Raw genomic sequence first — 224399 nt, 5'->3', positions numbered from 1 at the left:
GTCGTCCAGCACTAGTAGGTGCCCTACGCCCCAGACGTACGTGGCAATAGCAGCGGAAGCGCCGAGGGCGGCGAGACTTTGGAGAACGGCCCTAAGACCCGCACGCGTGATGCCTTGCTGAGCCAGGCGGGAAAAGCCGTAAACGGCGAGGCTGGGTGCAGTGATAAGCCCGACCAAGCTGATCAGCAGTAGGGCGAGCGTGCTGTGTCCCCCCCCGAGTTGGTCAGATGCGATCATCCTGCTCACTTGTTCCGCACGAGTCCGTTGTACTTCTCGAAGATCTGGTACAGGGCTAGGCGTCTAGTCGCGTGTTGCTCCACCGTTTCGCCGTTGGGTAGCACTCCCCACCCCTGGTAGCGGCGCAGGACCTCGAAGATCTCCTTTTCCGTGTAGTCCAGGCGCATACTGCGCATGATCTCCTCGCCGTTTGGCGGGTTGTTTCCGCCGGGCTTGCCGTCCGTGCCCCATAGGTGGATCACTGGAACGGTCTGAAGGCTGTACGCGTTGTCCTTGTTTACCTTTTGCCACACAGCCCAGATGTCCGCGTCCTTGACGGGGTCGAGGATTTTTCCGGACACGTAACCCTTGTTTATGCAGTGGTTCCACGCGCGGATGCCGACTGCTCCGCTGATCTGGGCAATACCGGTGGAGGAGTCCTTCACTGCGCCGATACCGTTCAGGTGGTACGACGCGACCTGATGGTCGACGCCTTGGTCGAGGAGATCGTAGTGGCGCATCTCCCAGTATGCGGATGTCTGGATCAGCGCCTTGCGCATCTTGTATGTGTTTGACAGCTGGGTGATCAGGACATCGTGAGACATGATCGTCTCGAAGCACTGAGTGTGCGTGAATATTCGGTTGCCTCCTTCGTCCGGAAATCCGATCGCCTGCATGTACTTGCTGATGTCGCTCTTCAAAGCGGTCAGGAAGCTGTTGTCGAAGAAGAGGTCTGGGAGAATGCCGCGGGGCTTGTTGAAGGAGTTCTGCCCGGTGTCACGGCCAGAGGCGATGTTGTTGTCGATCTCGATGGCACCGTCGCCGGTGCCAACGGTGCGGGTGACGATTTGGTCATAGGCCCAGTCTGCGGGCAGTGCGTAGCCGTAATTGCCTGAGAATCCTGAGGACATGTCGGAGACGAATGAGGCTGTCGAGTGTCCGGCTTCGGCGGCGCGAGTGCAGACGTTCCGCGGACCGTACACGCCGATCTTGAAGCGATTCCCGTCATCGGCTATAGCGTCCACGATGCCTTTGAAGTGAGGCAGGACGTTGTTGGTGACGTCCTGGTCAAGCGCGTCAAAGTCGACGGCGAAGAAGATCCGCGTACCCGCCTTGAATCCGTGGTCTATGGCTGCGTTGGCCGCCGCGTAGCCGGCTGACCGCCCAGCGGCATAGTTGAAGCCGGAGGCATCGCGGCCGTAGGTCTGGTAAATGGGGAAGCAGCGAAGGCCATGGTCGGCGATCGTCTGAAGTTCCCCCGGCTGAATCGCCTTCTCCGGCAGGAATATAGCGCTGGGGTTGGTGAGGTAGCGGCCGATGTACTTGATGCCCTGGGCCTTCAGTGTCATGGCGCGTGCCGGGGTGATCTTCGTGACCCCATCGCACGCCTCGCCCTTCCGCGCCTGGTCGCCGTAGGAGACCAGGAGGGAGGCCCAGGTTTGGAAGTCTCCGTTTGCCGTGGTCGGGAGCTTGGCGAAAGCCTGGAAGTCGCTCACTCTGACGGCGAGGTTCATATCGTAGGTATCGGTGAAGGCCGTCCCACTACGTTGGTTGAGGATCATGGCGGCGGAGAACAGCCGGACCCACACGCCCGATTGGCCATTCGTAAGCGTGTGGTTCTTGAGTCCGGTCTGTGTGCTGGGCCCGAAGACTCCATTGGCTACCCCGTCGGCCATGCCCAGTTCATACTGGACCGCCAGCAGCATGGCCTGTGACACGGTCCGGGAATGGTGGCCGTCGGAGGGGAGAATGAAAAAGTCGCGTCGGCTGACGTACTTGCTGTTCATCCACTGCTAAATCCTGCGTATCTCACCGCTGCCGCCGCTGACGACCACATAGGGGTCCATATTCAGCAGGCCCTTGAACACCTTCGGGGTCAGGCTGTCCCCCTGGTAGACACCGGCGACGCCCATGTCTGCCTTGAGCTTCTTGACGGCGGCGGCGACACGGGCTGTGTACCTGCCGTCGTCGACATCACCGAGTTCGCCGCCGTCGTAGCCCTTGCAGTAGAGGGCGGACTGAATGATCCGGATGATGTTCTTCGGGGCAGAAGTGGAGCCGGTGATTGCGGGATACTTCGAGCCCAGCGTGTTCAGGGTGCCGGGACCGAAGCTGTTGGACAGCGTGGTGATGCCGAGCTCGTACTGGAGGGCACGGGTAAGAGCGTACATAACGTTCCAGCTTGTCTGGCCGTTCTCGTCGACGTGCGGGATACCGTCAACGCTTTCGTGCGTGGTGTTGATGAACCTCTGTGCTCGCACAACCGCTGGATCAGCCATCGGCGCACACTCCTTTAACATTGGTTTTGGAATAAGTCCCTGGTTAGCTGGAGAATTCAGATCGCGGGAGGGCTCAGATCCTAGAAACCCGGTTCACACAGCCTTCGCGTTCCGCAATCAGCCAAGAACTTGAGCGAAGGAAGGCCTCTGGGAGAAGCGGCCCCTAGCTAATCCCACCTGCCGTACGCGGACTTGACGTGACCGACGGTTACGCGCCTTTCTCCCATATGAAAGAAAGACGGATAAGAGAACAACAGTAATGCCCAGGCAGCCGCCGGTTCCTCACAGTTACAGAGGCCTTGGCCCATTCCAGCCAAAAGGAGGAACAGGCCAGAGCCAACTCGCCTTGCTCAGCTGACGACCGGAGAACCAGCAAGCTGCCATGTGATGGCGCCCCTGCCATCTCCCTCGACGTCGTAGACGACGGTCGCGTCACCCGACCAGTACAGATCCGGGTTGAAAGCAGCAGCGGGCGAAGAGCACCTCAGGCCCGTAGCCTTGGCATAACTCTGGTTGAGCTCGTCCGTGAGGTCACAAGTGGTGCTCGCAACAACCTTGTCGGCACCGGACGAGGTCAGGCGGCTCTCCAGTCGACTGGTTACCTTGAACGACGTGAATCGCTTGCCGGCGTCCTGCACCTGGTCGTCCAAGATGCCCCAGTTGAGCGTGACGTCAGCACGTACTTTACCGTCGGAGGACGGGGCGGCGCAGACATCGGCACCAACCTGGGTGTCCGGCTTGAGCCCAGGAAGGTCGATAACTCGTATGTTGCGGGACGCCGCTGCGCATGACTCAGCTGCGCTCGCGGACTGCGACATCGTGATGCTGCTGCAGGCGATGGACGCCGCAGCGAGCGTGGACAGACGCATGACTGTGCGGTTCATAACAGCTCTCCTGGTTGTTGCTGGAATGGCGCGCAGCCCGCTGATCGCCGTGCTTGCAAGGTGGCCACTCTGTGGCTGAGTCCAGCCAGACGAGTGCGTTGCAACAGCACTACAAGCCGGCTGGTTGGATCGGGCACTCGCAGAGAACGAGTGGAGGGGGACGCGCGCCGTCCGTCTCTTCTACTTCCGCACAGGGTGCGATTCACCGTGGCGCTGTGAGCATTCGATGCCTGAGGTGCTTGCTGTTGCGTATGTCCCGGCGAGGCCCGCGTGTTCCGGCGCGGACCCGATCAGACGGGGCCGGTCAGACCGGCCCTCTGAGTACGGGGAGCGTACGGGTCAACGGGCCCGCGCAGGTGTGCGAGCACCGGGTCGCCTCTGCGAGACTAGTAGCGCCGGACTTCGAAGATGTCGACCTTGTTGTTCCAGTTTCCGCCACCGGGATAGGCGAGATCTCCGAAGTTTCGGTAGTCAGCGGGAGCGTTGAGGCCCCTGACGCGGTCTTCGACCGGCCACGACCGGTAGTCGGTGATCTTCGCGTTTCCGTAGTTGAGCGCCCAACGCCCGACCCAGTAGTACACGGAACCCAGCTTGTCGCGGCAACCCCACTCGTTGAGATCCTTCTTGCCGTCGCTGGACAGCCGGAGCAGCCTGCCCCCGTAGCCGGTGTCCATGTACAGGCACCAGTAGTCGGCTACGCACCCCCTGGGCGGCGCTGAGGCCGAGCGCGCCGAGGCGGCCTTCAACGTCTCCTTGCGACTCTCGGCGGGCAGCTCGGGGTCGGCCAGCGCTTCCTCGTCCGAGTCGTAGCAGTGGACCTCCCCGTTGGGGAGCTCGGTGCAGCTGTCCGCCCCCTCCCACGACTCGGCGAGGTTGATCTTCCGCCCGTCGTATTCGGCGATCACCGGGTTGACCGCCTCCTCTACCGCCGGCGGCGCCGTGACCGATGGCTCAGGAGTGGGCTCGTCGGCCTGCGTTGCCCCGGCGCTGGTGAAGATTAGCGCGGTGGCCGAGGCGGTCGCGAGCAGGAGATTGGCTAACGGTTTGCGTATCACGAGTTGTTCTCCGGTGTGGTGTCGTAGTTGTGCAGCCGGGTTCCGTCAGGGCCGTACACGTTGAGTACGTAGCCCTGGTCGAGGCGGACGCCCTCTCCGGCCAGGAAGGACGCCAAGTTGGTGGCGAAGTCGTCGAAGGGCTCGTAGCCGGTCTTCTTGCGGGTCCACACGGTCAGCTCGAGGGAGCCGTCCTTGTTCTTCGCGTGGCGGATGCCGTAGACGTCGTTGTCTCCGCCGGCCTTGCGGTAGCGGTCGGCCAGCTCGGTGGCCGCCGGGACAGGAGAAGCGGTGGTGCTCGGGGGGGCCGGTGTGGTCGGATCGCGCGTCCACGGAGTCTCATCGTCTGCGCCGCATCCTGATATGAGGACGGCAGCAGCAAGGACGAGCGCAGGCAGGATTCGTTTCATCATGCCAGTGTCACCGGAAGGCCGCGGTCTTCTGCCGGCGAAACGGGAGCGACGGGTGGATGACGACTCCTGCGCCTGCCGGGCCATTTCGTCGGCCAATGCAGGGGCCCTCCCTCGGCGGTGTTGTGGGTGCTGGGTGGAACTGGGCAGGCCGAAGCCGTGGCGCTTAAGCTCGTTGGACGTGGTTCAGGCACGCTTTTGCGACGACAACTTGGGCAGGAACGCGCAAGGAGAGGTCGTACCTCGCATCAGGTGCGCCGGGCTCGTTTGACACACGACGAGATCAAGTCAGCGTGCGATGAAAAGCGGGTATCGCGGTCCTACGATGTGCTTCCCCATGACGACGTCGTCCCCCGATGGTTGTTGGCGTGCTACTTCGGCAGTCTGGTCAGGGGCTGCCGGAAACACGGTGGCCACCATAGGCACAGCGTGAGATCACGGGACAAGTACCTACCCGAGACCTGGCCGGTATCCGACAGTCCAGCAGGCAAGGCCCCAGGGAAGCCCACCCCGCTGTGACCCCTGTGAAACGGCGGACTAGTGAGGCGTGAGCAACGGAAGGCGGTTGGCCGGATCCGATTCCGATGACAGCGCTGCCTGTCTGAGCCGGCACACGGGCTGTATCGACGTCGCTGCTCCCGGCCGTCGCGGCGGCACTGCGGCCTGGCGGGCTAATGGTGTTCTCCACGCTCGCCCACTACCGGACCGGGGATCCGCCCGAGACCGAATGCCGACCGGCTGACATTTTCACCCGCCATTCCGACGGCAGCGTCGGCACCATGCAGCGCTGGGTCCTGGACACATCCGTGTGGGAGAAGCTGCTGAACGAGCACGGATTCGACGTCCTGCTGTCCGACACCATCCACGATCCAGGCCCCGACAACCGCCCGCCCATTGCCACGGGCCTCTACCGGGCTCGAAGGCGGCGCGAGCGTGCGGTGGCCGGCCCCTGCTCAAGCGGCGCGCATTCGCACCAGACGTACTTGCCGGTGTCGTCGGTGGTGGCAAGTGGGTACCAGCCCCAGCTGTCGGCGCAGGTCCGGACAAGGTCGAGGCCCCGGCCCTGTTCGGCGTCCACGGCGGCGGCCCGCGCGGGCGGCTCGGGTGGTGTGGGGTCCGTGTCCCAGGCGCCGATACGGAGCACCCTGTCCGCCCACCGCAGGCGGAGCGCGGCCGGGCCCTTGGTATGCCGTACGGCGTTGGTCATCAGCTCGGTGGCGAGCAGCTCGGCGGCCTCGGCGAGGTGGGGCAGGCCGTGCGCGTTGAGGATCAGGCGCAGGGTGTGGCGGCAGATGGTGACGGCGCGGGCGTCGTGGGGGATGTGGAGGGTGTACTGCCAGGACTCGGTGTCGCGGTACTCCAGCGAATTCGGCATGCGGTAACTCCGTTTGGAGTGAGGCGGGTTGGCTGGTGCGGCAACCTGTGGGCGGTGGCAGTGTCGCGGCCGCCATGGCATGGCGGTGCGGTGCGCTTCCGGGGTCCCGGTGATCGCAGCGTGTGCGTCGCGTCACTGACGGTACGGCTAAATATTTCGCCGGGGCAAGTCGTGGGCGTAATCTGACACCCGAACGGGGCGGGCTAACCTCGTCCGAAATCAGAGCTGTTGGGGCGGTGACGGCTTCATGCCGGCAAGAAGTCAGCCAACTGTCCGTCAGGTGCGCCTCGGTGCCGAGTTGCGCAAACTGCGGGAAGCGGCAGGCATGTCATCCAGTGAGGCGGCAGGGCTCCTGGGGTCGAGCCCGGCCCAGATGAGCCAGATCGAGGCGGGCAACGCCGGGGTCAGCGAAGAGCGTGTACGTAGGCTCGCGGCTCACTATGCATGTGCGGACACGGTGTTGATCGATGCCCTGGTGGCCATGGCGATCGACCGCACGCGCGGATGGTGGGATGAGTACCGGGGCGTACTGCCTCCCTCGTTCTTGGACTTGGCGGAGTTGGAGCATCATGCAACGTTCCTCCAGGTGATCGGTACTGCTCACGTCCCAGGGCTGCTCCAGACCGAGGACTACGCGCGTGCAGTGTTCGCGTACTGGCGCCCGGAACTCCCTGAGAGCGAGCTGGAACCGAGGGTGGAGCATCGCAGGCTCCGCAAGGCGGCCCTCGCTCGGGAGGGGGCGGCCCCGTACGGGGCAGTGCTGCATGAGTCTGTGCTGCGCACACGCGTCGCGGATCGACAAGTTGCCCGCGCTCAACTTCAGGAAATTCTGAGCCAATCGGAGAGGCCGAACATCACTGTGCGCGTGATCCCGTTCGACGTGGACGGTTTCGCCGGGGCGAGTTCGTCGCTGCTGTACGCGGGTGGGCGTGTGCCCGCGCTGGACACCCTCCAGAGGGACACGCCGTACGGCACCGCGTTCCTCGATGCGGCGGCCCAACTGCAGTCCATGCGAACGCTTTTCCGTAAGGTGGAGTCGGCTTCCCTTGAATCCGCCCAGTCGCGGGACTACATCCACCGCCTGACGAAGGAACTGTGAGACATGATCCAGTGGCAGAAGTCTTCGTTCTCCGGCGGCGCCGACGGGAACGAGTGCGTGGAACTAGCCTGTGAGAACAGCACGTTGCTGCTCCGCGAGAGTGACGAACCGGCCCAGGTCCTGTCGGTGACCCGGTCTGAGCTCGCGGCACTGATTCGTCACGTACGGACGGGGCAGCCGTGACCGCCCCAATTCGCTGGCAGAAGTCGTCCTTCTCCGGTGGAGGTGATGGCGACACCTGCGTGGAGCTCGCTGCCGCAGGGGGCGTCATCCGCCTCCGCGAGAGCGATGAACCGGACCAGGTCCTCTCGGCCGCCCCGGCCGGGCTCACCGCGCTCATACGTCACGTACGGGGCCGATCTGCGGAGACGACGTGAGGGCGAGCGCGGCGATCCGCAGCTTGGCCGCCCACGTCCGCTGGTTGGACCCCAACGTGTACTCGATGCAGCACCCGCACTGCGGGATCAGCGACACGAACGATCGCTCCTCCGCGGTTTCGACCTCCGTCTCCCACCAGTCGTCCGATGCCAATTCGGCGGGAGCGATTTCCCCATCGACGAGCTTCGCCGCCAGCCGGCGCAGAGCGTAGCGTCGTGCCAGGCCGGGACCGGGCAACGCGATTTCAGACTCGGAGAGTGCCTGCTCAAACGCATCGCGGATATCGCGGACATCCGCGTTGCGTGGCCAACCGGCAAGCTCGCACAGTGTCGGGGTGTCCAGCCCGGCCGCGATCGCCTCGGCAGCGATCATCGGCAGGTCTTCCGGGCAGATCTCATCCGTCTGATAGCGCCACGCTGCCTCAAGCAGCGACATGCGGCCGCTCTGCGTTGGGGTTTCCGGTTCCGGTGTCGTTCCTGCTGCTCCCATGACTCGTACGATGCCAGCACCGTTCGCCAGGAGGATGCCCAGGGGGTGCGGCCTCACTCGGAACCCACCCCCGCGTTTTTGCTTGGAACCGAAGGCCGAACCTACGAAATCATGCCAGTCCACCCGCGAGTTGCGGCCGCGGCCCGCGCCGTCGACGGCCGGCGAAGCTGCTCTTCGTCACGACGTACGACAAGGCCGACCGGACCCGGCTACCGCGCAGCCGCCGTCGCGCGCGAGGCGGGCGACGGCGGCTCAATCCCGCCCCTCACGACTCCGCCGATTGGCTTCAGCCACTCTGACGCTCAACGAGGCGTCTGCGGGCATCCGGTCGGGGTTCCGATCACGATGTTGGGGGCACTCGCACGGCGGATAGGCCATGGAACCTGGCGGAAGGTCCGCCCCCTCAGCGACGTCGGACAACGGTTCGGAACGGACGAGCAGCCGGCCGTTGTGCCCGTGCTCCGCAATGCGTCGGGCCAGTTCAGCCCTGGCTTCGCTGCGCATGGTCGCTCATCCCTTCGCCGCCTCAGTGACTCCTAGACCATCTCGTCAGGAGCGGGGCAACTACAGGGACGGAGCGTCCTACTTTCGTCACGCTAAGGAGTGGCGACGCCCAGGAACTCGGCGATCTTGCGAAGCCCCGGCGGGCGTTTCGGCCCGTCCCACAGATCGCTCACGATGGATACGGCCAGCGTGTGATGCCGCATCCAGCCCGGAGCCACCCGCCGTAGAGACTCAAGGGCCTTGACCGCTCCCTCAGCGTTTCCGATGTCTGCGTGAGCGCGTGCTACGTCCAGCAGCAGCCATGTGCGCCACGACGGGGGCGTGTCGGCGCTCAGTCGCATTCCCCGAGCGAGCGTCAACGCCTCTTCGGGACGGGCGTGTTGGACGGCCAGGCGGACCCGTTCAATGCGCACGGACGAGCGGCTGAACACCGACACCATCTTGCCGTCTGCCGGTGGTGGAAGTTGCCGCAGACGGCCGGTCGCGTCCTCCGCCGTCTGCATCATGTCGTTGGCCGTGTCGTAGTCGCCGCTCCGAGCTGCACTCGTCGCCGCTGACATGATCAGCCCGCCCCAGACACGCACTCCCTCAGCAGTCCGTCCGTGCTCCTGCTCGACGCCATCGGCGGCATGGACCGCCAGCCGCTCAGCATCGGCCAGCCGATTCTGGCGCTGGTAGTTCCACGCAACGGAGTTGCTGACCATGGGAGCTAGCAGCGGGTCGGAGGACTGATCGGCAGCAAGCATGGCGCGCTCCAGAGCGGACAGGGCCAGGTCCGTCTTCCCCAGCCGGATAGCAAGGTGCCCGCCCAGTTGTAGAGCCTTCCCCAACGCGGCTTGCCCAGAGGCTAGTTGACGGCCATTTCCCACAGCAGCAAGTAGGCGGGCGTCCGAGATGATGCCCGGCAGTACGTCCATGAGGCGGCCGAAGTCGGCGTTGTGGTACAGCGTCCAGCCGTCAGAGATCTCACGTCGCAGCAACCGCAGGGATAGCCGCTCAACGCCGTTCGGCTCAGGAGGCGGAGCGAACATCGGAGGCATGATCGCGCGCCGCACAGCGACCAACTGAGGCGGGTCGGCGTCACCGTTGGACGGAACCCCAGGCGGGTCACCCAGGAGGGCCGTCAGCTCAACGCCCAGCCCGCGCGCTAGATCATGCAGTGTCGGCAGGCGCGCACTGTGCTTGCGCTTCTGCTCCAGCTTCCGAATCACGTCAACGGATACCCGGGACCGTTCCGCCAAGCCTTCCTGCGTGAGGTCAGCCAGTCGGCGCAGACGGCCCAGTCGGTCGCCCAGATGCTCAGCCATGCCGCAAGCGTACGGCGGCAGAAAGTACGCCGGGGCCGGCCCCGCCAACGGGCAGACGATCATGGTGTCCAGCGTTGTCGGGCTGGGCCGGTCAGGCGTGGTTGAGCCAGAACAGGAAGCCGAAGACACCCAGTATCGTCAGCGCCCAGCGCCCCCGGCGCCCGGGCGGTCCTTGTGTGCCACACAGATGGCCAGCGCGGCGACCTTCTCGTCATCGCCTTCTGCTACCTGGCGGGCCGCCCCGAGCGGGCCACCGCGCAGCCGCCGTCGCGCGCGGGGCGGGCGACGGCCGGTGCGGTGTTCGTCGTGGTTCTGCGCGGTGATGGTGGCATGGGCGTGTGCTCTGGCGCGCAACCGGTGTTGTGGTTTTTCGTCGGCGCTACGTGGTGAGTAGCCCACGGGTATGGTCCATTTCTGTGCGTCCGTGGAGGACATGAACCGTTCCGGGTTTGATCGAGGCTCGATCTTTTGGAAGGATCGAGTCCGTTATGGCGAAGCAATACCCGAAGGAGCTCAAGGAGCGGGCCGTGCGTCTGGTCCTGGAGACTCGTGATCAGTACAAGACGGAGTCCGCGGCGATCCGCTCGATCGGCGCGAAGCTCGACATCGGGCCTGAGTCCCTGCGGAACTGGGTGCGGCAGGCCGAGGTCGACGCCGGCGCCCGGAACGGGACCACGACGGAGGAATCCGCCCAGCTCAAGGCCCTCAAGAAGGAGGTCGCCGAGCTGAAGCGGGCGAACGACATCCTGAAGGCCGCAGCGAGTTTCTTCGCGGCCGAGCTCGACCGGCCACACACACGCTCGTAGCGTTCATCGACGAGTACCGGGACCGCTTCGGCGGAGTCGAGCCGATCTGCAGGACGCTCACCGAGCACGACTGCAGCATCCACCCGTCCACCTACTACGCGTACAAGAAACGTCCCGTGTCGGCCCGCGCCCTGCGGGACGCGGAACTCGCGCCGCTGATCGTCAGTATCTACCGGGACAACTACAGCGTCTACGGAGCCCGCAAAATCTGGGCCGAGCTCAAACGCCGGGGCCATCAGGTGGCCCGGTGCACCGTCGAGCGGCTGATGAAGGCCGAAGGTCTGGTGGGGGCGGTGCGAGGGAAGAAAGTCGTCACCACGGTGGCGGACAAAGAAGCCGAGCGTGCCCCGGACCGGCTCAGCCGGCAGTTCGTGGCCAGTGCTCCCAACCGGGTGTGGGTCGCGGACTTCACCTACGTGGCCACCTGGTCCGGCACCGTCTACGTCGCGTTCCTCGTCGACACCTACTCCCGCCGGATCGTCGGCTGGTCCGCAGCGACGAACAAGCAGACCCCGCTGGTGCTGTCCGCACTGGAAATGGGTCTGTGGCAACGCGACCGGTCCGGAAACCCCGTTACCGCAAGGGAGTTGATACATCATTCCGATGCCGGATCTCAACTTGGGTTCAAGGAGTCGTCGCAACACTTCCGCTTTGTGTCGATAGTAGGTGACTGTCGAGAGTCTCGGCTGGGGTCCTCCAGCCAAGGGTCTTGCGAGGTCTGCTGTTAAGGGCGGCGGCGACGGCGGCGAGGTCTTCGCGGGTGTGCCTGCTGAGGTCGGTGCCCTTCGGGAAGTACTGCCGTAGCAGGCCGTTGGTATTCTCATTGGTTCCGCGCTGCCAGGGGCTGTGCGGGTCGGCGAAGTAGATCTCCAGACCTGTGTCGATGCGGAGCAGGGCGTGCTGCGCCAGTTCCGAACCCTGGTCCCAGGTAAGGGACTTGCGGAGCTGGGAGGGAAGGTCGACGATCACTTCCGCGAGGGCTGCACGTACGGCCTCGGCTCCGTGACCGGCAAGCGCGGGGCCGTTCTTGGTCCGTGGGCCGCCGTGGCCGGGCATCGGCGGCAGGTGCAACAGCATCGTGAACCTGCTGCTGCGTTCCACCAGGGTGCCGATCGCGGAGCTGTTCAGGCCGATGATGAGGTCGCCCTCCCAGTGACCGGGGACCGCCCGGTCCTCCACCTCAGCCGGCCGCTGACTGATCAGCACCTCCTCGGTGACGAATTTCTTCCCCCGGCCAGCGGTGCGGGCCCGGGGCACTCGTAGGGCTCGGCCGGTACGCAGGCAGGCGACGAGTTCACGCTTCAGCCCGCCGCGGCCCTGGACGTAGAGCGCCTGGTAGACCGCCTCGTGCGAGATACGCATGGACTCATCATCGGGGAAGTCGACCCTCAGCCGGTTGGATATCTGCTGTGGGCTCCACGATGTGGCCCAACGGCGGTCCTGACGCCTCGGCTTGTTCCGTCCCTTCCACCGCGATACCGCGGGCCCCGGCGCAGGTGCACCGTCCTGGTAGCGGATCTCTCCGGCCAGGCGGTCCTGGACGTACTCGTGCAGCCGCTCGTTGCCGGCCAGCTTGGACAGTTTCGGCCGCTGCGCGGCCAGTTCGGCCTTCCACTGCGCGATCGACGCCCGGTAGGCGAGCTGTCCATTGCGGGTGGCGGCGTTGCGCCGCAGTTCCCGCGAAATCGTCGAAGGGGTCCTGCCCAGCCTGCGGGCGATCTCCCGGACCCCGGCGTCCTGAGCCTTCAGCAGAGCGATCTCTTCACGCTCTTCGAAGGAGAGATACCTGCCCGACACCGGGCCAATCTGGATCGACGGCATCCCGCCACGTTCCCGGAACCACCGAGTTCCCACGGGCCCCGACACGCCGCACGCGATCGCCGCATCCTCACTGGTCAGCCCCTCAGCAATCTTCTTCCAGAAGACACGCTCCACATCCCGACGAATCGGCGGTCTGCCCGGCGATCGCATCGCCGGGCGCCCTGTTACCGCCGTCGTCCACCCAGTCGGCCGTCCCATCGGACACCTCCACGATCAAGGTGTTGCGACGACCGGTTGAATCCGCCCAATACACCAGCTTCCGTCTCGCCACCCACCTGGCCGCCGAACAGATCGCCGCGTCCATCGGCACCGTCGGAGACGCCCTCGACAACGCCCTGATGGAATCGACCATCGGGCTCTACAAAACCGAACTCATCAAGCCGCAGCGGCCCTGGAAAGCCCTGAGCGACGTCGAGCTGGCCACCGCCGAGTACGTCGACTGGTACAACCATCGTCGACTCCACGGTGAGATAGGCCACGTCCCACCCTCCGAATACGAAGCCATCCACTACCAAAACTCGCAAGAACCGCAGGTCAAAGCCACAATCTAGAGCCTCTACCGAACCCGGAACGGTTCAGCCACGTTCGCAAAGGTGCCGTCGTACAGGTAGCGGGTGTACTCGCTCACGGGTTCGGATACGATCCGGGCCCGGCGGAACTCGACACCCCGGCCGGCCGACTCCGCCACCATGTCGAGCCACGGGCGCCACCACGTCGCCCGGTTGTCCGGGTCCGGACGGTATCCCGCCTTCCATGCTGCTACTCGCGGCGCTTCGTCGGGGTCGTCGTAGTGGTCCCGCATCTCCAAATGCACTGCGGAGCTAAGACAGTTGCCAAGTAGCTCAGCGAACGGCGGTGCCGTCTGCGGCATCGCAAGCCTCCCGGATGGCAGCGGCCATACGCAGCGGCAGCCGCACGACGGCCTCACTGTCAGGGATGGAGCCGGACAGCAGGCACTCGGCCTGCGTGCCCTCGTCAGCCCTCCACCCGTGCAACACGATCTCCTGCCGTTCCTCGTCGACCCAGACCGTTGGGCAGTTCGCCCCGTCCGTGTTCGGGTCCTTCGCGATGAACCGTAGCGACACAGTGGCCTCCCAGGCCATGCGGTTGCATGGGCTTCTACCGGGAGACCCTCACGAGTGCACGACGCCCCGTCAAGAGTGCCATTCCAGCCACTCCGGACAGCTCCTGGGCGGGAACGCCGGACGCGCTGCGCGCGGCGCTGCTGTGACAGCGCGACAGCAAGCCGTTTCAGTGTTCGCTACGTGGCGAACGCTGGCCCCGCCACGCAACCGGTCGCTAACCTCGGCACCCATGAACCATCGGCAGCGGAAGAAGCTCTCCCGGCACCTCGTCACAGCGGCTTTGCTGGGCGAAACTACCCGTGTGAAGGCGCTTCTTCGGGCTGGGGCCGACCCGGAGCGAGCGGACAGCGAGGGCACCACCCCTCTGTATACGGCATCCGTGAACGGCGAAGCCGAGATCGCCCGCCTGCTCCTGGTGGCCGGGGCCTGCCCGGACACCGAGAGCGGACACGGCGGCGAAGGCACGCCCCTGTGCGGAGCCGCATGCTGGGGGCACACCGAAACGGTGCGGGAACTGTTGGCGCACGGCGCGGATCCGAGCGTTCGTGAAGATCACGGCACGGGCTATTCCCCCCTGGATTGGGCGATCGCCGGCCCGCATCCCGAAGCTGTCGCTCTCCTCACTGCGGCGGGAGCCAACCGGCGCGGGGCAACCGCATAGCATCGCCGCTCGCCATCAGGGATACAGATGTGTCGGCTGGTGGACAACGACACCCTGGTGGGCGCCGCAGCGATTGAGGAACGATGCACCGACGAAGCCGATCAGCGATTCCTCATCCGGAGTTAGAGATGACCGATACCAAGTCCCCCCGCGCTGACACCGAAGGGACATGGGCCCTGCCTCTGCTGACGCTTGCGCCCCTTGCCGTGATCCGACTTCTCACGGAGCTCTCCACACCGTGGCTTGTCATTTCCTGGATTCTCTGCGCCGTGTCCGCCGTCATGGTGGCAGCCGGATGGGCCACGGTGTTCGGCCATGGGGCGCGGGCCTCAGGGGCGTTGTCAGGGGTGTGGGGTATGTGCATTCTTGCGCACGCCGTACTGGTCTGGCAGCTGATTGCTCTCGTGCGCCAGTAGGCCGGACCGCCAGCGTGGACGCGCTGTGTGCGGCGTTGCCGCGACAGCGCGACAGCAAGCCGCGTCAGTGCTCCGTCGGGTGCTTGAAGGGGAGGTCCTGGAAGAGCACGCGTTCGGGCTCGATGAGGGACACGATCGCTGTCCGCATGGGGAAGTCGCTGCCGACGTAGCGGTTGCTGATTCGATCCATGATCGAGATCGCCTCATCGCCCTCGATCTCGGCGGCCACCCGGCCGCGGATCACCGCGCTGCGGTACGGGTTGTGTTCGTCGCATACGGAGATGGCCACCCGCCCGTCCCGGCGCATGTTCCTGAGCTTGAGATTCTCCTGCGCGGAGAAGATCGCCAGGCGGTCCCCCTCGATGGCGATCCACACCGGTGAGACGTGTGGTGCGCCGTCACGCATCAGCGTCGCGACGTGGGCCATGTTCCGGCCCGTGAGCAGCGTGCGTACCTCTGGGGAAAGTTCAGCCACGTTTCCGAGCATAGGGACCACGCCGCTCGGCTACCACTGGAACACCCGAGCAGGATGCGGGTGGACGGTGGACGGTGGACGGTGGAGCGTGACGCGGGGGCGCGGCGGCGGGCGCGCAGGACCGCATAGGAACGCGAACGCACAGGACCGGGGCTCAGCGTAGGGCCGGCCCGGTCCTCAGCCGCCGGACGGGCTCGCGGGCTCGTCGTCCGCCGCCGCCGGAGCCACCGGTGCCTCGCCGAAGCGGGCCAGGGCCAGTGCGCCCGTCACCGCGATCACGAAGCCCGCCACCGCCATCCCCGCCAGGCCGTCGCGGGTGCGGTCGCCGAGCCAGATGACGCCGGCCAGGGCCGGGCCGATCGTCTCGCCGACGACCATGCCCGCCGTCGCCGTCGTCACCGAGCCCCGCCGGAACGCGGACGCCAGCAGCAGGAACGCCGTCCCGCCCCCCAGCAGCAGCGCGTACGACGCCGGGTCGGCGACCAGCGCCGCCGGGGACAGGTCGTCGATCAGCCGCACCGAGACCGACACCACCCCGAAGCCCGTGCCCGCCCCCACCCCCAGGACCAGCGACCGCACCGGATCGCGCAGCCGCCCCGCCACCGCCGCGGCGAGCAGCACCACGCCCACCACGCCGAGCAGCGCGTACGGCAGGGCGGGAGGGCCGTTGCGCGCGCCCTGCTCCCCGGAGGAGAGCCCGAGCACCGCCAGTCCCACGCACACCACGGCCACCGCGCCCCACTCCCTCCCCTTGAGCCGTACGCCGAGCACGCGCGCCGCGACCACCGCCGTCACGGCGAGGCTCGCAGCCTGCGTGGCCTCGACCGTGTAGATGGGGATGACGAGCAGCGCGACGATCTGGAGCGCGAAGCCGAGTCCGTCGAGGGCGAGCCCGGCGACGTACCGCCACTGCCGCAGAGCGTGCAGCACAAGCGTTACGTCGACCCCGCTGCCCGTGCCGGGCTGCGCGGCGCGGACCGCGACGGCCTGGAGCACGGAGGCCGTACCGACACAGACCGCCGAACAGAGCGCGCAAAACATCCCGACAATCACAAACCGACTCTAGGTGCGCGGAGATCGCGCACCGGGTTCCGGCGGCGGAAACGGGGCATCTAGTCTGTCCGGACGGTGGGGCGAGACATTTTGTACGACGTGCGACGTGCGACGTGCGACGTGCGACGTACGACGGGGAAGAGGGCGGGACATGACGGAACGACGGCGGCGCAGACTGAGGTCGGGCACGGTGCTGCTCGGCGGCATGGGAGTGCTCGCGGCGACACTCACCGCGTGCGGCTCCGAGCCCGACAAGCGGTGCGTCGACCGGACCACCAAGAAGGTGCTGCCCGAGCGCGAGTGCGACGACAACGGCAGCGGCAGGTACTACTACGGCGGCAGCGTCGGCAGCGGCAAGGCCAAGGGCGGCAGCTTCGACAAGTCCGCGGTCGACACCGGCGGCTTCGGCTCGTCCGGCTCCAGCGGCGGCTGACACCCGGCCCGTGAAGCGACACACGATCGAGCCCCGCCCCGGCTGGCAGCAGACCGTCGAGGAGCAGGGCTGCGTCTACCCGCTGACCCGCTACCCCGACGGGTCCCTGCGCCCGTACTGGGACGAGAGCGCGTACTACGAGTTCTCGCTGCCCGAGGTCGAGGCGATGGAGGACGTCGTCGAGGAACTGCACACCATGTGCCTGGCCGCCGCCGAGCACATCGTCGAGCACGACCGTTTCGCCGACCTCGGCATCACCGACGCGCGGCTGGCCGCGCGGGTGGCCTCGTCGTGGCGGCGGCGCGCCGAACTCCCGTCCATCTACGGCCGGTTCGATCTGCGCTACGACGGCACGGGCCCGGCCAAGATGCTGGAGTACAACGCCGACACCCCCACCTCGCTGGTGGAGGCCGCGAGCCCGCAGTGGTTCTGGATGGAGGAGCGCTTCCCGGGCGCCGACCAGTGGAACTCCCTGCACGAGCGGCTGGTCGACGCGTGGAAGCGCCAGGCCCCGCTGCTGCCGCCCGGCCCGGTGCACTTCGTGCACTCCGAGGGCGACGAGCTGGGCGAGGACCTGATGACGGTCGCGTACCTGCGCGAGACCGCCCAGCAGGCCGGCCTCGACACCGAGGCGCTGTCCGTCGAGCAGATCGGCTGGGACCGGCTCTCGGGCCGCTTCGTCGACACCAGGCTGCGCTTCATCCGCAGCTGCTTCAAGCTCTACCCGTGGGAGTGGCTGACCACGGACCGCTTCGGCCCGCACGTGATCAACACCCTGGACAACGGCGGCGGCACCGGCACCACCTGCTGGATCGAGCCGGCCTGGAAGATGCTGCTCTCCAACAAGGCGCTGCTGGCGATCCTGTGGGAGCTCTACCCCGGCCACCCGAACCTGCTCGCCGCCTATCTCGACGGCCCGCGCGAACTCGCCGCCGCGGGCGGGCCCGGTTACGTCGCCAAGCCCCTGCTGGGCCGCGAGGGGGCGGGCGTCACGATCCACGAGCCGGGCACGCGGCCGTCTCCGGAAGCGGGCGAACAGGCCTTCTGCTACCAGGAGTTGGCCCCGCTGCCCGACTTCGACGGCAACCGCGTGGTGCTTGGCGCGTGGGTCGTCGAGAACGAGGCGGCGGGGCTCGGCATCCGGGAGTCGTCGGGCCTGATCACGGACGAGTACGCCCGCTTCATCCCGCACGTGATCCTCTGAGCCGCACGGTGTGAGCCGGACCGTGTGAGCCGGACCGTGGGCCGCTACTCGGCCAGTACCGCGGCGAGCTGGTCGAGCCCCCAGTCCAGGTCCTCCTTGCTGATCACCAGCGGCGGTGCGATCCGGATCGTCGAGCCGTGGGTGTCCTTGACCAGTACGCCCCGGTCCATCAGCCGCTCCGAGATCTGCCGGCCGGTGCCGATCGCCGGGGCGATGTCGATGCCCGCCCACAGCCCCCGGCCGCGTACCGCCTCCACCGCGCCGCCGCCCACCAACAGCCCGAGCTGCTGGTGCAGGTGGTCGCCCAGCTCGGTCGCGCGCTGCTGGAACTCCCCGGTGCGCAGCATCGCGATGACCTCCAGCGCCACCGCGCAGGCCAGCGGGTTCCCGCCGAACGTCGAACCGTGCTCGCCCGGCCGGTACACGCCCAGTACGTCCGCCGACGACACCACCGCGGACACCGGCACGACGCCCCCGCCCAGCGCCTTGCCGAGGACGTACATGTCGGGGACGACGCCCTCGTGTTCGCAGGCGAAGGTCCTGCCGGTGCGCCCGAGCCCGGACTGGATCTCGTCGGCGATGAAGAGAACGTTCCGCTCGCGCGTCAACTCCCGTACGCCCGCCAGGTATCCGGCCGGCGGCACCAGGACGCCCGCCTCGCCCTGGATCGGCTCCAGCAGTACCGCCACTGTGTTCTCGGTGACCGCCGCCCGCAGCGCCGTCAGGTCGCCGTACGGCACGATCTCGAAGCCGGGGGTGTACGGGCCGAAGTCGGCGCGTGCCTCCGTGTCCGTCGAGAAGCTCACGATGGTCGTCGTACGGCCGTGGAAGTTGTTGCCCGCCACCACGATCTTGGCCCGGCCGTCCGGTACACCCTTGACCTGGTAGCCCCACTTGCGGGCGGTCTTCACGGCGGTCTCCACCGCTTCCGCCCCGGTGTTCATCGGCAGCACCATCTCCATGCCGCAGAGGTCGGCGAGCGCGGTGGCGAACTCGGCGAACCGGTCGTGGTGGAAGGCCCGGGAAGTCAGCGTGACCCTGTCCAGCTGCGCCTTGGCGGCGTCGATCAGCCGGCGGTTTCGGTGGCCGAAGTTGAGTGCGGAGTACCCGGCGAGCATGTCGAGGAAGCGGCGTCCCTCGATGTCGGTCATCCACGCGCCGTCCGCCGACGCGACGACCAGGGGCAGCGGGTGGTAGTTGTGCGCGCTGTGCGTCTCGGCGGAAGAGATGGCAGCTTCGGTGCGCGAGGTGCCCGAGGTGCGCGAAGTGTGCGAGGTGGTCGACACGGGGTCTCCGATCGTCGAGACGAGTTCATCCGGTGCTGAGCAGGGATGCTGCCCCTTTCTATCGTCGCTCGCATGCCAGACGCAGAAACATGCGGTTTGCCGGCCGGTCTGAGGCCGACGCCGTCGCTGAGGTCTCGGGCCCGCCCGGCGCGCCACGCCCCGGCGCCACGCCCCGGCGCGCCACGGGCCGGCGCCACGGGCGGGCCCGTGCGCACCGGAGAACCGAGTTGCGTTCCGCACCTGAGAGAATGGGCCCATGGCCTCTGATCGTCCTCGTGTGCTCTCCGGCATCCAGCCCACCGCGGGCTCGTTCCACCTCGGCAACTACCTCGGCGCCGTGCGCCAGTGGGTCGCCCTGCAGGAAACCCACGACGCCTTCTACATGGTCGTTGACCTGCACGCGATCACCGTTCCCCAGGACCCCGCCGAGCTGCGGGCCAATACCCGGCTCGCCGTCGCCCAGCTGCTGGCCGCCGGGCTCGACCCGGACCGCTGCACGCTCTTCGTGCAGAGCCACGTGCCCGAGCACGCCCAGCTCGGCTGGCTGATGAACTGCCTCACCGGGTTCGGCGAGGCCTCCCGTATGACGCAGTTCAAGGACAAGTCCGCCCGGCAGGGTTCCGACCGTGCCACCGTCGGCCTCTTCACGTACCCGATCCTGCAGGTCGCCGACATCCTGCTCTACCAGGCCGACCAGGTTCCCGTCGGTGAGGACCAGCGTCAGCACATCGAGCTGACCCGTGACCTCGCGGAGCGGTTCAACGGCCGGTTCGGCGAGACGTTCACCGTCCCGGCGCCCTACATCCTCAAGGAGACCGGCAAGATCTTCGATCTCCAGGACCCGGCGATCAAGATGAGCAAGTCGGCGTCGACGCCGAAGGGCCTGGTCAACCTGCTGGAAGAGCCCAAGGTGACCGCCAAGAAGGTCAAGAGCGCGGTCACCGACACCGACACCGTGATCCGCTATGACGCCGTCGCGAAGCCGGGCGTCAGTAACCTGCTCTCCATCTACTCCACGCTCACCGGTGCGACCATCGCCGAGCTGGAGCAGAAGTACGAGGGCAAGATGTACGGCGCGCTCAAGACGGACCTGGCCGAGGTGATGGTGGAGTTCGTCACGCCGTTCAGGACCCGCACCCAGGAATATCTGGGGGACCCCGAGACGCTGGACTCGATCCTGGCCAAGGGAGCCGAGAAGGCCCGCACGGTCGCCGCGGAGTCCCTCGCCCAGGCCTACGAGAAAATCGGCCTGCTTCCGGCCAAGCACTGACAGGTCCCGGACCTAGGACTCTGGTCACGGGGGCGCCCCGCCCGCCACACTGCACACAGGCAGTACCGCACAGGCAGCACACAGGCTGCGTCACAGGATGTACCGGACGACGGAGGAGAACGACGTGGGGACCGTAACGCTCGGCGTTTCGATCGCGGTCCCGGAGCCGTACGGCAGCCTGCTCCAGGAGCGGCGCGTGAGCTTCGGGGATCCTGCCGCGCACGGCATCCCCACGCATGTCACCCTCCTGCCTCCGACCGAGGTGGACGCGGCCCTGCTGCCGGCCGTCGAGGCGCACCTCACGGCGATCGCCTCGTCGGGGCGGCCCTTCCCGATGCGGCTGTCCGGCACGGGCACCTTCCGGCCGCTGTCCCCGGTCGTCTTCGTGCAGGTCGTCGAGGGCGCGGCGGCCTGCTCCTGGCTGCAGAAGCGGGTCAGGGACACGTCGGGGCCGCTCGTGCGCGAGCTGCAGTTCCCGTACCACCCGCACGTCACGGTCGCGCACGGCATCTCGGAAGAGGGCATGGACCGGGCGTACGCGGAGCTGTCCGAGTACGAGGCCCAGTGGGCCTGCGCCGGGTTCGCGCTCTACGAGCAGGGGCCGGACGGGGTGTGGCGCAAGCTCCGGGAGTACGCGTTCGGCGGCGGTTCGCGCGGCGCCGTACCCGCGCAGAACTCACCCGTGACCACCCCGGCCACGCCGTCCCTGCGCCGCTGACCCCACCGGCGGTTCCCCGCGGGGCAGCCCGCTCACAGCACCGGCCCGGTCACAGCGGCAGGCGCCGGTACAGCGGGCGCGGAAGGTGGCGTACGGCGGCCATGAAGGCGCGCAGCGCCCCCGGCACCCACACCGTCTCCGCCCGGCGCCGCAGCCCGCTCTCGATCGCCGTGGCCACCACGCCCGGCGTGGTCGCCGGCGGGCGCGGCGCCCGGCCCGCCGTCATCTTCGAGCGCACGAATCCGGGGCGTACGAGCATCACGTGCACGCCCGTCCCGTACATCGCGTCGGCGAGTCCCTGGGTGAAGGCGTCCAGGCCGGCTTTGCTCGACCCGTAGATGAAATCGGCGCGGCGGGCACGCTCGCCCGCGACCGACGACAGCACGACCAGGGAGCCGTGGCCCTGCCCCTGGAGCGCCCGCGCGCACACCAGGCCGGCGGAGACGGCGCCCGTGTAGTTGGTCTGCGCGATCCGTACCGCCGCGAGCGGATCCTGCTCGTCGTGCGCCTGGTCGCCGAGCACGCCGAAGGCCATCAGCACCATGTCGACGGGTCCCTCCGCGAAGACCTTGCCGAGGGCGGCCTCGTGCGACGCGGGGTCAAGCGCGTCGAAGACGACCGTACGGACGTCCGCGCCCAGGGTGCGCAGGGCGGCGGCCTCGGCGTCCAGGGCGGGCGACGGGCGTCCGGCGAGCCAGACCGTACGGACGCGGCGGGCGATCAGGCGGCGGGCGGTGGCCAGGCCGATCTCGGAGGTGCCGCCGAGGACGAGGAGGGAGTGCGGGAGGGCGGAGGCGTCCGTCATGGGAATGTGCTCCTGGGGGCGGGCGGGCGGGCGGGGCGTGCCGGGTCGGCTCGTGCACGGTCAAGGAGCGAACGTATCGTCCCTAAACGTCCTTTTTGAAAGAAACGCCAGTGTGCTGAGCGGAACGGGTGACCGACGGTGTTTTCATGGTCAGCCGCACGGAGGGTAGGCGCACCCCATGGACTGGCTGAAGAAACTGCCCGTGGTCGGGCCGCTGTTCACGCGGCTGATGGTCACTCACGCCTGGCGTACGTACGAAACACTCGACCGCACCCACTGGACGCGGCTCGCCGCCGCGGTCACCTTCATCAGTTTTCTGGCGATCTTCCCGCTGATCACCGTGGCCGCTGTGGTCGGCGCGGCCATGCTCTCGGACCGGCAGCTCAAGGACCTGCAGGACAAGCTCGCCGAGCAGGTGCCGGGCATCTCGGAGCAGCTGAACATCGATTCCCTGGTGCAGAACGCCGGCGCCATCGGCCTCGTCGCCGGCGCCCTGCTGCTGTTCACCGGCATCGGGTGGGTCGGCTCGATGCGTGAGTGCCTTCGGGCCGTCTGGGACATGGACGACCTGGACGAGGGCAACATCGTCCTGCGCAAGCTCCAGGACGCCGGCATCCTGCTGGGCCTCGGCGCGGTCGGCCTGGCCTCGTGGGCCGCCTCCTCGATCGGCTCGACGGCCATCGGCTGGACGGCCGAGCGCATCGGCATCTCCGGCAGCGGCGTCGGCGGTGTGCTGCTGCAGGTCGCCGCGCTCGCCCTGGCGGCCGGCGCGGACTTCCTCATCCTCCTGTACGTCCTGACCCTGCTCCCCGGGGTGAAACCGGCCCGGCACCGCCTGATCACCGCGGCGATCATCGGCGCGGTCGGCTTCGAGCTGCTCAAGCTGCTGCTCGGCAGCTACATGAAGGACGTCGCCGCGAAGAGCATGTACGGGGCGTTCGGCATCCCCATCGCGCTGCTGCTGTGGATCAACTTCACGTCGAAGCTGCTGCTGTTCTGCGCCGCCTGGACGGCGACGCGCCACGACGACGAACGCGACGACGGCATCCGCACCGAGGACTCGTCCTCCTCCTCCTCCGCCTCCTCCTCCTCCGCCTCCTCCGCTGAGAATCCGCTCAGCGGCGCGGGCGGCGCCGCCCCAGGGAAGGCAGTGGCCACCGGCGGTTGACCAGGACCGCTGATCCGGCCAGCACCACCAGCGCACCGCCGGCGACGGCCAGGGCGACGCCCGCGCCGCTCGATCCGTCGTCGGCGGAGGCGAGGGCTGTCGGCTGCTTCTTCGCGGCCGCGCCCTCGCCGGCCCCCGGCGCCTCGATGTCGTGGGACGGCGGCGCACCCTTGCCGGTCTTGGCGGACTTCGGCGGCACCAGGACTCCGATCGGGGTCACCTTCCCGGACGCCTCGAATCCCCAGTCGAGCAGGCGGGCGGCTTCCTTGTAGACGGCGTGCCCCTCGTCCGCGGACGGGTTCATGACCGTGACCAGCAGCACCCGCTCGCCGCGCTGAGCGACACCGGTGAACGTCGAACCCGCGTGGGTCGTGCTGCCGTTCTTGATGCCCGCGATGCCCTTGTACGGCTCGACGCCCCAGGCGCCCGTCAGCAGCCGGTTGGTGTTCTGGATCTCGAAGCTCTCGCGCTTCTTCCCGTCCTCGCCGCCGGGGAACTTGGCGTACGCCGTCGCGGCGTACTCCCGGAACTCCTTCTTCTGCATGCCGCTGCGGGCGATCAGCGTCAGGTCATACGCGCTGCTGACCTGGTGCTTCGCGTCGTACCCGTCGGGTGAGACGACGTGGGTGTCCAGCGCCTGGAGCTCCTCGGCGTGCGTCTGCATGTCCTTGACGGTCTTCGTCAGCCCGCCGTTCATCTCCGACAGGACGTGCACGGCGTCGTTGCCCGAGCGCAGGAAGACGCCGAGCCACAGGTCGTGCACGGAGTAGGTGTGGTCCTCCTTGATGCCGACGAGGCTGCTGCCCGCGCCCACCCTGGCCAGCTCCTCCTCGGCCACCTTGTGGACCTGCGACTTGTCCAGTTTCGGCAGCACCGTGTCGGCGAACAGCATCTTCAGGGTCGACGCGGGGGGCAGCCGCCAGTGCGCGTTGTGCGCCGCGAGTACGTCGCCCGATTCGGCGTCCGTGACGATCCAGGACCGCCCGCTCAGCCGTTTGGGCAGGACGGGGGCGCCCTTGCCGAGCTTCACCTGTGTACCGGGCCGCCCGAGCTGCGTGCCGCCGACCGTGGACATCTGGGCGGGAGGCTGCGGCTGCTTGGCCCCCGCCTTGTCCTCCGGGGCCGCCGCACCGGTCGCCGCGTGCGCGGGCAGGGCGATGAGTGCGGGGAGCAGCACGGCGGAGAGGACCGTCAGCGCGGTCTTCCTGACGGCGGTCCTTTTGACGACGGTTTCGTTAACGGCGGTCTCGTTAACGGCGGTCTTTTCGGCGGCGGTCCTTTTAGCGGCTGACACGATCAAGAACGTACAGGGAGTGAACAGGGGTGCGCACCCGGAGGGGGCGGCCCTGAGCCGTCCCTCCGGGAGCGGCCCGCCCCCGGACGGGGCGCCCCGCAGCAGCCCGGCCCCCGGTCGGCGGGGGCCTGCGGGGGGCGGCGATACTGGGCCCATGAAGCTCAGCCGTCCCGTCTCCTGGTTCCTGCTCGCCTTCGGGGTATGGAGCCTGTTCATCTGGGTCACCTTCGTCAAGAACCTGTGGAAGGACGGCAGCGGGCTCGCGTTCGACGACGCCGGTGACCCGACCACGTACTTCTGGGTGCATCTTCTGCTAGCCGTGACGTCCTTTCTTCTGGGGACGGCTATTGGAGTGATCGGGTTCCGTGGAGTGCGGGCCCTGCGACGTGAGCGGAGCCAGGGATAACCGTGGTCGTGGTCTTCGCTTTTGTCGCCCTGTCGGTTCTCGCGCTGCTGTCCGTCGCGCACTGGTACGTGTGGCGCCGGCTCGTCCGCGACACCACCGCCCGCGGCGGCGCCCTGCGGCGGACCGGCACGGTGGTGCTGGTGACGCTGCCGCTGCTGATGGTGGCCGCGCTGGTCTCGGCTCGGGCCGGTGCGCCGTTCTGGGTGCAGCAGGTCGTGGCGTGGCCGGGGTACCTGTGGCTGGCGGTGCTGATGTACCTGGTGATGGCGCTGGTGGTGGGCGAAGCGGTACGGCCGCTGCTGCGGCGGTGGCTGGAGCGGCGCGCGGCGGCGGGTACGGCTGCCGGCGGGGACCCGGCCGAGGGGGCGCCGGCCCAGGCGGCTGCGCCTCAGCCGACCGCCGGAGACGCGGGCACCGCCGCTGCCGCTGCGCCGACGCCTGGCGGCGGCACGGACACCGTGACGGCGACCTCCGCGCCCGCCCCCGCTGCGCCCTCCGACGTGTCGCGGCGCCTGTTCGTGTCCCGGGTGGTGGGCGCCGGGGCGGCCGTCGCCGCGCTCGGCACGGTGGGGTACGGCACCTACGGGGTAATGCGCGGCCCGCGGCTCAAGCGGGTCCGGGTGCCGCTGGCCAAGCTGCCGCGCGGGGCGCACGGGTTCCGGATCGCGGTGGTCAGCGACGTACACCTCGGCCCGATCCTCGGCCGCGCCCACACCCAGCGGATCGTCGACACGATCAACTCCGCGCAGCCGGACCTGGTGGCCGTGGTCGGCGACCTCGTCGACGGCAGCGTGGCCGACCTCGGCCGGGCGGCCGAGCCGCTGGCGCGGATCAGATCACGCCACGGGGCGTACTTCGTGACGGGCAATCACGAGTACTTCTCCGGCGCCGAGGAGTGGGTCGAGCACGTACGGGAGCTCGGCCTGCGCCCGCTGGAGAACGACCGCGTCGAGATCGCCGGCTTCGACCTCGCCGGGGTGAACGACATCGCGGGCGAGAGCGAGGGCCAGGGCCCCGACTTCGCACGGGCGCTGGGCGCCCGGGACCGTACCCGCGCGTCCGTCCTGCTCGCGCACCAGCCCGTGGTGATCCACGACGCGGTGCGCCACGGCGTGGACCTCCAGCTGTCCGGGCACACCCACGGCGGCCAGCTGTGGCCCGGCAACCTCGTCGCAGCCCAGGCGAACCCGACCCTGGCGGGTCTTGAGCGGTACGGCGACACCCAGCTGTACGTCTCGCGTGGGGCGGGCGCGTGGGGCCCGCCGGTGCGGGTGGGCGCGGAGTCCGACATCACGATCGTGGAACTGGCTTCCCGCCAGGCTTAAGGGGGTGTCTGACGATTCCCCGCGGCGTCGCGGCGTCCGGCACGCACGCTCGCAGCGTTGCCGAAAAGCCCTAGTAGCTCCGCTACGAGGACTGTCCGGCGCCTTACGATCGCACGCACCGGACGCCGCTCCTTGACCCACGGGGAATTGTCAGACACCCCTAGACCGATGCCGCACCTCAGGCGCGGCCGCCAGGTCCCGTCGTGGCGTCCGGCATGAAGTCCACCAGCAGTTCGTGCAGTTGCCGCACCAGCGGTCGCAGCAGGCGGAAGCGGGAGAGTGCGATCGCCCGCGCCGCCAGTGGTGCCACGCGCTCGACCAGGCGGTGGCTGCGCGCGCAGCCGTCCGAGCGGTCGTACACCCAGAACAGCACCAGGCCCATCTGTAGCAGCCACATCAACTGCGGCAACTCCGCAGCCAGTTCGGGATCGGCCTTCGTCGTGGAGCCGTCCAGTGCCCGCTTCTGGATCGCGATGGCCGCCTCCCGCGCCGGCGCGGAGTCTGTCGAGAAGGGGCTGAGCGGGCTCTCCGGATCGGCCGCGTTCTTGAAGAACTGGGCGGCGAAACGGTGGTACGGCGCCGCCACGCCCAGCCAGGCCAGCAGCACCCCGCTGATCCGCGCCGCCAGGTCCTTCTCGGCCGCGAGCACCGGCTCCACCGCCGCCGCGTGCTCGGCGGCGATGCGGTCGTAGAAACCCTGGACGAGGTGCTCCTTCGAGCCGAAGTAGTAGTACGCGTTCCCGGTCGAGACCCCCGCCTCCTGGGCGATGGCCCGCATCGTCGTCTTGTCGTAACCGCGCTCCTGGAACAGCCGGAGCGCGGTCTCGAGGATCAGCGTGCGGGTCTGCTCGCTCTTGGGGGCCTTCGGGTCGGCCGGGGGCTTGGGATCGGCCGGGGTCTTCGCTGCAGTCACGGTGCCCGAGCCTAACGGGGTACGGCGCACTGCACGTCGCAGGGCGCCGTTCCCGCGCTGCCGGTCGCAGCGCGGTACTTGGCCGCCGCGAGCATCGTGCCCCGTACGAACGGCTGCCCGCCCGGGGTGGCCAGCCAGTGCGCCTTCGGCCGGTGCTCGGCCAGCGCCCACAGGCAGACGATCCAGGCCGCGGGGCCCGCGTATATCTGGCCCCGGTCGCCGATGACGGTGATCTCCCGCAGCGTACGGCCGTGGTCGAGCGCCGGATACCGCAGCTGTGCCTCGGGCGAACCGGCGGGGATCAGTTCCAGCGGTACGAGCTGTCGTTGCCGCGCCAGCCAGCCCCGCAGGTGGAGGCAGAGCAAGCACTGGGAGTCGTACAGGACGGTGAGAGACCTGACCGCTACGGACGGCGCGCTCATCGCGCTCACGCCCCGGCGGGGCCGGCGGCCGACGGGGGCGTCCAGCCCTGCGGAGGCGTCCAGCCCTGGGGGCCGACCGGCGGGACCTGCTCGCGCTCCATCACGCCGCGGCGGCGGATCTTGTTGAGGACGAAGACGTTGCCGAGGTGCATCACGCCGAGCACGAGCAGCACGACGCCGATCTTCACCGACAGCACCTCGAAGAGGCCGCGGGCCTCGCTGACCGTGTCGGCCGCCTTCAGGTAGAGGGCGACGAAGCCCAGGTTGACCAGATAGAAGCCGACCACCAGCAGATGGTTGACGGCGTCGGCGAGCTTCTCGTTCCCCTGGAGTACGTCGGCGAGAAAGATCTTGCCGTTCCGCCCCAGCGTCCGGGCCACCCACACGGTGAGCGCCACGCTGATCAGGAGGTAGACGACGTACGTGACCACAGTGAGGTCCATGCCCCACCTCTCTCTTGAACGTGTTCAAAAGCTGACGGTCATGACTCTAGACCCTCTTTTGAACGTGTTCAAGTGCGCGGTCCCAGGTGCTTGGGCGCCGTCCCTACATGCTGCTCAGCGAACGCAGGTAGTTGATCTGGCCCATGACCATCGGGAATGTCTGCGGGCCGATGGCCGGGATCATCGTCGAGTGGTGCCGGCCGCCGCTGGTGACGGTGATCTGGATGTACCCCGTCGTCACTTTCTCCTTCATCAGGAGGAACAGCAGCCCCAGCAGACACGCGACGGAGAAGACGACGGCCAGCACGATCGCGACCGTCGGAATCTTCTCGTCGGTGCGGGACATGTCGGTGGCGGTCCAGATCGCGCCCCGCAGCGGCATCGTGCCGGACGGCGTGATGACCGAGTCGCCGGTGACGGTGATGTCGCCGATGTGCATCAGCGGCGCGCCCCCGACGCCACCCGGCGGCGGCCCGGCGTACGGCACCGGGGCGCCGTACGGGTAGCCGTAACCGCCGTGCGGGTAGCCGTAACCCTGCGCCGGGCCCCACTGGTAGTTCCCGTTCGGGTCACCGTCCGCCGCGTACGGATTCGGATGCTGCTCGCTCATGATCCCCGTGCTCCCCTCGGCCCGCCTGTCATGCCGCTGAATTTCAGGCAATCCTGGCACAAGGGGCCGCCCGGCCACCCCGGGTACGCGAAAGCCCCGCCGCCCGGAACAACCGGGACGGCGGGGCCTGTCGCGCGCGTACGCCGAAACGCCGAAACGACGCAGGCGCAGAGGGACCCTAGAAGCGGCGCGTGATCAGCGCGCGCTTGACTTCCTGGATCGCCTTCGTGACCTCGATGCCACGCGGGCACGCGTCCGTGCAGTTGAAGGTCGTGCGGCAACGCCACACGCCGTCCTTGTCGTTGAGGATTTCGAGGCGCTGCTCGCCACCCTCGTCACGGCTGTCGAAGATGAAGCGGTGCGCGTTGACGATCGCCGCCGGGCCGAAGTACTGGCCGTCGTTCCAGAACACCGGGCACGAGGACGTGCACGCGGCGCACAGGATGCACTTGGTGGTGTCGTCGAACCGCTCGCGGTCCTCGGAGCTCTGCAGCCGCTCACGCGTCGGCTCGTTCCCGTTCGTGATCAGGAACGGCATGACATCGCGGTACGCCTGGAAGAACGGGTCCATGTCGACCACGAGGTCCTTGAGGACCGTGAGGCCCTTTATGGCCTCGACTGTGATCGGCTTCTCCGGGTTGATGTCCTTGATCAGCGTCTTGCAGGCGAGCCTGTTCTTGCCGTTGATCCGCATCGCGTCGGAGCCACAGATGCCGTGCGCGCACGAGCGGCGGAAGGTCAGCGTGCCGTCGGTCTCCCACTTGATCTTGTGGAGACCGTCGAGCACCCGCTCCTTCGGGTCGATCTCGATCTGGAAGTCCTGCCACTGGGCCTCGGCCGAGACCTCGGGGTTGAAGCGGCGGATCCGGAAAGTGACCGTGATGTACGGCGAGGGCGCGGACGCGGCCTCGACCTTGTCCATCGTCGGAGTAGCCATCAGTACTTACGCTCCATCGGCTGGTAGCGGGTCACGACGACCGGCTTGTAGTCGAGACGGATCGACTCGGTGCCGTCGTCGCCGACCTCGCGGTACGCCATGGTGTGGCGCATGAAGTTGACGTCGTCGCGGTTCGGGAAGTCCTCGCGGTAGTGACCGCCGCGGGACTCCTTGCGCGCCAGGGCGGACACGGCCATGACCTCGGCCAGGTCGAGCAGGTTGCCCAGCTCGATGGCCTCCAGCAGGTCGGTGTTGAACCGCTTGCCCTTGTCCTGCACGGACACGTTCTTGTACCGCGCGCGCAGCTCGCCGATCTTCTCGACCGCCGTCTTGATCGTCTGCTCGGTGCGGAACACCATCACGTTGGCGTCCATCGTCTCCTGCAGCTCCCGGCGCAGGTCGTGGACCCGCTCGCGGCCGGTGTTGCTGCGCAGGCGCTCGACCTGCTCGACGACGAGCGACGCCGGGTTCTCGGGCAGCTCGACGTACTCGGCCTTCGCGCTGTACTCCGCGGCGGCGATGCCGGCGCGCTTGCCGAAGACGTTGATGTCGAGCAGCGAGTTGGTGCCCAGACGGTTGGCGCCGTGCACCGACACGCAGGCGACCTCACCGGCGGCGTACAGGCCGGGAACGACCGTGGTGTTGTCGCGGAGGACCTCACCGGCGACGTTCGTCGGGATGCCGCCCATGGCGTAGTGCGCGGTCGGCTGGATCGGGATCGGGTCGGTGTACGGCTCGATGCCCAGGTACGTACGCGCGAACTCGGTGATGTCCGGGAGCTTGGCGTCGAGCTGCTCCGGCGGCAGGTGCGTGAGGTCGAGGAAGACGTGGTCGCCCTCGGGGCCGCAGCCGCGCCCCTCGCGGATCTCCGTGTAGATGGAGCGCGATACGACGTCACGGGACGCGAGGTCCTTCATGACCGGCGCGTACTTCTCCATGAAGCGCTCGCCGTCCTTGTTGCGGAGGATGCCGCCCTCACCGCGGGCGCCCTCCGTCAGCAGGATGCCCATGCGCCAGATGCCCGTCGGGTGGAACTGGAAGAACTCCATGTCCTCCAGCGGCAGCCCACGGCGGTACGCCGCGGCCTGGCCGTCACCGGTCAGGGTGTGCGCGTTCGACGTCACCTTGAAGAACTTGCCGGTGCCGCCGGAGGCGAAGATGACGGCCTTCGCCTGGAAGACGTGGATCTCGCCGGTCGCCAGTTCGTACGCGACGACGCCCGCCGACTTCTTGACGCCGTCGACGTCGGCCATCAGCAGGTCGAGGACGTAGAACTCGTTGAAGAACTCCACACCCTCCTTGACGCAGTTCTGGTACAGCGTCTGGAGGATCATGTGGCCGGTGCGGTCCGAGGCGTAGCAGGACCGGCGGACCGGGGCCTCACCGTGGTTGCGGGAGTGACCGCCGAAGCGGCGCTGGTCGATGGTGCCGTCCGGGGTGCGGTTGAACGGCAGGCCCATCTTCTCCAGGTCGAGGACCGAGTCGATGGCCTCCTTCGCCAGGATCTCGGCGGCGTCCTGGTCGACCAGGTAGTCGCCGCCCTTGATCGTGTCGAAGGTGTGCCACTCCCAGTTGTCCTCCTCCACGTTCGCCAGCGCGGCGGCCATGCCGCCCTGCGCGGCGCCCGTGTGGGACCGGGTGGGGTAGAGCTTCGTCAGCACGGCGGTGCGGCTGCGCTTCGTCGACTCGATGGCCGCGCGCATGCCCGCGCCACCGGCGCCGACGATGACGGTGTCGTACTTGTGAATCTTCATGGATTACCTCAGCCCCGCGCCTAGCGGATGTTCGGGTCGAAGGTGAAGATCACCAGCGTGCCCAGAAGGACGGTGAACACCGTGGCGGTGTACAGCAGGTTCTTCAGCCAGAAGCGGGTCGTGGGCCGCTCCGCGTAGTCGTTGATGACGGTACGCAGGCCGTTGCCGCCGTGCAGCATCGCGAGCCACAGCATGGCGAGGTCCCAGACCTGCCAGAACGGCGACGCCCAGCGGCCGGCCACGAAGGCGAATCCGATCTTGGACACGCCGCCGTCCAGCACGAGCTGGATCAGCAGGTGGCCGAGGACCAGGACGACCAGCACGATGCCGGACAGCCGCATGAACAGCCAGCCGTACAGCTCGAAATTGCCGCGGGTCGTCTTCGGCGTCTTCTTGGTGCGGGTGCGGGGCGGCTCGATGAGCGGAGCCGGATTGTCGACGCTGTAGAGGCTCTCGCTCTCCACCGGCCCGACAGCGGAAGTGGTGGTCTCAGACATCTGTGTCAGCTCCCGAAGACTTCGCGTACGGCGTGGCCGAGCACGGGGTAGAGCGCCCCGGCCATCAGCACGACCCAGATGCCCATGACGGTCCAGAGCATCTGCTTCTGGTACCGCGGGCCCTTGGACCAGAAGTCCACGGCGATGACCCGCAGGCCGTTCAGCGCGTGGAAGAGAATGGCGGCGACAAGGCCGTACTCGAGCAGCGCCACGAGCGGGGTCTTGTAGGTTGCCACGACAGCGTCGTACGCCTCGGGAGAGACGCGGACGAGAGCGGTGTCGAGGACATGGACGAACAGGAAGAAGAAAATGAGGACGCCGGTGACTCGATGAGCCACCCAGGACCACATACCTTCCCGGCCGCGGTACAGCGTTCCAGCCGGCACGGAAAAACCCTCCGGGAGCGGGGATTGGGGCCATGCCGGCTTCTGTTTGTCGGTCTGGCCCGGCCGGGTACGGTCCACCGGCCCCGGCCATCGTAGCGACGAGTTGTCGGTTCGTTCACGCGGGGTCCGCAGGTGTGATCAAACAGGCGGTCAAACAGCCACGGACGGGCTATCGGGCCGGTCCGGACGGCAGGTCTGGCCTGCTTGGTCCCTATTCGACCGGTAATCCGACTCTTTCGGCGGATCGGATACGAGACGGGCGAGCCGTCCGCGCGCCAGCCTGCGCAGTTCGTCGGCCGCGACCGCCCGCTCCTCGTCCGGTTCGTTGCCCAGCCGGGACCTGATCGCGGCCAGTATCTGGTCGAGGTGCTCCTCGGCGGCGAAGCCGTCCAGGCAGATCAGGAAGGCGTGGCCGAAGCCGCTCTCGTACGCCGCGTGCGCGGCCCGCAGTGCGGTGTGCGCGGTGGCGGGGGCGCCCGCGCCGAGGTGCGCGGAGGTTTCACCGGTCAGGGCGCCGGAGATCTCGTCGCAGGACAGGTCGTACGCCGCCTCGTCGGCGGCGGCGAGCAGCGCGTCGAGGTCCGGGTAGGGCCGGTGGTCGGCGATGCGCCGGGCCCAGCGGTAGCTGTCGCAGCAGGCGAGCAGCGCGGTCTCGGCTGTGGCGGCGGGCAGCGCGTTGAAGCGGGCGAGCCCGGCGCCCGTCTGCCCCCGGTGCTGCTGCGGCAGGGGTGCGCGGCCGGGCGGCGGCAGCGCACGGCCGGGCGGCGACGTGGGGTGCAGGGTCGGCGGGCGCTTCGGGGGGCCGGCGTGGGATGCGCTGGTCAGCGGGAGCTCCTCGAATGGGACCTGCGAGCAGGGTGGGGCGTGCGGTGCGGTGCCTGGGGGCCCGGTGCGCCGCCACGCTACCGAGGGCGCTGCGCAAGGTGTTCGACAGGTGCGTGAATGTCACCCGTACGGGAGAGTTTGAACACAATCAGTGGACGCCTGAGGGGGTGATTGAGGATTATTCATCCAATGATGTCGCAAATACGTGGCCCGCTGGCCGTGGCCGCCTTCTCGCTGTCCCTCCCGCTCATAGCCACTCTCGCGCCGTCCACACCATCGGCGCCCGCCAAGCCCGCCGCCCCCGAAGCCCCGTCCGGACCCGCCGCCCCGGCGACCGCCGCACCCAAGGCAACCAAGGCACCCAGGGCCCCCAAGGCGCAGCCCGGCCCGACCAAGGCTCCCGGCGCCATCCCCTCCGTCAAGGAGTACGACGCCGCGTCCGGCCCCGGCTGGCAGCCCGGCAGCTCCACCCGCGTCGTCGTGGCCAAGGACGACCGCCGCGCCCTCGGCGACGAGGGAATGCTCCTGGCCAAGGAGCTGAAGCGGGGATACGCGGGAGCCGAGGCCGGCCGCTCCGGTGACATCGAGCTCGCCCTGAAGCCCGGCGGCGCCCCCGAGTCGTACACCCTCACCGTCCGTGACGGCCGGGTCCGCGTCACCGGCGCCGACGAGGCCGGCGTCTTCTACGGCACCCGCACCGTCAAGCAGGCCCTGAAGTCCGACGGCCGACTCGCGGAGGGCGTCGTGCGCGACAAGCCCGCCAAGCCGCAGCGCGGACTGATGCTCGACATCGCGCGCAAGCATTTCAGCGCCGAGTGGATCGAGAACCGCATCCGCGAGATGGGCGACCTCAAGCTCAACCAGCTCGGCCTGCACTTCTCCGACGACCAGGCCTTCCGTATCGCCTCGGACAGCCACCCCGAGGTCGTGTCCGACGACCACCTCACCAAGGCCGAGGTCCGGCGGATCGTGAAGCTGGCCGAGAGCCGCCACATCGAGGTGATCCCCGAGATCGACTCGCCCGGCCACCTCGGCGCCGTCACCCGCGCCCACCCCGCGCTCCAGCTGCGCGACACCGCGGGCGTGGCCGCGCCCGGCGCCGTGGACATCGCCAACCCCGAGTCGGCGAAGATCGTCGACGAGCTGCTCAGCGAGTACGCCGACCTCTTCCCCGGCCAGTACTGGCACCTCGGCGGCGACGAGTACCAGGCGCTGATGAAGCGCGACCCGGGCGCCTCCTACCCCGGCCTCGCCCGCGCGGCGGTCCGCAGGCACGGTTCCGGCGCGACGATCCAGGACCTGGCCACCGGCTGGCTCAACGACCGCGCCGAGACCCTGCGCCCGCACGGCAAGAGCCTCAAGGCGTGGAACGACGGCCTGCACGCCGGCGGCGTCGTCGACGCGGACAAGGACCGCGAGGTCGAGTACTGGACCGGCAAGGAGATCGGCGCCCGGGAGCCCGAGGAGTACCTGGCCGAGGGCCGCAAGCTCGTCAACCTCAACGACGAGTACCTCTACTACGTGCTCGGCGAACCGCAGACCTTCACTTACCCGACGGGCCGCCGTATCTACGAGGACTGGACCCCGCTGGTCCTGCGCGGCACCACCCCGGTGCCCGCGCGGTACTCCGACCAGATCCTGGGCGGCCGTCTCGCCGTCTGGGGCGACCTCGCGAACGCCCAGACGACGGAGCAGGTGGCCGACGGCATCCGCATGCCGCTGCACGCCCTCGCCCAGAAGGTGTGGGACCCCCGCACCCCCGAGCAGGACTGGGCCGACTTCGAGGCACTGGCCGAGAAGACCGGCTGACCACCGAAGAGGCCGATCCGGTGGCCGGGGAGCTGTTCCCACGGTTCCCGGACCGGCCGGGCTGTGACGTAATCGGGTAGCGGTACGCAGTCGGTAGGGAGAGGGTCCGCATCCAGCGGGCCGTGCAGTGCCGAGGAGGCACCGTGACCCTGGTGGAACTGATCGACCGCGCGGACGAACGGAGCCTGGCCGCGAGTGCGGTGGCCTGCCTGGACCGCAGCCTGCCCCTGCTGGAGTACGTCGAGGGCGCCGACCGTATCGGCCTCGACACCGACGAGGCGCTCAGGCCGCTATGGGTCGCCGTCGAGGGCGGCGACGCCTGGCTCGGCCGGCTGCGCCGGGTCGCGGCCGTCGTCGAGCGGGTCGCCGGCGCGGCCCCCGGCGAGCTGGCCGGGTTCGCCCTGCGCATGGCCGCCGCCGTCCCCACCGCCTACCACGGGCCGGAGATGCGCGACTGGGCCGAGAACTGCTCGGCCGCGGTGCTGGAGGTCCATCTGCGGCTCGACGGGGTGCCGCCCGGCAGCCACCCGGCCCGCGTCAAGGCCTACCGCGCCGGCGAGACCGCCGGTATCAGCCCCCTCACCGCGGGCGAGCTGCGCCGCCAGTGTCAGCTCCTCGACATGCTCGCCGAGGACTCCGGCGGCGGCCTCAATCACGCCCTGCAGCTCTCCAACGAGGGCAAACGCGTACTGCGGGCCGCGGCATCACGCCGGGCCCGCATCCGGGGCTGACACCGGGGCCCTCCTGGGGGAGAGCCCCGGCAGCATGCGCGGGGCGCGGCGCGGTTACGGGTTGAGCACCTTGCCGACGGCCGCCGCCGCCGGTGTGCCCAGGGCTGTGGTGCCGTAGTAGACGCCGGAGCTGGTGACGACGCTCGACGTGCTGCTGTTGTCGAGCTGCAGGACGGTGCCGTTGCCGCTGTCCTCGCCGTCCGCGCCGATCGCCAGGTCCGCCCGGCCGTAACCCGACAGGTCGGTCAGCGAGACCGCGGAGCCGAAGCGGTCTTCGGTCTCGGCCGCGCCCGGGACGCCCGAGGTGTCCTGCGAGTAGGTCGCGGCGCCCGTGCCGGTCGGACCGGTCGACGTGGAGCGCAGCAGCAGGGTCGCACCGGCGTTGACGTACGAGACGTCGCTGCGGGTCAGGTTCTCGCCGGGCAGGCCGGTGAGGATGTCGGCGTACCCGTCGAGGTCGACGTCGCCGACCGAGACGGAAGCGCCCATGTCGTCGCCCGTCTCGCCGGTGCCGGGAACACTGGTCGTGTCCTGGTGCACGGTCTTGGTTCCGGCCGACGTCAGGCCCGCCGACGAACCGAAGACCGCGGTGACGGCGCCGCCCTTGGCGGTGTGACCCGACTCGGTGGCGGACGGCTGTCCGACGGCGAGGTCGGTGTAGCCGTCGCCGTTGAGGTCGCCCGAGGCCAGCGAACGGCCGCCGGGCGTCGGCAGCATGTCGACCCGCTGCAGGCCGGTGGAGGAGCCCTTCAGCCACAGCACGCGGCCCTTGCCCGCCGTGTCGCGGAAGGAGACCGCCACGTCCGCGTAACCGTCACGGTTGAAGTCGCCGCTCGTGGCCGCGGCGTAGGAGACGGCGGTGGTGTACGACGTCGCCGTGTTCAGGTAGTCGCTCTTGGCCGCCCCGGACGCGGAGTCCCAGGCGTACCAGCGGCCCGGCGCGCCCGGTGCGACGGAGAAGACGTCCGACATGCCGTCGGCGTTGAAGTCGCCGGACGCGACGGCCGTACCGAGCGCCTCACTGGCCGTACGGGTGGACGAGGGGGTCCAGTACGACTTGCCGGAGGCGAACCCGGGGCCGTACAGAGCGGTCACGGAACCGGTGTTGGCCTGCCCGGTCGCACCGTTCTCGCCGGGCGCCCCGACGATCAGGTCCGCGAAACCGTCGCCGTTCAGGTCGCCGTACGCCGACGAGGAGCCGAACCGGTCGTCGCTCTCGGAGGTGCCGGGCACGCCGGGGCTGCCCTGGTTCAGGGTGCGCCGCGCTGCGGCGACGGGGCCGTCCGAGCCGCCGGGCAGGATGTGGACGCTGCCGTCGCTGCTCGCGACCTTGGGCGTACCGACGACGAGGTCGGTGATGCCGTCACGGTTGAAGTCGGTCGTCGGGATCGCGGAGTTGCGGCCCGCGCCCGAGGCGAACTTACGGATCGCCGGCAGCTTGCTGTAGAGAGTCGCGCCGGGGCAGATGGTGGCGAAGCCGTCGCGGTGACCGGAGATGGTGTTCAGCGTGGCCTTCTCGCCGGTCTTGTACTTGCCCGTGTCGGCGGCCGCCGTCAGCGTGACCGTGCCGGTGGCGCTGACGCCGTACTGCCCGAGCTTCCACGCGGCGACGCGCGCGACCGAGTCCAGGGCGGGCTGAGTGGGCTTGGCCGTCTCGAAATTGCCGAGCAGTGCCACGCCCGTGGAGTACGAGTTGAAGCCGTACGTGTGCGCGCCCAGGACGGGCAGGTCGGCGCCGCCCTCACGGCCCTCGAAGATCCGGCCGCACTTGTCGACGAGGAAGTTGTAACCGATGTCCTTCCAGCCCTCGTAACCAGCGCGCGGCGTCACCTGGTACGCGTAGATCGCGCGGACCATCGCGGGGGACTCGGAGCAGCTGTAGTTGTTCGAGTCGACCGTGTGGTGGACGAAGACGGCCTGGACCTTCTCGATGTACTCCGGGTCGCTGTAGTTCGCGGCCAGCGACTTGTCCGGGCCCCAGCTCGTACGCGGCGTCATCGGCGGCCGGGTCACGGTGGACGGAGGCGCGGTCGGCACGGTCGGCGTCGGCGTAGGCGTCGGTGACGGGGTGGTGGTCGGCGTGCCCGTGGGGGTCGCCGTGTCCGTCGGGGGCGCCGTGTCCGTCGGCGTGGCGCTCGCGGACTCGGTGGCGGTGTCCGTGGGCGTCGGCGTGGAGGACGCGGTTTCGCTCGCCGTAACGCTCTCGTCCGGCGTCGGCTGCGTCGTCGGCGTCGCGCTCTCGTCGACCGAAAACGCCGCCGACTGCGCGTCCGCACCCGGCGCCTTGGCCTCCTTGGCCGTGACGCCTGGGTCCACCAGGGTCAGTTCGAGCCCCTTGGGCAGCCCGGCACTCGACGTACCGTCCGCGCGCAGCACCCGCCCCTCCACGGCGTCGGACGGCCCGACCCACAGCGGCTCGGACATACCGGGCAGCTTGGCCTCTGCGTCGCGCTCCTCGGCGAGGTGCTGGTCGAGGTGCACCTCCAGCCAGTCGCCCCACTCGCCGGTCTCGCGGTCGCGCGTACGCACCTCCGCCTTGCCGTCGATCTCCGCGTCCGGGTCGGCCCAGGTGACACCGACGAGCGAGAACGGCTCGGTGCCGGTGCGCGCCACGTCCCGCTTCTCGCTGCCGCTCCCCTTGAAGGTGAGCGAGTGCACCTTGGCCTTGCGCGGCTTCAGCCCGTCCTGCGCCGGGTCCGCTTCGGGGTTGGCCACGGCGACCGTGACCACCCCGGCGCCCCCGAGCACGACGGCCCCGACAGTCAGCCAGGCGCGGCGCTTCATGCTCAGCGGCCTGTAGGCATGCGACTTACGCGGACTCAAATCCCGTACCCCTTAAAAGAGTTCATTTGGGGTCCGCCTCCCACAGAGGCGTACCGTGGTACCCAGCGCCCCGCCCTCCTCAAACGTCACACCGGAGGCCGGGCGCGTGGTCAGCCGATGGCGATGCGCGGGTGGCCGGCCGGTGTGACCCAGCCCATGATCCGGTCCATGGTCGCGCGCGGCACGGACACGCAGCCGGCGGTGGCGCCGCTGCCGTTGACGTGGAGGAAGATGCCCGCCCCCCGGCCGGGCACGGCGGGCCACCGGTTGAAGTTGATGACGAGGGCCTTGGCGTACTGGGTCGGGTAATTGATCAGGCGCTCGCTGCCGCGTTCGCCGGATTCGGTGAGCGGGAAGTCGGCGCCCGCTTCGGTGTGCATCTGGTTGTAGTACTTCGACTCGGGGTCCTGGACCCACCAGTGCGTGCTGCCCACGACGGTGTACGGCATGGCCGTGCCGCCCGCTTCGACCCCGAACCCCTCAGTCATGGTGTAGGTGCCGGTGGGTGTGGTGTAGGTGCTCTGCCTGCGGGTGGCGCCGTCGGTGACGCCGTTGGAGCCGACGCGCCCTGCCGAGGTGCTGAACTGGGCTTTCCATCCGGCGGACCCCTTCGCCCAGGCGGTCACCGTCGCGTACGAGCCGCTGGCCTTGACGGTGATGAGCTGGGTGGCGTTGCCGACGTCGACAGGGACGGGAAAGTCGGGCTTCGGGGGCGCCGCGCCCTTGTCGTCCGACCCAGCGGGCGCCGCAGCGCCGGCACCTGCGGCGGGCGCCGCCTTCGTCGCGGCGGCGCCGGTCGCGGTGGCCGAGGGGGTCGCCGAGCCGCTCGTGGACGCGGAGGCGGACGCGGAGGCAGAGGCGGAGGCTGACGGGCCGGACGGCGACGCGGAGGCGGACGGCGACGCGGAGGCGGACGGCGACGCGGAGGCGCCCTTGCCGCCGGTCCGGGCCCCGCCCCCGGTCTCTGCCGCTCCCCCTCCCGGCGGGGCGGTGGCGTCCGCCGCCACTGCGGTGTTCTGCGGGTCTGCTGTGCCGCATCCGGCTGTGAGCGCGAGGACGCTCAGGACCGCCGAGGTGACCAGCATCTGTCGTGACGCGGTGCGCACGTGCGTACTCCTTGAACTTGCACTTGAACTCGGGCGCGGGCTCGGGCTCGGACTCGGACTCGGACTCGGACGGGGAACGCGGGTGGGCCGTACGGGTGGGAGACCGGCGTGGGTCAAGGCCGGGGGAGTTGGCCGCTGCAGGTGGCGCGGCCGTATGTGCCGCTGGCGGTGGCACGCTGAACGTGCGCCCCCCGGACGGCGAGCGTGCAGGCCGCCTGACCGCCCTGGTCGCCGAGGACGATGGCCACGGTCGGGTCCTTGCCCAAGGGGACCTGGACGGACTTCTTCCACGGCAGGGAGGCGTCCTTGACGACCGTCGCGGAGCCGGACTCGCTGCGGGCGAGGTAGGAGATCTCGACGGTGCCCTCGCCCGTGACCTCGTACGTCACCTCGGCCGTCGGGACAGCGCGGGGTGCGGTCTTCTCCTCGGTGGTGAACATGCCGTATCCGACGAGACCACCGCATGCCAGCAGCACAGCAGCCGCAATGGCCACTCCCTGACGCCCGCCGGAGTCCCGCTCACCGCTTTCATTCACCTGCTGGAGGCCCTTGGTTTCCGGTTCTGCTATTTCTGAGGATTCGCTGACTGGCATGGCGGAGCCCGGCTTTCGGTGGGTGGGCTGAAGTCGAACCGGGCGGTTATACACCAGGACGGAACAGTAGCGCGAGCGACCGGAAGAAAGGGGCGAACCGACCACCATGTCGACCGCCTTTCGTCCCTGAATGTCCGCAGAGTTGACGCGGTCCGGCCAGCCTGACTAGACATCACCACGCCCCTGGCCAGGGGTGACGCATGTTCACCCCTCTGTCGGCCCGAAATTTCGGGTCGGCATAATTGGCGTGCCCATTTTCTTCCGAAAGGGCCGCCCCAGAAAGGCCATTGTGAAAGTAAGGCTGGGGAGATTCATCTCCTGCCTTGTGGTGTCGGCGGTCGCAGGTACTGCGCTACCGCAGGTGGCTTACGCCGCCCCGGCATCCAAGGAAGGCGACGGCGAAGGCGTTGTCGATACGGTAAAGGGCTGGTTCTCGGACGATGGCGAAGAAAGGGAACGGGCCAAGCCGCCGGTCGGCGGAAAGCTGGAAATACCCAGCCGGGAGAAGCTGCCGAAGGGCAAGAAGCTCCCGAAGGCCGAGCGGGTCAAGGAGCTGACCGACCGGCGCACCGCCCAGGCCCGCTTCTGGGAGATGTCGGACGGCCGGGTGGAGGCGGAGTTGGCGGCCGTCCCCGTCTCGTACAGGGCCGGGAAGTCCTGGAAACAGATCGACACCACGGTCCGCGCCACGAAGACCAAGGGCTTCGACTTCGCCAACACCGCCAACACCGGGCGCAGCTGGTTCGGTTCGGACGCGAAGAAGCTGCTGCGGTTCGAGGCGCCGGACGGCGGTTCCGTCAGCCTGGGGCTTGCGGACGCCAAGGCACACGCCAAGGAACTCCGACCGACGGCCAAGGGCGACACGGTCACGTACAAGGACGCGGTGGCCGGCGCTGACCTCGAATACGAGGTGGGCCGCGGCCGGGTCAAGGAGAACATCGTCCTGGACGAGGCTCCGGGCAAGCCCGCCTCGTACGTCTTCACCCTGGACACCGAGGGGCTGATACCGAAGGCGCGCAAGGACGGCTCGATCGCCCTGTTCGGCGAGGCCCCGGGCACCCCTGTCCTGGTCATTCCGGCGCCGTACATGACGGACGCCAAGAAGGACAAGCTGTCGCCGACCGGTGGTACGTACTCCACCAAGGTCACCCAGAAGCTGGCGCGCTCCCGCGACGGGAAGAGCTGGAAGCTCACGCTCACCCCGGACGCGAAGTGGCTGGCGGCCGAGGAGCGCCAGTATCCGGTGGTGATCGACCCGACGATCACGGTCGCGCCGTCGCCGTCGGCGTCGCAGGACGTGATGGTCGTGTCCGACCAGCCCGGGGTGAACTTCAACTCCACGTGGAAGCTGTCGGCGGGCAAGACCGACACCGGCATCTCCCGGTCGCTGGTCAAGTTCCCGCTGACCGAGATCCCGGCGGGTGTGAAGGTCGACGCCGCTCAGCTGAGCATGTACTTCGACCAGTCCCACACCACCAACGCCAACGACGTGGACATGGAAGCCCGCCGGGCCACCGGCGCCTGGGACGAGGCGACGGCCACCTGGTCCAACACCAGTGCGCTGGCCGGCGAGCAGTCCGCCAGCACCGTGCAGCTCGACGACGGGGACGCGGGCACCGCGGCGGTCGGTGAGTGGCCCAAGGGCAGCACCACCGGTGGCGCGGCCGTCAACGACGACTACGCGTACAACAAGAACACCGCGACAGGCGAGTCCTACACCTGGCAGCCGCGCATCGCGGACACGGCCGACTACCGGGTCGAGGTCCGCACTCCGGGCCTCGCTGACGCGACCGCGGCAGCCCCGTACACGGTGACCTCCGGCGAGGGCACCACGACGTACACCGTCAACCAGACCGGTACGGCCGGATGGAAGCCGCTGGGCACCAGCCAGCTCGACTTCTCCAAGGGCAACGCGGGCAAGATAGTCCTCGGTGACACCGGCGACTCCACGAAGCGGACCGCCGCGGACGCGATCCGTCTGGTGAACCCGGCGCAGATCCGCAAGGACGTCGGCGAGTACAACCAGTGGCACAACTTCCGGGTCGCCGACACGGTCCAGAAGTGGGTGTCCGGCACCGCGACGAACCATGGCTTCGTCATCAAGGCCGTCGACGAGACCTCCACCGCGCCGACCGGTGGTCCGCGCTACGAGGCGGGCGACGGCAGCACGTACGGCGGGGAGACCTCGACGATCCCGCGCCTGACGGTGACGTACGGCAAGGTGGGCACCGCGCTGAACTCGCCGACCGTGGTGCACTCCACCGGCCCGGAGCTGTCCTGGCCGAAGTACACCAACACCACGGGCAGCCCCTCCGACGACATCGCCGAGTACCAGCTGCACCGTTCCACGCAGCAGGTGTTCACCCCGTCCGCCGCCACACTGATCGCCCCGATCGACGACACGGCGACGACGTACACCGACACCACCGCGGTGCCGACCCCCGACACCAGCTCGGCGGAGATCGGCAAGTCGTACTACTACCAGCTCGCGGTCAAGACCAAGACGGGCGAGGTGCTCGGGTCCCCGACCCGCACCGTCGGCATCCCCAAGGCCGGCCGCACCATGAAGCTCGTCCAGGGCACATCGGGGGTCACGGACACCACGCTCTCCTCCCAGCAGCCCACCACCAACCAGGACACCATCCAGTCCTTCGGTGTGGGCCAGAAGTGGCTGAGCGTCGGCAACAACTCCGGTACGTACGGCAAGACCCGCACGGCGCTGAAGTTCTCCACCACTGACATCCCCACCAGCGCCACCGTGCTGGAGAGCAAGCTCTACCTGTGGGGCGCGGAGACCAGCAGCACCACCAACGGCGCAGTCTACGAACTCCACGGCCTGAACAAGGCGTTCACCGAAACCTCCGCCACCTGGAACAACGCCGCAACCGCCACCCCGTGGACGGCGCCCGGCGGCGACTTCTCGGCGACCGTCTCCGACACCGTCCCGCAGATCACCGACGAGGTCGGCCGCCACTGGTGGGACGCCACCAGCCTCACCCAGTCCTGGGTGAAGACCCCCGCCAACAACCGGGGCGCCCTGGTCAAGCTCAAGGACGAGGCCACCACCGGCCCCCAGGAACGCACCCTGTTCCTGGCCTCGGAGACCTCCGACTACCAGCTCGGCCCGCTGCTGCGCGTCATCTACGTCGACTCGACGACCGAGGACACGTACTACGCGCCGCAGACCCCGGCGCGGATGACCCCGAACTCCACCTACACGGTGGACATGACGGTCACCAACACCACCAGTGCCGCGTGGGCGGCCGGTGAGCGGCAGATGTCGTACACCTGGAAGCTGCCCGACGGCACGGACGTCACTAACGGCGGCAACCAGCTCTCGACCGCGATCCCGGCGCTGCTGCCGGGCAAGTCCGCGACCATCAAGGCGCAGGTCAAGACCCCGATCAACGCCGACTCGGGGAACAAGCGCAACGACTACGTGCTGGGCTGGGACGTACGCAAGATCGCGGACGGCACCTGGCTGTCGGCGGGCACGGGCGGCATCCCGTCGCTGAAGCAGAACGTGGCGGTGGAGGACCCGACCTCCAACCAGCTGGGCCTGGAGAAGTTCTACTCGTACGCGGGCAAGAACACCGGCGCCGGCTCGTCGCTGATGAACAACACGGCGTCCGGCAACAGCGTCTGGTCGTACAACGCGTTCAACAACCCGGGCCGTGGGCTGAACACCTTCGCGCGCCTGGCGTACAACACCCAGGACACCTCGGACACCGTCCTCGGCCACGGCTGGTCCGGCCAGCTCGCCGGCCCGACCCGGCTCGGCGCACCGCTGGACTTCCACCCCAAGCCGGACCCCACCGAGATCAGACTCCCGGACGGCGACGGTACGACGCACGTCTTCCGCAAGCAGCCGGACGGCAGCTGGAAGGCCCCGGCCGGCGTCCACTACAAGGTCACGTCCAAGACCGGCCTGGACTGCACGCCGAACAAGGACCCGATCCCCGACGCCTGGACGCTCACGCGACCGGACGGCACCCGCTTCCTCTTCGGCTGCGACGGCTACATGACGTCCGCCGTCGACAGGAACGGCAACACGCAGACCTACACCTACGAAGAGCGCAAATCCAACAACAAGCCGACCAAGTTCCTCAAGTACATCACCGACCCGGCCGATCGCAGGACCCTCACCGTCGAGTACTTCGGCAAGGGTGACGCCACCTACGAGTACATCGACGACGCGGGCGCCAAGGTCTCCGGATCCAGGCTGACCAACTCCAAGATCTACGACCACGTGAAGTCCATGACGGACATCTCGGGCCGCAAGATCTCCTTCTACTACACCGAGAAGGGCCTGCTCGGTCAGTTCACCGACGGCGACGGCTCCACGAACGGTGCGCCCAAGGTCTTCAAGTTCACCTACGACGCCACCCAGGGCAACAAGAACGTCAAGCTGGTCAAGGCCACCGACCCCAGGGGCAACGCGACCGGCCTGGCGTACTACTACCCAAAGGAGGGCGACGACCCGAAGTACCACTGGTGGACCCAGACGATCACCGATCGCAGGAACTTCGCCACCGACTTCGCGTACAAGCCGAACACGGCGAACACCAAGTTCACCGACACCAAGCTCACCGACGCGGAGAGCCACCCAACGGACTACGTGACCGACGACTTCGGCCGCCCGGTCCAGATCACCAACGCCAAATCCCAGCCGACCAAGATGAGCTGGGACGCGGACAACAACGTCACCTACCTCGAAGAAGCCAACGGCGCCAAGACCGCCTACTGCTACGACCAGAAGACCGGCTACCCGCTCTGGCAGCGCGACGCCGAGAACAACAAGGCGGGCGTGCCGCCGTCCTCGGACTGCGCCCCGGGCACGTTCCCGGCCAACGCCGCCAGGTACGAGTACCAGACCCGCGCCGACGGCTACTCGGCCGACATCTTCAGGAAGACCTCCCCCGAGGGCCGCACCCACCAGTTCGGCTACGACACCTTCGGCAACCTCAAGTCGGTCACTGACCCCAAGGGCGTCGCCACCACCACGGCCGACGACTACACCACCAAGTACGAGTACAACTCCTACGGTCAGCTGACCAAGGCGATTGACGCCAACGGCAACCCGACCACCAACAGCGCCTTCGGCCCGACGGGCTACCCGGCGACCATCACGGACGCGCTGGGCAAGGCTTCGACGTACGTCTACGACGAGCGGGGCCAGGTCCGTGAGGCGGTGAACGCCAAGGCCGCGAAGACGACCCAGGCGTACGACACCTTCGGCCGGCCGAAGGAGCAGAAGGCGCCCAAGAGCGCGGCGGACAGCCAGTTCATCACCGTCCCCGCGCCCGTCTACGACGCCAACGACAACGTCACCAAGGTCACCTCGCCCTCGGGCGCGGTATCGACATCGGTCTTCGACCCCACCGACCAGATCACCGAATCGATCGCGCCGGGTGACGAGGCCGGAGCCCCCGGACGCAAGACGACCCGCACCTACGACAAGGTCGGCAACGTCCTGTCGGTGACGGAGCCGAAGGGCAACGAGGCCGGGGCGGCGCCCGGTTCGTACACCACCAGGATGGCGTACGACGAGATCTACCAGCCGACGCGTGCCACCAACGCCAAGGGTGACACCGCGGTCTCGGTGTACGACAACGTCGGCAACGTCGTGAAGATGATCGATCCGAGGAAGAACGCCTCGGCGGATCCGGACGACTTCACGGTCAAGGCCGATTACGACCTGAACCACCGGCCGTTCTCGGTCACGGACGCTGCGGGCAAGACCGCTTCGACCACCTTCGACAAGGACTCACTCACTCTCTCCACCACGGACGCGGAGAACAACAAGACACTCCTGACGTACGACGAGCGCGGTGCGCTCACCGAGCAGAAGGTGCCGCACTCGAAGGACGGCTCCGGTGCGATCACGTACCGGGCGACCAAGTTCGAGTACGACCAGGTCGGGAATCAGACCAAGGTCATCAGCCCGCGCGGCGTCGAGACCACCGGCGATGCCGCGGACCATGTCGCCGAGTCGAAGTACGACGAGCTGAACCGGGTCAAGGAGCAGCTGAGCCCCTTCAAGGCCGGCGACGGCGACTCCGGGAGCCCGGACAGGACGTTCTACTTCTATGACGAGGTCGGCCAGCTGGAGCGGCTGTCCGCACCGCCGTCGCAGGGCCAGACCGTTCGCAACGACACGAAGTACACCTACTTCGACAACGGCTGGACGAAGTCGTCTACGGATGCGTTCGACATCTCGACGACGTACGACTACAACGATCTCGGCCAGCAGACGAAGAACACGCTGAGCTCGGCCGGCGGTTCCTCTCAGCGCACGATGACCTGGGACTTCTTCCCGTCGGGCAACCAGAAGGCACGTTCTGACGACGGCGTTCCGGTGGGCAAGCAGGTGGCGCTCGTCGACTCCACGGATGTCAACAACACGGCGACGCAAGGCAGCTGGGGGGCGTCCCAGGCGACCGGCCAGTGGGGCTACGACGTCCGTACGCACGCCAGGGGCGACGGCACCGCGCAGTTCGTGTGGCAGCTCAACATTCCGCAGAACGGTTCGTACGAGGTCTTCGTCCGGCACGGTGACGTGACGGGCGCGGCTTCGGACGCCTCCTTCAAGGTCACCCACGCCACGGGCGATGTGACCAAGACGGTCAACCAGTCGACGCGCTCCGGTGAGTGGATCTCGCTCGGGTCGTACTCCTTCACGGAGGCCGCGGCCCAGAAGATCACGTTGACGGACGCGGCGAACGGCACGGTGATCGCCGACGCGGTGAAGCTGGTCCGTTCGAACACGGGCGAGACCGACAACGAGAAGAAGGACTTCACCTACCGCTACGACACGAACGCCAACCTGGTGGAGGTCAAGGACCTCGCCGCGGGCGCGAAGATCGACGGCTACGCCATTGCCTACGACGGGCTGAACCAGCTGTCGAAGGTGGAGGAGAAGTCGGGCAGCACGGTCAAGAACACGACCGCGCTGGACTACGACGTCAACGGCAACATCACCAGTTCCACGCACGATCTGACCTGGTCGAAGATCGAGTACGACATCCGGGACAAGATCTCGAAGGTCACCAACGCCGATTCGCCGACGGCCGGCAGCCAGCAGGTCTTCACCCAGACCTACACCGACCGGAACCAGCCGCTGAAGCAGACGAAGGCGAACGGCAACACCGTCGACTTCACCTACTTCCTCGACGGACCGGCCAAGTCGGTGCTGGAGAAGACGTCGGCCGGAGCGGTGGTCGCCCGGCACGACCTGGAGTACGACCCGAACGGGAACCGCTCCAAGGACACCGCGAAGCTCATGAACGCCGACGACTCCTCGGCGTACCTGGACACGGTGTCGTCCTTCGAGTACGACCCGCAGGACCGCATCAGGAAGGTCACCAAGACCGGCGACGGGGCGGGGACGGAGTCGTACCAGTACGACGCCAACTCCAACGTGGTCAACCAGACGGTCGGCGGGGTCACCACGTCCTCGACGTACGACCGCAACCGCCTGCTGAAGAACACCTCGGGCGGGGTGGCGGCGACGTACAACTACGACCCGCTGGGCCGCCTGGACACCGTGTCCTCCAACGGGTCGACGCAGGAGAAGTACACCTACGACGGCTTCGACCGGATGGCCAAGCACACCGCCGGCAGCGGTGGTTCGGCGAAGACGACCTCGTACGTCTACGACGCTTTCGACCGCACGCAGTCGCAGGCCACGTCGGGGACGAACGGCAAGACCACGGCCTTCACCTATCTGGGCATGGACAGCAAGGTCCTGCGGGAGGAGGTCGCGGGCAAGGCGACGAAGTCGTATCAGTGGTCGCCGTGGGGTCAGCAACTGACACAGATCAAGCACAAGGACGACGGCAGTAAGGAGCACTCGCAGTTCACCTATCACCCCAAGGGTGATGTGGAGGCGATCACGAAGGACGACGGCACGACCCGGGCGACGTACGGCTACACCGCGTACGGTTCGGACGAGTCGAAACTCTTCACGGGTGCGGACAAGCCGGATGCCCAGAACCCGGCGGCGGAGCCCTACAACGAGTACCGGTACAACGGCAAGCGCTACGACGCGGCGTCGGGTACGTACGACATGGGGTTCCGCAACTACGACCCGGGTCTGAACAGGTTCCTGACGCGGGACATGTACAACGGCGCGCTGGCGGACATGACGCTGGGCAGCGACCCGTACACGGGCAACCGGTATGCGTTCGCGGGCGGTAATCCGATCGCTTTCGTGGAGTTGGACGGCCACCTGTTCGGCGTGGACATCTCGATCTCGGACATCGGACACGCGGTGCTCGACGTCGCGGGTCAGGTTCCGGTGATCGGTGAGGTCGCCGACGGTGCGAACGCCATCTGGTACGCGGCCGAGGGCAACTGGGTCGACGCCGGCATCTCCGCGGCGGGCATGATCCCGTTCGCGGGCGGTGTCGCGACCGGGGCGCGGCTGGCGTCCAAGACGGTCAACGCGGTCGACGCGATCTCCGACAGCGCCAAGGCCGCGGACAACGTGGCCGACACGGCGAAGGCCGCCGACACGGCGACCGACACCGCGAAGGCGGCACCCGCCGCACCTGCCGCACCGAAGGACGCACCGGCGGCCAAGCCGGCTGCTCAGCCTCAGACGGCACCAAGCTGCAGGAACAGCTTCGTGCCGGGCACGCGGGTGGTGATGGCGGACGGGTCCACGAAGAACATCGAGGACCTCGACGTCGGCGAGCAGGTCCTGGCCACCGACCCGGAGACGGGCGACACCAGGGCTCGCGAGGTCACGGACACCCGCAACCACAAGAGCGACAAGCACCTGGTCACCCTCACCGTCGACCCCGACGGCAAGGGCGGCACGGCCAAGCCGGGCGAGATCACCTCGACCTCGGCGCACCTGTTCTGGCTCCCCGACGCGGGCAAGTGGGTCAAGGCCCAGCAGCTCGAGCCGGGCATGTGGCTCCAGACCTCAACGGGCACCTGGATCCAGATCACCGCGATCGACGACAGTCACCGCAGCGAACGAGTCCACAACCTCACGGTCGCCGGCGTCCACACGTACTATGCGCTGGCGGGATCGACGCCGGTCCTGGTCCACAATTGCGGCGGAGCTGTCCCAAGCCACCCGACAACATGTGATTGCGCCAATGGTGCGGTGCCGAAGGTTCGGAACGGCAAGCTTGCTGGAGGTGCCCATCCGAAGACGAGCGTTCCATTCGACGGGAATGGATTCCCCGACTTCTCTGCATGGCGCCACCCGCAGGTGTCAGATGTTCGTATTCAGCTCACCGGTAGTCGCTCGAAGGACTTCAGGCTAGCCAATCAAGCGGCAGGGCTGCCTTCGACCCCGACCGGCTACACGTGGCACCATCATCAAGATCCCGGACTTATGCAGCTCATTCAGAGGCAAGCCCATGCCGATACCGGGCATACCGGAGGTTTCTGATGGCAGAGCTATTCGAAGATAGCGACTACTACACCGGGCCTCCGCTCGACAGTGACATGATCCGTCGAGCGGAGGAGGACCTCGGCGTGTGCCTGCCCCGCGCCTATGTTGAGGTGCTACTCCTGCGGAACGGAGGAACCCCGCGAAACCGTTGCTACCCCACGCCTTTTCCGACGTCCTGGGCTGACGATCATTTCGAGATCAGTGGGATTCGAGGAATCGGCGGAGTCTGGGGAATCGACTCGTCATCTGGTAGGGGAAGCTCGTACTTGATCGCCGAGTGGGAGTATCCAGAAATCGGTGTAGTGATTTGCGATACGCCTTCCGCTGGCCATGACACCGTAATGCTCGACTATTCCGGGTGTGGCCCCGAGGGTGAACCTGCCGTCGCGTACATCGATGAAGACCGCATTCCTCGGCGGGTGGCTCAGTCGTTTGACGAGTTCCTTGCGCGGCTAGCCTCTTGCGGTTCGCTCTATTGGGCTCGGCGTAATTAGGCTATACGGAGCTGACGGATCGATTCCTTCAGTTGATTAACTGAAGGCCCCCTCCGCAATGCTGTTGCGGAGGGGGCCTTTGGCGTTTTGACGGGCGACGCTGACGGCAAACGTCAGCGGCGACTGCTGCGGCCGGTGGATCGTCAGGGCTGTCGTCCGTCGGGGTGAACGCGTCGTTGAGGGTGTCGATGGCTGACCCGCCACCACAAGAGCGACAAGCACCTGGTCACCCTCACCGTCGACCCCGACGGCAAGGGCGGCACGGCCAAGCCGGGCGAGATCACCTCGACCTCGGCGCACCTGTTCTGGCTCCCCGACGCGGGCAAGTGGGTCAAGGCCCAGCAGCTCAAGCCGGGCATGTGGCTCCAGACCTCATCGGGCACCTGGATCCAGATCACCGCGATCGACAACAGCCACCGCAGCGAACGCGTCCACAACCTCACCGTCGCCGGCGTCCACACGTACTATGCGCTGGCAGGGGGCCACGCCGGTACTCGTGCACAACGTCAACGAAAACACGCTCTGCAATGTGACTCTTGGGCCTGCCATTAAGGGCCAGAAAGCAGAGGGAGTGACCGCTGAACGTGGTGACACTGGTGGCTCACGAGCAGCGGATGATGAACGAGTTCGGTGACCGAAATGGCTGCGCCTCATGCGGGGCGGCCAAATCGGGGTACAAGGACGGTCACTGGACTGGTGACCATAATCCGCCGAATAAGCTCTCTCTCAACGGTCCGTGGACTCTGTATCCGCACTGCAAGGCATGTTCCAAGCAGCAGGGCGGGATCGTGCGCACGCTACTCAAGGAGTATTATGACTTCCCGGTGTGGAAACCGTGACAGTAGGTGGATTCAATGATGCTCTTCGCCTCGTGTACGACGAGATTTGCGCACGGCCTCGTTGTTGCTGCCGCACCCGAGAGCGTCGACACGCATGAAAGCTGGGACCCTGCGGCCGATGTTGTTCACGGTGGTACGGACTCCTTGTTCATCTCGGTTCAGCAAACTGCCAGTGGTCCAGCGTCAGTCCAATGTGTACAAGGGCCGTACGAGCCGAGCGGCAAAATCCTTGTGTACTCGGGAAAATTGATACTCCCTCAGGCGTCTCTTGAAATTTCGGATCCGAATGAATCGGTGAGGTTGCTGATTCCAGTTCCGAACGCAGAAAATCGAGTCGACGTCTACGGAGACGGCACAGATGAGCCTGATGAGGTAGTGATCGTTCTGACGGGCGATGAGTCGTGGTAATCCACAAGCTCTGACGGAGGCGGGTCGGTCTGGTAGGCCGGGCGTCACGATAAATTCTCCTCTCTGCGTGACGCCCTTCGTCTTTGCGTAGCGGCGAATCGCTCCCTTCCGGGTTCGCAAGAAGCCCCGCCGGATTTCGTTCCGGCGGGGCTTCTGGGGTGTTTGACGGCAGCGCTGACGGCAACGTCAGCGGACGACGGCTGCTGTCGGCGGGGCGTCAGGATCCTCGTCGTCTTGGTCGAGAGCGTGGCCCAGGGTGTCGATGGCTTGGCGTTGGAGGCGGAGTCGTACGTGGGCGTAGACCCCGGCGGACGCCAATGTGGGCGTGGCCGAGTAGTTCCTTGATCACGACGAGTTCGACGCCCTGTTCCAGGAGGAGGGTGGCGGTCGAGTGCCGGAGGTCGTGGAAGCGGATGCGGCGGAGGTCGGCCTTGCGGAGGAGCGTGGTGAAGGTGCGGGTGAGGTTGGTCGGGTCGATCGGTCTGCCCTGCGGCGTGGTGAACACGTACCCACTTCCTTGCCATTCGGGGCCAGCTCCGTCCCGCTCCGCGGGAGTGTCATGAATCAGGTGTGAACTTCCCCGAAGGAGTTGCCTGATGGGTACGACGACTGATCACCTGATCGAGACCTCTGGCGGCGTGTCGCTTGCTGTGGCTGATGACAGCGCTCAGGGTGCCGACGTGAAGCGTATGCCGGTATCGGAGAACGGTCTGTCCAGCGAGCTGCTGGAGGAGCTGGCCGCGCTCGCGGCCGAGAAGGTCGGCGCGGGCGGGCTGCGGCTGATGGGCGAGGGCGGGCTGCTGCCCGAGCTGGCCCAGCATCTGATGCAGGCCGCTCTGGAGGCAGAGATGGACCAGCACCTGGCCGACGGGGCCGGCCGGACCGGCGGGCGCGGGTCACGCTCGGGCGGGAACATGCGCAACGGCTACCGGAGCAAGAAGGTGATGACCGAGGTCGGCGCTGTCACCGTCCAGGTGCCACGGGACCGGCTGGGAACCTTCAGCCCCCGGCTGCTTCCCCGGTATGCCCGCCGGACCGGCGCGCTGGACGAGCTGGTCCTGTCGCTGACCGCGAAGGGCCTGACCTCCGGGGAGATCGTCGCCCATCTCGCCGAGACGTACGGGATGACGACCACGAAGGAGACCATCTCCACCATCACCGACAAGGCGTTGGAGTCCATGGCGGAATGGCGCACGAGGCCGCTGGATCCGGTCTACCCGGTCGTCTTCATCGACGCCGTGCACGTGAAGATCCGGGTTCTGTCGACGATCTTGTGATCCGGTGGCTGCTGATCACCGGGTGAGCAGGACGCGTTTGCGAAGGAGATCGAGTCCGGCACGGCCGAACATCTGGCGTTTGAGCATCTTCAGCCGGTTGACGTTGCCCTCGACGGCGCCAGAATTGTGCGGCAGGGAGAGTCCGTTGCGTACGGCGTCTATGTCGCGGCGGAGGTTGCGGGCGAAGGAGGCCAGGGGTATCAAGGTGTCCTGTTCGACGGTGGTTATCCATGTGTCGAGGCGATCGCCGTGAAGGCCGGTCATCATCGTGGCGAACCCTCTGACGTGGAGGGTGAGCCGGTCGAGGTTCGTGTCGCGGTCTCGCAGGAGACGCAGCATGGCCGTCTTGTCGTCTCCAAGATGTTCAGGGTGGGTCATGATCCAGGAGGTGACCTCGCGGACGGTCGGGGGTTTCGGTCCGGGTGCGGGAGCGAATCTGCCCCCTCGTAGGCCGCGTTCGCGCTGTCCCTCTTGGTGGTCGTGCCCGGGTGTCGTGCGGCCTCTTGCAGGCCTCGTCGTTCAGATCGATCGGGATGTGCGAGCGGCCGGAATGGTTGTACGGGATTGACGCATTCGGCTGGATCGTGTGCATGAGAACGATCACAGGGTGTGGCGCGTGATGTTCCCGAGGCTCTTTTCGCTTGGTAAGTGGAAGGCGTGGATCGGTCGAGCCGGGAGGACGTGGGGGACGTGGGGGACGTAAGGGACGTGGGGGATATGGCGGATGCGGAAGTTCCGGTGGGGGCCGGGCAGTCGGCGCTGCCCGGTGCGTCCGGCATGCGGGAGTACGTCGCCGAGTTCGTCACGGAGCTCACCGCGCGCAACCGGTTGCCGCTCGACTACTCCGTGGCCAGCCTGCGGCTCGTGGACCTCGTCGTCGACGGGCTGCGCCGCAACGCGCCGGAGCGGGCGCAGATCGACGCCGTGCTCCAGGGGCTTGGGGCGTACACCGGTGAGGTCATCGTCCGGCGGGCGGGCGGCCGTTGGGTGGACTTCGGTGCGGCGGAGCGGGAGTTGTTCCGCCAGACGGTCGGGGTGCGGATGCCGGACGGGCGGGTGTGGAATCCGCTGGGGAAGGTCGTCAACCGGTTCGAGAGCGGTGGCTCGGAGGAGTCGGTGCAGCGGTTCTACCTGCTGATGCACGGTCGGGCACGACGGGCCTGCGCCTGATGTGAGGAGGCGCAGAAGGTCGGAGGCGTGTGTGGCAAGGGGTGCGCGGGAGCTGTGACGTTTCTGTGTCCCGGGGCGCAGAGTCAAGAGGGAGATCCAACTCCCCGGGGGCATGGGCACGGTGACCAGTGCAGCGTCAGTGCGAAGAGGAACGTGTGGTCAGGGGCGGGGAGCAGCGGCGTGCGCAGGCGCACGACGCGGAGCTGGGCGTTGCCGTCGAGCGGGCCCAGCAGGGGGACGAGGACGGGTTCGCCGTGGCGTACCGGCTCGTGCACCCCGGGCTGCTCGGGTACGTGCGGGGGCTGGTGGGTGAGGACGCCGAGGACGTGACGTCGGAGGCCTGGCTGGAGATCGCGCGGGACCTGGGGCGGTTTCGCGGTGACGGGGCGGGGTTTCGGGGGTGGACGGCGACGATCGGACGTCACCGGGCGCTGGACCACTTGCGGAAGGTGAAGAGAAGACCGCTGACGTCGCTGATCGAGCAGGATGTGCTGGAGTTGCCCGGTCGCCACGACACCGCCCGTGACGCGCTTGAGGCGCTGTCGACCTGGCAGGCGCTGGAAATGATCGCCGGGCTGCCGCGCGATCAGGCGGAGGCGGTGCTGCTGCGGGTGGTCGTCGGGCTCGACGGGCCGGCGGCGGCACGGGTGCTGGGGAAGAGGGGCGGGGCCGTGCGTACGTCGGCGTACCGCGGGCTGAAGCGGCTGGCGGAACAGTTGGGCCGGGGGGCCCCGGGGGCCCGGGGAGCCGGGCCTGGTGCGGTGACGTCTGGGCCGCCGCGCACGCTGAAGGACGAGACATGACACGGGATCGACGCGGGCGCGGAGCGGTGGAGCCGGAGACGGAAGCAGAGGCGGCTCTGCTGGCTGCCGTACGACTGGCTGCAGTACGACGCCCTGGCGAGGCCGACGCCCCGTCACCGGCTGCGCTGGCCGCTTTTCGGGAGGCGCGGGACTCGGGGGCGCATGTGCCGCCGGGGCGTTGGTGGCGGGCGCGGCGGCGTGACGACTGGCGGCCGGCGCGGTCGCGGCGTTGGCGTGGTGTGCCGGTTCGCGTGACGTTCGCCTCGCTTGCTGCGACGGTGACGCTGGGCGGGGTGGCGCTGGCGGCGGGGACGGGGGCGCTTCCGGCGCCGTTCGCGGGTGGTGACGGCGCGTCGGGTGGTGGTTCGGGCGGGGGCGTGGTGAGGCCGGGCAGCAGTGCGTCGGCGTCGGCGTCGACGGCCGGTGGGGAGCGGGGGGAGGCAGAGAGCGCGGAGCGGCGCCGTTCGTCGGCCGACGTGACTTCCTCCGGGCCTGCGGTGGTGCCTTCGCAGGGGCCGCTGCCGCCGAGGTCGGGGCGCAAGGACGACTTGGCGCACTGCCGCGTCCACCTGGCATCCCGCGGGCGTGGGGGCGTGGAGCGCGGTGCGGCTTTCGAGCGGCTGGCGGCGGATGCGGCTCGGCAGGGCGTGAGCGTGGAGGCGTACTGCGAGGGGGTGCTGCGTGATGCGGACGGAGTCGGCGCGGGTGGGGGAGCGGAGGCCGGGGCTGGCGCGGCGGGGAAGGGGTCCGCGAAGGGGTCCGCGAAGGTCGCGAAGAGTCCTGAGGCCGGCACGGGGCCGGATCAGGGGCCGGCCCATGGGCAAGGGCATGGGCATGGGCAAGGGCAAGGGCAAGGGCAAGGGCGGGGTGGGGTGGGGTGCGTGGGCGGTGAGTGGGTCACTCACCGGTAAGGCTCTCGCGGTCACGCGGTCTCACTGTTGAAAGACGACCGGGGCCGCCACCCCCCACAGGAGAGGCCCCGGTCGTCGTTCGTACGGACCGAATGGTGGCCCGTACCTCTCTCAGCGCCGTGCATGCGTTTTCTGTCACACCGCTCTCTGTCAGCAAACAGTTGCGCGTTGTACAGGACATGGACGCGGCCCCTCGAAACGTCGTAGCGTGCACACTCGCGCTGGGTTGCGCGGCAGTGACCAGCTGCGATTCGGGACAGGTTGAGGGAGTGCTGGGGGACGACGCGGAGCTGACCGCCGCGGTGCTCGCGGCACAGGACGGGGACGAAGACGCCTTCCGGACTGTGTACCGCGCCGTGCACCCGCGACTGTTGGGCTACATACGAACGCTGGTGGGCGACCCCGAGGCCGAGGACGTCGCCTCCGAGTCGTGGCTCCAGATAGCCCGCGACCTCTCCCGGTTCAGCGGGGACGCCGACCGGTTCAGGGGCTGGGCTGCCCGAATCGCACGTAATCGTTCCCTGGATCACATCCGGATGCGCGGCAGGCGCCCGGCCGTCGGCGGCGACGAGAGCGAGCTCACCTCCAAGCCCGCGTCCGCCGACACCGCGGACGAAGCGATGGAAGCCCTTGCTACGGGCGACACCTTCGCCCTCATCGCCCAGCTTCCCCAGGACCAGGCCGAGGCCGTCGTGCTGAGGGTCGTCGTCGGGCTCGACGCCAAGAGCGCCGCCCAGACCCTCGGCAAGCGGCCCGGTGCCGTGCGCACCGCCGCGCACCGCGGTCTCAAGCGGCTGGCCGAGCTGTTGAACGCTCCGGACGCCGACGCCGACGCCGGCCTGGGCTCCTACGCTGACGCCGACCTCGGCGTCGACCTCGGCGGCGATACGGTGGCGGGCCCGGCCGGTGAGCGTTCCGAACTCGACGCCGTACCCCCTCAGCGGGGGCCGCGGCCGGGGCGGGTGAGGTCCCTCGGTGTGACGCATTCGCGTGTGCAGACGCAGAAGGACATGTGATGGCCGACGAGCGTGACGAGTGGCTCGACATGGACGCGGCGGAGCGCCTGCTGCGCGGCGAGCCCGTTAGTCCCGTCGGCGACCAGGCACGCGCCCGGGCCGCACGTCTGTCGGCCGCACTGGACGGGGCGGCCCGTGCCGCAGAACCCGTCAACGCTGAACTCCCGGGCGAGACAGCCGCGTTGATGGCCTTCCGCAGGGCGGCGGGGGCGGGGGCGGGGACCGGGACGACGGATTCCGTCTCGACGGTACGGATGGGACACCGGGCGGCGCCCGCACCCTCCCGTTGGGGGCGCCCCGTGCGTTTCGGGCTGGCAGCCGCGCTCGCCGGTGTCACCATCGGCGGCGTCGCCGTCGCTGCGGGCTCGGGCGTCCTGCCGGGCCCCTTCGGGCGAAACGCCGACCCCGCGCCCGCGGCCTCCGTCTCGGCTGCCGCCACCGCGCCGCCCTCGACCCCCGAGGCGCCCACCGGGACACCTGGCCCCGCCGAGACTTCGCCGGGCGCCACCGGCACTCCCGACGGCGGGGACGAGACACCGGGCCGGGGGAACGGCGACGGCGACAGCGGCGGCACGCCCGCGTCCTCCACCGGCCCGAGCGCCGGCGCACCCACCACCGACCCCGGCCAGACCGGCGAAGCCTCGCAGGGTACGGGCAACGGCGGCGCGGGATCCGGCACATGGGCCCGCACGATGGCCCAGGCCTGCCAGGACTACCGCGCCGGGCGCCTCACCCCCGAAAGCAAGCGCCGCCTGGAGGTCGCGGCCGGTGGCGCCGAGCGCGTCGAGCGCTTCTGCGCCCGCCTGCTGGACCGCCCAGACCGCGCCGACGACGACGGCAAGGGCGGCGGCAGCGAAGACCGGGGCGGCAACGGCGGCGGGGACGACGGCGGGGACGACGGCGGCGGCGGGCAGCGCGACGACGACGGCGGGGACGACCGTAGCGGCGACGGCGGCGGAGACGACGGGGACGGGCTCGGGGACGCCAAGCCCGCCGGCAGCGCCGGAAGCCAAGGTGCCCCCGGCGGATTCGACCGCCCGGTGCCGCCGCTCTCCTTCACCCGCCAGCCGCCCCCGGCCTGACCGCCCCCGCCAGTCGCCCCTGCCAGTCGCCCCCGGCCTGACCGCCCCCAGCGGCACCGGCGCTCACCGGCCCACCCGAGCTGACCTGCGCCTTTCCCCTGCCGCTCACACCGGTGTGACGTTTTTCGAGCGGATGGCGCAGTACAGAGTGAGCCGACTGGTCATCGGCAGCGCGACGAGCCGGGGTTCCCCCCGTACCTTCGGCTCCGCGCACAAGGCGCGGGCGGGACACGTTCCCCCGGTCCCGCCCGCGCCGCTCATCACCCGCTTCACCACCCGCAGCACACCCGCTCCACGCCGGCGTCACCAGTAGATGACGACCTTGTCGCCGTTGCGGACCTGCGCGAACAGACTCGCGATCTTCCCCTCGTCCCGGACGTTGACGCACCCGTGCGACGCCCCGTTGTAGCCGCGCGCCGCGAAGTCCGAGGAGTAGTGGACGGCCTGGCCGCCGCTGAAGAACAGGGCGTACGGCATGGGGGTGTCGTAGAGCGTCGAAACGTGGTGCCGGGACTTCCAGTACACCTCGAACGTCCCCTCACGCGTAGGCGTGTACTGCGACCCGAGCCGCACATCCATCGCCGAGACGACCCGCCCCTCGACCATCCACGACAGCGTCCGGCTGGTCTTGCTGATGCACAGCACCCGGCCCTTCATACAGCGCGGGTCCGGCTTGGCGACCGGCTTGGCGGCCGTCGGATACAGCTCGGCGCGGGTCGGCTTCTTCGTCATCCCGAGGAGCCTGTCCCAGGTGACGGTGTCCGTCGTGCCCGTACGGGGCAGGCCGCGCTTGCCCTGGAACGAGGAGACGGCCGCCGAGGTGACCGGGCCGTAGTTCCCGGTGGGGGTGCGGTCGAAGTGTGCGATCTGGCGGAGCCGCGCCTGGAGTTCGCGCACCCGGGCGCCGACGTCGCCGCTCGCGAGCAGCGTTCTGGGTGCGGGCGCCCCGGTTGACGGCGCCCCGGTGGCGGACGGCTCAGTGGCGGACACCCCAGCGCCGGACGGCTCAGCGACGGACGGCTCCGTGGCGGACGGTTCCGTGGCCGACGGCTCGGGCTGCCGGGCCTTGTCGTCCGCGGCCGACGCCGGCTCGGCGGCCCGCGCCGACCGCTTGGGGGCCACCGCCTGCGACGCGCCCGCGGGGGTCTGCGCCGGTGGGTTGTGCGCGGGCGCGGCGGCGGACGCCGCGCCATTCCCACCGGCCCTGCTGCCCGGCGCGGCTCCCGCCCCGGCCGCCTGCGCCGTGCAACCCGCCGTGACGGCCACCACGGCGGCCGTCGCCAGGGCTGTGCGTATGGGCCCGAGCCCGGTGTTCCGGTTCTTCGTACGGTGCATGTGCGCCCCCCGTTTCCTAGTCCCGTCCCTGAGGTACGTCCCCTGAGGTACGTCTCCTGCGGTCCCGTCTCCTCGGTCCCGTCACCTAAGACTGATTCCCGCTGTGCCCGGTTGCGAAAGCCCCCGCATCATGGGGGAGGAGCGACATGGTGAGCAAGGCCCCAGCCGACGGCTCTCCCCCCGCCGCGCCCTCGCGACTACACTCCGTCGCGAGAATCAGCACGCACTCACCGGTCTGCGGGCCGGACGCCGGAGGTACAGCAATGGCGCGCGAGTCGGAGTCGGGACTGCCCATCGAACCCGTCTACGGGCCTGACGCCCTGGAGGGCTGGGACAGTCGGGAGAAGCTGGGCGAGCCCGGCGCGTACCCCTTCACGCGCGGTGTGTACCCGTCGATGTACACCGGCCGTCCCTGGACCATGCGCCAGTACGCGGGCTTCGGCACCGCCACCGAGTCCAACGCCCGCTACAAGCAGCTGATCGCCAACGGCACGACGGGGCTGTCCGTCGCCTTCGACCTGCCCACCCAGATGGGCCACGACAGCGACGCGGCGATCGCGAGCGGCGAGGTCGGCAAGGTCGGCGTCGCCATCGACTCCGTGGACGACATGCGGGTCCTGCTCGGCGGCATCCCGCTGGACGAGGTCTCCACGTCGATGACGATCAACGCGCCCGCCGCTCTCCTCCTGCTGATGTACCAACTGGTGGGCGAGGAGCAGGGCGTACCGGCCGCACAGCTCACCGGCACCATCCAGAACGACGTACTGAAGGAATACATCGCGCGCGGAACGTACATCTTCCCGCCCAAGCCGTCCCTGCGCCTGATCGCGGACATCTTCAAGTACTGCCGGGCCGAGATCCCCAAGTGGAACACCATCTCGATCTCCGGCTACCACATGGCCGAGGCGGGGGCCTCGCCCGCGCAGGAGATCGCGTTCACGCTCGCCGACGGCATCGAGTACGTCCGCACCGCCGTCGCCGCCGGGATGGACGTCGACGACTTCGCGCCGCGCCTCTCCTTCTTCTTCGTCTCCCGTACGACGATCCTCGAAGAGGTCGCCAAGTTCCGTGCCGCGCGCCGGATCTGGGCGAAGGTCATGCGCGACGAGTTCGGCGCGAAGGACCCCAAGTCGCTGATGCTGCGCTTCCACACGCAGACCGCCGGTGTCCAGCTCACGGCCCAGCAGCCCGAGGTCAACCTGGTGCGCGTCGCCGTCCAGGGCCTGGCGGCCGTCCTCGGCGGTACCCAGTCCCTGCACACCAACAGCTTCGACGAGGCGATCGCGCTGCCCACCGACAAGAGCGCCCGCCTCGCCCTGCGCACCCAGCAGGTCCTCGCGTACGAGACCGACGTGACGGCCACCGTCGACCCCTTCGCCGGGTCGTACGTCGTCGAGAAGATGACCGACGACGTCGAGGCCGCCGCCCTCGACCTGATGACGCGGGTCGAGGACATGGGGGGCGCGGTCGCCGCGATCGAACGCGGCTTCCAGAAGAGCGAGATCGAGCGCAGCGCCTACCGGGTGGCCCTGGAGACGGACAGCGGCGAGCGGGTCGTGGTCGGGGTGAACAGGTTCCAGCTGGACACGGAGGAACCGTACGAGCCGCTGCGCGTCGACCCCGCGATCGAGGCCCAGCAGGCGGACCGCCTCGCGAAGCTGCGCGCGGAGCGCGACCAGGGAGCGGTGGACGCGGCGCTGGCGGAGCTGAAGCGGGCGGCGCGCGGCACGGACAACGTCCTCTACCCGATGAAGGACGCGCTGAGGGCGCGGGCCACGGTCGGCGAGGTCTGCGACGCGCTGCGCGAGGTGTGGGGGACGTACGTCCCGGCGGACGCGTTCTGAGGCTGCCCAGGACGCCGTGTGCCGGAAACGGTGGGGATGGACATGGAGATCTCCGTGGACCGGCTCCTCGACGGCGACGCGGACTGACAGTGCCGCAGTCGCCCGCGGATGCGAAACGCGTGCGCAGAATGTCGCACGCCCATGCGAGACTCCGCACATGTTGGGTGTCACTGATCTGCCGACCTATCTCGTCGGCCTCGTCCTGATCATTCTCCTGCCGGGTCCGAACTCGCTCTACGTGCTGTCCGTCGCCGCCCGCCGCGGCATACGCACCGGCTACACGGCCGCCGCCGGCGTGTGGTGCGGCGACGCGGTGCTGATGGTGCTCTCCGCGGCCGGCGTGGCCTCGCTGCTCCAGGCGAACCCGCTGCTCTTCGGGATCGTGAAGTACGCGGGCGCCGGCTATCTGACGTGGCTCGCGATCGGGATGCTGCGGGCGGCGTGGTCGATGTGGCGCACCCGGCACGAGATCACGGCGGACACGCCCGCCGAACCGCTCACCCCGGTCGCCGAGCGCCCGTACCGCCGGGCCCTGGTGATCAGCCTGCTCAACCCGAAGGCGATCCTCTTCTTCATCTCCTTCTTCGTGCAGTTCGTCGACCCGGCGTACGCCCACCCCGCGCTGTCCTTCGTCCTGCTCGGCACCTTCGCCCAGCTCGCCAGCGTGCTCTACCTCTCCGCCCTGATCTTCGGCGGCACCCGCCTCGCCGCGGCCTTCCGCCGCCGCAGGCGCCTGTCGGCGGGGGCCACGTCGGCGGCGGGAGCGCTGTTCCTGGGCTTCGCGGCGAAGCTGTCGGTCAGCAGCGTCTGATCCGCTCCTGCGGGGCCGCGTGCCTCAGTGGCGGCATGGATCTCCGCGCGCAGGGCCGCCAGGCGGCGGTGGTCGTCGCCTGGAGGGGCCGTCCCTCCTCGGTGACACGCGCGCTGCTGTCAGGGCGTCCATCGGACGAGTGATCCCGGCCGGATTGTCGGTGGCCCTGGCTACGCTCTTGGACAGCGAGTGCACAGAAGGAGAGTGTCGTGGCCGCACGGCAGCACAGGATGGCGCTCACCGAGGCGGACGATCAGCTTTCCCGCGCCGGTTATCGGGTGGAGATTCTCCACGGGAGGCTCACCGCAACGCCCCCGGCCGACGGAGCGCATGCTGAGACGTTGACCTGGCTCATCATGGAGTTCGCCAAAGCCGGGGCGCGACAAGCGGGGTGCAGGTACGTGCAGGCCATTGGCTTGTGGTTGCCCACGGGCCCGGAGGACTACGCGGTCCCTGATTTCTCCGTCGTCGATGCGGACTTCCGGAACGTCCACATCCAGAGGAACTGCTACGCGCCCCACGTCTTTCGCATGGTGCTTGAGGTGACATCCTCCAACTGGTCCGACGACCTGGGGCCCAAGGTCGGCTGCTACGCGCAGGCCGGGATCCCTGTCTACGTTGTCGTTGACCGCAGGCATGACGAGGTCCTGCTGTATACCGACCCCCGGGGCGGCTCCTACCGGACCCGTACGCCGTTCAAGCGAGGCTCGTCCGTCCCCGTGCCGGAATCGGTCGGGGTCGGTATGGAGCTGTGGGTGGACCGCCTGCTCGACGGCGATGGCGACGGCTGACGGCTGACGGAGGGGGCTGTCCGGCGGGAGGCGGAGTCAGTCGCCCCGGTAGAGGCGGTCGAGGCCGACGAGAATCACCTCGCCCCGTTTCTCGGCGTCCCGCAACTCGGGGGTGAAACCGCCCCCGCTGTAGCACGCCGGACGGGCGTGGCTGATGTCTGTTCCCCGGGATTCGAGCAGCGTGAGGATGTGCCGGAGCCGGTCGAGGTCCCGTAGGCCCATCTCCCGGTGCCACTTGACCTCACCGATGGAGAGCAGGATCCCCGGGTCCTGCCCGATGATGCCGTGGACCACGATGTCCACCTCGTGGGACGTGCGGCCGCCGGGATCAGCGACCACACCGCTGCGTACCTCTGCGGGGAGTCCGCCGAAGGTCTCGGGGGCGGCGAAGGCGGTGACCCACTCGCGGCACATCACCTCGAAGTGGTGGCCGAGTACCGTGCATTCGAACTGCCGCTTGTTCTGCTGCCAGGCGATCTCGGGGCGGCGCCGCTCGATATGGGCGAGAGCCGGAAGCATCACCGCGTGGTGGAAGGTGAGGAGGGGTTCCGCGATCCGATAGGTGTTGCGGTTCTTGCGGAACGCGTCAGGTTCGATGCGCACCAGTCCGCAGTCCTCCAGGACCTTGAGCACATGGGTGAGGTCGGTCGCGGCTCGTCCCACGTAGTTGGTGATGCCGCCCCGGGTGTGGTTGCCGGAGGCGATGGCGGTGAGGACCGCGGTGTACAGAGCGCGGTCGCGCATGTCGGGCTCTTCCGCGATGAGGTACCGCGCCTCACGGAAAAGGGCACTGCTCGGGTTGAGTACGGACCGGGCGACCCAGGGCTCGAAGTCGGCGAGGGACTCGGGTGCGTCCCCGTACACGAAGTCCCGGTACGCCGGGGTGCCGCCCACCACGGCGTGCGTGAGTGCGGCGAGCCGCAGGTCGTCGATGCCCCAGAACTCGGCGGCCTGACGGAAGTCCAGCGAATGTACGACCATGTCGAGCGCGGCGCGCCCACGCAGCGGGGCCGGGCCCGAGAGCAGGTTGCCCATGAAGGAAATCGCGCTGCCGCACAGGAGAAGCCGGGCCTGCGAGGCGAGGCGTTCCGGGCGGCGCGGGCCGTAAGCGGCCTGGATGATGGACGGCAGGGCGTTGTTCTGACGCGCCAGGTACGGGAACTCGTCGATGACCACGGGCAGCGGGCGATCGGCCCCCAGGGCCAGCAGCTCGTCAACGGCGTCCTGCCAACTCACCAGTTTGAGTGGGCTGCTTCCGCGGTGTCGGCCGAGGGCCACGCCGAGCTCGTGCAGCGAGACGGCCTCGGTGGACTCCACCGCCTGGAAGTAGAACCCTCCGGCGGCTTGGCAGAGCGAGTCGAGAAGGAAGGTCTTCCCCTGGCGACGACGTCCGGATACGACACCCAGGGTTGCTCCCGGGCCCTCGTGGGTGGCGAACGCCACGAGGTCGCTCCACTCCACTTCGCGGTCGTACATGGCGGACGGCTTCGGAAGATGAGCGACGCGGGGACGCGGCATGGCATGCCTCCAGGCCGTGCGGGATCTGTGCGAGTTTTGTAGTTCTGTACTTCTACTAACTACGGAACTACAAAAAAGTCACGCCGTGTCGGCGCTGGGCATGGCGTTGTCGGGTGAGCAGTCGCGGCAGTGGCCGGGGGCCGTTGCGCGGAAGGCGCGTTCGCAGCCGCCGTCGCACGTCTGCCATGGGAGGGCGGCCGACGTGCGGGGCGTGGGGGTGCGCGTGGGCGTGGCGATGGGCGGTTCGCTGAGCCGGTAGGCCAGGATGCGGGCCGGGCGCGTCCGGAAGTGGTCCGGGAGCCCGCTGGTGAGCGCGCGCGTGATCTGCGCGGGCCCGACGCCTTCCGCGAGCCACTGCGCGACGGCCGGAGCGAGCTCGGTCACGTCCCGCCGGGACAGGATCAGCCGTGGATCGGCGATACGCAGCGAGGCGAGGATGACGACGGCCTGTGGGTCGGCTTCGGCGAGCGAGGACGAGGACGAGGGTGCGGGTGCGGGTGCGGGTGCCGGTGCGGATGGGGACGCGGGCGCGGGCGCGGGCGGAGTTTCCTCCGTCTGCGGACGGGCGGGCGCCGGCTCGGGCTCGGGGCTCGGGGCGGCTTCCGGTCGGAGTGCTTGTGCCGGTGCGGGTGCCGCGTCTCCCGTGGGCCTGCTCGGACGCGCCAGAGCGGCCAGCTCCCGAATCGGTACGTCGTGGAAGCAGGTTCGCGTACGGATGAGCCCGCCGGGCCCGCGCTCGCGGCGTCGCTCCAAGTAGCCCGCCCGCTCCAGGTCCTTGAGCGCCCGGGAGATCAGGATCTCGCCCTCGGTGAAGTGCTCGCACAGCGCGGCGATGCTCACGGGCGCACCGTCCGGCAGCGAGAGGATGTACGTCGCGACGCCGACCGTGACCGCGCTTCCGGGCCGCTGCGCCAGGGCATTGGCGATCACGGTGAAGTTGGCGGTGAGACGGGTACGTACGTGGATCACGCCGGAGGTCGGAGCCCCGGCGTCGGCGCGCGAGCGCGCGTTAGAATGCGGTTCAGCCATCGGGAAGGTGCTTCTTCCTGATCGGTCAGGCCCTCGATCGGGATTGCAGTCCCGGCCGGGGGCCGTCTTCATGTTTGCGGTTGTCGCGGCGAACGTAACCGCCCGCATCCCGTGCCCGCAAGCCAGTCACCCGTGCGGGTGACGTGGGGGAGGGGAGGGGGGCAGGTAGTTCTTTCTCTCCAGTCCTTTAGGAGGTACGCGGCCCACCGGGCCCCCGCGTACGAGGATCCGGTGGGACCTGGGAACCGGCGCCGACCGGTTCCCGGCGGGCTCAGATGCGGTGGTCGGCCTTCAACTCCCCGATGAAAGCTGTCCAGGACGCCAATGGGAAGGCCAGCGAGGGGCCCTGAGGGGCCTTGCTGTCACGGACCGGCACGACGCCGGGGAATCCGCCCGCCACCTCCACGCAGTTGCCGCCCTCCTGATTGCTGTAGCTGCTCTTGCGCCAGTCGGCGCCGTGCAGATCGAGACGGGACACTCGCTCCACGGTGGTTCCCCTCCATCAAGGATCGGATCATGTCGAGCGACATGAGCGGGGGCAGCGCTGCCGCCCGCAGCCGATCGTAAATCACCGAGTAATGCCTGACGCGGTCTGGCTCCTCGATGAGTTGGCCGTAGTCGGCGCCCTCCATGTACGCGACTTCCGAGCTGTCCGGCAGCGTGAGAACGGTCAGGGCCCCGCCCAGACCGTTGTGCTCGCCCTGGTCGAACGGCAGTACCTGCACGGTGATCCAGGGGTCGGCGGCGGCCTCCAGCAACCGGGTCATCTGCCCCCGCATGACATCCCCTCCACCGATCGGACGCCGTAACACCGCCTCGTCCAGGACTACCCACAGGTCGGGACGATCGGGCGAACGGAGCCTTTCCTGGCGCCCCAGCCGGGCGGCGAGCCGCTCCTCCAACTGCTCCCCGTTCCGGTGCGACCGCCCGACGCTCAGAACAGCCCGCGCGTAGTCCGCGGTCTGCAACAGACCGGGCACCACATGCGCCGCGTACTCACCGATCGACTCGGCGCGCGCCGAGTGCGCCATGAACGCCCGCGACCAGTCTGGGAACGTCTCGCGGTAGACGTACGGCCACAGGTCGACCAGCAGGTTGTCCGCGCCGAGAACGGTGTCGAGCGCACGCGCCAGCTCAAGCGTCGGCTTGGCGCCGGAGGACCGTTCGATCTGGGTGATCCGGGTGCTCACCACGTGTGTCTTCTCGCCCAGTTCGGCCTGGGTCAGCCCGGCGGCCGTACGGAGTCTGCGGACCCGTGAACCGAACAGCGCTGCCATCGATGACTTGGGGTCAATCTCTTTGGCCAAGGCGTCACTTCCGTTCCTTACGGGCTGAAAGGTAAGGCTTCCTCACCTTTCGAGCGTAGGGCTGTGGGACGACTCTTGAGAGCAGAACGTCACGACTCATGCACCGGAAGTGTCGTGCGAAGGATCGACGGACTGGGATGGACGGAACAGTGCTGAAGACGATGACCACGCCGGACGAGGACCCCAAGCGGGCTGCGGAAGTCGCCGCGACGACGCGCGACGTACCTGACGTACTTCTCGCCCAGTTCACCTCCTCGCCCCGAGGGGCGCGGCTCGCCCGGCGGCTCGCCGTGCGGCGCATGGACGAGTGGGGATTCACGCCCGCGTCGGACACGTCATGCACCGTCTCGCTGCTGGTGGCGGAGCTCGCGGCCAATGCCGTACGCCATGGCCGCGTGCCCGGGCGCGACTTCCAGCTCCGCCTCGCTATGGAGGAAGGGGCGCGCACGATCCGCATCGAGGTCTCGGACGCCTGCCCCGATCATCCCCCGACCAGCTCGCCGGCTGTGTCTCCCGACGACGAATCGGGCCGCGGACTGCTCCTGGTGGAAGTGCTGGCCACGCGCTGGGGCGTCAACCCGCGTGCGCCCATCGGCAAGACGGTCTGGGCGGAGTACGTCGTGGATCCCGGTGTTCAACACGCGGGTCTGTGGTCAGCGCGTCGGTGTGGCCAGGGATCGGCGGATCAGCGGTGTCAGCCACTTCTCGACGTAGCGGTGCAGCAGCCAGGCCAGGAGCAGCATCAGGGCGATGGTGAGCCCCAGGGTGGCGTACGACGGCAGTCCGAGGCGTTGGTGCAGGAGGTCGACCGACACCCAGCCCAGGCGCTCGTGCACCAGGTAGAACGGGTACGTCAGGGCGCCGGCCACGGTCAGCCAGCGCCAGTGGGCCCACCGGAAGTGGCCGAGCGCGACGGCGCCGACCAGCAGGAAACCGGCCGTGACGATCGCGATGATCACCAGGGACGAGCGCTGCGAGAAGAACGACGGGTCCGGCCGGTGCCACAGCGTGGCGACCGTGTAGTGCTGGCCGAGCAGCCAGCTGACCACCACGATGCCCCACGCGGTGGCGTCCCGGCGGTTCCGGTGCAGCAGGTAGAGCCCCATGCCGCCGATGAAGAAGGGGGCGTACTCCGGCATCAGGACGATGTCGAGCAGCGGCTGCCCCGCCGCGTCCGCGACGACGGCCGCCAGCGTCCACACCGCGCAGAACAGCACGACGCGGGCGCGGGTGGCGCCGGGCAGTACCACGCACAGCGCGAACAGGGCGTAGAAGCGCAGCTCCGCCCACAGGGTCCAGCACACGCCGAGCACCCGGTCCGCGCCGAGGGGCTGCTGGAGCATCGTCATGTTCACGAGCGCGTCGCTGGGTGAGACCGCTTCGTAGGCGACGCCGGGCAGTGCGAAGACGAGCGTCACCAGCACGACGGCGGCCCAGTAGGCGGGGAAGAGCCGGGACACGCGTGAGGCGAAGAAGGAGCGCAGGGGCCTGCCCCAGCCGCTCATGCAGATCACGAAGCCGCTGATGACGAAGAAGATCTGCACGCCGAGGCAGCCGTACGCGAACCACTCGTGCAGGGTGGGGAACTGGACCTTCGGCGAGCTGCCCCACGCCCCGCTGATCTCGCCTCCCCGGCCGCCGTAGTGGTACGCGGCGACCATCAGGGCGGCCAGCAGCCGCAGCCCGTCCAGGGCGCGCAGCCGGGGCTTCGGCGCCCGCGTCGGGCCGGGGGCCGCGGTCGGGCCGGGCGCAGGGGTCGCGCCGGGCGCAGCCGTCAGGCCGGGTGAGGCTGCCAGCTCGGGCGCGGCCGTCAGCTCGGGCGCGGCCCCCGGCGCGCGGGGCCGGGTGGCCGGGGCTTCGGGTGACCTCATCGCCGTGCGACCCGCTTCAGACGCCGGGCCCGGCGCACGATCCGGCGCACCGCGGCGTTCCGCGGCAGGAACGCCAGCCGCGCCGGGATCCCGCCCGGCAGCCCGAGCGAGGTGAGCCGGCGGCGCTTGAAGTACCGCATCACACCCGAGTTCAGGTGGTCGGCGAGATACCGCTCGGCGGCCGGCCGCAGATCGGGGCGGATCTGCGACTGCATCGCGAAGCCGACCGCCTGGAGCAGGCCAGCCAGGTCCGCCAGGGCCGGCGGGCTGCTCGCGGTGTCGTCGGTGTCGTCGGTGAGGTCGGGAACGAGCGCGTCGACGATCGTGACCGGGACGCGGTTGCTGTTCTGGTACGGGGTCAGGCGCTCCAGGAGCGCGTCCGTGCCGGTGCGGGCGACGGGGATGCCGTAGAAGGTGCTCGCCGTCATCAGCGCCGTCGAGAAGCAGCCGACGACCAGCGCCGGGCGGGACCGCTGGTACAGCACCTCGGCCAGCAACGGCTCGTCCACCACAGTCAGTTCGACGCCGAGCTGCTCGGCCTCCTGCTCGACCAGGCGCGCCCAGCGGGCCGGCGCGGTCGGGTGCGGCTTGAAGACGATGGACCGGTGGCCGCGCTTCACGGCTCCGCGCACCATCGTCACGTGCAGGTCCTCCTCCTCCTCGGGCGTGAGGATGGAGAGCGCCGACAGGTACTGGCCGAGCAGCAGCGCGCTGTTCGCGGGCAGGTCCGGCAGCGGCACATCCGTCTGTGCGTCGCCGACTTCGGCGAGCACCTTCAGGAAGGCCTCGGTCGGCACCAGCTCCGCCGGCACGTCGAACTCGCCGAGGAGGAGCGGTGCGAGACCGGGGACCAGGTCCAGGTGGAGCAGGCGGCGTACGCGCGTACCGACCAGCGGGTGCAGCTTGTTGCGGGTGGGGCCGTAGCTCATCAGCCCGTCGGCGTACACCTCGACGGGCGCGTCCGGGAACAGCTCGGCGAGCGCCAGGGCCGGGTTGACCTGGATGGACTCGACGAACAGTTCCACCGTGTCGTCGCCGAGCCCCCACAGCAGCCGCAGATGGCGCTCCCACAGCGGAACGTCGTCGGCGCGCGGCGACCACGCCCCGGGGTGGAAGGGCGCGATGGTCTCGTTCCAGGACAGCACCCGGTCGAAGCGGCTCCGCAGCCGGTCGAAGCCGGGCATCTCGTCGAGTGCGGGGGTCGTCTCGGGGGTCATGGCGTTGTTGCTGACCAGCAGCAGCCGGCGGCCGGGTCCGAAGCAGTCGCTGTCGATGGCGGCGGCCAGGGTGGCGGCGCCGTACAGGGTGGAGGCGAAGAAGATCTGCGTGGTGGCCATCAGGCAGCGACCTCCGACGCGGGCGCGGACCCGGAGGCGGACCCAGACCCGGACACTGGAAAGTTCCGCAGCCTGCGCAGCCGCCCGGCGCGCTTCACGTCCATCGAGTCGAGCGCGTCCTTCAGGACGTCCTGCGGCATTCGTTTGAGGGCCGCCGCGCTCATGCTCCGCAATTTCCTCGCCACGGGGGCTTCGAACCTTTCGATGCTTCCCAGATGGTGGGAAATGATGGCGCAGTACGTGCGTACCGCCTTCGGCAGCAGCAGCCCGGCGTCGCGGTCCTTCGCCGTTTCCTCGATGACCTGGTCGAACGCGCGGATGAAGTCCAGCTGCCGTACGTCGCCGATCTGCGTCAGCGACGAGGCGACGCCCCGCCGGTAGAAGGTGCCCAGCATGCCGAGCGCCGCGAAGCTCTCGGCCTCCCGGTGCAGCCGCCAGATCCACGGCCGGTCCTCGGCGGTGCGCAGGCCGTCCGTGAAGTGCAGCAGGCCACGGTCGGCGAGCCTGCGGTGGTACATGCCGGCCCAGGCGAAGGCGTAGTCGACCGAGGTGGAACGGCTGGCGGGCAGGATCGCCTCGCGCGGTGACATGACGACGCCGCGCCGGCCGTGCGGGACGCGGTGGACCGTACGCGCGCGGCCCGTGCACTGCACGTGGTCGGTGCGCACGAAGTCGCAGCCCAGGTCCTCCATGGCGGCGAGCAGGCGCGGGTAGTGACCGGCGGCCAGCCAGTCGTCACCGTCCAGGAACGTCAGGTACTCGCCGCGCGCCGCGTCGAGGCCGGTGTTCCGGGCGGTGGCCAGACCACCGTTGCGTTCATGTCTGATGAGTACCGCCCCCGGGAGTTCACGCTCCGCGCGCCGGAGGATGTCCGGGGTTCCGTCGGTCGAACAGTCGTCGACGAGGATGAATTCGAAGTCGTCACGCGCGTTCGCACGGAGACTTCGAAGGGTGTCTGGGGCGTATGTCTGCACGTTGAAGAACGGCACGACGACGGAGAGCTTGACCACCCGTTCGACGCTAGGCGCTGCTCCGGCATTCGTTGCGACCGGCGGAGAGATGGTGGGTGAACGAAGAATGGCGGAACGGTTAACCCGGCTGTTTACCGGGCCCCGACCCTGATCGTCGATGCGCTGTTAACCCTTTGTTGCTCCTGAGTTGGGCCGTGCATCGGAAAGCGTCCCTAGCTTCGTCGATGTGCAAGCAAGTACCAGCAAAGCCCTACGGATCGCCGTGATCGCCGATTCCGACACGCGATGGAAATGGGGGGCGCTCACCGCCCGCCGTATCGCGCCGGACGCCGAACTCAGCGGATTCCTGCTGCGCGGCCGGGCCACCCCCACACCGCGCCAGCTCGCCGAGGTCGGCGTGCCGGTCGACGGTGTGCGCGAGGTGACCGCCGCTCAGTTCATCGGCGAAGTCGAGCACGAGGCGTACGACGTCGTCCTGCTCGCCCTCGTCGGCGGCGCCGTACAGGCGATGCTGCACGGCCTCGCGCCCCTGTGGCCGGACACCGCCCGCCGGCCCGTCGTCGGCACCGGCTACGTCGGTGTCGTGTACGAGAAGCTCGCCGACGGGCTGCTGCTGCGCCACGGCGCTGACATCGTCATCGCGAACTCCCTGCACGACGCGGAGCGCTTCCGCGAGGTGTACGAAGGCGTGGGCGCCGACGCCTCGGCCGTGACGGAGGCCGCGCTGCCGTTCCTCGGCGGCGACCCCTACACGGGGACGGAGACGGAGACGGGGACGGAGACGGGGACGGAGACGGGGACGGAGACGGGCACCGTCGTCTTCGCCGTCCAGCCCTCCGTGCCGCAGTCCCGCGCCGACCGCGCCTACCTGCTGCGCCGCCTGGTCCAGCACGCCACGCTGCACCCCGGCCGCGAGGTGCTCCTCAAGCTCCGCAGCAGGCCGGGCGAACACACCACGCACATCGAGGAACTGCCCTACCAGAAGCTCGCCGCCCGCATCGAAGGCGGCACGCCCCCCAACTTCCGCCTTGTGTACGGACACATGGGCGACGTCCTGGACCGCACCGACCTGCTGGTCACGGTCAGCTCGACGGCCGCCCTGGAGTCCCTGCACCGCCGCATCCCGACGGCCGTCCTCACCGACCTGGGCGTGCGCGAGGTCCTCGGCAACCACCACTTCCTCGGCTCCGGGTGCCTCGCCTCCTGGGACCAGCTGGACGCCGGCCACCGGCCGGTGCCCGACGAGGAGTGGCTGGCCCGCCAGGGCGTGGCCGCGGACGGCGCGTACGACACGGCCTTCGACGCCGTACGCAAGCGGGTCACCGCGCTCCTGGAGCGCCCCGGCCTGCCGCCCCTGGCCCCGTACTACACCGCCACCACCGCGCCGGGCTACCTCCCCGGCGTCCTTGCCCGCCACCGCCTCGACGGCGCGGGCGCCACCGCCGACGTCACCGGCGTACGCCGCGTCCTGCGCGACGCCGTACGGGAGGCGGCGCGCGGCGCGTACCGCCACGGGGTGCAGCGCGTGGCCCCCGTCATCCGCCGCATGGGAGAACTATGAGCAGCCAGCCGCAGACCGGCACCGACGCATCGCACGCATCGACCGCACCCCGCGTCCTCGCCGTGATCCCCGCCCGCGGCGGATCCAAGGGCGTACCGGCGAAGAACCTCGCCGCCGTGGGCGGCACGGCGCTCGTGGCGCGCGCCGTCCGCGCCTGCCTGGGCGCCGGGCACGTCACGGACGTCGTGGTCTCCACGGACGACCCGGCGATCGCCGCCGCGGCCCGCGGGGCCGGCGCGGAGGTCGCGCTGCGCCCCGCCGACATCGCCGGGGACACGGCGACCAGCGAGGCGGCCGTGCTGCACGCCCTGGACACCCATGAGGCGCTGCACGGCGCGGTCGTCGACGTGGTGCTGCTGGTGCAGTGCACGAGCCCGTTCCTGACCAGCGGCGACGTCGAGGGCGTCTGCGCCGCGGTGGTGCAGGACGGGGCGGACACGGCGCACACGGTGGCCGCCTTCCACGGCTTCGTGTGGCGGGAGGAGCCCGGGACCGGCGCCGCCGTCGGCGTCAACCACGACAAGGCCGTCCGCCCCCGCCGCCAGGACCGGCCGCAGGACTTCCTGGAGACCGGCGCCGCGTACGCCATGGACGCCGCCGGGTTCCGCAAGGCAGGCCACCGCTTCTTCGGACGGACCGCGCTGGTACGTACCGACCCGGCCCGCGTGCTGGAGATCGACGACCCGCACGACCTGGCCCGCGCCCGCGCCCTCGCGCCGCTCCTCGACGGGGCGGACCCGCAGGACGCGAGCGGCGCACTGCCGACCCGCGACGACCTCGACGCGGTCGTCATCGACTTCGACGGCACCCAGACGGACGACCGGGTGCTGATCGACTCCGAGGGACGCGAGCTTGTCGCCGTCCACCGCGGCGACGGGCTCGGCATCGCCGCCCTGCGCAACGCGGGGCTCAAGCTGCTGATCCTGTCCACGGAAGAGAACCAGGTCGTCGCCGCACGGGCGCGCAAACTGCGCATCCCCGTACTCCACGGCATCGACCGCAAGGACCTCGCACTCAAGCAGTGGTGCGAGGAGCAGGGTGTGGCGCCCGAGCGGGTGCTCTACGCCGGCAACGACGTGAACGACCTGGCCTGCCTGGCCCTTGTGGGCTGGCCGGTGGCGGTCGCCAACGCTCACGACACGGTGCGTGCGGCGGCGCGCGCCGTGACGACGATCCCCGGCGGCGAGGGCGCGATCCGCGAGATCGCCGCCTGGATCCTCGGGCCGTCCCTCAGCAGGGCCGACGTGCCCGCTGCGCCGGCACAGGTCACCGCCGCCACCCCTGCCACAACTGTCACCCCCACTCCGTAACTCACCCCCACCGGTAAGGAAATGAGCCACATGAGCACCAACTCCCGTATCCGCACCCTCGGTTCGAAGACCGCTGGCCCCGGCCACCCCGTCTACGTCACGGGCGAGATCGGCATCAACCACAACGGCGACATCGAGAACGCCTTCGCGCTCATCGACGCCGCCGCCGACGCCGGCTGCGACGCGGTCAAGTTCCAGAAGCGCACCCCGGAGATCTGCACCCCGCGCGACCAGTGGGACATCGAGCGCGACACCCCCTGGGGCCGGATGACGTACATCGACTACCGCCACCGCGTCGAGTTCGGCGAGGACGAGTACCGCGCCATCGACGAGTACTGCAAGAAGCGCGGCATCGACTGGTTCGCCTCCCCGTGGGACACCGAGGCCGTCGCCTTCCTGGAGAAGTTCGACATCCCCGCCCACAAGGTGGCCTCCGCCTCCCTCACGGACGACGAGCTGCTGCGCGCGCTGCGCGCCACCGGCCGCACGGTCATCCTCTCCACCGGCATGTCCACGCCGAAGCAGATCCGCCACGCCGTCGAGGTGCTGGGCAGCGACAACATCCTGCTCTGCCACGCCACGTCGACGTACCCGGCCAAGGCCGAGGAGCTCAACCTCCGGGTGATCAACACCCTCCAGGCCGAGTTCCCGAACGTGCCGATCGGCTACAGCGGCCACGAGACCGGCCTGCAGACCACGCTGGCCGCCGTCGCGCTCGGCGCCGCCTTCATCGAGCGCCACATCACGCTCGACCGCGCCATGTGGGGCTCCGACCAGGCCGCGTCCGTCGAGCCGGGCGGCCTGACCCGCCTGGTCCGCGACATCCGCACCATCGAGGCCTCCCTCGGTGACGGCGTCAAGAAGGTGTACGAGTCCGAGCTCGGCCCGATGAAGAAGCTCCGCCGGGTCGCGGGCGTCGTCGCCGAGGGCACCGACCGCGAGCCCGCGGCAGTCTGACGGACCTGACGGTCTTGACGGAGAGACGGTCGAAGTCGCCGTGAACGGCACCCCCGCCACCGAGGCCCCCGACACTCTCGCCTTCGTCGAGAGCCCGGTCCAGCTCCTGAACGTCCTGGAGTGGGCTCATACGAAGGCAGAGCTCAGGGCGCGCGACCTCACGGTCGTCGTCCTGTCACCCACCGACCCCATGACCCGCGGCCAGCTGCGGCGCATGGCGGAACTCGCCCGCGGCGAAGGCATGCGGGTGCGGTGGGAGGAGGCCCGTGGCGGGGCGGCGGCGCCCCTGCGGACCGTCGCCGGTCTGGCGTCCCCGCTGCGGCGGGCGCGCCGCATAGTGATCGGCGACCCGTTCTCCCGGTACGTACAGCTGCTGCTGACGATCACGCGCGCCCGGGACCTGGTCGTCGTCGACGACGGCACGGCCACCATGGAGTTCATCGCCCAGCTCACGGGCGGCGAACGCCTGGTGCGCTGGCACCGGCGCGGCGGCCGCCGGGGGGCTCGCGACCTCGCCTTCGGACCCGTCTCGTCGGCCGCCCGCCGCCGCCTCACGCCGTCACGCACCCGCGCCGTCGAGGTCTTCACCTCGATGCCGCTGGAGGACGCACCCGGGGTCACCGTCACCGCCAACGACTTCGGCTGGACCCGGGCCCGGTTCGGCCCACCCCGCATCACCCGGGGCGCCGACCTGGTCGGGACCTCGCTGGTCGAGACCGGTGTCGTCGACCCCGACCGGTACGTCGAGGCGGTCATCGCCCTGGCCCGCGCCCACGGGGCCACCCGCTACTTCGCGCACCGCCGCGAGAGCTCCGGCAAGCTGCACCGCCTCGCCGTCGAGACGGGCCTGGAGATCGTCCGCCCCGACCTGCCGCTGGAACTGATCGCCCGGCGCGGCCCCATCGGCCGTACGATCCTCAGCTTCCCCTCGACCGTCGTGCACACCCTGCCGCTCGCCCTCGCGGGCACAGGCGTCAAGGTCGCGGTGTGCGACGTGGACCCCCAGTGGCTCCGGGACACGGCCTCACCGCGCGCCCAGGGCTTCCTGTCGGGCGTCACTACGACCGCCCGGGACGTGCAGCGCCTTCCGGCCATCGGCTGAGGCGGGCGCGGCCGAGCGGGAGCGCCGCCCATCCGGCCGGAATGTCGCTTTTGTTACAAAGTGACCTTGCGCACGCGTGCGGCCCTTGTTGTGAACGCGTCAGCGCGCCCCCGGCGGCAACCCACCAGGCGGACAAAACGCCAGGCCGGGGGAGGGGTGAGAGCGGAGCAGCTTACCCACCCCACGTACCGGTCAAGCGCGCGGCGCCCGGATTTCTTTCCCCTATGCGGCTGAATTTTTGTTGATCGCCAGTGAGTTGGCCACCGAAGGGGCCTACTCTTTCAAAGGTGAACCAGCTGATCTCCTGTGCGACAGAAGAAGCAGAACTGCCCGGTATGGTCCCGCTGCCCGGCACTCTGCCCGAGGCCCTGCGCGTCGAACTGATCGCCTTCCGCCGGGACATGCACATGCACCCCGAGCTCGGCAACCAGGAGTTCCGCACCACCGCCGCGCTCAGGACCCGCCTCGAACAGGCCGGCCTCGCGCCCCGCGTGCTGCCCGGCGGCACCGGCCTGATCTGCGACATCGGCACGGACACCACGGCGGACCCGGCGGACCCGGCGGACCCGTCGGACCCGTTGGCCGGACGCCCCTTCCTGGCGATGCGCGCCGACATCGACGCGCTGCCCATCCCGGACACCAAGGTCGGCGTGCCCTACCGCTCCACCGTCCCGGACCGGGCGCACGCCTGCGGTCACGACGTGCACACCGCCGTCGTCCTCGGCGCCGGCCTGGTCCTGGCCGAACTGCACCGGCAGGGTGTGCTGCGCCGGCCCGTGCGGCTGCTCTTCCAGCCCGCGGAGGAGGTGCTGCCCGGCGGCGCGGCCGACGCCATCGCGGCCGGCGCGCTGAACGGCGTAGGCAAGATCATCGCGGTGCACTGCGACCCCAAGGTCGACGCGGGCCGCATCGGCCTGAGTGCCGGCCCGATCACCTCGGCCTGTGACCGCCTGGAGGTTTCGCTGGACGGCCCCGGCGGCCACACCGCGCGCCCGCACCTGACCACGGACCTGGTGACGGCCGTGGCCAGGGTCGCCACCGACGTCCCGGCGCTGATCGCCCGCCGCGTCGACGCCCGTGCGGGCCTCGCCGTCACCTGGGGCCGCATCGAGTCCGGCCACGCCTGCAACGTCATCCCGCAGCGCGCAGAGCTGTCCGGCACCGTCCGCTGCCTGGACCTCCAGGCCTGGCGCGAAGCCCCGGACCTGGTGCACGCCGCGATCGACGAGGTCGCGACGATGCACGGCGCCAAGTCCGAGATCAACTACATCCGCGGCGTGCCCCCGGTCGTCAACGAGCACACCGTCACGGAGCTGCTCGCCGCCGCCATGGCCGCCAGGCGCGGACCGTACGCGATCGAGGACACCGAGCAGAGCCTCGGCGGCGAGGACTTCTCCTGGTACCTGGAGCACGTCCCCGGCGCGATGGCCCGCCTGGGCGTCCGTACTCCCGGTGACACCGCGAGGCGCGATCTGCACCGGGGTGATTTCGACGTGGACGAGGCCGCGATCGAGGCCGGCGTCGAGCTCTTCACTGCCGCCGCGCTACTCGACGGCCACCCTTCGTAACCACGGCTGGGACGGAGCGCACCGAAAGGGTGCGGATCCGCCCGCGCGTGACCGATTTATGCAAGTATGGGCAATGTGTGCGCCAGTCTCGCGCTCTTCGCGACGATCCGATAACGACTGATGAACACGTCCTTAACTGACATCTACGCGCGTTACGATCGCCGCGAAACCAGCGCCGGAAGAGGCGCTTTCGGTCAGTCACGAAGGGACCCTCCTCTTGCGCCGGGTATCTCAGATCACCGCCGCGGGCGTCATCGCCGCGGCCCTCGCTTTCACCACCACCGCATGCGGTGAGTCGTCCACCGGGGGCACCGGTACCGACAAGGACCAGCTCAAGATCGGCATGGCGTACGACGTCGGCGGCCGTGGCGACAACTCGTTCAACGACTCCGCGGCCCGCGGCCTGGACAAGGCGAAGGCCGAGTTCGACGCCGAGACCAAGGAGCTCACCGCCAAGACCGGGGAGACCCCCGCCGACCGCGAGACCCGCCTCGCGTCGCTCGCCGAGGGCGGCTACAACCCCGTCATCGCCGTCGGCTTCGCGTACAAGGACGCGGTCGACAAGGTCGCCGCCAAGTTCCCGGACACCAACTTCGGTCTGGTCGACTCGGTCTCCGAGGCCAAGAACGTCGACAGCATCGTCTTCACCGAGGAGCAGGGCTCCTACCTCGCCGGTGTCGCGGCGGCGCTGAAGTCCAAGGACGGCAAGATCGGCTTCATCGGCGGCGTCGACCTGCCGCTGATCAAGAAGTTCGCCGCGGGCTTCGAGCAGGGTGTCAAGGAGACCGACCCCAAGGCCTCCGTTCAGATCCAGTACCTGACCACCGGCTCGGACCTCTCCGGCTTCGGCAGCCCGGACAAGGGCCGCGCGGCGGCCAAGGGCATGCTCGACAAGGGCATCGACGTCATCTACACGGCGGCGGGCGGCTCCGGTGCCGGCGCGATCGAGGCCGTGGCCGCGCAGAAGGGCGCCTGGGCCATCGGCGTCGACTCCGACCAGGCGAAGGACCCGGCGCTCTCCAAGTACGCCGAGTCGATCATGACCTCCGTGGTCAAGAACGTCGACACCGGTGTCTACGAGCTGTCCAAGTCCGTCCAGGACGGCAAGCCGCTGACCGGCGTGAACTCCTACTCGCTGGCCAAGGACGGCGTCTCGCTGACGACGACGGGTGGCCACCTCAAGGACATCCAGGACAAGATCGACGCCGCGAAGAAGAAGATCGTCGACGGCGGCATCAAGGTCAAGACCACGACCTGACCGGCTCGTTGACGGGGCCCGCAGGGTGGCTGCCACCACTCCTGCGGGCCCCGACTCACGTACTGCCTCGGGCAGTCCAGTATTTTGGTGGCGCTACGCGCGTAGCGCGCCGCCCGGCACGGTAACTTTCGCCACCACCGCCACCCGCCCGCACCACCGCCACCCGCACCACCACCGGCCCCCATCGCCACCGCCGCCCCCCGCTCCTGCCCGCTCCTGCCTAGGAGAGTGCGCCATCAAAGCGTCCAGCAGTCCCCATGCCGTAGAGCTCCGCGGCATCACCAAGCGATTCCCCGGAGTCGTGGCCAACCACGACATCGACATCACCGTGCGCCGCGGCACCGTCCACGCCCTCGTCGGCGAGAACGGCGCGGGCAAGTCCACTTTGATGAAGATCCTTTACGGCATGCAGAAGCCGGACGAGGGCACCATCGCGGTGGACGGCGAGCAGGTCTCGTTCAACAACCCGGGCGACGCCATCGCCCGCGGCATCGGCATGGTCCACCAGCACTTCATGCTCGCCGACTACCTCACCGTCCTCGAGAACGTCGTCCTCGGTTCGGAGAAGCTGTACGGCATCGGCGACAGGGCCCGGGCGAAGATCAAGGAGATCTCCGACGCGTACGGCCTGAACGTGCGCCCGGACGCGTACGTCGAGGACCTCGGCGTCGCCGACCGCCAGCGCGTCGAGATCCTGAAGGTCCTCTACCGCGGCGCCCGCATCCTGATCCTCGACGAGCCGACCGCCGTTCTGGTCCCGCAGGAGGTCGACGCGCTCTTCGACAACCTCCGCGAGCTGAAGGCCGAGGGCCTGACCGTCATCTTCATCTCCCACAAGCTGGGCGAGGTGCTGTCGGTCGCCGACGAGATCACGGTCATCCGGCGCGGTACGACGGTCGGCAGCGCCGACCCGAGGACGGTCACCACCAAGCAGCTAGCCGAGCTGATGGTCGGCAGCGAACTCCCTTCCCCGGAGACCCGCGAGTCGACCGTCACCGACGTGCCGATGCTCCGGGCCGAGGGCCTGACGCTGACCGCGACCGACCCCGACGGCGTCGTACGCGCGGTGCTCGACGGCATCAGCTTCACCATCCACCAGGGTGAGGTGCTGGGTATCGCGGGCGTCGAGGGCAACGGCCAGTCGGAGCTGGTCGAGGCCATCATGGGCATGCGGACCCTGGACGGCGGCGTGCTGACCCTGGGCACCGAGGACATCTCGCACGTCCCGACGCGCAAGCGCCGGGAGGACGGCATGGCCGTCATCCCCGAGGACCGCCACCGCCACGGCCTGCTGCTCGAAGCACCGCTGTGGGAGAACCGGATTCTCGGTCACGTCACCGAACGCCCCAACAGCAAGGGCGCGTTCCTTGACCTCAAGGCGGCCCGCGCCGACACCGAGCGGATCGTGCACGAGTACGACGTCCGTACCCCCGGCATCGAGGTCACGGCCGCGTCCCTGTCCGGCGGCAACCAGCAGAAGCTGATCGTCGGCCGGGAGATGAGCCACAACCCCAGGCTGCTGATCGCCGCGCACCCCACCCGGGGCGTGGACGTCGGTGCCCAGGCGCAGATCTGGGACCAGATCCGCGCGGCGCGCCGGGAGGGCCTGGCGGTGCTGCTGATCTCGGCGGACCTGGACGAGCTGATCGGGCTGTCCGACGCCCTGCGTGTCATGTACCGGGGCCGTCTCGTTGCCGACGCCGACCCTGCCACCATCACCCCCGAGGAGCTGGGCTCGGCCATGACCGGCGCGGCTTCCGGTCACCTCGAAGCGCCGGCCGGCGCCAACGGCGCAACTGACCCCGCAGACGGGGGAGAGGACCGATGAAGAAGTTCGACAAGGAGCGGCTGCTCCTGGGGCTCGCGGCCCCTGTTCTCGCGATCGTCGTCGCGTTCCTGGTGACCGCCCTGGTGCTGGCGGCGACCGGCAAGGAGCCGTTCAACGCCTTCGGCATCATGTTCGATTACGGCCTGAAGTCCGACAGCCAGGTCTACATCCTCAACAAGGGCACGACGTACTACCTGGCAGGTCTCGCGGTGGCCATCGGCTTCCGGATGAACCTGTTCAACATCGGCGTCGACGGCCAGTACCGCCTCGCGGCCTTCTTCGCCGCCGCGGTCGGCGGCGCCCTGACGCTGCCCGGCTTCCTGCAGATCCCGCTGATCATCCTCACCGCCATGATCGTCGGTGCCATGTGGGCCGGAATCGCCGGTCTTCTCAAGGTGACCCGCGGCGTCAGCGAGGTCGTCTCGACCATCATGCTGAACGCGATCGCCACCGCGATCATCGGATACCTCCTCCAGGTCGGCCGCCTCGGCCGCCTCGACGAGGCCGGTACGAAGATCTCCACGGACCCGATCCCCGAGTCCTCCCGCTTCTTCGAGTTCCCGACCACGCCCACCCCGATCTGGGGCTTCATCGTCGTCGCCGTCGTCGCCGGCGTCGCGTACTGGTTCACGCTCTCGCGCACCCGGTTCGGCTACGACCTCCGCACGGTCGGCATGTCCGGCTCCGCGGCCGAGGCCAGCGGTGTGAACGTGAAGAAGATGGTCGTCACCTCCATGCTGATCTCCGGCGCCATGGCCGGCCTGATCGGCATGCCGACCCTGCTCAACGACTCCTTCGAGTACAGCGGCGACTTCCCGCTCGGTATCGGCTTCACCGGTATCGCCATCGCCCTCCTCGGCCGCAACCACCCCGTCGGCATCGCGCTGGGCGCGGTGCTCTGGGCCTTCCTGGAGCGTGGCACCGGCAAGCTCGAATTCGAGGGCTACGACAAGGAAATCGTCGGCGTCATCCAGGGCGTGATCGTCCTGTGCGTCGTCATCGCATACGAAGTCGTACGCCGCTACGGCCTCAAGCGTCAGCAGCGGCAGGTCGGCGAGAAGCTCGCCGACCAGGCCCGTAACTCCGACCAGCAGGAGGTGTCGGCGTGAGCGCCACGGCGACTTCGACCCCGCCGCCCGCCGCCCCGAAGGCGTCCGGCGGCAAGGGCGGCCGCACCCGCCTGTCCTTCCCCGTCATTCTGCTGATCATCGCGGCGGGCCTGATCGCCCTGTCCGCGGTGCGCGCCGTGACCGGCGCCGAGGACCTCACCGGGGCGGGCCAGATCAGCGCCGCCCTGTCCATGGCGGTACCGATCGGGCTCGCCGGCCTCGGCGGCCTGTGGGCCGAGCGGGCCGGCGTGGTCAACATCGGCCTCGAAGGCATGATGATCCTGGGCACCTTCTTCGGTGCCTGGGCCGGCTGGCAGACCGACCCGTGGATCGGCGTGCTCGCCGGAATCCTGGGCGGCATGTTCGGCGGCCTGCTGCACGCGGTCGCCACGGTCACCTTCGGCGTCGACCACATCATCTCGGGCATCGCGATCAACATCCTGGCGGTCGGTGTCACCACCTACTTCGCCAAGCTGTGGTTCAACTCCGGTGAGGCGGCCGCACGCGGCGGCAGCCCCAAGCAGTCCCCGCCGGCCGAGGACATCACCTCGATCACCGTGCCAGGTCTCTCCGACTGGCTCGCCTCGATCGAGAAACACCACTGGTTCCTCGTCTCGGACCTGGCGGGCATCCTCGGCGGCCTCGTCACCAACCTGTCGCTGCTGACGATCGTGGCCGTGCTCCTCTTCGCCGGCACGTTCTGGGTGCTGTGGAAGACGACCTTCGGTCTGCGGCTGCGCTCCTGCGGTGAGAACCCGGTCGCCGCGGAGTCGCTGGGCGTCAACGTCTACACGTACAAGTACATCGCCGTCATCATCTCCGGCGGCCTGGCGGGTCTGGGCGGCGCGTTCCTCGCCCTGGTCACCTCGCACATCTACAACGAGGGCCAGACCGGCGGCCGCGGATACATCGGTCTCGCCGCGATGATCTTCGGCAACTGGCGTCCCGGCGGCCTCGCGATGGGCGCCGGCCTGTTCGGCTTCGCCGACGCCCTGCAACTGCGGGCCGGCGGTCAGTCCGTGCACGCGCTGCTCCTGCTCCTGGTGGTCCTGCTGGCCGGTCTCGCGCTGTGGAAGGTCTACCGCAAGAGCTATCTGCAGGCCGCCGTCAGCGCGGTGATCGCCGCAGCCGTACTCGTCTGGTTCCTCGGCTCGGACACGGTGCCCACCGAGTTCGTGAGCGCCACTCCGTACGTCGTCACCCTGCTGGTGCTCTCACTCTCCGCGCAGCGCCTGCGGATGCCGAAGGCGGACGGTATGCGGTACCGCAAGGGCCAGGGCAAATGACCGGCGCCGCGGACCACGCCGACTGGGAGGCCCTGCGCAAGGCGGCACGCGAGGCGATGTCCTTCGCGTACGCGCCCTATTCGGGTTTCCCGGTCGGCGCCGCGGCCCTCGTCGACGACGGCCGCACCGTCACCGGCTGCAACGTCGAGAACGCGTCGTACGGCCTCTCCCTGTGCGCCGAATGCGGCCTCGTCTCGCAGCTGAACGCCACCGGCGGCGGCCGCCTGACCCACTTCACCTGCGTCGACGGACAGGGCGGGACCCTGATGCCGTGCGGCCGCTGCCGCCAGCTGCTGTACGAGTTCGGGGGCCCCGCCCTTTTGCTCGACACGGCCGCGGGCATCCGTACCCTCGCCGACATGCTCCCCGACGCCTTCGGGCCGCAGCATCTGGCACGCGGCCCCCAGGAAGGAACCTGAACCCCATGGACGTCATCTCCGTCATCCGCACCAAGCGCGACAAGGGCGAACTGAGCCCCGAGCAGATCGACTGGGTCATCGACGCCTACACCCGCGGCGAGGTCGCGGACGAGCAGATGTCGGCCCTGGCCATGGCGATCCTGCTCAACGGCATGAACCGGGTCGAGATCGCCCGCTGGACCGCCGCGATGATCGCCTCCGGCGAGCGGATGAACTTTGCCTCGCTCGGCCGCCCGACCTCCGACAAGCACTCCACGGGAGGCGTCGGCGACAAGATCACGCTGCCGCTCGCGCCCCTGGTCGCCGCCTGCGGCGCGGCCGTGCCACAGCTCTCCGGCCGGGGCCTAGGCCACACCGGCGGCACGCTCGACAAGCTGGAGTCGATCCCCGGCTGGCGCGCCGCGCTCTCCAACGAGGAGATGCTGCACGTCCTCGACACCACCGGCGCGGTCATCTGCGCGGCGGGCGACGGGCTCGCCCCGGCGGACAAGAAGCTGTACGCGCTGCGCGACGTCACTGGCACGGTCGAGGCGATCCCGCTGATCGCCTCCTCGATCATGTCGAAGAAGATCGCGGAGGGTACGGGCTCGCTCGTCCTGGACGTCAAGGTCGGCTCCGGCGCCTTCATGAAGACCATCGAGGACGCCCGCGAGCTGGCCGCCACCATGGTCGGCCTCGGCACCGACAGCGGCGTACGCACGGTGGCGCTCCTCACCGACATGTCCACCCCCCTCGGCCTGACCGCCGGCAACGCGCTGGAGGTCCGCGAATCCGTCGAGGTGCTGGCGGGCGGCGGCCCCCAGGACGTCGTCGACCTGACCCTGGCGCTCGCCCGCGAGATGCTCGACGCGGCCGGCCTGCCCGACGCAGACCCGGCGAAGGCGCTCGCCGACGGCTCCGCGATGGACGTCTGGCGCCGCATGATCGCGGCCCAGGGCGGCGACCCGGACGCGGCCCTGCCCCGCGCCCGCGAGCAGCACGTCGTGCACGCCTCGTCGTCCGGCGTCCTCACCACCCTCGACGCCTACGCGGTCGGCGTGGCGGCCTGGCGCCTCGGCGCGGGCCGGGCGCGCAAGGAGGACCAGGTGCAGGCCGGCGCGGGCATCGAGCTGCACGCCAAGCCGGGCGACCGGATCACCGCGGGCCAGCGCCTGATGACGCTGCACACCGACACGCCGGAGAAGTTCGAGTACGCCCTCGAAGCCCTGGACGGCGGCGTCCTGACCGCCGCCGAGGACACGGAGTTCGTCCCGAACCCCATCGTGCTGGGCCGCATCGCCTGACCCTGAGCAGCACGCACGACGAGCGGGGCCGGTGGATTCCACCGGCCCCGCTCGGCTGTGTCCGGGCGTCCACCGATGAGTTCCTGCCCCGCACCCGGTCTCCCCCATGTGAATGCCACGATGCCGACCGTTCTCGTCATCGCCGGCCGGGTGAGACCTGCCGACGTGCCGGGGCTGTGCGACGCCCTCGACGACCTGATGTACGGCACCGGGGTCACCGAGGTGATCTGTGACGTCCGCGGCCTGACCGACCCCGATCTCACCGCCGTCGACGCCGTCGCCCGCCTGCGCCTCACCGCCCGCAGAGCCGGCGGTCGCATTCGTCTGAACGGCACCCGCCAGGACCTCCTGCTGCTCCTGCGCCTCGTAGGCCTGGCCGACTCCCTTTAGCCCATCCGGCGGCCCCCTACTGAAAAGTAATCATTTCGACGCGCTCACTCGATGGGGTATTTCGGCGGTAACGGAAGACGGCCGATCAGGCATGCCACCGCCGGGGCTGGGCCGTACGGACGCGGGCTCCGAATGGTCGTACCGGCGCGTTCTGCCTGATTTTCCAACTGGCTTTCTGACAAGGTGCACACCTGATTTTGTCTCATGAATCGAAGCCCGATATTCGCGGTCGCTTTCTCGGTCAGTTCTCCACGTACGAAGAGAGCCGCACGTGCTGCAAAGACGCTGGACCGATCAGAGCCAACTGACGGTATTTCACCTCGTTCAGCCGGTTGAGGGGGGAGTCGCACGCGTTGTCACCGACCTTGTCAGGGCCCAGACCGCCGAGGGTCTGCGCACCGTCGTCGCCTGCCCGCCCGGCGGGCCGCTGGCGTCCCAGGCCGCAGAGGCCGGTGCGCGCGTCCACACCTGGTCCGCCGTCCGCGCGCCGGGGCCCGGCCTGGCCGGGGAAGTCATGTCCGCCGCCCGGCTGATCCGCCAGGCCCGCCCCCACGTCGTGCACGCCCACAGCGCGAAGGCCGGGCTCGCCGGCAGGCTCGCCGTACGCGGACGGGTCCCGACCGTCTTCCAGCCGCACGCCTGGTCCTTCGACGCGGTACGCGGCCGAGAGGCCCAGCTCGCCCTCACCTGGGAGCGTTACGGCGCCCGGTGGAGCGCCCGCACGCTGTGCGTCAGCGAGACCGAGCGCCGAGCGGGGCAGGAGGCCGGCATCGCCGCCCGCTGGTCGGTGATCCGCAACGGCATCGACCTGCGCCACTTCCGCCCCGACGACGGCGCGAGCCGCGCGCCCGCCCGCGCCGCGCTGCCGCTGCTGTCCGCTCTGCCCACCGGAGCCCCCCTGGTGGTCTGCGTCGGCCGGCTGTGCCGCCAAAAGGGCCAGGACGTACTCCTGGAAGCCTGGCCCCGGGTCACCGCCGCCGTCCCCGGCGCCCGCCTCGTCCTGGTCGGCGACGGCCCCGACCGCGCCCGGCTGACCGGACTCGCGGGCCCCGGCGTGCTGTTCGCCGGGGCCGCCCAGGACACCCGACCGTGGCTGTACGCCGCCGACCTGGCCGTACTCCCGTCCCGCTGGGAGGGCATGGCCCTCGCCCCACTCGAAGCCATGGCCTGCGGCAGACCCGCGGTGCTGACCGACGTGAGCGGGGCCAGGGAGAGCCTGCCACCCGGCCACGAAGCCCACTGCCTCGTACCCCCCGAGAACCCACCCGCCCTCGCAGCGGCGCTCACCGCCCTGCTGACCGCCCCCCGGCTCAGGGATGCCCTGGGCCGGGGGGCGCAGACCCACACCCGGTCGGCCTGCGACGTGACGACGACCGCCGCGGCCGTCTCCGGCCTCTACCGGGAACTTCTCTGCCGACCCCGACCCCTGACGAGGAAGCGCACCCAGCGATGACGACGGAGAGTGCATTCGCGCCCGACACAGCCGTACGGACCCCCTCACTCCATCCCCCCAGACGGCGGGCCACCCGCCGGCCCGCCCCCCTCGCCTCCCGACGCATCCGCCGCCGCGGCCCCCTCGCGGCGCTGGTCGCAGCCGACCTCCTCGCCACGGCCCTCGCCCTCGCCCTGATCCCGTCGACCTGGCCCGCCGCCACCTTCGTCCCGCTCGCCGCGGCCCTGCTGGTGCTGCACACCGGGCGCGGTCTCTACCGCCCGGTCCTGTCCCCGTCGGCGCTCGCCGAGCTGCCCTCCCTGCTCCTGCTCGCCCTGCTCCAGTGGTACGCCACCGCCGAGGCCCTCGCGGCGTACGCCCCCCACCTCGCCCTCGGCCTGCCGGCCCTGGCCGGCGCCGTGGCCGCCCAGACCCTGCTCGGCTGCGCTGCCCGGGGCCTCGTCCACAGCGCCCGCCGCAGATCCGCCACCAAACGCCCGCAGTCCGCACTCATGGTGGGCGCGGGCCCGGCGGCCCAGCAGATCACGGCCGCCCTCCAGGAACGCGCCGAGTACGGCCTGCGCCCCGTCGGCCACGTGGGCCCCGCCCCGGCCACCGCCCAACTGCCGGTCCTCCCCACCCATGAGGACGTCACCCGCGCGGTCATCCAGAACTCCGTGCGCCACGCCGTCTTCACCCACCCGCCCGAGGGCCCCGAAGGCGCCGCCCTCGTCGCGCTGCTGGCCGAGCACGACTGCCGGCTCTGGCTCGCAGGCAGCTCCCAGCCCCACGACCCGGCCCACCCCGACCACCTCTGGGGATTCGCCGTACGCCCGCTCCGGACAACGCCGCACCGCCCCTTCGCCCGCGTCGCCAAGCGGGCCATGGACGCGGCCCTGGCCGCCCTGGCGCTCCTCGCGGCGATGCCCGTGATGCTGGCGTGCGCCCTGGCGGTACGCCTCTCCGACGGCCCCGGCGTCATCTTCCGCCAGGAGCGCATCGGCCGCGGCGGCCGGCCCTTCACCCTGCTCAAGTTCCGCACGCTGCGCCCGGCGAACGAGCACGAGTCCGCCACCCGCTGGAGCGTGGCCCTGGACCGCCGCATGAGCGCCACGGGCAACCTCCTGCGACGCACGTCCCTCGACGAGCTTCCCCAGCTCTGGAACGTACTGCGCGGCGACATGAGCCTGGTCGGGCCCCGCCCCGAACGCCCGTACTTCGTCACGCAGTTCAGCGACACCTACCCCGGCTACCAGGCCCGCCACCGGATGCCCGTCGGCATCACAGGGCTGGCCCAGGTCAACGGGCTGCGCGGCGACACCTCGATCGAGGACCGCGCCCGCTTCGACAACCACTACATCGAGACCTGGTCGCTGTGGCAGGACGTGTGCATCCTCACGCGCACCGCCACTTCCCTGTTCCGGCTCGGAGGCAGCTGAGCATGACCGTCCTGACGACCACCGCGTTGCACGTCCGCGTACGGCCGCGCGACTGGTGGCCGCTGCTGCCCCTCATCGCGACCGTGCTGCTGCTCGCGGCCCCCGTCCAGGGGGAGTCCGCCACCCCCGCGGACCTGGCCTCCGGCGTCCTGGTCACCTTCGCCCTCGCCCGCGTACTCCACCAGCGCCACCGCCCACTCCGACCGGCCGCCGCACTGATCCTCGGCGCGCCGGCCCTCGCCGTCGCCATCGCGACGATCACGGCCTCCGACCCCACGGCGGGCCTCCCCGGATACGTCCGCTACCTCCAGGTCTTCGTCCTCGTCCCCACGGCGGTCGTGGTGCTGCTCCGCAACGCCCGCGACTTCAGAATCATCACGATCTCCCTGATCGCTCTCGCCCTCTTCCAGGGCGCCACAGGCGTCTACCAGTACGCCACCGGCACCGGGGCGTCATACATGGGCGAGGACATCCGGGCCGTCGGCACCTTCGGCCCCACCGACGTGATGGGCATGTCCACCGTCGTCGCGTACGGCGTCCTGGCCGCCACCGCCCTGGCCCTGCGCCCCCCAGAGGGCGCCCCCACCTGGCTCCGCCCCTGCGCCACCGCCACAGCGGCGGCCCTCCTCGTCCCCCTGGCCCTCTCCTTCAGCCGAGGGGCATGGATCGCCACGGCAATCGCCGCACTCGCCATCATCCTGCTCACCGGCCTGCGCCAGGCCCTCACCGCCCTGACCGCCCTCACCGCGATCGCGGTCGTCCTGGTCGGCGGCTTCGGCATCGGCTCCGAAATGATCTCCCAGCGCCTCACCAGCATCACCGAAGTGACCAAAGCCCCCGACCAGTCCGTCACCGACCGCTACACGATGTGGACGGCGGCGGAGAGCATGTGGCGCGAGGAGCCGGCCACCGGAGTCGGCCTCAAGGGCTTCCCCGCCCACCGCGACGGCCACGCGTCCATCGCCCTGTCCGCCGGCAGCGACACCGCAGGCGCGGGCCGCTCGTTCCAGAAGCAACCACTGCTCTCCCCCCACAACATGTACCTCCTGATCCTCAGCGAGCAGGGCCTGATCGGCCTCACCGCCTTCGCGACCGCCTGGTCGGCGATCATCCTCTGCGCGCTCCGCAAACTCCCCCGAACCACCAACAAGGACTGCGCCCTGACAGCCACCGGCCTCATGATCTGGCTGACGGTCGACTTCCTGTACGCCGACATCGGCGGCCCCTCCACGGTGCTGACCGGCGTAGTGCTGGGCCTGGCGGCCTGGTGGGCCCTGGCCGACAGGACGACCACCGGATGACCGACAACACCGCCTCACGCGTCCCGACCCCGAACCCCGCACCCCCGGCCTCGCGTCCGGAGGTGCCGGGAGGGGACGTGTCGGGGCGCTCCCCGCAGGGCGTCGAACACAACACCGCCGAACTATCCGACGCCCCGGACGTTCGGCGCCCGAGGAGACGCCCCGGCACGGCACCGACCCCGAAGCCCCGCGCCCCGCTTCCCCCCGAAGCCCCAACTCCCGCTCCGCCCAAGCTGGGCCGCTTCCTGGCCCGCGCCGCAGCCGTCACCGCGGGCCTCACCGCGGCCGGCGCCCTGCTGGGCCTGGTCCGTGACCAGACCATCGCCCACCTCTTCGGCGCGAGCGCCGAGAGCGACGCGTTCCTGATCGCCTGGACCGTGCCCGAAATGGCGTCCACGCTGCTCATCGAGGACGCGATGGCCCTGCTGCTGGTCCCCGCGTTCAGCCACGCCCTGGCCGCCCGCGCGGCCCACAAGCAGGACGACGCCGTCCGCACCCTGGTCCGCGCCACCCTGCCCCGCCTCTTCACCGTCCTGACCACCGTGGCGGCGGCCCTGATCATCGGCGCCCCCTGGGTCGTACGCATCCTCGCCCCCGGCTTCAGCAACCCCCAACTGGCCGTCGACTGCACCCGCCTGACCGCCGTCACGGTCCTCACCTTCGGCATCGCGGGCTACTTCAGCGCCGCCCTGCGCGCGCACCGCAAGTTCCTCCTGCCGGCCGGCGTCTACGTCGCGTACAACCTCGGCATCATCGTCACGATGCTCACCCTGCACTCCCTGTGGGGCGTACGCGCGGCCGCCGCCGGAGTGGCCGTGGGCAGCCTCCTCATGGCCCTGACGCAACTACCCACGTTCCTGCGCCTGACCAGCACAACCCGTACTCCAACCCCCACCCCAACCCCCACCAACCTCCGCACCCACCCCCGCGCCCCCCACCTCCCCCGGAGAACCCCCACCGCCCCCCTGCTAGGCGCAGCCGTCCTCGCCCCGGTCGTCCTCTTCGCGGTCAGCCGCCAGTCCCAGGTCCTGGTGGAACGCTTCCTCGCGTCGTCCCTCCCCGCAGGCGCCATCTCCCATCTGAACTACGCGCAGAAGGTCGCGCAGATGCCGATGGTGCTGTCCCTGATGATCTGCACGGTCACGTATCCCCTGGTCGCCCGCGCCATGGCCGAAGGGGACAAGGAGGGAGCGAGGCGCAGGGTGGAACGCGATCTGGGACTGGCCGGCCTGGTCGTCCTGCTGGGCACCGCCGCCGTCCTCGGATACGCCCCGCAGATCATCGAAGCCCTCTTCGAGCGCGGCGCGTTCGACGCCCAGGACACCGCCACCACCGCCACCGTCATGCGCGTCTACGCCGCCGGCCTCCTCGGCCACTGCCTGGTCGGCGCCCTGAGCCGGCCGTTCTTCTCCACCGGTCGGCCCACCTGGTACCCGGTCGCAGCCATGGGCACAGGCCTGCTGGTGACCACGGCCGCCGGCGCCGCCCTGGTCGTCCCCTTCGGTGTCCACGGCATCGCCGCCGCCAACGCCATCGGCGTCAGCACGGCGGCGCTGCTGCTCCTGTGCGGCCTCGGCTCACGGGTGGTCTCCATCCAGGTCCGGGCCGTCAGCGCGACCCTCGCCCGGCTGGCCGCCGCCGCCGCGGCCGCCGCCGCCGCCGGATGGACGGCGGGCCCGGCGATCGCCGACCCCTTCCTGAGCCTGGCCGTCGGCTGCGCTCTCGTTCCCACCACATTCGTCCTCACCGGACTCGCAGTAAGAGCTCCTGAAGTCGTTCACCTGCTGGCTCTCACCCGACAGAGGTTCAAACATGGCCGCTGACACGGCGACCCGCAACGCCGAACGCCCCGCCCCCCGACCCGCATCCCACTGCGCCCACCCCTCCCACGACAACCGGCCGTCCCAGCCGTGGATCCTGATGTACCACGCGGTGGGGGACCCGACCGACGACCCGTACGGCATCACCGTCGCCCGCGACCGCCTCGACCACCAGCTGGGCTGGCTGCGCCGCCGAAGACTCACCGGGGTCGACGTCGGCACCCTGATGCGCGCGCACGCGGACGGCCGCTCCCACGGCCTGGTCGGGCTGACCTTCGACGACGGGTACACCGACTTCCTGCACGAGGCGCTGCCGGTGCTCCAGCGGCACGCGTGCACCGCCACGGTCTTCGTCCTGCCCGGCCGGCTCGGCGGCTCCAACGAATGGGACCCGCTCGGCCCGCGCAGGCCGCTGATGACGGAGGCGGACCTGCGGGCGGTGGCCCGCGCGGGCATGCAGATCGGCTCGCACGGCATGTACCACCAGAGCCTGACGACCATGTCGGACGCGATGCTGCGGCAGGAGACCCACCGCAGCCGCCGCCTGATCCGGGACATCACCGGCACCGCCCCGGAAGGCTTCTGTTACCCGTACGGTCTCGTCGACCGGCGCGCCACCGACGCCGTGCGCGACGCGGGCTACACGTACGGCTTCGCGATCGATCCGGGCCCGCTCCTCGGGCAGTACGCCCTGCCCCGCACGCACATCAGCCACGCCGACCGTGACGTCCGCCTGTGGGCGAAGCACCGGCGGTTCCGCTCTGCCTGCCGGTCGGCGGCCCACGCGTCCGGCGCCCGCCGATGAGGGCGCTGCACATCATCACCGGCCTCGGGACCGGCGGGGCCGAGCAGCAACTGCGGTTGCTGCTCGGCCACCTGCCGGTGCGGTGCGACGTTGTGACGCTGACCAACCCGGGCGCGGTCGCCGACGGCCTGCGCGCGGACGGCGTACGCGTCACCCACCTGGGGATGAAGGGGAACCGGGATCTGGCCGCGCTGCCGGCCCTGACCCGCCTCATCCGGCGCGGGAAGTACGACCTCGTCCACACGCACCTCTACCGCGCCTGCGTGTACGGGCGGATCGCCGCACGGCTGGCCGGGGTACGGGCCACCGTCGCGACGGAGCACTCGCTCGGGAAGGCCGAGATCGAGGGCCGCCCGCTGACCCGGGGCGCCAGGGCGCTGTACCTGGGCACCGAACGGCTCGGCTCCGCGACCGTGGCGGTGTCGGCCACAGTCGCGGAGCGGCTGCGCGACTGGGGTGTCCCCGCCGCGCGCATCCACGTCGTACCGAACGGCATCGACGCGGGCCGCTTCCGCTTCGATCACGACGCCCGGCTCGCGGCGCGCGCCCGCCTCGGGGTGCCCGAGGACGCCTTCGTGGCCGGGGGAGTGGGCCGGCTCGTCCCCGGCAAGCGCTTCGACGTGCTGGTGCGCGCGGTAGCGGCGCTGCCCGACGTGTGGCTCCTGCTGGCGGGCGACGGGCCCGAGGCGCAACGCCTGCGCACCCTCGCGGCCCGCCTCGGAGCCGCCCACCGCATCCGCTTCCTCGGCGAGTGCACGAGCGCGGGCGTCCCGGACGGCCCGCCGGCGATCCCAGCGCTGCTCAGCGCCATGGACGTGTTCGTCTCGACGTCCCGCGACGAGGCGTTCGGGCTGGCGGTCGTCGAGGCGCTGGCCGCCGGGCTGCCCGTACTGCACACCGGGTGTCCCGCCGTCGACGACCTGCCGGCGGGCCTCGCACCGGGCGCCACCCGGGTCAGCGGCGACGCCGCCGAACTCGCCACGCACGTGCGCCTCCGGCAGGAACAGCACCGGCCGCCGGGCCCCGACGCCGCAGCAAACCGCCGCGTCCCACCCCCGGCCGTCGCCCACTACGACATCGCCCGCAGCAGCGACCGCCTCATGGACGTCTACGCCGGGGCCCTCGCCACCCTTCCCGCACCCCCGATCAAGAGAGCACGCCGATGACCGAGCCGACAGCGCCGACCGAGCCGAACAAGCCGACCGAGCCGAGCAAGCCGAACAAGCGGAGGCCGCCGAGCAAGCTGAACAAGCCACCCGAGCAGAAGCTCGAGCAGAAGCCCGGTCAGAAGCCCGAGTCCCCCGAGTCGCCCGAGGAGAAGCCCGCCGCCCCCGGACGGATCAGCCGGCTTCGCGTGAGGTTCCCGAAAAGGCTCCTCGTGAATTTCCTCGTGCATCACCCTCTGCGGCTCCTCGCGAAGTTCCGGGCGAAGCGCCGCCCGCTCCCCGCCTGGTGGCCCCTGCCCCTGTGCGCGCTCCTCGGCACGGCCTGCGGGCTGTCGTACGGCGCCCTCACCACGCCCCAGTACGCGGCCACCAGTTACGTCGTCGCCACCCCCACCAAGGGCACCGAGCCCACCGCGGCGCTCGGCTACGCTCAGGCCTACGGCCGCCTCACCACCACCGACTCCACCCTCGCGTACGCGCGCGTGGCGGCGGGCATCGCGCCGGCGCGGCTGCGTGAGCGGGTGCAGGCCGAGACGTCACCGGACTCGCCGATGATCGCGATCACCGGCACCGCCACCCGGCCCGCCGAGGCCGCGGACATCGCCAACGCCGTCGCCGACGCCGTCTTCGTCAGCAGCAACAGCGTCTCGAAGAACACCGGCGTCAAGCTGCTCGTCTTCTCACAGGCCATCCCGCCGACCGAGCCCGCTTCCCCGTCCGTCCCGATCAGCGCGGCCGTGGGCCTGTCCACGGGCTGCCTGATCGGCGGCCTGGTCCTGCTCGTACGCCCGAGGCGCACCCGGACGGCCGGCTCCGCCACCGTTCCGGGGCCCGCGGCCGCACCCGCGTCGGCGTCCGCCGCCGCGTCCGTCAACGCCGAGCGGGAGCTGGTGTGATGGGCACGAAGGCCACAGATCAGCGGGGCATCGTCGTCACCCTGTGCCGCGACCCCCATCGGTTCGCCGCGCTGCGCGGCGCATGGGACGCGCTGCACCGCCGCTGCGCCGCGTCCACACCGTTCCAGAGCCACGCCTGGCTGCACTCCTGGTGGCTCTCCTACGGTACGGCCGGCCGGCTCCGCGTCGTCCTGGTCCGCCGCCACGGCCGGCTGATCGGCGCGGCGCCACTGATGCTCGTACACCGCCCGATGCCGCTGCTCGTCCCCATGGGGGGCGCGATCTCCGACTTCTTCGACGTCCTCGTCGACGACGACGACCGCGCCAGTGCGATCGCGGCGCTGGAGCGCGGACTCGACCGGGCCGCACGCCAGACCGTCGTAGACCTGCGGGAGGTACGGCCGGGCGCCGCCGCCGAGGAGTTGTACGAGAACTGGACCGGCACCCGGCGCCGCCTCACCGACTCCGTCTGCATGGAGCTGCCCGCCGAACCGATGGACGCCCTCGTCGGGCGGATGCAGAGCAGCAGGGCCCAGCGCGTCCGCGCCAAGCTTCGCAAGATCGACGCGCTGAACATCGAGGGCCGTGTGGTGCGCGAGCACGAGCTGCCGGGCGCTGTAGGCCGGTTGCTGCACCTGCACGAACTCCAGTGGCGCGGCCGTGGCGTCACGGTCGAGCACCTGCGGCCGCGCTTCGCCGAGCACCTGGTGCGGGCGACCCGGCGGATGCTGCGCGACGGCGACGCGGCGGTCACCGAGTTCCGGCTGGACGAGAAGGTGGTGGCCGTGAGCATGACCCTGCAGTCCGGCCTCCTGTCCGGCGGCTACCTGTACGGGGCCGATCCGGGGCTGCGGGAGAAGAAGGTGGACGTGGCGACGATGCTGCTGCGCCAGGAGGCGGAGCTGGCCGCGGCTTCGGGCCGCGGTGTGCTGAGCCTGCTGCGCGGGGCGGAGCCGTACAAGAACCACTGGCGGCCCGAGACCGTCACCAACCAGCGGTTGCTGCTGGCCCGGTCCGGCATGGAGCCCCTGCTGCGCTTGCGCGAGTCGCAGGTGACCATGCGGGACCGGGCCGCCGAGACCGTGAGCACACGGTTCCCCGCCGCGCGTGACTGGCGGGACCGGCTGAACAGCTGGCGGGCGGACGGTGTGGTCAGGGCGACGGCCAGTCCTTCGACGGCCGGAGCTTCACGCACAACTTGAAGTCCGACATCCACTGGTTGAGCCACTCGCCCAGTTCCATGGGGACGCACCACCGGCTGTTGTCGGGCGGAGTGGGCTTGGTGGGCGGGGTCGGGGTCGGGGGCACCGGCGGGGTCGTGGGCGTCGGCTTCGGCGCCTGCGCCCCGTACAGCTTCGACCGGAAGACCCGCGACGACCGGGGGTTGTCGTCGCACTGCCACACACCGTGCGGGCAGTAGTCGGTGATGGTCTGGTAGAGCGGCCTGTGCTGGTCCATCCAGTCGAGCATGCGGCGCATGTACTCGGGGTTGTCGCCGTTGCGGAACAGCCCCCACTCCGGATACGAGATCGCCTTGTTGTGCTCGGCAGCGAAGTCGACCTGTTTCTGGAGCCCGTACGGATCCGACACGTGCTCGTCGAAGGTCTGGCCGGGCGGCTGGTCGTAGGAGTCCATGCCGATGATGTCCACGACATCGTCCCCGGGGTAGCACTCGGTCCACGGCACCGCGTCCCGGCCGCGGTTCGGCGCGAAGTCGAAGCGGAACTTCTGGCCCGGCACGGACCGCATGGTCGTGACGATCCGCTTCCAGTACGTTTTCCAGGCCGCCGGGTCGGGCCCGCAGCGATGCGTGTACGTCGTGCCGTTCATCTCCCAGCCGAGGACGATCACCGTGTCCGGCACGCCCAGGTCGACGAGGCGGGTGGCCAGCTTCTGGAAGTGCTGGTCGAAGCGGCCCGCCGCCCCGGCCCGCAGCAGGCCGCGGACCTCGCCGTCGGACAGGCGGCTCTCGTTGCGCTCCAGCATCGGCACGTTGAGCACGAACATCCGGTTGTCCGCGCCGCGCCGCCAGTCGGCCCAGCTGCGCAGGAACCCGGGGCGGCCCTCGATGTTCACCCAGAGGTCTCCTGGCAGGTAGGTGTGACCGACGGTCAGTTCCGCGCCACCCAGCCACTTGGACAGGGCGGCCATCCGCCGCACGCCCGCCGGACCGTAATGGAGGTACGCGCCGACGCCGCCCTGCGGGGCCTGGGTGGCGGTGGCGGCGGGAAGCGGCACGGGCCGGGTCGCCGGCCGCTGCGTACTGCCGGCCGACGGCGACGCGGACGGTCTGGGCGACGCGGACGGAGTCGGATCAGAGGCCTCGCCGGGCACGGCGGTGGCCGCCGCACCCTGCCCGAGAAAACCACCGGCGACCACGAGGCTTATGGCAACCGTCCCGATGCAGGTGCCGGTGAGACGGCGCCGTCCGGACATGACTCCTCCTGAGGTCGATCGTTCATTCCGACACGACCGACACTAGGCAGAAAGTCCTATTAATGAGATCTCTGAATGCTCGTCAGTAGGCCATTGGCGATACGGGCCGCCTCCAACTCGGCCTTTCGGGTGAAAGAAGCCCGATTCCGTCAGGCTTCTGGCCAGGCTTCTGGTCAAGCTTCAGGACATGCCAAAGGTGAAGGGCAGCGTCCGGACGCGGTTGTCGAAGTTCGAGTCGACCAGCTCGGGAAGGCCGGTCGCGCGCAGCCCCCGTGGCCTGGTGAGCAGTTCGTGGAAAAGGACCTTCATCTCCTGCCGGGCCAGATGTGCCCCCAGGCAGTAGTGGGGCCCGCCTCCGCCGTACCCGAGATGCGGATTGGGATCGCGGGTGATGTCGAAGACGTCGGGGTCCGTGAACACCGCTTCGTCGCGATTGGCCGAGGCGTAGAAGAGCACCACCTTCTCGCCGGGCCGGAACTCGCGCCCGCCCAGCACGCATTCGGCCGCGACCGTACGGCGGAACTGGATGATCGGCGTCGAGTGGCGGACGATCTCGTCCACCGCTCCGTCGGCGTACCGCTCGAAGTCGGACTCCAGCAGTGCCCGCTGCTCCGGGTGTTCGGTCAGCAGCGTCAGCCCGTGGGAGATGGCGTTGCGCGTCGTCTCCACTCCCGCGACCAGCAGCAGCGAGAAGAACGCGCCGAGCTGGCGGGAGGAGAGTGCCTGGCCGTCGATGTCCGCGCGGACGAGCGCCGAGACGAGGTCGTCGGTGGGGTTGCGACGGCGGTCACGGGCGAGCTTCGCCATGACGAGCTGCATATGGGCCAGCGCCCGCAGTCCGCGCCCCGGCACCCTCAGCCGCGCGCGTACGCCGCGTTTGACGCCCACGTTCTCCGAGGCGTGGTTGACGCGGTCGGCGATCTCCGGGCGGTAACGCTCCGGGATACCCATCAGATTGCAGATGACCTCGAACGGCATGCGCGAAGCGACCGACGGCACGAAGTCGCCGGGCCGTTCGGTGATCATCTCGTCGACCACGCGCCGGGCGACGGCGCGGATGTCCTCCTCCGCTGCGGCGAGCAGGCGCGGGGTGAAGGCGCGCGAGACGATGCGGCGCATCGTGGCGTGCTCGGGGCCGTCCATGTTGACCATGGAGTTCCCGAAGACGGCCTTGGCCCAGGCGGCCGGTTCCGGGGTGGTGACGCCGGGGGCGCTCGCGAACTGACGCGGCTGCCGGCTGGCCTCCAGTACGTCGGCGTGTTTGACGAGCGCGTAGAAGCCCTGCGGGGTGCGGTCCGTGAAGTGGACGGGAGCGTCGAGCCCGCGCAGCAGGGCGAAGGCCTTCAGTCTTTCGGCACGCGGCAGTTGCCAGAAGGCCGGATCGGCGAGATCGGCGTTCTGCGCCCGCAGGGTGGGCCTGGTGTGCTGGGTGGGCCGGGTCTGCTGGGTGGGCCGGGTGTGCGGTGCAGGGGTCCGCGTCGGGTTCGTCATACCCCCATCTTTGTGTACTTCCTCGATATTTCCTTTCATATCCGTTCATCTCAGTTCTGCCGCCTTTGGCGCAGACAGGGGAACTTTGCAGAACTCTGCGCCAACGCCCGCCACGAGAACTATTTCGCCGCAGCCTCGTTGTGCCCAGCGAAGCAAGTGCACACGGCAACAGCGGGCCGAGGTGAGAGGCATACGGCATGGGCCTGATCAGACGAAGGAACACCGCGACCGGACACCTCCTGGATGGCTTCCTCACCCGTCGCGTCGCGTTGCGGGCCGCGTTCACCGCGGGCGTGATCGCGGGCACCGCGGCGGCGCTCGCACCGATCCTGGGCAAGCGGCCGGACACCGCACCCGCGACGCCGGGCCGGGAGCCCGCCCGGGGCGCGGCGACAGAGAGGTTCGCCGAGACGTACCGCGGCCGGCACATCCAGGGGGCCGCGAACGGCCGGATGCCGGTGGCTGCCCGCCACCGGCACAGGCGTTACGGCGGGGCGATGTCCGTCGCGACGGCGGTGAACGCCGAGGTGCGTATCGACGGCAGACCGCTGCACGTCATGCGGCGCGCCGACGGCACCTATCTGAGCCTGGTCAACCATTACGAGTCGTTCCCGACACTGCTCGCCGTGGCACGTGCGGCGGTCGACGAGCTGGGCGACGCCCAGCTGTCGGCGTCCCCCTCGCACAGCCTCTGAACCGGGAGGAACCTCGGCGGTGCACATCCGAAAGAATCAGCGCAATCTCACCCGTACGGAGAAGAAGCGCCTGGTGAGCGCGATCCTGGAGCTCAAACGCTCCGGCAGGTACGACGAGTTCGTCACCGTGCACGCCGAGTACTTCGTCTCCGACGGCGACAGCGGGCCACGGGTCAGCCACATGACGCCGTCGTTCTTCCCCTGGCACCGCAAGTATCTCCTGGAATTCGAGCGCGCCCTTCAGGCCGTGGACGCCGGGGTGTCCGTCCCGTACTGGGACTGGACGAAGGACAACAGCCCGGCCGCGTCCCTGTGGGCGGAGGACTTCCTCGGAGGCAACGGGCGGGCCCGCGACCGTCAGGTGATGACGGGCCCCTTCGCCTGGTCGACCGGCAACTGGAGCCTCCGGGAAAGTGTCACCACCGGGGGGTTCCTCGCCCGTAACCTCGGGCGTCCGTCCGCCCCGATCTCACTGCCCACGGCACGCGACGTGGCGCATGCGCTGGGCGACCCGGTCTACGACGCGGCCCCCTGGGACGGGACGGCGGCCACGGGCTTCCGCAACAAGAGCGAGGGCTGGGGCGTCCAGGGCGGCGAGCGGTGGGGCAACCACAACCGGGTCCACCGGTGGATCGGCGGGACGATGTTGGGCGGAACCTCGCCCAACGACCCGGTGTTCTGGCTCCACCACGCATTCATGGACCTGCTCTGGGACCGCTGGCAGCAGGCCCACCCCAGGTCCGGCTACCTGCCGGGCCGCCGGCTGCGCGCGTCCGATCCGCAGCGAGGGCGGGTCTACAGCGTCCACGAGCCGATGCCCCCGTGGAATGTGCCCCCGGCGAAGCTCCTCGGACACCAGAACCTTTACCGGTACGACTAATCAGGAGTGACAGATGCCCCGCCCACACCTGTCTGGCGGGGCATCGCGTTTTTCATCGGCCGACGGACCCGAAAGCACCCGACGACCGAATCGGAACAGCTAGATCAGGATTCTTCGAGGGAGTACGCCCGATGACGCCATGGCCCCCGTCGGCCGGAGACAACCCGGCGTCCAGGAGGGCGTAGAACTCGCCCAGGAGGTGACGTACACGGCGGCCGGGCGGGTTCCTGGCATAGTCACGTACTTGCTGTTTGGTGACTGAGAGCGCTCACGGGCGCGTGCGCCACGTGTGGCATGGACAGACATTCAGGTATGGAACCGGTGGGAGCGTCATGGTCACCGAGATCGTCTCGGCCTTCACACTGACTATGCGTCAAAAATCGTTCAGGCGACTGCGGGGTGCTGGCGGGGTGGGCGCAGCCGCCGGCGTGGAAAGGGCGTCGGCGGCTCCCTCGATGCCGACGTCAACTTGGACGCTGCGGAACTGGTCGAGGGTCTCGAGTTCCTGCTTCGTGAAGCCGTCTTCGCTCAAACGGACCCCCAGCGCGAGCAGTTGCATGGTCTGCTGGATGCGAACGGCATCCTGCGCGGCGTCACGATGGAGAGCTCGGTAGGCCTTGGCGGTGCGACCGCGCCAGCCGACCTCGATGCTGTCGACAACCTCGTCCATGCGTTTGACCTGTTTGCCAAGATACTCCTGCATGTCATCCAGATCGTCCGCGAGTTTCTTCAACTCCGATGACGTGTATCAGCACCATGCCGGACGAAGACCGGATCACCGTCGATTTCGCCACCCTGCAGCGCCTTTCGGGGGATCTGGAGGCCATCCTCCGTACCCTCAACGAGAAGCTGGACACGCTGTACGAGCGGGCCACCAAAGCCGTACTGAGCTGGGACGGCGAGGCCCGTGAGGCTTTCATCGACGAGCTGGACAAGTGGGGGCGCTCCGCCGACGACCTCAAAGCCACCCAGGCCTGGCTTCACGAGGTCGTGGTCAAGGGGCACCTCAATTACGCCGCGGCCAACAGGTCCGTACTCGAAGGCTGGGGAGGCGGCGCCTGATGGCCGGCCCTCCCGCACCCGCTCAGTCGCTGGGCGGTAACGGCACCATCGACGTCAAGCCGAGTGACCTCTGGTCGGTCTCCGGCCGGGTCGCCGTGCAACAGGAGTTCCTGGTACGCGGTGCCAACAAGCTTCTGGAGGAGCTGGGTAAGTACCCCGACGCAGGGGGCGCCGGCACCGAGGCCCAGAAGTTCGCCCAGGCGTACAGGAAGATCGGCAATCGCTGGCTGGAGGTCTGGGGCCGGTCCGTGCTCAGCGTTGGCGGTGTAGCGGTCGGGTTCACCGAGACGGCCAACGCCTACACCAGGGCTGACGTGTCGGCCCACCCCAAGCCGGGGAAGACGGCCGAGCAGCGCCCGCGGCCCGCGGTCATCGACAGGCCCCCGAACTTCGGCTCGATACCCGATATCAAGTGGGGCGACGACGACGGGGGCGACGATTTCCTGCGCGGCCTGATGGAGGGCATCCCCGAAATCGTCCGGGACGTCCTCCAGCCGTTGTGTAAGAACGTGTTCCGGGTCGGAAGGGTGGCGGACGTCCACCCCTTCCCGCAGCAGCACTACCTCAACTCCCTGTGCCACAGCTGGATGAACGTCTCCATTGTGGCCGCGATGGGGGCGGTCGTTCCACGGCTACCAGTGGGGTCAGACGGTCGGCGCCGGCCAGGGCCAGCCGCGGGTTCCCTCGGGCAGCGAGCCGGTGATGGCCGTGCTGAAGGACACGGCCGACGACATTGCCACCATCCTTCGCGAGTACGCGGAGGCCGCCGTCGACCTGAACCGCGACGTCGAGGACGAGCTCCACCGCGCCATGTGGAAGGCCGCCAAGGAGATCATCGAAGACCTCGCCAAACCCAAGGACCCCAAGAGCGTCCTCGGCGCCGTCACGTCCGTGATCGGCAAGGGTGCGGGCCTGATCCTGTCGTTCGACGTCAAGACGGTGCTGAACATCGACACGGGCAGGCTGAACGGGATCGTCGACAAGTACACCGGCATCTTGGGAGGCCTGACCACCCGTATGGAGGCGCTGAAGGAGCCGCTGGACGAGGCGCACCTGAGCGCCCCCAAGTTCGAGGCCGGCGTCGCGCGCGCTCACGGCTTCGGCACGCGGGCCCTGGAGGAGTCAGGGGCTCGCAGGTCTGGCTGAAGGTCGACTCGAACGGCACGTACGACCTGAACCTCGCCGCGAACGAGTACATGGCGAACGGCCACACGCTGGACAAGCACGTCGGCAAGACGGACGAGCAGCTCGCGCAGCGCCTGCGCGACCAGCAGTCGGGCGGCCCGACCCAGACCTGGCCGTACGGCAAGCCGTTGCCCAACAGCTCCTCGGCCTGCTACCAGCGGGCGGAGGAACTGACCGAGTACACCCTCAACAAGAACAAGGCCGCCATCGAGGCATGGATCAAGGGCCCGCCACCGCCGGAGGAGGGGAAGGTCGAGAAGTTCCAGTCGACCGCGCCGAACGGCGAAACCTCCGGCCGCAGTGTGAGCAAGCAGCCCGTGGACCCGAACGACCCAATGTCCGGGTACAAACAGGGGGGGGGCCTGACGCCAAGGCGTACTCCGTGAACGGCATCGAGGCACGCCTCAAATACGACAGCAGCCGCAACCCGCCGTTCACGGTCATGACGTCGATGCCCTACAGGCCCCAGAACACGCAGACCCTCTAAAGCCCCGAGAAAGGCCCGCATCATATGCCGTCCGTCGACCAGTCGTCCTGGGACGCCGCGGTACGTCACCTGTACGAGGACGCGTACGCGTACATCGCCACCGGACCGCGCCGCCACGAGGACTGGACGCTCGACGTCCTCGCCGTGATGGCCCGGCTCCCGGACCCGCGGGGCTGGGCCCACGTCGACGACGCGGCTGAGGATCCGGAGCGCGCGGGGTTCCCCACGTACCCCTTCGCCGTCCACCCCCCGGAGTACGTCGCGCCGCGCCTCCAGAGAATCGACCGGGACAGCGCCGAGAACCTGCTCCTCGCCCTCACCGAGGAGGGTTGCACGCTGTCCAACCTCCAGTACTTCGCCGAATCCCCGGACGAATTGCGGACGATGGCGCGCACGATCCTCGCGCGTTACGGGGACGAGGCCACCTATCACACCAACGTCTACAAGCCCGACACCGCGCGCGGCACCCTGGACTTCACGACGTCGAGCCGGTCGTACAACCCGCTGAGCGTCTACACGGAGGACAGCGGCCTCGCTATCGTCACGGACACCGAGGTCGGCCTGTTCTGGAACTTCGCCGACTACTGATCCGGCCGCCGACCCGTACGAGCGCAGCTTCTGACCAGGTGATTTGAGAGGATGCCCGCGTGCTGACCCGTTCCGCTTCCTATCCCGACCGGGAGACCGCCCAGTGGGCCACCCAGCAGGTGGTGACCGCCAACGAGCAGGTCATCCATCGCTGGCTCGCCCAGGGCACCCGGGCCCGCCTCACGATCGAGGCTGCCTGGCCGTCCCGCGAGGAGCCCGTGGGCCGGGTCCAGCTGGAAGCCGAGCTGTTGGCGGGCCGCGGGCCCGCCGATGTCCGCGCGGCGCGTGTGGTGCTGCGCCGCGAGCCGGGGAGCCCGCACGGGTTCGTCGTCCGCACGACTGTTCCGTTCTACCTGTAGGGGCCGCACGCACATGTCCATGAAGCCCCTCGAACACGACCGCCGGTACGGCGAGCTGGACCAGGTGATGCGCGGGTACCTGGGGCAGCCGGCCGACGACACCCCCAAGCGGCGCAGCCACGCGCTGGACGCGTACCTCCGGCACACCTGGCACACCCGACCCTCGGCCATCGCGGAGGCGGAGCGCCAGCTGCGGGAGTACAGCCGCAACCCGCCGGGCCGCATCCGGCAAGGCCTGGGCGAGTTCTACGCGATCCCGGACACCGGGATTCCCGAGTCGGAGGTCGGCGACTGGCTGATGGTGCTGGCCGACCACCTGAAGAAGAGCATCGAGGAAGGCGACGTTCCGAAACCGTCGTCCCCGAAGACTCACTGGGAGTGGCATATGCGCTTCCCGGAAACCGCGCAACTGCTCGGTGGCTGGTTCTCGCAGGACATCGTCGACGAGTTCCCCGACCACGACGCCGCCGTCGCCGACTACGCTGCCACCACCGACCCCCAACTGGTCGCACGCCTCGTGGGCGAACTCCACGAGCTGCTCGCCCTCCCCCTGGACGAGGGCGACTACGCCCTGGCTGCCGCCGAACTCGGCATGGAGGTCGGCCCGCCCGAGCCGTTCTCCCACGGCGCCTGGTTCCAGTCGCTGGCGACGACGCTGCCCAGCATCTGATCAGGCCTTGAGACCGCCATCCACTCGTGCACGAAGTCACAGGTCAGCGACCTGGGACTCCCCCGTCGTCCAGATCGACCAGGGTCGGCGGACGTAACGCCGGAGTCTCGGCAGCCCAGTCTCCAGGTGTCCACGATCAAGGGGAAGCCCCACTACCCCCGCTTCACCTGGGACGCTGTAGTTGTCCCGGTAGATGCTGACGATCAGGGGCGCCAGTTCCGCGTCCCGCAGGGCACGGGCCGAGAGCGGGCGCTTCTTGTACGCGTAGGGACGTCGGCCCGGGAGAGGGCGGTGGCGAGGGCGTCGCGGGCGTCCATGGCCTCCTGGATCTTGGCGTCCCCGGCCCGTCCGGCCCGTCCGGCCTGTCCGGCCGGGGCGGCGGGAGCGGTGGCCGTACGGGCGGAGGTGTGCCGCGGTGTCCTGCGGGGGAGGGGCGGCTTGGGTGTCATGGCGTCTTCCTTCGGTTGTTCTTGGGCGGATTCGCCCTCTTGGTCGCGCGGCCTGAATTACCGTGCGTGAGAGGGTCGTTACGGAAATGGCCTGGCCGGGGGGCGCGGCACACCAAGGGTGGGTGGTGCTTCCCAGGCGGGTGACGGATGTTCCACACGTTCCACGGAGGGCGCGATGCCGACGAGGCGAGTGGTCACGGGCCGCAGCAGGGAAGCACGCGCGCGGTTCGCGGAGGAGCTGCGGCTCCTGCGCACCGGGCGGGGCGAGAGTCTGCGGCAGGTCGGTGAACGGCTGGGCTGGGACTGGTCGTTGTTCGGCAAGATGGAGAAGGGCGAGACGCTGGGCGGGCCGGAGGTGGTCCAGGCGCTGGACCACCACTACGGGACGCCGGGGCTGCTGTTGGCCTTGTGGGAGCTGGCGGTGAGCGACCAGACGCAGTTCCGGGAGCGGTACCGGCGGTATATGGCGCTGGAGGCGGAGGCGACGAGCCTGTGGCACTTCGCGGTGGGTGTACTGCCTGGGGTGTTGCAGACGGAGGCGTATGCGCGGGAAGTGCTTGCGGCTGGGCGCCTCAAGGGCGAGGAGATTGACGAGCAGGTGAAAGCTTGGCTCACGCGGCGCGATCTGCTTGAAGGCGAGAGCGCACCCCATTTCCGCTCGATCCTTTCGGAGACGGTGCTGTGTACGCCGCTTCGGGAGGCGGCTGCGTGGCGGGAGCAGTTGAAGCATCTGCTCGAGATGGCCGGCAGGCCGAAGGTCGTCGTGCAGGTGTTGCCGCACTGTGCTGGTGCGCACAGCTTGTCGAGTACCGACGTGATGTTCCTGCGCGTCGCCGAGGGGCGTACGGTGGCGTACGTGGAGAGTGCAAGCCACGGCAGCCTGCTTGAGGCGTCTCGCCAGGTTGAGGAGCTTCAGCAAATGTACGATTCGGTGCGCGACTTGGCGCTGTCCCCAGGCGAGTCGCGTCAGCACATCCTGCGCTTGTTGGAGGAAGTCCCGTGCGATCCATCGACCTGAGCGTTGCCGTTTGGCGTAAGAGCAGTTACAGCAACTCCGATGGCGGCCAGTGCGTTGAGGTTTCTGACGGCTTCATCGACGTCGTCCCTGTCCGCGACAGCAAGAGCCCGAACGGTCCGGTGCTGACGTTCGCGGCAAGCGGTTGGACGTCGTTCGTGTCCGCTGTGAAGGACGGTGAGCTGCGCGCCTGAGGCGCCGGTTCACGAGACAGCTCCCGCTGACCAGCGACTGATCAACGGGGGCCGTCGGCGTCTTCGTGCGCGGACTTCTTCTTCTTGGCACCCTTCATGGCGGGGACCGGGCGCCAGGCGCGCAGGTTGTCGTCTTTGAGGCCGTGTTCGCCCTGGATCATCTGGCGGTCGCCCCGGAAGTACGCGGCGGGGGAGGAGCCGAAGTTCGCGTCGAACTCGTGGTGCCAATAGTCCAGCCAGGGCGGCCTGGAGTTCCAGCAGCCCCGCGAGGGACGGGGGCAGATATACGCGTCGAGCGCGTACCCCTGCTCGCGGTGGTCCCAGCCTGCCCAGCCGTACAGAACGGGGGTGGCGGCGTTGCTCTGTCCGTACGCTCCTATGGCACGTCAAGCCTGCCGCGCGCCCACCTCGATCCGAGTCCGGTGACTCCCGTCCGGCGCCGGACATGACTGCGGCCTCCCCGGGGGTGTTGGGGAGGCCGCAGTGGGTGGGGCCGGACTTAGCGGCCGTAGCCACCGTCGTGCTTGTCGCCGTGCTTGTCGCCGTGCTTGTCGTCGTGCTTGTCGTTCTTCTCGTAGTAGTGCTTGTTGTAGTGGTCGCTCGAGTCGTTCACGCAGGTGTTGCCGAACGCGGGGTTCAGGAACGCGATCACGTTCACGGTGTTGCCGCACACGTTGATCGGGACGTGAATCGGAACCTGAACCAGGTTGCCCGAGAGGACACCGGGCGAGTTGGCGGCGACGCCTTGCGCTTCGGCGTCAGCGATGGCCATGCCGGCGCCGCCGGCCAGGATGGCACCGGTGCCGACGAGGACGGCGGCTGCCTTCGCGATATGCGACATCATTTCTCCTTGCGAGATGAAGAGGTCGACCGCAGGGCTTGCGGCCTTCACGTTTCTTCAACGCGGGAACCGATGGGCGGTAACGGTCGAAAGCAAAAACGTCCTCCCATGCACCCACCGCTCACGCCATTGCAGCCGGGGTCGCAACCCACGAACGGCTCAATAGTGTGGATAACGCGGGTGAGCGCCGGGCGGCTCCCCTACCCCTTTTCCAAGTGCGCCGGCAGGTCGAAGAGCGGAAACCAGCGCTTGGTGTCCAGGAAGGAGGTGATCCCGCTGACCCGGCCGTCGACGATCTCGATGACCATGAGCGCCCACGGCTCGTACCCGTCGCCGGACGGGCTCGGGTGGTAGTGGGCGAACGCCGGCGTGCCGTTCGCCACGACGGGCAACAGCTTCGAGCCCCGGCAGACCTCGCCCACGCCGAGCATCCAGCCGACGATGTCGTCGTGCCCCTGGAGCCACAGGTCGTACGGCGGCATGGACAGCGTCGCGTCCTCGTGGAGCAGCGCCGTCAGGGCGGCCATGTCGTACCCCTCGAACGCGGCGACGTACCGCTCCAGGAGCTTCTGCTGCTCCTCGTCCAGCGGGTCGGCGGTGTCCGTCTCCAGCGAGCCGTGCTCGGCGATCGTCGCGCGGGCCCGCTGGAGCGCGCTGTTGACCGAGGCCACCGTCGTCTCCAGCAGCTCGGCGACCTCGCTCGCCTTCCAGGCCAGCACCTCGCGCAGGATCAGCACCGCCCGCTGCTTCGGCGGCAGGTGCTGGAGGGCGGCCACGAAAGCGAGCCGCACGCTCTCGCGCGCAACGGCCGTCTCCGCCGGGTCGGCGACCGACGGCAGCACCCGGCCGTCCGGCACCGGCTCCAGCCAGGTCACTTCGGGGCGGGAGTTGAGCGCCGCCTGCGCCACCGGCGTCGCGGCGGTCAGGTCCATGGGGCGGGCCCTGCGGTTGCCCGCGTTCAGCATGTCCAGGCACACGTTCGTCGCGATGCGGTAGAGCCACGAGCGTAGTGACGAGCGGCCCTCGAACTTCTCGAAGCTCCGCCAGGCCCTGACCATCGTGTCCTGCACGGCGTCGTCGGCCTCGAAGGCGGACCCCAGCATGCGGTAGCAGTAGCCGGTCAGCTCCGTCCGGTGCTGTTCCAGCCGGGAATCCAGGTTCTGCGTCGTCACGACATCACTCATCGGGTCCACCCCACTCGCCGCCGTTGGCACCAGCTCTTCGGAAGTTACCGGACCCCACTGACAATCGTGGCCGACCGGGGAGAAGCAGCGCCACCGCGCGCGCTCAGCCCCGCGCGGCGCTCCGCGTCCGCAGCGCCGTGAGCTGCCGCTGCTCCCCGCGGGCCACCCGGGTCCCGTACAGTGTGATCGACACGACGCCCAGCGTCGCGACGAGGCCCAGCAGGACCGTCCCGGACCAGCCGCCGGCGTGGAAGGCGACCGCGCCGAGGGTGCCGCCGGCGCTGCTGCCGAGGTAGTACGCCGACTGGTAGAGCGCCGAGGCCTGTGCCCGGCCTGTCTTCGCCGTACGGCTGACCGAGGAAGACGCCACGGCGTGCCCGGCGAAGAACCCGGCGGTGATCAGGACGAGGCCCCCGAGGACGCCGCCCAGCGAGTCCGCCAGCGACAGCAGCAGACCGGCCGCGGTCGTCGTCACCGCGAGGTACAGCGCGCCCCGGCGGCCCGTGCGGGCCACCAGCTTTCCGGCGGCCGCGGAGGAGACCGTACCGACCAGGTAGACCAGGAAGATCGATCCGACGACGCCCTGCGGCAGGCTGAACGGGGCCTCGACCAGGCGGTAGCCGATCACGGTGTAGACCGCGCCGAAGACCGTCATGAACAGGGCGCCGATCGCGTACAGCCGCAGCAGCAGCGGGTCGGCCAGGTGGCCGCGCACCGTGCGCCCAAGGGCCCGCGGGTCGAGCGAACCCGGCGTGAAGTGCCGTGCCTTCGGCAGCATCAGCCAGAACACGACCGCGCACACCGCCGCCAGCAGGCCGACCGCGGCGAGCGCCGCCCGCCAGCCCCACAGCTGGGCGGCCCAGCCGGTGACGATGCGGCCGCTCATCCCGCCGATGGAGTTGCCCGCGACGAACAGGCCGATCGCGGCGACCAGCGCCTTCGGCCGTACCTCCTCCGCGAGATACGCCATCGCGGAGGCCGGGATTCCGGCGAGTGCCGCACCCTGCACGGCGCGCAGCGCCACCAGCCACTCCAGCGACGGAGCGAACGGCACCAGCAGGCCCACCAGCACGGCGACGGCCAGCGACACGGTCATCATCCGGCTGCGGCCGAAGCGCTCGGAGAGGGCGCTGAGCGGCAGTACGAACAGGGCGAGCGCCCCGGTCGCAGCCGACACCGTCCAGCTGGCGGCGCTCGCGCTCGCACCGAAGTCGTGCGATACGAGGGGCAGCAGGGCCTGCGTGGAGTAGAGCAGGGCGAAGGTCGCGAGCCCGGCGACGAACAGCGCGGAACTTATCCGGCGGTAGCCGGGGGAGGAGGGGGCGAGACGGGTGTCGGCGTGGTCGGGGTCAACGGCGTCGGCGCCCACGTGGGTGGTGGACGCCTTGGTACTGGCGGAAGGCATGCGTCGAACGTAAGCAACACCGAGTCATGCGTCCAATGCACAAACTGCGGATAATCAATCCCATGGTGCATAACCCGAGCTCACGGCCCCGCCTGTCACCGAGCAGTTACGAAGAAGACATCCAGCAGGTACTGGCCCCGCGCCTCGCGCAGTTCGCGGCGGTCGCCCGCCACGAACACGTCACCCGCGCCGCCCACGAGTTGGGCGTCCCCCAGTCGACCCTCTCCCGCGCCATGGTCAGACTGGAGGAGGACCTCGGTGTCGCCCTCTTCGCCCGCAAGGGCCGCACCGTCGCCCTCACCCCCGCCGGCCGGACCTTCCTCACCACCGTCGAGCGCGCGCTGGCCGAGGTCGAACGAGCCGCCGACTCGGTACGGGCCGACGCCGACCCCGCCACCGGCAAGGTCGCTTTCGGCTTCCTGCACACCATGGGCTCCGAGACCGTGCCCGCCCTCATCCGCGCCTTCCGCGCCGACCATCCGCGGGTACGGTTCCAACTCGTTCAGAACTACGGCGAAGCCGGATCGAGCGGCTGCGCGCCGGCGACCTCGACCTCTGCCTGACCTCGCCGGTCCCCGACGCCCCCGACCTGGTGGCCCGCCGTCTCGACGAGCAGCGGCTGCGCCTGGTCGTCCCGGACGACCACCGCCTCGCCGACCGCAAGCGGGTGCGGCTCGCCGAGGCCGCCGACGAGACGTTCGTGACCTTGGAACCCGGCTACGGACTGCGGCGTATCACCGACGACCTGTGCGCCGAGGCGGGCTTCAGGCCGCGCATCGCCTTCGAGGGCGAGGAGGCGGAGACCCTGCGCGGGCTGGTCGCGGCGGGCCTCGGCGTGGCCCTGCTGCCGCCGCCCGCGGTGGCCAGGCCCGGGGTGCGGGAGCTGACGGTGACCGCGCCGCGCGCCGTACGCGAGATCGGCGTCGCCTGGCTGGACGGGCACCCGGACACCCCGCCGGTGGCGGCCTTCAAGCGCTTCCTGCTGTCCCGCAGGGGCCGGCTGCTGCCGGAGTGAGGTGGGTCAGTGAGGTGCGTCAGGGAGGCGGGTCGGGGACGCGGGTCAGCGAGGTGCGTCAGCGAGGTGGCTCAGGGGCTGATGGCGAGCACGATGTACGCCGCCATCAGCGCCAGGTGCACACCGCCCTGCAGGGGCGTCGCGCGGCCCGGCACGATCGTCAGCGTGCCGACCGCCACCGTGAGCGCCAGCAGCACCATGTGGCTCGCGCCCAGGCCCAGCAACAGCGGTCCGTCCATCCACACCGACGCCACGGCGACCGCCGGAATGGTCAGCCCGATGCTGGCCATGGCCGAGCCGAGCGCCAGGTTGAGGCTGGTCTGCACCCGGTCGCGGCGTGCCGCCCGTACCGCGGCGATCGACTCGGGGAGCAGCACGAGCAGCGCGATCACCACACCCACGACGGACGCGGGAAGGCCCGCCGCTTCGACGCCTGCCTCGATCGTCGGGGACACGCCCTTCGCCAGGCCGACCACCGCGACGAGCGAGACGCCGAGCAGCGCGAGGCTGGTCTGCGCCACCCGCCGGGACGGGGGGTCGGCGTGGTCCTCCGCGTCGATCACCCTGCCCTGGGTGTTCATCGGGAGGAAGTAGTCGCGGTGCCGCCAGGTCTGCGTCATCACGAAGAGGCCGTAGAGGAAGACCGCCGCGAACGCCGCGAAGACGAGCTGGGCAGGGCTGAACTCCGGGCCGGGAGCGCTGGTGGTGAACGTGGGCAGGGCGAGGCTCAGCCCGGCGAGTGTCGTGACGGTGGCGAACGCCGCGCCGGTGCCCTCCGCGTTGAACACGGCGACCTTGCGCTTGAGCGAGCCGACGAGCAGGGACGTGCCGACGATGCCGTTGCAGGTGATCATCACCGCGGCGAAGACGGTGTCCCTGGCCAGGGAGCTGCTGTTGTCGCCGCCGTCGGCCATGAGGGTGACGATCAGCGCCACCTCGATGATAGTCACGGCCACGGCGAGCACGAGCGACCCGAACGGCTCACCTACCCGGTGGGCCACCACCTCGGCGTGGTGTACGGCGGCCAGCACCGCGCCGGCGAGGAAACACGCGAGCAGCGCGACCACCGGCCCTGGCACGGACCTGCCCCAGGTGAACACGAGCAGGACGACGGCCAGCAGGGGCAGGACGGCGGACCAGCCCGCGGCGCCGGCGCGGACCAGACGGATCATGCCCCCGACCCTGGCAGAGGGGGGAGTGGGGCGCGCGTCGTGGGTGTGGAGCGCGCGTGCGTCGTGGGGTGGGCCGCGCGTCGTGGGTGTGGGGGGTGTGCGTCAGGGGTGCGCCGCGTTAGCGTCGGAGCCATGACTGCTTCTCACCCCGGCCCGGCCGCAGACCACCCCGACCGCTTCACGGTGGAGATCAAGCCGCGGGCGGCGGACGCGGAGGGCCATCCGGACCACGGTTCCACCCTGCGCAGGGCGGCGGTGGTCGCGACCGGGGGCACCGGAGCGTCCGGCTACCCCCTGTACGAGGGCGACGGCGTACGGGCGGACATCGATCCGGATACGGGGACCGTTGAGGCGATCACGCTGGACGGCGGTGAGCTGCCGTACGGCTGGGTCGCCGAGGTCGCGCGGGGCGCGTGAGCCGGGGCTCCGCCCCGGGACCCCGGCAGCCCCCGAAGGGCGTCCGGCGTCGCGGCTCGGGAGTGTTTTAGAAGTAGCGTCGTCCGCCCGGAGGGCGGGTCTCGCGTGGTCTGGTGCGTGCGGTCGCAACGCGCCGGGATGGTCTCGTAGCGGAGCTGCCCCTAGGGCATTTCGGCAACGCGGCGAGCGTGCTTGCCAGGCCGCGCGAGACAGACGGGACTTCTGAAACACGACCTACCGCTGGAGCGAGCGCCCGAAGCCGGAGGCCAGCGGCATGCGCAAGCCCAGCGGCGGCGGCGCCGCGAACGCGTCCGCGACCGGCCGCGCGTACCCCCGCCCGAACAGCGAACCCAGCACGAAGTCCGCCGCCAGCGCCAGCACCTCCGGCCGGTGCTGGCGCAGCGCGTGCCCGTCCGAGTGCACCTCGAAGCGGCACGTGTCCCGGTTGACCTTCTTCGCCCGCTCCGCCAGCCGGTACGACAGCTCCGGATCCGTACGCTCGTCATTCGTCCCGTGCACGATCAGCACGTGCCGCCCCACCAGCTGCTTCACCGGCTCCTGCGCCACCGCGACGTCGTCGTCCGGCAGCCACGGCGCCACCGCCAGCACGGAGTTGACGGCCGGATGGCCCGCCGCGTGCAGCGCCGCCCGCCCGCCCATGTCCACCCCCGCCAGGCACACCGGTACGTCGCCGTAGCGCCGTACGACCTCGTCCGCCGCCCACACCGCGTCCGCGGCCAGCCGCGCGTCCGGGCCGTTCCAGCCGCGCCCCCGGTACCGCACGACGTGCGCGACGAGCCCGTGGGCCCGCCCCGCGCCGGCCAGGCCGCGCACCAGCGGCCGTACGGCGGCGTACGACAGGGGGGACGGCCCGCGCGCCGACCTCGGCTCGCCCGCGGGAAGTAGCAGCACCACGCCGCTCACCGTCGCTCCGTCGCCCGCGGCCGCTCCGACCGGCCGGCCCAACCGGGCCGGGCGGGCCGGCCCCGAAAGCGGAATTGCTTGCTGCGCCATGACAGAACACTCTCAGAAGCCCAGATGTACTCCACCCGTCCGCACGGTCACTGTTACGTATCGACAGGCAGGTCCCCGCGAGCGATCTACGCGCGTAGGCACTAGAGTGCCCAGATGACGAGCGAGACCCTCAACACGCCCACCGCGGACCAGGTCCGCCGCGCCCCGAAGGTGCTGCTCCACGACCACCTCGACGGTGGCCTGCGGCCCGGCACGATCATCGAGCTCGCCCGCGAGGCCGGCTATGACGCCCTCCCCGAGACGGACGCCGACAAGCTCGGCATCTGGTTCCGCGAGGCCGCCGACTCCGGTTCGCTGGAACGCTATCTGGAGACCTTCGCGCACACCTGCGCTGTCATGCAGACGAGGGACGCCTTGATCCGCGTCGCGGCCGAGTGCGCCGAGGACCTCGCCGAGGACGGCGTCGTCTACGCGGAGATCCGTTACGCGCCCGAGCAGCACCTCGAAGGCGGCCTGACCCTCGAAGAGGTCGTCGAGGCCGTCAACGAGGGCTTCCGCGAGGGCGAGCGCCGCGCGAAGGCGAACGGCCACCGCATCAGGGTCGGCGCCCTGCTGACCGCGATGCGCCACGCCGCCCGCGCCCTGGAGATCGCCGAACTCGCCAACAGCTACCGCGACCAGGGCGTCACCGGCTTCGACATCGCGGGCGCCGAGGCGGGCTTCCCGCCCACCCGCCACCTCGACGCCTTCGAGTACCTCAAGCGCGAGAACAACCACTTCACGATCCACGCGGGCGAGGCCTTCGGCCTGCCGTCGATCTGGCAGGCGCTCCAGTGGTGCGGCGCGGACCGGCTCGGTCACGGCGTACGCATCATCGACGACATCGAGGTCGCGGACGACGGCGGCGTGCAGCTCGGCCGCCTGGCCGCGTACGTACGGGACAAGCGCATCCCGCTGGAGATGTGCCCGACGTCCAACCTCCAGACGGGCGCGGCCGACTCGTACGCCGCCCACCCCATCGGGCTGCTGCGCAAGCTGCACTTCCGGGCCACGGTGAACACCGACAACCGGCTGATGAGCGGCACCAGCATGAGCCGGGAGTTCGAGCACCTGATCGAGGCGTTCGGCTACACGCTCGACGACATGCAGTGGTTCACAGTCAATGCGATGAAATCAGCATTCATTCCTTTCGATGAACGCCTTGCCATGATCAATGACGTGATCAAGCCCGGATACGCCGAGCTGAAATCCGAATGGCTGTTCCGGCAGACCGCCGCGACCAGCGGTTCTTCCTCGTACGGGGGCTGAGGACACCGCACGCCGAGCGGCCGGGAACACAGGCACCCGGCCGCTTTCGGGTGTTTGCGGCGGAGTCCGGCGGTGGCTAGCTTGCAGAGCCGCTCACGTTCCCCGAACCCTCCGCAAGGACGTTTTCCTGATGAAGCAGTCTGCTGCCAAGACTCTCGGTGCCGCCGCTCTCGGCGCCGCCTTCGCCGCCGCCTCCGCCGGCAGCGCCTCCGCTGCCACCGCCCCGGCCCTCCCCGAGGCCACCTCCACACTGACCGGCGTCACCTCGGCGCTGCCCATGCAGGAGATCGTCGGCAAGCTCCCGGCCGGCGAGACCCTGAACCAGGTGCTCCCCACCGGGCACCGCAAGGGAACCGACGGCAACAACTCCCGCAAGGGGTCCAAGAGCGCCGACCCGCTCCGCGGCCTGCTCGGCGGCCTGCCCGCCGGCGCCCTGGACGGCATCGGGCGCTGACCGGTCGCAGCGCCGCAGCACGCGCCGAGGGGCGCGCACCGGAAACCGTTCCGGTGCGCGCCCCTCGGGCACTTCTTCCTGCGTACGGGGCTGTGCGTAGGGGGCTCGTGCGGACGGGTCTGTGCGTACCGGCGCGTACCGGCTGCTACCAGGCCGTGTTCGCGCTCTTCTCGTCCGGCAGGAACACCCACAGCGCCAGGTACAGCAGAAACTGCGGTCCCGGCAGCAGGCAGGAGACGACGAAGATCACCCGCATCGTGTTCGCGGAGGTGTTGAAGCGCCGTGCCAGCGCAGCGCACACTCCGCCGATCATTCGGCCGTTACGGGGGCGGACAAGGGCGGTCATGGCGGGCTCCTCGCGAACTGCTGCGGAGGTCACGTCCGGTGTGCCTTCCGATGTCTCCATAGTGCTCCCGGCAACCCGCTCAAAGCATCGCTCTACGGGGCGATACCGACCCTGGGAATCGTCGGGGTAGCCCCCTGAGACGCCTCGGCACGTGCCGACAGGCCCGCCCCCGCGCTCACGTACCTCTGCTGCCGGCGGCGCAGCCGCCCCCGCCACACGGGAACGCACGACAGGTGCGCCAGGGCGACCCCGGCCGTGTTCAGCAGGACCGAGTCCACGTCGACGACCTGCCCGGACACCCCGGTCTGCAGCAGCTCGATCCCCAGCGAGCAGAGCGCTCCCGCCGCCGCCGTACGGGCGAGCGAGCCCACCCGCGAGACGAAGAGCCTGCCCCCCGCCATCGGCAGCAGCACACCCAGCGGCGCCAGCAGCAGCAGCCCCTCGCAGATACGGCGGGCCGCGAGGGCGGGGCCCAGCGCCAGGTCCGCCTTGATGCCGGCCAGCGGCTGGAAGTTCGGTGCGGTCACCCACGGGACGTCCAGGGGCCGCAGCGTCAGCAGCCCGACGAACAGCAGATGCGCGAGCAGGAGGAAACCTCCCGTCACGCGGAAGCGAAGGATGACGGCGCTGCCGTCCGAACCATGGCGCACGACCCCCTAGACGCCCCCACCCGCCGGATCGGTTCCGCCCACAGGGCCGGTGTGACCTATACCGACCGGTCCTGGTGCCCCTCCCGGCACTGGCTCGCCGAGCGTCGGCACCGACTCCGGCCGGGCCTTGAGCGCCGCCGTGCACTGGTAGCCGCGCGGCGGGGTGTCGGCCGGCCCGCCCAGCACCACCGTCCGGTCAGGACCCGCCCCCGCACCGTTGTCGGCGTACGTGCAGACGATCTGCGCCAGCGCATGGGTCGGCAGGTCCTCGGGCGGGCTGCTGAGCCTCAGCGTGCCCTTCGGGTCGCCCCTGCGTGCCGCGGAAACGGCCAGCGTGTCCCGTACGTCCGTGGTGAAACCGGCCTGCTTCTCGTCCGCCGAAGGGGACAGCTGGAGTTCGTCGAGGAGCGTCTGCGCGACCCGCAGCCGGTCCGACATCAGCTTCTCCTCGGGGATGCGCACCGACCGGTCGACCGACACCAGCTGCGCACCGCAGACCAGGTACACCTGGAGCGGAAGGCCGGGCGACGGCGAGGCCGCGGTGTCATCGGAGGCCCGCGGCGACAGCTCGCACGGCACTCGGGACGGGGCCGCGCCCGCGTCCACCGGCACCGACGTGGTCCTGATGCCGCAACCGCCCAGCGCCGCCGCGAGTGCGACGCACACGGCGGCGACCGCGACGATCCGGGCCGGCCTGCCGTGCACCGTCACTCGTCCCCGCATTCGTCCCCCTCCCCGCGCACACGGTCAGCGCCCCCGCCGTCGGGGTCGTCCCCGTCGGCGGAGCGCGACACGTCGAGCGGCAGCCGCAGCACGAACACCGCGCCGCCGTCCTCGGCGTTGGCCGCGGTGATGTCGCCGCCGTGAATGTGCGCGTTCTCCATGGCGATGGACAGCCCCAGCCCGCTGCCCTCCGACCGCGGCCGCGACGCGCTCGCCTTGTAGAAGCGGTCGAAGACGTGCGGCAGTACGTCCTCGGGGATGCCAGGGCCGTGGTCCGCCACCTCGATGATCAGCTCGTCGCCCACGGGCCGCACCGAGACCCGCACCGGAGAGCCGCCGTGCTTGAGCGCGTTCCCGATGAGGTTGGCCAGGATGACGTCCAGGCGGCGTGGGTCCAGGCGCGCCACGATGCCGCGCTCGGCGTCGAGGTCCACCGCGTCCAGCCAGGCCCGGGCGTCGATGCAGGCCGTCACCTGGTCGGCGACATCGACGTCGTCGAGGACGAGCCGGGCCGTACCCGCGTCGAAGCGGGTCACCTCCATCAGGTTTTCCACCAGGTCGTTCAGCCGGCGCGTCTCGCTCACCACCAGATGCACGGCGGGCGCGATCATCGGATCGAGGCTGTCCGCCTCCTCCTCCAGGATCTCCGCGACGGCCGTGATCGCGGTCAGCGGCGTGCGCAGCTCGTGCGACATGTCGGCGACGAAGCGGCGGCTCGACTCCTCGCGCGCGCTCATGTCCGCGACCTTCTTCTCCAGCGACTCGGCGGTCCGGTTGAACGTCCGTGACAGGTCAGCCAGTTCGTCCGTCCCCGACACCCGCAGCCGCGTGTCGAGCTTCCCCTCGCCGAGCCGCCGCGCCGCGTCACCGAGCCGCTGCACGGGTTTGAGTACGGTCGTGGCCGCCGCCTGCGCCAGCAGCGCTGAGCCCAGCAGGGCGAGCCCGGTGGCGATGGCCAGCGACCAGGCAAGCGAGTTCAGGTCGGCGCGCTCCTGCTCCAGCGACGTCAGCATGTACCCGGTCGGCCCGCCGCCGATCACCTTCGTGCCCGCCACCAGGAACGGCTTCTCGTCCGGACTGATCCGCTGCCAGTAGAGGTGGTACGGGAACTCGTTCGCCTCGGTGATCTCCAGCCGGCGGCCCACCGCCTCCTGAAGTTCCTCGGGTACGTCGTCCAGCGTGAAGGCGCCTACGCCTACGCCGACGCCGCCGGTGCCATGGATGTCTGCGCTCCCGACGACCGGCTTTCCCGCCCCCCGCTCGTCCACCAGCAGCACGCTGTAACCGGGGTTGCCGGCCGCCGCCATCTGTGCCGCCGCGGCCTGGAGTTCGGGCTGCGTGGGCCGCAACGGGAGCGTGGCCGCCCGGATTTGCATCTGCTGGCGGAAGTCGTTGAGCGCCGAGTCCTGGGTGCGGGTCAGCACCGCCTCGCGGTTGAGCCAGTACGCGATGCCCGAGGCCGAGACGGCGGCGGTCAGCGCCACCAGCGCGAAGACGACCACGAGCCGCAGCCGCAGACTGGTCCAGCGCAGCCCCGCCAGCAGCGCCCTTCGGGGGGCCTCGGTCACGAAGGCGAGTCCAGCCGGTAGCCGACACCCCGGACCGTGCGGATGAGGGTCGGCGACGACGGTACGTCCTCGACCTTGGCCCGCAGCCGCTGCACGCACGCGTCGACCAGCCGGGAGTCGCCGAGGTAGTCGTGCTCCCACACCAGCCGCAGCAACTGCTGCCGCGACAAGGCCTGTCCGGGTCTGCGGCTCAGCTCCAGCAGCAGCCGCAACTCGGTCGGCGTGAGCTGCAGATCCTCGCCGTCCTTGGTGACCGTCATCGCTGCCCGGTCGATGACCACACTGCCGAACACCGCCGCGTCGTTGGCCTCCCGCTCGCCGCGCCGCAGCACCGCGCGGATCCGGGCGTCGAGAACCCGCCCCTGGACCGGCTTCACGACGTAGTCGTCGGCGCCCGACTCCAGGCCCACGACCACGTCGATGTCGTCGCTGCGCGCGGTCAGCAGGATGATCGGCAGCTGGTCCGTCCGACGGATGCGCCGGCACACCTCGAACCCGTCGATGCCGGGCAGCATCACGTCCAGCACGATCAGGTCCGGCCGCTGCTCGCGCAGCAGCATCAGGCCGTCCTCGCCCGTCGCCGCGGTGGCCACACGGTGGCCCTGGCGTGACAGCGAGAGTTCGAGGGCCGTGCGGATGGCGTCGTCGTCCTCGATCAGCAACAGGAAAGGCACAGAGGTCATTCTGGCCCATGGGGGCGGTGCAGTTCGACCTTTGGGGCACCCCCGTCCCTGTGACAGGGCTGTGACAGTCGGCGGACACCGCGATGAAACTGCCTTGGCAAGCTCAATGGCACAGGGACCGCAACGGACTCCACCGACGGGGGGCGCGAGATGAACGCACTGCACAGCACCAACTCCAGCGCAGTTGTCACGCGTCTCCACGACGTCGTGAGGAACTCCGCGAAGTCCGGGGCCGAAGGGGGCGGCCGGGGGTGTGCGCACGGCACCGGGCGCCAGCGCGCGCAGACCATGCACGTGGCCGCGGAGGTCACGGGGGAGCGGCCGGCCGGCTCGGAGGCGGAGTTCACCGCCTACGTCCAGGCGCGCCGAGCCTCCCTGTACGCGACCGCCTACCACCTGACCGGCGACCGCTTCGAGGCGGAGGACCTGCTGCAGAGCGCCCTCTTCTCGACGTACCGCGCCTGGGACAGGATCAGCGACAAGGCGGCCGTCGGCGGCTACCTGCGCCGCACGATGACGAACCTGCACATCAGCGCCTGGCGCCGGCGCAAGCTCAACGAGTACCCGACCGAGGAACTGCCGGAGACGGCGAACGACACGGACGCGATGCGCGGCACCGAGCTGCGCGCCGTGCTCTGGCAGGCGCTCGCCCGGCTGCCGGAACTCCAGCGGACGATGCTGGTCCTGCGCTACTACGAGGGCCGCACCGACCCGGAGATCGCCGACATCCTCGACATCAGTGTCGGCACGGTCAAGAGCAGCATCTGGCGCTCGCTGCGCCGACTGCGCGAGGACGAGGTCCTCAGCTTCGACCGTGACGAGGAGGAGTCCTTCGGCGAGCTGGTGGCCTGAAGGTTGTGACCTCTCCCACGATAGGGAGCCCGCTCCGTATCGGGGGAGAGGTCGTCACGGGGGGGCCGCGGTCTCGGGGGAGACGGCGGTCCGGGGGAAACGCGGCGGGGCCGGACAGGCCGGGGGGGCCTGTCCGGCCCCGCCGCATGTCCCGGCCTCCGTTGCGCGAAGAGAGGCCCGGGGGTTGTCCGGAAGATGGCGTCCGGGGCCGATCCCCGAGTCGTTACGCCGTCTCGCGGGCGGCGCGGGTGCGGTGGCGGCCGGCGGCTGCGGCCGCGAGGCGGCCCAGGGCCTCCGCCTTGCCGCAGGGGTGTGCGCCCAGCGCCGACTGCCGGGCCACGATGCCGCGTTCGGCGCGCATCAGGCGCCAGCCCCGGCGCAGCAGGAACGGGACCGACTTGCGGCCCTCGGTCAGGTCACGCAGCAGTCTTCGCCGGAACGTCGTCGCGGGACGGCCGCGCAGACAGAGCGCGTCGGCGAGCAGGTCCAACTCCTGGCAGCGCGTCACGATGTCCGCCGCGAAGATCCCCTCGGCGACGAACAGCGGGGTGCGCTCGATGTCGAGTGCCTCCCTGCCCACGCGCGCGCTGGTGGCGATGTCGTACACGGGCACGGTCGTACGCCCCGTACGGCACAGCTCCTCGATCGCCGCGACCGCCGCGTCCGCGTCCCAGGACAGCGGGGAGTCCCAGTCGATGTCCGCGCTCCCCGTCACCTGCGGGAGCGTCGGGTCGTCGCCCTCCTTGTAGAAGTCGTCGAGGCGCAGCACCGGCAGGCCCGTGCGCGCGGCGAGCGACGACTTTCCGGAACCGGAGGGCCCCGCGAGCAAAACGACGCGCGTGGATATGGGAGATGAGCTCACGGAGAACAATTGTGCGCCATTCATCCGTGAGGGTGACCCCACTGGGGAGTGGTTGGTATCGAGCATCACATGCCCACTACGTTGCGTGTGCTCATGCTTACTCACTCAGGCGGGAATCCCATGGCACGTCACGCAGGTCCCAAGTCCCAGCGGAGCGCACTGCTGCGCGTAGGTCTGGCCGTCACCGCGGCCGGTGCGGCGCTCAGCGCGGGCGGTGGGGCGGCCCAGGCGGCGGCGCAGGACGAGCCGCAGCAGGCCGGCCGGACCGGTCAGGCCAGTCAGGCAAGTGTCGACAACCCGCTGGAGAAGGTCGATCTGGCGGCGACGGGCCGGGGCGTGAGCGCCGCGCTCGGATACACGACCGCCGGTGTGCTCGCGCCGGTCAAGGACATCCGGCCGAACCCGCTGGCCGGCACGGGGGTGAACCCGCTCGACAACGGCCTGGGCACACAGGTCGCGGATTTCAAGCCGGTCAGTACCGGGATGGTGACCGCGCCGCTCACCGACGGCGGGGCGGTCCAGGAGCTGCCCCTGCTGGGCGCCGTGACCGACCTGCTGCCCGGCTGACCCGCAACGCGGGATGCGGGGGCCCGTACCCGGCCCTGCGACGGGTACGAGCCCCCGCGCCGCGCGTCAGTACGCGGAGCCGGACGCGCCCAGCGACCCCGTGGGGTGCCAGACCGTCTTCGTTTCGAGGAAGGCCGTCAGCCGGTGCGTGCCCGGGTCGGCCGTCCAGTCGTCCACAGGCTGTGGACGCAGGACCCGCTTGAGGTTGTCCGCCGCCGCGATCTCCAGGTCGAGAGCCAGATCGGCGCCCGCGCCCGTGAGGTCGATCGCGTTGACGTCCTGGTGCGATGCGAGCGGGGCCGCGATCTCCTGCGTACGCCCGGTCAGGATGTTGACGACTCCGCCCGGCAGGTCGGACGTGGCCAGCACCTCGCCCAGGGAGAGCGCCGGGAGCGGCGACTTCTCCGAGGCGACGACGACCGCGGTGTTGCCGGTGGCGATCACCGGCGCGAGCACGGAGACCAGCCCGAGGAACGACGACTCCTGCGGCGCGAGGACGGTGACGACGCCCGTCGGCTCGGGAGTGGAGAGGTTGAAGTACGGGCCCGCGACCGGGTTCGCGCCGCCCACCAGCTGGCCGATCTTGTCGGTCCAGCCCGCGTACCAGACCCACCGGTCGACCGCCGCGTCGACGACGGCCGCCGCCTTGGACTTCGACAGTCCCTCGGCGTCCGCCACCTCACGCACGAACTGGTCCTTGCGGCCCTCCAGCATCTCCGCGACGCGGTAGAGGACCTGGCCCCGGTTGTACGCCGTGGCGCCCGACCAGCCGCCGAACGCCTTGCGGGCCGCGACGACCGCGTCCCGGGCGTCCTTGCGGGAGGCCAGGGGGGCGTTGGCCAGCCACTTGCCCTTACCCTTGCCCGCCACGCCGGCGGCTGATGTTCCCGTCGTCACTTCGTACACCCGGCCGCTCTCGGAGCGGGGGAACTTGCCCCCGACGTACAGCTTGTAGGTCTTGAAGACAGTCAGGCGGTCAGACATTGAGGTACGCCTCCAGGCCGTGGCGGCCGCCCTCGCGGCCGTACCCCGATTCCTTGTAGCCGCCGAAGGGCGAGGTCGGGTCGAACTTGTTGAAGGTGTTGGCCCACACGACACCCGCGCGGAGCTTGCCCGCGACCGCGAGGATGCGCGAGCCCTTCTCCGTCCAGATGCCCGCCGACAGGCCGTACTGGCTGTTGTTGGCCTTGGCGACAGCCTCGTCGGGCGTGCGGAAGGACAGCACCGACAGCACCGGGCCGAAGATCTCGTCGCGCGCGACCGTGTGCGCCTGCGTGACGTTCGTGAAGAGGGTCGGCGCGAACCAGTAGCCGGAGGAGGGTAGTTGACACGGTACGGACCAGCGCTCGGCACCCTCCGACTCGCCGGCCTCGACGAGGGTGGTGATACGGGAGAGCTGCTCGGCGGAGTTGATCGCGCCGATGTCGGTGTTCTTGTCCAGCGGGTCGCCCAGGCGCAGCGTGCCGAGCCTGCGCTTGAGGCTGTCCAGCAGCTCGTCCTGGATCGACTCCTGGACCAGCAGGCGGGATCCGGCGCAGCAGACCTGGCCCTGGTTGAAGAAGATGCCGGTGACGATTCCCTCGACGGCCTGGTCGATGGGGGCGTCGTCGAAGACGATGTTCGCGCCCTTGCCGCCCAGCTCCAGGGTGACCTTCTTCGACGTGCCGGCGACCTGCTTGGCGATCGCCCGGCCGACCCCGGTGGAGCCGGTGAAGGCCACCTTGTTGACGTCCGGGTGCTCGACGAGTGCGGCGCCCGCGTCCCCGTAACCGGGAAGGATGTTGACGACGCCCTTGGGCAGACCGGCCTGGCGGCAGATGTCGGCGAAGAACAGGGCGGACAGCGGGGTCGTCTCGGCGGGCTTGAGGACGACGGTGTTGCCCGTCGCGAGAGCCGGGGCGATCTTCCACGCGAGCATCAGCAGCGGGAAGTTCCAGGGAATGACCTGGCCCGCGACGCCCAGCGGCCGCGGGTCGGCGCCGTACCCGGCGTGGTCGAGCTTGTCGGCCCAGCCCGCGTAGTAGAAGAAGTGCGCGGCGACCAGCGGGAGGTCCGCGTCGCGGGTCTCCTTGATCGGCTTGCCGTTGTCGAGGGTCTCCAGGACGGCCAGCTCGCGCGAGCGCTCCTGGATGATCCGCGCGATACGGAAGAGGTACTTCGCGCGCTCGGCGCCAGGCAGCGCGGACCACTTCTCGAACGCCCTGCGGGCGGCCTTCACGGCCCGGTCGACGTCCTCGGCGCCCGCGCGGGCGACCTCGGAGAGGACCTCCTCGCTGGACGGCGAGACGGTCTTGAAGACCTTGCCGTCGGCGGCCTCGGCGAACTCGCCGTCGATGAACAGGCCGTAGGAGGGGGCGATGTCCACGACCGAGCGGGACTCGGGAGCGGGTGCGTACTCAAACAGGGATGCCATGGTGATCAGTCCACCGTCACGTAGTCGGGACCGGAGTAACGGCCGGTGCTCAGCTTCTGCCGCTGCATCAGCAGGTCGTTCAGCAGCGAGGAGGCGCCGAAGCGGAACCACTCGTTGCTGAGCCAGTCCGCACCGGCGGTCTCGTTGACCAGCACCAGGAACTTGATCGCGTCCTTCGTGCTGCGGATGCCGCCCGCCGGCTTCACGCCGATCTGCACTCCAGTCTGCACCCGGAAGTCGCGTACGGCTTCCAGCATCAGCAGAGTGTTCGGCGGGGTGGCGTTCACGCTCACCTTGCCGGTGGAGGTCTTGATGAAGTCCGCGCCCGCCAGCATGCCGAGCCAGGAGGCCCGGCGGATGTTGTCGTACGTCGCCAGCTCGCCGGTCTCGAAGATGACCTTCAGGCGGGCCTTGTCCCCGCACTCGGCCTTCACGGCCACGATCTCCTCGTAGACCTTGAGGTAGTGCCCGGACAGGAACGCCCCCCGGTCGATCACCATGTCGATCTCGTCCGCCCCGGCGGCCACGGCGTCGCGGACGTCCGCGAGCTTCACCGGCAGCGCGGCGCGGCCCGCCGGGAAGGCGGTCGCGACGGAGGCGACCTTGATGCCCGTACCGGACAGCGCCTCCTTGGCGGTGGCCGCCATGTCCGGATAGACGCAGATCGCGGCGACCTTCGGCGTCGTACGGTCGGTCGGGTCGGGGTTGGCGCCCTTGGCGCAGAGCGCCCGGACCTTGCCCGGGGTGTCCGCGCCTTCGAGCGTGGTCAGGTCGATCATCGAGATGGCCAGATCGATGGCGTACGCCTTCGAGGTGGTCTTGATCGAACGGGTACCGAGGGAGGCGGCGCGCGCTTCGAGGCCGACGGTGTCTACGCCGGGCAGCCCGTGCAGGAAGCGGCGCAGCGCACCGTCGGACGTGGTCACGTCGGCGAATGCGGGTGCAGAGGTGGGCATGGTCACCAGATGAGCATATCTACGCGCGTAGCGGCCTGTACAGCCCCAGCCCCGTTCCGCGGGTGTGACGTGAGGCAGAATCGGCCGTATGACAAGCACCCCCGGCCGGTCCGGCCCGCCCCCCGAGCCGACGCCCACGCCGGCGTACGCCGACCGGGTCTTCCGGTCGTCCGCCGCGATCGTCGGCGGTGTCCTGGTGCTCGCGCTCGCCGGGTGGATCGGCGTCGACGCGCTGGTACGCGGGCAGGGCCGCACGCCCTGGGCGGCGGTGGCGGGGCTGCTGTTCGTGGTGCCGCTGGTGGTGGCCTTCTCGCTGCGGCCGGCCGTGTTCACCAACGACGACCGGCTGCGGATCCGCAACCCCTTCCGCACGATCACGCTGCCGTGGGGTGCGGTCGACGGCGTACGGTCGGGCTACTCCAGCGAGGTGCTGGCGGGCGGCAGGAAGTACCAGCTGTGGGCCGTCCCCGTCTCGCTGCGCCAGCGCAAGCGGGCCGCCCGCAGGCAGGCGACGCAGGCGCACGACGACCCGTACGGCAGGACATCCGTGACCGCCGACGTCACCGACGCGCGGGCACGCCGGGCGCCGGCCGACCAGACCGTCGACGACCTGCGCGAGCAGGCCGAGCGGTGCGCGGCGCGCCCGGCGGCGCAGGGCGCGCCGGCCGTCCGCTGGGCGTACGAGATCATCGCGCCGTGCGTGGTGGGTGTGGTCGCGGTCGTCGTTCTGCTGGTCACGGGCTGACGTATCGGGGGTGCGATATACGCCGGCCCGTGAGCACAGGCATGAGCGCAGGCATGAGCGGGGGCTTGGCCGGTGCGTGGCCTGCGTGGCGGCTCAGATGCCCGCCGCGGCCGACAGGTCGTGCTTGAGCGCGGCGAGGATGCCGCCGGCCCGCTCCTTGGCCGCCAGGAGCCCGCTCGCGTCCGCGACGGGCACGACGGTCTCCAGGTAGCACTTCAGCTTCGGCTCGGTGCCGCTCGGGCGCACGATCACGCGGGCCTTCACCTCGCCGTCCAGGTAGTAGCGCAGCCCGTCGGTCGGCGGGAGCGTGGCCGTACCCCGCGTCAGGTCCTCCGCGGACGTGACGGTGAGACCCCCGAGGGCGGTCGGCGGCTGCTCGCGCAGGCGGCGCATCGCGTCGGCGATGACCGTGAGGTCCTCGACGCGGACCGACAGCTGATCGGTGGCGTGCAGACCGTGCTCGACGGCGAGGTCGTCGAGCAGGTCGACGAGCGTGCGGCCCTGCTCTTTCAGCTCGGACGCGAGCTCGGTGACGAGCAGGGCCGCCGTGATGCCGTCCTTGTCGCGTACGCCCTCGGGGTCGACGCAGTAGCCGAGCGCCTCCTCGTAGCCGTAGCGCAGGCCCTCGACACGGGCGATCCACTTGAAACCGGTCAGAGTCTCCTCGTACGCGAGCCCCGCGGCGGCGGCGATCCGGCCGAGCAGCGACGACGAGACGATCGACTCGGCGAAGGTGCTGTTCTTACCGGACACCCCCTTGCGCACGAGGTGTGCGGCGAGCAGGGCGCCCACCTCGTCGCCGCGCAGCATGCGCCACCCGGTGGCGTCGTCCGCGTCCGGCACGGCGACGGCGCAGCGGTCCGCGTCGGGGTCGTTGGCGACGATCAGGTCGGGTACCGCGCTGCGGGCGGTGGCGAAGGCCAGGTCCATGGCCCCCGGCTCCTCCGGGTTGGGGAAGGCGACGGTGGGGAAGTCCGGGTCGGGCTCGGCCTGTTCGGCGACCAGGACAGGCTCGGGGAACCCGGCGCGGGCCCAGGCGGCCGTCAGGACGTCCTTGCCGACGCCGTGCATGGCCGTGTAGACGACTCGGGCGGTGCGGGGGGACCCCGGGCTCAAGACCTTGTCCGTACGCGCGAGGTAGGCCTCCAGGACCTCCTCGTCGAGCGTGAACCAGCCGTCCTCGGGGCGCGGTACGGCGTCGAGGGAGGTCACCGCGTCGATCGCGGCGGCGATCTCGGCGTCGGCCGGCGGCACGATCTGCGAGCCGTCGCCGAGGTAGACCTTGTAGCCGTTGTCCCGCGGCGGGTTGTGGCTCGCGGTGACCTCGACGCCGGCGACGGCGCCCAGGTGCCTTATGGCGAACGCCAGGACGGGGGTGGGCAGCGGGCGCGGCAGGAGGGCGGCGCGCAGACCGGCGCCGGTCATGACGGCTGCGGTGTCGCGGGCGAAGTCGGCGCTCTTGTGGCGGGCGTCGTAGCCGATGACGACGAGGCCGTCGGTCTCGCCCTTCGCCCTGAGGTACGCGGCGAGGCCGGCGGCGGCGCGGATGACGACGGCGCGGTTCATGCGCATCGGGCCCGCGCCGAGTTCGCCGCGGAGGCCGGCTGTGCCGAACTGGAGGGTGCCGGCGAACCGTGCGGTGAGCTCGGCCACGTCCTCGGCGTCGATGAGCTTGCCGAGCTCGTCCCGGGTGTCGCTGTCCGGGTCCTCGGCCAGCCAGGCCTTGGCGCGCGCGATCAGATCCTGCTGCACGGTGTGTCCGCCTTTCTGCGGGTGCGGTGCGGGTGCGGTGCGGGGTGGCTGGGGGTTACGGGTACCCGGGCCGGTGGGCCGCTGCGCGGAGCTGTCCCCTACCCGCCCCTTCCCGAAACTGGGGCTCCGCCCCAGACCTCGGTCCTCAAACTCCCCCATAGCCTTAGGGATAGGGGAGGGGCCCCCTCGACGGGCTGGAATTTCCCGGGGCGGCGAGTCCCGGGCGGCGCCCGGCGCATCTCAGCCCGTCCGGCGATTGAGGACACGCCTGGAGGGCGTCCGGGGTCTGGGGGCATGCCCCCAGTTTCGGGAAGGGGCGGGTGGGGGAAAACGCCCCGGCACGGGCTAGATCCGGTTCAGGACCTGGGCCAGGAGCGAGCCCATGCGGGTGGCCGAGTCGCGGCCCGCCTGCAGGACCTCCTCGTGGTTCAGCGGCTCCCCCGAAAGCCCCGCCGCCAGGTTCGTGACCAGCGAGATGCCGAGCACCTCCGCGCCCGCCTCACGCGCGGCGATCGCCTCAAGCACCGTGGACATGCCGACCAGGTCGCCGCCCATGACGCGGACCATGTTGATCTCGGCCGGCGTCTCGTAGTGCGGGCCGGGGAACTGGACGTACACGCCTTCCTCCAGCGTCGCGTCCACCTCCTTGCACAGCGCGCGCAGCCGCGGCGAGTACAGGTCCGTCAGGTCGACGAAGTTCGCGCCGATGATCGGCGAGGTGGCCGTCAGGTTGATGTGGTCGCTGATCAGGACCGGCTGGCCGGGGCGCATGCCCGCGCGCAGGCCGCCGCAGCCGTTCGTCAGGACGATGGTCTTGCAGCCGGCCGCCACCGCGGTGCGCACGCCGTGCGAGACGGCGGCGACGCCGCGGCCCTCGTAGTAGTGCGTACGGCCGAGGAAGACCAGCGCGCGCTTGTCTCCGATCTTGTACGAGCGGACCGTGCCCGCGTGTCCGGCGACGGCCGGCGGCGGGAAGCCCGGCAGTTCGGTGACGGCGAACTCGTGCTCGGGCGCGCCGAGCGCCTCGGCGGCCGGCACCCAGCCCGACCCCATCACGAGGGCGACGTCGTGGGTCTCGGCGCCGGTCAGCTCGCGCAGGCGCGCGGCGGCGGCGTCTGCGGCCGCGTGGGGGTCGGCGGTTCCGTCGGCGGGGGCAGGAATAACAGATGCGTTCACGCGGACGAGGGTAACCGCTTACGCCCTACGCGCGTAGATGTCACTGCCGACGTTGTTCACATTGTTGCTTTGGGGGATCGCACAAGCGGCCTGGCGCCGGTCTCAGCAGGGGCGCTTGCGCAGTTCCATGACGTAGTCGTGCGGGGCCCCGGCCGATTCGGCCGCGTCGGCGAGTTCGCCCAGGTAGCGGGCGGATGGCAGGCCGCCCTCGTACCCGTTCAGGACGTACAGCCAGACCGGCTCCTCGCCCTCCAGGGTGTGCACGCGCACCCGCATGCGCCGGTAGATGTCGAGTCCGACACCCTCCCAGCGGTCCATGGAGTCCTCGTCCATCGGAGCGATGTCGTAGAGGGCGACGAAGACCTGGGACCGCGGCGCCTCCACGATCGTGGCGAGCGCACCCTCCCAGCCCATCGACTCCCCGCCGAAGGTCAGCCGCCAGCCGTTCAGCCAGCCGGTGCCGCGCAGCGGTGAGTGCGGGGCGCGGCGCGTCATCAGCCGCGCGTCGAGGTTGCCGGCGTACGCGGCGTAGAGCGACATGAGGTTGAGGGTACGGGAGGGGCTCGCGCGGTGGGGCAACCGACGGCATGGGCCCGGATGGAGGCCCCGGGACGAAGCACCTTGAAGCGTGCGGGAGAATGGAGTACGTACTGCATTCCCCCCGGGCGATCCCCGGATCCCCGGCCGAGCGGGCAGGCGGGCCGGGATTGACAATGCGAGGCGGACTTTTTCGTGACCCGGATCGTGATCATCGGTGGTGGACCCGGCGGATACGAGGCGGCCCTGGTGGGCGCCCAGCTCGGCGCGGAGGTGACCGTCGTCGACCGCGACGGTCTGGGCGGGGCGTCGGTGCTCACCGACTGCGTACCGTCCAAGACGCTGATCGCCACCGCCGAAGTGATGACGACCTTCGACTCTTCGTACGAGGAGTTGGGCATCATCGTGGCCGACGACACGCCGCACATCGAACAGGCGGCCCGCGTGGTCGGCGTCGACCTGGGCAAGGTCAACCGCCGGGTGAAGCGCCTCGCTCTCGCGCAGTCCCACGACATCACCGCGTCCGTCACCCGGGCGGGGGCCCGTGTGCTGCGCGGCCGCGGCCGGCTGGAGGGCCAGCAGGGCTCCGACGGCTCGCGCACCGTCGTCGTCACGTACGCGGACGGCGCCGAGGAGCGGCTGACGGCCGACGCGGTGCTGATCGCCACGGGCGGTCACCCGCGAGAGATCCCCGACGCGCTGCCCGACGGCGAGCGGATCCTGAACTGGACGCAGGTGTACGACCTCGACGAGCTGCCCGATGAGCTCATCGTGGTCGGCTCCGGCGTGACCGGCGCCGAGTTCGCCGGCGCGTACCAGGCGCTCGGCTCGCGCGTCACCCTCGTCTCCTCCCGGGACCGAGTGCTCCCCGGCGAGGACCCGGACGCCGCCGCCGTCCTGGAGGACGTGTTCCGGCGCCGCGGTATGAACGTCATGGCCCGCTCCCGCGCCGAGTCCGCCAAGCGGGTCGGCGACCGGGTGGAGGTGACACTCTCCGACGGGCGCGTCATCACCGGCTCGCACTGCCTGATGGCCGTCGGCGCCATCCCGAACTCCGCGGGCATGGGCCTGGAGGAGTCCGGCGTACGGCTGAAGGACTCCGGGCACATCTGGACCGACAGGGTCTCCCGCACCAGCGCGCCGGGCGTGTACGCCGCCGGCGACGTGACCGGGGTGTTCGCGCTGGCGTCCGTCGCGGCCATGCAGGGCCGCATCGCGATGTACCACTTCCTGGGCGACGCGGTCACGCCGCTGAACCTCAAGACGGTCTCCTCGAACGTCTTCACCGACCCGGAGATCGCCACCGTCGGCTACACCCAGGCCGACGTGGACGCGGGCAAGATCGACGCGCGCTCGGTGAAGCTGCCGCTGCTGCGCAACCCGCGCGCCAAGATGCAGGGCATCCGCGACGGCTTCGTCAAGATCTTCTGCCGGCCCGGTACCGGCATCGTCGTCGGCGGCTGCGTCGTCGCCCCGCGCGCGAGTGAACTGATCCACCCGATCTCGATCGCGGTCGACAACAACCTGACGGTGGAACAGATCGCGAACGCCTTCACGGTCTACCCGTCCCTGTCGGGTTCGATCGCCGAGGTCGCCCGGCAGCTCCACACCCGCAAGACCGCGGGCGAGGGGTAGGACGAGCAGCGCCGGGGAGGCGCGAACGCGTCCCCCAGGCCCACGCGGTCAGTCGTCGCCTGTGTGCGGGAGTCATCTGCACGAGGCGACAAGGCGCGCCAGATGCCTCCGCGCGAAGCCGTGTTGATAATCGACCGCGCACGTCATTGCCGGCAGTGCATCGGTGCTGGTGAAGGTCAGGACCGCGACTACCGAGCAGCTACAGGACGTATTGCGCCGGATCTACGCGATCAACGGGGTCAGCGGGACGCAGGCCACGGTGGTGCTGGAGACTCTCTTCGAGCGGCCGGTCTCCCCGCAGGTTAGGTGATGCCTCTCTCAAGTCGCCCTCTATCACACACTGTCGTCACCTGTGGGCAACTTCTGTTATTCGGTGCATACTGCTGAAAAGTATCGACCGGTGGCATTACTGTCAGTTTCGTGTTCGCTGCAGAACGTCGCCAATTGATCCTCGAAATGGTGCGCGCCAACGGGGCAGTATCGCTCCGTGAGCTCGCCCGTGTCGTCCAGACCTCCGAAGTGACCGTACGGCGGGACGTGCGGGCACTGGAGGCAGAAGGACTCCTCGACCGCCGGCACGGCGGTGCGGTATTGCCGGGCGGTTTTACGCGGGAGTCCGGCTTTCCGCAGAAATCCCATCTCGCGACCGCGGAGAAGACGGCCATCGCCGACCTCGCCGCGGGACTCGTCGAAGAGGGCGAAGCCATCGTCGTCGGCGCCGGGACGACCACCCAGGAGCTGGCCCGCCGGCTCGCCCGGGTGCCCGGCCTGACCGTCGTCACCAACTCCCTGCTGGTGGCACAGGCGTTGGCGCATGCCAACCGCGTCGAAGTCGTCATGACCGGCGGGACACTGCGCGGGTCGAACTACGGGCTGGTCGGCAGCGGTGCCGAGCAGTCCCTCCAGGGCCTGCGGGTCTCCCGGGCGTTCCTCTCCGGGAGCGGGCTGACCGCCGAGCGCGGCCTGTCGACGTCCAACATGCTGTCGGCGAGCGTCGACCGTGCGCTCGTGCAGGCCGCGGCCGAGGTGGTGGTCCTCGCGGACCACACGAAGCTGGGCAGCGACACCATGTTCCAGACGGTCCCGACCGACGTGATCACGCGCCTGGTCACCGACGAGCCGCCACCGCACGACGACCGCGCCGCGACCGAACTGCAGGCGCTGGCCGACCAGGGCGTGCAGATCGCCGTCGCGGGCGCCGGGGCCCACGGCTCCGGGAGCGACCCCGTACCCCAGGGCCGCGGGCCGCGCCGGGACATGCCTCTGCCCGGCCAGCGCCGTACGCACCCGGGGGGCTCCGGGGCGCAACTGCGCAGCGCGGGATCCCTGGTGGACCAGCAGCAGACGACGCCGTCCGAGCGCGCCCGCGTCGCGGACCTGCGCCGCCGCTGAGACGGGCGGGGGTGGGGGCGGGGGGCTGACGGGGGCCTGTTCGGAGCTAGGGAGCGTATTGAGTCGTGATCAATTTGCGGGATGTGCCTTCGCGGCAGGGCCGGATCCGGTAGACCGTCTTGCGTGACGCGTGTGCAACTGACGGACCCGGAGTGGGCGTTCATCGAGCCGTATCTGCCGATCGGCGAATACGGCCCGTACCCCGAGCGGCTGCGACAGCAGTTCGAGGGCGTGATCTGGCGGTTCCGGACGGGTGGGCAGTGGCGGGAGATGCCGGCGGAGTTCGGTGCCTGGTCCACCGTCCACAACCGCTTCCGGCAATGGCGCGACACCGGCGTTTTCGAGGCCCTGCTGGAAGGGCTGATCGCGGAAGCCGCGAAGCGGGGCCAGGTAGACCTATCGCTGGTCAGCGTGGACTCCACCACTGCCCGGGCCCACCACGACGTGGCCGGGATGCACCTGTGGCCGCCCTGGAGAAGGCCGCTACCGAGGAAGAGAAGGCCAGGTCAAAGGGGGCAGTCTCGAAGAACAAGGCGGGCAGGACACCGAAACAGATCACGGGCGGGAAGAGCGACGACGCATCAGACGTCGGCGAAAACTCCGGCTGAAGGCCGCTCTGCTCATCCGCTCCAGGGGCGGGCAGACCAGCAAGGTTCACCTCGCCGCTGACCGGAAGTGCCGCCCGCTGGCATTCGTCCTGACTGCGGGACAGGCCGCCGACAGCCCACAGTTCATCCCCGTCCTGAAGAAGGTCCGGGTGTGTGGGCCTGTCGGCCGTCCCCGCACCCGGCCCGGCGCGGTCGCCGGAGACAAGGCGTACTCGTCCCGCGGCAACCGCACCTACCAGCGCAAACGCCACATCAAGGCGGTCATCCCGGAGAAGAAGGACCCGGCCGCCCACCGGAAGAAGAAGGGCAGCGGGGGCGGAAGACCTGTGAGCCACGACATCGAGCTCTACAAAGAACGGAACACCGTCGAGCGCGCGATCAGCAGGATGAAGGCGTGGCGAGGCATTGCCACCCGCTACGACAAGAGCCCGGGGAGCTACCTCGCTGGCCTCCACCTCCGCGCCTCAATGATCTGGATCAGGGACCTCACTCAACCCGCTCCTTGATCACGACCAAATACACGCCCTAGCACCGGCACCGCTCTGGCAGGGGTCCTCGGCGTGTGAATCCAGAGCCATCTGTGACTCACCGTTCAGCTTGGACTCGATGGCCGCGAGCTATCGCGGCCAGTTCACCGCCCGCACCACCGACGACGTCGAAACACCCTCTTTGCTATCGCGCCGGTGGGCTCGGCTGGGGTGCTGCCCGGCGCAGAGGGCTCAACTGCTGCGGCGGCACTGCCGTAGTCAGCTTGGGGCCCGACTACGGCAGTGCCTGAGCGGTCTGCGAAGATCAACACCTAAGATCAGATCAGCGGGGAGATGTGTCAGTGACCAACCGTTCAGGCGCGAGTCAGGTTTCGCCGGCTGTCCAGATACTGGGGTACTTGCTGGGAACGCTGTGGTTCGCATTTCTTGCTTTCTCTGGTGACGAACGCCCCACTTGGCTGCGGGCGGTGTATGGCGTCACTGCAATCGTGTTCGCCGCGGGGGGTGGAGCAACTGCCATTGCCCGCATGAGGGGCCATGCTTCCAGCGGAGCCAGAAAGAGCAGTTGAGACCGCCGCCGGGGTGGAGACGCCCCGGCGTGATCCCCGTACCGCACCTTTGCACGGGAAGCGATCGGCGGCACGTTGCTCAGCTGCGCAGCGGTCGGCGTCGTTCCTCGATTCGCCTCGGCAGACGCGCGGAACGTCCCCAGGGGAACGGCCGCTGCGGCCGTTGCTGCTGAAGGCCGGGTCGTCAGTGACGGAGTCGCGCAGTAGCGCATCCGCAGTACGCCTGGGCTGGAGCGCCTGCAAAACTGCCGGGGCAGGCTACACAGGCGAATTGCAGGGCTGGGGTCGGCAGAGCACATTCGCCGGCTGCAAACCGCGGCAGTTCTCGCGAAGCCGCGAGGATTCGTCGGAGAGGGGCCTGCCTTCAGGGGGAACGGCGTGTGTTTCGCATGTGGGCTGGGAGCGAGCAGGCGGTTGTGCCGCCGGGCAGGCGGTGCCGGTTTCTCGCGATGGTCCGGTACACACCGCGTGCGGCCCAGCTGACGGGCGGGATGGTGAGGGCGGTGCCGAGCCACTTCCAGCGCCGCCGCCCGCTCTTCAGCAAGGCGGCCAGTGCGCGCGGCCCGCCGTAGATCCTTCCGCTGTCCGGACTGATCCAGAGAACAATGCCGGGAAGCTTGGCTTGATCATCTCGTGTGGCTGTCGGGCTCCGCGGTGGTCGGCGGGGTTGTGTCGAGTGGGATGATTTCGATCCCGTATCCGGTGATTTTTGTGCTGCGGCTGGCCGGCCCGGCGGGTTTCGAGGGGAAGATGGAGCTGGGGCGTTTCACGGTCCGGGGGCAGACCCGCAGGCGTCGCTCGGCCGATCGCAGGTTCGCCAGCAGCGACGTGGTCATCTCGGCGAGGTGGGTGCCGATCCGCGCCGTGGTGCGGATCACGGTGTCCCGGGCGACGGTCAGGGCGACAGTGAAGGAGAGCCGGTCGGCATCGAGCCCGTGGCCGGCGGCGGTGGAACTGATCGTGCGGCGGATCGCCTGGTGGGTGACGAGATACGCCCAGATCTCCTGGTTGACCAGCGCGGGTGTCTTCGATCTCAGGACGGCGCGTGCCCCGCGCTGAGTGATCTTCAAGTCCCGGAATTCGAGCTCGGATTCCCACCGCTGGGAATACAGTGCGGCCAGTTCACCGGCGGGGAAGGCCGCAGGGTCGAGCAAGGTGGTGATGAGCCGGTAGGGCTCATGGCGTCGTGACCCGTCGGCGGCCTCGATGACGACCACCATCTCGATCACCCGGATCCGTACCGACCGGGGCCGCCCCGCCAGGGCTTTCGTGATGTTCTTGTGCGCGTGCCGGGTCGCGAGCCAGGAGCCGTCGGGCAGGACCTCGTCGGGGACCAGCCGCACCGCCGCCGAGATCCGCCACAACAGATCCGCCCCGCCGGCGGCGGCATCGACCCACAGCAGCCAGCCCGGGAATCCCCGGTCGGCCAGGACCAGCATCCCGGGGCGCATCCGGTCCAGCAGGCGCCGTGTCAGGTCCTGCTCACAGACCCGGCGGATGTCGAACGCCACCCCGAGCAGCGCCCGGGTCCCGCACTCGATCAGCGCGACCAGGCGGACCTGGGGGAACGCGGCGATCCGCCGCTGATTGCGGGTCCGGCCGAACACCGCGTTCACCGCGGTGTCGGCGACCTCGAGAAACGTGCCGTCCACCGAGGCCAGCCGAAGCCCCCGCCAGAACACCCCCGGCATCGCGACCGTGCCGACCGGCCCGGCGATCCGCTCGAACAGTAACCGGAACGGCTCCGGGCCCAGCGTGACGCGGCGCTGCCGCAGCGCCGAGGAGGAGACCAGCTGGCCCCGCGCGGCCAGCCGCGCCGTCCCACCGGCCAGCTTCGACAGCACCGACCGGTAGCCGTCTCTCGGGAACAGCGTCAACGCGAGCACGAAGAACACACACGTCACCGCGCAGAGTTTGCCGTCACTACGCCGGTCCCCGCGGCCGGAAGCCGCCAGCACATCCGTGACCATCCGCCGTGTCACAACCTGGCGCAACACACCCAGCTGCCCCGTCTGTCCCGCGCTCGCACGCGACGACCCCTCTATGCCAGACTCCCCAGACAACGAAGCTCCTGTTCCGAACAAGTCGATCGTGGTAGATCGCTCGTTCTACAGGAGCTTCGCTGCATCCAGCGCCCGCACACGAGATGATCAAGCCAAGCTTCCCGGCATTGATCCAGAGAACCTCACGGTCGGCTCTCTGTTCCGTGACGCCCATAGCGGCGAGGTCGGCGGACTGCCACGGGGTGAATCGCACGCGTGGTTGGATCCTGCGTCGGGCAAGCTCCATTGTTCTGCTACAAAACCCGCAGTCGCCGTCGAACAACAGAGTTGGCTGGCTTGTCTTCATGGCTCGCTCTCTTGAATGCGCCACGGTATGGCGACTTCTACTGCACGGGTGCGGAGGTCGCTCATCGCGACGTCTCACAGCTGGGTGAGCAGCGCGGCCAGACTTCCAGCCCATGCTGCGGCGGCTCGAGACGCCACCCGGATGACCGTGCCGGCCTGCACCCCTTCCGCAGTTGTGCACGGGTTGCCGGTCCTGCCGATGGCGGAGAAGAGACCCCACATCAGCGCTCCGGCGCCAAGGGCCCACAGCACGGGAGGAACAGTCAGCCAATCGCCCAGACGCCATGTGAGCCAGAGCGCGACTGCGCCGAAGGAGGCGTGGACGCACATGAGCGTGCGCAGTCGGACCCTGGGGGTGGCGCTGTGGCGCAGGTTGACCGCCAGTAAAGGGGCGGGAGCACCGAGGGAGCCCATCACGGTGCCCACGGCAGGGGTGATGCGGGTCGGGGGGTGGGATGCCGGCAGGCCGAGTAGTCGCTGGGCGATGACGTCTACGGAGCGGTCGGTGTTCGACAGCACGACGACGCCCATTTGGGTGGTGCGGTCGTAGCCGATGTATGAGGTGAACCCGCCCGTTGCTCCGTTCTGCCAAGTGATGTTGCGTCCGCTGATTGTGCTGGTGTGCCAGCCCAGACCGGTTCGGCCTCCGGGCTCCGCGTCGTGGGTGGGCGCGGCGGCGCGAGCTCCGGGCGCTGTCTTCTGGATGACAGCACGGAGGAAGAGTCCGAGGTCTCGTCCGGTCGTCCAGATGTCACCTGCCGGGGTGTATCCCGAGGCGTACCAGTGCGCTGTGGACGGGCCGGTGGCCTGCTGACCGCGGGCGACGTTCGAAGGAATGGGGTCGTTGATGCGCATGACGCGCGTGTCCCGCATCTTGAGCGGTTCGAAGATGTTCGTGGTGAGCAGCTCCGTGTATGGCAGACCAGTGCGGCGCGTTGCCATGTAGCCGGCGAGGGCCATGCCAAGGTTGGAGTAGCTGTAGGTTCCGGGGCTTCCAGCAGAGGCGGTTTCGGCCGCGCGGAGCACATCTCGCTCGCTCAGGCCGCGGTAGGGATCTTGCCCGAGGAGCACCAGTTCCGCGTTCCGGGCGGTCATCCTCAGACCTGGGGGCATCTTCTCCAGGCCGGCGCGATGGGTGGCGAGGTCTTCCAGAGTGGCACTGGCGACTGCTGGATCGGAGAAACGGCCCTCGGGGATCAGCTGTTCCAGGGAGGTAGCGAGGTCCAAGATCTTCCGGTCCTCGAGTTCGGCCAGGAGCATGCCGGTCATGGGTTTGCCGATGCTGCCAGCCTCGAACACAGTTGATGCGTCGATGTCGCTGTGTGCGGCGTTGCCTGAGTCACCCAGCCCGGCGAACCTCAGGCTGCCGCGATCCACGACGGCTACTGACAGCCCCCGGTAGCCGCGGCCGTCGCCCGCAGCCTCACGTACTTGGGCCGCCAGGTTCCTGTCACCTGTCATGGCGCTTCCCAGCCGGGCGGGTGCGGGGGCCATCTGGCTTCCCGCACCCGCACAGATGGTGAGCAGTAGTGCCACGATCAGCATCCTGGTGCGAAGCGCGGTGATCGACGGCACTGGACTCGTTACTGCGTCGTGCAGCAGCAAGTGGCCGCTTCTCACTTGGAGGCGAGGATGGGCGAATGCGACGGCAGAAGCGCCTCGGCTTCGCCTGTGACTTCCGCAGGCGGCGGTGCGGGGGTGCACTCTGTCTTCGATTCCAGCGCTTCTGGCTGACCACGGAGGTGTTGCGCTGCTCTGATCAGGCGGAGGTAGTGCGCATCTCCCATGATGACCAGTTCAACTGCCACCACGGTGAGGGAGAAGCTGATAAGACCAGCCATGTGGAAGGCGATTCCCAGGTGCATGAGGATACCGCCGGCCACCGCGAAAAGGCGCCAGCGTCGGTTCAGCAGGAGGAATGCGAATGCGAGCTGGAAGAACACGGTTGCGTACGTGATCGCTACCACCAAGGTTGCGCTCTCGTAAATGAACCGGTTCACACCAGGCCATCCGAATTCATTCACCCTGAGGATGTAGTAAAGTGCGGTGCCGTTCTGCCACCGCTCTCCCTGCACTTTATACATTCCTGACACCAGGTAGACGGTGCAGATCTGCAGGATCACGGACAGGATACCGGCGTTATGAAGAAGCGAAGCAGCCCTGTAGCGCAACGACTGCTGGTCCTCGAAGGACTCTCTCTTCCTACTGCGAGCGTCCAGCGAAAAACGGGATCCAGAGTCGATGAAGACGAAAAACACCAGGACGATGACCGTGATATTGTCACCGCCATCGAGCAAGACAGGGTTCCTCTGATGCAGTGACCACAGGAAAACGTAGTGCAGGATGTTCATGGCCCGGGTTTTCCAACCCAACATGAACAGCAGAGCTGCCAGCATGCCCAGGTGGAAAATTATCTCGAACCATGCATTTGACCTGCTGACGGCGTAGAGGGATATTCCTTCTTCTGCGCCGGCGAAATTTTGCCAGGGCCACGATCCGGCAGGGCCCCACAGATATGCCCGCTCCATGTAGTCTCGGGCATATAGGTAGAAGCCGAGCCCACCCAGAATTATGCGCGCGAGTGAGCTCCCGATGAGAGCGCGGCGATTCAAACTGAGGTCATCGAGCCGGGCATAGAAGCGCATCTGTGTGCGGCATGCCGCCGTGTGCATTCTTGTGCGCATAACATGCAGATTCATCGTGCCACCCTCAGTGGCTTCATCCAGGCAAGGTCATAGTAGGAAACCTTTCCTCTATTGGCCCGGACTTCGCGCTCGGAAAACCTCGGGTACTTGTTTATTACTATGCGCACCTGCACAGAGCGGAAGCCCTCGCCCCACAGTGCGGTTGCCTCTGTGCTCGCTAGCGCCCGCACGTAGAGGAGTGCGCTGTCGCGTCCTTCGAGCTCACTCGGCGCGAGGGGAGGTACAAGCTCCGCCTTGGCAGCCGCATTCTCGGTGCCCTTCACGGGCGGTTTCTCGCGGCGCAGCTCATCGAGCTGAGGGTCGCGCCAGCCCTCAAGTCGCTGGCGCACGGCGGGGGCCAGGCGCTCGACACGGGACGGCCAGAAGCGCTGACGATGCAACTTGTCTATGTGTGGCGTAGTGACGTCCACCCACCTGGTGGTCGCCACAGCCCCATCCGGTAGCGACCGCTTGGCGCGGATCAGAAACCCAGAATCCTCCGTCACCGGTTCCGGAGCGAAGAGATGCCAGTCCTGTTGGAAGTACGGCGTCATGTATGCACGAATCTTATTGTCGTGCTGTTCGCGAATCGGATTAAAAGGAGTGTGGTGCAGTGCCGTCATGCTGAAATGAAACAGAACTGCAGTCGCTACCAGGAAACCAATCAAAGACAGAGCTGAGCGTCGGCCTCTGCTCCAGTTTGCAAGAGACCGGCTCGCGAAGTCTTCCGTCACTATTGCTCATCTTCCCCATGTGGCGGGCGCGAATAACGCGCCCGCCACCGACGCTAATAGCTGTCGACTAGTCGAACGAGCGTGACATGTCTATGTCGTTCTCGAAATCAATGCCTGCGTCGCCCCGCCTGAAAGCCTTCCCCTTCCTCTGCGGAATGGCATTGGAAGCCTTCACATAGTCGTATGCTGCACTGCCGGCCGCAGATCCGGCCGCCTTCTTCAGGAAGGAACCCCAGCGCATGGCCTGCATGTCGCCCTCTGCGACCTTTTCAGGCTCCTTGCCGGCATCCGCGAAAGCGACAGCCGTCGTCTCGCTCGCGGAGAAATCTGAATCAGCCGATGCGGACGAAGCGAAAACGATGCCGACGGTCAAACCGGCAACGGCCGCAGTGAGTGCGTGAAACTTACGCACGTGTACCCCCAGGAAATGGTTTCTCTGATGCTCGACACCTCAGGTGCGAACCTTCATGATCACACATGAAATATGGCGCTTCCTGATCATGGTGATCCAGGGCACACGATGCGAATATGATTGCGGAATCAATCACTCCGCTGCTTCTTTGTGGCCGAACCGCACAGACGGCTAACGGCACAACTCGAAAGACGGGCTGCTGACGCCGGGGGTAGGCAGACCTACGGCTGCGCCAGATTGAGGGGCCCTCGGGGCTCGACATCGACCACATGGTGCCGCTCGCCGAGGCGTGGGATTCCGGCGCATTGGCATGGACCGCGCAGTAAGAAGACCGTGGAACTGCCCCGCCTGGCCGTGAAGCACGAGCTGCTGGCCGTCCGTTCCTTCTATCTCGACATTGCGCTGTGGGCCACGGAGGACCCGGCGAGATGGGCCCGCTGGGCCGCACCCTCCATCAAGGCCACCGAAGCGGACGTCAAACGGGAAAGCCGAAGGACGAAGGAACGGGTGGACCAGCGCACCCGAACAGCGGGCCGAACCGCACAACGGGGCGGGACGTCGTCAGCGCCGCGGTCCTGGCGATCAACGCGGCGCTGATCGGCGGCGAGGATCTGGCGTGGCGACCGGCCCCGCCGTCACGTGCCCGCGCGCTGCTGCGCAAGATCGCTTTCAACGCGAGCGTCCCGGTGCTCGCGCTGGCCTACCTGGTGGACCGGGTCTCCGCGCCGATCGGGGGCGGTCGCGGCCTGTCCAACACGTACCGGGTGCTCGCGCGCCGGAGCTCCTGACCGGTACGAGGCAGCCGGGTGTCCGGTGCCCGCTCGGTCTCCCACGTACTCACCCATGGTGCCCGGTACGGTCACCCACCGTCCTTGGCGCGCCCGGGTGGAGCCCGTGACCAGCGGATTTCCCGATTCGCCGGTCACGGGCTTGACCTTGACACGGTGATAACGTTTCTACTTGGGCGCAGGAGGTGGTCCCGATCAACACGACCAACGTAACCCCGCAGAACACCCGCGTGGCCAACGCCCTGGGCGCCGAGGACTCGTCGGTCCGGCTTCAGGCGGCCCTGGCGGTCGGCTCGAACCCCGACCCCGTGTTCCTGGAGACGCTCGTCGAGCGGTGCGCGCTCGAGCCGGATTTCTTCGTACGCGACATGCTGTCCTGGGCGCTTCTCCGCCTCTCGCCGGAGATCACCCTGCCCCGGATCCGCCAGGAGCTCGACTCCGAGCGCACCCAGGCCCGCAGCCAGGCGCTGCACACGCTCTCCAAGATCAACGACAAGAGCACGTGGGCCTGGATCACCCGCGACATGCTGCGCGACGCCGACGACGGGGTCGCGCGGACCGCGTGGCGCGTCGCGGTCGTCCTCGTGCCCGAGGACGAGGAGAAAGACCTGGTCGACGAACTGGTTCTGCAACTCGGCCGCGGCGACCGCAGCGTGCAACTGAGCCTGAGCCGGGCCTTCGTCGACCTCGGCGACGTGATCAAGCCCGCCCTGGAGGAGGCCGCGGAGAATCCCGACCCGGTGGTGGCCACGCACGCCCGTGCCACCGAGCTACTCCGGCAGAACCCGGAGACCGGTTTCGACGCGGCCGTCGAAGCGGCGAAGCGCTTGGTCAGACTCGGCCCGGAACGAGCTGCTGCTGCCGCCGCCGCGGCCGCGGCGGCAGGCACCGAGACCTCGGAGACCGCCGAGCCCACGGAGACGACCGAGTCGACGGAGGCTGCCAAGGCCGCAGAGGCTTCGGAGGCCGCGGATTGCTGATCGGTGATGTGGCCCGCCACTCCGGGGTGAGCACCCGGATGCTCCGGCACTACGACGCCCTGGGGCTGGTGCGGCCGACGGGCCGCACCGTCGGCGGCTACCGCGAGTACTCCGCCGAGGACGTCCGCAGGATCTTCCACGTGGAGAGCCTGCGGTCCCTCGGGCTCTCGCTCAAGCAGATCGGGCGCGCGCTGGAGGACCCGGCCTTCACGCCGTCCGCCTTGGTCAGCGACCTCATCCGGTGGACGGAGGACCGCCTGGCGCGGGAACAGGAGCTGCTCGAGCGGCTCCGTGCGGTCGATGCGTCGGCGCCCACCGGCTGGCAGGGCGTCCTGCGCATCGTCGAACTCATGCGGGAACTCAACTCGACCAGCGCCGCGCGCAGGCAGCAGGCCGTCCTGGCCCGGTCGGAGGGCGTGTCGGTTCCCGCCGAGCTGCTGGCCGGGGCGGTCCTGGCCGAATCCGACCCCCACGTCGCAGGCGCCCTGCGCTGGGCGCTCGCCCGATCGGGCGGCGATGGCGTGGCGGCGCTGGACGCCGGCGCGCACTCGGAGGACGTCGACATCCGGCGGCGCGCGGTGCTGGCGATCGCCGAGATGCCCGAGGCTCCGGGTGCGACCGCGGTGCTCGCGGACGCCCTCGGGGACCCGGACACGACGGTGCGCAGGCACGCCGCTCTGGCTCTGGGCAGGCATGGGGTGGCCGCGGCCGTGCCCACACTCGTCGGCATGGTGGTCGAGGGCTCCAACGACGTGGACGCGGCGGAGGTTCTGGGAACGCTGTCCCAGGACCCCGGGTGCGCGGACCGGATCACGACCGCCCTGGTCGACGAACTCGCCGCGCCCACCGCGGACTCCGCGACGCGGATCCGCCTCACCCAGGCGCTGGTCGAGCTCGCGGGAACCACCGCGCAGGAGGTCCTGCGCCAACTGGCCGACGACGACGACGACCGCGCCGTCGCCCTCGTCGCCTCGGCCCTCGTCGGAATTCTCGAAGAGCGGTCCCCCGAAGACCGAGCCGACGAGGATTCCTGAAAGCGCGCCACCGAGGCGCCGCGGCACCCGGTCCCGGCGGGCATGTTGCCGCCGGGACCGGAGACGGCGACGACTTCCTCGTGGTCATCACCCACCCGACAAGATTGTCCAAGGCCCCTTCCAGGGCGTCGACATCACTGAGCACCAGAGTCGGTCAGAAGTTCACGTCCGTTGACACATGCTGGGGGACAAAAGCAAGACCTACACCATGGACATCACTGGCAGCTTCGACCTGGCCGGGGATAAGGGGCACCTCGCGGTGGACCTCGGCGCTGCCCACATCGATGAGATCTTCGCCAACGGCAACGCCTACGTGAAGGGTGTTCAGGGCGTGGGCGACGGCTGGGGGTCTATACGTCGCGACAAAGCCGAGGCCCACTATGTGCTCCGCGCGCCGCTGAACGATCCCGAGCACGTACTCCAGCAGGTAGCCGCGATGCGCCAGATCACGAAGATCGGCCAGGAGCAGGTAGACGGCGTACCGGCCGCGCACTACCGCGGCACCATCGACTACACCACACTCACGCTCCGGATGGCGCCTAGGGAGCGTATTGAGTCGTGATCAATTTGCGGGATGTGCCTTCGCGGCAGGGCCGGATCCGGTAGACCGTCTTGCGTGACGCGTGTGCAACTGACGGACCCGGAGTGGGCGTTCATCGAGCCGTATCTGCCGATCGGCGAATACGGCCCGTACCCCGAGCGGCTGCGACAGCAGTTCGAGGGCGTGATCTGGCGGTTCCGGACGGGTGGGCAGTGGCGGGAGATGCCGGCGGAGTTCGGTGCCTGGTCCACATTGCCGGTCGCGGCACTAGTGCTACCGCCTGGAAGTCCTGCGGGGGTCATGGAGCTGTGTTGGCGGCATCCCAGCGTTGGCGGGATGCCGCGATGGCTTCGCGGTGGTCGGCTGACCAGTCGGCGAGCGACTTGACCAGGAAAGTGAGGCTGTGGCCCATCGGGGTCAACTCGTACTCGACCCGGGGCGGGACCTCGGGGTGGACGGTTCTGGAGACCAGGCCGTCGCGCTCCAGGCGGCGGACGGTCAAGGTGAGCATCCGTTGGGAGATGCCGGAGATCGCGCGTTGGAGCTGGCTGAATCGGCGTACTCCCTGGGCCAGTTCGACGATCACCAGGACCGACCACTTGTCCCCGACCCGGTCGAGGACGTCGCGGATTCCGCAGTCCTCGTGTTCCTGGCCGCAGGAGACCACAGGAACTGTGGTTACTGCCATGTGCCCCACTGACATTGAAGTGCCTCCTTACGAAATGTTCTCCGGTTATCGATGATGGTGTCAGTTACCGAAGAGAACCACTAGCGAGGGGATGAACCGATGATCCTTGTCACCGGTGCCACGGGTGGCCTGGGGAAGCTCGTCGTTGAGCGTCTGGCTGGGCGTGACGACGTGGTGGTCGGCACGCGGACTCCGCAGAACATTCCGGCAGGGGTACCGGTGAGGCGCATCGACTTCGACGATCCGACTTCCTTGAGGGACGGCTTCGCCGGCGTCGACACGCTCTTGCTCATCTCGGCCGGGTACGGCGAGGACGACGTGGTCATCGCACGTCACGGCGCGGCAATCGAGGCGGCGGAGAAGGTCGGGGTCGAGCACATCGTCTACACCAGCCTTTCCGCCGCAGGGGATCATCTGACCTATGCGCTGCCCCACCGCTGGACCGAGCTCAGGCTGATGAGGGGCACCACGCGCTGGACGATCCTGCGCAACGGCCTCTACGCGGAGCTGCTTGCGATGTTCGCCGTCACGGACCCCGGCGGTAAGCTCACCGTTCCGCTGGGGGATGGGCGGCTGGCCGCAGTGGCTCGCGAGGATCTGGCCGACGCTGCCGTACGGGTTGTCACCGACGTGCCCTCGCACGTGGGACGGTCCTACGAGCTGGTCGGGGAGCAGGCGATCGGCGGCGACGACCTCGCTCGGCTCGTCGCCGAGGCTACCGGGACCTCCGTCTCCTTCGAGCCGGGCACCCTGGCCCAGGCTCGCGCATCGATCGCTGCCTCTGGAGCGGCCGCCTTCCAGGTCCCGATGCTTGTGGGCACCTTCTCCGCGATCGCGGGGGGTTTCATGGGCGGCACCGAGAACGATCTCGCCAAACTGCTTGGCAAGACCCCGCGTTCCGCCCTCGGTGTCATCACCGCCGCGGTGAACGCGCGGCAGTGATCGCTGAGTGCTTTCACGCCGCTTTGAGTGGGCTGCCGTCGTAGGTCCAGCGGAACGGGTGAGCGTCCTCGTTGTACGCGATGGTGAAGCCGTCGATGCGGTCGAGGAGGTTCTGGCGGGAGTTGAACTCGCCGCGCCGGATGAGCCGACGACCGAGGATCGAGAAGAAGATCTCCACCTGGTTCAACCACGAAGCGTGCTTGGGCGTGTGGTGGACCACGAACCGGGGATGGACCTTGAGCCAGGCCCGGGTGGCCTTGGAGGTGTGCGAGGAGCCGTTGTCGATCACCAGGTGGATCGTCAGTTCCTTGTTGATCCAGGTGTCCAGGCGGTGCAGGAAGCGGATGAAGTGCTTGGAGTCGTTGCGGGGCAGCTCCTCGGTGATCACCTCGCCGGTGTGCACATTGAGCGCGGCGGTGATCGAGGCGGTGCCGTGGCGGCGGTACTCGAACTCCACCCGTTCCGCACGGCCGGGCGCGGGCGGGACGGTGGGGTGGCGGCGCGAGCGGGCACCCATCGCGGTCTTCTCGTCCACACTGATCACCACCGAGTTGGCGGGGCAGTGCCGGTACAGGTCGCAGACCTCCGCCGCGCGGGTGAAGAACGCCGGGTCCTGCGGGCGGGTCAGCCAGCCGCGCACCCGGTGTGGCTTGAGGTCCAGGTCCCGCAGGATCCGTCCGACCTGGGATCGGGAGATCCCGGTGTCGGACAGGAAGGTGGCGATGCCGGCCTGGGTCCACTGCGAGTCGCCCTCGGGACGCTGGGAAGTCACCGTGGCCACGATCCGCAACCGGTCCTCGGGCGTGTACCTCCGCGGGCGGCCCGAGCGTTTGCGGTCGGCCAGGCCGTCCATGCCCTGCTCGCACCAGCGCCTGCGCCACCGCCGCACGGTGTCCACGCCGCACCGAAGGTCGTCGGCGATCGCCTCGTTGCTCGTGCCGTCGGCGGCGGCCAGGACGATGCGGGCGCGCTGCACCTGGCGGGCCTGGGCGGTCGCCTTGCGGGCGACCGCCTCCAGTGCCACCCGCTCCGCCCCGCCGAGTGTGACCTGCCACGGGCTGGGCACCCCCACCGCCACCGCTCCCCACCGCCGGTCGATCATGACAAGCGGGCAGGGTATCGGCCACCCTGGGCACCATGCCCGCCAAACCCGTACCGGAGTTCACCAAGCTCGCCGTCGCCTCCCGACTGCGCGACCACGCCGCGACCCGCTGGCCGCAGCTGACCGACCTGACGGTGCGCTGGCGGGGCCAGTTCGTCTACGCGGCCGCCACCCTGCCCGGCGAGGACGAACCCGCACCCCTGTTCCGCCTGCGCTACCTCGGCACGCCCGACCTGTGGGACTTCGCCATCCACCTGGGCAGCAGCAACGCCTACGAAGACTCCCTCCTGCCCTCCGGCAGCCCCGAGGGCACCCCCGAAGAAGCCCTCGATTGCGCCTGCGGGCTGTACCTCAGCGACCCCTCCGCATGGCTCCAACCACCCCAGCAGGACTAACGCGCGGTAGCACTAGCGCTCCGTCCGCAGGCCCTTCAGGGTGAGCGTCAGCAGGCGGTCGGCCAACTCCGGGTCGTCCGGAGCCTGCTCGGCGGCCAGGGCGATGGCGTTGGTCAGCTGCATCAGGTCCCCGACGGACACGTCCGGCCTGACCGCGCCGCTCTCCTGAGCCCGTACGAGCAGCCGCTCACCGGCCGCGTTCATCGGCGTACTGCACCGCGCGAGGGCCGAACTGCCGTCGCGTGAGGCCGACATGAGTTCGCGGGCGAGCCCCCGGTACTCACCCGCATGAGTGATGATGTCGCGCAGCCACGTGACGAGTGCCGAGCACGGCTGCTCGCTGTCGGCCAGTTCCCGCGCGTGTGCGAGGAGCTCGTCGACGGCGCCCTGGAAGACCGCGCTCATCAGTGCGTGCCGGGTGGGGAAGTGCCGGTAGAGCGTGCCGATCCCCACTCCGGCGCGGCGAGCCACATCTTCGAGCGAGGCGCTCGTGCCGTGCTCGGAGAAGGCGGTACGGGCCTCGGCGAGCACGCGCTCGTAGTTGCGGCGGGCGTCGGCGCGCATGGGACGTACCGCCGGTGTCTGTGCACTGCTCGCCGCCATGACCCTCGCCTCTCTCCCGCTCTCGCCTTCAGGATGCCACCGAAAGCCGAGGGCCCCGCCGGATCTGTCGATCGATCGGCGGGGCCCTCGGCTCTCGTACGGCCGGACGGTCAGTCCTTGATCTCGCAGATCGCCGCTCCGGAGGTCACCGACGCGCCGACTTCGGCGGCCAGGCCCTTGATGGTGCCGGCGCGGTGGGCGTTGAGGGGCTGTTCCATTTTCATGGCCTCAAGGACGACGACGAGGTCGCCTTCCTTGACCTCCTGGCCCTCCTCGACCGCGATCTTGACGATGGTGCCCTGCATGGGGGAGGCCAGGGTGTCGCCGGAGGCGGCCGGGCCGGACTTCTTCGCGGCCCGGCGCTTGGGCTTGGCACCCGCGGCCAGCCCGGTACGGGCCAGCGTCATGCCGAGCGAGGACGGCAGGGAGACTTCCAGGCGCTTGCCGCCGACCTCGACGACGATCGTCTCGCGACCGGACTCGTCGTCGTCCTCGTCCGTGCCGGGGGCCGCGTAAGGGGCGATGGTGTTGGCGAACTCGGTCTCGATCCACCGGGTGTGGACCGTGAACGGGTCCGATGTGAAGGCGGGGTCGGCGACGACCGCGCGGTGGAAGGGGATGGCGGTCGCCATGCCCTCCACGTTGAACTCCGCCAGGGCGCGGGCGGCGCGCTGGAGGGCCTGCTCACGGGTGGCGCCGGTGACGATCAGTTTGGCGAGCAGGGAGTCCCAGGCGGGGCCGATGACGCTGCCGGTCTCGACGCCGGCGTCCAGGCGCACGCCGGGCCCGGTCGGCGGGGCGAAGGTGGTGACGGTGCCGGGGGCGGGGAGGAAGCCACGGCCGGGGTCCTCGCCGTTGATGCGGAACTCGAAGGAGTGCCCGCGCACCGCCGGGTCGTCGTAACCGAGCGCTTCGCCGTCGGCGATGCGGAACATCTCCCGCACGAGGTCGATGCCGGTGACCTCTTCGGTGACGGGGTGCTCGACCTGGAGGCGGGTGTTGACCTCCAGGAAGCTGATGGTGCCGTCCTTGCCGACGAGAAACTCGACAGTTCCGGCGCCGACATAGCCGGCTTCCTTGAGGATCGCCTTGGACGCCGTGTACAGCTGCGCGTTCTGCGCGTCGGACAGGAACGGGGCCGGGGCCTCTTCCACCAGCTTCTGGTGGCGCCGCTGGAGCGAGCAGTCACGGGTGGAGACGACCACGACGTTGCCGTGGGTGTCGGCCAGGCACTGGGTTTCGACGTGGCGGGGCTGGTCGAGGTAGCGCTCGACGAAGCACTCGCCGCGCCCGAACGCGGCGACGGCCTCACGCACGGCGGAGTCGTAGAGCTCGGGGACCTCTTCGAGCGTCCTCGCGACCTTCAGGCCGCGTCCGCCGCCGCCGAAGGCCGCCTTGATGGCGATGGGCAGCCCGTTGGCCTTCGCGAACGCCACCACCTCATCGGCACCCGACACCGGGTCGGGGGTGCCGGCGACCAGCGGCGCGCCGGCGCGCTGGGCGATGTGGCGGGCGGCGACCTTGTCGCCGAGGTCGCGGATGGCCTGGGGCGGGGGGCCGATCCAGGTGAGACCGGCGTCGAGGACGGCCTGGGCGAAGTCGGCGTTCTCGGAAAGGAATCCGTAGCCGGGGTGGATGGCGTCGGCCCCCGAGTCCGCGGCGGCCTGGAGCACCTTGGCCATGTCCAGGTAGCTGGCGGCCGGGGTGTCACCGCCCAACGCGAACGCCTCGTCGGCCGCGCGGACGTGAATGGCGTCCCGGTCCGGATCGGCGTAGACGGCAACGCTCGCGATCCCGGCGTCCCGGCAGGCCCGGGCAACGCGGACAGCGATTTCGCCTCGGTTGGCGATCAGCACCTTGCGCACGATGGCTCCCTCCTTGAAACAAGCTGAGTTTAGACCGACCGGCAGTAGGGGAGCGGCATCGCGGGGTCTGGCACGCACGCCCCCAAGGCCTTAAGGGCCAGGGGGGGACCCCCTCCGGCGTTGTCGTCAATCATCAACGCTCCGCGTTGACTCAATCCTCCGCCTTGCAGCCGCACGCACCAGACCCCGCTCCTCCCCCCGCTCCCCTACTGCCGGGCGGTCTTAGGGACTCCTGACACGGCCCTACGACCCGTCCCCAATGGTGAGCTTGCCCACACGGAGCGTGACTCGAGGCTCGCGCGAGTGGCGAATTCCCTTGTCGCACCACGGTACGACGAGTTCTCCCACCGCACAGTAGCCCTCGGGTGTGGCGCAGGTCTCTGTCCGGGTGCCCAGCGGCACCCCGGCATTCTTTGTGGATTCCCTACGAATGACCGAATGATTCTTTGCCGTCCGCACCCGTCCGCACCCGTCCGCACCCGTCCGCACCCGGCGCCGCCCGAGGCCCCGCCCCGGCCCGCACCAGTCACGTCCGCCCCCTTGTCCCCAGGCGTTACTCATTAGTAGCGTCTGAAGGGTCGTCGCGTACCAGGGGTAACAGCAGGGAAGAGGGTGGGGCGCCGTGGCCCGGAGACCTATAGCCGCCGTGGCTGGGGCCGTGTTGTTCGCCGAAGCCGCCGGCATCGTGTTCGTCAACTGGATCCTCGGCAAGGTCGTCGACAACCAGTCGATGTCCCTCGCCGGCCTGGACCCCGACGTGATGTCCACCTCGACCTGGGTGATGGGCGCGGTCTTCGGCCTCTACCTCCTGGCCTGCGGCGTCTTCTTGCTGCGCGCCGCCCTTACGGACCGCGCACCCGGCCGCCTGCCCCGGATCATGCTCACCGCGTGCGCGGTGGTGCACGGGGTACTCGGGGCGCTGGCGGTCGGTCTGGTCGGCTGGGCGGCGTTCGCGCTGATGATGGGTGCACTCGGCCTGATCGTGCTGTCGCTCATCGCGTACGGAGCCCGCGACGGGCGCGCGCCGGTGACGGACACCCCGCCGCCCGGCCCGGAAAACGGCACCCCGGCGCCGGCCTGAGGGGCCGTATCAGCACGCGAACCGGGGCGAACCGGCGCTCAGAATCGCGGATTCACAGTCCACGGCCCACAGCGTGCTCAGTTCCTCGGCGAGCGCGGCCATGAGCCGCCGCATGTCCGCTGGGGCCGACTCGTGCATCGCCTCGGAGATGATCAGCACCCGGCTTGTTGTCTCCCGCACGGCGGACGCACCGCTCTGCCGGTTGGTCCAGCGCCGGGAGTGGGCCTGCCCCGACTCGTCGGCGAAGACGACTTCACCCGGGACAGGGTTCTCCGTACCGCCGGAGAACGTCAGGTACTCCTCGTCGCCCGTCGCCCGACGGACCTCCAGGTCCCCCGAGATCGCGGAAAGGTCGAATACCCCGACCGGAATCGCGAAGGCGAGCGACACGGCGTTGCAGAGGTCGATCAGCGGATGAATCCGGGGCAGTGACCGCTCTTTCCGGAACCGCCGAAGAAGCGATTCCGAGGCGCAGCGGTACTGGGTCGGCCTGAGTCCCATTCGGGAAAACGTCCGGCGCCAGGCCTGAATCTCATCCATTTCTCCTTCCGGGGCGAGCGCCAGCCGGGACTCCGCGGCGGCGTTGTACTTTTCGACCGTACGGTCGACCGCCGCGTCCTTGGTGATTCCGTCGGCGAAGAGAACCCCGGGAACGAGTTCGGGGAAGTCGTCCCAGATCTGCTGAGCGTGCTGAAATTTCATCGGGTCTCTTTCGTGGGCCAGTCGGTCAGAGCAACGCAAGCCGGGCACCCAGGGCCGCGAAAGCGCCTGCGAAGGCCCTGCGGAGACCGGTCAGTACACGGGGACGGGACAGGACGTGGCGCCTCATCGCGGCGGCGAAAACCCCGTACGCGGCGAAGACGACGAGCGTCATCAGCATGAATGCCGCGCTCAACTCGACCATGCGCAGAACGGAATGCGGCTCACCCGCCGTCACGAACTGCGGGAGGAACGCGAAGAAGAAGATCGTGAGTTTGGGGTTGAGAATGTTGATCAGCACCCCGGAGGTGATCACCCGCGCCACCGAACGCGGTTCGGATTCCTTCTCCACGGTGAGAGCGTCCTTGTTCCGCAGAATGCTCCAGGCCATGTAGAGGAGATAGGCGACACCCAGGTACTTGAGGATCTGGAATGCCATGGCACTGGTGTGCGGCAGCGCCGCGAGGCCGGTGATCGCCGCCACCAGGTGCGGAATGATGCCCAGCGTGCAGCCGACCGCGGCGACGGCGCTCGCGCGCGCCCCGCGCGAGAGCCCGGCCGCCATCGTGTAGAGCATTCCGGTGCCGGGAGTGGCCACCACGATCAACGAGGTGAGGAGGAATTCCGTACTCATGCCCTCACTCTGGGGTCACAATGGACTCATGAACAGGTCCAAAGGCGGCGCCACCGACCGGTCCATAAGTACGTCTCCCGGCGCGGACTTCCTCCAGCTCAGCATCGGCGAGGCGCCGGCCCGCGGACTGTCCGACTGGCTGGCCGAGCGCATGCGAGCCGGCATCGCGGACGGCAGCCTTCCGGTGGGCAGTAGGTTGCCGGCGACGCGGGTGCTCGCGGCCGAACTCCGCGTGTCGCGAGGGGTGGTGACCGAGGCGTACCAGCGCCTGACCGAGGACGGCCACATCGCGGGCCACGGGCGGGCCGGGACCGTGGTGGTGGCTGCCCCGGTCACTCCTGCCACTTCTGCCGCTCCCGCCAATCCCCCCACTCCCACCCCTCACCCCGGCGCGGTGTTCGACGTAACGCCGCCCGGCCCGGGGGTCTTCGACGCCCTGCGCGCGGCGCCCGCCCGCATCGATCTGTCGCCCGGCCTGCCCGATCTGGCCACCTTCCCGCGTGCGGCGTGGCTCCGTGCGGAACGCGCCGTACTGAAAGACCTCTCGGCGTCCGACCTCGGATACGGAGATCCGCGCGGCGCACCCGAGTTGCGACGCGCCGTCGCGAACTGGCTGGCCCGCAACCGCGGGATCAGGGTGGACGCCGCGGAGGTTCTCATCACGTCGGGAACGGCCCAGGGCCTCGGTCTGCTGGCGCAGGTGCTGCGCGACGACGGGGTCTGCGCCATCGCAGTCGAAGACCCCGGTTCGCTGGGGGCCCGCCAGCACCTGCACAACCGCCGGCTGGAGACTCCACCGGTCCCGGTCGACACCCACGGCGTACGGGTGGACGCGCTCCGCGCCACCGGCGCGCCGGCCGTGCTGCTGACCCCGGCCCACCAGTTCCCGACCGGCGTGGTGCTCGGCGGCGTACGACGCCGGGAGCTGATGCGGTGGGCGGCGCAGGGCGGGCTGATCGTCGAGGACGACTACGACGCGGAGCACCGCTACGACCGCCCACCCGTGCCGGCCCTGCGCTCACTGCTCCCCGAGCGGGTCTGCTACGTAGGGAGCGTGTCGAAGCTCCTCGCTCCCGCGCTGCGGCTGGGCTGGATGCTGGCGCCGCCGAAGTACCGGGACGCGCTGGCAGACGCCAAGCGTTACGCGGACCTCGGCAACGCGGTGCTGCCGCAGCTGGTGCTGGCCCGGCTGATGCGGTCCGGTGAGATGGAACGCCACTTGCGGCTGCTGCGCGGACGTCACCGCCGGCGCCGGGACGCGATGATCGCGGCTGTCGCGGAGCACCTGCCGGGGGCGGTGGTGCACGGTGCGGCGGCGGGGCTGCACCTGGTGGTCACCTTCGAGCGGGCGGACCTTTCGGACATCGCCTTCGCGGCGGCGGCGCTGGAGCGCGGCGTGAAGCTCCAGCCCCTCTCCTGGCACCGCCAACTGCCGGGTCACCCCGGCCTGCTCCTCGGTTACGCCGCGACGGCGCCCGGCGCGATCGGCGAAGGCGTCGCGGTGCTGGGCGAGACCCTGCGGGACGTCAAACCCACAGCTCGGTGATCGGCGTCCCCACCTCGCCCAGCAGCCGGCGCAGCAGCGGCAGCGACAGCCCGATGACGTTTCCGGGGTCGCCGTCGATGCCGTCGATGAACGGTGCGGAGCGCCCGTCGAGGGTGAACGCCCCGGCGACGTAGAGAGGTTCACCGCTGGCGACATACGCCGCGACCTCGGCGTCCGTCGGCTCCCCGAACCGCACCACGGTGGACGCGGTGGCACTCGCGCGCAGCCCGTTCGCGGTGTCGATCACGCAATGCCCGGTCTGCAGCACACCCGACCTGCCTCGCATGGCCTTCCACCGCGCGAGCGCGTCCTCGGCGTCACGCGGCTTGCCCAGCGCCTCGCCGTCCAGCTCCAGCACGGAGTCGCAGCCCACGACCAGGGCGGCGGCGGCCTCCGGCCGGGCAGCGACGGCAGCGGCCTTCGCCTCCGCGAGCACGAGCGCGAGCTCACCCGGCGTAGGGGCGTCGACGGCGTCCTCGTCGACACCGCTGACGATCACCTCGGGCGCGAGCCCGGCCTGCCGCAGCAGTGCGAGGCGGGCGGGCGAGGCGGAGGCGAGCACGAGTCGGCGGCGCGGATCAGTCATGCGGTACATCGTACGAGGGCGCCCAGGACGGGTCAGGCGTCGAGGGGCAGGATCCGGAAGGCGTCGAAGCCCTTGGTCAGGGGCGTGATGGCCCGGAAGTCGCGCTGATCGAGGGTGAAGATCCGGTCGGTGCGGAACCGGTCGGCCAGGACCACGCCGACGGCGTCGGCCAGGTCCAGCCGCAGACCTTCGTACTTCTGTCGCACCTCGTGCGCCGCTACGAGGTCCACGGGGTGCAGCGGGGGGAGTTTGTACTGGCCGTCCATGAGGCGCCCGTTGAGCGCTTCCATGACGAGGAGTGCCTGCGGGAAACCGAAGTCGCGGTGAACGAGATGGTCGAGTTCGGTGACGACCAGCGGCGAGATGGCGAGAGTCTCGTCGTTCATGACGGTGGATGCCTCGACGTACTGGGGATGCTCCATGTCGAAGGCGGCGAAGAGGGCAGAGGTGTCCGCCACGACGATCATCGGCGGGCAGACCTCTCCTTGATGTGCTCGTAGATGGCGTCGTCCATCTCTTCCGCGGTGACCAGGCGGCCACTCCTGAATGCGGGCAGAGGCCGGCTGCTCTTGGGGCGGGACGAGTTGTCGAGCAGCTGGGCGATGCCCCGGCGGATGAGCTCGGCCTTGCTGACTCCCGTGGCTGCCGACTCGGCGTCCAGCCGGAGCTCAAGCTCTTCGGGAAGGTACACCGTCGTCTTTATCATGCCACGCATGGTACCACCCGTATGGCACGGCGGGGATTTAGTGGATACCCACCACCAGCATCGCCACCACCATTGCCACCGCCAGCAGCAGGCCCGCGCGGCGGAGCATCGCCTCCGTCTCGCGCAGCTCTTTCGGAGGTTTGTCCTCGGGGTCGGACCACAGCATGCCTTCGATCCTGCGGCCCGAACCCCGCTCCCGCCTGAGTACCTGTACTCAGCCGGCCCAGTACCAACGGACTAATCACAGCGCCGCGAAGCACCCCGCCCCGGCCGCCGCGACCGCCGCTTCCGCCGCCCGGGCCGCGTCCGCCTCGCGCATCTCCTCACGGCTCACCGCGAAGCGGTAGTAGAGCGGCGCCGACACCGCCCGGATCACTTCGCCCGCGTCCGTCCCGTCCGGCACCTCGCCCCGCCGCACCGCCCGCTCCACGCACGGCGTCCACTCCCGGATGCGCGTCGCGTAGAACCCGCGAAGCGCGATCGCGCACTCCTCGTCGCATGCCGCCGCCGCGATGACCGCCTGGAACACGGGGCCCATCCGTGCGTCGGTCAGGGTCTTGTGTACGAGGCGGGCGTTGGCCAGCAGGTCGCCCGCCAGGGAGCCGGTGTCGGCGGCCGCCACTGACTGCTCGGCCATGTCACGCAGCAGGTCGGCGAGCAGGCCGGCCGTCGAACCCCATCGTCGGTACACCGTCGTCTTGCCGACCCCCGCGTCCGCCGCGACCCGGTCCAGGTTCAGGCCGTGGAAACCGCCCTCGACCAGCGCCTCCCGGGTCGCTTCGAGCACGGCGGCGCGGACCTTGGCTGTGCGCCCGCCGGGTCGCACGGACCCGGGGGGATTTCGCGATACGCCTTCCAAACGGGAAATCTGTTCCATTAGAAGCTCCCACTCTGCTACGGTCTCCCCCATCTTAACGGAACCAAGTTCCCATTAGGGAGAGCCTGCTCGATGAACACCAAGCGCGTCCGCCGTAGCGTCGCCCCGACCGTCGCCGCCATCCTCGCCCTCAGTCCGCTCGGCGTTGCGCAGCCGTCCGCCGCGTCGCACCCCACCCGCTGGACCGCCGCCTGGGGCGCGTCCCCCCAGATTCCCAGCACCGGATTCACGCCCAACTGGTCGCAGGAGGGCTTCTCCCGGCAGACCGTCCGCCAGGTGGTCCGTGTCACCGCCGCCGGTGAGCAGGCCCGTATCCGCGTTTCCAATACCTACGGCACGTCGCCGCTCACCATTACCGGCGCCACCGTCGCCCGTACGGCGAAGAGCGCCGCCGTCGAGCCGGGCAGCGTTCGCCACCTCACCTTCTCCGGTAAGCGCTCCGCCGTGATCCCCGCACGCGGTGAGCTGCGCAGTGACGCATCCCTACTGCCGCTGCGGCGGCTGGAGTCCGTCACCGTCACCCTCTATCTCGCCGGCACCACGGGGCCATCCACCTTCCACTCCCAGGCGTGGGCCGACACCTACCGCGCCGACGGCGACCACCGCGCCGACACGTCCGGGAAGGCGTTCAAAGACTCCACCCCCTCCTGGTACTACCTGTCCGGCGTCGAGGTGAGCTCCGAGCGGCGTACGAAACAGAACGGGATCGTCGTCTTCGGCGACTCCATCACCGACGGCTTCGGATCGACCCCGGGCACCGATCGCCGTTACTCCGACGCCCTCGCCGAAAGCACCGGCCGCCCGGTCGTCAACCAGGGCATCGGCGGCAACCTCGTCCTCAACGACTCGGCCTGGTACGGCGAACGCGCCACCGCGCGCTTCGCCCGTGATGTCCTGGACCAGCCAGGCGCATCCACGGTTGTCGTCCTGGAAGGTCTCAACGACATCGGCTTCAGCGAGGCCGAGGGCCAGCCCACCTACAAGCCGGCACCCGTCGTCTCCGCCGCCGAACTCATCGCCGGCTACCGCGTACTGATCCGCGCCGCCCACGCCAAGGGCCTCAGGGTCGTCGGCGCCACCCTCCTCCCGCTCAAGGGCTCCGACCACTGGGGCGAGCACGCGGCGGAGGTCAGCGACGAGGTCAATCACTGGATCCGTACATCGGGTGAGTTCGACGCGTACGCCGACTTCGACAAGGCGCTCGCCGACCCGGCGGACCATGACCGACTGAACCCGGCGTACGACCACGGCGACGCGCTGCACCCCAACGACGCGGGCTACCGGCTGATGGCGCGGACAGTCGCCGAAGCCCTCTGAGGCCGAAGCCCTTCAGGGGGTGTCCGGTCAGGCGATCAGTCTGGTGCCTTCACCGGCGGCGGCCTGGAGCAGTACGTCGGCCAGTTCGTCGGGGGAGGAGAGCATCGGCCAGTGACCGGTGTCGAGTTCGAAGAAGCTCGCCCGGGGGTCGGCGAGCGACTGGAACTGGGGTTCGCCCGACGCCACCGCCTCCTGGGCCATGGCGATGCGCATGCCGTTGGCGGTGCAGAAGACGCCCGTCAACGGGAGCCCGTCCGCCGCTCCCGACAGCCGGACCGGCTGGGTGATCGTGGCCAGCGGCTGGGGCGCGGCGAGGCGGACCAGCCGTGTCAGTGTGTCCGGGGGGACACCGTCCACGCTGCCCCAGGAGGCCCAGTCCTCGTGCGGCGGCGGGGGCAGCCGCCAGTCGTCTCCGGCCTGCTCGATCCGGTGCAGCAGCGGTTCGCGGAGATGGTCGGGCAGCGCGTCGAGTGCCGACCGGCCGTCCTGGGGCATGCCTCCGTCCACGCAGACGACCCGGGCGAACCGCTCCGGGCGCCGGTCGGCGGCGCCCATCACCGGGTGAATGCTGTAGCAGTGGCCGACGATCACCACCTCCGGCGCTTCCACCTTGTCGATCAGCTCCACCAGATCCTCGATGTGCGTTTCCAAGTCCGTTTGGGGACCCGCCTCGTCGCGACGGTCGCCGAAGCCCGTGAGCGTCGCCGTGTGCACCTCGGATCCCGACTCCCGCAGCCGGCCGGCCACGTCCTCCCACACCCAGCTGCCGCAGTAGGGTCCCGGCACCAGCACGAACGTTGTCATGATCGCCTCCTTGTATCGCCTGCCGGTACCGTAGGAACTCCCCCTGAGGGAGGTTCAAGCCTTGTCCCCCGACGGCATGTTGAGCATCGGAGAGCTCGCCGAGCACGCGGGCGTCACCGTCAAGACGGTCCGCTTCTACTCCGACCGCGGCCTGCTGCCCGAGGCCGCCCGCAGCAGCGGTGGCCACCGCAGATACGGCCCCGAGGCGATCGAGCGGCTCCGCCTGATCCGCTCGCTGCGCTCCCTCGACCTGCCCGTCCCGGAGGTGCGCAGGGTCCTCGACCGGGAGGACACGCTGGAGGACGTCGTAGCGGGACAACTGCGGGAGCTCGGCTCGCGGCTGACCGCCCTGCGCTGGCGGGAGGCCGCCCTCCAGCTGCTCCAGAACTGCACCCCGGAGGAACGCGCCGACCGACTGCGCCTGGTCGGCGTGCTCCTCCGGGGTGCCGCCCCGCCCAGCACCGACGCGGCGGTGCGCTTCTGGCGGCGCTGGCTGCCCGCGCGGCTCCCGGCCCGGCTGGTCTCGGCGATCACCGACGAGACGGTTCCGCAGCCGCCCGCGGATCCGACCCCCGCCCAGGTGCTGGCCTTCGCCCGGCTGCACGCCTTCGTCTCCGGTGTTTCCCCCGGCGCCGGTCACTGCCGGCCGGCGGCGCACCAGCCCGACCAGGGCTACCGTCCCGCCATCCTCTACGACGGCCTGCGCGAAGCCCACGCGCTGGCGTCGGCCGAGATGCGGGCCGGGCGGGCACCGCACCAGGGTGAGGCGCTGGACTGCTTCGTGGCCGCACACGCCTGCGCGTCCGGAGGACGGGACACCCCCCTCTTCCGCCACCACCTGAGCGGCCGGCTTTCCGCCGACCCCCGCATCGACGGCTACTGGCAGTTGGCAGCCGAAGTGGTCACCCCGCCGTCGGGCCCCCCGGACCCCAACCTCGGCGCCACCGACGCCTGGTTCCGCGCCGCCCTGCGCCCGGCTTCCTGCTGAGACCGGCGGGCTTCGGCACGCCGAAGGCCGGCCCCCGTAAACGCTTCGACGCGTCTACGGGGCCGGCCTTCACGTGCGCAAGCGCGGCTTACGGCTTCCAGTGCCGCTCCCGGCAAGCTTTGCCCCGTCGCGTCGTCCAGCACGCACGCTCGCTGCGTTGGCCGAAAACCCTGGTAGCTCCTCCCCCAAGCGCTCGACTTCGTTCGAGCAGGGGAGACCCCATCCAAGGGCTTCCGGCCGCCTTGCGATCGCACGCACTGGACGACGCTCCTTGTGGGGCAAACATTGCCGGTCGCGGCACTAGCCCGGCCAGTACGTCCGGCCCCACGCCGTCGCAGACGGCTGCGGCAGCCGGTGCCGGGCCACCCGCGCCGGGTCGGACCAGGCGGCGGCGGGCGGCTGGTCCGCGCCGGACGGCGAACCGGCCGCCGCCGCGGCGCGTGCCCGGACCACCGCGAGCGCGGCGGCCAGTTCCTCCGGGGTCGGGTTGCCCCGTACGACCTTGATCATCGTCAGCGGCCTCTCTAGAGCGGGATGTTGCCGTGCTTCTTCGGCGGGAGGGATTCCCGCTTGCTGCGCAGCTGACGCAGCCCGCGCACGATGTGGCGGCGCGTCTCCGACGGCATGATCACCGCGTCGACGTAACCGCGCTCGGCGGCGACGTACGGGTTCAGCAGCGTGTCCTCGTAGTCCGCGATCAGCCCGGCGCGGGTCGCCTCCGGGTCGTCCGAGGCGGCGATCGTGCGCCGGTGCAAGATGTTCACCGCGCCCTGCGCCCCCATCACCGCGATCTGCGCGGTCGGCCACGCCAGGTTCAGGTCGGCGCCCAGGTGCTTGGAGCCCATGACGTCGTAGGCCCCGCCGAACGCCTTGCGCGTGATGACGGTGATGAGGGGGACCGTCGCCTCGGCGTACGCGTAGATCAGCTTGGCGCCGCGCCGGATGATGCCGCCGTACTCCTGGTCCACGCCCGGCAGGAAGCCCGGCACGTCCACGAAGGTCAGCACCGGCACGTTGAACGCGTCGCAGGTGCGGACGAACCGCGCCGCCTTCTCCGAGGCGTTGATGTCCAGACAACCGGCGAACTGCATCGGCTGATTGGCGACGATGCCCACCGGATGGCCTTCGACCCGCCCGAAGCCGGTGACGATGTTCGGCGCGAACAGGGCCTGGGTCTCCAGGAACTCGCCGTCGTCCAGCACGTGCTCGATGGCCTTGTGCATGTCGTACGGCTGGTTGGCGCTGTCCGGGATCAGGACGTCCAGCTCGCGGTCCCCCTCCGAGATCTCCAGGTCGGCTTCCTCGGGGAAGGCCGGCGCCTCGCTGAGATTGTTCGAAGGCAGGTACGACAGAAGGGACTTGACGTACTCGATCGCGTCCTTCTCGTCGCCCGCCATGTGATGCGCGACGCCCGACGTCGTGTTGTGGGTGCGCGCGCCGCCCAGCTCCTCGAAGCCCACGTCCTCGCCGGTGACCGTCTTGATGACGTCGGGTCCGGTGATGAACATGTGCGAGGTCTGGTCGACCATCACCGTGAAGTCGGTGATCGCGGGCGAGTACACCGCGCCGCCCGCGCACGGCCCGACGATCAGCGAGATCTGCGGTACGACGCCCGACGCGTGGACGTTGCGGCGGAAGATCTCGGCGAACAGGCCGAGCGCGACGACGCCCTCCTGGATGCGCGCACCGCCGCCGTCGTTGATGCCGATGACGGGGCAGCCGGTCTTCAGCGCGAAGTCCATGACCTTGACGATCTTCTCGCCGTACACCTCGCCGAGCGACCCGCCGAAGATCGTGAAGTCCTGCGAGTACACGCAGACGGGACGGCCGTCGACGGTGCCGTAACCCGTCACGACACCGTCGCCGTACGGGCGGTTCTTCTCGATGCCGAAGTTCGTCGAGCGATGCCGGGCGAACTCGTCGAGCTCCACGAAGGACCCGTCGTCCATGAGCAGTTCGATCCGCTCCCGGGCCGTCAACTTGCCCTTGGCGTGCTGCTTTTCGACCGCGCGCGCGGAGCCGGCATGCGTTGCTTCGTCGATACGGTGCTGCAGATCCGCGATCTTGCCCGCGGTGGTGTGACTGTTTACATCGGGCTTGGCGCACTCGGGCTCGGACATCGGGATGCGGCTCCCTGCCTGTTCAGCGGACGGCTACTGACCCGTAGCGTATCGGCGCGTGTGGCGCTTGGCAGTGCGTCGTTTGCCACACCTACGCTGGGTTGCATGACGCCTCCCGATGCCTCAGGCCACCGCTGGTCCGACCTCGACCGGCCCCCGCTCAACGCCTCAGGGCTGCGCCGCGCGCTCGTGCGCCCCGACGGTCTGTGGACCTCCCTGGATGTCGTCGCCGCCACCGGCTCGACCAACACCGACCTGGCCGCCCGCGCCGCCGACCTGCCCGAAGGCGCCGTGCTGGTCGCCGAGGAACAGACCGAGGGCCGCGGGCGCCTGGACCGGCGCTGGTCGGCGCCCGCACGCTCCGGGCTGTTCTTCTCCGTACTGCTCAAGCCCACCGAGGTGCCCGTGGAGCGCTGGGGCTGGCTGCCGCTGCTCGCCGGAGTCTCGGTCGCGAGCGGACTGTCCCGCTCCGCCGGCGTCGACACAGCGCTCAAGTGGCCCAACGACCTGCTGGTGACCGTCGGTGCCGAGGAACGCAAAGCGGGCGGGATCCTCGCCGAGCGGGCCGGGGACGGCGTCGTCGTCGGCATCGGCATCAACGTCACGCTGAACGAGGCGGAACTGCCGGTGCCCGGAGCGGGGTCCCTGGCGCTCGCCGGGGCCGTCTCCACGGACCGCGACCCGCTGCTGCGCGCCGTACTGCGCTCCCTCGCCCAGTGGTACGGCGACTGGCGCGCGGCCGGCGGCGATCCCGCGGCGAGCCGCCTCCAGGAGACGTACGCCGCCGGCTGCGCCACGCTCGGCCGCAGCGTGCGCGCCGAGCTGCCCGGCGGGCGGTCGGTGACCGGCGAAGCGGTCGCCCTCGACGGCGACGGGCGGCTGGTGCTGGCAACGGCGGACGGGGTGCAGCAGCCGGTCGGGGCGGGTGACGTCGTACACCTGCGACCCGAGCCGGGTCCAGAGGCGACGCACGGGACGGGGGAGTGAGGTAGGGCACACCTGTCGTATCGTTGAGGCGATCCGCGAAGGATCATGCGATAGACGATCGGCAGGCCACAGAGCAGTGCGAGTGCGCAGGGAACGGGCAGAACGGGCAGGAGGCGGTACGTGACCGTCGACGACGCGGGGTCCTCCTCGGGTGCGCCGTTCGCCTCCGGCGCGGGTGAGGGGTTGTCGGTGGGTGCACCGTCCGGCTCGGGCGCCGAAGCGGGTGCGCCGGGCGCCGGGGGCCCGGACGCTGGGGGCCCGGACGCCGGGGGCGGCGACTCGCGTGACACGGGCCCGGCTGCCGCAACAGATGACGGGGGCGACGTGACCACAGAGCCGCAGGGCGCCCGCGACGGCGGGACCGAGGCAGCCGGTGCCGGGTCCGAGGCCGGTGCAGGGGCCGGGCCGGCCGGGCGGCCTCCCGGGCAGGGCGTGCTGCGGGCGGACGGCTCGGAGGAGGGCGTGCCGTCGGCGGTGGAGCCCTCGCCGTACCCGACCCCCCACCACGCCGTCGACCACACCGCCGAACCGACCGACGACCCGCTCGCCATCCGCCTGGAGCAGCTGATCCTCGGCGCTGAGCGCCGCTACACCCCCTTCCAGGCCGCCCGCACCGCAGGCGTCTCCATGGACCTCGCGTCCCGGTTCTGGCGGGCCATGGGCTTCGCCGACATCGGCCAGGCCAAGGCCCTGACCGAGGCCGACGTTCTCGCCCTGCGCCGGCTCGCCGGTCTCGTCGAGGCGGGGCTGCTCAGCGAGCCGATGGCGGTGCAGGTCGCACGGTCCACCGGGCAGACCACCGCCCGGCTGGCGGAATGGCAGATCGATTCCTTCCTGGAGGGCCTGACCGAGCCGCCGGAACCCGGCATGACCCGGACGGAAGTCACGTATCCGCTGGTCGAGCTGCTCCTGCCCGAGCTGGAGGAGTTCCTGCGTTACGTCTGGCGCCGTCAGCTCGCCGCCGCCACCGGACGGGTCGTCCAGGCCGCCGACGACGACGAGATGGTCGACCGGCGGCTCGCGGTCGGCTTCGCGGACCTCGTCGGATTCACCCGGCTGACGCGCCGCCTGGAGGAGGAGGAGCTGGGCGAGCTGGTCGAGGCGTTCGAGACGACCTGCGCCGACCTCGTGGCGGCCCACGGCGGCCGGCTCATCAAGACCCTCGGCGACGAAGTCCTCTACGCGGCGGACGACGCCGGTACGGCCGGCGAGATCGCGCTGCGGCTCATCGAGACGCTGGGGCCCGACCAGACGATGCCGGCGCTGCGCGTCGGCATCGCGTTCGGCACGGTCACCACCCGCATGGGCGATGTGTTCGGTACGACCGTGAACCTGGCCAGCAGGCTCACCTCGATAGCCCCGAAGGACGCCGTCATGGTGGACGGGGCGTTCGCTGAGGAGCTGTCGCGGACCGGGGACGCGCCGGTCTCGGGGTCGGAGGCGGCGGCCGAGGCGGAGAAGGCCGAGAAGGAGGGCGTGGAAGCCCCCTCGTACCGCTTCGGACTCCAGCCGATGTGGCAGCGCCCCGTGCGCGGACTCGGCACGGTCGAACCATGGCTCCTGACCAGGCGCACCAGGCCGTAAGACCGCCCCCCCCAATTGCCGGTCGTCTAAGCTCCCTCCGGTAACGAACGTTAACCGGGAGGGGCGCAGCCATGAGCGGGCAGCAGGAACAGCAGGAGCAGCAGAGATTCGGGGAGTTCGTCGGCGTACGCAGGCGCGGGTACGTCGCCGAGCTGGTCCTTGACCGGCCCAAGGCGATGAACGCCGTCTCCACCGACATGGCCCGCTCCCTCGCGGCCGCCTGCGACGCGCTCGGCGCGGACCCGCAGGTGCGCGTCACGGTGGTCACCTCCAGCCATGAGCGGGCCTTCTGCGTGGGCGCCGACCTCAAGGAGCGCAACTCCTTCACCGACGCCGAGCTGGTACGTCAGCGCCCGGTCGCCCGGGCGGCGTACACCGGCGTACTGGAGCTGCCGATGCCGACCGTCGCCGCCGTGCACGGCTTCGCGCTGGGCGGCGGCTTCGAGCTGGCGCTGGCCTGCGACCTGATCGTGGCCGACCGTACGGCGGTGGTCGGGCTGCCCGAGGTGTCGGTCGGCGTCATTCCCGGCGGCGGCGGTACGCAGTTGCTGCCGCGCAGGGTCGGGGCGGCGCGGGCGGCGGAGCTGGTGTTCACGGCGCGACGGGTCGAGGCGGCTGAGGCGGCGGAGCTCGGGCTGGTGGACCGGCTGGTGGAGGCGGGGCGGGACCGCGAGGAGGCGCTGGAGCTGGCCGCACGCATCGCCGCGAACTCGCCGGTGGGCCTGCGGGCGGCGAAGCGGGCGATGCGGCTCGGGCACGGCCTCGACCTGCGGGCGGGCCTGGAGGTCGAGGACGCGGCCTGGCGTTCGGTGGCCTTCTCGGGCGACCGGGCGGAGGGTGTGGCGGCGTTCAACGAGAAGCGCACGCCTCAGTGGCCGGGCGAATAAGGGCCTGGTGCGCGATAGGGGGCGGATCAGCCCGCGGCGTCGGATGCGGTGCATCGCAAGGCAGCGGAGCGTCCTCATAGCGGAGCTAGTAGGGCGTTTCGCCAACGCGGCGAGGTGCCGTAGCCGACGCCGCGGGCCCGTCCCCTTATCGCGCACCAGGCCGTAAGAGCGACCGGCGGATATGCGTGCCAGACCCCGCGACGCCGCCCCCTGTTTGCCGGTCGCTCTAAAGGTTCAAACCGGCACAAAACTCCCTAAGCTGGGGAGATGGGTGAGGATGCGCGGCTGCGGGCCGTCGTGACGCTGGCGCAGGCGATGGCGGCGGCGCACACCGCACGCGAGTCCTGGAGGGCGGCCGCGCTGGGCGTGAGCGAGGCCCTGGGTGGCACCTTCGCGGCGGTTTCGGTGTGGGAGCGCGAGCTGGGGCAGCTGCGGGTGCTCGTCAACGCGGGGGCACTGGCGCCGGGCGAGGAGGAGTTCCCCGAGGCGGAGACGTATCCCGTCCACCAGTTCCCGGAGATCGCCGAGTTCCTGCACGAGAAGTGGGCGGGCGGGGGCGGGCCGAACGCCTGGGTGGAGACGGCGGAGGGGGTGGCGGGGGGTTCGGCCGGTTCGGCCGGTCCCGGGGGCCCGCCGGGCTCGGCCGGGTGCTGCCATCAGCGGGTGGCGGCGCTGCGGCGGCGGGGGCGCGGGTCCTGCGTCGTGGCGCCGATCGTGCTGCGCGGACGGGCATGGGGCGAGCTGTACGTCGCGCGCCCGGCCGGCGCGCCGGTCTTCGGGCGGTCCGACGCGCACTTCGCGACGGTGCTGGCTTCCGTCGTGGCGGCGGGCATCGCGCAGATGGAACGGCTTGAGGAGATCAGCAAGCTCGCGTTCACCGATCCGCTGACGGGGCTGGCCAACCGGCGCGCCGTCGACATGGGGCTCGATGAGGCGGTCGAGCGGCACCGCGCGTCCGGGGCGGTCGTCAGCCTGGTGGTCTGTGACGTGAACGGCCTCAAGCGGGTCAACGACACGCTGGGCCATGCGGTGGGCGACCGTCTGCTTGAACGTTTCGGCTCGGTGCTTTCCGTGTGCGGGGCGATGCTGCCGGGGGCGCTGGCGGCCCGGCTGGGGGGCGACGAGTTCTGCCTGCTCACGGTGGGTCCGGGGTCGGACGCGGTGGTGCGGGTCGCGGAGCAGCTGTGCGTACGGGCGGGGGAGATGGAGCTCGGGGAGGGCGTCGCGTGCGGGGTCGCCTCGACGGGCGACCCCATCGGGCCGGTGCGGACGGCCCGGCGGCTGTTCCGGCTCGCCGACGCGGCGCAGTACCGGGCGAAGGCCGCGCGTTCGCCGAATCCGGTGGTGGCCGGGCGCGACGGGGCGGTGGTCCGGCTCGCCGACACGCCGCCGGCCGCGCCGCACGACCGCCGGCAGTTCCGGGGCCGGCGGCCGGAGGGGTAGGCGGGGCCAGGTGTGCGCGGTGAGATCCAGCCCCTCCGGCGTTCGAGCAGCGGGGGTCCGGGGCGGAACCCGGTGTGAAGGTGCGCCCCGGTAAGGGGTCCAGGTGGCGTCCGGTGGTGACAGGAAGGGATTCAGTCCGTAGGGTTCTGAATATGGATATGCACACAGTCGTGCTGGGGACGTCCGGGACGACCGCAGCGGACGTCATCGCCGTAGCCCGCCGCAACGCCAGGGTCGAACTCTCCGCAGACGCCCTCGCCGCCCTCGCCGCATCCCGCGAGATCGTCGACGCGCTGGCCGCCAAGCCTGAGCCCGTCTACGGCGTCTCGACCGGCTTCGGCGCCCTCGCCTCCCGGCACATCAGCCAAGATCTGCGCGCCCAGTTGCAGCGCAACATCGTCCGGTCACACGCCGCCGGGATGGGTCCGCACGTCGAGCGCGAGGTCGTACGCGCACTGATGTTCCTGCGGCTGAAGACCGTCGCCTCCGGTCACACCGGCGTACGCCCCCAGGTCGCGCAGACCATGGCCGACCTGCTCAACGCCGGGATCACCCCCGTCGTGCACGAGTACGGATCGCTCGGCTGCTCCGGCGACCTCGCCCCGCTCAGCCACTGCGCGCTCGCCCTGATGGGCGAAGGCGACGCAGAGGGCCCCGACGGAACCGTCCGCCCGGCCGGCGAGCTGCTCGCCGCCCACGGCATCGCACCCGTCGAGCTGCGCGAGAAGGAGGGCCTGGCCCTCCTCAACGGCACCGACGGCATGCTCGGCATGCTGATCATGGCGATCGGCGACCTCCAGCGGCTCTACACCTCCGCCGACATCACCGCCGCCCTCAGCCTCGAAGCCCTGCTCGGCACCGACAAGGTGCTCGCACCCGACCTGCACGCCATACGGCCCCACCCCGGCCAGGGCGCTTCGGCCGACAACATGCTGCGCGTTCTCGCCGGTTCCGGCCTCACCGGCCACCACCAGGACGACGCCCCCCGCGTCCAGGACGCCTACTCGGTGCGCTGCGCCCCGCAGGTGGCCGGCGCGGGCCGGGACACCCTCACGTACGCGCTGACCGTCGCCGAGCGGGAACTGGCCGCCGCCGTCGACAACCCGGTCGTCCTGCCCGACGGGCGCGTCGAGTCCAACGGCAACTTCCACGGGGCGCCGGTCGCGTACGTACTCGACTTCCTCGCTATCGCCGCCGCCGACCTCGGCTCCATCTGCGAGCGCCGCACCGACCGGCTGCTCGACAAGAACCGGTCCCACGGGCTGCCGCCCTTCCTCGCGGACGACGCGGGTGTCGACTCCGGGCTCATGATCGCTCAGTACACGCAGGCCGCCCTGGTCAGCGAGATGAAGCGGCTCGCCGCCCCGGCCTCCGTCGACTCGATTCCGTCCTCGGCGATGCAGGAGGACCACGTCTCGATGGGCTGGTCGGCCGCGCGCAAGCTCCGAACCACCATCGACAACCTGACGCGGATCATCGCCGTCGAGCTGTACGCCGCCACCCGCGGCATCGAGCTGCGCCACGGGCTCACGCCCGCGCCCGCCTCGCAGGCCGTCATCAAGGCCGTGCGGGCGGCGGGCGTAGAGGGGCCGGGGCCCGACCGCTTCCTGGCACCCGATCTGGCCGCCGCCGACACGTTCGTACGGGCGGGCAGGCTCGTCGAGGCCGTCGAGCCGGTGACCGGACCGCTGGCGTAACGGGTCACGCGTAACGGGGAGGGCCGTGCGTCAGACGGGGCGCACGGTCCTTCGCATGGAGTACGCCACGAAACCGGCGCCCGCACCGAGGAACGCCGTGCCGCCGATCAGATACGGGGTGGTGTCCACGCTGCCGGTGTCGGCGAGCACGAGCCCCTGGGAGGCGTCCCGCGCGGGCGCTTGCTCTCTCACGGCCGGGGCCGAGGCGGGCGCCTGGGGCGCGGACTCGTTATCCGCCGTGGCGTTGGCGGACGGTACGAACCACAGGGCACACAGGAGTGCGCCCGCGGCGGTGGCGGTCAGCAGCGGTCGGCGTGCGGACACGTAATCGATCCCCCTTGAGGCAACCGGGAATTGGCCGTGTGTCCCGATGCTAATGAACGCAGCGGCCCGCAGGAAAGTCGCGGGGGCCGTGGGCCGGCCTTGTGGGCTGATTGTTCTGATTTCTTCGGATCCAGGCGGACTGGAACGTACACATGCCCGGTCCCTGCCGGGGAAGGCGTTACGAAGGCAGTGCGTCCATGACCTGGACGATGCGGAAGATGACGGGCACCTCGCGTAGCGTTCTCCGGAACGTCGGCCCGAGGGTCGGCCGGAAGGTCGGCTCACGACAGCACGCCCCCGCCGCAACCAGCGGCGGCGCGGCCGCGTCTGTCAGTGGTGTTCCCCACATTGCCCCCGGATGCGGAACGAACGCGCCGGTGGGGGCGTTGTGGGCAGTGGCAGGGTAACGCTGCCCGGCGGACCCTGCCGGGGATGTGTGTGGCGAATCGGCGACGATGGAGAAGCGTGTGATGACGGACAGCAAGCGGCGCAGGCGCCTTACCGCCGTGTCCGCACTGCTTGGCGGGGCTTTGGTGCTTTCGGCGTGCGGCGGCGCGGACTTCGGCGAGAAGTCCGGCTCCGGGGCCAGTGCCGAGAGCACGAAGAGGCCGCAGTCGGACGTCGACGAGGCGGCGGCCAAGGAGACCTCCAAGGCGCGAATAGCGATCACCCCCAAGGGCGGCGCCGACAACGTCAGCATCAACAGCGGCACCAAGGTCACCGTCACCGAAGGCAAGCTGACCAAGGTCACCATGACTTCGTCGGCCGGCGAGGAGGTCGCGGGCACCCTCACATCCGACGGCAAGAGCTGGAAGCCGGACGGGCAGCTGGAGCGCTCGACGACGTACAAGATCTCGGTGACGGCGGCCGACTCTGAAGGCCGTAAGGCGCACGAGAACAGCTCCTTCACCACCGTCTCGCCCGACAACAGCTTCATCGGGAACTTCACCCCCGAGGACGGCTCGAAGGTCGGCGTCGGCATGCCCGTGTCGATCAACTTCGACAAGGCGATCACCGACAAGGCGGCCGTCCAGGGCGGCATCAAGGTGTCGTCGAGCAGCGGCCAGGAAGTCGTCGGCCACTGGTTCAACTCCCAGCGGCTGGACTTCCGCCCGGAGGACTACTGGCAGGGCGGCTCCACGGTCACCCTGAAGCTGGAGCTCGACGGCGTCGAGGGCGCCGAAGGGAAGTACGGCGTCCAGGACAAGACCGTCACCTTCACCGTCGGCCGAAACCGAGTCAGCACCGTCGACGCCAAGACGAAGACGATGACCGTCACGCAGGACGGCAAGACCGTCAAGACGATCCCGATCTCGGCGGGCGCGCCCGACAACCCGACGTACAACGGTCAGATGGTGATCTCCGAGAAGTTCACGGAGACCCGGATGAACGGTGCGACGGTCGGCTTCACCGACGACGACGGCAAGGGCGAGTACGACATCAAGGACGTGCCGCACGCCATGCGGCTGTCCACGTCGGGCACGTTCATCCACGGCAACTACTGGGGCGACGACTCGATCTTCGGCAGCGCCAACACCAGCCACGGCTGTGTCGGTCTGAACGACGCCAAGGGCGCCAACGACCCCAAGCAGCCCGGCGCGTGGTTCTTCAACAACTCGCTGGTCGGCGACGTGGTCATCGTCAAGAACTCCCCGGACAAGACCATCAAGCCGGACAACGGCCTCAACGGCTGGAACATGGACTGGGCACAGTGGAAGGCCGGCTCCGCCGTCTGATCCCACGCCGCCAACTCCCTTCCGGGCGCCACCCCGCACCACGCGGGGTGGCGCCCGTCGCCGTTCCCCCGCCCCGCGCCCCCCGCTCTCGTACGGACTCATACGAATCTCAGGGCGGCCTCGTTCACCCCGCGCACCCTGACCGGCCCCCGGGCGCGCCACCGCTGGGTGTCCCTGCTGGTGGACGCCGCCGACGAGACGGGCCTGCCGGACGACCCCGAGTTTCCCCCGCTGGGGCTGGGGCGAAGCACCGCCCTATCAGCCCTGACCGGCGGCGCTCGAACACCAGGGCCAGGGGGTGGGTGAATCGGTCCGAACCGGGCAGGCTCGAAGCCATGACCACTTCTGTTGCCGCTTACGCCGCGCCCGCCGCCAACGCCCCGCTGGAGAAGATCTCCGTGCCCCGGCGTCAGGTGGGCGAGCACGACGTCCTGATCGAGATCAAGTACGCCGGAATCTGCCACTCCGACATCCACCAGGCCAAGGACGGCTGGGGCGAGGGCATCTTCCCCATGGTCCCCGGCCACGAGATCGCCGGTGTCGTCACCGAGGCAGGCGCCGGCGTGACCAAGCACGCCGTCGGCGACCGGGTCGGCGTCGGGTGCTTCGTCGACTCGTGCCGCGAGTGCACGTACTGCGAGCAGGGCCTGGAGCAGTTCTGCGAGCAGGGCATGACCGGCACGTACAACGCCCTCGACAAGAACGGCGAGCCGACCTACGGCGGCTACTCCACGCACATCGTCGTGGACGAGAACTACACCCTGCGCATCCCCGAGGGCATCTCCCTCGACGTGGCCGCGCCCCTGCTGTGCGCCGGCATCACGCTCTACTCGCCGCTCGTCCACTGGCACGCCGGCCCCGGCAAGAGGGTCGCGATCGTCGGGCTCGGCGGCCTCGGCCACATGGGCGTCAAGATCGCCCACGCCCTGGGCGCCGAGGTGACCGTACTCAGCCAGAGCCTGCGCAAGCAGGAGGACGGCCTGCGGTTCGGCGCCGACCACTACTACGCGACGAGCGACCCGAAGACGTTCGAGGAGCTGACCGGCAGCTTCGACCTGGTCGTCTCGACGGTTTCCGCGCCGCTCGACATGGACGCGTACATGAGCCTCGTGAAGACGGACGGGGCGTTCGTGAACGTGGGGGCGCCGGAGGAGCCGAACTCGCTCAGCATGTTCTCCCTGATCGGCGGCCGCAAGACGCTGGCCGGTTCGATGATCGGCGGCATCCCCGAGACGCAGGAAATGCTCGACTTCTGCGCGCAGCACGGGCTGGGCGCCGACATCGAACTGATCCGCGCCGACCAGATCAACGAGGCGTACGAGCGGGTCCAGGCGAGCGACGTGCGCTACCGGTTCGTGATCGACGCGGCGACCATCTGACGGCGGGCCCGGAGCAGACCGCGGCGCGGATGAGCGCCCTCGCTACGGCTGACTGAGCGGCTGCGGGCCCGGGGACACCGGGCCCGCAGCCGCTGCCGCAGCCGCACGCCACTGGTCCCGCGTCAGCGCGTACTCGACTTCTCCGTGCTCGGCGCCCTCGATGGAGCCCTCGGGCCAGTCCCCGTACCAGCGGCGTACGAAGTGGAGTCCCGCCCTTTCCATCACGCGCCGCGAACGCGTGTTCACGTGCATGGTGTTCGCGGTGACCCGCCGCGAGCCGAAGCCGGCGAAGGCCTGGTGGATCAGCGCGCGCGAACCTTCGGTGGCGTACCCCTTTCCCCACGCTTCCTTCGCGAGCCGGTACCCGAGCTCGACGACGTCCGCGCTGTCCTCGGTGAGCGGCCGCAGCTCGAACCAGCCATGCCTACGCCACCCTGCGGGCGAACCTGCGGGCCGGGAACCTCGGCAAGCCAGGCTCGAAGCGGTACCGCCGGGCCACGCAGAAGCCGGTCGGGTTCCGGGCCGGGTCGGCGCAGCCGTATGACGACCGCATGCTGTCCTGGCAGCTGGATGCGGGCACCGCCTCCAGCTGGACCACCAGCGGCCGGATCAAGGGCGTCGCGTTCACCGGCAGCCCGGACCAGCTGAAGACGCTCGCCTTGTACCGCAGGGGTGAGCCGGACCTGCTGTGCCGGGACGGCGCCTGGTTCCTGATCGCCACCTGTGAGGTTCCCGAAGCCCAGCTGAACACCGATCCGGTGGACTTCCTGGGTGTGGACCTGGGGATCGTGAACATCGCTACGACCTCGGACGGTCAGATCATGGCCGGACGGCAACTGAACCGCCTGCGGGTACGGGACCGGAAGCTGCGCACCAAGTTGCAGAAGAAGAACACCAAGTCTGCCAAGCGCCGCGCGCAGCGCAGGCGCCGCAAGGAAGCGCGGCGGGCGAAGGACATCAATCACAAGATCGCGAAGAAGATCGTGGCTGAGGCGACACGCACCTCGCGCGGGATCGCCCTGGAAGATCTCACGGGCATCCGCGCGAGGGTACGGCTTCGCAAGCCCCAACGGGCCACGCTTCACAGTTGGGGGCCATGTGGTGATCGGCTCGCTGGACGCCGAGTAGACCTCCAGGAGCGAGAGATAACCGGCCGTGGTGAAGACCATCACCCCGGCGTCCTCCGGTACGGAATACCAGGCGTCCGCAGCCGGATTACCGTGCGCCGGGGACGGCTGGACCACCGTGCGGTCCACGGTCAGATCGACCGTCGCACAGCCGCATCGACATCGGCCCGTCATCTGCGCGTGCGGGATGGATCTGGGCGCGCAGAGCGCTGCTCACCGGATCGGGACCGGCAAGCAGCGCGTGCAGCGTCGCCGTCACAGTCGGCGAGAGGGGTTCAGCCATCGGCCTTCGCGACGCCGATGGGGCAGGAGACGCCCGTCCCGCCGATGCCGCAGTAGCCTGCGGGGTTCTTGTCGAGGTACTGCTGGTGGTACGGCTCCGCAGGCCAGAAGGGGCGGCCGTCCGCCGGGAGGATTTCCGTGGTGATCGTGGCGTGGCCCGAGGCTGTGAGGACCTTCTGGTACGCCTCGCGGGACGCCTCCGCCGCTGCCGCCTGGGCGGGGGAGTGCGTGTAGATCGCCGAGCGGTACTGCGTGCCGACGTCGTTGCCCTGGCGGAAGCCCTGCGTCGGGTTGTGGCTTTCCCAGAAGACCCTGAGCAGCTGTTCGTACGAGACGGCCGACGGGTCGAAGACGACGCGCACCGCCTCCGTGTGCCCGGTCAGGCCCGAGCAGGCCTCCTCGTACGCGGGGTTTTCCGTGTGGCCGCCCTGGTAGCCCACGAGCGTCGTCCACACGCCCTCCGTCTGCCAGTACTTACGCTCCGCGCCCCAGAAACAGCCCATCCCGAAGTCCGCCGTCTCCAGGCCTTCGGGATACGGGCCCACCAGGGGATTGCCCAGGACCGTGTGCCGGGACGGGACCTCGAACTCGGGGGTGGAGCGGCCCTTCAGGGCCTGTTCGGGGGTGGGGAGCTGGGGGGTACGGCCGAAGATCATGCGGGCTCTCCTCTGGGACGATGTACGCCTCACGTTCAACGCACGAGGGCGGCCAGGGATTCCGCGCCGGGCTCCCGGTATCCCGTCAGGGTGCGGTCAGGGTCCGGTCAGTGTCGAGGCGGTGTCCGGTGCGGATACGCTCGCGCAGCGCCTCAGCCCGGCAGCGTCGCCGGGCTGCCGCCGTTCGCCTCGTACCCGGCGACCGCGAGCGCCCGGTAGACCGCGTAGTCGGCCGCCGGGTCGGGGCTGTGGGTCCAGGGCAGGGCGCCGACGTGGCCGTCGACGTGGCGGAGTTGGTGCATGGCCTCGGACCAGCGTTCGGCGCGGACCAGGAAGAGGATCAGCAGGTGGCGTACGTGCGCGAGCATCGGGTCGTCGGCGCGGGCGGCGTGCACCGCGTACAGCGCGCCCTCCATCGCCTTGGTCACCACCGCGCTCTGGTAGAAGCCGCCCACCAGGTTGACCTCGGGCAGGTGCTCGTACACCGCGAAGAGCGGAAGCGCGGCGAGCAGTGAGCCCTGCGGGGCGCGGGCGGCGGCCGCGGTCGCGAAGGCGTCGGCGTACGCGCGTGATCCGTGCCAGTTCTCGCTGCGGTAGCTGAGCGCGGCGAGGTGGGCGCCCATGTGGGTCGGGGCGCGGTCGATGACCTTCGCCCACAGCTGGTCGAACTCCGGCTCCGGGTAGGCCAGTCCGCGGGCCACTGCCAGTTCGGTGAGGTACGGGACGGGGTCGCCCGGCGCGAGCAGCGTCGCCTCGGCGCACACCGTGCGGGCCTCCTCCAGGATGATCCGGAAGTCGTCGGTCCCCGGTGTCGACGTGCGCCACGCCTGCTGCACCAGGAACTCCGCGTGCACCTGCGCCCCGCCCGCGTCCTTCGGCGACTCGGCGCGCCACGCCCGCAGCCAGCGCCCGCCCTCGCCGGGCCGCTGCGCCAGCTCCAGGGACGCGGCCCCGGCGAAGGCCTGCACACGCTGCCAGCGCACCTCGCCGTCCTTGGGTGTCCCGGCGAGCAGCTGCGCCGCGGCCTGCCACTCCTGCGAGCGCTGCACCACTTCCAGTACGTCCTCCAGGTCCTGGTCCGGGCCCGGCATCCGTACGTCGAGCAGCTCCTGGCGTACGAAGCCGTAGTCGGCGGGGTCGGCGGCGTCGGGGGAGCCGGGCGCGACCAGACGGATGCCGCCGGCGCGCCTGCGCAGGACGACGGGACCGATGACCGCCGCCAGGATGCACAGCGCGATCAGGAACCAGAGAATCTCCATGGCTCCATTGTCCCGGACGCCGGCACAACCGGGACGGGCCGGGGGCGGGAACGAACTACGCTCGGGTCCCATGAGCGACCAGCACAGTTTCGAGACCCTCGCGATCCACGCCGGGAACACCGCGGACCCTCTCACGGGCGCGGTCGTCCCGCCGATCTACCAGGTGTCCACGTACAAGCAGGACGGCGTGGGCGGACTGCGCGGCGGCTACGAGTACAGCCGCAGCGCCAACCCGACACGCACCGCCCTGGAGGAGAACCTCGCGGCGCTGGAAGGCGGCAGCCGCGGGCTGGCCTTCGCGTCCGGGCTGGCGGCGGAGGACTGCCTGCTGCGGACCCTGCTGAGCCCCGGCGACCACGTGGTCATCCCCAACGACGCCTACGGCGGCACCTTCCGGCTCTTCGCCAAGGTCGTCTCCCGGTGGGGCGTCGAGTTCTCGGTGGCGGACACGTCCGACCCGGCGGCGGTACGGGCCGCCCTCACCCCGAAGACCAAGGTGATCTGGGTCGAGACCCCCTCCAACCCGCTGCTCGGCATCAGCGACATCGCGGCGCTCGCGGGTGTCGCGCGGGCGGCCGGGGTGCGTCTGGTCGTCGACAACACCTTCGCCAGCCCCTACCTCCAGCAGCCGCTGGCGCTCGGCGCGGACGTCGTCGTGCACTCCACGACGAAGTACATGGGCGGGCACTCCGACGTCGTCGGCGGCGCGCTGATCGTGAGCGACACGGCGCTGGGCGAGGAGCTGGCGTACCACCAGAACGCGATGGGCGCGGTGGCCGGGCCGTTCGACGCGTGGCTGGTGCTGCGCGGGATCAAGACGCTGGCGGTACGGATGGACCGGCACAGCGAGAACGCGACCCGCGTCGCCGACATGCTGACCCGTCACGCGCGCGTCACCCAGGTCCTCTACCCGGGTCTGCCCGAGCACCCCGGTCACGAGATCGCCGCCAAGCAGATGAAGGCGTTCGGCGGCATGGTGTCGTTCCGCGTCGAGGGCGGCGAGGAGGCGGCGGTCGAAGTCTGCAACCGGGCGAAGCTGTTCACGCTCGGTGAGTCGCTGGGCGGCGTGGAGTCGCTGATCGAACACCCCGGCCGGATGACGCACGCGTCGGTGGCGGGGTCGGCGCTGGAGGTTCCGGCGGACCTGGTGCGGGTCTCGGTGGGGATCGAGTCGGCGGACGACCTCCTGGCGGACCTGAAGCAGATGCTGGGCTGACCGCCGCGCCCCGGGGGACGCCCCGGCCCCCTCCCAACGCCCCGGCCCCCTCCCGCCGCCGGGACGGAGGGCCGGGGCGTTTCCCGCCTGGGGCAGCCTGTACGGGCTGTGGGATCCAGTCGGCTTTGTCCCTTCGGCACCCGAGGAGACGGCGCCGCATCGGCGGGCAGCTCCAGCGCCTGGTTCCGGTTCCAGGGCGCCCGCTCCGCGCCGGGCGTCCGGGCCGGCGCGCGAGACCAGGCGAATCAGATCCCCGGCTTCTCGTCGTCCATGGACTCCCGGACCATCTGGCGAAGCTCCGGGGTGTCCTCGTGCTCGTGGACGGACACCGCGTGCTCGGCGGCCGCGCGTACGACTTCCTCTTCCTCGCCGGCGATCCTCAGGCTGCAGTTGCTCACGCTGGGCGCCTTCCGGCAGTCGGCCACTCTCCGGGTCATGACGATCTCCTCGGCTCGTGTGCACGGCCCCCCTACCAGCGTAGATCAGGGCAAAGCGGCAGGCGCCGCCTACCAGCCCTCCAGCGGCGGCGCCACATCCGACGGCGGCACCCGCCACGGCTCCGCCGCCCCCGCCCACAGCGCGAACGCCACCACCGCCAGCGCGGCCAGCACCCACAGCACCCGCCGTACGGCAAGGCGGCGCCGCAGCAGCCGGGCCCCGCGCTCGGCGGCGCGTACGGCGAGGTCTGCGGGGACCGGCGGGTGGGGCCCCTCCAGCAGGCGCCGCACCTCGTCCTGCTTGCGGTCGACACGGCTCATGGCGCCCCGACGCCGTCCCGGACCCGGCCCCGGTTCCAGACGCCGCCGCCGTCCCGGATCCGGCCCCGGTTCCGGACGCCGCCCCCGCACGCCGCTCACCGCTGCGCATCACCGCGATCGCGCGCGAACAGATCGCCCGGACCCGCTCCGCCGGCAGCCCGATCTGTGCCGCCGTCTGCTCTTCGGCCACGCCCTCGTACAGGCGCAGAACGAGAATCAGCCGTTCCTGCGGTGTCAGCCGCGCCAGCACCCCGCACCTGTCCCCGGCGCCCGGCCCACGCCGCGGCCGAGGCCATCGGCGCTCCCACCCCCACCCCCGGCGCCACGCTCCGCGCGCGTACCGCAAGGCCAGTTCCTGGCGGGTGCGGTCGTACGGATCCTCGCCCCGCAGCCGGTCCCAGTCCGCGTACGTGCGGGAGAGCGCCGCCGTCAGCAGCCGCCGCGCGCCGGAGTTGTCGTACGGCGGCTCGGCCGTCAGCAGCGTCGCGGCATGCAGCAGCCGCCCTGCCGCGCCCGCCACGAACGCCTCGAACTCACGGGCCCTGCGGCGGTTCGTCGCTGCCTGCCGCTCTCGCACGCCCTCATATCAGGCCAAGAACGGGCCCGGGGTCAAGAGGTCGGCGCCACCTCGGAAGCGTCCTCCGCACCCGCCTCCGCGCCGGTCTCCGCCGCCGCCGCGCTCTGACGCGCCGAGAGGGCGCCGTTGAAGCGCGTGAGGAGCGTGCAGAAGGAGTCGCGTTCCTCCGGGCTCCAGCCGTCCGTCACCTGCGCCATCAGCTCGCGGCGCGAGGACCGTACCTCGTTCAGTCGCGCCTGCCCGCGCGGCGACAGCTGGAGCACGACCGCCCGGCCGTCCTCCGGATGCGACGTGCGCTTGACCAGCCCCGTGTCGACGAGCGGCGCGACCTGCCGGGTCACCGTCGAGGAGTCGATCCCCATGCCCGCCGCGAGCGCCTTGACGCCCATCGGGCCTTCCTGGTCGAGCCGGTTGAGCAGCAGATACGCCGCGCGGTCCATGGAGTTGCGGACCTGCCCGACGCCGCCGAGCCTGGTCTGTTCGGCGCGGCGGGCGAAGACGGCCACCTGGTGCTGGAGGGCATCGAGGAGGCCGGTGTCCGGATCAGTCGTCATGTCCTGGGAGGTGGGCATGGCTGGGGGCTCTCTTCGTGCGGTGGTCGGTTTGGTGGGGGACAGAGTACGCGGGTGGCAGCGGGTGCGTACCGGCGCTGCGAGAAACGGTCGGGAACGGTGGGCAACGGTGGAACGGGCTCCCGCCCCGGCCGTCGCGCCACCCCCGAGCTGCCAGACTTGCTGACATGAGCTTCAGTACGCCCGACCCCCTGCGCACCCTGATCCTCGACGACATACGGGGGGCGCAGAAAATGCTCTCCGGTGTCGCCAGGTGCACGGCGATGGAGGGCAGCCGCTACCTGTCGCAGCTGGTGGGGGGCCCGGTCCTGCTGAAGTGCGAGAACCTCCAGCGGACCGGCTCGTTCAAGCTGCGGGGTGCGTACGTACGTATCGCCGGCCTGTCCCCGGAGGAGCGCGCGGCGGGCGTCGTGGCCGCCAGCGCCGGCAACCACGCGCAGGGCGTCGCGCTCGCCTCCTCCCTGCTCGGCGTGCGTTCCACGGTGTTCATGCCGGTCGGGGCTCCGCTGCCGAAGATCGCGGCGACCCGCGACTACGGCGCGGACGTACGCATGCACGGACAGGTGGTGGACGAGACGCTGGCCGCCGCGCAGCGGTACGCCGACGAGACGGGCGCGGTCTTCATCCACCCCTTCGACCACCCGGACATCGTCGCCGGCCAGGGCACGCTCGGCCTGGAGATCCTGGAGCAGTGCCCCGAGGTACGGACGATCGTCGTCGGCGTGGGCGGCGGCGGGCTCGCGGCGGGCATCGCGATCGCGGTGAAGGCGCTGCGCCCCGACGTGCGGATCATCGGCGTACAGGCGCAGAACGCGGCCGGCTACCCGCCGTCGCTGGCGGCCGGACGGCCGGTGACGCTGGAGACGGCGATGCAGACGATGGCGGACGGCATCAAGGTGGGGCGGCCCGGCGACATACCCTTCGCGATCATCAATCAGCTGCTCGACGGGGTCGTCACCGTCACCGAGGACGAGCTGGCGAGTGCGCTGCTGCTCTGCCTGGAGCGGGCCAAGATGGTCGTGGAGCCGGCCGGCGCGAGCTCGGTCGCGGCGCTGCTGAGCAGGCCCGAGTCGTTCGAGGGTCCGGTCGTGGCGGTGCTGTCGGGCGGCAACGTCGACCCGCTGCTGATGCAGCGCATCCTGCGCCACGGCATGGCCGCCGCGGGCCGCTACCTGTCGCTGCGGCTGCGCCTGTCCGACCGTCCGGGGGCGCTGGCGACGCTCCTGGGGGTGCTGTCGGTGGTGGACGCCAACGTGCTCGATGTGGGTCACGTACGGACCGATCCGCGGCTCGGACTGACCGAGGTGGAGGTGGAGCTGCACCTGGAGACGAAGGGCCCCGAGCACTGCACGGAGGTCAGGTCGGCGCTGCGGGAGTCGGGATACACGGTGATGGTCTGAGGGCCCTGAAGGGTTTCCCGAATCCCTTCCCGTAACGCGATACATCGCGTTACTGTGTGTCTCGCGTAAATCCGTTTCACCGAGCGGCGGATCCCGGTGAAAATTAAAGTTCGCGTAGGACACACCCAAACCATGGGGGACCCCTTATGCCAGGCGCCATCCACGCCGAAGGCCTGGTGAAAACCTTCGGCGACGTCAAGGCTCTCGACGGAGTCGATCTCGATGTGCCGGAAGGCACCGTCCTGGGACTGCTCGGTCCGAACGGCGCGGGCAAGACCACCGCCGTGCGCGTACTGACCACCCTGCTGCGGCCCGACAGCGGCAAGGCGGTCGTCGCCGGGATCGACGTACTCAAGCACCCCAACGAAGTGCGCCGGTCGATCGGCCTCTCCGGCCAGTTCGCCGCCGTCGACGAGTACCTCACCGGTCGTGAGAACCTCCAGATGGTCGGCAGGCTCTACCAGATCTCCGCCAAGGCGGCGAAGGCCCGCGCCGAGGAGCTGCTGGAGCGCTTCCACCTCACCGACGCCGCTGACCGCACCGCCAAGACCTACTCCGGCGGCATGCGCCGCCGCCTCGACCTCGCGGCCGCGCTGGTCGTCAGCCCGCCCGTGATGTTCATGGACGAGCCGACCACCGGACTCGACCCGCGAAACCGCCAGGAGCTGTGGGAGGTCATCCAGGAGCTGGTGGCGGGCGGTACGACGCTGCTGCTCACCACCCAGTACCTCGAAGAGGCCGATCACCTGGCCCACGACATCTGCGTCATCGACCATGGCCGGGTCATCGCCCGCGGCACCTCCGACCAGCTCAAGGCACAGACGGGAGGCGAGCGCGTCGAGCTCGTCGTGCACGAGCGCGATCACCTCACCGTGGCCGAGGAGGTCCTGCGCGGCTTCGGCAAGGGCCTGAGCAAGACCGAGCAGCACACCCGCAAGATCACCGTCCCGGTCACCGGCGGCGCCAAGCTGCTCGCCGAGGTCATCCGGGAACTGGACGCGCGGGGCGTCGGGATCGACGACATCGGCCTGCGCAGGCCCACCCTCGACGACGTCTTCATCTCTCTGACGGGTCACGCGGCACAAGCCGCCGAAGAAGCAGCGGAGGCCGCCAAGTGAGCGCAGTGACGGACACCGTGCACCCGGGCCCCCGCGCCCCGCAGGCGCGCGGCGGCATCAGCCAGTCGGTCACCGACTCGCTCGTCGTGGCCAAGCGGAATCTGATCCGTATGATGCGGATCCCCGAAATGATCATCTTCGGGCTCATCCAGCCGATCATGTTCGTGGTGCTGTTCACCTACGTCTTCGGCGGCTCGATCCAGGTCGGCGGCAGCACCAGTACCGCGGACTACCGTGAGTACCTGATGGCCGGCATCTTCGCCCAGACCGTCACCTTCGCCACGGCGGGCGCGGGCGCGGGCATCGCGGACGACATGCACAAGGGCCTCATCGACCGGTTCAGGTCGCTGCCCATGGCGCGCGGCGCGGTCCTCACGGGACGTACGCTCGCGGACCTGGTGCAGACCGCCCTCACCCTGGTCGTGCTGGCCGTCGTCGCGCTGATCATCGGCTGGCGCACCCACGAGAACATCGGCAAGGTGCTGGTCGGCTTCGGTCTGCTGCTTCTGCTGGGATACGCGTTCTCCTGGATCGGCGCCCTGATCGGACTCACGGTCCGTACTCCGGAGGCGGCGACCTCCGGTGGGCTGATCTGGCTGTTCCCGCTGACGTTCATCTCGAACGCCTTCGTCGACGCCAGCAAGATGCCGGGGTTCCTCCAACACGTCGCCGAGTGGAATCCGTTCAGCGCCACCGTGCAGGCCTGCCGGGAGCTGTTCGGCAATCTGCCGCCGGGCTTCCAGGCCGCAGACGCCTGGCCGATGCAGCACCCGATCTGGGCCTCGCTGCTCTGGTCGGTCCTGATCATCGTGGTCTTCCGCACCCTGGCCGTCCGCAAGTACCGCTCGGCAACGGCCTGACCTGACCACCCGTCACCTCCCGCACCGGCGGCCGCACCCACGGCCCCGACCGGTCCCCTGCCAGTCGCCGATAGCCCCCGACCGGACCTCCGGCCGGGGGCTCTCGGGTCCCTGGGGCGCGCCCCCCGGGGCGCCGGTAGGATCACCTGCCCATGGAAGCCGTGAGCGCAGCAGACGACCTGATCGCTGTCCCGCCGGGGCAGGTAATGCTGTCGGACCGGCGGACGCAGCGCTCCTGGTCGGTCGAGCTCGCGCCCTACCACCTCGCGCCGTTCCCGGTCACGCAGGCGCTGTACGCGCAGCTCACCGGCCAACGGCCCAGCACCGCCCACGGCGACCGGCTCCCCGTCGAGGGCGTCTCCTGGTGGGACGCGGTCCGCTTCTGCAACGCCCTGTCCGAGCGTGACGGGTTCACACCCGCTTACGACGTTCAGGCGGAAGCCGAAGGCATCGAGTGGGACGCGTCGGCCGACGGATACCGGCTCCCCACCGAAGCGGAGTGGGAGCACGCCTGCCGCGCCGGTACGACGGGGCCGCGCTACGGGGCGCTCGACGAGATCGCCTGGTACCGGGGCAACTCCGGCGAGCGCATCCACGACGTGGGCGGCAAGGCGCCCAACCCGTGGGGCCTGCACGACATGCTCGGCAACGTCTGGGATTGGTGCTGGGACATCTACGACGCCGAGGTCTACGGCACCTACCGGGTGCTGCGCGGCGGCGGCTGGTTCGACGAACACTGGAGCTGCCGGGCCTCGGCCCGCCGCCGCAGCCATCCCGCCTACCAGGTCGACGACGTCGGCTTCCGCCTCGCCCGTTCCCCCGCCCGCTGATCCACGCCGGCCCCGCCAGGTGACGGGGGCGGGTGGCTCGCTCCGGTGGCCCGGATGGCATCAGGGAAGCGGCGACAGCGGGATTTGGCGGCGACAGAGGCTTTCTCGGATGACGCGGTCGCTGGTGCGCAGAGCGGCTACCAAGTCGTTGTACGGCCCGTCAGGAACGAACTCCGCCCCGAGCGCACAGGCACGCACCAGATCACGGCAATCCTGCACCTGCCGGTCCGTTGCGAGCTCGACGAAGAGGACATCCGCCAGGCTCTCGCGCGCGGCGTATCCATCGTTGGCGTCCACCGTCCGGCGGTGAAGCTCCGCGACGACGCGGCGCGAGGCTGGGCTGTCGGGGTAGCCGATGGCGTCCAGGACCGTGAGGCCGAGCCGGATGTCGAAGACGGTCATGCCGCGCTCGGCCTTGCGCTCGACGTAGATCGCTACCAGGTCCTGCAGGTGCTCATCGACCGGCTGGCCGGCTTCACGACGGCACAGGGTTGTCAGGCAGACGGTGACGGCTTGCTCCCACGGGTCACCGGGCGCCGTTTCGGCGAGGAGGTCCGCGGCGTGCCGGGTGTCTCCCGCCGTGAGGGCGGCGAGAACGGCGACCTGGCGGCCGTCGAGCATCCGTTTGCCGACACCGCGGTGCTGCTCGATGTGGGCCAGCGCTTGGGCCCATCGGCCCGTGGTGGTGAGGGTGCGGGCGCCGTCGGCAAGCAGGACGCGCCACAGCCACGCGCGGACCTCTTCGCGGTGCGCCTCGTCCCCAGTGAGGTCGGCCGGCACGGCGATGCCCTCGAACTCGGCGGCCGCGCCCGCGCCAACGGCTTCGTACAGGTCGAGAAGCCGTTGGCGGCCGTTGTCGGGGTGGCCGGCTCGGATCTGCAGGCGGGCGAGGTTGACGACGGGCTCCAGTCCGCGGATCGCGCTCATGGCGGTCAGGGGGCAGGCGTGCAGGTAGGCGGCGGCGTGCTGGTGGCACATCTCGCGCGCGACGTCGGGTAGGCCGAGGTCGGAGGCGATGAGGGCGGATTGGTTGTAGACGGCCGAGGCCTGCCCTTGGTCGTGCTGCGACGCCGCGGTGTCGGCCAGCGTGACGAGGGCGCGCACCCGATCCGGGAGGGGCAGGCATGCGGGCCGGAATCGGGCGACGAGCGGGAAGCGCTTGGCTATGGGTCCGTGCGGGTCCATGGGTCAATGCCGGGAAGCTTGGCTTGATCATCTCGTGTGCGGGCGCTGGATGCAGCGAAGCTCCTGTAGAACGAGCGATCTACCACGATCGACTTGTTCGGAACAGGAGCTTCGTTGTCTGGGGAGTCTGGCATAGAGGGGTCGTCGCGTGCGAGCGCGGGACAGACGGGGCAGCTGGGTGTGTTGCGCCAGGTTGTGACACGGCGGATGGTCACGGATGTGCTGGCGGCTTCCGGCCGCGGGGACCGGCGTAGTGACGGCAAACTCTGCGCGGTGACGTGTGTGTTCTTCGTGCTCGCGTTGACGCTGTTCCCGAGAGACGGCTACCGGTCGGTGCTGTCGAAGCTGGCCGGTGGGACGGCGCGGCTGGCCGCGCGGGGCCAGCTGGTCTCCTCCTCGGCGCTGCGGCAGCGCCGCGTCACGCTGGGCCCGGAGCCGTTCCGGTTACTGTTCGAGCGGATCGCCGGGCCGGTCGGCACGGTCGCGATGCCGGGGGTGTTCTGGCGGGGGCTTCGGCTGGCCTCGGTGGACGGCACGTTTCTCGAGGTCGCCGACACCGCGGTGAACGCGGTGTTCGGCCGGACCCGCAATCAGCGGCGGATCGCCGCGTTCCCCCAGGTCCGCCTGGTCGCGCTGATCGAGTGCGGGACCCGGGCGCTGCTCGGGGTGGCGTTCGACATCCGCCGGGTCTGTGAGCAGGACCTGACACGGCGCCTGCTGGACCGGATGCGCCCCGGGATGCTGGTCCTGGCCGACCGGGGATTCCCGGGCTGGCTGCTGTGGGTCGATGCCGCCGCCGGCGGGGCGGATCTGTTGTGGCGGATCTCGGCGGCGGTGCGGCTGGTCCCCGACGAGGTCCTGCCCGACGGCTCCTGGCTCGCGACCCGGCACGCGCACAAGAACATCACGAAAGCCCTGGCGGGGCGGCCCCGGTCGGTACGGATCCGGGTGATCGAGATGGTGGTCGTCATCGAGGCCGCCGACGGGTCACGACGCCATGAGCCCTACCGGCTCATCACCACCTTGCTCGACCCTGCGGCCTTCCCCGCCGGTGAACTGGCCGCACTGTATTCCCAGCGGTGGGAATCCGAGCTCGAATTCCGGGACTTGAAGATCACTCAGCGCGGGGCACGCGCCGTCCTGAGATCGAAGACACCCGCGCTGTCAACCAGGAGATCTGGGCGTATCTCGTCACCCACCAGGCGATCCGCCGCACGATCAGTTCCACCGCCGCCGGCCACGGGCTCGATGCCGACCGGCTCTCCTTCACTGTCGCCCTGACCGTCGCCCGGGACACCGTGATCCGCACCACGGCGCGGATCGGCACCCACCTCGCCGAGATGACCACGTCGCTGCTGGCGAACCTGCGATCGGCCGAGCGACGCCTGCGGGTCTGCCCCCGGACCGTGAAACGCCCCAGCTCCATCTTCCCCTCGAAACCCGCCGGGCCGGCCAGCCGCAGCACAAAAATCACCGGATACGGGATCGAAATCATCCCACTCGACACAACCCCGCCGACCACCGCGGAGCCCGACAGCCACACGAGATGATCAAGCCAAGCTTCCCGGCATTGGTCCATGGGTCCCCCCGGGACGGTAGTGAAGGGGTGAGGAAACGGCGCTGCCCGCCGACCGCGCGGCCGACGGGCGGCGTCTGTTACGCGCGGGGCGTCACTGCCAGTCGACGACGATGCGGTTCAGCGGGGTGTCGAGTGCGAACAGGCCGGGGCGCTGCTCGATCGGCGGCGCGTCGAGGGGCTGGATCTCGAACGTCGCCTCACGGCCGCGGTATTCGCGGTCCCAGGTGCGGATCGCTTTCGCGACCCGCGCGGCCAGTTCGTCGCTGCCGGGGCCGTGGCCGATGACGCCGAACTCCCAGAGCTTCCCGCCTTGGGGTGTCTTCTGGTCGGACAGTCGGCGGGCGAGGTAGGTGACGGCGCCCTTGTCGACGGCCGCGGTTGATGAGGGGTAGGGGTCCTCGGTGAGCACTGTGCCCTTCGCGGCCTTCGGAAAAAGCATCCGGATCAGGCCGGACGGTAGGGAGCAGGTGACGAACAGCTCCATCCACTCCGGCGACTCCATCGCACGGACCGTCACGCCGGTCCACTCTTCGGTGCGCGGCTGGTCGAGGACACCGGCCAAAGCGTCGGCGTCGATGTGCTGCCCGGCGGGAGCCTGGAGCCGAACGGTGCCGTCCGTGCTGAGCGGGACGACGCGACGGTCATCGTCGGCGATGCCCCTCCTGAGCGGCATGAACGTGTTCATCTCGCTGTCGAGAGACACCCATCGGCCGTCGCGCTGCTCGTAGGCGATCGAGCGGGACACGCTGCCCTTGAGGCGCTGGGGGACCACGAGCCGGCCGCTGGGGGCGAGCTGCTGCAGCCAGGCATGCGGCACGCCGTGCGCGCCGACGGTGGCAATGATCCGGTCGTACGGTGCTCCCTCTGCGTGGCCGACGGCTCCGTCGCGAATGAGTGCCACAACGTTGGTGAAGCCGGCCGCGGCGAGGTGCGCGCGGGCGCCCTCCACGATGTCGTCGTCGACGTCGATGGTGGTGACGCTTCCGCTCTCGCCGACCAGGTGGGCGAGCAGACCGGCGTTGTAGCCGGTGCCCGCGCCGAGCTCGAGGATTCGCTCGCCGGGCTGGGCCTCGATCTGGTCCAGCATGAGGGCGACGACGTCCGGCTGGGAGGCGCAGGAGATCGACGTTCCGTCGGTGTCGTACTTGATGCTCACCGGCGCGTTGGCGTAGGCCTCATCGAGCGACACGTCGGGCACGAACTTGTGGCGGGGCACGGTGCGCAGAGCAGTTTCGACGGCGGGCGTGCGGGCGTGCCCGTCCGCACGGATCTGGTCGACCAGGGCGTTGCGCAGGCGTTCGGCGACGGCGTCGGGTGTGGCGATGGTGTCGGTGTTCACCGCGCTGAGGCTATCGGTTTCGGGGGTCTCTCCAGCCGCTGACGCGGTGTTGTCACTCGTTCCCATGACTGCCTTTCGTGCGAGTGTGGACAGGGCGCTTTGGTCGGACATCCGGAGACCTGCGCGGTTGGCGTGGAAGATGGCGTGGTGGGTGATGATGGCCCGCAGACCCCGGGTGAGGCTGCCGTGGGCGAGTCGCGCGAGGGCCGCCCCGGTCCGTTCGAACGCGGTCACCCATTCGCCGTGTCCGTCGAGCGGGCCGTCCGGGCGGCACAAGCTGTGGGCGTCGGTTGTCATCAGCGCCTGTATGGCCGGGGCTTGGGCGGCTGCACGCTCGGCGGGAAGCGGGTCGGTGGCCGGGCGCAGGTCGGCGACCTTCGCCCACACGTCGCCTTGCTCGTACCAGTCCAGGCCGGCCGCCCGCATCAACGTGCTCATCAGGAGGACGGCGGTCTCCCGGCGGCCCAGGTGTCCGGGGCCGGGCTGGTAGGTGAGCAGGTGGCGGCTGTCGTGGGCGAAGAGGTCGTGCGCGGCGGCCATCGCCTCTTCGCCACCGAAGGTGAAGGTCTCGGGCTCGTAGATACGGGGCAGCCACTCCACGACCCTGCCTTCGTCGACGAGGTCGCTGAGCTGCCTCTCGACGATGGGGGAGGGCGGGCCGCCGGTGCGGTACCGCAGCGGCCAGGGCTGCTTGCTCATGAACCACCAGCCGGTGAGCTGCCCTCCGGTTTCCGCGGCGAACAGAGTCGGGCCGAGGCGGTCGGCGATGACCTCTTGGGCCGTCTCGCGGTCGGGGAAGACGATGCTGTGCTGGTGCCAGCGGTCAGGGGGCATCCGGAGTCCTTCGGTCGGGGGAGGTCAGGCGATGAGCAGACAGGCGTCCCAGGCGGAACGGGGCGGCGCGGCGGTGCTGGGCGCGATCAGGGCAACGGCGACGCCGGCAGCGCCGTCGAGCAGCCCGGGGCCCCGATCCGCGTCCTCCAGGAACGCGGTAGCTGCCTGTGCTGGGTCGGTGCCAGGAGGGTGGACGGCGGCCAGGAGCGCGGGGATCACGGCCCTGAGCTGCCCGGCAGTCGACGGGTGCGCGTCGGCTGCCGCGCGGGTGGCGACGTGGGCGAGCCCTGCGAAGCCGTGGCACAGGCCGATGTCCGTGGTCGCCTTGAGCTGAGCGGGATCGGTGAGGGCGGCCACGAGCGCGTTCTCCGCTTCAACCTGCCGGCCGGTGTCGCCGAGGGCGAGCGCGGCGAGTTGCTGGGCGCGCGCCAGGCCGACGGTGCCGTAGCACCACGACGGCCGGCGTGGGGCGGAAGGGGCGAGTCGGCCAGTGCGCAGTTCGTCCCGGGTGACCCAGTACGGCCAGGCCGGGCCGCTCCCCGCCTGCTCCTGCCAGCGGTCCAACCACGCCAGGATCGTGCGCAGCGCCTCGTGGTGGCCGTCCGCGCGGGCGCCGTGCCGGGCGGCGAGGGACACCAGCGCGAGCACACCGCCGATGCCGTGCGCGACGCCCGTGTTGGCGTGGCCGCCGGGGAACCGGTAGTCCGGACGGCCCGATGGACCGGTGCCGGTCCACCATCCCGGCAGGGTTTCGCCGTCGTGGGTGACCGGTTCGGTGAGGCGTACGCAGTAGTCGAGGACAGTTCGCACGGCGCTGCTGTGCGGGTTGCGGCGCAAGAGATAGGCGCCGTAGCCGACCAGACCGCGGATCGTGTCGAACTCCGAGAGCGCCGGGAGGCGTCCGGCGTCGATGCGGCGGTGAGCGGTCCCGATGCGGCGGCAGACATCGGCGGCCAGCTGGCGGTCCATGGTGTCCAGAGCGCGTTGGTAGGAGCCGGGCAGGTGGTCGGAGGCGCAGGCCAGGGCATGAGCGAAGGCGGGCGCCCCGTAGAACAGGTGGCTGTCGGCCCCGCTGGTGAACGGCTCCCGGGAGGCGGCGGCGAGCCAGTCGTGAGCGCGCTGCCAAGGGCCCATGTCCGTGGCGGCCCGTTCGATGTGCAGCAGCGCGATTCCGGGCAGGCCGTGGGCGAGGGACTGCCGGCGCCAGTCTGTTGCCCGGGGCCCGATGGGCGCCGTGCCGGGGTGGGCGAGGCGGTCAGCGACGGCGTCGACCAGGGCGAGGGTCGCGTGGGCGATCATGATGCTTTCCCGGTGGTGCGGGCGGTCCAGGCCAAGGCTGCGGCGCGTGCAAGGTAGAGACAGGCTTCCTCCTCGGGGAAGTTCACGGCAACGGCGCGCACGAAATGGACGTGGAGCAGGGACGTCAGGACGTCGTCGACATCGATGCCCTGGGTGTCCGGGCTCGGCAGGTGCAGCTGGTAAGCAGCGAGCGCCGCGGCGCGGTCGGTCCACGCCGACACGATGGCCTCCCCGCCCGGTGTCCGGCGCAGCGCCGCCCAGCCGCTGCGGGGGTCGGCGACACGGACAGCTTCGGCGAACTGCGGGCGGGGAACCGGCCCGGGGGCGGTGGGCGGGACGTGGTCGATCAGCCAGCGCATTGCTGCCTCCGTGCTGCCGAGGAACGCGGAGGCGATGGCGACTGTGTGCGCGGCCACCAGCGTGCGCTGGTGCGGGCGACACGGTTGGGAGAGCTGGGCCAGGATCGCGCGCGAGTCCGCGCGGAACACCTCTTCGGCCGCTTCCCAGGCCGCGCCGGAGCCCCAACGCCCCATCTCCCGGAAGCTCGTGGGGTAGCGCAGTTCAGCCAGCAGCCCCGCGCCGCGCAGCTCACCGGCCCACATGCTCACCGTGCGGGCTGTCTCGGAGAACGCCGCGGGGTCCGGGAGGTCGATGCGCAGGCGCAGGTGCTGGTCGGGGTCGCGGAAGCGGATGAACCACCACGGCGGTCCGCCGAGCCGTTCGAGCAGGTCGGGCACGTGCTGGGAGAGCACGGTGTCCTGCCGCCGGAGGTCTCCGTACAAGGCGGCCAGCAGCACCGACGAGACCGCCGGGGTCTGCATCTGCTCCTGGGCGAGAGTCCGGGACGGAGTGGGATCGGGCAGGGCCGGCCATCTCGGCGGCCGGGTGGCCTTGAGCGGCACAACAATCTCGTGTGGGCGGCCGCCGCACCAGCCGTACGCGTCCGGCGCCGCAGCCTCGGTGAGCACCGCCACACCAGCCCGGTCGAGATGCTCGCTCAGCAGGGTCCGGTGTCCTGTCTCATCCAGGTCGAGGGCCAGGCGCCGGTCATCCTCAACAAGGCATACCCGCTGCGGCAGGCGGCGACGGCTGCGCCACGCGGCGAAGGCGGCGTCCCACTCCGCCCGGGGGCTGGTGCCGCCGGGCAACTCGGACGCTTCCAGTCGCCAGTGGGCCGAGGCGAGCACCGTGCGCCCGCACCGCAGGCGGGGCAGGAACGGCATCGTCGCCGCGGCGCCCCAGTCGAACGCGGTGACCTGCGCACACTGGGCGCGGGAGAGCTCGGTGAGGAAACGCACCAGCGGCGGCGTGTGGGTGCGCAGGTTCAACGCGTGCATCCCCACGGCCTCGACACGGTGGCCGCGCTCGGGGACGGCCAGGTACATGCGGCGGCCGTCACAGGCCACCGCCAGGTCCTCGACGGTCAGCACGTCGTAGTCGGGGGAGCGGTGCTCCTGCAGGCTGATGACGGTGGGCAGCAGGCGCGGGGTTCGGGTGACGTGGGCGCTCTCGGGCAGCAACGGCGGAAAGGAGAGCTGTGCGGCCACGGTATTGCTGTCGGCGGCAGGCAGGTCAGCCAGTTCCGCGGCAAGGGCGTCGCGGTCGTCGGGGGCCAGCACGCTGAGGAAACGGCCCGTGGAGACACCGGCCCCGCGGGACACGCTCACGACCTCCAGCCGGAACCGTCCACGCTGCAGGTCCTCGACGCTGCAGGCGTGCACCCGGACGCCGACTTCGAGGTGCGGCGGCACCCGAGGATGCTCGGGCCCACGATCCAGAGCCGAGACCAGCTCGTTGTCCAGTACCACCTCGTCGCGGCCGTCGAGTACGGCCGCTTGCGCCAGCCGCACGAGCGTCTCGTCCCGGGTGGAGAGTCGGGGGCGACGCTCGCCGGGCACGGTCCCGGGATAGCCGTCGGGGTACCCGACGCCGCTGTCCGCGACGACCTCTTGCAGCGGCACCATCGTGCCGATTCCGTACCGCTCGTAGAACCGCTGGTGGTATGCGCGCCAGGCAACGGTTCCGTGCGGCATGGCGCTCACCCGGGCGAGGACCAAGGCGGTGCGCTCGATCTCGCGGGCGACCTCTGGCGGCAGGACGAGCTGCGCGTCCAGCCGCAGGTCGAGCGCGAGGGGGTGCCGGCTCACTTCCGGCTCGAGAGCACGCATCTGCGACGCCACACGGGCCCTGCCGTCGCGCGTGGTGCACTCCTGCAGCCCGGCCCGGATCGCGTGCAACTCGCGTACGGTCTCGGCGATCGGGGCGACGCCTTCGGCTTCGACGGCGGCGAGCTCGTGCAACAGGTGGCCCAGGGCGTCGGTCTCGGTGCTCGGTGCTTGCAGGCTCGTGATCAGCACACGCCGTTGGACCAGCTGCACCAGCAGCCGGCTGACCTTCCCGGGGCCGGCCGCGGGGAACTCGGCCAGGATCTTGCTGGTGAGCGCGGCAACCCGAAGCGGGGCCCGGGTCGCGGTGAGCACCGCCTTCACGGGGCCTGTCAGGGCCAGGGACGCTTCCACCGCGCGGGTTCTGCCGGCCTGGCTGTGCGGCTGGTACGGCACGACCAACCGGTCACCGCGGCTCGTCACGGTGTTGTTGACGACCACGGGCAGGCGTTCCAGCAGTTCTGGGCAGCTCTCCAGCCGTTCCACGACCGCTGTCAGCCACTGCGCGCCCGCGCGGACGACCGCGACGTGCCCGGCGCCCCACTTCGCACCGGCCTGAGGCCCGAACGCCGCGGTGGTCACCCCGGCGAACAGGCCGAACGGGGTGGCGCGGTTCTCCGCCCGCAGCAGGTAGCGGGCCACGGATAATGTTGTGCGCCGAACATCACGCGCCGCGGGTTCCTCCGCCGTGCACACGGCCTGCACCTGCGCGGCGAGGCCCGGACTGGCATGCAGCAGGGCTTCAGCGACGTCGGCGTTCTCCCGTACTGCGCGGAGCCACGCGATACGGCCGGCTGTCCCATCGAGGGAACGGCCATCGAGATCGGGGAACGGAGGAACTTGCAGCGCCGGCCGGGCGACTGCACGTACGAGCGCGGTGCGGCTAGTTCTGAACGCTGGGGGCGAAGCAGCCACCATTACCTCCGTGGACGAAGGGGCGGCCGGTGCCGCCGCCCCGCTGGGGCGCGACGGCACCGGCCCGAATAGGGCCTAGCAGGGCCTTGGGTCAGGCGACGTTGGTGGTGCAGGCGCCGCAGGTGGAGCCGCACCCGTCGTCGGTCAGGTTGGTCAGCGCCGCAGCGTCGCCCACCTCCAGCAGGGCGACGTCCAGCTCGAAGCCGTCGGACGTCGTCGACTTCGGCGTCTGCGGGCGTACCTGCGTGGTGCTCGGGTCAGTGATGAGAGCCATGTCTTCAACTCCATTGATTCGCACGGATGTTGCGGATGTGGTGGTGCCGCCCAGGCGCCATCGGGCGGAGCGTAGCCGGACAGCTACTCCGCTTGGATGATTCCTGGCCATCCCTGCTCCGCAGGCCGATGGGCGTGCTGGAGCTGGGAAGTCTTTGGGATGTCGTCGGCAGGAAGGCGACGAATGACAGCCGGTCGTGCAACCAGCGCAGGTACGCCTCGTAGGCCTCATCGCTGGGCGTGAGCGCGGCGCGGTCCGGGGTGAGGATGCCGTCGACGAAGCCGGCGGCGGCGTAGCGGCAGGCTTCGTTGAACGCTGGGCGTGCGTCGTCCGGGCGGCTTACATACTTGTCGGTGAACCTCAGCCCGCCGAGCCGCCAATCCATGCGCTGCGCGTGCTCGGTCAGCGCGTGGTGCGTGCCTTCCACGTCCACGCCACGTGACGCCAGTACGTATGTGGTGACCCGGATCTGCCGTCCCTGTTCTGCTCGCCCAGCGATGGCCTCCTCATAGAAGCTGTGGCGAATCGCGTTGAGCCGGGTGTCCTGATTGACGGGGAGGCGGCACGAGTTGTCGTGCCAGGGGCGCCACTCGTCGAGGTCGACCTCAAGGTGAGGAGGCAGTCGGGCCGCCCTCATGCCGTCGCCTGCCTGCACAGCTCAGCGAATCCGAGGTCTTCGGCGCGCTGCAGTCGAGCTATCGGAGCTTCCGGGACAGGTGAGCGCGTGGAGTACACGAGGGTGGCGCCGATGAGGGCGCCGAAAGCACTGAGGATTAGCAGCTTCGCCATGAGCGGGCTCTCTCCGTGGGGTGAGTCGTCCCCGCTGCCGGGGCTCACTCGGCCCCGGCAGCGGGGAGTCAGACCGTGCCCGCTGGCGTCCGTGGGGGAACGAAGCCGCCGGTGGCACGGGGTTCTAGGGGGTGGTGATGCCGAGCATGGGCATCGGTCCTTCACGAGAGGGTGAGTGAGCACCAGGTCGTCGTGCCGTCGGGGCTGACTCCCCAGGCTTCGGCGATGGCGTCGACGAGGAGGAGGCCGCGGCCGTCCTCGTCGTCCGAGGAGGCGTTGCGTGGCACGGGCAGTTCCGGGGATCCGTCGGCAACCTCGATGACGAGGTGGCTGGCAGTGAGGAACATGCGCACCCCGACTGCTGGGCCTCGCCCGTGCTGGAGCGCGTTGGTCAGCAGCTCGGTGGCGAGCAGTTCGGCTGAGGCAGTGAGGGACGCCTGACCCCAGTGCCTCAACACGGCTCGGACGATGCGCCGGAACTGCCGCGGCCGAGGGGCGTCTTCGGCTGCTATGGAGCCGGCCGAAGCGTTTCCGATACGGGCAATCGACACCTCAAGTCCCGTACGCACGAAGGCGCCTGGGTAAGTGCTGGGCGCGGTCCGCGCGATGGTCGCAGTCGGGGTCATGCCGGGTCCTCCGTGCGTGCTGTACGGCGGGAGCGACGGGAGGGCGTTCTCGCTCTGGTACGCGACAATTGCCTACTTGTCCGTCACGGCTTGCTTAGCTCAACTACCGTGATGCATGTGAGAGTTACTGTGCAAGCTCAACGGCACATGTTAGAAAATTGGCAAGTGCCAAATCACTAACAAGGTCTTGTTCAGAGGGGTGCAGGCGGTGGCACACTCAGGTACACGGCTCACGCCGGAACCGGACAGAGTGCACGTCGAGCACCAACAGAGTGGGGAGAGGGCGGCAAGGTGGCAGCGAAGCGCGGAGCGACGTTCCGGCGCAGGGAGCTCGGTAAGGAGCTGCGGAAGCTCCGCGAGAAGCGGAGTTTCACGCTTCAGGAAGTTGCGAAGGAGCTGGGTTTCTCCCACACGAAGCTCGCGCGCGTGGAAATTGGGGAGAACGACCTGCCCCGGGTGGGCGACCTCGAAGCGCTCATCGACCATCTGGACCCCGGTCTCCCGCGGGAGGATCTGGAGACTCTTCTCCAGCTGCATCGTGAGTCGCTGAGCAAGGAGCCGTGGACGCCGTACAAGGCGTTCATGCCGTCGAAGATGCCGACGTATCGCGGGCTGGAGCAAGACGCCACAGTGATGAAGGCCTTCCAGCCCAACTTCGTCTTCGGCCTCTTCCAGACGGAAGCGTATGCGCGGGCGCTGTATCAGACGGCCAAGCCCGTGGAAGAGACGACGACGGAGTACATCGACCAGAACGTCCGACTCAGGCTCGAACGGAAGGAGCTGATCACCCGTTCCGACGATCCCCTCGAACTCCGGGTCATCATGGACGAGACCGCCGTCCGACGCATGGTCGGAGGCCCGGAGGTCATGCGTGGGCAGTACGACGAGATCGTGGAACTGGGGGCGCTGGACAATGTGACCGTTCAGATCTTGGCCCACGACGTGGTCACGTACCGCTCGGAGAGCAACTTCGCGATTCTCGACTTCTCCGAGGCCCTCGACCCCGTTGTGCAGGTCGACATGCCGAGCACCATCAGCGTCACCGATGAGCGGCAGGAAGTGCAGCGGAACATCCGCCGCTTCGACGCCATGCGCGACAGCGCCCTGCCTCCGGCTCGAACAGCCGGGTTTCTGCAACAACTAGCACGAGAGTGGAAGTAGCCATCAATACAAACCTGACGGCCCCTGACGTGGCCGAAGAGTCCGCTTGGTTCAAGTCCTCCTACAGCAACGACACGGGCGGGTCGTGCGTCGAGATTGCGGATCTGACCAGTCAGGTTGGCATCCGTGACTCCAAGGACAAGCAGGGGCCTGCACTGGTCGTCCCGCGCGCGTCCTGGCACACCTTCGTGAACAGCGCGCGCGTCGGCGAGTTCAGGGCCTAACGCCCGGCTCCTGACTCGGGTAGCACTGTGCACAGCACGGTGGCCCCCCGGAGTCGAAGAGGGGGGCCACCACCGCTTAACGCCGCCACCGGAAGCCCGGCTGCGGACGCACCAGAGTGCAGGCCCGTTCGGTCTCTTACGGGCTGGTCCGCAACGACCGAATACGCTCGGCGATGCCGTACGAGTCCAGGCGCAGCGCGCGGATCTCGTTGATCAAGTCGCGCCATGGTTCGTACGTCGTGTCGACGCGTTCACCAGAGGCCTCCAGGTACGCAATGGCGACGCCGTACCCATACGCTTCGCTCCGCGCGGGGAGGGGGCGCAGCAGGACGCACTCCTCCAGGAACACGGCTGCCCGCCAGAAGGCATCCGGGTGGCTCTGGTCGAGCCGCGGCGGGTCGACTCTGTGGCGGGCGGCCATGCCGACGAGAACGGAGAGGTCGTTGACGGTGAGGTCCGTGCGGAGGATGTCTTCCTGGCGGGCCAGGAGCCATCGGTAGTCGACGAGCAGCTCCACAGGCTCAGGCCGCCTGGGGGGTCTCGTGCGCTGTCGCCGGCGGGATTCCGCCGAAGTCGGCGTCGAACCGATCCAGGACGCCGGGCTCGATGACGCGGCGGAATGCGGCGGTCGCTGTGTTGAGAGCCCGCTCGTGCTCCTCCCTCTTCGCCAGTTCGGCGAGGTACTCCTTGAGGGGCTTGCCCCCGGCGAGCGCCTTGAAGCGGTCCCGGGTCTCCTTGTCGATCTTGACGCTGGTGTCGTCCATCCATCGAGTATGCCCGTGGGTATACCGTCGCCGCTACTCTTCTGGCGTGCGCGACGTCATCCCCCGCGCGGAGACGGACGTCATGATCTGCGCCGGCTTCTGCGGATCATGCGTCGCGTGGGAGCCCGGAGGCGGCAGTGACGGCAGGAGGCCTCCGCTCGCCGGCGGGCGGGCGGAGGCCTCCTGGGTGCGTGCGGCGGGCGAGCCGGTGGCTCAGCCCCGGTACGGGGTGGCTTCGAGGATCTTCACCGAGGCCTTCTTGCCGTTCGGCAGCTCGTACTGCGCGTCCTCGCCGACCTTCTTACCGTTCACGCCGGTGCCCAGCGGGGACTGCGGGGAGTACGTCTCGATGTCGGCGCTCGCGTACTCGCGGGATGCGAGCAGGAACGTCATGGTGTCGTCCTCGTCGCCGTCGAAGGCGATCTTGACGACCGTGCCGGGCGCCACGACGCCGCTGGCGGTGGGGGCCTCGCCGACCTTCGCGTTCTCCAGGAGCTGGGTCAGCTGGCGCACACGGAGCTCCTGCTTGCCCTGCTCCTCCTTGGCGGCGTGGTACCCGCCGTTCTCGCGCAGGTCCCCCTCTTCGCGGGCAGCCGCGATCTTGCCGGCGATCTCCGTGCGTGCGGGACCCGACAGGTAATCCAGCTCGGCCCTGAGCTGGTCGTGCGCCTCCTGGGTCAGCCAGGTGACGCTCTCGCTGGTCTGGGTCACAGGTGCTCCTCGTCGGTACTGGTCAATAAACAGCATCGCCCTACCCAGAAGCATGTGCCTCGACGGGCGGGCGAAACCACGAGCCTAACAATTCAGGCGCCCCGGGGGGAGGACTAACACCGTCAGGAACGCATCAATGCAGGTCAGGCCTATGAACCGCCGTCCGCGGTACAGCCTGTCAGCTCAGTGCTGGTCGCCCTGGACGTCGTACGGATCGTGTAGATCTCGTCGATGCGGCCGGAGTCCGTGTCGTCGATACGGACGTCCTTGCGGCCCACCTCGGCGCCGCTCTCCGCCAGGGAACGCAGGGTGCAGGTGCCGGTCGCGGAGGCATCCTTGCGTACTTCGAGGTGCACTTTGACCTCGGTGTCCGACACCGTGTCGAACTTGATCACCTCGGCGCTGATCCGCTGTCCGGTGACGTAGTCGTAGCCGAACCAGGCGACCATCGCGAGCAGACCGGCGCCCAGCACCGAGCCCACGATCTTGAGCTTGCGGTCCGCGCGCGCGTCCGCCGAACGGCCGTAGCGGCCCTCGGGAAGGTCCTGGCGTACCGCGGTCATGATCGTTCCTCCTGGGGCGGGGGCCACGGAATTTTCCGGCCCCCGATTCGGTCACTATAGAAGCCGCTTATCGCGCCGAATAACTGAGGAACGAGTCTTGACTGAGCAGCTGCGACTGATGGCCGTTCACGCCCACCCCGACGACGAGTCGAGCAAGGGTGCGGCGACCATGGCCAAGTATGTGTCCGAGGGGGTGGACGTGCTGGTCGTGACCTGCACGGGAGGCGAGCGCGGCTCCATCCTCAATCCGAAGCTCCAGGGCGACAAGTACATCGAGGACAACATCCACGAGGTACGGCGGAAGGAGATGGACGAGGCTCGCGAGATCCTCGGTGTGGGGCAGGAGTGGCTGGGCTTCGTCGACTCGGGTCTTCCCGAGGGCGACCCGCTGCCGCCGCTGCCGCAGGGCTGCTTCGCGCTGGCGGACGTCGATGAGGCGGCGGGCGCGCTGGTGCGGTCGATCCGCTCGTTCCGGCCGCAGGTCATCACGACGTACGACGAGAACGGCGGCTACCCGCACCCCGACCACATCATGACCCACACGATCTCGATGGTGGCTTTCGACGGGGCCGCGGACACCGAGAAGTTCCCCGAGGCGGAGTTCGGGCCGGCCTTCCAGCCCGCGAAGCTCTACTACAACCAGGGCTTCAACCGGCCGCGTACGGTCGCGCTCCACGAGGCGCTCATCGAGCGCGGCCTGGAGTCGCCGTACGGCGAGTGGCTGGAGCGCTGGAAGGAGTTCCAGCGGGCGGAGCGGACGCTGACCACGCATGTTCCGTGCGGGGAGTTCTTCGAGATCCGCGACAAGGCGCTGATCGCGCACGCCACGCAGATCGATCCCGAGGGGGGCTGGTTCCGCGTCCCGATGGACATCCAGCGGGAGGTCTGGCCGACGGAGGAGTACGAGCTCGCGAAGTCGCTCGTCGATACGTCCCTCCCCGAGAGCGACCTGTTTGCGGGCATCCGCGACAATGCCTGATGTGAACGTAACCCTGGCAATGACGACGATCGTGCCGCTCGCCGCGGACCAGTTCGACAAGAACAAGGTGACCCCGGGGGTGCTCGGGTTCCTGGTGTTCGCGGCGCTGGCGGTTGGCGTGTGGATGCTGATGAAGTCCATGAACCGGCACATGGGGCGGGTCAACTTCGAGGAGCAGCCGGCTCCGGGGGCGGAGCGGGCGTCCGTCTCGGCGCCGGGGTCGGTGGCGGGATCGGCGCCGGGGTCCGTGCCCCCCGGCTCGGCGGGGGAGTCGCCCGGCGGGTCCGCGAAGGGCGCGTAGCGGGCGGGTGTGGGGCGGGGCGGGCGGTTCGGCTCCGGGTGCGGGTGCAGGTGCGGGTGCGGGTGCGGGTGCGGGTGGGGGGTGCGGGTGCGTGGCGGGCGGGTGCCTGCGGCGCTGTCCCCTACCCGCCCCTTCCCGGAACTGGGGGCGGGCCCCCAGACCCCTCCCCCCCCAGACCTTGGGCCCCGGACGCCCTTCGGGCTTGTCCTCAAACTCCCCCATAGCCTCAAGGGCATGGGAGGGGCCCCCTCGACGGGCTGGATGCGCCTCCGCGAGGCGAATCCAGCCCGTCCGTCGTGGCCACCGGGACTCCCATCACCTCGCGCGCGTGGCGGTTCGGGATCATGCTCAGGCGCCACGCCTGCCAGCCCTCCGCCAGGTTCACGCCCCGCTCCAGGATCACGCAGTACGCCTCCGCACAGTCCTCCAGCTTGCCGTCGCGCGCCGGGTGGGTCGCGTCGAGCAGCTGGGAGAGTTCCTCCTGGGCCACCGCCGTGCCGATCTCCGAGCCGCCAGGCGAACCGAACGGCAGCAGCGTGCACCGCAGGAAGCGCGCCCAGTCCGCGCCGCGCTCGTCGGCGTACGACGTGAAGAGGCGGATCGCCTCGTCGCACAGCTCCAGAGCCGGGCCCGGCCGGTTGTTGCCCGCGTCGACGATCGCCAGCTCCAGGCACGTCCACGCCTCCCCGTGAGCGACCCCGATACGCCGGAAATCCGCGCGGGCGTCGACCAGCAGCTGCCGGGCGAAGCCGCTGTTGCGGAGGTTGCCGGTCTGCGCCGCACGCTGGTCGCGGGTCACGCGGCCCGAGTGGTGGCGGGCGCAGGCCAGCCCGTACACGTCCCGCATGCGCGAGAACATGCCGCGCGCCCGCTCCAGCTCCCGCACCGCCTGGTCCCGGTCGCCGCGCTCCTCCAGCGCCTGCCCGAGGTAGTACAGCGTCCACGCCTCGCCCCGCGCGTCCTCCGCCTCGCGGTGGCGCGACAACGCCTGGCGCAGCTGATCGACGGCAGGGGACGGGTCGCCGTCGACCAGGCGGGCCCGGGCCAGCTGCGTCAGGGCCCACGCCTCGCCGCGCCCGTCGCGGGTGCGGCCGTAGAGGTCGAGGGCCTCGCGCAGCTCGTCCTCCGCGCGCGGTACGTCGCCCATCCGCAGGCACACCTGGCCCAGCTGGAAGTGCGCCCACGCCTGGCCGTGCAGGCTCTCGCTCTCGCGGTGCAGCGCCAGCGCCGTGTCGAGATGGGCCAGGGCAGCGGCCAGGTTCGCCCGGTCGCGCTCCACCGCCGCCAGTGCGTGCAGCGTCCACGCGCGGTCGGCGGCCAGTACGTCCCCGGCCTGGAGCCCCAGCGCCTCACGCAGCTTCGCCGCCGCGTCCGTGAGGTTGCCCTGGTGGTGCAGCGTGATGCCGAGCGAGCACAGGGCGCGCGCGGCGCCCGCGTCGTGGTGGGCCTCCCGGTAGAGGTCGACGACCGAGGAGAGCGTGGTACGGGCCTTGTCGAGCTCCCCGAGCTGACGGGCCGCGATGCCCGTGCGCCACTGCACCGACCGGACCAGCAGGCCCTGGCCGACGGCCTGCGTCAGCTCGCTGATCTCGCCGAGCCGGTAGAGGTCGCCGCGCAGCAGGCAGTAGTCGCACAGCGCGCCCAGGAGGTTCAGTACGGCCTGCTGGTCGACGCCCTCGGCCTGGCGCAGCGCCGCCGTGATGAAGCTCGACTCGTCGTCCAGCCAGCGCAGCGCCGCGTCGAGCGAGGTGAAGCCGTGCCCGCCGACCGCGTTCGACGTGAAGGAGGTGCCGGCGCGGGTCGATGTCTTGCCGTCGACCAGGCGGATCACCGAGTCGGCCAGTTCGCCGTAGTTGCGGATGAGGCGCTCCTGCGCAGCGGCGCGGTCCGCCGGCTCCTCCTCGTCGAGGAGGCGGGCGTGCGCGAAGGCCCGTACCAGATCGTGCAGCCGGTAGCGGCTGCCCCGCACATGGTCGATGAGCCCGGAACGCGACAGGGCCACCAGTAGCCGCCCCGCCTCCTGCTCGTCGGTGGCCAGCAGCGCCGCCGCCGCGGCCGCCCCCAGGCTCGCCCGCCCGGCGAGCGCGAGGCGGCGCAGCAGGCGCCGGCCGGCGTCGGGCTGGTCGGTGTAGCGCAGCCACAGCGTGCGCTCCACCGGCTCGACGGGGCCGTACGCCTCCAGGTCGGCGATCAGCGCGCGGGAGGTGCGCGGACCGAGCGAGGATCCGGCGATCCGCAGGGCGAGCGGCAGACCGCCGCACAGCTGGGTGATCCGGCCGGCCGCCTCCGCGTCGTACGGCGCCTCCTTCCCCTCCTTCTCCTGCGCCGAATCCCGCAGCAGCTCCTCCGCGCCCGCCGCGTCCAGTGCGTCCACCGGTACGTGGTGCACCCACGCCGGGATGTCCGCGGGGAGGTTCAGGGGGCCGCGCGCCGTCACCAGGACCAGTGAGTCCGAGCGTTCGGGGAGCAGCGTGCGGACCTGAGCGGCGTCGGAGGCGTCGTCGAGCACCACCGTCACCGGCAGCCCCGTCAGGTGCTGGTGGTACAGCTCGGTGAGGCGGCGGAGCTGCTGCTCCTGCGAGGCGCGCTCCCGGAACAGCAGCTGCTCGCGCGGCGCGCCCAGCCGGTTCAGCAGATGCAGCAGCGCCTCGCGCGTCGACAGCGGCCCCTCGCCGGCCGAGTCGCCGCGCAGATCCACCACGCACGCGCCCCGGAACTGGTCCTTGAGGTGATGCGCCGCCCGCACCGCCAGCGTCGTACGCCCCGAACCCGGCGCCCCGTGCAGCACCACCACCGTGGGCCGCGTCTCGGTGCTCGCCCGCGCCGCGTGCACCCACTGCGCGATCTGCGACATCGCGGCCCGCCGCCCCGCGAACGGCCCGTCGGGCTCCGGCAGATGCCCGAACGACTGCTCCAGTACGGAGCGCCTGCGCGCCGCCTGGCTGCGGTCGGCACCGCGCAGCTGACCGACGACGGTCGTCTTCTTCGCCGACGGGGTACGGGTGGCGGCCAGCAGCACCTGCTGCTGGTCCAGGAACGGCCGTATCCCCCGCACCTCCAGCGCCGTCAGCCACTGCAGCCGCAACTGCTCGGGCCCGCCCGGCTGGGACAGTGCCCCGGCCCTGCGGTGCGCCGCCGGCCAGTGCGCGGCGGTGACCTTGGCGACGGTGGCGGCGGCCCCGGCGACCGCGACGACGGCGCCGACGCCGAGCGCGGTGCCCGGGGACGTACCGAGAGCCAGGTCGGAGCCGAACGCGGCGACGGCGGCAACTGCCGCCACCAGCAACGGGGTTGACAGGTCGGCTCCGCTGAACCGCTGCGCCAGCGACTCCTGGCCCACCTGGGCCTCGTCGAGGGCGGCGACGTACGCCGCGTACTCCTCGCCGGCGCCCGCCGCCATCGCGTCCAGCTCCGCCCGGCCGCGCGCCAGCAGCGCGTTCGCGTCCAGGCGCCCGCCGGCCCGCCGCGCCTGCTCCTCGACGGCCCGTACCAACAGCCGCTCGACCTCGGCCCGGTGGCTGTCCCGCATATGCGTCCCCCTCCGCAAGCAACGATTCGCGGGTCAAGTGTCCTTCTTGACGCGCGTCAGCGCGAGAGAGTCGGCCCCAAGGTTTCGTCCTGGTCCGGCTGGTCCGGCTGATCCGGCCGGTCCGGCGATCTGCCGGGGAGCTTCTTGGCGGCCGCGTCAGCGAGGATGGGGACGGTCAACGGGCAACGTTCAACAGCCAACGGTCACAGACACGACATCCGCAGCGAGCGAGGAGAGCCGCACCCATGCCCCCTTCCGGTCCCGGTTCCGGCGCCCGGCCGCCGACGATCGCCGACGTCGCCAAGGCCGCCGAGGTGTCGCGTACGACCGTCTCGCACGCACTGAACGGGCTCGGCAAGGTCGACCCCCGGACCCGCGAGCGGATCAAGAGAGTCGCCGCCGAGCTGGGCTACCGGCCGAACCTTCGCGCCCAGCGGCTCCGCCGTGGCCAGGCCAAGGCCATCGCCCTCGCCTCCTCGATGCCCTTCGCGGTCGCCGGCGGAGCCTCCCGCCTCGGGTTCTACATGGAAGTGGCCGCTGCCGCCGCCGAGCGGGCGCTCGTACACGACTACGCGCTCGTCCTCGTCCCGCCCGTCCAGTCGGCCTCCGCGCTGTACTCCGTCGACATCGACGGCGCCATCGTCGTCGAGCCCGACGTCGACGACGCGGCGGCCACCCAGCTGCGCGAGCGCGGCCTGCCGTATGTGGCGCTCGGCCGGCCCGTATCGCCCGACGAGGACGCTCCGTACGTCGACCTGCACGGCTCGCTGGTCGCCGAACTGCTGCTCACGCATCTGCGCGAACAGGGCGCCCGCCACCCGGCCCTGATCATCGGCGCCGGTTCCCGCCACTCCGCCGTCGACGCCCGCGCCGCCTACGAGCGCGCCGCCGCCCGGCACGGCTGGCAGCCCGTCGTCCGGACCGCGCCCGAGGAGGGCGGCGAGCAGGCCGGATACGACACCTGCGCCGCCCTGCTGGCCGCCCACCCCGGAACCGACGCCGTGTGCGCGCTCGTGGACGCCTTCGCGGTCGGCGCCGTACGCGCGATCCTCGGCAGCGGCCGCAGGATCCCCGATGACGTCATGGTCGTCACGCGGTACGACGGGCTGCGGGCCAGGACGTGCGAGCCCCCGCTCACCGCCGTCGACCTGCACCTGGACCGGGCCGCGTACGACGCCGTGGAACTGCTGCTCGCCCGCTTGCGGGGCGCCACGACGACCGGTGCTCCCGCCGAGCCGGCGCCCATGCCCCGGGTGATCCCCCGCGCCTCCTCCCTGCGGGTCACGGCCCCAGCATGAGCACCGCCCCCGACACGAGGGCGAAGCCGAGTACGAACAGGCGCATCCGGCGGGCGTCCACCCGTTGGTGGACCAGCCGGCTCAGCCACGCCCCGACGGCCAGTGCGGGCAGCAGGTACAACGCCCATTCCAGCTCGGCCCCGCCGCCCTGTCCGGTGGCGAACAGCAGGGCGAGCGAGGCGACTTCACCCACCAGGAAGCACACCGCGACCGTGGAGCGCAGCTCGGCGGGCGGTCGGTGCTGGTAGACCAGCGCGAGCGGCGGACCGCCCACCCCCGTCGCGGTCTCCGTCAGTCCGGTCACCACCCCGGCGCCCAGATACGCCGCCCGCCCCGGCGTGAACGCCGGCGCCGCCAGGCTCACCACCGCCGCCAGCACGGTCGCCGCGCCCACGAACAGGCCGAGTCTGCGGTCCGGGATCACCCAGAGCAGCGCGAGCCCCGCCGGTGTGGCGGCCAGGCGCGCCGCCGTGATCCAGCCCGCGCCGCGCAGGTCGATGGCGGCGCGCTCGCGCCAGGCGACGTACAGATTCAGCGGGATCATCGACGCCAGTACGAACACCGGGAGCAGACCGGGGTCGACGAGTCCCGCCACCGGCGCGACGATCAGCGCGAAGCCCAGGCCGCTGCTGCCCTGGACGAACGCCGCGACCGCCACCGTCACCGCGAGGACCGCCACCGTCTCCGGGCTCACCGTGCCGCCCGCCGGGCGTCCATCGAGGTGGGGTGCACGCGGGTGACGGGGGCCCGCGCCACCACCTCCCGGGCCGTCTCGGCGGCGCGCCGCACCAGCGCCCTGCCGTCCCAGTCGGTCGGCCAGCCACGCCACAGGCGCAGCCGCCCGGCGACGAACACGGCGCTGATCTGGTCGCGGTTGCCCCGCCGCAGCAGTTCCCACGGCAGGTCCCAGGACAGCTGTGTCTCGGGCGTACGGACGTCGACGAGCAGGAAGTCGGCGGCGGCCCCCTCGGCGATCACACCCGTACGAGAGCCCAGGCCCACCGCGTCGGCGCCGCCCCGGCTCGCGTGCTCCAGCCAGGTCCAGCCGCCGCCGCACGAGGAGTCGCCGGTCGCCATGCCGTACGCGATGCGCTGCGCGAACTCGGCGGCCTCGGCCAGCCGGAAGCCGTCGCCGCGGGTGCCGTCCGTACCGATGCCGAACCGGATGCCGCGCTCGGCCATGGCGGTCGCGGGGGCCACGGCGTTGCCCTTCCAGGCGCTGGCGACCGGGTTGTAGCTGACGGCCGTCCCGGTGTCGGCGAGGAGCGTCAGCTCGCGGGGGGTGAGCAGGGTGGCGTGCGCGGCGAGCAACTGCGGCCCCAGGGCGCCGACTTCGTGCAGGTACTCCAGGGGGCGACGACCGTGCCGCACGAGCGAGCGCTCGACGCCGGCCAGGTGCTCGTTGACATGGATCTGTACGACCGCCCTTGCTTCGGCGGCCAGCCGGGCGGTGCGGCGCAGGGTGTCCGCCGTCGCCGCCTCCGGGATGGAGATGGCGAGGGACGGATGGATCAGGGCGTCGGTGTCGTAGCGGGCCAGGTGTTTCTCCGCCCTGGGGGCGGGATCGTCGCCTGTGGTGTCGATGTCGTTGCAGACCAGCCCGAGCACGCAGCGGATTCCGGCGTCGCGCGCCGCCGAGGCCACGACTTCCACGTCCACATCGGCGCGGGTGCCCGCGTCGGTGACGGTGGTGAATCCGCCGCGCAGCGACTCCAGCGCGGCGAGCTTGGCGGCGACGTACGCCGATTCCTCGTCCAGCGCCTCCTCCAGGGGCACCCACACCCGCCGGAAGATCTCCGAGGGCTCCCCGAAGGCGAGCGCGGAGCCGAAGCTCTGGGTGAGGTGGTGATGGGAGTCGACGAATCCGGGCAGCAGGACGTGTCCCGGCAGCCGGACCGGTGCGAGGAGGGGGTACGTACGCTCCAGCTCGTCGGCGGCCGCGACCGCGACGAAGGCACCGCCGGACACGACCACCGCGTGGCCGTCCATCAGGCCGTCGGGGGTCAGGACCGCGTCGGGTATCAGGAGCCGCGGTGCGGTGCCGGCGAGGCGGTCGGGGGTCGGATCGGGGCGCGGGCCGGGGTTGGGGGCGGGGGTCGGGCCGGGGTTTGGGTTGGGGGTCAGGCTGGGGTTCGGGCTGGTCATCGCGCTCATTTCGTGCGGGCCCTGCGGGTGCTCAGGCATGCGGGGTGGCGTCGGACTCGGGGGACTGGCCGGTGGCCGGTTCGGTGGCCGGTTCGGCGGTCGCGGGCCGGGGGCGGGTGAGCCGTGGACGCACGTGGTGGAAGAGGATGTTGAGGACGGCGGCGACGAACGCGCCCACGGCGACGCCGCTTTCCAGCAGGATGCGGACGTTCGGCGGGAAGCCTCCGTACACGCCGGGGATCAGGATGGGGAGCAGCCCGAGGGCCAGGGCGACCGCGCAGATGAACGTGCTGGTATGCCGGTCGAGGTCCGACCGCCCCAGCATCTGCACCCCCAGCACGGTGATCACCGCGAAGACGACCATGGCCGTGCCGCCCACGACGGCCGACGGGACCACGCTGATGGCGCGGGTGACGGGCGCCATGAACCCGATGGCGATGAGTACGACGCCGGCGACGGCCGTCACGTACCGGCTGCGTACGCCCGTCACCTTGACGATGCCGATGTTCTCGCCGCTGGTCACCATCAGCGGCATCCCGAAGAAGCCACCGAAGAGAGACGTGACCGCGTCGCCGCGGATGGTCTTGGGTACGTCGGCGCGCTGGTCGATCCGCTTGCCGACGGCCTCCGCGTTGATGACCGTCTGACCGGTGGCCTCGGCCATCGAGGCAAGGCTGTAGAGCATCAGCGGCAGCGCGGCGACCAGGCTGAACTGCGGTGAACCGAAGGGCATCAGCTGCGGCACGTTGAGCAGCCCGCCCTCGGCGGCGCGGCCGAAGTCGACGCCGCCCAGCACGAAGGCGAGGGCGGTGCCCGCCAGGAGACCCAGCATGACGGCGAGTTGTCGCAGTACGCCGCTGAACAGCAGGTAGAACACGACGGTGAAGCCGATCGTCGCCATGCCCAGCATCAGATTGGTGGTGTCGGCGAAGCCGGGCTCGCCGGGCCGGCCGGTGACGAGTACCGCGCCGACCTTCACCAGGTTGACGCCGACGATCACGATCATCGTGCCGATGACGAGGGCGGGGAAGAACCTGAGCAGCCGCGAGAAGACGGGCAGGACGACGAAGTAGAAGACGGCCGTGAGAATCACCGCGCCGCTCGCGGTCCTGAGGCCGTGCTGCTCGGCGATCGCGAGGAAGAGGATCAGCGGCGCGCCGCCGGGCAGCATGACGAAGGGCAGCCTGGGCCCGAACTTCCACGGCCCCAGCGACTGGATCAGGGACCCGGCCCCTGACAGCACGAAGGCGGCCGAGAGCAGGTTGACGGTCAGGCCGGGGTCGAGTCGGAGCGTGGCGCTCATCAGGAAGATCGCCGAGATGGGGGTCGCGGCCATCACGAGGACGTGCTGCACGCCGAAGAGCAGAATCCTGCCGAACGGGCGGGACTCGTCGACGGGGTGCGGGGCGGGCGCCGCGGTGGTGCGGGGCTGTGGGGTGGTCTGCGTGGGGCGGGGGTGGGGACGGGGGCGGGGACTGGACACGTTCGAGCTCCGTTCGGCTCGCTCCGGTTTCAGCCGAGATCCGGCCCTGGACGGGGGACCACATCGATTCGGCCAAATCGATTTGGCCGCCAGTATGTGAGGGCTGGCGTTTCGCGTCAAGGGTCCGCGGCCCCCTCCCCTTACCCTGGGGTCAATCGCCCCTTCCGGCCGGTCGCCGTCGGCTGCGGTGGCGGTCCGCTCGCGCCGCAGGGGCGCGGGCCGGAGCGGAGGAGTGGTCATGTTCACGGCATCCGAGCCCACGAACACCCGTGCTGCCATCGGGAAGTTGCTGCGCAGGATCGGCGAGGGCGAGCCCGAGCGCATTGCCGAGCTGTACGCCGAGCGCGGCGACTGGAAGCTCGACTGGCCGGAGGCGGAGCACGGCCGCGCCGCCACACCGTGGATCCGGCACCGGTCCACCCGGGCCGAGGTGGCCGGCCATTTCCGCGAGCTGGCCGAGCACCACGTTCCGGAGCGGGCGGCGACCGAGATCGAACGGATCCTCGTCGACGGGAGCGACGCGGTGGTCCTCGGTGAGATCCGCCAGACCGCCCGGCTCACCGGACGTGCGTACCGTGCCAGGTTTGCGCTGCATCTGACCGTCGAAGACGGCCTGATCACCCGGCACCACGTCTACGAGGACAGCCTCGCCGTGGCCCAGGCGTTCGAGGCCTGAGGGCGCGGGTCGGGGCGCCGGTCGGGCTCGGTCGGGTTCCGGCGCCGCGCTGCCCCGGTGGGGTATGGGCGGGACTTGGCCGGGTGCGCGAGGATTGGGGTATGCCGAATCGACTGGCCCATGAGACCTCTCCGTACCTGCTCCAGCACGCCGACAACCCGGTCGACTGGTGGCCGTGGTCGCCAGACGCGTTCGCACAGGCGCGGGAGCGGGGGGTGCCGGTGCTGCTCAGCGTCGGTTACTCGAGTTGTCACTGGTGCCATGTGATGGCGCACGAATCGTTCGAGGACGGGTCCACCGCGGCCTACCTCAATGAGCACTTCGTCAACATCAAGGTCGACCGTGAGGAGCGGCCGGACGTCGACGCCGTCTACATGGAGGCCGTGCAGGCCGCCACCGGGCACGGTGGGTGGCCCATGACGGTGTTCCTGACCGCCGACGCGGAACCGTTCTACTTCGGTACGTACTTCCCGCCCGAGCCCCGGCACGGCATGCCGTCCTTCGGGCAGGTACTGGAGGGCGTGCGGGTTGCCTGGGACGAGCGGCGGGACGAGGTGGCCGAGGTCGCCGGGAAGATCGTGCGGGAGCTGGGGGAGCGGTCGCTCGCCTTCGGGGCGCCGGAGTTGCCGGGGGAGGAAGAGCTCGCGCAGGCGCTGCTCGGGCTCACCCGGGACTACGACTCCACGCGGGCCGGATTCGGTGCGGCGCCGAAGTTCCCGCCGTCCATGGTGCTGGAGTTCCTGCTGCGGCACCACGCCCGTACCGGGTCCGAGGGCGCCCTGCAGATGGCCGCGGATTCCTGCGAGGCGATGGCGCGCGGCGGTATCTACGATCAGCTCGCGGGCGGATTCGCGCGGTACTCCGTCGACCGCGACTGGGTCGTGCCGCACTTCGAGAAGATGCTTTACGACAATGCGCTGCTGTGTCGGGTTTACGCCCATCTGTGGCGGGCCACGGGGTCGGATCTCGCGCGGCGGGTGGCGCTCGAGACCGCCGACTTCCTGGTGAGCGAACTCCGTACGCCCGAGGGTGGATTCGCGTCTGCGCTGGATGCGGACAGCGATGACGGCACGGGCAGGCACGTGGAGGGCGCGTACTACGTATGGACGCCCGAGCAACTGCGTGAGGTGCTGGGGGAGCGGGACGCGGAGTTCGCGGCGCGGCTCTTCGGGGTGACGGTGGAGGGGACGTTCGAGGAGGGGGCGTCCGTGCTTCAGCTTCCCGAGGGGGCGGAGGCGGGGGAGCAGGCGGTTGAGCAGGTGGGGGAGCATGATGCCGCGCGGGTGGCGGATGTGCGGGCGCGGCTGCTGGCGGCGCGTGGTGCGCGGTCGCGGCCCGGGCGGGACGACAAGGTGGTCGCCTCGTGGAACGGGCTCGCGATCGCCGCGCTGGCGGAGGTGGGGGCGTACTTCGACCGGCCGGACCTGGTGGAGCGGGCGACGGAAGCCGCCGACCTGCTGGTACGGCTGCACATGGACGACACGGCCCGGCTCGCCCGTACCTCGCGGGACGGGCGGGTGGGCGCCAACGCGGGGGTCCTGGAGGACTACGCGAACGTGGCCGAGGGCTTCCTCGCGCTGGCGGCGGTGACGGGCGAGGGCGTGTGGCTGGAGTTCGCGGGATTCCTGCTGGACATCGTGCTCGACCAGTTCGTGGGGGAGGGCGGGGCGCTGTACGACACCGCGCACGACGCGGAGAAGCTGATCCGGCGCCCGCAGGACCCGACGGACAACGCGACGCCATCGGGGTGGACGGCGGCGGCGGGGGCGCTGCTCTCGTACGCCGCGCACACGGGCTCGGAGGCGCACCGGGGCGCGGCGGAAGGGGCGTTGGGCGTCGTGAAGGCGCTCGGGCCGCGCGCGCCGAGGTTCATCGGGTGGGGGCTCGCGGTGGCGGAGGCGGCGCTGGACGGACCGCGTGAGGTGGCCGTGGTGGGGGCCGGCCCGGACGACTCGCTGATGAGGGAGCTGCACCGGGTCGCGCTGCTGGCGACCGCGCCGGGGGCGGTGGTTGCCGTGGGTGAGGCGGGGAGTGCGGAGTTCCCGCTGCTGGCGGAGCGGGGGGCGGGGGCGTATGTCTGCCGTCACTTCGTGTGCGATGCGCCGACGCTTGAGGCGGGGGTGCTGCGGGAGCGGCTGGGGGAGGCGGGGGGCTGAGCGGGCGCGGGGGCTGTGCGCGGGGGCCGGGTCGCGGGTCGGGGTTTTGGGGTCGGTGACGTGCCGGGGCGTCTCCTCGGGTGCCGAACGTTCGGCGGGGTCGGTTTGTGCGGGCGGGTTGTGTTCGGCGCCCTGCGGGGAGCGCCCCGGCGCGTCTCCTCCTGGCACCTCGGGACGCTGGGCGGGGTGTGCGTATTTGCCCCTCCGGCGTTTGAGGGGCGGGGTCCGGGGCGGAGCCCCGGCTTTGGGACCCCGCCGTGGCGGCGTCAGGCCGTGGGGGCCGGGGCAGCGTGTGCCAGGGGTTGCGCTCGGCTTCGGTACAGCCAGCGGTCCACCAGGAGGAAGCGGCCGGCGAAGACCACGACCATGGCCAGAGCCGTCGCGAGGACGGGCCCCAGACCCGCCCACGCCACGAAGACCGCCGCCCGCTGCTCAGTAGCCACAGCAGCGCCAGGTTCGGTACGAAGCCGGAGAGCCCGATCAGGCCGAAGCACGACCCGCGCCCGCGGGTCCGAGGTGCGCAGCGTCACCAGGTGGCGCAGCGCTGTCACCGCGCCTCCTGCCGGGCGGGCGGCGTGGTGAGGTGGGCGCCGATGTGCGACGTCAGTTCCCAGTCCCGGCGGCCCGTGTACTCGCGCCACACCGCCCGCAGCGCCGCCCCGGCGAGTACGACGGCGTACACCGGGCCCATGACGGTCAGCTTCACGTACTGCCACGGGCCGATCCGGAAGCCGTACTCGCGGCCGAAGTCGTGCAGCGCGACCGCCTCGAAGACCGTCATCGCGACCATCGGCACCATCGGCAGCCACGCGATGAGTGCGATCGGCAGGGATACGCCGCCGAGCCAGGCCAGCAGCAGGCCCAGCGGGATCATGATGCCGGTGGCGGCCTGGAGGAAGGGCGTGGAGAGGGTGTAGCGGGCGAGGAGGCGCTGGCGCCGGCCCGGGAGTCCGCGCCATTCGCCCTTGCGCAGGACTTGCAGGAAGCCCTGGTTCCAGCGGGTGCGCTGCTTGAAGAGCGCGACGAGCGTGTCGGGTGTCTCCTCGCGGGTGACGAGCGCCGCGTGGTAGGCGACGACGACCTTGGCGCCGCGCGAGGACAGGCGTACGCCCAGGTCACAGTCCTCGGCGAGGCAGTCGCCGTCCCAGCCGCCGGTCTCGCGCAGCAGCGCGGCGCGGACGAAGACGGTGTTGCCGCCGAGCGGGATGAAGCCCTTGCGGGCGTGCAGGTGCAGCCGGCTGCGGAACCAGAAGAAGTACTCCAGGCAGTTGCGCAGGCTGTACCAGCTGGTGTCGAAGTTGACGAGTTGTACGCCGCCCTGCACCACGTCCGCGTCGTCGCGCCGGAAGGCGAAGTCGACGTGGCTCAGCAGCTCGGGGTGGACGATGTCCTCCGCGTCGAAGACGCCGACGACCTCGCCCTTGGCGTACGGCAGCGCGGTGTTGAGCGCGCGCGGCTTGTTCTTGGTCTCGTGGTGGTCCACCACCGTCTGCACCATGTGCGGGTGTTCGGAGGCCAGTTGGTGGGCGATGGCGGCGGTGCCGGGGTCGTCGTGGCCGACGATCAGCACGATCTCGAAGCCGGGATGGTCGATCTTCAGCATCTGCTCGACGGTGTGCCGCAGCACCGTTTCCTCGTGCCTGGCCGGTACGAGCAGCGAGAAGGACACCCCGTGGTGCCCGTCGGGCTCGGCGAAGGCGGTCGATTCCAGCGTCTCCGGCGTACGCCAGGCGTGAACCATCCACCAGAGTGTGACGCCGGCGGTGGCCATGAGTATGAGCGAGTCCACCAAAAGGACAGCGGAGACCACGAATTCCCCCCTAGGTCATTCGGTCTCGAAGATGGTGCGGTGTTTTTCTCCCCGCGGGGAAGCTAGCAGGTCGTTGTTTTGCGCGGCAACGGCGCGAAATCCGGGTGGGCGTGCGCCGGCCGTTGATGCAAGCGGAATTGCGGGTTCTTCTTATGCGGCGCCTTCACATGTGCCATGCTGCTGCCGCACGCCTGGGTCCGGGGGGTCGGACCCTTGGCAGTGCAGACCAGGGGGATCTTCAGGGTGGGGGATCTGCATGAGTAACGCTGTGCTGCGCGCCGATACTCGAAACCGGCCAGATTTACGACCTCTTCACGCCACGCACGCATCGCACAGAGTTCCGGAAAAGCCGAACAAGCCTTCGTTTCTGCGCGATTTCGCCTGGGTGGCGCCGCTATTGATTTTGATCGTCTTCCTGCGCGCCTGGAACATAGGGAACTTCCCATTCCCCAATGACGACGAGGGTACCTACCTCGCCCAGGCCTGGGCCGTGCGGAACGGCGACCTCGCCCACTACACCTACTGGTACGACCACCCGCCGTTCGGCTGGATACAGCTGGCCGGGCTCTCCTGGCTGCCCGCCTGGCTCTTCCCCGACCTGCCGACGTTCGTCCAGGGCCGCGTCGCCATGCTCCCCGTCGTCGCCACGGGAGCCGTGCTCGTCTTCGTCCTGGCCCGCCGGATCGGTCTCGCCCGCCCCGGCGCCGCGTTCGCCACGCTGCTGTACGGGCTCTCGCCGCTCGCGGTGACCCTGCACCGGCAGATCTATCTCGACAACTTCGCGGTCGTCTGGGCCCTCGCGGCCTTCGCACTCGCCCTCTCCCCGCGCCGCCACCTGTGGCACCACATCGCCGCGGGCGGCGCCTTCGCGCTCGCGGTCCTCTCCAAGGAGACGATCGCGGTCCTGCTGCCCGTCCTGCTGGTGACGCTGTGGCACGGCAGTCATCCCAGGACGCGCACCTTCTCCTTCGCCGGCTTCGGCTCGGGTCTCGTACTCACCGGTCTCTTCTATCCGCTGTACGCGACGCTCAAGGGCGAACTGGTGCCGGGCGCCGACCATGTCTCGCTGCTCGGCACGCTGAAGTTCCAGCTCGGCGGCCGCGAGGGCAGCGGTTCGGTTTTCGAGGACGGCACCGACGCCAACACCCTGATCCTGGACTGGCTCTCGCGCGACCCGTATCTGCTGCTCGCCGGCGGAGCCGCCGCCGTGATCGCCCTCGCCGTACGCCGCCTGCGACCCGTGGCCCTCGCCGTCCTGGTGCTGGCCCTCGTCGCCCTGCGCCCCGGCGGCTACCTGCCGCAGATGTACGTCGCCCAGCTGCTGCCGTTCCTCGCGCTCACCGTCACCGGGCTGGTGTGCGCCGGGATCGCGCTGCTCCCGCGCCGGCCCTGGGCGGTGCGGCCGGGGGCCGCCGTCGTCGCCGTGGCGGTCGCAGCCGTGGTCGTGGCGCCGCACTGGTACCGCGAGGACCGCGCCACGGTGTTCGGCGACGACAACGGCGTCTACCACTCGGCCTCCCGCTGGCTGCGCGAGACACCGGTGGTTGACCGCGAACGTATGCGCGTGGTCACCGACGGGGTGCTGTGGCTGGACGCCGTCGAGGCCGGATACCGGCCGGGCACCGGCGCGATCTGGCACTACAAGCTAGACCAGGACCCGGCGGTCGTCAGGACGCTGCCGGGCGGCTGGAAGGACATCGACTACGTCGTGTCCACGCCCGCCCTGCGCGGCGAGCAGGCCAACCTGCCCACCCTGCGGAACGTGTTCCGGCACAGCCATCCGGTCGCGAGCTTCGGGGAGGGCGAGGGCCGGATCGACATTCTCAAGGTCGACAAGCCCAAGAAGGTCGACAAGCCCAAGAAGGGGGAGGGATGACCTCTTACCGCAGAGCGGCCCGGCGCGGCAGGACGCGTCTGGCCCTGACCGGACTCGCGCTCCTGGTGGCCGGCTTCGGACTCGCGCCGCTCGACGCCCCGCCCGCTAGCGCCGCACCCAACCTGATATCCAACCCCGGACTCGAAACCCTCGGCGCACAGGGCGAGTTCCCCGAGTGCTTCGAGAAGTCCGGCTGGGGCGACAACGACTTCACGTACACCGTGACGGACGACGCGCACGCCGGAGCGAACGCCCTGCGCATCGACCTCACCCGCCGCGCCGGTGGCGACCGCAAGGCGATGATGCTGGAGAACGCCTGCGCGCCGCAGGTCACCGAGGGCCACCAGTACGACCTGTCGCTCTGGTACAAGTCGACGACGCCCGATGTGACGATGACGCTGTTCCGCCACGACAAGACGGCCGGCTGGGTCTTCTGGACCGACCTCAACACCCTGCCGCAGTCGGCGGCGTACGCCCGCACCGAGGTCCGTACCCCCGTCGTCCCCGCGAACACCGACCAGATCACCTGGGGCGCCGCGCTCTACGGCGTCGGCTCGCTCACCACCGACGACTACGCGATGGCCGACGCGACCGTGGTGCCCGAGCCGCCCGCCGACCCCTGCGAGGGCAAGGGCCGTGAGTGCAAGGGCGAATGGAGCGTGCAGACGGCTGCCGCTCCGGTGCGCGCCGTCCACTCGGTGCTGCTGCACACCGGAAGGGTCCTGCTGATCGCCGGCTCCGGCAACGACCGGGACGCGTTCGCCGCCGGGACGTTCAAGTCCACGCTCTTCAACCCCGCCACCCACACGTATACGAATATTCCGACGCCCGAGGACTTCTTCTGCGCCGGGCATGTCCAGCTCCCGGACGGCCGGGTGCTGGTGGTCGGGGGCAACAAAGACTACGCGTCCGAGGACGGCACGGTCGGCTACAAGGGCCTGAAGACCAGCTACGTCTTCGACCCGAAGGTCAACAAGTACATCAAGGTCAACGACATGCTGGCCGGCCACTGGTACCCCTCCGCGACCGCGATGGGCAACGGCGACGTCGTATCCCTCGGCGGCCTCGGCGAGGACGCGGCGGGCACCGTCGTCAACGAGCGCTTCAGCTACGCCCAGAACAAGTGGCTCCCGATGGGCGAGTCCAAGCAGGCCTGGTCCTTCTGGGGCCTGTACCCGGCGATGATCCTGCTCCAGGACGGCCGCCTCTTCTACAGCGGCAGTCACACCTTCGGCCCCGGCCTGCCCGGAACCGGCGCCTCCGTCTACGACTACGACAAGGGCACGATCACCGACGTACCCGGACTGCGCAAGAAGGACGAACGCGACCAGTCCGCGTCGCTGCTGCTGCCCCCCGCCCAGGACCAGAAGGTGCTCACGGCCGGCGGCGGCAACCACACCGTGTCGCCCGACGCGCACCGCCTCGTCGACCTGATCGACCTGAAGGCGGCCTCCCCAAAGTACGTCGCCGGGCCCGACCTGCCGCAGGGCCGGTACGCCGACGGCTCCTGGCAGAAGGGCGCCGAGGGGAAGGTCTACCTGTCGACGGTGATCCTCCCCGACGGCAAGGTCCTGGAGACCGGCGGCGCGCTGCACACCTATCGCGAGGACCCGGTCTTCGGGGCGTCGATGTACGACCCGGCGACCAACACCTTCCAGCCGGGTCTGGCCGCCGACCCGGTGCCGCGCACGTACCACTCCTCGTCCACGCTGTTGGCCGACGGACGGGTGCTGAGCGTCGGCGACAACCCGGGCGACGGCTCCTTCGACCGGCGGGTCTCGGTCTACAAACCGCCGTACTTCTTCAAGGGCGCCCGCCCACGGATCACGTCGGTGGCCACGCAGAAGTGGGCGTACGGCGCCGCGCAGCGCATCACCGTCGACAAGCCGGTGGTCAAGGCGTCCCTGATCCGCCCGGCCGCCGTCACGCACTCCTCCGACCCGAACCAGCGCCTGGTCGACCTGCCGATGACCGTCAACGGCGACATCATCGACCTCAGCCTCACCAGCAACCCCAACCTGGCGCCGCCCGGCTGGTACATGTTGTCCGTCGTGGACGCGAAGGGCGTGCCGTCGGTGTCGAAGTGGGTACGGGTCGGCCCGCAGGGGCAGGTCGCGGCGCAGCGCGTGCAGCGTTACGCCGACGAACTGGCCGCCGCACCGAAGGCGCCGGGCACCCCGGCGGCGCCGGGCGGTCACGGTGGTCACGGCGACCATGGCGGTCTCGGTGACCACGGGAAGCCGCAGGGCAAGGCCAAGGCGGGCGTGACGATGCCCGAGGGGTACGACGGCTGCGACCACGCCTACGGCGAGGTGAGCACCTGCGTGCCGTGGACGTTCCCGGCGAAGGTGCCCGCCGCCGACCGCTGCCAGTGGCTGAAGTCGAAGGGCCACGGCCCGATGGATGTCCGCCGCGACCGGCACGGCCTGGACCGCGACAAGGACGGCACGGCCTGCGGGAAGGGAGATTTCCGCCGGCGCTGACGCCGCCGACGGGCTAACGCGGCGCTCCGGACCTCGGTCGGCCGAGGTCCGGAGCGCCGTCCTGCGTGCCCAGCGTCCCTGGCGGCCGTGCCTGCCACTGTCACGCCCGGTAGGCGACCAGTGAGATGCCGACGTAGTGGGTGATGAAGGCGGCCAGTGTCAGCGAGTGGAAGACCTCGTGGAAGCCGAACCAGCGGGGTGAGGGGTTCGGGCGCTTGAGGCCGTAGATGACGCCTCCCGCGCTGTAGAGCAGACCGCCGGCGATCACCAGGACCAGCACGGCGATACCGCCGGCCCGCATGAAGTCCGGCAGGAAGAACACCGCCGCCCAGCCCATCGCGATGTAGCAGGGGGTGTAGAGCCAGCGCGGGGCGCCGACCCAGAAGACCCGGAAGGCGATCCCGGCCAGGGCGGCCGCCCAGACCGCCCACAGCAGGGTGCGCCCGGTGGAGTCGGGGAGCAGCAGCATCGTGAGGGGCGTGTAGGTACCCGCGATGATCAGGAAGATGTTCGCGTGGTCCAGCCGGCGCAGCACGGCTTCGCCGCGCGGGCCCCAGGTGCCGCGGTGGTAGACGGCGCTGATCCCGAAGAGCAGGCAGGCCGTGACGACGTAGATCGCGCAGGCCACCCGGGCGCGGGTCGAGTCGGCCAGGGCGATGAGCACCAGCCCGGCGACGACGACGGCGGGGAACATTCCCGCGTGCAGCCAGCCCCGCAGTTTCGGCTTGACCGGGTCCGGCAGGTCGATCTCGACCGGCCCCCGCCCGGGGCTCTCGGCGTTCGTGAGCTGATCGGAGGACTCGGGAAAGGTCATATACGGCATCCTACCTACGCAACCGTAGGTTACGGCCAGGTATGGCCGGGATGAGTGGCGATGCTCACGTGTGCGGCCCCCTGGACATATGGGCGCGGGGGTCGGATGATCAAATGAGTGCGGTCGGCACCGGATGAGCGCCAAAGATTCAACACCGTGAAGCGTCCGGGTCGCGGCCCCCACGGGGCATACACCTACAAAAACCCTCACTTAGGAGCAATCGTGGCGCGCGACAACGCGGCTCCCACCACCCTTCCGACGAACCACCAGGAGCTGATCTCCTGGGTCGACGAGATCGCAGCCCTCACCGAGCCGGACCGCATCGTGTGGTGCGACGGCTCGGAGGCCGAGTACGACAGGCTTGCCGAGGAGCTCGTCGCCAAGGGCACGTTCAAGAAGCTGGACCCGGTCAAGCGCCCGAACTCCTACTACGCCGCCTCCGACCCCAGCGACGTCGCGCGCGTCGAGGACCGCACCTTCATCTGCTCCGCGAAGGAGGAGGACGCGGGCCCGACGAACCACTGGAAGGCTCCCGCGGAGATGCGGGAGCTGTTCGCCGGCGAGAAGGGCGTCTTCCGCGGCTCGATGCGCGGCCGCACGATGTACGTCGTTCCGTTCTGCATGGGCCCGGTCGGCTCGCCGCTCTCCGCCATCGGCGTCGAGATCACCGACTCGGCGTACGTCGCCGTCTCCATGCGCACCATGACCCGCATGGGCCAGGCCGTCCTCGACGAGCTCGGCACCGACGGCTTCTTCGTCAAGGCCGTCCACACGCTGGGCGCGCCGCTGGAAGACGGCCAGGCCGACGTGCCGTGGCCGTGCAACTCCACGAAGTACATCTCGCACTTCCCCGAGGACCGCGAGATCTGGTCCTTCGGCTCGGGTTACGGCGGCAACGCCCTGCTCGGCAAGAAGTGCTATGCCCTGCGCATCGCTTCCGTCATGGCGCGCGACGAGGGCTGGCTGGCCGAGCACATGCTCATCCTGAAGCTCACGCCCCCGCAGGGTGAGTCGAAGTACGTCGCCGCCGCGTTCCCGAGCGCCTGCGGCAAGACCAACCTCGCCATGCTGGAGCCCACGATCTCCGGCTGGACCGTCGAGACCATCGGCGACGACATCGCGTGGATGCGGTTCGGCGAGGACGGTCAGCTGTACGCGATCAACCCCGAGGCCGGGTTCTTCGGCGTCGCGCCCGGCACCGGCGAGCACACCAACGCCAACGCCATGAAGACCATGTGGGGCAACTCCGTCTTCACCAACGTCGCGCTGACCGACGACAACGACGTGTGGTGGGAGGGCATGACCGAGGAGGCGCCCGCGCACCTCACGGACTGGAAGGGCAACGACTGGACCCCCGAGTCAGGCACCCCGGCCGCCCATCCGAACGCCCGCTTCACCGTCCCGGCCGGCCAGTGCCCGATCATCGCGCCCGAGTGGGAGGACCCCAAGGGCGTACCGATCTCCGCGATCCTCTTCGGCGGCCGCCGCGCCACCGCCGTGCCGCTGGTGACCGAGTCCTTCAACTGGCAGCACGGCGTCTTCCTCGGTGCGAACGTCGCCTCCGAGAAGACCGCCGCCGCCGAGGGCAAGGTCGGTGAGCTGCGCCGCGACCCGTTCGCCATGCTGCCGTTCTGCGGCTACAACATGGGCGACTACATGGGCCACTGGGTCAAGGTCGGCGCCGACAAGGCCGACCAGTCGAAGCTCCCGAAGATCTACTACGTGAACTGGTTCCGCAAGAACGAGGCGGGCAAGTTCGTGTGGCCCGGCTTCGGTGAGAACAGCCGCGTCCTCAAGTGGATCGTCGAGCGCCTGGAGGGCAAGGCCGAGGGCGTCGAGACCCCCATCGGCATCCTGCCGGCGAAGGGCGCACTCGACACGGACGGCCTGGACCTGTCCGAGGCCGAGCTGGACTTCCTGCTCACGGTCGACAAGGAGGTCTGGCGCGAGGAGGCGGCGCTGGTCCCCGAGCACCTGAACACCTTCGGCGACCACGCCCCGAAGGAGCTGTGGGACGAGTACCACGCGCTGGTCAAGCGCCTGGGCTGACGTCGCTGACCCGCTGAACTCCGCGGCCGGGCCGGCTGTCCTGACATCAGCCTGACCGCGCCACAACCCCCGAAGCCCCCTCACGGCTTCGGGGGTTGTTCCGCGGGTGCTGTCTCTCACGGGTGCTGTTTCACGCGGGTTGTTTCACGTGCGCGACGGGCGTGGCGCCCGGCCCGGGCGCCGAGGCGGCACGCGGGCCGGGGCCGCTGAGGGGGAGCCGTCAGGCTCCGACGAGGCGCGCGTCCTGGAGCGCCGCCGCGTGGGCGTCCATGCGCTCTGCGGCGAGAATCGCGACCGCCGTGTCGGCGCGCGAGGCGGCGACGACCAGGGTGCGGCCCGCGATCTCGTGGGCGCGGCTGTGCAGCGCGGCCAGTGGACCCTGTCCCGGTCCGCCCTGCCGCACCGGGACGCCACCGCGCAGCCGGGCCACCTGGCCGGCGATGCGCTCGGCCGCCTCGCCGAGGCCGAGCTCGTCGGTGACGGCGAGCAGCGCCGAGAGGTGTCCGGCGAGCTGGATGTCCAGCTCCTCCTCACGCGAACGGTGCGGGAAGTCGGCCCGGTCGGCTTCGACGGCCATACGGTGCACCGATTTGCTACGGATCGGCTCGTACATGGGAATGGCCTCCTGCCCCAGGGTCAGGAGACCACTCTACATTGGATTCTGTCTAAAGTTGAGCCGAGTCGCGGCCTGTTCGCGCCCGGTCGGGTGCACAGGCGCAACCGGCTACGGCTGCCCGTAGCCGTCCAGGAAGTTCCCGATCCGCGTCACCGCGTCCGCCAGCTCCTCCACCGCGGGCAGGGTCACGATGCGGAAGTGGTCCGGTTCGGGCCAGTTGAAGCCCGTACCCTGCACGACCATGATCTTCTCGGTCCGCAGCAGGTCGAGGACCATCTCCCGGTCGTCCTTGATCTTGTAGACCTTCGGGTCGAGCCGCGGGAAGAGATACAGCGCGCCCTTCGGCTTCACACAGGTCACGCCCGGGATCTGGGTGAGCAGGTCGTACGCCGTGTTCCGCTGCTCCAGGATCCGGCCGCCCGGCAGCACCAGGTCCTCGATCGACTGCCGCCCGCCGAGCGCGGTGGCCACCGCGTGCTGGGAGGGCATGTTCGCGCACAGCCGCATGTTGGCGAGGACCGTCAGCCCCTCGATGTACGACGAGGCATGTGCCTTGGGGCCGCAGACCGCCAGCCAGCCGCTGCGGTAACCGGCGACCCGGTAGTTCTTCGAGAGCCCGTTGAAGGTGAGCGTCAGCAGGTCGGGGGCGATGGCGGCGGTCGGGGTGTGCGTGGCGCCGTCGTACAGGATCCGGTCGTAGATCTCGTCGGAGCAGACGATCAGATTGTGACGGCGGGCGATCTCGGTCAGGCCCCGCAGCATCTCGTCGCCGTACACCGCACCCGTCGGGTTGTTCGGGTTGATGATGACGAGGGCCTTGGTGCGGTCGGTGATCTTGCGCTCGACGTCGGCGAGGTCCGGCATCCAGTCGGCCTGCTCGTCGCACCGGTAGTGCACCGCCGTGCCGCCGGCCAGCGAGACCGACGCGGTCCACAGCGGATAGTCCGGCGCGGGCACGAGGACCTCGTCGCCGTCGTCGAGCAGCGCCTGCATCGACATCTGGATCAGCTCGGAGACGCCGTTGCCGATGTAGACGTCCTCGACGTCCAGCTCGATGCCCTTGGTCTGGTAGTGCTGCATCACCGCGCGCCGCGCCGCCAGCAGGCCCTTCGCGTCGCCGTACCCGTGCGCGCCGGCGAGGTTGCGGAGGATGTCCTCCAGGATCTCGGGCGGGCACTCGAACCCGAACGCCGCCGGGTTGCCGGTGTTCAGCTTGAGGATGCGTTGACCCGCCGCTTCGAGCCGCATCGCCTCCTCGAGCACGGGGCCGCGGATTTCGTAACAGACGTTTGCGAGCTTCGTCGACTGGATCACCTGCATGTCCGCCACCTTACGGGCGCGCCTCCACGCCCGCTCCGTGTTTTAGGCCACGCACGCAATGACCATCCCGCCGTGGCCGCCCGTTCGGGCACCTCGGATAAGTTGGCTCGTCATGTGGGCGTTGAGTGCTGTCGGATGCCGCCGGCTGGGGGCGATCGGTGCGGTCGCCGTGGCCGTGGGCGGTATGGGCGCCGGGAGACTGCCGGCCCGCGACCCCTGGGGGATCTGGGTCCCGCAGGGGCCGGCCGTCACCGTGGCCGCCGCCGTCCTCGCGTACCTGGGGCTGACGCTGCTGGTCGTGGCCTGGGGGCGCTACGGGCGGCTTGTCGCGCGGGGTGCGGCGGGCGGGGTCCGCGCGGCCGTCGTCACACTCGTGTGGTGGGCGGCGCCGCTGGTGCTCGCCCCGCCGCTGCACAGCGCCGACGTCTACAGCTACATCGCCCAGGGCGCGATGGCCCTCGAAGGCCACGACGTCTACACGTCGGGCCCCTCGGTGCTGGGTCCGGGCGAACTGGGCGCCGACGCCGCCGCGAGCGTCGGCGCGCACTGGACCGACACCCCCGCCCCGTACGGTCCCGTCTTCATGATCCTCGCGAAGGCGGTCGTGTGGGTCACCGGCGGGCAGATCGTGCCCGCCGTGCTCGGCATGCGGGTCATAGCCCTCGCCGCGCTCGCCCTCACCGCCTGGGCGACGCTGCGGATCGCCGGCGCGTGCGGGGCGAGCCGGACCGGCGCGCTGTGGCTCGGGGTACTCAACCCGCTGACGCTGATCCATGTCGTCGGCGGCACGCACAACGACGGCCTGATGATCGCCCTGATGCTGTCCGGCGCGGTGTGCGCGCTGCGCGGCCGGTGGGTCGCCGGCAGCGCGCTCATCACCCTCGCGGCGATGGTCAAGTCGCCGGCCGCCGTAGCGCTGCTCTTCGTGGGCGTACTGGTGGTGCGCGCCACCTCGGGGCCGCTCGCCCGGCGCGTGCTGCGCGGGGCCGCCGTACCCGCCCTGGTGGCCGGGGCCCTCGCCGCCGCCGCGACCGTCGTCGGCGGCACCGGCTTCGGCTGGCTGCGTACGCAGAGCGTCGCCGGGAACATCCACACCGCGCTGTCCGTCTCCAGCGACCTCGGGCTGGGCGCCGGACGGCTGACGCAACGGCTCGCCGGCTGGGACCCGGACGTGGTCAAGACCGCCGTGCAGACCCTCGGCCTCGCCCTCGCGCTCGCCCTGATCGGTTACGCCGCCCTGGCGGCCCTGCGCAGGATGCACCCCTGGCACGGGCCCCGGCCCCTGCCCCCGGTGCACGCCCTGGGGGTGGCGCTGCTGGCCCTGGTCGTGCTGTCGCCGATGGTGCAGCCCTGGTACCTGCTGTGGGGCGTCGCCGCGATCGCCGCCACCGCCTGGAACGGCCGGCTCGGCCGCGTCCTCGCCGTCCTGTCCGCCGCCCTGGTCTTCGTGACGCACCCTTCGGGCAGCACCCCCGGGTACGGCTTCCTGCTGGCGGGAGTGGTGTGCGCGCTGGGCCTGCTGCTGTGGCGCGCCGGGCCGGACGCTCAGGTGGAGGCCCCGGACGCTCAGCCGGAGGTCCTGGAAGCGGTACGGCGGACCGACCGCCCCGCCAGCACGTCCGTGCGCCGGCCGTCCGCCATCACGAACCTGCCGTCGATGAGGACGTACGGAATGCCGACGGGCAAGGTCCGCGGCGACGCGAACGTCGACCCCGCCGACACCGTCTCCGGGTCGAACAGCACCAGATCCGCCCGGTAGCCCTCCCGCACCAGCCCCGGTCGGGCAGCCGCAGCCGGGCGGCAGGGCGGGAGGTGAGGTGGGCAACCGCCTCTTCGAGCGTGAGTACGCCCAGGTCGCGGGCGTAATGGCCCAGGAAGTGCGGGAAGGTGCCGTACGCCCGTGGGTGCGGCTTGTCGCCCTGCAGGATGCCGTCGGAGCCGCCGGTGTGGACCCGGTGGCGCATGATCGCCCGTACGTTCTCCTCGTGGCCGACGTGCTGCAGGATCGTCGAGCCGAGACGGTCGTCGATGAGCAGCCGGCGCGCGGTGGTCCACGGCGCCTCGCCGCGCAGCGCGGCGGACCGCGCGACGGTCCGGCCCACGAAGCCGGCCAGACCGGGGTCGCCGACCCCGGAGACCTCGATGGTGTCCCAGTCGACGGGCACCCCGTGGCAGCCGTCCGCGCCGGTCACCTCCATGTGATGCCGGATCCGCTCGGCGGCCGCGTCGTCCCGCAGCCGCGCGAGCACCGCCGCCGGGCCGCCCTCGCCCGCCCAGCCGGGCAGCAGCGCGACGAGCGTCGTACAGCCGGGCGTGTACGGATAGCTGTCCAGCGAGATGTCCGCGCCGCCGACGATGGCGCGGTCCAGGAGGGCGAGCAGCTCGGGCGCCCGGCCCTCGTTGACGCCGAAGTTCATGGTGGCGTGGGCGAGGTGCAGCGCGCAGCCCGCCTCCCGGCTGAGGGCGACCACGTCCTCGTACGCGGCGAGGGCGCCGGCGCCGTAACTGCGGTGGTGGGGGCAGTAGTAGCCGTCGTAGCGGGCCACGACGCGGCACAGCTCGGTGAGTTCACCGTCGCTCGCGTACATGCCGGGGGTGTAGGTGAGGCCGGACGACATGCCGACGGCGCCCTGCTCCATGCCCTCGGCGACGAGCTGCTTCATGCGGGTCAGCTCGGCGTCGGTGACAGGCCGGTCGTCCCACCCGGCGGCGTACATCCGGACCGTGCCCTGCGGGACGAGATACGCGGCGTTGACGGCGATGCCCTGGCGGTCGAGGCGGTCGAGATACCCGCCGACGGTCCGCCAGTCGAAGTCGACGCTCGTATCCCCGGGCGCACCGCCGTTCCAGCCGGCGATGGCGGCACGGACCTCGGCGAGGGTGCGGTCGTCGACGGGCGCGTACGACAGCCCGTCCTGGCCCAGGACTTCGAGGGTCACGCCCTGGGCGGCCTTGGCGCTGTGGTCGGGGTCGCGGAGAAGGGCGAGGTCGCTGTGGGCGTGCATGTCGATGAACCCGGGCGCGAGAGCGAGGCCGTCCGCCCGCAGCGTGCGGCGCGCGCTGAGGCGCGGGCCGTCGCCTTCCCGGTGGACGGCGGCGATGCGGCCGTCGGTGAGGGCGACATCGGCCCGGTGGGCGGGGCTGCCGGTGCCGTCGATCAGGTGGACGTCACGGAGGACGAGGTCCACGTGTGCGCTCCTCTCGCTGCGCCACTGGAAGGCTGCGCCACTGGAAGGCTGCGCCACTGGTGGGCTGCGCCACTGGTGGGCTGCGCCGCGAAAAGGCCGTGCCACTAAAAAAACGTACGGATGTAATCCGTGACCGTCCCATCCGCCTCCACGAGCGGAATCAACTGCCACTTGTCGAACGACGTGCACGGGTGCGACAACCCGAGCCCCACCCAGTCACCGACCTCAAGGTCAACCCCCGGCTCCGTCCGCACCCAGCCGTGCTGGTCCGACAGGCCGGTGACGGTGACACCGGTCGCCGGGCGGGTCGAGCCGTCGCGTGCGGACCGCACGGCCCGCGCCTCCGGGAGATCCAAGTCGTACGCCGCGTCCCGCTTGCCCGCGTTGAGGAACGCCTGCTCGGGCGTCGGCCGCGACACCACCTGCGCCCACAGCCGGAACGCCGGCTGCAGCGCACCCTCTTCCGGCACCCGGTTGAACGGCGTGAGGCGCCGGTACTGTCCGTCGTCGTGCGACACGTACGCCCCCGACCGCAGCAGCTTCAACACCGGCAGCGACAGCTCCGGAATCTGGGCGAACACCTCAGCCACCGCGTCGAACCACGCGCTCCCGCCCGCGCTCACCACCACCTCACCGGCCCCGGCGAAACGCCCCGCCTTGTCGAACTCCACCGCCAGCGCGACCAGTTCACGCAGCCACGCCCGCACCGAATCGCCATCCGCCGCCGGCACCTCGCCCTCGTACCCCGCCACGCCTACCAGCCGCAGCGTCGCCGTGGCCGCCACCGCGTCCGCGACCGCCGCGCAGTCGGAGGTCGTACGCGCGCCGGTACGGGCCCCCTCACCCGCGCCCAGCTCGACGACCACATCCAGCGGACGCGGGGTTACGTGGCCCCGCCCCCGCAGCGCCTCGTCCATCAGCGCCACCCCGCGCACGGAGTCGACGTAACAGACGCACCGGAAGTCGGGGTCGGCGTCCAGCTCGGCGCCCAGCCACCGCAGCGCCGCCGCGTCGACGACCTCGTTCGCGAGGAAGATCCGCCGGATGCCGTACGCGCGGTAGACCCGCACCTGATGCGGCACCGCCGCCGTGATGCCCCACGCGCCCCGCTCCAGCTGCCGTTCGAAGAGCTGCGGCGACATGGACGTCTTGCCGTGCGGGGCGAAGGCGAGCCCGTGCCGCTCGGCGTACGTCTCCAGGAGCGCGAGATTGTGCTCCACCGACTCGGCGGACAGCGCGAGCACCGGGGTGGTGAACCCACCCGTGAAGAGGTTGCGCCGCTCCGCCGCCAGCTCACCCACCGTCAGCCCCTCGGCGTCCGGCGGGAGCCCCTTGAAGCGGTGGTCCACGCGCTCGTTCGCGAGTCGTCCGACCGGGTTGCCGTCGGCCATGGGAGCCTCCTCAGGGGGTTCACAACTGCTGGGCGAGCACATGATTTTAGCGAACATGAACACGATGGGGTGGACGGTGTGACGTTCTGCGGGTGTGTCGGGCGGGGGTGCGTGACGTTCTCGGTGCGATCTGGGACGCGGGGTGTGGCGTCAGCAGTCGGGGCCCCCGTTTCACCAGAGAGATGGCTCGGGGCCTCCCCGTCGCCTCTGGTCACACCCACATGGCCAGGTCGTAGGGATTCCGCCCGCCCGGGACGGACCGCACACACGATATGCGTCGCCACCCGGGACGCGAAAGCGGAGGACCAGTGCGCCCAAGACCGTTCGGGGCGTGCCGGCGAGACAGGACTCACTCCTGCTCACCGCCCAGGAACGGTAGCGTCGTAACAGCCTGGTGCGCGATAGGGGACAGGCTCGCGATGCCGGCTGAATGTCACCGCGAGCCGTCCAGTCGCATGAGGACGGAGTACGCCGATTCTGCCCGGCGAGCCGGTGCAGCTTCTGGTTGTGCGTGGTCAAGGAAACTCTGGGTTCCGCCGTGATGAAGAACCCGGCCGCGGTCCCTACGGCGGCGTGTGCGACATGCGCCTCCTCCGCGACGATCACCCAGGGGTAGGGATCTCTGTGGAATTTGCCCCGCAGGTCGGACGGTCTTGCTGCTTGATGTGCTGATCCACGATCGACAGCGGTGACCCGTCGGCTGATCCGGCGAAGGGGCCTGCTCATGGAGATCGACGCCCTGGCCGCCCTGGGCCGACCTTCACGCCCTTGCCATAATTAAACGCATGGACGAACAGACCGGACACCAGGGTGGCGCGGCGCCGGGCGCGTACCCGCCGCCCCCGCAAGGCTTCGGCCCCTCGCCCCCGGCCTTCGCCCCAGCGCCCCCCGCTTCCGCCCCGGCGCAGCCGCAGCAGCCGTACGCCCCGCAGGTCCCGCCGCAGCCGTACGCACCGCAGGCTCCGTACGCCCCCGCGCCCGGCCCTGCTCCGTACCCCGACTTCCTGGCGGCGGACCGGCGTAACGCCGTCGTGGTCGACGCCGAGGGGGTTTCGCTGGAGTCCAACGGCGCGACCCTCGATTTCCCCTGGCGCGACATCCAGACCGTGCACTACAAGCAGGGCCCGCAGGGACTGGTCCTGATGGTGGCCGTGGTGCTCCCCGACGGCCGGTTCTACGAGGGCACGGTGACCGCCCGGAACCAGGCGAAGCTCCACGAATGGTTCGTGGAGCTCGCACCCGTCCTCGGTTTCTACCTAGCCGGCCGCGCCGGTTAGCGCGTCCCCGCGCCGCAGTACTGCTGCTCCTTGCCGATCGACCGGTACATGCAGTCCGCGTTCTCCAGCAGCTGGAGCACCGCGTCCCGGTTGCGGCTCGTCTCGCGCTCGATCACCTCGTCGGCCGGGTAGAAGCCGCCGCCGGAGGCACTGCGCGGATACAGCTCGAACGTGTAGCCGAAGATTTTCTGGTTGCCCCACAGCCAGTCGTCGATCGACCCGTCCGTGATGTAGAGGTCGCTCGACTGCTCGGCGGTGTAGCCGTTGCTGGCCGCCATCTTCTGCCCGACTGCGGCGAAGGCGTTCCGGTCGTCCTGCGTCAGCCCGGGCGCCGTGTCCGCGTTGGTGTAGCCGTACGGCCACAGCACCAGCTCGCTGTACGTGTGGAAGTCGATACCCGCCTTGATCTGCTGCTTGCCGCCGACGATCCTGGAGCGGACGAAGTCGGCGACGACCTTCACCTCGGGGGCGGACTCGGCGGCCCGGCCGCGGTACGTGTCGGAGCTGGTGGAGCCCGAAGAGCCGCCGCAGCAGCCCCACTTGTAGTTCCAGTTGCGGTTCATGTCCGTGCCGACGTACGACGAACCGGAGTTGGGCTGCCGGTTCTTGCGCCAGCTTCGGTACGAGCCGGAGGCGATGTCGTACTCGCCGCCGTCCGGGTTGAGGTCCGGCACGATCCAGATCTCGCGGTTGTTGACGACGTTCGTGATCCGGGAGTCGGAGCCGTAGCCCGCGCCGAGTTCGCGCAGCAGATACAGGGCCATCTCGACGGTCAGGTGCTCACGGGCGTGCTGGTGGTGGGTGAAGAGCACCTCGGGCTCGTTCTCGTCGGTCGCCACGTTGTCGCTGATCTTGATGGCGATGAGGTCGCGTCCCTGGTACGTCTTGCCGATGACGCGCTTGCTCATGAGGTTCGGGTACTGCTGGAGCCGCTGGTCGATCTCCGTGTTCATCTCGGCGTAGTTGTGATAGCGCGAGTCGGCGGAAGGGAAGTCGAACGGCTCGACCGCTTCTCCCCCCGTTCGGGCGGGCGGCTTCGGCAGCGCCCTGGGGGCGTATCCGAGGGCCTTCAACGTCTTCAACTGCGCGGAGTTGGCGCTGACGACGACCGCGTGGTCGTCGGCCTCGTCCACCGAGACTCCGGTGGCGGCGACGGCGGTACGGGCGGCGGCGGTGGCCGGACCGTGGATCTCGTACTGCCTGATCACTTCTTCCGTGGTGGCGGCGGGGGCGGGATCCGCCCCGGCCACGGTCGCGCCGGCGGTGAGGGGCGCTGCCACGGCGAGCGCGACGAGGGCCGCGAAGGTGGCGGGCCCTCTGCCGCGTATGCGAAGTCGCATGCTGTCTCCTGGGTGGGGAGTGTGGGGGTCGTGCTCAGTGCGACGC

Annotated in this window: 208 protein-coding genes and 13 pseudogenes; 111 read left to right on the top strand and 110 right to left on the bottom strand. The window is 70.1% G+C overall.

Going from position 1 to position 224399, the window contains the following annotated elements:
* Nucleotides 1–242: 242 nt before the first annotated feature.
* The 5 genes and pseudogenes from ACU6WZ_RS10235 to ACU6WZ_RS10215 form a co-directional block, all read right to left on the bottom strand.
* Nucleotides 243–2495: pseudogene (locus tag ACU6WZ_RS10235) on the bottom strand (glycoside hydrolase domain-containing protein).
* A 350-nt stretch (nucleotides 2496–2845) separates the two neighbouring features.
* The gene (locus ACU6WZ_RS10230) at nucleotides 2846–3379 is read right to left on the bottom strand and encodes a hypothetical protein (RefSeq protein ID WP_447032803.1); all 534 of its coding nucleotides are present in this window, start codon (nucleotides 3377–3379) and stop codon (nucleotides 2846–2848) included.
* A 386-nt stretch (nucleotides 3380–3765) separates the two neighbouring features.
* Nucleotides 3766–4434 (bottom strand): peptidase inhibitor family I36 protein, encoded by a 669-nt coding sequence (locus ACU6WZ_RS10225; RefSeq protein WP_447032802.1) that lies wholly within the window; start codon nucleotides 4432–4434, stop codon nucleotides 3766–3768.
* A complete protein-coding gene (locus tag ACU6WZ_RS10220) occupies nucleotides 4431–4844 on the bottom strand; it encodes a hypothetical protein (RefSeq protein WP_447032801.1) in 414 nt (137 codons plus the stop codon). Before ACU6WZ_RS10220 ends, ACU6WZ_RS10225 begins: the two co-directional genes overlap by 4 nt.
* Before the next feature lie 904 nt (nucleotides 4845–5748).
* The gene (locus ACU6WZ_RS10215) at nucleotides 5749–6216 is read right to left on the bottom strand and encodes an ATP-binding protein (RefSeq protein ID WP_447032800.1); all 468 of its coding nucleotides are present in this window, start codon (nucleotides 6214–6216) and stop codon (nucleotides 5749–5751) included.
* A gap of 247 nt (nucleotides 6217–6463) precedes the next feature.
* On the opposite strand from ACU6WZ_RS10215, the gene ACU6WZ_RS10210 reads away from it, so the two are divergent.
* From ACU6WZ_RS10210 to ACU6WZ_RS10200, 3 genes are read left to right on the top strand one after another with little or no spacing between them, the layout of a single operon-like run.
* Nucleotides 6464–7315, top strand: coding sequence for a helix-turn-helix domain-containing protein (locus ACU6WZ_RS10210; RefSeq protein WP_447032799.1), 852 nt, complete (start codon nucleotides 6464–6466; stop codon nucleotides 7313–7315).
* Between the two features lie 3 nt (nucleotides 7316–7318).
* Complete coding sequence (locus ACU6WZ_RS10205; protein ID WP_447032798.1) at nucleotides 7319–7498, top strand: DUF397 domain-containing protein; 180 nt, start codon at nucleotides 7319–7321, stop codon at nucleotides 7496–7498.
* A complete protein-coding gene (locus tag ACU6WZ_RS10200; protein WP_447032796.1) occupies nucleotides 7495–7692 on the top strand; it encodes a DUF397 domain-containing protein in 198 nt (65 codons plus the stop codon). Before ACU6WZ_RS10205 ends, ACU6WZ_RS10200 begins: the two co-directional genes overlap by 4 nt.
* Here the strand turns inward: ACU6WZ_RS10200 and ACU6WZ_RS10195 are convergent.
* The gene (locus ACU6WZ_RS10195; RefSeq protein WP_447032794.1) at nucleotides 7652–8182 is read right to left on the bottom strand and encodes a hypothetical protein; all 531 of its coding nucleotides are present in this window, start codon (nucleotides 8180–8182) and stop codon (nucleotides 7652–7654) included. The two genes, ACU6WZ_RS10200 and ACU6WZ_RS10195, sit on opposite strands and share 41 nt — an antisense overlap.
* A 596-nt stretch (nucleotides 8183–8778) precedes the next feature.
* Nucleotides 8779–9993, bottom strand: coding sequence for a helix-turn-helix domain-containing protein (locus ACU6WZ_RS10190; RefSeq protein ID WP_447032792.1), 1215 nt, complete (start codon nucleotides 9991–9993; stop codon nucleotides 8779–8781).
* Nucleotides 9994–10167: 174 nt separating this feature from the next.
* On the opposite strand from ACU6WZ_RS10190, the gene ACU6WZ_RS10185 reads away from it, so the two are divergent.
* From ACU6WZ_RS10185 to ACU6WZ_RS10175, 3 genes are all read left to right on the top strand, one after another.
* Nucleotides 10168–10383, top strand: a complete 216-nt coding sequence (locus tag ACU6WZ_RS10185; protein ID WP_447032790.1) for a hypothetical protein — start codon at nucleotides 10168–10170, stop codon at nucleotides 10381–10383.
* A 98-nt stretch (nucleotides 10384–10481) separates the two neighbouring features.
* Nucleotides 10482–10799, top strand: a complete 318-nt coding sequence (locus ACU6WZ_RS10180; RefSeq protein WP_447029756.1) for a transposase — start codon at nucleotides 10482–10484, stop codon at nucleotides 10797–10799.
* Nucleotides 10800–10804: 5 nt separating this feature from the next.
* Complete coding sequence (locus ACU6WZ_RS10175; protein ID WP_447033974.1) at nucleotides 10805–11527, top strand: IS3 family transposase; 723 nt, start codon at nucleotides 10805–10807, stop codon at nucleotides 11525–11527.
* On the opposite strand, the gene ACU6WZ_RS10170 is transcribed toward ACU6WZ_RS10175, so the two are convergent.
* Nucleotides 11424–12818, bottom strand: a complete 1395-nt coding sequence (locus tag ACU6WZ_RS10170; protein ID WP_447029501.1) for an IS30 family transposase — start codon at nucleotides 12816–12818, stop codon at nucleotides 11424–11426. The genes ACU6WZ_RS10175 and ACU6WZ_RS10170 overlap by 104 nt on opposite strands.
* 44 nt (nucleotides 12819–12862) lie before the next feature.
* On the opposite strand from ACU6WZ_RS10170, the pseudogene ACU6WZ_RS10165 reads away from it, so the two are divergent.
* A pseudogene (locus ACU6WZ_RS10165) lies at nucleotides 12863–13171 on the top strand (integrase core domain-containing protein); the annotation flags it as partial.
* A gap of 5 nt (nucleotides 13172–13176) precedes the next feature.
* On the opposite strand, the gene ACU6WZ_RS10160 reads toward ACU6WZ_RS10165, so the two are convergent.
* Both ACU6WZ_RS10160 and ACU6WZ_RS10155 read right to left on the bottom strand, forming a co-directional pair.
* Entirely contained in the window at nucleotides 13177–13422 is a 246-nt protein-coding gene (locus ACU6WZ_RS10160; protein WP_447032789.1) for a DUF6879 family protein, read from the bottom strand.
* Nucleotides 13423–13462: 40 nt separating this feature from the next.
* Nucleotides 13463–13705: a hypothetical protein gene (locus tag ACU6WZ_RS10155; RefSeq protein WP_447032788.1), complete on the bottom strand. Its 243-nt coding sequence runs from the start codon at nucleotides 13703–13705 to the stop codon at nucleotides 13463–13465.
* A 229-nt stretch (nucleotides 13706–13934) separates the two neighbouring features.
* Between ACU6WZ_RS10155 and ACU6WZ_RS10150 the strand changes: the two genes are divergently transcribed.
* Both ACU6WZ_RS10150 and ACU6WZ_RS10145 read left to right on the top strand, forming a co-directional pair.
* On the top strand, nucleotides 13935–14366 hold the full coding sequence (locus tag ACU6WZ_RS10150) for an ankyrin repeat domain-containing protein (RefSeq protein ID WP_447032786.1): 432 nt from the start codon (nucleotides 13935–13937) through the stop codon (nucleotides 14364–14366).
* Between the two features lie 128 nt (nucleotides 14367–14494).
* The gene (locus tag ACU6WZ_RS10145) at nucleotides 14495–14782 is read left to right on the top strand and encodes a hypothetical protein (RefSeq protein WP_447032784.1); all 288 of its coding nucleotides are present in this window, start codon (nucleotides 14495–14497) and stop codon (nucleotides 14780–14782) included.
* 64 nt (nucleotides 14783–14846) lie between these two features.
* On the opposite strand, the gene ACU6WZ_RS10140 is transcribed toward ACU6WZ_RS10145, so the two are convergent.
* A complete protein-coding gene (locus ACU6WZ_RS10140; RefSeq protein WP_447032782.1) occupies nucleotides 14847–15257 on the bottom strand; it encodes a PPOX class F420-dependent oxidoreductase in 411 nt (136 codons plus the stop codon).
* A 177-nt stretch (nucleotides 15258–15434) separates the two neighbouring features.
* A complete protein-coding gene (locus ACU6WZ_RS10135; protein ID WP_447033973.1) occupies nucleotides 15435–16298 on the bottom strand; it encodes a DMT family transporter in 864 nt (287 codons plus the stop codon).
* A gap of 163 nt (nucleotides 16299–16461) precedes the next feature.
* On the opposite strand from ACU6WZ_RS10135, the gene ACU6WZ_RS10130 reads away from it, so the two are divergent.
* Both ACU6WZ_RS10130 and ACU6WZ_RS10125 read left to right on the top strand, forming a co-directional pair.
* Entirely contained in the window at nucleotides 16462–16743 is a 282-nt protein-coding gene (locus ACU6WZ_RS10130; RefSeq protein WP_447032780.1) for a hypothetical protein, read from the top strand.
* A 10-nt stretch (nucleotides 16744–16753) separates the two neighbouring features.
* Nucleotides 16754–17947, top strand: coding sequence for a glutathionylspermidine synthase family protein (locus ACU6WZ_RS10125; protein ID WP_447032778.1), 1194 nt, complete (start codon nucleotides 16754–16756; stop codon nucleotides 17945–17947).
* A 44-nt stretch (nucleotides 17948–17991) separates the two neighbouring features.
* On the opposite strand, the gene rocD is transcribed toward ACU6WZ_RS10125, so the two are convergent.
* Complete coding sequence (gene rocD / locus ACU6WZ_RS10120; RefSeq protein WP_447032776.1) at nucleotides 17992–19233, bottom strand: ornithine--oxo-acid transaminase; 1242 nt, start codon at nucleotides 19231–19233, stop codon at nucleotides 17992–17994.
* 256 nt (nucleotides 19234–19489) lie between these two features.
* Here rocD and trpS point away from each other — a divergent pair, with 256 nt between their 5' ends.
* Together trpS and ACU6WZ_RS10110 are read left to right on the top strand one after the other, a co-directional pair.
* Nucleotides 19490–20503, top strand: a complete 1014-nt coding sequence (trpS, locus tag ACU6WZ_RS10115) for a tryptophan--tRNA ligase (RefSeq protein WP_447032774.1) — start codon at nucleotides 19490–19492, stop codon at nucleotides 20501–20503.
* A 124-nt stretch (nucleotides 20504–20627) separates the two neighbouring features.
* The gene (locus ACU6WZ_RS10110; RefSeq protein ID WP_447032773.1) at nucleotides 20628–21221 is read left to right on the top strand and encodes a 2'-5' RNA ligase family protein; all 594 of its coding nucleotides are present in this window, start codon (nucleotides 20628–20630) and stop codon (nucleotides 21219–21221) included.
* Nucleotides 21222–21270: 49 nt separating this feature from the next.
* Here the strand turns inward: ACU6WZ_RS10110 and dprE2 are convergent, their stop codons facing one another.
* Nucleotides 21271–22026 (bottom strand): decaprenylphospho-beta-D-erythro-pentofuranosid-2-ulose 2-reductase, encoded by a 756-nt coding sequence (gene dprE2, locus ACU6WZ_RS10105; protein ID WP_447032772.1) that lies wholly within the window; start codon nucleotides 22024–22026, stop codon nucleotides 21271–21273.
* Nucleotides 22027–22204: 178 nt separating this feature from the next.
* On the opposite strand from dprE2, the gene ACU6WZ_RS10100 reads away from it, so the two are divergent.
* Entirely contained in the window at nucleotides 22205–23194 is a 990-nt protein-coding gene (locus ACU6WZ_RS10100) for a YihY/virulence factor BrkB family protein (protein WP_447032771.1), read from the top strand.
* Here the strand turns inward: ACU6WZ_RS10100 and ACU6WZ_RS10095 are convergent.
* Nucleotides 23142–24644 carry a D-alanyl-D-alanine carboxypeptidase family protein gene (locus tag ACU6WZ_RS10095; RefSeq protein ID WP_514132734.1) on the bottom strand — a complete coding sequence of 501 codons (1503 nt, stop codon included), beginning with the start codon at nucleotides 24642–24644 and terminating at the stop codon, nucleotides 23142–23144. The two genes, ACU6WZ_RS10100 and ACU6WZ_RS10095, sit on opposite strands and share 53 nt — an antisense overlap.
* On the opposite strand from ACU6WZ_RS10095, the gene ACU6WZ_RS10090 reads away from it, so the two are divergent.
* Both ACU6WZ_RS10090 and ACU6WZ_RS10085 read left to right on the top strand, forming a co-directional pair.
* Nucleotides 24643–24894, top strand: a complete 252-nt coding sequence (locus ACU6WZ_RS10090; protein WP_447032769.1) for an SCO4848 family membrane protein — start codon at nucleotides 24643–24645, stop codon at nucleotides 24892–24894. The two genes, ACU6WZ_RS10095 and ACU6WZ_RS10090, sit on opposite strands and share 2 nt — an antisense overlap.
* Before the next feature lie 2 nt (nucleotides 24895–24896).
* Entirely contained in the window at nucleotides 24897–26219 is a 1323-nt protein-coding gene (locus ACU6WZ_RS10085; protein ID WP_447032768.1) for a metallophosphoesterase, read from the top strand.
* Nucleotides 26220–26397: 178 nt separating this feature from the next.
* On the opposite strand, the gene ACU6WZ_RS10080 is transcribed toward ACU6WZ_RS10085, so the two are convergent.
* From ACU6WZ_RS10080 to ACU6WZ_RS10040, 9 genes are all read right to left on the bottom strand, one after another.
* The gene (locus ACU6WZ_RS10080) at nucleotides 26398–27132 is read right to left on the bottom strand and encodes a TetR/AcrR family transcriptional regulator (protein WP_447032767.1); all 735 of its coding nucleotides are present in this window, start codon (nucleotides 27130–27132) and stop codon (nucleotides 26398–26400) included.
* A gap of 11 nt (nucleotides 27133–27143) precedes the next feature.
* Nucleotides 27144–27554 (bottom strand): thiol-disulfide oxidoreductase DCC family protein, encoded by a 411-nt coding sequence (locus ACU6WZ_RS10075; protein ID WP_447032766.1) that lies wholly within the window; start codon nucleotides 27552–27554, stop codon nucleotides 27144–27146.
* A gap of 5 nt (nucleotides 27555–27559) precedes the next feature.
* Nucleotides 27560–27997 (bottom strand): hypothetical protein, encoded by a 438-nt coding sequence (locus tag ACU6WZ_RS10070; RefSeq protein ID WP_447032765.1) that lies wholly within the window; start codon nucleotides 27995–27997, stop codon nucleotides 27560–27562.
* 103 nt (nucleotides 27998–28100) lie between these two features.
* A complete protein-coding gene (locus ACU6WZ_RS10065) occupies nucleotides 28101–28607 on the bottom strand; it encodes a hypothetical protein (RefSeq protein WP_447032764.1) in 507 nt (168 codons plus the stop codon).
* 178 nt (nucleotides 28608–28785) lie between these two features.
* Nucleotides 28786–29544, bottom strand: coding sequence for a succinate dehydrogenase iron-sulfur subunit (locus ACU6WZ_RS10060; protein ID WP_447032763.1), 759 nt, complete (start codon nucleotides 29542–29544; stop codon nucleotides 28786–28788).
* Nucleotides 29544–31298 (bottom strand): succinate dehydrogenase flavoprotein subunit, encoded by a 1755-nt coding sequence (gene sdhA, locus ACU6WZ_RS10055; protein WP_447032762.1) that lies wholly within the window; start codon nucleotides 31296–31298, stop codon nucleotides 29544–29546. The genes ACU6WZ_RS10060 and sdhA overlap by 1 nt, the downstream gene beginning before the upstream one ends.
* A 20-nt stretch (nucleotides 31299–31318) precedes the next feature.
* A complete protein-coding gene (locus ACU6WZ_RS10050; RefSeq protein WP_447032761.1) occupies nucleotides 31319–31795 on the bottom strand; it encodes a succinate dehydrogenase hydrophobic membrane anchor subunit in 477 nt (158 codons plus the stop codon).
* A 5-nt stretch (nucleotides 31796–31800) separates the two neighbouring features.
* Nucleotides 31801–32145, bottom strand: a complete 345-nt coding sequence (sdhC, locus tag ACU6WZ_RS10045; protein ID WP_447033972.1) for a succinate dehydrogenase, cytochrome b556 subunit — start codon at nucleotides 32143–32145, stop codon at nucleotides 31801–31803.
* 186 nt (nucleotides 32146–32331) lie between these two features.
* Nucleotides 32332–32826 (bottom strand): 2-oxo-4-hydroxy-4-carboxy-5-ureidoimidazoline decarboxylase, encoded by a 495-nt coding sequence (locus ACU6WZ_RS10040; RefSeq protein ID WP_447033970.1) that lies wholly within the window; start codon nucleotides 32824–32826, stop codon nucleotides 32332–32334.
* A 372-nt stretch (nucleotides 32827–33198) separates the two neighbouring features.
* On the opposite strand from ACU6WZ_RS10040, the gene ACU6WZ_RS10035 reads away from it, so the two are divergent.
* A complete protein-coding gene (locus ACU6WZ_RS10035; RefSeq protein WP_447032760.1) occupies nucleotides 33199–34815 on the top strand; it encodes a beta-N-acetylhexosaminidase in 1617 nt (538 codons plus the stop codon).
* Nucleotides 34816–34958: 143 nt separating this feature from the next.
* Complete coding sequence (locus ACU6WZ_RS10030) at nucleotides 34959–35546, top strand: hypothetical protein (protein ID WP_447032759.1); 588 nt, start codon at nucleotides 34959–34961, stop codon at nucleotides 35544–35546.
* A 54-nt stretch (nucleotides 35547–35600) separates the two neighbouring features.
* On the opposite strand, the gene ACU6WZ_RS10025 is transcribed toward ACU6WZ_RS10030, so the two are convergent.
* The 3 genes from ACU6WZ_RS10025 to ACU6WZ_RS10015 all read right to left on the bottom strand — a co-directional run bounded on the left by ACU6WZ_RS10025 (nucleotide 35601) and on the right by ACU6WZ_RS10015 (nucleotide 40011).
* Nucleotides 35601–38330: an FG-GAP-like repeat-containing protein gene (locus tag ACU6WZ_RS10025; protein WP_447032758.1), complete on the bottom strand. Its 2730-nt coding sequence runs from the start codon at nucleotides 38328–38330 to the stop codon at nucleotides 35601–35603.
* 149 nt (nucleotides 38331–38479) lie between these two features.
* The gene (locus tag ACU6WZ_RS10020) at nucleotides 38480–39475 is read right to left on the bottom strand and encodes a L,D-transpeptidase family protein (RefSeq protein WP_447032757.1); all 996 of its coding nucleotides are present in this window, start codon (nucleotides 39473–39475) and stop codon (nucleotides 38480–38482) included.
* Nucleotides 39476–39588: 113 nt separating this feature from the next.
* Nucleotides 39589–40011: a hypothetical protein gene (locus tag ACU6WZ_RS10015; RefSeq protein WP_447032756.1), complete on the bottom strand. Its 423-nt coding sequence runs from the start codon at nucleotides 40009–40011 to the stop codon at nucleotides 39589–39591.
* Between the two features lie 418 nt (nucleotides 40012–40429).
* Between ACU6WZ_RS10015 and ACU6WZ_RS10010 the strand changes: the two genes are divergently transcribed.
* The 4 genes from ACU6WZ_RS10010 (at nucleotide 40430) to ACU6WZ_RS09995 (ending at nucleotide 50813) form a co-directional block, all read left to right on the top strand.
* Nucleotides 40430–49477 (top strand): golvesin C-terminal-like domain-containing protein, encoded by a 9048-nt coding sequence (locus ACU6WZ_RS10010; RefSeq protein WP_447032755.1) that lies wholly within the window; start codon nucleotides 40430–40432, stop codon nucleotides 49475–49477.
* On the top strand, nucleotides 49477–49974 hold the full coding sequence (locus ACU6WZ_RS10005) for an SMI1/KNR4 family protein (protein ID WP_447032754.1): 498 nt from the start codon (nucleotides 49477–49479) through the stop codon (nucleotides 49972–49974). Before ACU6WZ_RS10010 ends, ACU6WZ_RS10005 begins: the two co-directional genes overlap by 1 nt.
* A gap of 192 nt (nucleotides 49975–50166) precedes the next feature.
* A complete protein-coding gene (locus tag ACU6WZ_RS10000; RefSeq protein WP_447033968.1) occupies nucleotides 50167–50526 on the top strand; it encodes a polymorphic toxin-type HINT domain-containing protein in 360 nt (119 codons plus the stop codon).
* Between the two features lie 32 nt (nucleotides 50527–50558).
* Complete coding sequence (locus tag ACU6WZ_RS09995) at nucleotides 50559–50813, top strand: hypothetical protein (RefSeq protein ID WP_447032753.1); 255 nt, start codon at nucleotides 50559–50561, stop codon at nucleotides 50811–50813.
* A 594-nt stretch (nucleotides 50814–51407) separates the two neighbouring features.
* Here the strand turns inward: ACU6WZ_RS09995 and ACU6WZ_RS09990 are convergent.
* Nucleotides 51408–51768: pseudogene (locus tag ACU6WZ_RS09990) on the bottom strand (tyrosine-type recombinase/integrase); the annotation flags it as partial.
* 142 nt (nucleotides 51769–51910) lie between these two features.
* On the opposite strand from ACU6WZ_RS09990, the pseudogene ACU6WZ_RS09985 reads away from it, so the two are divergent.
* Nucleotides 51911–52477: pseudogene (locus ACU6WZ_RS09985) on the top strand (transposase); the annotation flags it as partial.
* A 36-nt stretch (nucleotides 52478–52513) separates the two neighbouring features.
* Here ACU6WZ_RS09985 and ACU6WZ_RS09980 read toward each other — a convergent pair.
* On the bottom strand, nucleotides 52514–52876 hold the full coding sequence (locus tag ACU6WZ_RS09980) for a transposase (RefSeq protein ID WP_447032752.1): 363 nt from the start codon (nucleotides 52874–52876) through the stop codon (nucleotides 52514–52516).
* A gap of 339 nt (nucleotides 52877–53215) precedes the next feature.
* Between ACU6WZ_RS09980 and ACU6WZ_RS09975 the strand changes: the two genes are divergently transcribed.
* From ACU6WZ_RS09975 to ACU6WZ_RS09960, 4 genes are all read left to right on the top strand, one after another.
* Nucleotides 53216–53668 carry a hypothetical protein gene (locus tag ACU6WZ_RS09975; RefSeq protein WP_447032751.1) on the top strand — a complete coding sequence of 151 codons (453 nt, stop codon included), beginning with the start codon at nucleotides 53216–53218 and terminating at the stop codon, nucleotides 53666–53668.
* A gap of 155 nt (nucleotides 53669–53823) precedes the next feature.
* A complete protein-coding gene (locus ACU6WZ_RS09970) occupies nucleotides 53824–54471 on the top strand; it encodes an RNA polymerase sigma factor (protein WP_447032750.1) in 648 nt (215 codons plus the stop codon).
* 1180 nt (nucleotides 54472–55651) lie between these two features.
* Complete coding sequence (locus tag ACU6WZ_RS09965) at nucleotides 55652–56398, top strand: RNA polymerase sigma factor (protein WP_447032749.1); 747 nt, start codon at nucleotides 55652–55654, stop codon at nucleotides 56396–56398.
* Nucleotides 56398–57480, top strand: coding sequence for a hypothetical protein (locus ACU6WZ_RS09960; protein ID WP_447032748.1), 1083 nt, complete (start codon nucleotides 56398–56400; stop codon nucleotides 57478–57480). Before ACU6WZ_RS09965 ends, ACU6WZ_RS09960 begins: the two co-directional genes overlap by 1 nt.
* A 303-nt stretch (nucleotides 57481–57783) precedes the next feature.
* Here ACU6WZ_RS09960 and ACU6WZ_RS09955 read toward each other — a convergent pair whose 3' ends face one another.
* On the bottom strand, nucleotides 57784–58815 hold the full coding sequence (locus ACU6WZ_RS09955) for a L,D-transpeptidase family protein (protein WP_447032747.1): 1032 nt from the start codon (nucleotides 58813–58815) through the stop codon (nucleotides 57784–57786).
* A 263-nt stretch (nucleotides 58816–59078) separates the two neighbouring features.
* On the opposite strand from ACU6WZ_RS09955, the gene ACU6WZ_RS09950 reads away from it, so the two are divergent.
* From ACU6WZ_RS09950 to ACU6WZ_RS09940, 3 genes are all read left to right on the top strand, one after another.
* Nucleotides 59079–60659 (top strand): acyl-CoA mutase large subunit family protein, encoded by a 1581-nt coding sequence (locus tag ACU6WZ_RS09950; protein WP_447032746.1) that lies wholly within the window; start codon nucleotides 59079–59081, stop codon nucleotides 60657–60659.
* Between the two features lie 157 nt (nucleotides 60660–60816).
* Nucleotides 60817–61470 (top strand): leucine efflux protein LeuE, encoded by a 654-nt coding sequence (leuE, locus tag ACU6WZ_RS09945; protein WP_447032745.1) that lies wholly within the window; start codon nucleotides 60817–60819, stop codon nucleotides 61468–61470.
* Nucleotides 61471–61679: 209 nt separating this feature from the next.
* Nucleotides 61680–62261: a Uma2 family endonuclease gene (locus ACU6WZ_RS09940; protein WP_447032744.1), complete on the top strand. Its 582-nt coding sequence runs from the start codon at nucleotides 61680–61682 to the stop codon at nucleotides 62259–62261.
* Between the two features lie 36 nt (nucleotides 62262–62297).
* Here ACU6WZ_RS09940 and ACU6WZ_RS09935 read toward each other — a convergent pair whose 3' ends face one another.
* The 4 genes from ACU6WZ_RS09935 to ACU6WZ_RS09920 form a co-directional block, all read right to left on the bottom strand.
* Nucleotides 62298–63779, bottom strand: coding sequence for an AAA family ATPase (locus ACU6WZ_RS09935; protein WP_447032743.1), 1482 nt, complete (start codon nucleotides 63777–63779; stop codon nucleotides 62298–62300).
* Between the two features lie 78 nt (nucleotides 63780–63857).
* On the bottom strand, nucleotides 63858–64808 hold the full coding sequence (locus tag ACU6WZ_RS09930; RefSeq protein WP_447032742.1) for a hypothetical protein: 951 nt from the start codon (nucleotides 64806–64808) through the stop codon (nucleotides 63858–63860).
* A 271-nt stretch (nucleotides 64809–65079) separates the two neighbouring features.
* Nucleotides 65080–65208: a DUF397 domain-containing protein gene (locus tag ACU6WZ_RS09925; protein WP_447033967.1), complete on the bottom strand. Its 129-nt coding sequence runs from the start codon at nucleotides 65206–65208 to the stop codon at nucleotides 65080–65082.
* A complete protein-coding gene (locus ACU6WZ_RS09920) occupies nucleotides 65171–66085 on the bottom strand; it encodes a helix-turn-helix domain-containing protein (RefSeq protein ID WP_447033965.1) in 915 nt (304 codons plus the stop codon). The genes ACU6WZ_RS09925 and ACU6WZ_RS09920 overlap by 38 nt, the downstream gene beginning before the upstream one ends.
* Nucleotides 66086–66252: 167 nt before the next feature.
* Between ACU6WZ_RS09920 and ACU6WZ_RS09915 the strand changes: the two are divergent.
* Nucleotides 66253–66729, top strand: a pseudogene (locus ACU6WZ_RS09915) (ATP-binding protein); the annotation flags it as partial.
* Between the two features lie 39 nt (nucleotides 66730–66768).
* On the opposite strand, the gene ACU6WZ_RS09910 reads toward ACU6WZ_RS09915, so the two are convergent.
* From ACU6WZ_RS09910 to ACU6WZ_RS09900, 3 genes are read right to left on the bottom strand one after another with little or no spacing between them, the layout of a single operon-like run.
* Nucleotides 66769–67986 (bottom strand): acyltransferase family protein, encoded by a 1218-nt coding sequence (locus ACU6WZ_RS09910; protein ID WP_447032741.1) that lies wholly within the window; start codon nucleotides 67984–67986, stop codon nucleotides 66769–66771.
* A complete protein-coding gene (locus tag ACU6WZ_RS09905) occupies nucleotides 67983–69323 on the bottom strand; it encodes an alpha-2,8-polysialyltransferase family protein (protein ID WP_447032740.1) in 1341 nt (446 codons plus the stop codon). The genes ACU6WZ_RS09910 and ACU6WZ_RS09905 overlap by 4 nt, the downstream gene beginning before the upstream one ends.
* A complete protein-coding gene (locus ACU6WZ_RS09900) occupies nucleotides 69323–70333 on the bottom strand; it encodes a glycosyltransferase family 2 protein (protein ID WP_447032739.1) in 1011 nt (336 codons plus the stop codon). The genes ACU6WZ_RS09905 and ACU6WZ_RS09900 overlap by 1 nt, the downstream gene beginning before the upstream one ends.
* Before the next feature lie 187 nt (nucleotides 70334–70520).
* Between ACU6WZ_RS09900 and ACU6WZ_RS09895 the strand changes: the two genes are divergently transcribed.
* The 20 genes from ACU6WZ_RS09895 to ACU6WZ_RS09800 all read left to right on the top strand — a co-directional run bounded on the left by ACU6WZ_RS09895 (nucleotide 70521) and on the right by ACU6WZ_RS09800 (nucleotide 94426).
* On the top strand, nucleotides 70521–71855 hold the full coding sequence (locus ACU6WZ_RS09895) for a DUF6716 putative glycosyltransferase (protein ID WP_447032738.1): 1335 nt from the start codon (nucleotides 70521–70523) through the stop codon (nucleotides 71853–71855).
* Nucleotides 71852–73165 (top strand): cytidylyltransferase domain-containing protein, encoded by a 1314-nt coding sequence (locus tag ACU6WZ_RS09890; RefSeq protein ID WP_447032737.1) that lies wholly within the window; start codon nucleotides 71852–71854, stop codon nucleotides 73163–73165. The genes ACU6WZ_RS09895 and ACU6WZ_RS09890 overlap by 4 nt, the downstream gene beginning before the upstream one ends.
* Nucleotides 73166–73195: 30 nt before the next feature.
* The gene (locus ACU6WZ_RS09885; RefSeq protein WP_447032736.1) at nucleotides 73196–74122 is read left to right on the top strand and encodes an N-acetylneuraminate synthase family protein; all 927 of its coding nucleotides are present in this window, start codon (nucleotides 73196–73198) and stop codon (nucleotides 74120–74122) included.
* A gap of 40 nt (nucleotides 74123–74162) precedes the next feature.
* Nucleotides 74163–75224, top strand: coding sequence for a hypothetical protein (locus ACU6WZ_RS09880; protein ID WP_447032735.1), 1062 nt, complete (start codon nucleotides 74163–74165; stop codon nucleotides 75222–75224).
* A 335-nt stretch (nucleotides 75225–75559) separates the two neighbouring features.
* Nucleotides 75560–76792 (top strand): amidohydrolase, encoded by a 1233-nt coding sequence (locus tag ACU6WZ_RS09875; protein WP_447033963.1) that lies wholly within the window; start codon nucleotides 75560–75562, stop codon nucleotides 76790–76792.
* 217 nt (nucleotides 76793–77009) lie between these two features.
* Nucleotides 77010–78050 (top strand): BMP family lipoprotein, encoded by a 1041-nt coding sequence (locus ACU6WZ_RS09870; RefSeq protein WP_447032734.1) that lies wholly within the window; start codon nucleotides 77010–77012, stop codon nucleotides 78048–78050.
* Nucleotides 78051–78285: 235 nt separating this feature from the next.
* Nucleotides 78286–79878 carry an ABC transporter ATP-binding protein gene (locus ACU6WZ_RS09865; RefSeq protein ID WP_447033961.1) on the top strand — a complete coding sequence of 531 codons (1593 nt, stop codon included), beginning with the start codon at nucleotides 78286–78288 and terminating at the stop codon, nucleotides 79876–79878.
* Nucleotides 79875–80987, top strand: a complete 1113-nt coding sequence (locus ACU6WZ_RS09860; protein WP_447032733.1) for an ABC transporter permease — start codon at nucleotides 79875–79877, stop codon at nucleotides 80985–80987. Before ACU6WZ_RS09865 ends, ACU6WZ_RS09860 begins: the two co-directional genes overlap by 4 nt.
* Nucleotides 80984–82273, top strand: coding sequence for an ABC transporter permease (locus tag ACU6WZ_RS09855; RefSeq protein ID WP_447032732.1), 1290 nt, complete (start codon nucleotides 80984–80986; stop codon nucleotides 82271–82273). Before ACU6WZ_RS09860 ends, ACU6WZ_RS09855 begins: the two co-directional genes overlap by 4 nt.
* Nucleotides 82270–82692, top strand: coding sequence for a cytidine deaminase (locus ACU6WZ_RS09850; RefSeq protein WP_447032731.1), 423 nt, complete (start codon nucleotides 82270–82272; stop codon nucleotides 82690–82692). Before ACU6WZ_RS09855 ends, ACU6WZ_RS09850 begins: the two co-directional genes overlap by 4 nt.
* Nucleotides 82693–82697: 5 nt before the next feature.
* Nucleotides 82698–83975, top strand: coding sequence for a thymidine phosphorylase (locus ACU6WZ_RS09845; RefSeq protein WP_447032730.1), 1278 nt, complete (start codon nucleotides 82698–82700; stop codon nucleotides 83973–83975).
* Nucleotides 83976–84095: 120 nt separating this feature from the next.
* Nucleotides 84096–84365, top strand: a complete 270-nt coding sequence (locus ACU6WZ_RS09840; protein WP_447032729.1) for an STAS domain-containing protein — start codon at nucleotides 84096–84098, stop codon at nucleotides 84363–84365.
* Between the two features lie 271 nt (nucleotides 84366–84636).
* The gene (locus ACU6WZ_RS09835; protein WP_447032728.1) at nucleotides 84637–85818 is read left to right on the top strand and encodes a glycosyltransferase; all 1182 of its coding nucleotides are present in this window, start codon (nucleotides 84637–84639) and stop codon (nucleotides 85816–85818) included.
* The gene (locus ACU6WZ_RS09830) at nucleotides 85815–87236 is read left to right on the top strand and encodes an exopolysaccharide biosynthesis polyprenyl glycosylphosphotransferase (RefSeq protein WP_447032727.1); all 1422 of its coding nucleotides are present in this window, start codon (nucleotides 85815–85817) and stop codon (nucleotides 87234–87236) included. The genes ACU6WZ_RS09835 and ACU6WZ_RS09830 overlap by 4 nt, the downstream gene beginning before the upstream one ends.
* A 2-nt stretch (nucleotides 87237–87238) precedes the next feature.
* Complete coding sequence (locus tag ACU6WZ_RS09825; RefSeq protein ID WP_447032726.1) at nucleotides 87239–88537, top strand: O-antigen ligase family protein; 1299 nt, start codon at nucleotides 87239–87241, stop codon at nucleotides 88535–88537.
* Complete coding sequence (locus ACU6WZ_RS09820; protein ID WP_447032725.1) at nucleotides 88534–90360, top strand: lipid II flippase MurJ; 1827 nt, start codon at nucleotides 88534–88536, stop codon at nucleotides 90358–90360. The genes ACU6WZ_RS09825 and ACU6WZ_RS09820 overlap by 4 nt, the downstream gene beginning before the upstream one ends.
* Complete coding sequence (locus ACU6WZ_RS09815) at nucleotides 90350–91162, top strand: polysaccharide deacetylase family protein (protein ID WP_447032724.1); 813 nt, start codon at nucleotides 90350–90352, stop codon at nucleotides 91160–91162. The genes ACU6WZ_RS09820 and ACU6WZ_RS09815 overlap by 11 nt, the downstream gene beginning before the upstream one ends.
* The gene (locus ACU6WZ_RS09810) at nucleotides 91159–92328 is read left to right on the top strand and encodes a glycosyltransferase (protein ID WP_447032723.1); all 1170 of its coding nucleotides are present in this window, start codon (nucleotides 91159–91161) and stop codon (nucleotides 92326–92328) included. The genes ACU6WZ_RS09815 and ACU6WZ_RS09810 overlap by 4 nt, the downstream gene beginning before the upstream one ends.
* A 188-nt stretch (nucleotides 92329–92516) precedes the next feature.
* Entirely contained in the window at nucleotides 92517–93224 is a 708-nt protein-coding gene (locus ACU6WZ_RS09805; protein ID WP_447033960.1) for a YveK family protein, read from the top strand.
* Complete coding sequence (locus ACU6WZ_RS09800) at nucleotides 93224–94426, top strand: GNAT family N-acetyltransferase (protein ID WP_447032722.1); 1203 nt, start codon at nucleotides 93224–93226, stop codon at nucleotides 94424–94426. Before ACU6WZ_RS09805 ends, ACU6WZ_RS09800 begins: the two co-directional genes overlap by 1 nt.
* Here ACU6WZ_RS09800 and ACU6WZ_RS09795 read toward each other — a convergent pair.
* Nucleotides 94377–95660 carry a glycoside hydrolase family 26 protein gene (locus tag ACU6WZ_RS09795; protein ID WP_447032721.1) on the bottom strand — a complete coding sequence of 428 codons (1284 nt, stop codon included), beginning with the start codon at nucleotides 95658–95660 and terminating at the stop codon, nucleotides 94377–94379. The genes ACU6WZ_RS09800 and ACU6WZ_RS09795 overlap by 50 nt on opposite strands.
* A 180-nt stretch (nucleotides 95661–95840) precedes the next feature.
* The gene (locus ACU6WZ_RS09790; RefSeq protein ID WP_447032720.1) at nucleotides 95841–97151 is read right to left on the bottom strand and encodes a cytochrome P450; all 1311 of its coding nucleotides are present in this window, start codon (nucleotides 97149–97151) and stop codon (nucleotides 95841–95843) included.
* A gap of 197 nt (nucleotides 97152–97348) precedes the next feature.
* On the opposite strand from ACU6WZ_RS09790, the gene ACU6WZ_RS09785 reads away from it, so the two are divergent.
* Together ACU6WZ_RS09785 and ACU6WZ_RS09780 are read left to right on the top strand one after the other, a co-directional pair.
* On the top strand, nucleotides 97349–97846 hold the full coding sequence (locus ACU6WZ_RS09785; protein WP_447032719.1) for a tyrosinase family oxidase copper chaperone: 498 nt from the start codon (nucleotides 97349–97351) through the stop codon (nucleotides 97844–97846).
* Nucleotides 97847–97865: 19 nt separating this feature from the next.
* Nucleotides 97866–98726 (top strand): tyrosinase family protein, encoded by an 861-nt coding sequence (locus ACU6WZ_RS09780; RefSeq protein ID WP_447032718.1) that lies wholly within the window; start codon nucleotides 97866–97868, stop codon nucleotides 98724–98726.
* Between the two features lie 373 nt (nucleotides 98727–99099).
* Here the strand turns inward: ACU6WZ_RS09780 and ACU6WZ_RS09775 are convergent, their stop codons facing one another.
* Nucleotides 99100–99459, bottom strand: a complete 360-nt coding sequence (locus ACU6WZ_RS09775; protein ID WP_447032717.1) for a WXG100 family type VII secretion target — start codon at nucleotides 99457–99459, stop codon at nucleotides 99100–99102.
* 5 nt (nucleotides 99460–99464) lie between these two features.
* Here ACU6WZ_RS09775 and ACU6WZ_RS09770 point away from each other — a divergent pair, with 5 nt between their 5' ends.
* From ACU6WZ_RS09770 to ACU6WZ_RS09735, 8 genes are all read left to right on the top strand, one after another.
* The gene (locus ACU6WZ_RS09770; RefSeq protein WP_447032716.1) at nucleotides 99465–99788 is read left to right on the top strand and encodes a WXG100 family type VII secretion target; all 324 of its coding nucleotides are present in this window, start codon (nucleotides 99465–99467) and stop codon (nucleotides 99786–99788) included.
* A 600-nt stretch (nucleotides 99789–100388) separates the two neighbouring features.
* A complete protein-coding gene (locus ACU6WZ_RS09765) occupies nucleotides 100389–100934 on the top strand; it encodes a hypothetical protein (protein ID WP_447032715.1) in 546 nt (181 codons plus the stop codon).
* A gap of 50 nt (nucleotides 100935–100984) precedes the next feature.
* Complete coding sequence (locus ACU6WZ_RS09760) at nucleotides 100985–101359, top strand: RNase A-like domain-containing protein (RefSeq protein WP_447032714.1); 375 nt, start codon at nucleotides 100985–100987, stop codon at nucleotides 101357–101359.
* Nucleotides 101360–101484: 125 nt separating this feature from the next.
* Complete coding sequence (locus tag ACU6WZ_RS09755) at nucleotides 101485–102048, top strand: hypothetical protein (protein ID WP_447032713.1); 564 nt, start codon at nucleotides 101485–101487, stop codon at nucleotides 102046–102048.
* A gap of 59 nt (nucleotides 102049–102107) precedes the next feature.
* Nucleotides 102108–102407, top strand: a complete 300-nt coding sequence (locus ACU6WZ_RS09750; RefSeq protein ID WP_447032712.1) for an RNase A-like domain-containing protein — start codon at nucleotides 102108–102110, stop codon at nucleotides 102405–102407.
* A 13-nt stretch (nucleotides 102408–102420) separates the two neighbouring features.
* On the top strand, nucleotides 102421–103077 hold the full coding sequence (locus ACU6WZ_RS09745) for a contact-dependent growth inhibition system immunity protein (RefSeq protein ID WP_447032711.1): 657 nt from the start codon (nucleotides 102421–102423) through the stop codon (nucleotides 103075–103077).
* 624 nt (nucleotides 103078–103701) lie between these two features.
* Nucleotides 103702–104544 carry a helix-turn-helix domain-containing protein gene (locus tag ACU6WZ_RS09740; RefSeq protein ID WP_447032710.1) on the top strand — a complete coding sequence of 281 codons (843 nt, stop codon included), beginning with the start codon at nucleotides 103702–103704 and terminating at the stop codon, nucleotides 104542–104544.
* Nucleotides 104526–104735 carry a DUF397 domain-containing protein gene (locus ACU6WZ_RS09735; protein WP_447032709.1) on the top strand — a complete coding sequence of 70 codons (210 nt, stop codon included), beginning with the start codon at nucleotides 104526–104528 and terminating at the stop codon, nucleotides 104733–104735. The genes ACU6WZ_RS09740 and ACU6WZ_RS09735 overlap by 19 nt, the downstream gene beginning before the upstream one ends.
* A gap of 41 nt (nucleotides 104736–104776) precedes the next feature.
* On the opposite strand, the gene ACU6WZ_RS09730 is transcribed toward ACU6WZ_RS09735, so the two are convergent.
* The 4 genes from ACU6WZ_RS09730 to ACU6WZ_RS09715 all read right to left on the bottom strand — a co-directional run bounded on the left by ACU6WZ_RS09730 (nucleotide 104777) and on the right by ACU6WZ_RS09715 (nucleotide 108165).
* The gene (locus tag ACU6WZ_RS09730; protein WP_447033958.1) at nucleotides 104777–105076 is read right to left on the bottom strand and encodes a DUF7008 domain-containing protein; all 300 of its coding nucleotides are present in this window, start codon (nucleotides 105074–105076) and stop codon (nucleotides 104777–104779) included.
* Between the two features lie 158 nt (nucleotides 105077–105234).
* Nucleotides 105235–105576: a chaplin gene (locus tag ACU6WZ_RS09725; RefSeq protein ID WP_447032708.1), complete on the bottom strand. Its 342-nt coding sequence runs from the start codon at nucleotides 105574–105576 to the stop codon at nucleotides 105235–105237.
* A gap of 200 nt (nucleotides 105577–105776) precedes the next feature.
* A complete protein-coding gene (locus tag ACU6WZ_RS09720; RefSeq protein WP_447032707.1) occupies nucleotides 105777–106760 on the bottom strand; it encodes a sigma-70 family RNA polymerase sigma factor in 984 nt (327 codons plus the stop codon).
* A gap of 103 nt (nucleotides 106761–106863) precedes the next feature.
* Nucleotides 106864–108165 (bottom strand): MFS transporter, encoded by a 1302-nt coding sequence (locus tag ACU6WZ_RS09715; protein ID WP_447032706.1) that lies wholly within the window; start codon nucleotides 108163–108165, stop codon nucleotides 106864–106866.
* A 62-nt stretch (nucleotides 108166–108227) separates the two neighbouring features.
* Here ACU6WZ_RS09715 and ACU6WZ_RS09710 point away from each other — a divergent pair.
* Nucleotides 108228–109180: pseudogene (locus ACU6WZ_RS09710) on the top strand (LysR family transcriptional regulator).
* Nucleotides 109181–109251: 71 nt separating this feature from the next.
* Here the strand turns inward: ACU6WZ_RS09710 and ACU6WZ_RS09705 are convergent.
* Nucleotides 109252–110352: a calcium:cation antiporter gene (locus ACU6WZ_RS09705; RefSeq protein WP_447032705.1), complete on the bottom strand. Its 1101-nt coding sequence runs from the start codon at nucleotides 110350–110352 to the stop codon at nucleotides 109252–109254.
* A 132-nt stretch (nucleotides 110353–110484) separates the two neighbouring features.
* Here ACU6WZ_RS09705 and ACU6WZ_RS09700 point away from each other — a divergent pair, with 132 nt between their 5' ends.
* Nucleotides 110485–110769, top strand: coding sequence for a hypothetical protein (locus tag ACU6WZ_RS09700; RefSeq protein WP_447032704.1), 285 nt, complete (start codon nucleotides 110485–110487; stop codon nucleotides 110767–110769).
* Nucleotides 110770–111003: 234 nt separating this feature from the next.
* Here the strand turns inward: ACU6WZ_RS09700 and ACU6WZ_RS09695 are convergent, their stop codons facing one another.
* Nucleotides 111004–111783, bottom strand: coding sequence for an alpha/beta hydrolase family protein (locus ACU6WZ_RS09695; protein ID WP_447032703.1), 780 nt, complete (start codon nucleotides 111781–111783; stop codon nucleotides 111004–111006).
* A 114-nt stretch (nucleotides 111784–111897) separates the two neighbouring features.
* On the opposite strand from ACU6WZ_RS09695, the gene ACU6WZ_RS09690 reads away from it, so the two are divergent.
* Together ACU6WZ_RS09690 and ACU6WZ_RS09685 are read left to right on the top strand one after the other, a co-directional pair.
* Entirely contained in the window at nucleotides 111898–113052 is a 1155-nt protein-coding gene (locus tag ACU6WZ_RS09690; RefSeq protein WP_447032702.1) for an adenosine deaminase, read from the top strand.
* 130 nt (nucleotides 113053–113182) lie between these two features.
* The gene (locus ACU6WZ_RS09685; RefSeq protein WP_447032701.1) at nucleotides 113183–113506 is read left to right on the top strand and encodes an ATP-binding protein; all 324 of its coding nucleotides are present in this window, start codon (nucleotides 113183–113185) and stop codon (nucleotides 113504–113506) included.
* A 145-nt stretch (nucleotides 113507–113651) separates the two neighbouring features.
* Here ACU6WZ_RS09685 and ACU6WZ_RS09680 read toward each other — a convergent pair whose 3' ends face one another.
* From ACU6WZ_RS09680 to afsQ1, 5 genes are all read right to left on the bottom strand, one after another.
* Nucleotides 113652–113852, bottom strand: a complete 201-nt coding sequence (locus ACU6WZ_RS09680; protein WP_447032700.1) for a PspC domain-containing protein — start codon at nucleotides 113850–113852, stop codon at nucleotides 113652–113654.
* Nucleotides 113853–113944: 92 nt separating this feature from the next.
* Nucleotides 113945–114502, bottom strand: coding sequence for a VanZ family protein (locus tag ACU6WZ_RS09675; RefSeq protein WP_447032699.1), 558 nt, complete (start codon nucleotides 114500–114502; stop codon nucleotides 113945–113947).
* Nucleotides 114503–114508: 6 nt separating this feature from the next.
* Nucleotides 114509–115225, bottom strand: coding sequence for a hypothetical protein (locus ACU6WZ_RS09670; protein WP_447032698.1), 717 nt, complete (start codon nucleotides 115223–115225; stop codon nucleotides 114509–114511).
* Complete coding sequence (locus tag ACU6WZ_RS09665) at nucleotides 115210–116793, bottom strand: sensor histidine kinase (protein ID WP_447032697.1); 1584 nt, start codon at nucleotides 116791–116793, stop codon at nucleotides 115210–115212. Before ACU6WZ_RS09665 ends, ACU6WZ_RS09670 begins: the two co-directional genes overlap by 16 nt.
* Nucleotides 116790–117467 carry a two-component system response regulator AfsQ1 gene (afsQ1, locus tag ACU6WZ_RS09660; RefSeq protein WP_447033957.1) on the bottom strand — a complete coding sequence of 226 codons (678 nt, stop codon included), beginning with the start codon at nucleotides 117465–117467 and terminating at the stop codon, nucleotides 116790–116792. Before afsQ1 ends, ACU6WZ_RS09665 begins: the two co-directional genes overlap by 4 nt.
* A 159-nt stretch (nucleotides 117468–117626) precedes the next feature.
* Here afsQ1 and ACU6WZ_RS09655 point away from each other — a divergent pair, with 159 nt between their 5' ends.
* A complete protein-coding gene (locus ACU6WZ_RS09655) occupies nucleotides 117627–118328 on the top strand; it encodes a SigE family RNA polymerase sigma factor (RefSeq protein ID WP_447032696.1) in 702 nt (233 codons plus the stop codon).
* Nucleotides 118329–118551: 223 nt separating this feature from the next.
* Here ACU6WZ_RS09655 and ACU6WZ_RS09650 read toward each other — a convergent pair whose 3' ends face one another.
* Entirely contained in the window at nucleotides 118552–119214 is a 663-nt protein-coding gene (locus ACU6WZ_RS09650; protein ID WP_447032695.1) for a uridine kinase family protein, read from the bottom strand.
* Between the two features lie 96 nt (nucleotides 119215–119310).
* Here ACU6WZ_RS09650 and ACU6WZ_RS09645 point away from each other — a divergent pair, with 96 nt between their 5' ends.
* Nucleotides 119311–119757, top strand: a complete 447-nt coding sequence (locus tag ACU6WZ_RS09645) for a hypothetical protein (RefSeq protein ID WP_447032694.1) — start codon at nucleotides 119311–119313, stop codon at nucleotides 119755–119757.
* 66 nt (nucleotides 119758–119823) lie between these two features.
* Here the strand turns inward: ACU6WZ_RS09645 and ACU6WZ_RS09640 are convergent, their stop codons facing one another.
* From ACU6WZ_RS09640 to deoC, 3 genes are read right to left on the bottom strand one after another with little or no spacing between them, the layout of a single operon-like run.
* Nucleotides 119824–120741 carry an aldehyde dehydrogenase family protein gene (locus ACU6WZ_RS09640; protein ID WP_447032693.1) on the bottom strand — a complete coding sequence of 306 codons (918 nt, stop codon included), beginning with the start codon at nucleotides 120739–120741 and terminating at the stop codon, nucleotides 119824–119826.
* Nucleotides 120734–122170, bottom strand: coding sequence for an aldehyde dehydrogenase family protein (locus ACU6WZ_RS09635; protein ID WP_447032692.1), 1437 nt, complete (start codon nucleotides 122168–122170; stop codon nucleotides 120734–120736). Before ACU6WZ_RS09635 ends, ACU6WZ_RS09640 begins: the two co-directional genes overlap by 8 nt.
* Nucleotides 122171–122175: 5 nt before the next feature.
* Nucleotides 122176–123126 carry a deoxyribose-phosphate aldolase gene (deoC, locus tag ACU6WZ_RS09630; RefSeq protein ID WP_447033956.1) on the bottom strand — a complete coding sequence of 317 codons (951 nt, stop codon included), beginning with the start codon at nucleotides 123124–123126 and terminating at the stop codon, nucleotides 122176–122178.
* 88 nt (nucleotides 123127–123214) lie between these two features.
* On the opposite strand from deoC, the gene ACU6WZ_RS09625 reads away from it, so the two are divergent.
* A complete protein-coding gene (locus ACU6WZ_RS09625) occupies nucleotides 123215–123871 on the top strand; it encodes a PH domain-containing protein (RefSeq protein ID WP_447032691.1) in 657 nt (218 codons plus the stop codon).
* Nucleotides 123872–123964: 93 nt separating this feature from the next.
* Here the strand turns inward: ACU6WZ_RS09625 and ACU6WZ_RS09620 are convergent, their stop codons facing one another.
* The 3 genes from ACU6WZ_RS09620 to ACU6WZ_RS09610 all read right to left on the bottom strand — a co-directional run bounded on the left by ACU6WZ_RS09620 (nucleotide 123965) and on the right by ACU6WZ_RS09610 (nucleotide 127339).
* A complete protein-coding gene (locus ACU6WZ_RS09620; protein WP_447032690.1) occupies nucleotides 123965–125623 on the bottom strand; it encodes a phospho-sugar mutase in 1659 nt (552 codons plus the stop codon).
* A gap of 345 nt (nucleotides 125624–125968) precedes the next feature.
* Complete coding sequence (locus ACU6WZ_RS09615; protein WP_447032689.1) at nucleotides 125969–126799, bottom strand: purine-nucleoside phosphorylase; 831 nt, start codon at nucleotides 126797–126799, stop codon at nucleotides 125969–125971.
* Nucleotides 126800–126901: 102 nt separating this feature from the next.
* Nucleotides 126902–127339: a gamma-glutamylcyclotransferase family protein gene (locus tag ACU6WZ_RS09610; protein WP_447032688.1), complete on the bottom strand. Its 438-nt coding sequence runs from the start codon at nucleotides 127337–127339 to the stop codon at nucleotides 126902–126904.
* A 192-nt stretch (nucleotides 127340–127531) separates the two neighbouring features.
* Between ACU6WZ_RS09610 and ACU6WZ_RS09605 the strand changes: the two genes are divergently transcribed.
* The 4 genes and pseudogenes from ACU6WZ_RS09605 to ACU6WZ_RS09590 all read left to right on the top strand — a co-directional run bounded on the left by ACU6WZ_RS09605 (nucleotide 127532) and on the right by ACU6WZ_RS09590 (nucleotide 131477).
* Nucleotides 127532–128971 carry an NAD(P)H-quinone dehydrogenase gene (locus ACU6WZ_RS09605; RefSeq protein WP_447032687.1) on the top strand — a complete coding sequence of 480 codons (1440 nt, stop codon included), beginning with the start codon at nucleotides 127532–127534 and terminating at the stop codon, nucleotides 128969–128971.
* Between the two features lie 136 nt (nucleotides 128972–129107).
* Nucleotides 129108–129281 (top strand): annotated as a pseudogene (locus tag ACU6WZ_RS09600) (Lrp/AsnC ligand binding domain-containing protein); the annotation flags it as partial.
* Nucleotides 129282–129427: 146 nt separating this feature from the next.
* Complete coding sequence (locus tag ACU6WZ_RS09595) at nucleotides 129428–130363, top strand: DeoR/GlpR family DNA-binding transcription regulator (protein WP_447033955.1); 936 nt, start codon at nucleotides 129428–129430, stop codon at nucleotides 130361–130363.
* 123 nt (nucleotides 130364–130486) lie between these two features.
* Nucleotides 130487–131477, top strand: a pseudogene (locus ACU6WZ_RS09590) (IS5 family transposase).
* A 915-nt stretch (nucleotides 131478–132392) separates the two neighbouring features.
* On the opposite strand, the gene ACU6WZ_RS09585 reads toward ACU6WZ_RS09590, so the two are convergent.
* From ACU6WZ_RS09585 to ACU6WZ_RS09555, 7 genes are all read right to left on the bottom strand, one after another.
* The gene (locus tag ACU6WZ_RS09585; protein WP_447033953.1) at nucleotides 132393–132602 is read right to left on the bottom strand and encodes a thiol-disulfide oxidoreductase DCC family protein; all 210 of its coding nucleotides are present in this window, start codon (nucleotides 132600–132602) and stop codon (nucleotides 132393–132395) included.
* 52 nt (nucleotides 132603–132654) lie between these two features.
* Complete coding sequence (locus ACU6WZ_RS09580; protein ID WP_447028847.1) at nucleotides 132655–133998, bottom strand: IS4 family transposase; 1344 nt, start codon at nucleotides 133996–133998, stop codon at nucleotides 132655–132657.
* Entirely contained in the window at nucleotides 133952–134317 is a 366-nt protein-coding gene (locus tag ACU6WZ_RS09575; RefSeq protein WP_447033952.1) for a hypothetical protein, read from the bottom strand. The genes ACU6WZ_RS09580 and ACU6WZ_RS09575 overlap by 47 nt, the downstream gene beginning before the upstream one ends.
* Before the next feature lie 134 nt (nucleotides 134318–134451).
* Nucleotides 134452–135912, bottom strand: coding sequence for a serine hydrolase domain-containing protein (locus ACU6WZ_RS09570; RefSeq protein WP_447032686.1), 1461 nt, complete (start codon nucleotides 135910–135912; stop codon nucleotides 134452–134454).
* A gap of 80 nt (nucleotides 135913–135992) precedes the next feature.
* Nucleotides 135993–137075 (bottom strand): HTTM domain-containing protein, encoded by a 1083-nt coding sequence (locus ACU6WZ_RS09565; protein WP_447032685.1) that lies wholly within the window; start codon nucleotides 137073–137075, stop codon nucleotides 135993–135995.
* The gene (locus ACU6WZ_RS09560; RefSeq protein WP_447032684.1) at nucleotides 137072–137614 is read right to left on the bottom strand and encodes a DUF5819 family protein; all 543 of its coding nucleotides are present in this window, start codon (nucleotides 137612–137614) and stop codon (nucleotides 137072–137074) included. The genes ACU6WZ_RS09565 and ACU6WZ_RS09560 overlap by 4 nt, the downstream gene beginning before the upstream one ends.
* Nucleotides 137615–137861: 247 nt before the next feature.
* Nucleotides 137862–138167, bottom strand: coding sequence for a hypothetical protein (locus ACU6WZ_RS09555; RefSeq protein WP_447032683.1), 306 nt, complete (start codon nucleotides 138165–138167; stop codon nucleotides 137862–137864).
* Between the two features lie 275 nt (nucleotides 138168–138442).
* Between ACU6WZ_RS09555 and ACU6WZ_RS09550 the strand changes: the two are divergent.
* From ACU6WZ_RS09550 to ACU6WZ_RS09525, 6 genes and pseudogenes are all read left to right on the top strand, one after another.
* Nucleotides 138443–138529: pseudogene (locus ACU6WZ_RS09550) on the top strand (HNH endonuclease); the annotation flags it as partial.
* 105 nt (nucleotides 138530–138634) lie between these two features.
* Complete coding sequence (locus tag ACU6WZ_RS09545) at nucleotides 138635–138994, top strand: hypothetical protein (protein ID WP_447032682.1); 360 nt, start codon at nucleotides 138635–138637, stop codon at nucleotides 138992–138994.
* Between the two features lie 185 nt (nucleotides 138995–139179).
* On the top strand, nucleotides 139180–139974 hold the full coding sequence (locus ACU6WZ_RS09540) for a HEAT repeat domain-containing protein (protein ID WP_447032681.1): 795 nt from the start codon (nucleotides 139180–139182) through the stop codon (nucleotides 139972–139974).
* The gene (locus ACU6WZ_RS09535) at nucleotides 139968–141008 is read left to right on the top strand and encodes a MerR family transcriptional regulator (protein ID WP_447032680.1); all 1041 of its coding nucleotides are present in this window, start codon (nucleotides 139968–139970) and stop codon (nucleotides 141006–141008) included. Before ACU6WZ_RS09540 ends, ACU6WZ_RS09535 begins: the two co-directional genes overlap by 7 nt.
* A 178-nt stretch (nucleotides 141009–141186) precedes the next feature.
* Nucleotides 141187–141570 (top strand): hypothetical protein, encoded by a 384-nt coding sequence (locus ACU6WZ_RS09530; RefSeq protein WP_447032679.1) that lies wholly within the window; start codon nucleotides 141187–141189, stop codon nucleotides 141568–141570.
* A gap of 54 nt (nucleotides 141571–141624) precedes the next feature.
* Nucleotides 141625–141804: pseudogene (locus ACU6WZ_RS09525) on the top strand (transposase); the annotation flags it as partial.
* 43 nt (nucleotides 141805–141847) lie between these two features.
* Here ACU6WZ_RS09525 and ACU6WZ_RS09520 read toward each other — a convergent pair.
* Nucleotides 141848–142252 carry a winged helix-turn-helix transcriptional regulator gene (locus ACU6WZ_RS09520; protein WP_447032490.1) on the bottom strand — a complete coding sequence of 135 codons (405 nt, stop codon included), beginning with the start codon at nucleotides 142250–142252 and terminating at the stop codon, nucleotides 141848–141850.
* A gap of 84 nt (nucleotides 142253–142336) precedes the next feature.
* Here ACU6WZ_RS09520 and ACU6WZ_RS09515 point away from each other — a divergent pair, with 84 nt between their 5' ends.
* Nucleotides 142337–143179 carry an NAD(P)H-binding protein gene (locus tag ACU6WZ_RS09515; protein WP_447032489.1) on the top strand — a complete coding sequence of 281 codons (843 nt, stop codon included), beginning with the start codon at nucleotides 142337–142339 and terminating at the stop codon, nucleotides 143177–143179.
* A gap of 13 nt (nucleotides 143180–143192) precedes the next feature.
* Here the strand turns inward: ACU6WZ_RS09515 and ACU6WZ_RS09510 are convergent, their stop codons facing one another.
* Nucleotides 143193–144281, bottom strand: coding sequence for an IS630 family transposase (locus ACU6WZ_RS09510; RefSeq protein ID WP_447032488.1), 1089 nt, complete (start codon nucleotides 144279–144281; stop codon nucleotides 143193–143195).
* A gap of 35 nt (nucleotides 144282–144316) precedes the next feature.
* Here ACU6WZ_RS09510 and ACU6WZ_RS09505 point away from each other — a divergent pair, with 35 nt between their 5' ends.
* Complete coding sequence (locus tag ACU6WZ_RS09505; protein ID WP_269274032.1) at nucleotides 144317–144676, top strand: hypothetical protein; 360 nt, start codon at nucleotides 144317–144319, stop codon at nucleotides 144674–144676.
* 12 nt (nucleotides 144677–144688) lie between these two features.
* On the opposite strand, the gene ACU6WZ_RS09500 is transcribed toward ACU6WZ_RS09505, so the two are convergent.
* Together ACU6WZ_RS09500 and ACU6WZ_RS09495 are read right to left on the bottom strand one after the other, a co-directional pair.
* Nucleotides 144689–145279, bottom strand: a complete 591-nt coding sequence (locus ACU6WZ_RS09500) for a TetR/AcrR family transcriptional regulator (protein WP_447032678.1) — start codon at nucleotides 145277–145279, stop codon at nucleotides 144689–144691.
* Nucleotides 145280–145389: 110 nt separating this feature from the next.
* Complete coding sequence (locus ACU6WZ_RS09495; RefSeq protein WP_447032677.1) at nucleotides 145390–147144, bottom strand: acetyl/propionyl/methylcrotonyl-CoA carboxylase subunit alpha; 1755 nt, start codon at nucleotides 147142–147144, stop codon at nucleotides 145390–145392.
* Between the two features lie 622 nt (nucleotides 147145–147766).
* On the opposite strand from ACU6WZ_RS09495, the gene ACU6WZ_RS09490 reads away from it, so the two are divergent.
* Complete coding sequence (locus tag ACU6WZ_RS09490; protein ID WP_447032676.1) at nucleotides 147767–148225, top strand: hypothetical protein; 459 nt, start codon at nucleotides 147767–147769, stop codon at nucleotides 148223–148225.
* Between the two features lie 9 nt (nucleotides 148226–148234).
* Here the strand turns inward: ACU6WZ_RS09490 and ACU6WZ_RS09485 are convergent, their stop codons facing one another.
* Both ACU6WZ_RS09485 and ACU6WZ_RS09480 read right to left on the bottom strand, forming a co-directional pair.
* Entirely contained in the window at nucleotides 148235–148927 is a 693-nt protein-coding gene (locus ACU6WZ_RS09485) for a B3/B4 domain-containing protein (protein ID WP_447032675.1), read from the bottom strand.
* 25 nt (nucleotides 148928–148952) lie between these two features.
* Nucleotides 148953–149558, bottom strand: a complete 606-nt coding sequence (locus ACU6WZ_RS09480) for a LysE family translocator (RefSeq protein ID WP_447032674.1) — start codon at nucleotides 149556–149558, stop codon at nucleotides 148953–148955.
* Nucleotides 149559–149586: 28 nt separating this feature from the next.
* On the opposite strand from ACU6WZ_RS09480, the gene pdxR reads away from it, so the two are divergent.
* Nucleotides 149587–151104 carry a MocR-like pyridoxine biosynthesis transcription factor PdxR gene (gene pdxR / locus ACU6WZ_RS09475; protein ID WP_447032673.1) on the top strand — a complete coding sequence of 506 codons (1518 nt, stop codon included), beginning with the start codon at nucleotides 149587–149589 and terminating at the stop codon, nucleotides 151102–151104.
* On the opposite strand, the gene ACU6WZ_RS09470 is transcribed toward pdxR, so the two are convergent.
* The 5 genes from ACU6WZ_RS09470 to ACU6WZ_RS09450 form a co-directional block, all read right to left on the bottom strand.
* Nucleotides 151085–151699, bottom strand: coding sequence for a nucleoside triphosphate pyrophosphatase (locus ACU6WZ_RS09470; RefSeq protein WP_447032672.1), 615 nt, complete (start codon nucleotides 151697–151699; stop codon nucleotides 151085–151087). The genes pdxR and ACU6WZ_RS09470 overlap by 20 nt on opposite strands.
* Before the next feature lie 23 nt (nucleotides 151700–151722).
* Nucleotides 151723–152157, bottom strand: a complete 435-nt coding sequence (locus tag ACU6WZ_RS09465; protein WP_447032671.1) for a PIN domain-containing protein — start codon at nucleotides 152155–152157, stop codon at nucleotides 151723–151725.
* Nucleotides 152154–152396, bottom strand: a complete 243-nt coding sequence (locus ACU6WZ_RS09460; RefSeq protein WP_447032670.1) for a ribbon-helix-helix protein, CopG family — start codon at nucleotides 152394–152396, stop codon at nucleotides 152154–152156. Before ACU6WZ_RS09460 ends, ACU6WZ_RS09465 begins: the two co-directional genes overlap by 4 nt.
* Nucleotides 152397–152433: 37 nt before the next feature.
* The gene (mmpB, locus tag ACU6WZ_RS09455; RefSeq protein ID WP_447032669.1) at nucleotides 152434–152562 is read right to left on the bottom strand and encodes a morphogenic membrane protein MmpB; all 129 of its coding nucleotides are present in this window, start codon (nucleotides 152560–152562) and stop codon (nucleotides 152434–152436) included.
* 75 nt (nucleotides 152563–152637) lie between these two features.
* Nucleotides 152638–153273: a TetR/AcrR family transcriptional regulator gene (locus ACU6WZ_RS09450; protein WP_447032668.1), complete on the bottom strand. Its 636-nt coding sequence runs from the start codon at nucleotides 153271–153273 to the stop codon at nucleotides 152638–152640.
* A 72-nt stretch (nucleotides 153274–153345) separates the two neighbouring features.
* Here ACU6WZ_RS09450 and ACU6WZ_RS09445 point away from each other — a divergent pair, with 72 nt between their 5' ends.
* Complete coding sequence (locus ACU6WZ_RS09445) at nucleotides 153346–154590, top strand: SGNH/GDSL hydrolase family protein (RefSeq protein ID WP_447032667.1); 1245 nt, start codon at nucleotides 153346–153348, stop codon at nucleotides 154588–154590.
* Nucleotides 154591–154617: 27 nt separating this feature from the next.
* Here ACU6WZ_RS09445 and ACU6WZ_RS09440 read toward each other — a convergent pair whose 3' ends face one another.
* The gene (locus ACU6WZ_RS09440; protein WP_447032666.1) at nucleotides 154618–155394 is read right to left on the bottom strand and encodes an alpha/beta fold hydrolase; all 777 of its coding nucleotides are present in this window, start codon (nucleotides 155392–155394) and stop codon (nucleotides 154618–154620) included.
* Between the two features lie 76 nt (nucleotides 155395–155470).
* Here ACU6WZ_RS09440 and ACU6WZ_RS09435 point away from each other — a divergent pair, with 76 nt between their 5' ends.
* Nucleotides 155471–156382 (top strand): helix-turn-helix domain-containing protein, encoded by a 912-nt coding sequence (locus tag ACU6WZ_RS09435; protein WP_447032665.1) that lies wholly within the window; start codon nucleotides 155471–155473, stop codon nucleotides 156380–156382.
* A gap of 300 nt (nucleotides 156383–156682) precedes the next feature.
* Here ACU6WZ_RS09435 and ACU6WZ_RS09430 read toward each other — a convergent pair whose 3' ends face one another.
* Together ACU6WZ_RS09430 and ACU6WZ_RS09425 are read right to left on the bottom strand one after the other, a co-directional pair.
* Nucleotides 156683–156892: an acyl-CoA carboxylase epsilon subunit gene (locus tag ACU6WZ_RS09430; protein ID WP_447032664.1), complete on the bottom strand. Its 210-nt coding sequence runs from the start codon at nucleotides 156890–156892 to the stop codon at nucleotides 156683–156685.
* A 14-nt stretch (nucleotides 156893–156906) separates the two neighbouring features.
* Complete coding sequence (locus ACU6WZ_RS09425; RefSeq protein ID WP_447032663.1) at nucleotides 156907–158502, bottom strand: acyl-CoA carboxylase subunit beta; 1596 nt, start codon at nucleotides 158500–158502, stop codon at nucleotides 156907–156909.
* 105 nt (nucleotides 158503–158607) lie between these two features.
* Between ACU6WZ_RS09425 and ACU6WZ_RS09420 the strand changes: the two genes are divergently transcribed.
* The 5 genes from ACU6WZ_RS09420 to hutH all read left to right on the top strand — a co-directional run bounded on the left by ACU6WZ_RS09420 (nucleotide 158608) and on the right by hutH (nucleotide 165100).
* Nucleotides 158608–159489, top strand: coding sequence for a biotin--[acetyl-CoA-carboxylase] ligase (locus ACU6WZ_RS09420; RefSeq protein ID WP_447032662.1), 882 nt, complete (start codon nucleotides 158608–158610; stop codon nucleotides 159487–159489).
* A 474-nt stretch (nucleotides 159490–159963) separates the two neighbouring features.
* Nucleotides 159964–161073 carry an adenylate/guanylate cyclase domain-containing protein gene (locus tag ACU6WZ_RS09415; protein WP_447033951.1) on the top strand — a complete coding sequence of 370 codons (1110 nt, stop codon included), beginning with the start codon at nucleotides 159964–159966 and terminating at the stop codon, nucleotides 161071–161073.
* Nucleotides 161074–161144: 71 nt separating this feature from the next.
* Entirely contained in the window at nucleotides 161145–161960 is an 816-nt protein-coding gene (locus tag ACU6WZ_RS09410; protein ID WP_447032661.1) for an enoyl-CoA hydratase/isomerase family protein, read from the top strand.
* 267 nt (nucleotides 161961–162227) lie between these two features.
* On the top strand, nucleotides 162228–163403 hold the full coding sequence (locus tag ACU6WZ_RS09405; RefSeq protein WP_447032660.1) for a GGDEF domain-containing protein: 1176 nt from the start codon (nucleotides 162228–162230) through the stop codon (nucleotides 163401–163403).
* A 152-nt stretch (nucleotides 163404–163555) separates the two neighbouring features.
* Entirely contained in the window at nucleotides 163556–165100 is a 1545-nt protein-coding gene (gene hutH, locus ACU6WZ_RS09400; protein ID WP_447032659.1) for a histidine ammonia-lyase, read from the top strand.
* A 30-nt stretch (nucleotides 165101–165130) separates the two neighbouring features.
* Here hutH and ACU6WZ_RS09395 read toward each other — a convergent pair whose 3' ends face one another.
* Nucleotides 165131–165424, bottom strand: coding sequence for a hypothetical protein (locus tag ACU6WZ_RS09395; RefSeq protein ID WP_447032658.1), 294 nt, complete (start codon nucleotides 165422–165424; stop codon nucleotides 165131–165133).
* Between the two features lie 455 nt (nucleotides 165425–165879).
* On the opposite strand from ACU6WZ_RS09395, the gene ACU6WZ_RS09390 reads away from it, so the two are divergent.
* Both ACU6WZ_RS09390 and ACU6WZ_RS09385 read left to right on the top strand, forming a co-directional pair.
* Entirely contained in the window at nucleotides 165880–167160 is a 1281-nt protein-coding gene (locus ACU6WZ_RS09390) for a L,D-transpeptidase (protein WP_447032657.1), read from the top strand.
* A gap of 335 nt (nucleotides 167161–167495) precedes the next feature.
* Nucleotides 167496–168539 (top strand): NAD(P)-dependent alcohol dehydrogenase, encoded by a 1044-nt coding sequence (locus tag ACU6WZ_RS09385; protein WP_447032656.1) that lies wholly within the window; start codon nucleotides 167496–167498, stop codon nucleotides 168537–168539.
* Nucleotides 168540–168581: 42 nt separating this feature from the next.
* Here ACU6WZ_RS09385 and ACU6WZ_RS09380 read toward each other — a convergent pair.
* Nucleotides 168582–168959, bottom strand: a pseudogene (locus ACU6WZ_RS09380) (GNAT family N-acetyltransferase); the annotation flags it as partial.
* Between ACU6WZ_RS09380 and ACU6WZ_RS09375 the strand changes: the two are divergent.
* Nucleotides 168950–169630 (top strand): annotated as a pseudogene (locus ACU6WZ_RS09375) (transposase); the annotation flags it as partial. The pseudogenes ACU6WZ_RS09380 and ACU6WZ_RS09375 overlap by 10 nt on opposite strands.
* Nucleotides 169631–169941: 311 nt before the next feature.
* On the opposite strand, the gene msrA reads toward ACU6WZ_RS09375, so the two are convergent.
* Together msrA and ACU6WZ_RS09365 are read right to left on the bottom strand one after the other, a co-directional pair.
* Nucleotides 169942–170604 carry a peptide-methionine (S)-S-oxide reductase MsrA gene (gene msrA / locus ACU6WZ_RS09370; RefSeq protein WP_447032655.1) on the bottom strand — a complete coding sequence of 221 codons (663 nt, stop codon included), beginning with the start codon at nucleotides 170602–170604 and terminating at the stop codon, nucleotides 169942–169944.
* Nucleotides 170605–170756: 152 nt separating this feature from the next.
* On the bottom strand, nucleotides 170757–171863 hold the full coding sequence (locus tag ACU6WZ_RS09365; RefSeq protein ID WP_447032654.1) for a major capsid protein: 1107 nt from the start codon (nucleotides 171861–171863) through the stop codon (nucleotides 170757–170759).
* A gap of 70 nt (nucleotides 171864–171933) precedes the next feature.
* On the opposite strand from ACU6WZ_RS09365, the gene ACU6WZ_RS09360 reads away from it, so the two are divergent.
* The gene (locus tag ACU6WZ_RS09360) at nucleotides 171934–173079 is read left to right on the top strand and encodes a cystathionine gamma-synthase (RefSeq protein WP_447032653.1); all 1146 of its coding nucleotides are present in this window, start codon (nucleotides 171934–171936) and stop codon (nucleotides 173077–173079) included.
* Nucleotides 173080–173324: 245 nt separating this feature from the next.
* Here ACU6WZ_RS09360 and ACU6WZ_RS09355 read toward each other — a convergent pair whose 3' ends face one another.
* From ACU6WZ_RS09355 to ACU6WZ_RS09340, 4 genes and pseudogenes are all read right to left on the bottom strand, one after another.
* A complete protein-coding gene (locus tag ACU6WZ_RS09355; protein WP_447032652.1) occupies nucleotides 173325–173516 on the bottom strand; it encodes a DUF1059 domain-containing protein in 192 nt (63 codons plus the stop codon).
* Nucleotides 173517–173585: 69 nt separating this feature from the next.
* A complete protein-coding gene (locus ACU6WZ_RS09350) occupies nucleotides 173586–173837 on the bottom strand; it encodes a hypothetical protein (RefSeq protein WP_447032651.1) in 252 nt (83 codons plus the stop codon).
* A gap of 76 nt (nucleotides 173838–173913) precedes the next feature.
* A pseudogene (locus tag ACU6WZ_RS09345) lies at nucleotides 173914–174414 on the bottom strand (sigma factor-like helix-turn-helix DNA-binding protein); the annotation flags it as partial.
* 32 nt (nucleotides 174415–174446) lie between these two features.
* Nucleotides 174447–174986, bottom strand: coding sequence for a MarR family winged helix-turn-helix transcriptional regulator (locus tag ACU6WZ_RS09340; RefSeq protein ID WP_447032650.1), 540 nt, complete (start codon nucleotides 174984–174986; stop codon nucleotides 174447–174449).
* Nucleotides 174987–175153: 167 nt separating this feature from the next.
* Here ACU6WZ_RS09340 and ilvA point away from each other — a divergent pair, with 167 nt between their 5' ends.
* The 4 genes from ilvA (at nucleotide 175154) to ACU6WZ_RS09320 (ending at nucleotide 179194) form a co-directional block, all read left to right on the top strand.
* Nucleotides 175154–176386 carry a threonine ammonia-lyase gene (ilvA, locus tag ACU6WZ_RS09335; protein ID WP_447032649.1) on the top strand — a complete coding sequence of 411 codons (1233 nt, stop codon included), beginning with the start codon at nucleotides 175154–175156 and terminating at the stop codon, nucleotides 176384–176386.
* A gap of 146 nt (nucleotides 176387–176532) precedes the next feature.
* Nucleotides 176533–177504: an efflux ABC transporter ATPase subunit, DrrA-related gene (locus ACU6WZ_RS09330; protein WP_447032648.1), complete on the top strand. Its 972-nt coding sequence runs from the start codon at nucleotides 176533–176535 to the stop codon at nucleotides 177502–177504.
* Nucleotides 177501–178364: an ABC transporter permease gene (locus ACU6WZ_RS09325; protein WP_447032647.1), complete on the top strand. Its 864-nt coding sequence runs from the start codon at nucleotides 177501–177503 to the stop codon at nucleotides 178362–178364. The genes ACU6WZ_RS09330 and ACU6WZ_RS09325 overlap by 4 nt, the downstream gene beginning before the upstream one ends.
* A 206-nt stretch (nucleotides 178365–178570) precedes the next feature.
* Nucleotides 178571–179194 (top strand): formylglycine-generating enzyme family protein, encoded by a 624-nt coding sequence (locus tag ACU6WZ_RS09320; protein ID WP_447033950.1) that lies wholly within the window; start codon nucleotides 178571–178573, stop codon nucleotides 179192–179194.
* A 60-nt stretch (nucleotides 179195–179254) separates the two neighbouring features.
* Here the strand turns inward: ACU6WZ_RS09320 and ACU6WZ_RS09315 are convergent, their stop codons facing one another.
* Entirely contained in the window at nucleotides 179255–180379 is a 1125-nt protein-coding gene (locus ACU6WZ_RS09315; RefSeq protein ID WP_447032646.1) for a hypothetical protein, read from the bottom strand.
* A gap of 207 nt (nucleotides 180380–180586) precedes the next feature.
* Between ACU6WZ_RS09315 and ACU6WZ_RS09310 the strand changes: the two genes are divergently transcribed.
* Both ACU6WZ_RS09310 and ACU6WZ_RS09305 read left to right on the top strand, forming a co-directional pair.
* A complete protein-coding gene (locus ACU6WZ_RS09310) occupies nucleotides 180587–181660 on the top strand; it encodes an IS4 family transposase (RefSeq protein WP_447032494.1) in 1074 nt (357 codons plus the stop codon).
* 17 nt (nucleotides 181661–181677) lie between these two features.
* A complete protein-coding gene (locus ACU6WZ_RS09305; protein ID WP_447032495.1) occupies nucleotides 181678–181929 on the top strand; it encodes a hypothetical protein in 252 nt (83 codons plus the stop codon).
* A 120-nt stretch (nucleotides 181930–182049) separates the two neighbouring features.
* On the opposite strand, the gene fxlM is transcribed toward ACU6WZ_RS09305, so the two are convergent.
* The 6 genes from fxlM to ACU6WZ_RS09275 all read right to left on the bottom strand — a co-directional run bounded on the left by fxlM (nucleotide 182050) and on the right by ACU6WZ_RS09275 (nucleotide 190124).
* A complete protein-coding gene (fxlM, locus tag ACU6WZ_RS09300; protein WP_447032645.1) occupies nucleotides 182050–184131 on the bottom strand; it encodes a methyltransferase, FxLD system in 2082 nt (693 codons plus the stop codon).
* Between the two features lie 24 nt (nucleotides 184132–184155).
* A complete protein-coding gene (locus ACU6WZ_RS09295) occupies nucleotides 184156–185430 on the bottom strand; it encodes a lanthionine synthetase C family protein (RefSeq protein ID WP_447032644.1) in 1275 nt (424 codons plus the stop codon).
* The gene (locus ACU6WZ_RS09290; protein ID WP_447033948.1) at nucleotides 185427–188381 is read right to left on the bottom strand and encodes a lantibiotic dehydratase; all 2955 of its coding nucleotides are present in this window, start codon (nucleotides 188379–188381) and stop codon (nucleotides 185427–185429) included. Before ACU6WZ_RS09290 ends, ACU6WZ_RS09295 begins: the two co-directional genes overlap by 4 nt.
* Before the next feature lie 220 nt (nucleotides 188382–188601).
* Nucleotides 188602–188784, bottom strand: coding sequence for an FxLD family lanthipeptide (locus tag ACU6WZ_RS09285; RefSeq protein WP_447032643.1), 183 nt, complete (start codon nucleotides 188782–188784; stop codon nucleotides 188602–188604).
* A gap of 4 nt (nucleotides 188785–188788) precedes the next feature.
* Nucleotides 188789–189439 carry a hypothetical protein gene (locus ACU6WZ_RS09280; protein WP_447032642.1) on the bottom strand — a complete coding sequence of 217 codons (651 nt, stop codon included), beginning with the start codon at nucleotides 189437–189439 and terminating at the stop codon, nucleotides 188789–188791.
* A 295-nt stretch (nucleotides 189440–189734) separates the two neighbouring features.
* Nucleotides 189735–190124, bottom strand: a complete 390-nt coding sequence (locus ACU6WZ_RS09275) for an ATP-binding protein (RefSeq protein ID WP_447033947.1) — start codon at nucleotides 190122–190124, stop codon at nucleotides 189735–189737.
* A 366-nt stretch (nucleotides 190125–190490) separates the two neighbouring features.
* Between ACU6WZ_RS09275 and ACU6WZ_RS09270 the strand changes: the two genes are divergently transcribed.
* Together ACU6WZ_RS09270 and ACU6WZ_RS09265 are read left to right on the top strand one after the other, a co-directional pair.
* A complete protein-coding gene (locus ACU6WZ_RS09270) occupies nucleotides 190491–191360 on the top strand; it encodes a helix-turn-helix domain-containing protein (RefSeq protein WP_447032641.1) in 870 nt (289 codons plus the stop codon).
* A 29-nt stretch (nucleotides 191361–191389) separates the two neighbouring features.
* Entirely contained in the window at nucleotides 191390–191584 is a 195-nt protein-coding gene (locus ACU6WZ_RS09265; protein WP_447032640.1) for a DUF397 domain-containing protein, read from the top strand.
* 136 nt (nucleotides 191585–191720) lie between these two features.
* On the opposite strand, the gene ACU6WZ_RS09260 is transcribed toward ACU6WZ_RS09265, so the two are convergent.
* The 4 genes from ACU6WZ_RS09260 to ACU6WZ_RS09245 form a co-directional block, all read right to left on the bottom strand.
* Nucleotides 191721–192101 carry a toxin Doc gene (locus ACU6WZ_RS09260; protein WP_447032639.1) on the bottom strand — a complete coding sequence of 127 codons (381 nt, stop codon included), beginning with the start codon at nucleotides 192099–192101 and terminating at the stop codon, nucleotides 191721–191723.
* A 4-nt stretch (nucleotides 192102–192105) separates the two neighbouring features.
* The gene (locus ACU6WZ_RS09255) at nucleotides 192106–192348 is read right to left on the bottom strand and encodes an antitoxin MazE7 (RefSeq protein WP_447032638.1); all 243 of its coding nucleotides are present in this window, start codon (nucleotides 192346–192348) and stop codon (nucleotides 192106–192108) included.
* Nucleotides 192349–192561: 213 nt separating this feature from the next.
* The gene (greA, locus tag ACU6WZ_RS09250; RefSeq protein ID WP_447032637.1) at nucleotides 192562–193059 is read right to left on the bottom strand and encodes a transcription elongation factor GreA; all 498 of its coding nucleotides are present in this window, start codon (nucleotides 193057–193059) and stop codon (nucleotides 192562–192564) included.
* A gap of 149 nt (nucleotides 193060–193208) precedes the next feature.
* Nucleotides 193209–193622 carry a DUF4307 domain-containing protein gene (locus tag ACU6WZ_RS09245; RefSeq protein WP_447032636.1) on the bottom strand — a complete coding sequence of 138 codons (414 nt, stop codon included), beginning with the start codon at nucleotides 193620–193622 and terminating at the stop codon, nucleotides 193209–193211.
* 97 nt (nucleotides 193623–193719) lie between these two features.
* Between ACU6WZ_RS09245 and mca the strand changes: the two genes are divergently transcribed.
* Together mca and ACU6WZ_RS09235 are read left to right on the top strand one after the other, a co-directional pair.
* Nucleotides 193720–194601, top strand: coding sequence for a mycothiol conjugate amidase Mca (gene mca / locus ACU6WZ_RS09240; RefSeq protein WP_447032635.1), 882 nt, complete (start codon nucleotides 193720–193722; stop codon nucleotides 194599–194601).
* Nucleotides 194594–194902 (top strand): hypothetical protein, encoded by a 309-nt coding sequence (locus tag ACU6WZ_RS09235; protein ID WP_447032634.1) that lies wholly within the window; start codon nucleotides 194594–194596, stop codon nucleotides 194900–194902. The genes mca and ACU6WZ_RS09235 overlap by 8 nt, the downstream gene beginning before the upstream one ends.
* A 226-nt stretch (nucleotides 194903–195128) precedes the next feature.
* Here ACU6WZ_RS09235 and ACU6WZ_RS09230 read toward each other — a convergent pair whose 3' ends face one another.
* Nucleotides 195129–198431, bottom strand: coding sequence for a tetratricopeptide repeat protein (locus ACU6WZ_RS09230; protein WP_447032633.1), 3303 nt, complete (start codon nucleotides 198429–198431; stop codon nucleotides 195129–195131).
* A 245-nt stretch (nucleotides 198432–198676) separates the two neighbouring features.
* Here ACU6WZ_RS09230 and ACU6WZ_RS09225 point away from each other — a divergent pair, with 245 nt between their 5' ends.
* Nucleotides 198677–199729: a LacI family DNA-binding transcriptional regulator gene (locus ACU6WZ_RS09225; RefSeq protein WP_447032632.1), complete on the top strand. Its 1053-nt coding sequence runs from the start codon at nucleotides 198677–198679 to the stop codon at nucleotides 199727–199729.
* Here ACU6WZ_RS09225 and ACU6WZ_RS09220 read toward each other — a convergent pair.
* The 3 genes from ACU6WZ_RS09220 to ACU6WZ_RS09210 are packed head-to-tail and all read right to left on the bottom strand — an operon-like array spanning nucleotide 199713 to nucleotide 203357.
* Entirely contained in the window at nucleotides 199713–200423 is a 711-nt protein-coding gene (locus tag ACU6WZ_RS09220) for a sulfite exporter TauE/SafE family protein (protein ID WP_447032631.1), read from the bottom strand. The genes ACU6WZ_RS09225 and ACU6WZ_RS09220 overlap by 17 nt on opposite strands.
* Nucleotides 200420–201913, bottom strand: a complete 1494-nt coding sequence (locus tag ACU6WZ_RS09215; RefSeq protein ID WP_447032630.1) for an amidohydrolase family protein — start codon at nucleotides 201911–201913, stop codon at nucleotides 200420–200422. Before ACU6WZ_RS09215 ends, ACU6WZ_RS09220 begins: the two co-directional genes overlap by 4 nt.
* On the bottom strand, nucleotides 201906–203357 hold the full coding sequence (locus ACU6WZ_RS09210) for a uracil-xanthine permease family protein (protein WP_447032629.1): 1452 nt from the start codon (nucleotides 203355–203357) through the stop codon (nucleotides 201906–201908). The genes ACU6WZ_RS09215 and ACU6WZ_RS09210 overlap by 8 nt, the downstream gene beginning before the upstream one ends.
* Nucleotides 203358–203595: 238 nt before the next feature.
* Between ACU6WZ_RS09210 and ACU6WZ_RS09205 the strand changes: the two genes are divergently transcribed.
* Together ACU6WZ_RS09205 and ACU6WZ_RS09200 are read left to right on the top strand one after the other, a co-directional pair.
* Nucleotides 203596–204033: a nuclear transport factor 2 family protein gene (locus ACU6WZ_RS09205; RefSeq protein ID WP_447032628.1), complete on the top strand. Its 438-nt coding sequence runs from the start codon at nucleotides 203596–203598 to the stop codon at nucleotides 204031–204033.
* A gap of 101 nt (nucleotides 204034–204134) precedes the next feature.
* Nucleotides 204135–206189 carry a thioredoxin domain-containing protein gene (locus tag ACU6WZ_RS09200; RefSeq protein WP_447032627.1) on the top strand — a complete coding sequence of 685 codons (2055 nt, stop codon included), beginning with the start codon at nucleotides 204135–204137 and terminating at the stop codon, nucleotides 206187–206189.
* Between the two features lie 266 nt (nucleotides 206190–206455).
* Here ACU6WZ_RS09200 and ACU6WZ_RS09195 read toward each other — a convergent pair whose 3' ends face one another.
* Both ACU6WZ_RS09195 and ACU6WZ_RS09190 read right to left on the bottom strand, forming a co-directional pair.
* Nucleotides 206456–206632 (bottom strand): hypothetical protein, encoded by a 177-nt coding sequence (locus ACU6WZ_RS09195; RefSeq protein ID WP_447032626.1) that lies wholly within the window; start codon nucleotides 206630–206632, stop codon nucleotides 206456–206458.
* A gap of 104 nt (nucleotides 206633–206736) precedes the next feature.
* A complete protein-coding gene (locus ACU6WZ_RS09190) occupies nucleotides 206737–207960 on the bottom strand; it encodes a glycosyltransferase (protein WP_447033945.1) in 1224 nt (407 codons plus the stop codon).
* A 424-nt stretch (nucleotides 207961–208384) separates the two neighbouring features.
* Here ACU6WZ_RS09190 and ACU6WZ_RS09185 point away from each other — a divergent pair, with 424 nt between their 5' ends.
* Nucleotides 208385–209875 carry an ArnT family glycosyltransferase gene (locus ACU6WZ_RS09185; RefSeq protein WP_447032625.1) on the top strand — a complete coding sequence of 497 codons (1491 nt, stop codon included), beginning with the start codon at nucleotides 208385–208387 and terminating at the stop codon, nucleotides 209873–209875.
* On the top strand, nucleotides 209872–212358 hold the full coding sequence (locus tag ACU6WZ_RS09180; protein WP_447032624.1) for a galactose oxidase early set domain-containing protein: 2487 nt from the start codon (nucleotides 209872–209874) through the stop codon (nucleotides 212356–212358). The genes ACU6WZ_RS09185 and ACU6WZ_RS09180 overlap by 4 nt, the downstream gene beginning before the upstream one ends.
* A gap of 100 nt (nucleotides 212359–212458) precedes the next feature.
* Here the strand turns inward: ACU6WZ_RS09180 and trhA are convergent, their stop codons facing one another.
* Complete coding sequence (gene trhA / locus ACU6WZ_RS09175) at nucleotides 212459–213172, bottom strand: PAQR family membrane homeostasis protein TrhA (RefSeq protein WP_447032623.1); 714 nt, start codon at nucleotides 213170–213172, stop codon at nucleotides 212459–212461.
* 222 nt (nucleotides 213173–213394) lie between these two features.
* Here trhA and ACU6WZ_RS09170 point away from each other — a divergent pair, with 222 nt between their 5' ends.
* Entirely contained in the window at nucleotides 213395–215221 is a 1827-nt protein-coding gene (locus ACU6WZ_RS09170) for a phosphoenolpyruvate carboxykinase (GTP) (protein ID WP_447032622.1), read from the top strand.
* Between the two features lie 220 nt (nucleotides 215222–215441).
* Here the strand turns inward: ACU6WZ_RS09170 and ACU6WZ_RS09165 are convergent, their stop codons facing one another.
* Complete coding sequence (locus ACU6WZ_RS09165) at nucleotides 215442–215834, bottom strand: SCO4983 family protein (RefSeq protein ID WP_447032621.1); 393 nt, start codon at nucleotides 215832–215834, stop codon at nucleotides 215442–215444.
* 111 nt (nucleotides 215835–215945) lie between these two features.
* The gene (locus tag ACU6WZ_RS09160) at nucleotides 215946–217157 is read right to left on the bottom strand and encodes a pyridoxal phosphate-dependent aminotransferase (RefSeq protein ID WP_447032620.1); all 1212 of its coding nucleotides are present in this window, start codon (nucleotides 217155–217157) and stop codon (nucleotides 215946–215948) included.
* A 112-nt stretch (nucleotides 217158–217269) separates the two neighbouring features.
* On the opposite strand from ACU6WZ_RS09160, the gene mptB reads away from it, so the two are divergent.
* Nucleotides 217270–218916 (top strand): polyprenol phosphomannose-dependent alpha 1,6 mannosyltransferase MptB, encoded by a 1647-nt coding sequence (gene mptB, locus ACU6WZ_RS09155; RefSeq protein ID WP_447032619.1) that lies wholly within the window; start codon nucleotides 217270–217272, stop codon nucleotides 218914–218916.
* On the opposite strand, the gene ACU6WZ_RS09150 is transcribed toward mptB, so the two are convergent.
* Entirely contained in the window at nucleotides 218798–220345 is a 1548-nt protein-coding gene (locus ACU6WZ_RS09150) for an N-acyl-D-amino-acid deacylase family protein (protein ID WP_447032618.1), read from the bottom strand. The genes mptB and ACU6WZ_RS09150 overlap by 119 nt on opposite strands.
* Before the next feature lie 104 nt (nucleotides 220346–220449).
* Complete coding sequence (locus tag ACU6WZ_RS09145) at nucleotides 220450–221736, bottom strand: amino acid deaminase (protein WP_447032617.1); 1287 nt, start codon at nucleotides 221734–221736, stop codon at nucleotides 220450–220452.
* A gap of 785 nt (nucleotides 221737–222521) precedes the next feature.
* On the opposite strand from ACU6WZ_RS09145, the gene ACU6WZ_RS09140 reads away from it, so the two are divergent.
* Complete coding sequence (locus ACU6WZ_RS09140; protein WP_447032616.1) at nucleotides 222522–223013, top strand: hypothetical protein; 492 nt, start codon at nucleotides 222522–222524, stop codon at nucleotides 223011–223013.
* Here the strand turns inward: ACU6WZ_RS09140 and ACU6WZ_RS09135 are convergent.
* Nucleotides 223010–224353 carry a M14 family metallopeptidase gene (locus tag ACU6WZ_RS09135; RefSeq protein ID WP_447032615.1) on the bottom strand — a complete coding sequence of 448 codons (1344 nt, stop codon included), beginning with the start codon at nucleotides 224351–224353 and terminating at the stop codon, nucleotides 223010–223012. The two genes, ACU6WZ_RS09140 and ACU6WZ_RS09135, sit on opposite strands and share 4 nt — an antisense overlap.
* Nucleotides 224354–224399: the final 46 nt, after the last annotated feature.

The organism is Streptomyces hypolithicus (assembly GCF_052934925.1).
This window is presented reverse-complemented; position numbering and strand designations above follow the sequence as displayed.

Bases quoted from the DNA above. Each gene is read 5' to 3' on its own strand.
- ACU6WZ_RS10190 (WP_447032792.1), bottom strand. From the start codon at position 9,993: ATGGCTGAGCATCTGGGCGACCGACTGGGCCGTCTGCGCCGACTGGCT.
- ACU6WZ_RS09755 (WP_447032713.1), top strand. From the start codon at position 101,485: ATGCCGTCCGTCGACCAGTCGTCCTGGGACGCCGCGGTACGTCACCTG.
- ACU6WZ_RS09425 (WP_447032663.1), bottom strand. From the start codon at position 158,502: ATGTCCGAGCCCGAGTGCGCCAAGCCCGATGTAAACAGTCACACCACC.
- ACU6WZ_RS09285 (WP_447032643.1), bottom strand. From the start codon at position 188,784: ATGGCTCTCATCACTGACCCGAGCACCACGCAGGTACGCCCGCAGACG.
- ACU6WZ_RS09685 (WP_447032701.1), top strand. From the start codon at position 113,183: ATGAAGCAGTCTGCTGCCAAGACTCTCGGTGCCGCCGCTCTCGGCGCC.
- ACU6WZ_RS09315 (WP_447032646.1), bottom strand. From the start codon at position 180,379: ATGGACCCGCACGGACCCATAGCCAAGCGCTTCCCGCTCGTCGCCCGA.
- ACU6WZ_RS10005 (WP_447032754.1), top strand. From the start codon at position 49,477: ATGGCAGAGCTATTCGAAGATAGCGACTACTACACCGGGCCTCCGCTC.
- ACU6WZ_RS10130 (WP_447032780.1), top strand. From the start codon at position 16,462: ATGACGGAACGACGGCGGCGCAGACTGAGGTCGGGCACGGTGCTGCTC.
- ACU6WZ_RS09140 (WP_447032616.1), top strand. From the start codon at position 222,522: ATGGACGAACAGACCGGACACCAGGGTGGCGCGGCGCCGGGCGCGTAC.
- ACU6WZ_RS09340 (WP_447032650.1), bottom strand. From the start codon at position 174,986: ATGCCCACCTCCCAGGACATGACGACTGATCCGGACACCGGCCTCCTC.
- ACU6WZ_RS09225 (WP_447032632.1), top strand. From the start codon at position 198,677: ATGCCCCCTTCCGGTCCCGGTTCCGGCGCCCGGCCGCCGACGATCGCC.
- ACU6WZ_RS10060 (WP_447032763.1), bottom strand. From the start codon at position 29,544: ATGGCTACTCCGACGATGGACAAGGTCGAGGCCGCGTCCGCGCCCTCG.
- ACU6WZ_RS09935 (WP_447032743.1), bottom strand. From the start codon at position 63,779: ATGCCGCGTCCCCGCGTCGCTCATCTTCCGAAGCCGTCCGCCATGTAC.
- ACU6WZ_RS09565 (WP_447032685.1), bottom strand. From the start codon at position 137,075: ATGAATCTGCATGTTATGCGCACAAGAATGCACACGGCGGCATGCCGC.
- ACU6WZ_RS09580 (WP_447028847.1), bottom strand. From the start codon at position 133,998: ATGGTCACGGATGTGCTGGCGGCTTCCGGCCGCGGGGACCGGCGTAGT.
- ilvA (WP_447032649.1), top strand. From the start codon at position 175,154: ATGAGCTTCAGTACGCCCGACCCCCTGCGCACCCTGATCCTCGACGAC.
- ACU6WZ_RS10160 (WP_447032789.1), bottom strand. From the start codon at position 13,422: ATGCGGGACCACTACGACGACCCCGACGAAGCGCCGCGAGTAGCAGCA.
- ACU6WZ_RS10215 (WP_447032800.1), bottom strand. From the start codon at position 6,216: ATGCCGAATTCGCTGGAGTACCGCGACACCGAGTCCTGGCAGTACACC.
- ACU6WZ_RS09235 (WP_447032634.1), top strand. From the start codon at position 194,594: ATGCCTGATGTGAACGTAACCCTGGCAATGACGACGATCGTGCCGCTC.
- ACU6WZ_RS09450 (WP_447032668.1), bottom strand. From the start codon at position 153,273: ATGGAACAGATTTCCCGTTTGGAAGGCGTATCGCGAAATCCCCCCGGG.
- ACU6WZ_RS09745 (WP_447032711.1), top strand. From the start codon at position 102,421: ATGTCCATGAAGCCCCTCGAACACGACCGCCGGTACGGCGAGCTGGAC.
- ACU6WZ_RS09160 (WP_447032620.1), bottom strand. From the start codon at position 217,157: ATGCAGGTGATCCAGTCGACGAAGCTCGCAAACGTCTGTTACGAAATC.
- ACU6WZ_RS09910 (WP_447032741.1), bottom strand. From the start codon at position 67,986: ATGAGGTCACCCGAAGCCCCGGCCACCCGGCCCCGCGCGCCGGGGGCC.
- ACU6WZ_RS09695 (WP_447032703.1), bottom strand. From the start codon at position 111,783: ATGGCGCAGCAAGCAATTCCGCTTTCGGGGCCGGCCCGCCCGGCCCGG.
- ACU6WZ_RS10050 (WP_447032761.1), bottom strand. From the start codon at position 31,795: ATGTCTGAGACCACCACTTCCGCTGTCGGGCCGGTGGAGAGCGAGAGC.
- ACU6WZ_RS09705 (WP_447032705.1), bottom strand. From the start codon at position 110,352: ATGATCCGTCTGGTCCGCGCCGGCGCCGCGGGCTGGTCCGCCGTCCTG.
- ACU6WZ_RS09445 (WP_447032667.1), top strand. From the start codon at position 153,346: ATGAACACCAAGCGCGTCCGCCGTAGCGTCGCCCCGACCGTCGCCGCC.
- ACU6WZ_RS10025 (WP_447032758.1), bottom strand. From the start codon at position 38,330: ATGAAGCGCCGCGCCTGGCTGACTGTCGGGGCCGTCGTGCTCGGGGGC.
- dprE2 (WP_447032772.1), bottom strand. From the start codon at position 22,026: ATGACGGACGCCTCCGCCCTCCCGCACTCCCTCCTCGTCCTCGGCGGC.
- ACU6WZ_RS09205 (WP_447032628.1), top strand. From the start codon at position 203,596: ATGTTCACGGCATCCGAGCCCACGAACACCCGTGCTGCCATCGGGAAG.
- mmpB (WP_447032669.1), bottom strand. From the start codon at position 152,562: ATGCTGTGGTCCGACCCCGAGGACAAACCTCCGAAAGAGCTGCGCGAG.
- ACU6WZ_RS09180 (WP_447032624.1), top strand. From the start codon at position 209,872: ATGACCTCTTACCGCAGAGCGGCCCGGCGCGGCAGGACGCGTCTGGCC.
- ACU6WZ_RS10135 (WP_447033973.1), bottom strand. From the start codon at position 16,298: ATGTTTTGCGCGCTCTGTTCGGCGGTCTGTGTCGGTACGGCCTCCGTG.
- ACU6WZ_RS09720 (WP_447032707.1), bottom strand. From the start codon at position 106,760: ATGAGTGATGTCGTGACGACGCAGAACCTGGATTCCCGGCTGGAACAG.
- ACU6WZ_RS09920 (WP_447033965.1), bottom strand. From the start codon at position 66,085: ATGGCAGCGCTGTTCGGTTCACGGGTCCGCAGACTCCGTACGGCCGCC.
- ACU6WZ_RS09740 (WP_447032710.1), top strand. From the start codon at position 103,702: ATGCCGACGAGGCGAGTGGTCACGGGCCGCAGCAGGGAAGCACGCGCG.
- sdhC (WP_447033972.1), bottom strand. From the start codon at position 32,145: ATGTGGTCCTGGGTGGCTCATCGAGTCACCGGCGTCCTCATTTTCTTC.
- ACU6WZ_RS09465 (WP_447032671.1), bottom strand. From the start codon at position 152,157: ATGATCGTCGTGGCGGACACCTCTGCCCTCTTCGCCGCCTTCGACATG.
- ACU6WZ_RS09355 (WP_447032652.1), bottom strand. From the start codon at position 173,516: ATGACCCGGAGAGTGGCCGACTGCCGGAAGGCGCCCAGCGTGAGCAAC.
- ACU6WZ_RS09930 (WP_447032742.1), bottom strand. From the start codon at position 64,808: ATGGCTGAACCGCATTCTAACGCGCGCTCGCGCGCCGACGCCGGGGCT.
- ACU6WZ_RS09500 (WP_447032678.1), bottom strand. From the start codon at position 145,279: ATGGCGGCGAGCAGTGCACAGACACCGGCGGTACGTCCCATGCGCGCC.
- ACU6WZ_RS09800 (WP_447032722.1), top strand. From the start codon at position 93,224: ATGGGCACGAAGGCCACAGATCAGCGGGGCATCGTCGTCACCCTGTGC.
- pdxR (WP_447032673.1), top strand. From the start codon at position 149,587: ATGAACAGGTCCAAAGGCGGCGCCACCGACCGGTCCATAAGTACGTCT.
- ACU6WZ_RS09980 (WP_447032752.1), bottom strand. From the start codon at position 52,876: ATGACCCACCCTGAACATCTTGGAGACGACAAGACGGCCATGCTGCGT.
- ACU6WZ_RS10095 (WP_514132734.1), bottom strand. From the start codon at position 24,644: ATGGGCCCAGTATCGCCGCCCCCCGCAGGCCCCCGCCGACCGGGGGCC.
- ACU6WZ_RS09560 (WP_447032684.1), bottom strand. From the start codon at position 137,614: ATGACGCCGTACTTCCAACAGGACTGGCATCTCTTCGCTCCGGAACCG.
- ACU6WZ_RS09700 (WP_447032704.1), top strand. From the start codon at position 110,485: ATGACTGCTTCTCACCCCGGCCCGGCCGCAGACCACCCCGACCGCTTC.
- ACU6WZ_RS09485 (WP_447032675.1), bottom strand. From the start codon at position 148,927: ATGAAATTTCAGCACGCTCAGCAGATCTGGGACGACTTCCCCGAACTC.
- ACU6WZ_RS09520 (WP_447032490.1), bottom strand. From the start codon at position 142,252: ATGTCAGTGGGGCACATGGCAGTAACCACAGTTCCTGTGGTCTCCTGC.
- ACU6WZ_RS09715 (WP_447032706.1), bottom strand. From the start codon at position 108,165: ATGCCTTCCGCCAGTACCAAGGCGTCCACCACCCACGTGGGCGCCGAC.
- ACU6WZ_RS09575 (WP_447033952.1), bottom strand. From the start codon at position 134,317: ATGGAGCTTGCCCGACGCAGGATCCAACCACGCGTGCGATTCACCCCG.
- ACU6WZ_RS09320 (WP_447033950.1), top strand. From the start codon at position 178,571: ATGCTGTCGGACCGGCGGACGCAGCGCTCCTGGTCGGTCGAGCTCGCG.
- ACU6WZ_RS10170 (WP_447029501.1), bottom strand. From the start codon at position 12,818: ATGGGACGGCCGACTGGGTGGACGACGGCGGTAACAGGGCGCCCGGCG.
- ACU6WZ_RS09830 (WP_447032727.1), top strand. From the start codon at position 85,815: ATGACGACGGAGAGTGCATTCGCGCCCGACACAGCCGTACGGACCCCC.
- ACU6WZ_RS09820 (WP_447032725.1), top strand. From the start codon at position 88,534: ATGACCGACAACACCGCCTCACGCGTCCCGACCCCGAACCCCGCACCC.
- ACU6WZ_RS09515 (WP_447032489.1), top strand. From the start codon at position 142,337: ATGATCCTTGTCACCGGTGCCACGGGTGGCCTGGGGAAGCTCGTCGTT.
- ACU6WZ_RS09255 (WP_447032638.1), bottom strand. From the start codon at position 192,348: ATGGACGACACCAGCGTCAAGATCGACAAGGAGACCCGGGACCGCTTC.
- ACU6WZ_RS10100 (WP_447032771.1), top strand. From the start codon at position 22,205: ATGGACTGGCTGAAGAAACTGCCCGTGGTCGGGCCGCTGTTCACGCGG.
- ACU6WZ_RS09670 (WP_447032698.1), bottom strand. From the start codon at position 115,225: ATGCGGGGACGAGTGACGGTGCACGGCAGGCCGGCCCGGATCGTCGCG.
- ACU6WZ_RS10075 (WP_447032766.1), bottom strand. From the start codon at position 27,554: ATGAGCGCGCCGTCCGTAGCGGTCAGGTCTCTCACCGTCCTGTACGAC.
- leuE (WP_447032745.1), top strand. From the start codon at position 60,817: ATGTTGGGTGTCACTGATCTGCCGACCTATCTCGTCGGCCTCGTCCTG.
- ACU6WZ_RS09785 (WP_447032719.1), top strand. From the start codon at position 97,349: ATGGGCCTGATCAGACGAAGGAACACCGCGACCGGACACCTCCTGGAT.
- ACU6WZ_RS10205 (WP_447032798.1), top strand. From the start codon at position 7,319: ATGATCCAGTGGCAGAAGTCTTCGTTCTCCGGCGGCGCCGACGGGAAC.
- ACU6WZ_RS09215 (WP_447032630.1), bottom strand. From the start codon at position 201,913: ATGCCTGAGCACCCGCAGGGCCCGCACGAAATGAGCGCGATGACCAGC.
- ACU6WZ_RS09905 (WP_447032740.1), bottom strand. From the start codon at position 69,323: ATGGCCACCACGCAGATCTTCTTCGCCTCCACCCTGTACGGCGCCGCC.
- ACU6WZ_RS09460 (WP_447032670.1), bottom strand. From the start codon at position 152,396: ATGATAAAGACGACGGTGTACCTTCCCGAAGAGCTTGAGCTCCGGCTG.
- ACU6WZ_RS10180 (WP_447029756.1), top strand. From the start codon at position 10,482: ATGGCGAAGCAATACCCGAAGGAGCTCAAGGAGCGGGCCGTGCGTCTG.
- trhA (WP_447032623.1), bottom strand. From the start codon at position 213,172: ATGACCTTTCCCGAGTCCTCCGATCAGCTCACGAACGCCGAGAGCCCC.
- ACU6WZ_RS09145 (WP_447032617.1), bottom strand. From the start codon at position 221,736: ATGGCCGACGGCAACCCGGTCGGACGACTCGCGAACGAGCGCGTGGAC.
- ACU6WZ_RS10090 (WP_447032769.1), top strand. From the start codon at position 24,643: ATGAAGCTCAGCCGTCCCGTCTCCTGGTTCCTGCTCGCCTTCGGGGTA.
- ACU6WZ_RS09690 (WP_447032702.1), top strand. From the start codon at position 111,898: ATGACGAGCGAGACCCTCAACACGCCCACCGCGGACCAGGTCCGCCGC.
- msrA (WP_447032655.1), bottom strand. From the start codon at position 170,604: ATGATCTTCGGCCGTACCCCCCAGCTCCCCACCCCCGAACAGGCCCTG.
- ACU6WZ_RS09890 (WP_447032737.1), top strand. From the start codon at position 71,852: ATGAGCAGCCAGCCGCAGACCGGCACCGACGCATCGCACGCATCGACC.
- ACU6WZ_RS09650 (WP_447032695.1), bottom strand. From the start codon at position 119,214: ATGAATGGCGCACAATTGTTCTCCGTGAGCTCATCTCCCATATCCACG.
- ACU6WZ_RS09680 (WP_447032700.1), bottom strand. From the start codon at position 113,852: ATGACCGCCCTTGTCCGCCCCCGTAACGGCCGAATGATCGGCGGAGTG.
- ACU6WZ_RS09430 (WP_447032664.1), bottom strand. From the start codon at position 156,892: ATGATCAAGGTCGTACGGGGCAACCCGACCCCGGAGGAACTGGCCGCC.
- ACU6WZ_RS09510 (WP_447032488.1), bottom strand. From the start codon at position 144,281: ATGATCGACCGGCGGTGGGGAGCGGTGGCGGTGGGGGTGCCCAGCCCG.
- ACU6WZ_RS09840 (WP_447032729.1), top strand. From the start codon at position 84,096: ATGCCGACCGTTCTCGTCATCGCCGGCCGGGTGAGACCTGCCGACGTG.
- ACU6WZ_RS10070 (WP_447032765.1), bottom strand. From the start codon at position 27,997: ATGGACCTCACTGTGGTCACGTACGTCGTCTACCTCCTGATCAGCGTG.
- ACU6WZ_RS09530 (WP_447032679.1), top strand. From the start codon at position 141,187: ATGCTGGGGGACAAAAGCAAGACCTACACCATGGACATCACTGGCAGC.
- ACU6WZ_RS09390 (WP_447032657.1), top strand. From the start codon at position 165,880: ATGGAGAAGCGTGTGATGACGGACAGCAAGCGGCGCAGGCGCCTTACC.
- ACU6WZ_RS09625 (WP_447032691.1), top strand. From the start codon at position 123,215: ATGACAAGCACCCCCGGCCGGTCCGGCCCGCCCCCCGAGCCGACGCCC.
- ACU6WZ_RS09635 (WP_447032692.1), bottom strand. From the start codon at position 122,170: ATGGCATCCCTGTTTGAGTACGCACCCGCTCCCGAGTCCCGCTCGGTC.
- ACU6WZ_RS10220 (WP_447032801.1), bottom strand. From the start codon at position 4,844: ATGATGAAACGAATCCTGCCTGCGCTCGTCCTTGCTGCTGCCGTCCTC.
- ACU6WZ_RS09165 (WP_447032621.1), bottom strand. From the start codon at position 215,834: ATGTACGAGCCGATCCGTAGCAAATCGGTGCACCGTATGGCCGTCGAA.
- ACU6WZ_RS09385 (WP_447032656.1), top strand. From the start codon at position 167,496: ATGACCACTTCTGTTGCCGCTTACGCCGCGCCCGCCGCCAACGCCCCG.
- ACU6WZ_RS09435 (WP_447032665.1), top strand. From the start codon at position 155,471: ATGTTGAGCATCGGAGAGCTCGCCGAGCACGCGGGCGTCACCGTCAAG.
- ACU6WZ_RS10145 (WP_447032784.1), top strand. From the start codon at position 14,495: ATGACCGATACCAAGTCCCCCCGCGCTGACACCGAAGGGACATGGGCC.
- ACU6WZ_RS09420 (WP_447032662.1), top strand. From the start codon at position 158,608: ATGACGCCTCCCGATGCCTCAGGCCACCGCTGGTCCGACCTCGACCGG.
- ACU6WZ_RS09875 (WP_447033963.1), top strand. From the start codon at position 75,560: ATGGTCCCGCTGCCCGGCACTCTGCCCGAGGCCCTGCGCGTCGAACTG.
- mptB (WP_447032619.1), top strand. From the start codon at position 217,270: ATGTGGGCGTTGAGTGCTGTCGGATGCCGCCGGCTGGGGGCGATCGGT.
- ACU6WZ_RS09595 (WP_447033955.1), top strand. From the start codon at position 129,428: ATGGTGCGCGCCAACGGGGCAGTATCGCTCCGTGAGCTCGCCCGTGTC.
- ACU6WZ_RS09200 (WP_447032627.1), top strand. From the start codon at position 204,135: ATGCCGAATCGACTGGCCCATGAGACCTCTCCGTACCTGCTCCAGCAC.
- ACU6WZ_RS09770 (WP_447032716.1), top strand. From the start codon at position 99,465: ATGACGTGTATCAGCACCATGCCGGACGAAGACCGGATCACCGTCGAT.
- ACU6WZ_RS09295 (WP_447032644.1), bottom strand. From the start codon at position 185,430: ATGATCGCCCACGCGACCCTCGCCCTGGTCGACGCCGTCGCTGACCGC.
- hutH (WP_447032659.1), top strand. From the start codon at position 163,556: ATGGATATGCACACAGTCGTGCTGGGGACGTCCGGGACGACCGCAGCG.
- ACU6WZ_RS10065 (WP_447032764.1), bottom strand. From the start codon at position 28,607: ATGAGCGAGCAGCATCCGAATCCGTACGCGGCGGACGGTGACCCGAAC.
- ACU6WZ_RS09480 (WP_447032674.1), bottom strand. From the start codon at position 149,558: ATGAGTACGGAATTCCTCCTCACCTCGTTGATCGTGGTGGCCACTCCC.
- ACU6WZ_RS09470 (WP_447032672.1), bottom strand. From the start codon at position 151,699: ATGTACCGCATGACTGATCCGCGCCGCCGACTCGTGCTCGCCTCCGCC.
- ACU6WZ_RS09645 (WP_447032694.1), top strand. From the start codon at position 119,311: ATGGCACGTCACGCAGGTCCCAAGTCCCAGCGGAGCGCACTGCTGCGC.
- ACU6WZ_RS09440 (WP_447032666.1), bottom strand. From the start codon at position 155,394: ATGACAACGTTCGTGCTGGTGCCGGGACCCTACTGCGGCAGCTGGGTG.
- ACU6WZ_RS09795 (WP_447032721.1), bottom strand. From the start codon at position 95,660: ATGTCCGGACGGCGCCGTCTCACCGGCACCTGCATCGGGACGGTTGCC.
- ACU6WZ_RS10035 (WP_447032760.1), top strand. From the start codon at position 33,199: ATGTCGCAAATACGTGGCCCGCTGGCCGTGGCCGCCTTCTCGCTGTCC.
- ACU6WZ_RS09410 (WP_447032661.1), top strand. From the start codon at position 161,145: ATGAGCGGGCAGCAGGAACAGCAGGAGCAGCAGAGATTCGGGGAGTTC.
- ACU6WZ_RS09860 (WP_447032733.1), top strand. From the start codon at position 79,875: ATGAAGAAGTTCGACAAGGAGCGGCTGCTCCTGGGGCTCGCGGCCCCT.
- ACU6WZ_RS09725 (WP_447032708.1), bottom strand. From the start codon at position 105,576: ATGTCGCATATCGCGAAGGCAGCCGCCGTCCTCGTCGGCACCGGTGCC.
- ACU6WZ_RS09815 (WP_447032724.1), top strand. From the start codon at position 90,350: ATGGCCGCTGACACGGCGACCCGCAACGCCGAACGCCCCGCCCCCCGA.
- ACU6WZ_RS09955 (WP_447032747.1), bottom strand. From the start codon at position 58,815: ATGCACCGTACGAAGAACCGGAACACCGGGCTCGGGCCCATACGCACA.
- ACU6WZ_RS09135 (WP_447032615.1), bottom strand. From the start codon at position 224,353: ATGCGACTTCGCATACGCGGCAGAGGGCCCGCCACCTTCGCGGCCCTC.
- ACU6WZ_RS09610 (WP_447032688.1), bottom strand. From the start codon at position 127,339: ATGTCGCTCTACGCCGCGTACGCCGGCAACCTCGACGCGCGGCTGATG.
- ACU6WZ_RS09360 (WP_447032653.1), top strand. From the start codon at position 171,934: ATGAGCGACCAGCACAGTTTCGAGACCCTCGCGATCCACGCCGGGAAC.
- fxlM (WP_447032645.1), bottom strand. From the start codon at position 184,131: ATGCCCCCTGACCGCTGGCACCAGCACAGCATCGTCTTCCCCGACCGC.
- ACU6WZ_RS09230 (WP_447032633.1), bottom strand. From the start codon at position 198,431: ATGCGGGACAGCCACCGGGCCGAGGTCGAGCGGCTGTTGGTACGGGCC.
- ACU6WZ_RS09950 (WP_447032746.1), top strand. From the start codon at position 59,079: ATGGCGCGCGAGTCGGAGTCGGGACTGCCCATCGAACCCGTCTACGGG.
- ACU6WZ_RS09810 (WP_447032723.1), top strand. From the start codon at position 91,159: ATGAGGGCGCTGCACATCATCACCGGCCTCGGGACCGGCGGGGCCGAG.
- ACU6WZ_RS09190 (WP_447033945.1), bottom strand. From the start codon at position 207,960: ATGGCCACCGCCGGCGTCACACTCTGGTGGATGGTTCACGCCTGGCGT.
- ACU6WZ_RS09640 (WP_447032693.1), bottom strand. From the start codon at position 120,741: ATGTCTGACCGCCTGACTGTCTTCAAGACCTACAAGCTGTACGTCGGG.
- ACU6WZ_RS09405 (WP_447032660.1), top strand. From the start codon at position 162,228: ATGGGTGAGGATGCGCGGCTGCGGGCCGTCGTGACGCTGGCGCAGGCG.
- ACU6WZ_RS10230 (WP_447032803.1), bottom strand. From the start codon at position 3,379: ATGAACCGCACAGTCATGCGTCTGTCCACGCTCGCTGCGGCGTCCATC.
- ACU6WZ_RS09850 (WP_447032731.1), top strand. From the start codon at position 82,270: ATGACCGGCGCCGCGGACCACGCCGACTGGGAGGCCCTGCGCAAGGCG.
- ACU6WZ_RS09350 (WP_447032651.1), bottom strand. From the start codon at position 173,837: ATGAGCCGTGTCGACCGCAAGCAGGACGAGGTGCGGCGCCTGCTGGAG.
- ACU6WZ_RS10150 (WP_447032786.1), top strand. From the start codon at position 13,935: ATGAACCATCGGCAGCGGAAGAAGCTCTCCCGGCACCTCGTCACAGCG.
- trpS (WP_447032774.1), top strand. From the start codon at position 19,490: ATGGCCTCTGATCGTCCTCGTGTGCTCTCCGGCATCCAGCCCACCGCG.
- ACU6WZ_RS09655 (WP_447032696.1), top strand. From the start codon at position 117,627: ATGAACGCACTGCACAGCACCAACTCCAGCGCAGTTGTCACGCGTCTC.
- ACU6WZ_RS10195 (WP_447032794.1), bottom strand. From the start codon at position 8,182: ATGGGAGCAGCAGGAACGACACCGGAACCGGAAACCCCAACGCAGAGC.
- ACU6WZ_RS09885 (WP_447032736.1), top strand. From the start codon at position 73,196: ATGAGCACCAACTCCCGTATCCGCACCCTCGGTTCGAAGACCGCTGGC.
- ACU6WZ_RS09960 (WP_447032748.1), top strand. From the start codon at position 56,398: ATGGCCGACGAGCGTGACGAGTGGCTCGACATGGACGCGGCGGAGCGC.
- ACU6WZ_RS09975 (WP_447032751.1), top strand. From the start codon at position 53,216: ATGGCGGATGCGGAAGTTCCGGTGGGGGCCGGGCAGTCGGCGCTGCCC.
- ACU6WZ_RS09825 (WP_447032726.1), top strand. From the start codon at position 87,239: ATGACCGTCCTGACGACCACCGCGTTGCACGTCCGCGTACGGCCGCGC.
- deoC (WP_447033956.1), bottom strand. From the start codon at position 123,126: ATGCCCACCTCTGCACCCGCATTCGCCGACGTGACCACGTCCGACGGT.
- ACU6WZ_RS09245 (WP_447032636.1), bottom strand. From the start codon at position 193,622: ATGACCGCGGTACGCCAGGACCTTCCCGAGGGCCGCTACGGCCGTTCG.
- ACU6WZ_RS09760 (WP_447032714.1), top strand. From the start codon at position 100,985: ATGGCGAACGGCCACACGCTGGACAAGCACGTCGGCAAGACGGACGAG.
- ACU6WZ_RS09845 (WP_447032730.1), top strand. From the start codon at position 82,698: ATGGACGTCATCTCCGTCATCCGCACCAAGCGCGACAAGGGCGAACTG.
- ACU6WZ_RS09330 (WP_447032648.1), top strand. From the start codon at position 176,533: ATGCCAGGCGCCATCCACGCCGAAGGCCTGGTGAAAACCTTCGGCGAC.
- ACU6WZ_RS09545 (WP_447032682.1), top strand. From the start codon at position 138,635: ATGGGCCCGCTGGGCCGCACCCTCCATCAAGGCCACCGAAGCGGACGT.
- ACU6WZ_RS09790 (WP_447032720.1), bottom strand. From the start codon at position 97,151: ATGACGAACCCGACGCGGACCCCTGCACCGCACACCCGGCCCACCCAG.
- ACU6WZ_RS09365 (WP_447032654.1), bottom strand. From the start codon at position 171,863: ATGGAGATTCTCTGGTTCCTGATCGCGCTGTGCATCCTGGCGGCGGTC.
- ACU6WZ_RS09310 (WP_447032494.1), top strand. From the start codon at position 180,587: ATGGTCACGGATGTGCTGGCGGCTTCCGGCCGCGGGGACCGGCGTAGT.
- ACU6WZ_RS09505 (WP_269274032.1), top strand. From the start codon at position 144,317: ATGCCCGCCAAACCCGTACCGGAGTTCACCAAGCTCGCCGTCGCCTCC.
- ACU6WZ_RS10210 (WP_447032799.1), top strand. From the start codon at position 6,464: ATGCCGGCAAGAAGTCAGCCAACTGTCCGTCAGGTGCGCCTCGGTGCC.
- sdhA (WP_447032762.1), bottom strand. From the start codon at position 31,298: ATGAAGATTCACAAGTACGACACCGTCATCGTCGGCGCCGGTGGCGCG.